The organism is Hungatella hominis (assembly GCF_014288005.1).
Taxonomy (GTDB): Bacteria; Bacillota; Clostridia; order Lachnospirales; family Lachnospiraceae; genus Hungatella; species Hungatella effluvii.
Genome location: NZ_JACOPB010000004.1, coordinates 57,672 through 288,357, shown reverse-complemented (window position 1 = coordinate 288,357; position 230,686 = coordinate 57,672). Strand labels below are relative to the sequence as shown.

Genomic DNA, 230,686 nt, shown 5'->3' with positions numbered 1-230,686 from the left:
GATGGGGATATCGTGGCCTCCGACCCATATAATGATAATGTAGAGAAGAACGGCCGGGTAAAAGCCGTCTTAAAAGAATAATCGGGAGCGCTCTTTACAACGGAGAGAAAACGTGATAAAACGTTGTAGAGAAGATGGAGGAATTAGCGATGTTAAAGTTAGGAAGAAATGACGCCTGCTGGTGCGGCAGCGGAAAGAAGTATAAGAACTGCCATCTGGCGTTCGACAGAAAAATTGAAAATTACGGTATCATGGGTGATCTGGTGCCGGAGCATTACATGATCAAGACCCCGGCGCAGATCGATGGAATCAGGAAGGCCGGCGAGGTGAATACGAAGATCCTCGATCTGGTGGATTCCTTCATACGTCCGGGCATCAGCACAGAGGATATCAATACCCTGGTCCATGAAAATACGATAAAGATGGGCGGCATCCCGGCTCCCCTTAATTTTGAAGGCTACCCGAAGAGCGTCTGCACTTCCGTCAATGAGGTGGTCTGCCACGGCATTCCCGATCCGAACCGGATCCTGAAGGAGGGCGACATCATCAATGTGGATGTGACGACGATCTTAGACGGTTATTACGGAGACGCCTCCAGAATGTACTGCATCGGAAACGTGTCGCCGGAGGCGGAGAAGCTGGTACGCGTGACGAAAGAGAGTGTGGACTTAGCGCTTAAGGAAGCCCGGGCCTGGGGCCACTTGGGCGACATAGGAGCTGCCATATCCGAGTACATTTATGCAAATGGTTTTACGGTAGTGCGTGAGATCGGCGGCCACGGCGTGGGGAATGATTTCCATGAGGAACCGTGGGTCAGCCATATCGGAGAGCGGGGAACTGATATGCTTCTGGTTCCCGGCATGATCTTTACCATAGAACCGATGGTAAATGCGGGACGGCCCGATGTGGTTCAGGATGAGGAAGACGGCTGGACCATCTATACGGAAGACGGAAGCCTGTCGGCACAGTGGGAGTACACGGTGCTGATCACGGAAGAGGGGCCGGAGGTGCTCACTTATTAGGAGTTTTTTTGAGCCGGCATATGCAGGGAGAAGCCCGGCGGGAAGCAGGGTGTGGAAGATGTAGTTCCACTCCGGTTTCCCGCCGGGCTTCTGTCCGTTAAGGTGTTGAAAAAATTCATGCATATTTGTTGAATCCGCCCATATAAAGAACTATAATGAAATTGGAACTAAACAATTTCAACAAATGGTTATTATAAGGAGGGGTACCATGAATGTTATGTATGTCGTAGCAATTGGTTCCATAGCCGCTCTGATTTATGTTGCCTGTATGTTTGTCCGAGTGAAGGGACAGCCGGAGGGCAGCGCTGGGATGATTAAAATCTCTACTGCGGTCAGGAAAGGTGCCGGCGCCTATTTAAGACGGCAGTATCTGGGCGTCGGCATTTTCTTTGCTGTCGTTTTCATCATATTGCTGTGTATGGCGTTTGGCGGTTTTTTGAGTTATTTTACACCGTTTGCATTTTTAACGGGCGGCTTTTTCTCCGGTTTGTCGGGGTTTATCGGAATGCGGACCGCGACGATGGCAAACTGCAGGACGGCGGAGGGGGCTTCCCGCAGCCTGAACAAGGGCCTCAAAGTGGCTTTCTCGGCAGGCTCTGTCATGGGCTTTACCGTGGTGGGGCTGGGACTTCTCGATCTGACGATCTGGTATTTTATCCTGAATACCGTGTTCCATTCGCTTCCGGAGACGGAACGGATCGCCCAGATTACGGCCAATATGCTGACCTTCGGCATGGGCGCCTCCAGTATGGCGCTGTTTGCCCGTGTGGGCGGCGGTATTTTTACGAAGGCGGCCGATGTGGGAGCCGATCTGGTTGGTAAGGTAGAGGCGGGGATTCCGGAGGATGATCCCCGTAATCCTGCTGTTATCGCGGATAACGTAGGCGACAACGTAGGTGATGTGGCCGGTATGGGCGCAGATTTGTATGAATCGTATGTAGGCTCGATCGTGTCTACCGCAGCGCTGGCGGTTGCAGCCGGCTTTGGAGTGAAGGGCGTGGCCGTTCCCATGATGCTGGCGGCATTCGGTGTCATCGCGTCGATTATCGGTACCTTCTTCGTAAAGACAAAGGAAGATGCCTCACAGAAAAACCTTTTAAAGGCGCTGCGGCTGGGAACGTATATCAGCGCTGTTCTGGTGGTGGCGGGGGCCTATGTGATTATCCGCCTCCTGCTTCCGGAACATATCGGGATCTATGCGGCGGTGCTGTCCGGTCTTGTCGCCGGTGTTCTGATCGGTGCAATCACGGAATATTTTACGTCGGATTCGTACCGGCCGACGAGGGATCTGGCCTCGTCCAGTGAGACGGGAGCGGCTACGGTGATTATCAGCGGACTGTCTCTCGGCATGCTTTCTACGGTAGCTCCTGTGATCATCGTCGGTGTGTCGGTGCTGATCAGCTATTACTGTTCGGGCGGAAACGCTGATTTTAACATGGGACTTTACGGTGTCGGAGTCTCTGCGGTCGGCATGCTATCGACGCTGGGAATCACGCTGGCAACCGACGCGTATGGACCAATCGCCGATAATGCGGGAGGAATCGCGGAGATGACCCATATGCCTCCTGAGGTCAGAAACCGGACGGATGCTCTGGATTCTCTGGGAAATACGACGGCGGCCACCGGAAAGGGATTTGCCATCGGCTCAGCCGCGCTGACGGCACTGGCGCTGATTGCATCTTATATTGACAAAGTCAAACAGCTGAATCCGGATATTGCGCTGAATCTGACCATCACAAATCCAACGGTCTTAATCGGCCTGTTCATCGGCGGCATGCTTCCATTTTTATTCGCGGCTCTGACCATGGATGCGGTGGGAAAGGCCGCTCAGTCTATCGTGGTCGAGGTGCGCCGTCAGTTTAAGGAGATCAAAGGGCTGATGGAGGGAAAGGCGGAACCGGATTACGCCGCCTGTGTGGATATGTGCACGAAATCGGCGCAGAAGCTGATGCTGGCGCCGGCTCTGATCGCAGTGATCATTCCCATCGTTGTCGGGCTTTTGCTGGGGGTGAATGGTGTCGCAGGCCTGCTGGCCGGCAATACCGTGACCGGCTTCGTCCTGGCGGTCATGATGGCCAACTCCGGCGGAGCATGGGATAATGCAAAGAAATATATCGAGAGCGGAGCCCACGGCGGAAAAGGAAGCGACCAGCATAAGGCCGCGGTCGTGGGAGATACGGTTGGCGACCCATTTAAGGATACGTCGGGGCCATCCATTAATATTCTGATTAAACTTACCTCCATGGTCTCCATTGTATTTGCAGGATTGATTGTGGCGGTGCATCTGCTTTAGCTTTTAGAAGGGCGGTGGAGGAATGGTTATGAAATAGAAGGAGAAGGCGTCTGCCTTCTCCTTTTGTCTGCCGGGTTACTCTTCTTCCTCTTCGGAGTCCGTGAACGCTCTTTTTTTCCCGATACGGAAGCAAAGAGAATCCACCATATACATAAGCCCAAACATGAAAAAGAACAATAGTAGGAAAGAGATGACTGCTGTCGTAAGGGAATAGCGGACGTAAAAGCTGTAGGCGATAATCAGTGACGCTGCCAGGGAGCTGATGGCGTAGAGCAGAAACAGCTTTTTGCGATTCGCAGTTTCCGCAGTATAAATGTTGCCGTCTCTGGCATCCAGAAATAAATTATAAACAGACGCGGCAAGGACGACGACAGCCTGCGGTATTATGTATTTCAGCTCCCATCGGAGTAAGTGAAGCTCCGTCAAAAGGCAGAAGCCGGTTGCAAGGAGAAGAAAATTCCAGCTCTTTCTGGCATTCCTAAGACTTTGAAGTTCCATTCGTTCATCTACGATTCGTTTCTTAAACAGTGATTTCATTCTGATACCTCCCAAAATAATTCGTCCAGTGTCCTGTTCAGTTCTTTACAGATTGCGATACAGAGATTCAGTGTCGGGTTATAGTTCCCGGATTCGATCATGCTGATGGTCTGCCGCGTGACGCCAACCCGTTCCCCTAACTGCTCCTGCGATAAATCGTGTTCCACACGGGCAATTTTCATCCGTTTGTTCTTCAATAAAAATCCACCTCCAGTTCCTGCGTTATACTCGTTTCATACCTACATAGTACACTAAAAAAGACTATATGTCAAATATAATTTACAAATTGAATGATTAAAGCGTCAAAACGAAAACACGTTTGTAAATTTTACAAAATGTGGTAAAATATTAAATAAATGTTACAGGAGAATACCATAAAACCATCAGGAAAGTGAACGGGAATAATATGAAAAAATGGCTTTTGGCAGTACTTGTCTGTACGCTGGCGGTGACGGGATGCAGCAAATATAAGCAGGTATCCGATTTGCCGGAAACGGATGAGACAACAGAAACAGAGAGTATGAGCGGAGAAACCACGGAGGAGACGCTGGAAGTCCAGCAGGAGACAGAGCCGGCAGAACCGCAGAAGGAACGGGTTCGTGTGAAGGGCGTCTACATTTCCGGATATATGGCTGGATCAGAAGGCTTTCAGGCGATTCTTGACAAGATCGACCAGACGGAGATTAACGCGGTGGTCATCGATGTGAAGAACGACGACGGAAGAATTACATTTTCCATGGATGATGCGCCTACTGTCAATGAGATCGGCGCTTCGGAGCGGTATATCCGGGATATCGGAGCGCTCATGGCGGATTTAAAAGCCCGGGGTATCTATACCATCGCCCGGGTCGTGGCTTTCCGCGATCCTTATCTGGCTGAGAAGAAGCCGGAGTGGAGTTTAAAGAACGCGGATGGCAGCCTTCACCGCGACAATAAGGGGCTGGCCTGGGTCAATCCCTACCGCCAGGAGGTCTGGGACTATCTGGTGGAAGTGGGCACACAGGCGGCGAAGGTCGGGTTTGACGAGATACAGTTTGATTATATCCGGTTTGCCACGGACAGCACCATGAAGCAGGTCGCATTTGACGAGGCGGATACGAAAGGACGCTCCAAGACGGACATCATCACGGAGTTTATTACGTATGCCTATGACAAGCTGTCGGCGGAGGGCATCTTCGTTTCGGCCGATGTTTTCGGCACCATTATAGGAAGTAAGATTGACGCGGATGCGGTGGGCCAGGTGTATAATGATATGGCCAGGCATTTAGACTATATCTGCCCGATGATTTATCCGTCCCATTACGGCGATGGTAATTTCGGAATCGAGCATCCGGATACCCAGCCCTACGATACGATCTATGCGGCATTGATGAAATCGAAGCAGGATCTGGCCATAGTGACGGCGGCAGGGGAGGGGCATGCCATCGTGCGCCCATGGCTTCAGGATTTCACCGCTTCCTATTTACAGCATTACATCAAATACGGCCCCGCCGAGGTGCGAGCCCAGATTCAGGCCGTCTATGACGCCGGATACGATGAATGGATCCTTTGGAGCGCATCCAACAAATATACGTGGGATGGCCTTCTTTCACCGGAAGAAGCCAGCCAGGAGGATCGGAAGATTGCCGAATCGAGAGCGGCTCTGCCTCCTGAAACGACGGCAGCGCCGCCGACAGAAGCAGCGAAGCCGGAAACTGCGCCGGCACCGGAGGAGACGCTTCCGCAGGAGGGACAGCCTTCTGAAGAAACCTCGATGGAGGAGACAGAGGCGCCGGTGGATGAAACATCCGCCAGCGAAGAACTGCAGACCAGCGAAGACCCGGAAACAGAGGCCACGGATCGGGCCGCTTCCGCTCAGCCGGAGACAACGGCGCAGGGAGAGAAGAGAAGCAAGCCCAATGTTGTGATCGTCACGACAGGCGGGGCAGGAGAATAGCGCGGTACTGCGCAGATATGACAGAAAATCAGGAAAGGAAACGCATATGGACAGAATACCAAAACCAGGAGAATGTTACAGGCATTTTAAGAATAAGCTGTATCAGATCATCACCGTAGCCAAACATTCCGAGACAGAAGAGAAGATGGTGGTTTACCAGGCGCTGTACGGCACATTTGGGACGTATGTGCGGCCGCTGTCCATGTTCATCAGCGAAGTGGACCATGAGAAATATCCGGAGGTGAAGCAGAAATACCGGTTTGAGCGGGTCGAACTTAAAGAAGAGGCGGCAGGAGAAACGAGCGTGGAAGATGCGGCATGGACGAAGACTGAGGAAGCCGAAGAAGAAACAACTGTTTCCAGTAAAATTCTTCTTGCTTTTTTAGACGCGGAGACGTATTATGAAAAGCTGGAAGTTTTAAAAGAACGCCGTGAGATATTTTCCGAGGAGGAGCTTGCGGCTGTCTGTGAATCTCTGGACATCGGAAGCGGAACGGGTACGCGGGAAGGCATGTACCGCGCCGCCGTCAATTATCTTGAGATGCAGACGAAATACGATGGAGCGAGACTGAGGTGACAAATACGTGGAGCAATCCGGATACAATGGATTTAATATAGAAGAAGAACTAAAGAAACTGCCCGCCCAGCCTGGGGTCTACATCATGCACGATAAAAGGGATGAGATCATCTATGTGGGAAAGGCCATCAGCTTAAAGAACAGGGTCCGGCAGTATTTCCAGAGCAGCAGGAATAAGACGTCAAAGATTGAGCAGATGGTTTCCCGGATCGCCAGGTTCGAGTATATCATAACGGATTCGGAGCTGGAAGCCCTGGTTCTGGAGTGCAACTTAATCAAGGAACATCGTCCCAGATACAACACGATGTTAAAGGACGATAAGACGTATCCATATATCAAGGTGACGGTCTACGAGGATTTCCCCCGGGTATTATTTTCCAGGGACATGAAAAAGGACAAAAGTAAGTATTTTGGGCCATACACCAGCGCAGGAGCGGTTAAGGATACGATTGATCTGATCCATAAGCTGTACAAGATCCGTACCTGCAACCGCAATCTGCCGAAGGATATCGGCAAGGACCGCCCCTGCTTAAATTACCACATTAAGCAGTGCTCGGCGCCCTGCCAGGGATACATTAATAAAGAAGAGTACGGAAGGGCCATCAGTCAGGCCCTTGATTTTCTGGGCGGCAAATACGATCCGGTCATCTCCATGCTGGAGGAAAAGATGCAGACGGCGTCGGACGAGATGGATTTCGAAAAAGCCATCGAATACCGGGATTTGCTGACCAGCGTCAGGGCGGTGGCCCAGAAACAGAAGATTACCAGCAGCAGTATGGAGGACCGCGATATCATCGCTATGGCGAAGGATGAAAAGGACGCGGTTGTCCAGGTCTTCTTCGTAAGGGAAGGCCGTCTGATCGGCCGGGAGCATTACCACGTTACCATTGCCACGGCAGAGGATGACAGGCAGATCCTGACCAGCTTCGTCAAGCAGTTTTATGCCGGCACGCCGTTCGTCCCAAGGGAGCTCTGGGTTCAGACAGAGCTTGAGGACAGCGAGATCATCAGAGAGTGGCTCAGCGCCAAACGCGGCCAGAAGGTGAAGCTTGTCGTCCCTCAGAAGGGGGAGAAGGAGCGCCTGGTAGAGCTTGCGGAACGCAACGCGGCCCTGGTCCTTTCCCAGGACAAAGAGAAGATCAAACGCGAGGAGCTGCGGACCATCGGCGCCATGAATGAGGTCTGCGGCTGGCTCGGCATAACCGGAGTCCACAGGATCGAGGCCTTCGATATCTCTAATATCAGCGGTTTCGAATCGGTAGGCTCCATGATTGTTTATGAGGATGGCAAGCCCAAGCGGAACGATTACCGCAAATTCAAGATCAAATGGGTCAAAGGCGCCAACGACTACGCCTCCATGCGTGAGGTCCTGACGCGCCGCTTTTCCCACGGTCTTGATGAAGCCGCTTCTTTAAAGGAAAAGGGCGTGGACGAGGAGTTCGGCAGCTTCACAAAATTCCCGGACTTACTCATGATGGACGGCGGCCGCGGCCAGGTCAATATCGCCCTGGAGGTACTGGGTGAGCTGAAGCTTTCCATTCCTGTCTGCGGTATGGTAAAGGACGACAACCACAGAACGCGCGGTTTATACTACAACAATGTGGAGATTCCCATCGACAAGCGTTCCGAAGGCTTCAAGCTGATCACCCGTGTTCAGGATGAGGCCCACCGCTTTGCCATCGAATACCACCGCAGCCTCCGCAGCAAAGGCCAGGTCCATTCCATCCTGGACGATATCCCCGACATTGGCCCCACCCGCCGCAAGGCGCTGATGCGTCATTTCAAGGATATCGAAGCCATAAAAGAAGCGTCCATAGAGTCCCTGACGGCCACACCGGGCATGAATGGTAAATCGGCGAAGAGCGTCTATGACTTCTTTCATTAGATGAGGATTGAGGAATTTCCTCCCCTTATCTCTTTTCAAAACACAAAATCTGTGTTAGTATGAGAAAAACAGATGGAAAAGGAGCATGAGACCATGCATGGAGTTGCGATTACAGAGTTAATTGAAAAAATGAACTTCCGGAACATGACACCGGAGATCGATGCGGAGAAAATCGTGCTGAGCCATCCGGATGTCAATCGTCCGGCGCTGCAGCTGGCAGGTTTTTTTGACCATTTCGACAATGAGAGGGTCCAGATTATCGGCTATGTGGAGCAGGAGTACATCCGACAGATGGAACATGACCGCAAGGTGGAGATGTATGACAAGCTTCTGTCCAGTCAGATTCCGTGTCTGGTTTATTCGAGAAACCAGGATCCTGATGAGGATATGATCGCACTGTGCGACCATTACGGCGTGCCCTGCCTTGTTTCGGAGCAGACGACCTCCGATCTGATGGCGGAGATCATCCGGTGGCTGAAGGTAAAACTGGCTCCATGCATCAGTATCCATGGCGTTTTAGTGGACGTATTCGGCGAAGGCGTCCTGATTATGGGCGAGAGCGGAATCGGTAAGAGTGAGGCGGCTCTGGAGCTCATAAAGAGAGGCCATCGTCTCGTAACGGATGACGTGGTGGAGATCAGAAAGGTCAGCGATGAGACTCTGATCGGAAGCGCTCCGGAAATTACAAGACATTTTATCGAGCTGAGAGGTATCGGTATTATCGATGTGAAGACGCTGTTCGGTGTGGAGAGCGTAAAGGACACCCAGGCCATCGACATGGTGATCAAGCTGGAGGACTGGGATAAGGATAAAGAGTACGACAGACTGGGACTGGAAGACCAGTATACGGAGTTCCTGGGAAACCGTGTGGTCTGTCATTCCATCCCTGTCCGTCCGGGACGGAATCTCGCCATCATCGTGGAGTCGGCGGCTGTCAACTACAGACAGAAGAAGATGGGGTACAACGCGGCACAGGAATTATACAACCGCGTCCAGGCAAACCTGTCAAGAAAACAGGATGATTGAGGTGTTTCATGACGATGTTTTATGAGAAACTGCTGGAAGTGTCAGATAGCAGCCATGTGAAGACGGAAGAGAAAATGAGCAGACACACGACCTTTCGCGCCGGCGGTCCCGCGGCCTACTATGTAAGTCCGGCGGACGCGCGCGAACTGGGAGAAGTGATCCGGCTGTGCCGGAGAGAAGAGGTACCGTACTGCATTCTCGGAAATGGAAGCAATCTGCTTGTGGGAGACGGCGGTTTCGATGGTGTGGTCATATCCATGACAGCCGGATTTTCCGGATGCCGTGTGGACAGTGACCGGTGTGAGATCGCGGCTGGTGCGGGAGCATCCCTTTCCCGAGTGGGGAAGGCAGCATTGGAGGCCGGGCTCACAGGCTTTGAATTTGCAGCCGGAATCCCTGGTACGGTGGGCGGAGCCGTCGTGATGAATGCGGGCGCCTACGGTTCCGAGACGAAGGATATCTTAGAATCAGTCCGGGTTATGACCATGGAAGGCGAGGAAAAGGTACTCTCCCTGCCGGAGTTGGAGCTGGGCTATCGGACCAGCTGCATTCCTGCAAACCATTATATTGTGCTGGAAGCGCGGTATCGCTTAAAGCCAGGCGACAGGGATGAGATCAAGGCGTATATGGATGATCTGGCGGGCAGGCGAAAGAGCAGGCAGCCCTTGGAATTTCCCAGTGCCGGGAGCACATTTAAGCGGCCAGCCGGCAATTTTGCCGGGAAACTGATCGAAGAGGCGGGCCTTGCAGGATACCGTGTGGGCGGCGCGGAGGTTTCCGGGAAACACTGTGGTTTTGTGATTAACAGAGACCATGCCACGGCTTCGGATATTATGACGCTCTGTCAGGATGTGAAGAGAAGAGTAAAAGAACATTCCGGAGTGGAACTGGAGATGGAAGTAAAGACGCTGGGACGATTTTAAAATGGCGTAGAGGAGACTTTTTGTGAGACTGGTAATTGTGACAGGCATGTCAGGCGCCGGTAAGACAAGTGCGCTGAAGATGCTGGAGGACATGGGGTTCTACTGTGTAGATAACCTTCCTATTCCTCTGGTGGAAAAATTTGCCGAGTTGACCTTGAGCAATCAGGGCGGTATTAAGGATGCCGCGCTGGGGATTGATATCCGCAGCGGGGATGAACTGTCTGCACTTAACCGGATCTTTGATGAATGGTCCAGGAGCAGGGTCCCGTATGAGATCCTGTTCCTGGATGCAGGCAGTGAGACACTGATTAAGCGGTATAAGGAGTCGAGACGGATCCATCCCCTTGCGGGAGAGGGCCGGATTGACAGCGGTATCGAGAAGGAACGCCTCAAACTGGCATTTTTAAAGGAAGAGGCGGATTATATCATAGATACCAGCAAGCTGCTGACAAAGGAACTGAAGGCAGAGCTGGAAAAGATCTTTATGGCAAATGAGAGCTATAAGAATCTGTACATCACAATTCTGTCCTTTGGCTTCAAATACGGAATTCCTTCTGATGCAGATCTCGTCTTTGACGTCAGATTCCTTCCGAATCCGTATTATGTGGACGAACTGCGTCCGAAGACGGGCGAGGACAGGGAAGTGCGGGACTACGTGATGCAGAACGGGACAGCGGCTATTTTCCTGGATAAACTTTACGATATGCTGGAATTTCTGATTCCGGGCTACGTATTGGAGGGAAAGAACCAGCGGGTCATTGCGATTGGCTGTACCGGAGGGAAGCACCGCTCGGTGACCATCGCGAAGGCGGTCTACGGGAAGCTGAAAGCCCACGGCGAATTTGGCTTAAAGATCGAGCACCGTGACATTGATAAGGATAATAAAAGAAAAAAGGAATGAGCTGCCATGTCATTTTCCTCCAAAGTAAAAGACGAACTTTCCAGGCAGTTAAGCCCGGCGAGGCACTGCCAGATTGCCGAAATTGCAGCGATCATCAGCCTTTGTGGAAAGATCATAATCTCGGAAGAGGACCATTATGCCATTAAAATCCACACGGAAAATGTGGCAGTTGCAAGAAAGTACTTTACATTATTGAAAAAAACATTTAATATAGTTACTGATGTCTCTATTAGAAGGAACGCCTATTTAAATAAAAACCGTACATACACGGTGACAATCCGGGAGCATGAGGATGCCCTCCGGGTGCTTCATGCCGCAAAGCTCCTTGACGAGCATGGAGAGGTGGGGGAAAATTTAAATGTGGTTCAGAATGTGGTGATCCAGCAGTCATGCTGCAGGCGCGCATTTATCCGCGGGGCGTTTCTGGCATCGGGGTCCTTAAGTGATCCCGAGAAATTCTATCATTTTGAGATCGTATGTGCAACAGAGGAGAAGGCGAAGCAGCTTCAGGGAATCATTGCCACCTTTGACTTAGAGGCGAAGATTGTTAAGAGAAAACGTTACTATATCGTATACATCAAGGAAGGCAGTCAGATCGTCGATATTTTAAACGTGATGGAGGCGCCGGTAGCACTGATGGAGCTGGAGAATATCAGAATTCTGAAGGACATGCGCAACAGCGTAAACCGTCAGGTAAACTGTGAAACCGCCAACATCAACAAAACGGTATCAGCTGCTGTGAAGCAGATAGAGGATATAGAATATATCAGAGATACAATAGGCCTGGAAAATCTGCCGGAGAATTTGGAAGAAATTGCTCGCGAGCGGGTAGAAAGACCGGAAGCAACATTAAAAGAGCTTGGGGAAGCTCTGGACCCTCCTGTTGGAAAATCAGGAGTAAACCACCGACTTAGGAAACTCTGCGATATAGCAGAGCAACTGCGGGACAGGAGCGAACGCAGCAGAATGGAATAGGGTCCGTTCACAGGAATGAGGAGGATAATTATGGTAAAAAAAACAGTCACCGTCGAACTTGCATCAGGATTAGAGGCCAGGCCGGTAGCCATGCTTGTACAGGTAGCCAGCCAGTATGAAAGCAGTATTTACGTGGAGATCGAGTCCAAGAAAGTAAATGCAAAGAGCATTATGGGTATGATGACCCTGGGTCTTGCAGCCGGAGAGCAGGTTACAATTTCTGCTGATGGTGCAGATGAAAACCAGGCCGTTACCGATATTGAAAAATATTTGAGCAACAACTAGAGAGTGTTTATACACTCCAAATTGGAAAAGGGAAACAGGCATGAATGATTCCGCGAAGGCCGCGGAGATTCATGTCTGTTTTTGGTTATATATCCCCTGAACGAAAAATCCCGCGCGTAAATAAAAAATATGCTATAATAAACGAATAGGATATGTTAAAATAATTTTGACGAGATATAAGAGATAAAACAAAGGAGACTAGAAACGTGGCATTTACACATTTACACGTCCATACGGAATACAGCCTTTTAGACGGCTCCTGTAAGATTAAGGAGCTGACGGCGAGGGCAAAAGAGCTGGGCATGGACAGCATGGCTATCACGGACCATGGCGTCATGTACGGCGTGATCGATTTCTACCGGGCGGCCAGAGAGGTGGGAATCAAACCCATCATCGGATGCGAGGTATATGTGACGGCCGGTTCCAGATTTGACAGAGAAACCACGAACGGGGAGGACCGCTACTATCATCTGGTGCTGTTGGCCGAGAACAACCAGGGTTATCAGAACCTGATGAAGATCGTGTCCAAGGGCTTCGTCGATGGATTTTATTATAAACCCCGTGTTGATTATGAAGTGCTGGAGACGTACCATGAGGGTATCATCGCTCTCAGCGCCTGTCTGGCCGGCGAGGTACAGCGCTATATCGAGCGCGGTATGTACGAGCAGGGAAAGAATGCGGCGCTCCGCTACCAGCAGATTTTCGGGGAAGGGAATTTCTTCCTGGAACTGCAGGATCATGGAATTCCGGCGCAGCACACGGTGAACCAGGGATTGCTGCGCATGAGCAGGGAGACCGGCATCAAGCTGGTTGCGACCAATGATATTCATTATACATTTGCGGAGGATGCCACACCGCACGATATCCTTCTGTGTATTCAGACCGGTAAGAAGGTAACCGATGAAAACCGCATGAGGTATGAGGGCGGCCAGTACTACTGCAAGACCGAGGAGGAGATGAGAAAACTCTTCTCCTATGCTGCCGAAGCGATCGACAACACACACGATATCGCCGAGCGCTGCAACGTGGAGATCGAGTTCGGCGTGACGAAGCTGCCCCGGTACGATGTGCCGGAGGGCTACGACTCCTGGGGATATTTAAACAAGCTCTGTTTCGAAGGATTTACGAAGCATTACCCTGACGACGACGGTACGCTGAAGGCCAGACTGGAGTATGAGCTGGACGTAATCCATACCATGGGATACGTGGATTACTTCCTGATCGTATGGGATTTCATCCATTATGCCAGATCCCAGGACATCATCGTGGGTCCGGGGCGTGGTTCTGCGGCTGGCAGCATCGTATCATACTGTCTGGGGATCACCAATATCGATCCCATCCGGTATAACCTGCTGTTCGAGCGGTTCTTAAATCCTGAGCGAGTATCCATGCCCGATATTGATATTGACTTCTGCTTCGAACGGCGACAGGAAGTTATCGATTATGTGGTGAGAAAGTACGGCAAGGAACAGGTTGTACAGATCGTCACCTTCGGTACGCTGGCGGCAAAGGGCGTGGTGCGCGATGTCGGACGTGTTCTGGACATGCCTTATGCCAGATGCGACGCTATTGCGAAGATGATACCGGGTGATCTGGGTATGACTCTGGAGAAGGCGTTAAAACAGAGCCCGGATTTAAGAAGTGCCTATAATGAGGACCCGGAGGTCAAATATTTAATCGACATGTCCATGCGTCTTGAAGGCCTGCCAAGGCATACCTCCATGCATGCGGCAGGAGTCGTTATCAGCCGTACCTCGGTAGACGAGTATGTGCCGCTTTCAAAGGCGGCTGACGGTACGATCACGACACAGTTCACCATGACCACGCTGGAGGAACTGGGGCTTTTAAAGATGGATTTCCTGGGACTCCGGACGCTGACCGTTATTCAGAATGCGGTGAAGGCTGTGGAGAAGAACCGCGGCGTGGCGCTCGATATGGATTATATCGATTACGACGACAAGGCGGTGCTGGAATCCATCGGAACAGGAAAGGATGACGGCGTGTTCCAGCTGGAGAGTTCGGGGATGAAGAGCTTCATGAAGGAGTTAAAGCCTCAGAGCCTTGAGGACATCATTGCCGGTATTTCCCTCTATCGCCCGGGCCCTATGGATTTCATTCCCAAATATTTAAAAGGAAAGAATGATCCCTCGTCCGCGACGTATGACTGCCCTCAGATGGAACCGATCTTAAGCCCGACCTATGGCTGTATCGTCTACCAGGAACAGGTTATGCAGATCGTGCGGGATCTGGCCGGATATACCATGGGCCGGAGTGACCTGGTTCGAAGAGCCATGTCGAAAAAGAAGACGTCGGTCATGGAAAAGGAACGCCAGAATTTCGTTTACGGAAATCCGGAAGAGGGTGTTATGGGCTGTATAGCCAACGGGATCGATGAGAAGACTGCCAATCATATCTACGATGAGATGATTGATTTTGCAAAGTACGCATTTAATAAGTCCCACGCGGCGGCTTATGCCGTGGTTTCTTATCAGACCGCTTTCTTAAAATACTACTATCCGCAGGAATATATGGCGGCCCTGCTGACCTCGGTCATGGATAATGTGACCAAGGTATCGGAATACATTTTAAGCTGCCGGCAGATGGGGATCTCCATCCTTCCGCCGGATATTAATGAAGGGGAGAGCGGCTTCTCGGTTTCCGGAGGCGCGATCCGCTACGGACTCTCGGCGATCAAAAGCGTCGGCAAATCCGTCGTGGAGCTGATCGTCTCAGAGCGGGAGAGCAACGGGCTTTTCACCTCCATCGAGGACTTTGTGGACCGCATGAGCAATAAGGAGGTCAACAAGAGGACGCTGGAGAACTTCATCAAGTCGGGGGCGCTGGATACCCTTCCCGGAACCAGGAAGCAGAAGGTCCTGGTGGCGCCGGAGCTTCTGGACCAGAGGAGCAAGGAGAAGAAGAACTCCATGGAGGGGCAGCTGACGCTGTTCGACATTGCCAGCGAGGAAGAGAAGACACGGTACCAGATTACCTTCCCCAATGTGGGAGAATTTCCGAAGGAGGAGCTTCTGGCCTTTGAGAAGGAGGCGCTGGGAATCTACGTAAGCGGCCACCCGCTGGAGGCCTATGAGGCCACCTGGAGGAATAATATCACCGCGGTTACCATAGATTTCATAGTGGATGAGGAGACGGAAGCGGCCCGCGTCCAGGATGGCACGTATGTGACCATCGGCGGCATGATCACAGGGAAGACGGTGAAGACGACAAGAAACAACAAGCTGATGGCGTTTCTCACGCTGGAGGATTTAGTCGGATCTGTGGAGGTAATCGTATTTCCAAAGGATTATGAGAGCAAAAGGGAGCTGTTTGTGGAGGACGCCAAGGTCTTTATCCAGGGCCGCGCTTCCATCGGTGACGATCCGGTGGGAAAGGTCATCTGTGAGCGCGTAATCCCCTTCCAGAGCCTTCCAAAGGAGCTGTGGCTGAAGTTCCCCGACAAAGACGTTTACATGGCCAGAGAGGCCGAAATCCTTTCAGAACTGAAAGAGTCGGAAGGAAATGACACCGTGATCATTTATCTGGAAAAGGAGCGGGCAAAAAAGGTTTTACCGGCCAATAGAAATGTAAGTGCTTCCAATGAACTTGTCTCTGTTTTGGCTGAAAAACTTGGTGAAAAAAATGTCAAGGTTGTAGAAAAAACAGTTGAAAAGATAAGGAAAATGAATTAGAATACAATTTGTATGATTTGGTAAGAACGAAGACAGTTTACAATAAAAGATGTTCAGAAACAGGAGGAAGTTACTATGGCAAGACAAGTAAAGACTATCGGCGTATTAACCAGCGGCGGTGACGCACCGGGTATGAATGCGGCAATCCGTGCGGTTGTCAGGACGGCTATCCATAAAGGATTAGAAGTAAAGGGCATCATGAGAGGATACGCGGGCCTTCTGCAGGAAGAAATTGTTGATATGACGAGTACCAGCGTGTCGGACATTATTCACCGCGGCGGTACGATTCTCTATACAGCCAGATGCCAGGAGTTCACAACGGCTGAGGGCCAGAAAAAGGGCGCCGATATCTGTAAGAAGCATGGGATTGACGGCCTGGTGGTAATCGGCGGTGACGGTTCCTTCCGCGGAGCGGGAAAGCTTTCCGCACTTGGAATTAATACCATAGGACTTCCGGGAACCATCGATCTGGATATCGCATGTACCGATTACACCATCGGTTTTGATACTGCTGTGAACACGGCGATGGAGGCCATCGACAAGGTGCGTGATACATCTACTTCCCATGAGCGCTGCAGTATCATTGAGGTTATGGGACGCAACGCCGGTTACATTGCCCTGTGGTGCGGCTTCGCCAACGGAGCGGAGGATATTCTTCTTCCGGAGCGTTACGACGGCGACGAGCAGGCGCTGATTAACCGCATTATTGAGAACAGAAAACGCGGCAAGAAGCATCATATCATCATCAACGCGGAGGGTATCGGCCATTCTTCTTCCATGGCGAAGAGAATCGAGGCGGCAACCGGCATTGAGACGAGAGCAACGATTCTGGGCCACATGCAGCGTGGCGGCGCGCCTACCTGCAAGGACAGAGTTTATGCTTCCATTATGGGTGCGAAGGCGGTTGAGCTTCTCTGCAAGGGCGAAAGCAACCGCATCGTGGCTTACAAGCACGGCGAATACGTAGATTTCGATATTCAGGAAGCACTGAATATGCACAAGGATATTCCGGAGGATCAGTATCAGATCAGCAGAATGCTGGTTCGGTAATCTGAGGAGTATCGGTTTGCCGGTCGGCGGACTGTAGGATTAGTAGAATCGGGTAAAAGGGTTTGGGAGAATTCCCGCAGACGATACACGGTGTTTGGTGTATGGAGGCGGGGATTCTCCTTTTTGATTGAAAATGGGCTTGCGGGATGATTGAATGCATGATATACTATAAATGCAAGTAAATAGTACTGCAAAAACAGATAACAGTCTTCCATAAGAAGCTATCACCATATCCAGAATTCTGTTCCGTATTCACGGGTCATAGTGCCGTCCGGCATCTGGTTTTCCTGCGTCGATTCTGACGATGTTTCCTGATTTGTTATAGAGTGTTATAGAGTTTCAATAGAAAATAATATGGAAAGCAGGGTTATTGTCTGTCGGTTTTAATGCTGTTATAATGGAGATAGGTTCTTATATAGCTTGGTTTGGAGGCTATATGCAAGAAAAGAGGAAGAATGATTCAATGGTTGGAGTATCTGGCGCTGGTGGTTCAATGGCTGGCGTATCAGGCGTTGGCAATGCACCTGTTCCGCCGGAAAATCTTCCGCTGGAGGACATGATTCTAAAGTCCGCTGTCACGTATTTTGGGGAGGTGCTGCTTCCATATCTTGGGATCGACTATGAGGTTAAGGGGATTGCGCCCACGGAACTGGTGTATCTGGAAGTTAAGGGAATGATCGAGGATTTTACCTATATTGTTTCCGACCGTTCCTGGATCCATCTGGAATTTGAAAGTGACAAGGTCACGGAAAAGGACCTGCGCCGCTTTCGGGCATATGAGGCGGTAACCGGCTATACATATCGGGTTGTTCCTGTGCGGTTAAAAGACTGGGACGCCGATCAGTTGTATGATCAGTTGAAGCATAAGCAGCAGGCGGGAGAGAGCATTGATCGGAAGGATGTGATTCCGGTACTGCTGGCGCCGCTGATGTCCGGGAATATGCCGGAAAGAGAGCGATTTATAGAAGGAAATCGTCTGCTTCAGACCTCCGCAGAAATTACGGCGGATGAAGGGGTGAAGATGCAGGCAGTTCTCTATGCACTGGCTGTGAAGTTTTTGGACTCGAAAGATTTAGAAGAAGTAAAGGAGGAATTTTCCATGACATTATTGGGGCAGATGCTTGTAAATGATGGAATCGAAAGAGGAATCGAAAGAGGAATTGAAAAAGGCAGAAGTGAAACGCTGAGAGAACTTGCTATTGAAATGCGGAAAAACGGAGAGCCATATGAAAAAGTTTCCCGGTATACAAGGACCGCTGTCGAGACGATCCGGCTATGGGAAAAGGAAAATGAATGTGACATTGTCAGGGAATCTTGATTCAATTTTCAAATCCGCAGTTTGAGGACCATATAGATCGTAAATATCAGGCGTGGAGCGATGGGGGACGACGCACTGTCTGTGGACTGCTTTTGAACATAGAAGAGACTGGCACGACAGTGGGTATCTTTGCAGCAAAAGGTATTTGTAATTTATTTTCGTGCGTAAGCCAGGATAAACTTGTAAACTTACAGAATTATTAAGAGGTGTGGTTCTTCATGAGGCTGAGAGAGATTTCGGGGTTTTCGTTCCGCCTGGGAGCCGGGGCCGGAGCACTTCCCCCGGTTTCAGCTCATGGTTTCGGCCGGGGCATCTCTAAGGCCGGAAGGATACAAAAACAAGGGTACCGATGACATTCATCGGGAACTCCTGAAGGACTTCCCGATTCAGGTCCTCTAAAAATCTGACTTTGAGGTCAGATTTTTCCCCTCGTTTTTGCACCCTTCCGGCCTAAGAGCTGCCGACGTCCTGCAAAAATCGCCGAAACCGGGGGAAGTGCTCCGGCCCCGACTCCCAGGCGGAACGAAAACCCCGAAATCCCAGCTTAAGTTAATGACGAAAGCAGCTTTTCATAATTCTGTAAGTTTACAAGTTCATCCTGTGAGTAAGCGCTTACACATTGACAGCATTTGGTAATAATGATAAACTAAAAATGTAGTTATTTTACTGATTTAAAATAAAGAAACAGAGATGTAAGCGATTACATAATTGGGCGTGGAATATGAGCTGAGCCCTGTTATGCACCGCGGGAATGAACGATGAGGAGATGTAAAATCATGGAAGATATCTATGAGTTGTCCGGTTTGATGCAGATGTACCAGGCAACGGGCGCAGCCGGATATGGGGATCGTGTTCTGGAACGAATCAACAGGACCGGTCTGTCGGCAGGCGTAAAACTTCTCTCCGGGAGGGAAGCCGGAGCATATCTGTTTGCTCTGAGGCAGACTGGGAAGCAGGAATACCGGAATGCGGCAGATCTTGTTTTTAACCGACTGGTGAGTGGGGAAGAAGTGATAAGTGAGACGGCCATGCCTTTTTATGCGGAGTATGATACTTTATTTAATAAAAAAGCCCACTATGGAGAGATCGCGGCGTATTTTGAGAGAAAAGAGGCGTGGTCAGGTCAGGAGGCTGCCGCACTGATTGATACAATTGATCGGATGTCGATGGAAATCTATGAATACTACAGGGCGTTGTGTGATTTGTTTAAGCAGGTAATCCGCCAGGGAATGTTGGCAGTAGTTCAAAACACGGAAGTACAAAACGTGGAAGTACAAAGCATGGAAGTACAAAGTGCGGAAGCGCATCTGAATAACGGAAGGGCCTGGGCTGGCTACGCAGTTTTAAAGGCGTGCAACATGGGGATATTTAACCGTGAAAAATATGGAGAGGCTGGACTCCGGATCTGGAGACGCTTCGAAGAGCAGCAGGAACAGGAAGATGGACTTGGGAATATGCTGAAGGCACAATACCTGGTCTTTGAAAAAGACAGGGAAAAATGGTCTGTTGATATGCGAGGATGAAGAAAATGGAGCTAAAGGTGATTTGTATGACCGCCCGGTCAGCGACATTGGAGACAGAGGCGGGCCGTATTTTTGAATTTGATACTGAGGGAGAGGTTTACATAAACGGGAGCCTTTATAAGAGGACAAACCGGGTGATTTTCAGTCTGTTTGGATTAAAGCCGGATACGGAGTATGAGGTATGCTTAAAGCGGGATGGGGAAGAGGCGAGAACCGTTTTTCGTACGGATTATGAATTCGTGACTCTCAATGTCAAAGAGGTCGGAGCAAAGGGAGACGGGATACAGGATGATACCGGATTTATACAGGCGGCGATTCTGGCATGTCCTAAGAATGGACGCGTGCTGATACCAAAGGGAGTATACCGGATTACCAGTCTGTTTTTAAAAAGTCATATCAGGCTGGAGCTGGCAGCCGGAGCTGTTTTGGCGGCGGATACCGACCGCTTCAGATATCCAAGATTTCCAGGTATGATTGAAAGCTACGATGAGACAGAGGATTATAACTTAGGGACGTGGGAGGGAAATCCTCTTCCCATGTTTGCTGGAATTATCAATGGAATTGAAGTGGAAGATGTGGTAATCTATGGAGAGGGACTGGTGGACGGCCAGGCTTCCTTTGAGAACTGGTGGAACGATGTGGGAACAATGCGGGGAGCTTTCCGGCCGCGTATGGTATTTCTGGAGAGGTGTAAGAGCATCACGCTTCAGGGATTTCATCTGAAGAACAGCCCCACCTGGGTACTTCATCCGTATTTCAGCCAGGGACTGCGTTTTTTGGATCTGGATATTAGGAATCCTGCGGACTCGCCCAATACAGACGGATTGGATCCGGAATCGTGCAGAGATGTGGAGATTGCGGGGCTGCATTTTTCCCTCGGTGATGACTGCATTGCCATAAAGTCAGGGAAAATTTATATGGGGCGCCGCTATAAGACTCCTTCGGAGAATATTGAGATTCGCCAGTGCCTGATGGAAAATGGCCATGGTGCGGTTACGGTGGGAAGCGAGGTCGGAGCCGGTGTAAAGGCGGTGCAGGTGAAGGACTGTCTGTTCCGGTGCACTGACAGAGGTCTCCGGGTGAAAACCAGGCGCGGAAGGGGAAGGGATTCGGTGCTGTCTGATATTTCCTTTCAACATATAATCATGGAGAATGTCATGACTCCATTTGTGGTCAACAGCTTCTATTTCTGTGATCCGGATGGAAAGACGGATTACGTGCAGTGCAGGGAAGCTTTGCCGGTAGACGAGCGGACACCGGAGATTAAAAACCTGTCCTTTAAAGATATTAAAGCATGGGACTGCCATGTGGCGGCTTCTTTCCTCTGCGGTCTGCCGGAGCAGAAGATCCGTAAGATTGAGCTGGAAAATGTGGAGATATCCTTTGCTGAACAGGCCAGGGAAGGCGTTCCAGCTATGATGGAAGGGGTGGAGGCCTGCTCCAGACAGGGATTTACCGTGATGAATGTGGATACGCTGATCTGTAAAAATGTAACCATTACCGGACAGAGGGGCGATGCGTTTATTATGAGCAATATTGATTATTTTGAAAATTTTGCCGGTGCATTCTCGTGATTTCAATCGTGAGTTAACCGGCAAGGTTTGCTTCGGATTCGCTTTTGCAACATGTAAATATATGTGTCTGCCGACACGGCTCTTAAAAAATCCATTGTCAGTTTCCTGACTGTAACATAGTAAATCATCTTAAATAGCCAGGCATATTTTCATGCAAAAACAGAACGCACATTCGAAAGCTCTGTTGCATAATTTACATACATATGGTATAATTGATTTATGGAAAAAACATATAAAATATCAGAGAAAACAAAATTAACATATGGTCGTGGATATGTATATTCTTTACAGTACCATCTTATCTGGTGTACCAAATATCGGAAGAAGGTATTAACAGATGGAATCGATATTCAATGTAAGGAGATGCTGACAGAACTGGCGGACCAGTATTCTTTTCAGATCCTGGCGATGGAGGTTATGTCGGATCACATTCATCTGCTCCTGGATTGCCGCCCGCAGTTCATGATATCAGACATGGTCAAAATCATGAAGGGAAATCTGGCCAGAAGGCTGTTATTAGACCATCCGGAATTAAAGAAACAGTTGTTGGGAGGCCATCTCTGGAATCCATCTTACTGCGCAGTGACGGTCAGTGACCGAAGCCATGAACAGGTAAAGCACTATATTGATTCCCAAAAAGAACGGTAACAGGAGAAACAGGATGAACAGGGCTTATAAGTATCGCGTCTATCCGACCGCGGAGCAGGAACAGCTTTTGAAGGATACGTTCGGAAGCTGTCGATTTGTTTATAATCATTATCTCGCCCAGCAGTCGGAAAACCGTCAGCAGGGTAAGGCTTATATGAATAAAATTGCCTGCAATAACGACTGCAACCGAATCCTCAAGCAGGAGCAGTCATGGCTTAAGCAAGTGGATAAATTTGCCCTGACCAATGCCATCTATGCGTTGGATGCTGCTTACCAGAGATTTTTCAGGAAACAGGGTGGCTATCCCAGATTCAAAAGCAGACATCACAGCCGTATGTCCTACACGACGAACTATACGAATGGAAATATTGCCATACTGGATGGAGCAGTCAGGCTGCCAAAGCTCGGGAAGGTCAAAGCAGTTGTCCACGGGAGGGCACCGGAAGACTGGCGTCTGAAACAGGCTACGGTATCAAGGGAAGGTGACGGCAGTTATTATGTGTCAGTCCTTTACGAGTATGAGGCCGTGATTATGCCGCAGGCAGTTAATCCGGAGCAGGTGATTGGGCTGGACTATAAATCGGACGGACTGTATATGGATTCAGAAGGCAGGTGCTGCGGCATGCCGCATTATTATAGAAAGAATCAGAAGAAGCTGACAAAGGTGCAGAGGAAGCTGAAAGCGAAGCAGCTGCAATCAGTAAATTACCGGAAACAGCAGAAGAAAATTGCCCGAGTCGCAAAAAAGGCAGCCAATCAGAGAAAGGATTATCTGCACAAAAAATCAACTGAGATAGCCAATCAGTACGATTTAGTGTGTGGAAGACTTAAGTTTGAGGGCGCTGGCAAATAGAGCATTCGGGAACGGAAAAGCGACACTGGATAATGGGTATGGATCATTTCTTACAATGCTTAAGTACAAACTGGAGGAGAGAGGGAAGAGCCTGATACGAATCGATAAGTGGTATGCGTCCTCCAAGATCTGTAGCCAGTGCGGTAAGGTCAAGGTGATGCCGTTATCGGAACGCCGCTATGAGTGCGGCTGCGGAATGAGCATGGACAGAGATTTAAATGCAGCAATCAACATCAGAAACAAAGGTTATGAGATATATCGAAAAGCAGCATAGAAGTAATCATAGACTGTAGGGCCGGGACGGTCCGAACAGAATAATCAACGCCTGTGGAGCTGGCATAAGACCTGTTAACAGAAGGGCAATCGGCACTGAAACAGGAAACTCGTGTATTTATACATGAGTAAGTTCACGAGGTATAGAGAGAACACGCAGTGTGTTCATTATAAGGAGGAAACGAAGTTGCAGATAGGAATTCGATTACACGATATTGAACCAGGAACACTGGAACAGAGAGTTATGAGAGCACATGAACAGGGATTTACCTGTGGCCATCTGGCGCTTGCAAAGACGGTGACGGAACATTCTGTTGCCAATTCAGCGCTGACACCCGGGTATGCTGCATATTTAAGAAAGATGTTTGCAAAGTACGATGTGGACATTGCAGTCCTGGGCTGCTATTTGAATCTCGCCCACCCGGATCCGGAAGAATTAAGGAAGATACAGGAACGGTACTTTGCACATATTCGGTTTGCTTCTATTTTAGGATGCAGTGTGGTGGGAACAGAGACGGGGGCTCCCAATGCGGATTACCATTTTGAACCGGCGTGCCATACGGAAGAGGCGCTTCAGACATTTATAACGAATGTGCGCCCGGTAGTGGCGTGTGCGGAAAAGTTTGGCGTTATTCTTGCTATCGAACCGGTTTGGAGTCACATTGTTTACGATTCGAAACAGGCACTTCGGGTTTTGAAGGAGATCAATTCTCCTAATCTCCAGATCATTCTGGATCCGGTCAATCTTCTTTCTGTGGAAAATAGCAGGGATTATGAGTCTGTCTTTACTCAGGCGATTCGGGATTTGGGAGAGTATACCGCGGTTCTGCACATGAAAGATTTCGTCGTGAAAGAGGATAGAATCGTTTCCGGTGCTCCGGGTACCGGAATCATGAAATACGATACGATCATGGATTTTGTGCGGAAGGAAAAACCGTATATTCAGATGACGATCGAGGACAGCACACCGGAAAATGCAGTGGAATCAAGGGAATTCTTAGAGAGCTTTGAGGGATGAAGGTCGCAGGAATAACGAGAATATTCTTATAGTTTACAAGAATGATGGGGACTGATATCAGCGGACTGAGTCGAATGGAACAGAGAAAGGGACGGACCTTAACAGGACCGTCCCTTTCTCTGCTGCACTTATTTACGTTTCACCGGAATCCAGATTTCACTTTCATAATCCAGCTGACTGCAGTCGCTCATGGAATACCATTCGATATTCATATTCATGGAAAACTCATAGTCCGGGTTGCCGGGAAGCCATTCCTTGAAAATCTTTGTGTTGACTGCCTGCAGGGAGCCGGGAAGCGGTCCGGTGCAGTGGAATTTTGCCCACTCCGCAGCGGGAATCTCGAATACCTTCATGCCCTCGGGAACAGGGCCTCCGTTGTAATGGCCGACAATCAGATAGTGAAAGGTGTCTCCGCCGGGATTATCGTCTATGCAGATACCGAATTCTCCGATTTTACAGATGTCAATTGCCTGCTGCACTTCGGGAGGATTATCTCCGCGGTCGAAGTGCTCACAGAACTGATTCCAAAGTTTCGGAATTGTCTGATAGGAATCGTCAAAACGAACCTCGTATTCATAGCCGATTACCGAAAATACATTCATCTTTTCTACTGCATAATCCATGTCATTTCCTCCTTGTACTGAAACGGTTATTTTTAAAGGCAAAAATGTGTGGATTTTATTGGAAGTTTTCTTCATCTGCGCTGGCGAAACTCCGTGAAAACGGCTGAATGCCTTTGTGAAGCTCTCAGGTGTGTCGTATCCGTACCGGTAAGCCAGGTCAATTACCTTAGTGCCTCCGGCAATGACATCCAGTGCGGCCAGATACAGCCTGCGGTATCGGATATATTCTCCGATGGAGTAACCGGTCATGATGCTGAAGCCTTTCTGGAGATAAAACGACGAGATATGTACCTCTGCGGCCACATCGTCGGGGCTGATATCCTCCAAAAGATGATTTTCCATAAAATTAATTGAACGTTTTAAACTTTCTGTCCATTCCATTGTTCCTGCCTCCTGGTTATGAGCACTTCACGTCTGTCTTTTGGACGCTTACGTGCAGTGACTATAATGATGGTAACGCATAAACGGAATAAAATCCTGTCATTCCGTGGCTTTATTTGTCCGGCTGACATGGAGCCGGAAAATCGCCGGTGCTCCTGTATGTTCCTGCGTGTGGATTGACTGATTCTGATTTTTTCAGTTCTGATAAAAGTATAATGATCTGTTCCGCGTTTTCTCTTGCCTGCTCCAGAGAAGTAAGAAGGTGGTCACAGGCAGTCAGAATGTCGTCATCCGGCCTCGGCGTATCGATGGCATCACGGATACTGGCCTCCGGATTGAGGGACAGCGCAGACAGCATCCGCAGGATGGCGGAAAGAGAGTAGTTGGCGCAGCGAAGGGATTTGATGATAATCAGCCGTTCCAGATCGCGGGAAGTGTAAACGCGGCGGCCATTCTGGGATTTCGCTTCCTCCAGCAGTCCGTTGCGCTCCCAGTTGCGCAGCGTGTCCACGGTGATGTGCAGGGAAAGGGCGGCCTGTGTTCTCGTGAGAAGCAGGTCGTCGGAAATACGCGTACGCCCGGAAAGGATTTGTCCGGCAATCTGTATGGCCGTCTCCCCATTCTGTTTTTCTTCGTTGATCTGGGTCAGATAGATATCAGTGAGGAGCAGCGCCTTATCAATGTCACCGGATGCACACGACTTTACGATTGCAGCAGCCTGTTTCCGCAGGCCGTTCTGAAGGACTTCAACCTGAAAGGCCAGACGCGCGATCCGAAACTGGATCAGGTGGTAATTCGTGAATACCCGGTAACCGTTGGTTTTTCGCTCCGGCCTCGTAATCAGCCCCAGGTCCTCGTAAAGCCGCACTGTGTTGGGATGGATTCCGATAAGCTTTGCCACATCGGAAGTTGAGTAAGTATTTATCATGTCAATTGCCTCCGGTTTAATATCATAATCATATCATAACCAAAAAGCCTGGTGTTATAGTGGAGGGTTTTCCTGCCTTCCTCCAGTTTACCACAGAAATGGTATTCAGTTAAGAAACTGATAAGAATTTGACAGCAGTTTTCTAAGGACTTTTTTTCATCGGCCATTTATAATGGTGGTATCGGAGGAAAGAGACCGGTTAAGAAGGGAGAAAGACGATGAAAGAAATCGTTATTCAGACAGATAAATTGTGTAAGAGCTTTTCCAGCGGCGGGAGGCAGCAGCATGTGCTTAAAAATCTGGATTTGAGTATCTATAAAGGAGACTTTACCGTGATTATGGGGGCTTCCGGCTCGGGTAAGTCCACATTGCTTTATGCGCTGTCGGGAATGGATAAGCCGACGCTGGGAGAGGTGATGTACGGAGATGTGAAGATTAACCATCTGGGAATCAGCGATATGGCTGTGTTCCGCAGGAAAAACTGCGGGTTTGTATTTCAGCAGATTCATCTTTTGGACAATATGAGCGTTTTGGACAATGTGCTGGCCTGCGGTCTTCTGGTGTCCAGGGATAAAAAGGCCGTTGCAGCCAGGGCAAAGGAGCTGCTGGGCGAAGTCGGAATTATGAAAGAGGACTGGGGAAAGTTTCCGTCCCAGCTTTCCGGCGGCGAGGCTCAGCGGGTAGGCATTGTGAGGGCACTGATCAATGAGCCGGCCGTGATATTTGCAGATGAACCCACAGGAGCCTTAAATTCGGCGTTTGGAGAGCAGGTGTTAAATACCCTGAGCGAGGTGAACAAGAAGGGCCAGAGCATTGTTGTCGTCACTCACGATGTGAAGACTGCGAGGCGGGCAGACCGGGTGGTCTATTTGAAGGACGGCATGATCTGCGGCGAGTGCCGGATGGGTACGTATACCAGCAATGATATGGCGCGTCATGAGAAGCTGAATGCGTTTTTGACGGAAATGGGGTGGTAAGATGCCGGTTTTTATGATTGCCATGGCAAATATCAGAAAGAAAAAGGGCGTGGCCGTTTCCATGGGTGTTCTCATACTGCTGTCAGTGGCTATTTTTAATGTGGGACTCACTTTGCTGGCGGGAATTAACCATTTTTACGACATGGAAAATGACAGGCTGGGCGGAGCGCATTACATGGTCCGGTTTACGGGAAATGAGTACCGCGAAGAGTATCTCGACTTCTTCTTGCAGGATCCGAGGGTGGAAACCGCAGAGACGGACGAATTTGTAATGATGGATATGGCCTCCTTCCCGGAAGGCGGCGTTATCTCCGCCAACTTCCTGAATATGGACCGCAGCAGGAAGATCGGCGGTTACTTCGTGGCGGAGCAGACTGAGGTGCCGGAGGATGAGGCGGTCTACATTCCGGTGTTTATGAAGGACATGGGATATGGACTGGGGGATGAGCTGATCCTGAATTATAATAAAAAAGATTACCATTTCCGCATAGCGGGCTTCACGCAGTCCACATGGCTTCACTCTTCGTCCAGCAGCATGGTGAATTTCTATATGCCGGAGAAGGCGTATGAAAAACTGTACGAACAGCAGGGCGGCGGATATATGCTCCTGGTGCGGGTGAAGGATCAGGCTGATTTAAAAGGATTAATCGCGGATTTTAAGAAAAATACGGATGTAAATATTGAAGCGATTTCCATGGATGCGAAGGCCATGGAATTAACCATTGACGACATGAGAAACGGAACCACCATGGTGGTTACCATTATTTCCGTGGTACTGTTTGTATTCTCGTTTTTGATGGTGATTGTCGCTGTGATAGTGATGAAATTCAGGATTTCCAATCATATTGATTCTCAGATGCGAGGTATTGGAGCGCTGGGAGCCGTGGGGTATACGGGAAGGCAGATCCGGTGGTCGGTGGTCCTGGAGTTTATCATCATCGGAATGATCGGAACAGTGTTGGGAATCGCCCTTTCCTATGGGATCATCGCGGCCCTGGGCGGGCTGATTACAAGCTCGGTGGGCGTTACCTGGAGGAGCGGGGGGCATATCGGCTTCGATATCCTGAGCGCGGCCTTTATCATGGCTGTAGTGGTGTTGGTCGCATGGCGTTCCGCCGCGGCAGCAGCCAGAATTCTTCCGGTGGAGGCGCTGCGGGGCGGCATCAAATCCCACAGCTTCAAGAAGGAGCATTTCCCGCTGGAACGGACGCGGGGCTCTCTCTCCATGGCGCTGGGATTAAAGAGCATGGCTTATAACCGGAAAATGTATTTTATGGTCGGCATCATTTTCGCCGGCATTGCATTTGCCAGCGCGTTTTCCATTATCACCTGGTGGAATATGGGGATCAACGACGATCTGGTGCTTAAGATGACAGGATATGAGATCAGCGATATCATGGTCTATAAGGCCCCTCACGAAAATTACGAGGAACTGACGGAAAAGATCGGCGCCATGGAGGGCGTCAGAAAAGTGAGCCTCTATGAGATGGAGTCCCTGAGCGTGGAGGGCGAGCTGTTAAGCTGCTACGTGTCGGACGACTTTGGTAAACTGGAAATGGTGGAGGTCTATGAAGGGAATTTCCCGGAATACGATAATGAGATCGTGGTAACGGGACTTCTCGCCAGGAGCTGGGGAAAGAAGATTGGGGATACCATCACGGTATCTTCAAACGGAGCTTCCGCTGAATATGTGATCTGCGGGCTGACACAGGCCATGAATAACTTCGGCCGCATCTGCTTTGTGCATGAGACAGGACTTTTAAGAGTGGAGCCGTACTACGAAAAGAATTCCATTCAGGTGTACTTAGAGCCGGGTCTGGATATCGATACGTTTATCGGGGCCATGGAGCAGAGGTTCCGAGTGCTTTCCCCATCTGTGTCACCTGGTAATACGGGAGCGGATATGAACAGTAATACAGATAACAGCACAGATGCCGGTACAAATGCCGGTACGGACAGCGGCGCAAGTATGGATACCGGCACGAAAAAACAGGAAGCGCTGGCTGCGGCGAAGAGAAAGGCGGAAGAGAAGCTCGCCGCCCTGATTTCCATGTACGGCGTGGACAGCGCCCAGTATGCCCTGATGGTAGACGGCGAAGTCGTCTTAAGCGGTGATACGAACGATTATGAGATAGACAGGATTGAAAACAACAGACGGCTCTTTGTGTCCAATGTGAACAGCATTGCCGATTCTACACGCATGATGGCAGCCCTCATCATCACGGGAACCGTGCTTCTGGTGGTGCTGGTGCTTTATATGGTGATCAAGTCAATGCTCACAAGGCGGAGAGGAGAATTCGGCATCTACAAGGCTCTGGGCTATACGGACAGACAGCTGATGGAACAGATCGCCATAAGTTTTCTGCCTGCATCGGTGTGCGGAACGCTTGCCGGTTCCCTTGCGGCCTGCCTGTCGGTGAACCGCATGGCCAGTTTCTTATTTGAACGGATGGGAATTTCGGAGATGAATTTTGTAGTGGAGCCGTGGCTGATTCTTCTTATGGCTTTCGCTCTGGTGGTATTTGCATTTGCGGTTTCTATGGTGCTGGCGGGAAAAATCAGGGGCATCACGGTATATGGATTGTTGACGGAGGAATGATGAGGATGAAGAAAAGATGGTACCATGTAACCGCAGTTCTGGCGGCTGCGGCAATATTTTCCGGAATGAACGGTTTCGGCCGGGAGGCCTGCCTGGCGAAAGAGACGGTACCGGCGGGGACGGAGGGCGTGGGAGTCCAGGCTGCGGCTGAGCCCCTCATGTACGGGATTGGCTCCACCAGCAAAGTGGTGACCGCGGCTGCGGTCATGAGGCTGGCCGATGAGGGGAAGCTTGATCTCAAGAAACCGCTCATCACATACATTCCGGAGTTTGAGATGGCGGATGAGCGGTATCGCAGGATAACGCCGGAAATGCTCCTGGATCACAGTTCCGGGCTTCCTGGCAGCACGTTAAATAATGCCATGCTGTTGGGAGACAACGATACGGAAAATCATGATATGCTGCTGGCGCGGCTTAAGAAACAGCGCCTGAAATCCGATCCGGGAGATATCCAGGTGTACTGCAACGATGGCTTTACACTGGCGGAAATATTGGTGGAGCGGGTGACCGGACTTAGCTTTACGGAGTACATCGACCGGGAATTTTCGGAAAATCTTGGCCTGACACAGTTTAAGACGCCTCAGAGCGGCAATCTGTCGGGCCGCCTGGCGAAGATATACGATGAGGGCACCGGGGAGGAACTTCCTCCGGAACATGCCAACGTGATCGGAAGCGGCGGTATTTACGCGACAGCCATGGACGTATGCCGCTTCTCGGAAATATTTATGAAAAACAGAGCAGGTAATGCCGGACTGCTGTCCGACGGAGCGCTGCTTGCCATGGAAACCAGCCGTTACAACGAGGAGATCAACCCGAACGGCTATGATACGACCTTATCCTATGGGCTTGGATGGGACAGCGTGGAAACGTATCCATTCAGCCGCTATGGGATAAAAGCCCTCGTTAAGGGCGGCGATACGAACTTCTATCACGGCAGCTTAACGGTGCTTCCGGAAGAGAATATTTCCTGTGCCGTGCTTACCAGCGGCGGTTCCAGCACGCTGAACCAGCTGGCTGTTCAGGAGATTGTGATGACGTATCTGGACGAGGTCAAAAGAATTGAGCGGGGAGATGAAGAGAGTGTAAGCCGTGGAGAGAAGGCGGACGCCATGCTGCCTGTGGAAATGGCAGAGCGCTCCGGCTGGTACGCCGGCAGCGATCTGTTAAAGCTCTCTGTCTCCGGCGAAGGGGAGATGACAGTTGCCTCCGAAGGAAGCGGAAGGCGGAGAGAGCAGGTCTATCGACTTGGAGAAGACGGTGGATTCTACTCTATGGACGGCAGCTATATCAGTGCCTCGGGAGAGCTGTCGAAGGGAAGCGGCGGACGGATCGGGCGAACCAGACTGAGTTTCCAGGAAGGAAAAAAGGGAAGAGAGTATTTGATGGCGGAAAGCATGGAGGTCTACCCTGGCCTTGGCCGTGTGGCCACGTATCTTCCTGTCGGCACTCGGTATACCGGCAATGCGCCGGCGGAGACTGCGGTATCAGCCTGGAAGGCGCTGGATGGCCAGGAGTATTATCTCTTAAGCGAAAAGTATACTTCCAGTGCGTGGCTGAAACGGTTCATGGTGAAGCCTCTGCTGCTTGACGAACCGAGGGGAATTCTTTCCTTTGAGAATCTGGAGCTGCGTATGGCAGAGGTCACGGATGAGGCGCATGCGAGATTTTTTACAGAGGTTCCGGGGCAGGCGGGCCGCGATTTAAATGATTATACGCGGACGGAGGAGAATGGAAAACAGTATCTGGAATCGGGAAGCTACCGCTATATTGCAGCAGCGGACGCAGAAGCGTTTCCTGACGCAGACAGTGAGCGGACCATCGGAGCAGACGGGGAGGCGGTCTGGTTCATTACCGGAGACAGGAATCAGAAACGTCCGGTTATCATCGAAAAACCGGAGAACGGCGCATGGTACGTGTATGACCATACCGGCCGCGACATGAAATGTGTATCGAGTTCGTGGACATTGAGTGAGGACCGTCCGTTCTATCTCCCGGAGGACGGCCGAGTGGTACTGGTGGGCGAAGCGGGAGCCGCGTTTACGATCCGTTATGCGGATTAGAGCGTGTCTCAAAGTTCCCTGCACAGCGTTCCCGGAACACGGAGGCCGGCCCGGTCCTGACGCACTGTCAGGTACCGGGATGGCGAAGCGGAAGATAGAGAATGACTGAAAAACCGTCACTGCGGTTCCTGCATTCGATGATGCCGCCCATACGCTCCATCAGATTTTTGGAGATATAGAGTCCGAGTCCGGAGCCATCGGCCTTTTTGTCCGAGTTGGAGCCGCGGAAGAATTTGGTAAAGAGGCTGGGGAGTTCCTCATCGGGGACTCCCTTTCCGTAATCCATAAACTCGACGCGCAGGCCGTCTTCTGTTAAGTCAGACACCACGTTTATATCGCTTCCCGCGTATTTGTAGGCGTTATTTAAAATGTTGCCGATGACCTGTTCCAAGCGGAACGGATCGATGAGGAGAATGCAGCCGGGAAGCGTAAATGGCGATATTCTGCCGCAGTAATCGGCATCCCGGATCATGGTTTCGACTAAACGGCTGCTCGCCTCCGACAGGTTTACGGTCAGTTCCCCCAGCTCGTCTAAAGAGGCCTGAAGCATGTTGGTGATCAGATGGTCGATCTGGTCGGATTTCTGGTAAATGGTCTGAAGGCGTTCCCTGACCGGCGCCTCTTTTTCCGTGACCAGCAGAAGCTCGCTGGTCAGCTTGATGGACGCGACCGGAGTCTTGATATCGTGGCTCAGCGAAGCAACCAGCTCTTTCTTGCTCCGGTTTGCCTCCGCTTCCTTAAATCTTGCCTCCCTTAACTGATCCCGCATGATGTCAAAGCTTTCGGTAAATGCGCCGAACACGTGCTTTCTGTCCATGGGAAGGGGGAAATCCAGATCGCCCATGGCGATGTGTCGGGTGAAATCTTTCATACGCCGAAACGGCTTTAAAACGGCATGATTCAAATAAGCGGTACAGATCAAAATAGGAATCAGCGGCAGCAGCAGAAGAAGAACGGCGAAAAAGGCCAGTTCTTTTTTTGTTTTCAGAAGAGCAGCATCGTATCCGGTGGCAATGAACACATGGCCCTTCACGGCCTGGCCGATGGTGAGATCCAGCACGGTATCGTGTCTGCGGATCGCCTCGGTCATGGTTTCAGGGGCGGCGGCAGAGGTCTTTAGCAGAATGTCTCCCGAGAGGTCTGCGACCGTGTAATCGTAGGGAAAGGAATCCGGTTTAAAAAAGGTTCCCTGTTCCCACTGGGCGGCCGTCTCTTTTTCGATGCGGTTGATGGAAACCATATCGATTGCCGGCATCTCCAGAGAGGAAAAAAGCCGGAACAGAAAGACGGCGCCCAAAAGGAGCCAGGAAACCAGAAACAGTAATGTCCATTTTTTCTTAATCATCGCATTCTCCATTCTCCATTCTCCATGCGGTATCCCGTACCCCATACCGTTAAGATGAGCAGCGGGTGATTGGGGTCTTTCTCAATCTTCTCCCGCAGATGGCGGATGTGGACCGATAAGGTGCCCTCGCCCACATAGGGGTCCGGCCAGACGTTCTCCAGAAGCTCTTCCTTCGTGACGACGCGTCCAAGATTCTGCGCCAGATAAACAAGCAGCCGGAATTCCATTTCTTTCAGTTTGACCGGTTTTCCGCCTACGGTTACCTTGTGGGCGGAGAGGTCGATCTCGACATCGGCGATCCGCAGGGGACCGGTTTCCACGGTCCGTGCACACCGTTTTAAGACGGCCTTTACCTTGGCCAGCAGAACGCTTAAGGTGTATGGCTTGGTGATGTAATCATCACCGCCGATGTTTAACGCAGTCAGAATATCGTCGTCGCTGGTGCGGGCGCTGATAAACAGAATCGGAACATCCGTCTGTTCCCGCAGCTTCTTGCAGAGTCCGAAGCCGGACCGGTCTCCCAGATTGATATCCAGCAGAAGAAGGGAGACCGTATTCTCTTTTAAAAAGTCAATGCACTGTTCGTAGCTGGTTACATAGGCTGATGACAGCTCAAATAAGTTAAAGTATTCCGAGGTAGAACTGGCGATTGCTGTCTCGTCGTCTACAATCAGGCAGTCGTAATGCATGGCAGTCTCCTGTTCTTGTCACGATGACCCGTGCGCAGCGCGTACGAGTCATCATTGGTTTGTTATTATTCTTCTGGATTCGTATAGTTCCACGGTTCATCCGGCGCAGTCTGGAAATCTTCCGCAGGACGGTTATAACGCAGGTTCAAGAAGCCCTGGAAATCCTTCTGGAATGTCTTTTCAAGTTCTTTTTTGTAGCCGAGAATCATGTGAGGCTGCTGCTGTTCATAAACATTTAATGCGGCCATGGCCTCTTTTTCCGACGCAGCCAGGGTATGTAAGCGTCTGTTGATATCGTACAGGCGCAGGGAGCTTTCGGAGTTGCGTCCCGTGCGGTGGTAGTAATAGCCCCAGACCAGATCCTTGTTCTCCAGAAGCTGGGAGGAGATGCCGGAAACGTGGTAGGTCCAGCGCCTGCCGACCCAAATGCTGCTGGAGATGGCGGAGGCTGATGCGAAATCTGCTTCTATGTGCTCCATAGATACGGATGGATTGGCCTCGATATACTTCTTAATATTTTTCTGAGTGCTGCCGGTAAAATACCGGATAAGCGTGTAGATGAGGCAAAGGATCGTTACAGCCAGGATTGCGAGGCAGATATAGATGGAGACAAAGGAGCGGTCTCCGACCTTATTTGTGTCGATATAATAGGGAAGCGCTATTTCAAGGAATTCCTCGCCCAGATCATCGGTAATCTGTTCCTGATAATACTGGAGACGCTTGCCGGTGAGCTCTGTCCAGGTTCCTTTGACGGATTTGGTATTGGTGAGCTCATCGACCTCGCCGTTCAGCCAGCTGATCGTGTCATCGATATACTGGTTCATCTCGTCCTCTTTGGAAGAAGGAAGCTCAATTCCGAAAAAGTATCCATCCTCCTCAAAATAAACGAAGTAGCTGATATTTTTCAGGGTTTCTTTCTTGGTGTCTGTGTTGCGTTCGGTCTGACGTACATATTCGTCAACAATATACTGCGCATCGAAGCTCACATAGGTGCCCTCGGCGGCGTCATAGTCCATGCCTGCCGTAATCGGCTCCGGCCCTTTGACAAACATCAAAATCGATTTGCCGCTGTAAAAGAAGACGGCACCGACAATGATGACTGAGATGACGATACGCCACATCAGATTTTTTGTTACACGCTTTTTCAATGTCTCTAACATAGTAGTTCCCCCTTATCTTTGGAAATGCTCATTATCCTGTTATCATACAGGAAATTGTGTGATATTACAATGCAATTATACTTTTTTCCTTATTATTTTTCGTCTCTTCTGTCACGGTACACAGCCTACGCCGGCCCCTGTGTACCGTAACTTCTTCTTGCCCCGGGGAACAGAATATGGTTAAATAGTATTATACACAGGAGGATAAGAAAATGAGATATCACCATATTGTATTCGACGTCGACGGTACGCTTCTGGATACGGAGAAAGCAATCCTCCAGTCATTTCAGAAGACACTGAGAGAATATGCAGGGATTGAAAAAGAGCTTTCGGAACTCTCATTCTGTCTTGGAATCACGGGTACCGCGGCTCTCAAACGGCTGGAAACCGGTCATGAGGAGGAGATACTCCTTCAATGGAAGGAAAATCTGGCGGCTCTGAGAGATTTCGTCCGTGTGTTTGATGGAATCGAACTGCTTTTAAAACGGCTGCGGGCAGAGGGGGTTCAACTGGGCGTTGTGACCAGCAGATGCAGGGCGGAGTATGAACGGGATTTTATGCGCCTGGGGCTCGACGGATACTTTGATACGGTCGTCTGCGAGGAGGACACGGTGTGCCACAAACCGGAGGCGGAGCCCCTGGAGTGTTATATGAGAAAGGCCGGAGCGAGACCGGAGGAGGTGCTTTACATTGGGGACAGCATCTACGACATGGAATGCGCCAGGGCGGCGAAGACCGCCTGTGGTCTGGCTCTGTGGGGAGCCGTCAGCGTGAGGCATATCCACGCGGATTATTATTTCCCTGATCCGGCCTCCGTGCAGTCGGTTCTGGAGCGGCTGGACGCAGAGGTTGAAGGGAGAAAATGGATTTCCTGGGCCATGGAGCTTCAGTTTATCGCTCAGGCGGGCGTCACTTATTCAAAGGACCGGTTTGACTTGGAGCGGTTTGAGCGGATCCGGGAGCTGTCGGGAGAGATTATGAGCGCCTACACCGGCCTGTCGAAGGAGCGGGTGACGGATTTATTCTGCAATGAGACGGGATTTCAGACTCCGAAGCTGGATACGAGAGCCGCCATCATCGAGGATGGGAAGATCCTTCTGGTGAAGGAGATGGACGGACGCTATTCCATGCCGGGAGGCTGGGTGGATGTGAATAAGACGGTGGGAGAGAACGCCGTCAAGGAAACGCTGGAGGAGGCCGGACTCACGGTAGTTCCGGTGCGCGTGGTGGCGCTTCACGATAAGGGACTCCACAACCCGCCGGCATATCCGTACGGTATCTGCAAGGTGTTCTTCTTATGCGAGATCGTGGATGGTGAGTTTTCGGAAAACATCGAGACGGTAGGGAGCGGATGGTTTTCCCCGGATGAGCTACCGGTGCTGGCCGAGGATAAGAATACGAAGGAGCAGATTGAGATGTGCTTTGACGCGTATGCGGATAAGAATTGGAAGACGGTGTTTGATTGACCGACGGACTCTGAACGGACGATTAAAAGAAAAGCCCGGTATGAATGAACTCAGTGATGGTTCATTCATACCGGGCCTGGTACTGCATTCACTGTTTCACAGCTCCGGTTCCGGGGCCAGCGTCTTTTCCTGAAGAAATTCCCGTGGAGACACGCCTTCTACCTTTTTAAAGACCTTGCTGAAGTAGCAGGAGCTCTCAAAGCCAAGACGGTCGGCCACCTCATAGATCTTTAAATTCTCTTCCAGAAGCATGGCTTTGCTTCTGGTCACCTTCATCTGAGTGATGTATTCAGAAAAACCAATGCCGCAGTTTTTCTTGAACAGAACGCTTAAGTAATTGTGGCTGATTCCGAACACGTCAGATACCTCATTCAGGGTCAGGCGCTCCTCGATGTGGTCGTTGATGTAGTGCTTGACATTGGTGACAATATGATCTTTATACGTCTTCTTGCGCGTTTTCAATATTTCACAGAGCCCATCCCGCAGAGTCTCCATCCATACCGTGATCTGTTCTACGCTGCTGCAGCGGTAGATGGAACGGTAGGAGCCGTTCCAGCCTTCAAAGATCTCTGAGAGATTCACCTCGCCCTCCGGCAGGAGAGACATGGCCAGGTACATAATGTTGCAGGCGCCGTCAATGGCCTGCAGATAGCGGTTGGGATGGGAGGCAAACAGTTCGATGATGGAACTTAGCGTCCTGGAGAGAACATCAGTGTCAAATTCTTCAAAGGAACGGATCATATCACGTTTAAAGATGGACAGATTAAAGGAACTCTGGAGCGAATTGGCGGAAGAGGACGAGAAGCTGATGACCGGTTGGTTGTCGGAAGCTTTTCGAGCGGCTTCGCGCGCTTCCTGATATGACTCACTGACGGCAAAGGGAGTGTTCACGGCGGTCCCCGCTCCGATTCTTAAGTTCGCGTTAAAATAAGTATGGACGATGGAACTGGCATCTCCTAAAGCTCTGGCCGTCAGATCGCCCGACTCTTTACCCGAAAGCAGGCAGAAGATGACTGCAAAATGCTTCTGATCCAGAGATACGAGATGGCATCTGGAGTATCGGGTCAGGACGTCACGGATCATCTGGAGACAGCCGGAATAGAGCTGGGCCAGCTGTTCACGGGTCAATGGGAAGCGGTCAGACTCACAGATTTCACAGCAGGCGGCCTGGTAGGAAAAATCCTGAAATGGAAATTTCAAATCCCGTGCCTGGAGTTCGAACTGTTCCCGGCTGTCAAATAAATTGTATAAAAGCCGCATGAAAAATTTTTCCGACATACTCTGGTTTAAGAGTACTGCCTGCGGGTCTTCCGCTTTGCGGATATCCTCCAGGCGCTTGACGGCCTTGTCCACGGCGGCTTTCAGGCTGTCTGCACTTAATTCCAGCTTTACCAGGTATTCAATCACTTCATAATGAATCGCTTCCTTTACGAGACCGAATTCCTCATAGCTGGTCAGAACAATAAAAAGTGGGAGTCGGCCATATTTTTCTGAACACAACTTGATGAGCTCCAGCCCGTTCATGACCGGCATCCGGATATCTGTGATGACAACCTGGGGGGAAGTCTCCTCGATCTGCTCCAGGGCATGTTCCCCGTTTGCCGCGATGCCGCAGATCTCGATGCCAAGTCGTTCCCAGTCAAGCATGGATTTGATACCGATCTGAACGAGCGGCTCATCATCTGCAATTAATAGTTTTATCATGCCTGTTTTTCCACTCCTTCCTTCTTATGGATATAGGGTATCCGAATCGTCATGGTGGTATAGACGCCGGGCTCGCTGGTGATTGTGATTCCGTAGCTGGCGCCGAAGTCATATTTGATCCGATTATTTACATTGCTGATTCCGATGTGCTTAAAGAAATCTGAGCCTTCCAGAGACTCACCGGACATTACTTTTTCAATTGTCTCCTGTGACATTCCGATGCCGTCATCAGTGACGGATAAAACGAGAACTTTCGTTTCACCGGAGCCCTCGGAGGATGCGAATACCGTAATAGTGCCGGGAGCCCGTTTGGGCTCAAGACCGTGGAAGAGGGCGTTCTCGATGAGTGGCTGAAGAGAAAAACGGTGTACCATGCAGCCGAATAAATCTTCAGAAGCGATCTCGTACCGGATAGAGATGCTGCTGCCGTACCGGTACTGCTGAATCTGAAAGTAATCGCCTGCCAGCTCCAGTTCTTCCTTAAGCGTAATCATGGATTCGCTTCGTTTGGACACATTCTTCAGCAGTCTGGCCAGTACGGTCATCATGTCTGCAATTCCCGTGGCTCCCTGAATGGTTGCCATCCATTTGACGGAGTTTAAGGTGTTATAGAGAAAATGCGGATTGATCTGGCTCTGCAGAATCTGATATTCCAGATCCTTTTTCTGCCGCTCCTGCTCGATCCTGGTGTTCATTAAGTTCACTACATTCTCTGACAAGTCGTTGATCCCTTTCCCGATTTCTCCCAGCTCGTTTTCCCATTCTATATCGGGATTTTTATCAAAAATTCCGCGGGAGATGGAATCCATGTTCTGGCGGAGCTGGTGAACCGGCTTTACGATGGTCCGGTTTAAAAAGTACATGAGAACGACACCGAAGGAAAGCGCGGCAAACAGAATTCCAGCGATTATACAGGTATAGAGCGTCTGCTGGGCCCGGTCCCGCCTGACAGACAGGACTTCTGTAAGCTGAAAGTCGGGAATTCCCAGAGAACAGGTGAGAATCGTGCGTTTTCCGAGCCCGGGCAGTATGGCTTCCATGGCTTTGGAACTGGTGCTTATGGTACTGCCCTTTAAATCGGACACCTGCTGATATTCAAAGGGAGATTCCGTCAGTGTACCTTTATCACAGAGGTAATTCTTCTCGCCGATGGTAAGGTAGAGAAGGCTGTCCGATTCCAGCGGATAGGCTTTTAGACGGCTTGTGATCAGCTCTGGAGAGATCTCTACGTAGAGCCAGCCGGTAGTCTGGCTGCTTTCGCCGCTGTAAATGGGGCGAACCACTGGTATGATGAATTCGTCACTGATCCTGTTGAAGGGGTTCTGTACCATTCCGTCCCATTGAAATGACGATGCTTCGTAAAGCGGAATGAAGAAGTCCTGAGAGGCAATCAGGGAAGCGGCATCTGCACGGTCGGGAACAGAAGAGTAGAACATCTGCATATAGGCCAGAGGATTATCCGAGGACAGGATAAGTCTTCGGATGTAGTTGGATTGATTATGCAGGGTATATTCTTCCCAGATCCGGTCATACGTATCAAATGCCATCTGCGCCACCCGGGGATTTTTTGATGATATCTGACCCAGTGTTCCCTGGCCGTGGATGGTATCCATGTATTCGACGACATCGCTGCTGGAGCAGCACCATTTTACGAATGACAGGATGTTGTTTAAGTCCGCCGAGGTGTTGTCTGCAATGGATTGAAGATTGAATTCCGAGGAACGGATCATCATCTTTTTCTGATAGGAATGAAACGCATAAAAGCAGATGGTGACGGCCAGTACGGTCAGCGTGATGGTGAGAGCTGCCGTGAAGAATGTGATTTTGCCGCGGATAGATTTCAGCAGGCTGTTTTTTCGCATGGTTCCTTCCTCCTATTATAATAAGTTGATTCTACATCATTTTGAGGCTGATTTGAATACAATCCAAAAAAATTACTTTATTTGAGAAAAAAGTATATCTTTTCCGGATTGAAAGTACAAGAAAGTAAAAAAGTGAAACATTTTGAATGTTTTTCCATTCAAACAGGAGGGGGCAAGGCTATATAATACAGGTACAGCGAATGGCTGGTATGAAAAAAAGATACGGAGGGGAAGAGATCATGTATAAGAAAAGAGTATTGAGTCTGGTATTGGCCGGAATTCTCGCGGCATCGGCACTTGGAGGCTGTGGTAAAAGCGATCAGGGAGGATCCTTAAAACAGGCGGAGGATACAGCTGCTGATACATCCGGTCAGGCAGAGGGAGAAGGGAAAACGGTTCTAAAATGGGCCTTATGGGATTTAAACTCCGTCTTCTATTATAAGACGATGGCAGAGGCATATGAGGCCGCCCATCCGGACATAGAAATTGAACTGGTAGATCTGGGAAGCGCAGGCGGAACGGATTACATGACCAGCTTAAGCATTGAACTGACCGGAAAAGACACGGAATTCGATATGGTGTGTATCCAGGATGTTCCGGGCTATTCCACACTGGTGAAAAAAGGCGTGCTGGAGCCCCTTACCGGATATATTGAGCGGGATGGCTTTGATTTATCCGGATATGGCGGACTGACCGATCAGGTGACACTCGATGGAAAGTTGTATGAACTGCCGTTTCGAAGTGATTTCTGGGTGCTTTACTATAATCCGGACCTGTTTGAGAAAGCCGGAGCGGAGTGTCCGTCCAACGATATGACCTGGGCGGAATATGATGCTCTTGCCAGAAAAGTGACGGATACCACGCCAGGAAAAGAGGTTTACGGCACTCATTACCATACATGGAGATCCTGTGTGGAATGCCTTGGACTGACGGACGGAAAACAGACAATGGTGGATGGAACGTACGATTTCCTGAAACCGTATTATGAGATGGTGTTAAAACAGCAGGAGGATGGAGTATGCCATAACTATGCGGAACTCAAGACGACGGGACTTCATCATTCGTCTGCATTTGCCCAGGGCAATGTGGCTATGTATATCATGGGAACGTGGCAGATTTCCGGATTTATCAATAAAATCAAAAGCGGGGAGTTTACGGAGATCCCAAACTGGAGAATCGCGAAAATGCCTCATTCCGAGGGTGTGGAAGCGGGATCTACTATTGCAACGATCACAGGAATAGCGGTTCCGGCCATGTCCGATCATAAGGAAGAGGCATGGGAATTCATCAAATTTATGGCGGGACCGGAAGGCGCGGAGATTGTGGCGGACAGCGGTTCTATCCCGGCCGTTAAAACCGAAGCGGTCATTGATAAACTTGCGGCGATGGATGGCTTTCCGCAGGATGAGCAGAGCCGGGAAGCGCTTCATACGGTAAACACTTACTTAGAGATGCCAGTACATGAAAAGACCGTTCAGATTGATACTGCTTTAAATGAGGTACATGACGGTATCATGACAGGGGCAGTGTCTGTCAACGACGGAATTGCCCAGCTGAATGAGGAAATACCAAAGATACTTGCAGAGTAAAGCCATACAGGAAGGCAGGGAAGCTTCATGAATCAACGTCTGATTGAAACCGCATCCTTTATTAATCGACACATTCCTGATTTGAAAAATAATATAATTCGTGAAGCTGATTTGGCGCTGGAGGGGATGCTGATTCTTCCAGGAAGCGGCGGAAGTCCCGTGTTTGTCGGGAATCCACCGATGTGGAAGGAGAATCCGACGCCGCAGAAAGACAGGGAGGCTGTCTTTGTCCTAAACCGGATGGGACACTGGAAGACACTTATCGAGGCATTTATGCTGACGGGAGATGGAAGGTATGCCAGTAAGGTGACGACAGAGTTTAAAAACTGGGTGCAGGTCTGCCAAAGGCCTGCTATACCGGTAAGAGGTGCGGGGGGATATTCCTCAGTATCGCGGACAGCCGATTTGATTGATAAATTTGACGCGGGGGAGCCGAAGTATGCTCCCTGGCGAAGTCTGGAAGCGGGCTTTCGCATGTTCCTGTCCTGGTATCTGATCGGGGACTGTCTGGAAGATACTCCTTATGTGACGGAAGAGATCAGAAAAGGACTGCGGCAGTCCGTAACGGAACATGCAGAAGTGTTGGAGTTTGTAAGCCCGCGTCTCTATCCGGGAGCGGACCATAATCACTATCTGATGGAGATGTGCGGATTGTTATTTGCATCCTGTAAATTTCCGGAACTGCCGGGGGCGGGAGAATGGCGTGCTTTGGCCGCGGCAGAGCTGGAACGCTGTCTGGCGAAGCAGTATACAGAGGGCGGGGGGCAGCTGGAAGGCTGCCCTCACTATCATAATGAGTGTCTTGTGCTGCTGCTGCGTTCCCTTCTGGCGGTTAAAGAAAAGAATGGAAACGCCTGCTTTACCAGAGCATTTGAGGAAGGGCTTCGCCAGGCACTTATCTATTCGCTTCATACGTGCAGACCTACAGGCGTAGGAGTGCCGTGGGGAGATTCGGATGCGACAGCTGCTCCGATAAAGAGTGTGCTGTACGGGTGGTTCGTATTTGGCGATACAGAGCTTGTAGAGATGGCTGTGCGCCTTGCAGGCCTGGATACCGTGCGCGGGGTATTTTTATCTTCCATATGGGATTGTCCGGCTCCAGAACGGTTTGAAGAGCTGATGAGGCAGTTTGAAAACAGAATGAGAAAGGGGAAAAAGGAGAGCTGGGAGGCAGGACTTCCATTGACGGCATGGTTTAAGCCTCTGTCACAGGTGTGCATTCGTACTGCCTGGAACAGGGAGGCTGTCAGCCTGTTTTTTGCCTGCCGCCTTCCGGTGCAGAACTCTCACTCGCATATGGATCCGGGTGGATTCGACTTTACGGCGTATGGCAGAAATATGATCGCGGATCCGGGGCGTTTTACTTATAATGAAATCCCGGAGAGAGCACTGTTTAAGTCGGCATTTTCCCATACCACATTGACTGTCAATGGAAAAGAGCCGTTTGAATATCGATCTTCGTGGAGCTACGGGGAACAGGGGAGAGGAAAGATTACAGGACTTTTACTGGAAAACAGGCGGAATCCCGGGCTGTACCGGATTGCGGCAGAACACGTTTTTGAAGGATACCGTCACCAAAGAGTTCTGATTACCGGCTTTTCAGAGGAGCAGCCGTTCCTTGCTGTGATTGACCGGGTAGATGGGCTCGGGAGAGAGGACCGGGTGGAGCTTCATTTTCAGGTTAATTATACCAGAGCGTGTCTGAAAATTCATTCCTGCCATCTGCACGCCCCATTTCGCGGGAGGTTTACCCCGAATTCACTTAACGCAGCCCGCTGCACCGCACTCATTCGGGGCAAATCTCCCACAAAATGTGCCGCACATCTGACAGAAAGCAATTTTCAGACACGCTCCAGGGGAAGATCGGCCGGTCAAACAACTATCTTCTGGGAGCCAGGAGCCCCTTCATTAATCATTGCAGGAGACGGCAGAATGAAACCATCTTTACGCAATGGGTGGATTTCAGAAGCGATGGATCAGAAACGCCCCTCACTTATTCTGGATTTCCAGGAGGAGAAATGCGGGGAGGAAGAGGACGGTTTGAAGGGCGGAGGGGGAAACAGCGATGAAGAGACACGGTACTTTGCCACGGTTTTATTGCCGGTGAGGGCGGAAGGCGACGTGGACGTCCGCGGCCTGTACGCGGATAAGTCCGGTTTTCATATGGAGCTTGATGGGATGACATATCACATAGATTTAAGAGAGAGAACAGAGTCATGAATGTAGAAAATGAGTACATGGAATTGTTAAAAAGCTGGTGTGACGGGCTGATCGGACTTCAGTTTAAAGAGGAGAATAATCCACGTCTTGATGGCGGCATTTTCTGCCCATCCTGTATGATGATCCATGGGCGATGCCACGACGCGATCTATCCGATGATGGTTCTGGCAGACCGATTAAACGAGGAGAAATATTTAACCGCTGCTAAACGTCTGTTTCAGTGGAGTGAGAATCTGCTCTGTGATGACGGAAGTTACTATAATGACGCTCAGAATGACTGGGCGGGAATCACCGTTTTTTCTGTGATTGCTTTGACCCATGCATTGGAGTTTCATGCCTCCCTGCTTTCTGAACAGGAGAAAGAACTGTGGGAAGCGCGGCTATATACGACGGCGGAATGGGTCTTTCAGACGATCACGCCGCAGTTTGATGTCAATATCAATTACCATGCCGCCTGCGCGGAGGCGATGGCGCTTACCGGGACGTATTTTCAGCGGGAAAAATATCTGAGGCGTTCGGATGAGATGGCAGATTTTTGTATGCGGTATATTGCGGAAGAAGGTCTGTTTTTTGGAGAGGGGAAACCGAGGGACGCTGTGTCGCCGAAAGGCTGCAGGCCCGTGGACATCGGCTACAATGTGGAAGAGAGTCTGGCTTCTCTTCTGGCCTATGGAGCAATCAGGAAAAATGAGCTGGTACGTGCTGAGGTAAAGCGCATGCTATGGGCGCATCTGGAATTTATGAACCCGGATGGAGGCTGGGATAATACGGTAGGGACAAGAAACTACAAATGGAGCTATTGGGGCAGCAGGACTTCCGATGGCTGTCAGCTGGCATATGGACTTCTGGGAGATGAGGAACCGGTATTTTCGGAGGCTTCATACCGGAATATTCAATTATATAAACAGTGTACCCATGACGGCATGCTCTATGGAGGCACCGATTATTATGCACACGGGGAACTGCCCTGTGTACACCATACATTCTGCAAGGCAAAGGCCTTGGCGCTGCTCCTGGATTCCGGAGCCGTGAATGTAACTCCGTCGGAGCTTCCGTCGGAGCATCTGGTTCCAATAAAATATTGGCCGGTAATTGACACATACCGGATGGCATGGGGCGGTTTTATAGCAACGGTGACGGCATACGATATTGAATATAAGCCGGGCGGCCATGCTTCGGGAGGAACGATGACCATGCTGTGGCACAGAAATGTGGGAATGATTATGGCTTCATCTACCGTCGAGTACGCTCTGATCGAGCCCACCAATGGTCAGCTTTCCTTAAAAAAGAGCGGTCACAGACCTATGACGATGAGGCTGGAGACTTGCGGGGGACCATATTTATCGAGTGCATATGATTACCGAGCCGTCTTTAAACATGATGCTGCCATGAGCGGAATGGCAGTCTGTCTTGAGGCCTCGGGACATCTGACAGACCGGTCGCATAAGGTAGTATCTTCCGAATGGGACGGAGCATACAGATTTTGTTATCGCATGGAGGAGTACGGGGTTATGATCCGCGCAGTCGTGGAAGAATGTGCGGAAAAGGTACGCTGGGTGATCCCTCTGGTTGGAAAGCATGAGGGCGGACTGGAATGTCTGAATGGAAAAAATAGATTCCGGATCTGCGGAGAATGCGGACACGTAGTTCTGGAGCTGGACAGGGAACCGGAAGAAGTAAATCCAATTTTCTTCCTGAACGGTGGTTTCGAGGGCTGGGAAGTGGTTCTCTGTATGGAGAAGGGAGAAGCCGGGAGGTGTTGGATCCGTGTGGAGACGTGAGCGGAATAAGGAGAATAGAAGCCAGGGAGCGGAATAATAAAGCAGGGCAGATGCATCGCGTGGGGATTCGTGCATTTGCCCTGTTTCTTTTTCGTTATAATACTATTTACCCAGACAACCCTTCATCACTTCATAAGCACCCTTTTCCCAGATATCTGCCACATAACCGGCGACGGCGTCCTCGAATCCGGCGATGGCGGTTAAGTCCTCACCCCAGAACTCTTCGTTGGAGCAGACTGCGTAAACCAGAGTCTTTGCATCGTCCTCCCTGTGATCGTAGAAAAACTTAAGGATCGGGCGGTCATCTTTTACCGTATATTCATTACCGGCCGGTCTCGCTGCAATCAGTCCGTCTTCGGTAAGCTGCTTTCCGTGGTAGAACGCGATATAGAATGCAAAGGAAGCGGTGATACATTCCGGAAGCTTGCCGGTGTTTGCAATATAGCCCTTTAAGGAAGGCATAACGCGTGCTTTCCACTTGGAGGTGGAGTTTAAGGAGATGGAGAGCAGCGCGTGATCGATAAATGGATTCTTAAAACGCTCCGTAACAGAAGCGGCGAAGCTCTTAAGCTCTTCCTTTGGAAGCGTCAGAGTCGGGATGATCTCATCGTAAATGGTCTTGTTCATAAAGCCGCAGATCACTTCGTCTTCCATACAGTCACGGACAATATCCTGGCCGGCTAAGTATGCGCCTAAGACGAAGGAGGTGTGAGCACCGTTTAAGATACGGACCTTTCTCTGCTTGTATGGCTTGTGATCGTCGGTGATGAGGACCGGAAGACCGGCCTTCTCAAATGGAAGCTCTTCTTTTAAACTCTCAGGTCCTTCAATGACCCAGAATCCGAAGACTTCTCCGGTGTCGATAATGTTGTCCTGGTAGCCCAGCTCTTCACAGATGAAAGCGGCTTCATTTCTCGGATATCCGGTTACGATCCGGTCTACCAAAGTGGAGCAGAATATATTCTCCTGTTTGATCCAGGTGACGAATTCTTCTCCTAATTTCCACTGATCTGCATACTGCAGGACGCATTTCTCCAATTCTTTTCCGTTGTTGTCGATCAGCTCGCAGGAGAGGATGACAAAGCCCTTTCCGGCTTCTTTTCCAAACGTTTCGAATCTCTTATATAAGAACTGAGTCAGCTTTCCCGGATAGCTGTCCGCCGGCACATCGGTAAAGCTGCAGGCCGGATCGTAGGTGATGCCGGCTTCCGTTGTGTTGCAGGCGATGAAACGTAAATCCGGATTCTCTGCACAGGCGAGAACGGCGTCGTAATCCTGATAGGGATTTAAACATCTGCTGACACAGGAGATCACACGCTTGTCATTGACCTTCTTTCCATTTTCAAAACCGCGTAAAAACAGAGTATATAAGCCTTCCTGCTCATTGATCATATCAGCGAGTCCGGGAGCGATGGGCTGGCATAAAACGACTTTGGAATGAAATCCTGCCTTTTCGTTCATCATATCAATAAAATAGTCCACGAAAGCGCGCAGGAAATTACCTTCGCCGAACTGCAGCACACGTTCCGGTGCGTCCTTTAACAAATATCCGTCGTAGCCCTGTTTCTCCAGTGTCTCATAACATAACTTTTCCATTTGAAATACTCTCCTTTATATGATTTCTATAGTGTAACTCCCTGCTTAAAGATGGCCATATCATGGAAGCCTGCTTCTTCTGACTTAACTTTCTTTCCGGAAGCAACCTCCAGGACAAAATCGAAGAAGTCATTCTTTAATGTGTCCATATCCGTGTCTTCTACCAGTCTGCCGCAGTTAAAATCGATCCAGTTGCTCTTCTTTGTGCTGAGCGCAGTGTTGGTCGATATCTTCATGGTCGGAACCGGACAGGCAAACGGTGTACCGCGTCCTGTGGTGAAGAGTACGATGTGGGCGCCGGAGGCAGCCAGCGCGGTGGAGGCGACCAGGTCATTACCAGGGGCGCTTAACAGGTTTAAGCCTTTTGTGTGAACGGGTTCTCCATACATTAAGACGTCCATGACCGGAGCGCTGCCGGATTTCTGAACGCATCCCAGCGACTTGTCCTCCAGGGTAGAGATACCCCCCTTTTTGTTGCCGGGAGACGGGTTCTCGTAGATGGTCTGATTGTGGCTGGTAAAATAGTTTTTGAAGTCATTGATCAGATGAACGGTTTTTTCAAAGGTCTCTTCATTGATACAGCGGTTCATGAGCAGTGTCTCCGCCCCGAACATCTCGGGAACCTCGGTCAGTATTGTGGTTCCGCCCGCGCCCACCAGCATGTCTGAGAATGCACCGACTGTGGGGTTGGCTGTGATGCCGGAGAGTCCGTCGGATCCGCCGCATTTCATGCCAATGATGAGTTCGCTGCAGCTGACCGGTTCACGCTCGAAGCTGCCGGCATAAGCGGCCAGTTCGCGGATCAGTTCCAGAGAGTCGGCGATCTCATCGTCAGATTCCTGTGCTGCCAGGAACTTGATACGGCGTTCATCATATTCTCCGATATAGCGTTTTAATTCCGTGATGTTGCTGTTTTCGCATCCAAGGCCGAGAACGAGGACACCGCCGGCGTTGGGATGATTGATTAAATCGGCCAGAATGGTTCTGGTATGCTCCTGGTCGTCACCCATCTGGGAACAGCCATAGGGGTGTGGGAAAGCCGCCACATCTTCTACGGTTCCGCTTATGAGGCTCTTAGCCTGACGCTCAATGGCCTGGGCAACGTTATTGACACAGCCTACAGTGGGGATGATCCAGATCTCGTTGCGGACGCCGACTTTTCCGTCCGGCCGGCGGTAACCGTGAAAGAAGCGTTCTTCCGCTGGCGTGGGAGCAGTTTCCTGTTTGTCGTAGGAGTAGGTGAGCAGATCGCCCAGCCCGGTCTTTAAATTGTGCGTGTGGATCCAGCTTCCTTTTAAAATCGGTTCCTTTGCGATTCCGATGGCACAGCCGTATTTCATGACGGAAGCGCCCTCTGCGATGTCGGTTAAAGCGAACTTGTGTCCCTGAGGGATATCGGAGACGAGCGTGACCGTCTGATCATTCACAGTTACGGTGGTGCCGGAGGCCAGCGGCTTTAAGGCTACAGCTACATTATCCCCGGAGTGAATTTTAATAAAGTCCTGCATAATCGTTCTTTCCTTTCTGCAATTCCATGTAACGATTCAGCTGTACAAACTGATATAGGGCGGAACGCCCGAGCTTCTTACTTTCGTGCTTTACGAAAATAAGAAGATGCACGGCTTCAGGGTTACAATTTAAATATTCCAGTTGATATAGAATGTAAGTACTTACATAAACCATACACCATTTTTGTCACTTCGTCAATAGGGAAAATAAAAAGAATACGGTTGCTTTTCATGAATGGATCAGATATAATGTAAGAAAAAGTGTAAGCGCTTTCGCACTGTGTTCCAGAGCGTCGGTGCGTCAGGATAAAGAGGGTTCAAAATGAATATTTACGATATAGCAGAGCTTGCAGGGGTGTCCATCGCCACCGTATCGCGTGTGGTGAACGACAGCCCGCGTGTCAGCGAGAAGACAAAACAGAGGGTCCGCGCCATCATGGAGGAGAACGGTTATACGCCAAACGTGTTTGCGCGGGGCCTGGGACTGGACTCTATGAAGACCATCGGGATTATCTGCCCGGATGTATCGGATTCCTATATGGCATCGGCGGCATTTCACCTGGAAGGCCGTCTGCACGAGTACGGGTATGACTGTATTCTCTGCTGCAGCGGATCCCGGCAGGAGAATAAGGAAAAGTATGTGAGTCTTCTGTTAAATAAGCGGATCGACGCGCTGATTCTGGTGGGATCGACGTATGCCGGCGAGGGCGGAGACGACCGGAAGGCGGATTACGTAAGGAATGCGGCGAAGACGGTTCCTGTATTTATGATTAACGGTTACATTAAGGGCGATCATGTGTATTGTGCTTTCAGCGACGATTACGGCGCTACCTATGACGTGGCTTCGCAGATGATTGAGGCGGGAAGAAGACGGATTCTGTTTCTGTGTGATTCCCATTCTTACAGTGCGAATCAGAAGCTGGCGGGATATGAGGCGGCCTTAAAGGACCATGGACTGCCTGTGCTGGGGGACTTAAAGCTGTATGTAAAGAACCGGATCCATTCGGTGAGAGACATTCTTTTAGAGCGGCGGGATTTGAAGTTTGACAGCGTGCTGGCTACGGACGACGGCCTGGCCGTGGGTGCGATCAAATACGCCAACGCCAAGCTTTTAAAGATTCCGGAGGAACTCTGCATCACCGGATTTAATAATTCTGCGCTTTCCATCTGCTGTGATCCCGAGCTTTCTTCCATTGACAACAAGGTAGAAGAGCTCTGCGCCATCACCACGGATCAGATGATGGCGGTTCTGCGGGGCGAGGAGAAATCTGTGGAGCAGAAGAGCCAGGTCCCCTGCAGACTGGTGAAGCGGTGTACTACGGATTTTTAGGGGCTATTGTCATTCGTTCTGTCTTGTGATATACTACGTTCGGATGAAATAACCATAGAAGGAACGGTGTTTTTATGATAGAGGAGAAACAGGATCGTATTGTATTATGCGGAGCCAATTCCTATGAGCAGAAGTACTATTTTAATGAACAGTTTTCCAACCTTCCTGAGAACATACGGCAGGAGCTTCAGATTATGTGTGTGCTGTATACAGAGGATGTGGGCGGAATTCTGACGCTGGAATTTGAAGAGGATGGTACGCTGGAGTTTTTAGTGACGGCTGAGGAGACAGATTATTTATTTGACGAAATAGGAAGTGTGCTGAAGATCAAACAGTACCAGACGGAAAAGAGAGATCTTTTGGAGGCCCTGGAGATGTATTACCGGGTTTTTTATCTGGGAGAAGAGATTGATGAGGAAGAGGAATCGTGAAGCTTAAGATTGGTAATGTAACACTTGAGAATAATCTGATTCTGGCGCCGATGGCAGGGGTAACCGACCTGCCATTTCGCATTCTGTGCAAGGAGCAGGGCTGCGGCATGGTGGTGACAGAGATGGTGAGCGCGAAGGCGATTCTTTATAAGAACAGGAATACGAAGGCGCTCCTGGAGGTAGAAGAGAGAGAACGTCCGGTTTCGGTTCAGCTGTTTGGTTCCGATCCGGAAATTATGGCGGATATTGCGAAGCTCATCGAGCCGGGGCCTTTTGATATCATCGATGTCAACATGGGATGCCCCGTGCCGAAGATCGTTAATAACGGCGAAGGCTCAGCGATGATGAAGAATCCCAAGCTGGCGGAGGCGGTTCTTGGCGCCATGGTGAAGGCTGTAAAAAAGCCTGTGACAGTGAAGTTCCGCAAGGGTTTTACGGACAGCGATGTGAACGCGGTGGAATTTGCCAGGATGGCCGAGAGCTGCGGCGTGGCTGCGGTTGCGGTTCACGGCAGGACGAGGGAACAGTATTATTCCGGGACCGCAGACTGGGATATTATTCGCAGGGTAAAAGAGGCCGTGAAGATACCGGTCATCGGAAATGGAGACGTCTTTGCCCCCGAGGATGCAAAGGCGCTGCTGGACGAGACGGGCTGCGATGGAATTATGATTGCGAGAGGGGCAAAGGGCAACCCGTGGATATTCTCGAGAACGCTCCATTACCTGGAGACGGGGGAACTTCTTCCGTCCCCAACCATGGAGGAACTGCAGAACATGGTTCTGCGCCATGCGAAGATGTTGGTGGAATACAAAGGAGAGTATCTGGGAATCCGGGAGATGCGCAAGCACATGGCCTGGTATACGGCCGGACTGCCTCATTCGGCAAAACTGCGGAATGATATCAACGCGGTGGAAACATTAGCGGATTTGGAAACACTCGTGATGGAACGGTTTGCAGGACATTTCAGATGATGAAATGTCCTGTTTTACTTTCCGGAAAAATGTTCCGTTAAAGGAAAAAATTTTACAGACATATCCGCGCACTCTAAAATGTGATAGAATAAGTAAAATAATGAAAATTTGAGGGAGGCGCGTCATGACCGATGTCTATGAAAATTGCCCTGTATTTGAGAATGACAGTTATATTTTGAGAATGACCAGTCAGCAGGATAAATCCGATTTGTTAAAGGTTTATTCTGACAAAGCTGCCGTATCATTTTTTAACAGTGATAATTGCGGCAGTGACGACTTTTATTATACACGCTACGGACTGTTTTACGGACAATGGACTGCTCAGATTGGATATCCGGAGCGATTACGAAAGAGCAGGCGAAATTACAAAAATATTGAAAATGATCATAGAACCCGCGTAAACACTCTTTCATTGCGATAAAATTGCTGCAAAAGCCATAGCCGCAGCAGCAGAGCGAATACGCGCGTTAGAGCAGTTGGGTTTTAAGTATACAGACGAAAAGTTATTCGGACATGATGGAACGAAATATGATTCATAAAATGCACATGGAGACTCGTGTCTTTAGGCATGAGAGGAATTGTGCCCCTCCTGACTCTTTCGCGAGCTCCTTCTCCTTTTTGCTTTTTTGTTTTTCAAACATTTGTTTACTTTTTACTTCTTATTATGGTAAAATATACTTAGTCCATAAATCTATTATGAGGTATAAAATCTATGAAATCTATTACCATTACTGCTAAAGTCAAACCACCTTCGGCGTCTGTCACACCTCCGATGATGCCTGATCCGCCTCTTCCAACGCTTTCAACAGCGCAGCAGTTGATTTTTCCATCGCATCAAACTGTTCCTTCTGTTCCGTACCGCCGGCACGGTTGTTCTGGCTGTCCAGCAGATCCCAGAGATTTTCCGGTGGCGTGAAGTCGGAGGGACCGGCGGTTACATGAAATACTTCGGGAAATATCCGGCCGAGTCCGGCTGCAATGCAGGAAGCAAACAGGCACGCCCCGTACTCATTGGTGTGTGTGTAGTCACCCGGATGGAAGTACCCGCAGGAGCGTTCCATGCTGGTCTTTTCATAGAAGCGTACCGAGAACTCATGCAGGTCGATGACCGGGGTATTCGTGGAAACGGCCACATCTTTTACCGCCTGCACGTGTTCCGCCAGCAGCTCATGGTAGGTGCCGTCCTCTTTCCAGATGTTGCGTCCGGGAGAGGTCACCAGCACGGGAATTCCGCCCAGGTCCCGGACTTCTTCGATGTATCTTCGCAGATTGACAGGATACTCCCTGTCGGCCCGCAGATGGGGAAGCTTCTGGTCGTTATGGCCGAACTGGATCAGGCAGAAGTCACCCGGACGGAGAAAATGCTTCACGATGTCCATGTGGCCTTCCTGACGGAAGGTTTCCGTCGTCAGCCCACAGTGCGCCTGGTTTTCTACGGCTATTCTGCCGTCTAAGAACGCCGGAAGTGCCTGGCCCCAGGAGGCGTAGCAGGCACCCGGAAGATAGGGGATTTCCGCGGACTGGTCTGTGACGGTGGAATCCCCGCAGAGATAGACTGTCGTTACGCCGTCGGAGACATTAGCTGCACCGGCTGCCTCAACCGCATCGGCTGCTTCGGCATAACAGGCCTCAATCCGGACAGCGCCGGGCTCCGGGGTACAGAACGTAACAAAGAGGTTTTCAACCGGATAGTACGCTTCGTGGTAGCGTGGAATGATGCCGGCTATGGACTGGTAAAAGGTGCGTTCGTACCGGTCCCCCTTCTTCAGGGTGATGATATCACGCAGAAGTTTCCTTCCGGTGAAGAGAAAGAGCTGTTCCACATCCTGAACGGCGGTCAGTGCGATATGAACCGCGTAGAGCCCGCAGGGGACCCGTTCTGTGATATAGCTGTGGGGAATCATACTCCCTGCAATGCCGTTGGCTAAAGAAAGAAGTGATGGGTCAAAGCCGTCTGACAGCTCCGGTATGTCAAGCCGGTCGGAATCAGCCGTGAGATGGTCTGCGGCTGTATTGTGAAAAAATGGCTGAAAATGATACTGCATCTTAAAGTTCCTCCTGAAATGAATTTTCAAATACGCTAGTGGGATGCACTGGGTTCCGCTGGGCCGGCCGGTCCGCGTAAGCCGGTGATGTAGGCGCTGGGGGCCATGCCGGTTTTCTTCTTGAAGAGCTGGGAAAAATACTGTGGATTGTTGCCGAAGCCGACCCGCTCGGCAATATCCGAGATCCGGTCCATCTCCTCGTTTTCGATGTATTCCTTTGCCTTTTGAATCCGCTCATTGGTCAGGTAATCGGAAAAGCGTATGCCGGTCTCCTTCTGAAATTTTCTGGATACATAGTCTACATTCATATATAAATGCTGCTCAGCAATGTATTTCAGCGTCAGGTTGGGATTCTCCAGATTTTCCCTGATATATGTAAAGATCTGCCTGGTCATGCTGCTGACGGTTTCCGTTCTGGAGCATCCCTCCATAAGATCTGTAAGCTTTTGAAAGACGGATTCCTTCAGCGCGTCAAGATCACTCTCCCCCTCGGCCTGCATCAGCCACTCCGTGAGGCCGGAGCCGGAGATATTCGGGTTGCCGAGCGTGATTTTCAGGAACATACTGCCGGACAGCTGTTTGAGGAAACGGATGTCCATGATATCGGAGATCAGTTCCATGAGGCTTTCCATGGCGGAGGCGCTGCCCTCGGCAATGGCGCGGCAGTAATTTTCAGTCTCCTGGGTGATTGCGGTATAATTGCAGGTGCATAAGGCATGGTAATTGTTTACGTAGTAAAAGGTGCTGAATCTGCGGATCTTTTCGAGGACGACGCCGAACAGGCCTTTTAAGTCGGTATACGTCTCCATTTGAAGCTCCAGGCTGGTGTGCTGGCCCTCTAAGCTGACGCGGTCCAGCTTCGCCTTCAGCTGGCCGAAGTCAAAGGAGATGTCCTGACAGAAGATCAAGAAGGTATTTCGCACATAGATTCCGTAGATGCTGACCTGCGGCAGACAGTTCTGGGCAAAATCGTTTAGAAGGCCCAGAAATTCCTCCAGATTCTCCTGTTCCAGATAGTAAATGTAGAACAGACGGTAGGGCGTAAAGTAAAAATCCATGTAGGGCTCATAGGTGGGAATAATCTCATCCAGCGATTTCTCCAGATAGAGGGCGTCGTTGATGATACTGGAGACGACATTGTGGCGGATGCTGTCCGCCTGGCTGAACTGGGAGTCCAATATCCGGCGCGTCTGGCGCCTGGCGTAGCAGTCACTGACACTTTCCTTTACGGCGTCAATGATCTGCTGCTCATTACAGGGCTTTAAAAGATAGTGGCGGACCCCATATTTCATGGCCTGTTTGGCGTATTCAAATTCCCCGTAGCCGGAGAGAAGGATGAACTGGGTGTCCAGATCCGTCTCGGATATCCGGCCGATCAGCTCCAGCCCGTTCATGCCCGGCATGCGGATATCCGTGATAACCAGGTCCGGAGATTCATCTAAAATCATGTTGTAGGCCTCGATTCCGTTGGAACAGAGACCGGCCAGTTCAATCCCATACTGGCTCCAGTCAATAATTGTGGAGATGGTCTCCCGGATGATGCGTTCATCGTCTGCAATGATCAGTTTCAGCATATGATTGGTTCTCCTTGACTTGAAATGGTATATGGATATCGGCGGTTGCGCAGTCGTCCTCATTTTTTAACTCCAGACCGTACGCGTCGCCAAACAGCAGGCGGATGCGCTGGTCAATGTTCATGAGACCGATGCCGAAGCCGTTCGGCTGCTTTTCCCGGCTTCTTAATTTTTCGAGAAGGTCTTCTTCAAAAACAGAACCGTTGTTTTTTACCCGTATCAGGACCTTATCATCCTCGTGGCGCACCAGGAGCTCCACGTGACAGGTCTCCGTCATCTCTTCCATGCCGTAGCGGATGGCATTTTCTATGAGCGGCTGTATGGTCAGCGGCGGCATCAGGATATGATGCAGATCGTCGGCCACCAGGGAGACGAAGTCCAGACGGTCCTCGAACCGTATTTTCTGTATCGTGATGTAGGCGCGGACCAGCTCCAGCTCGTAGTCCAGTTCCACCAGGGACTCGTGATTGCTGAGGGTGGAGCGGAGCAGCGTTCCGAGAGACTCCGCCATCATGGATATTTCCGCGTTTTTGGATGCCTTTGCCCTCCAGTTGATGGATTCCAGCGTATTATAGAGGAAATGCGGGTTGATCTGGGATTCCAGCGCCTTGATCTGGGCTTCCTTGCGCAGCAGTTCATTTTTATAATTCGTGTCCACCAGGGTCCGGATTCGGGTGGCCATCCGGTCGAAACGCTGGTGAAGCCGCCCGATCTCATCGTTTCGGACGCTGTAATCATAGGCGGACTGCTCCAGGGTGAGCTCATTTTTACTGAATCCATCCATCTTAACGATCAGCGCGTTGAAATGGCGAAGAATGGAGTAAATCAGCCACTGCGTTAAGGCGAGGGCGATCAGAATGCCGAGCACCATGATGCCCAGAATGATTTTCGCGGAGCGTCCGATGGAGTGAATGATGGAGTCAAACGGGATCAGGCTGATGTAGCGCCAGTCGTAATACGGAATATTGCTGCTTACTGCGAAATAGGTGTGGTTGTCCACCCGAAGGGTCTGGTACGTGTCGTCCTCCAGTTGGAGCGTCTGGGTTACCAGGTCTTTGGAGAGGCCGGCCGAGGAGTAGATGGTGTCCGGTCCGTCTGCCAGAATGTAGTAGCCGGTATCGAAGGTCTGGAAGGAACGGTTGATCGTATTGATCAGCCTGTCGGTATCCACGTAGATCAGCAGCCTTCCAATGGTGGAGAAATCCAGCGCCTCGATTTTCCTGATATTTCTTCCGAGAAAGAGGCCGGAGGTACTGCCGCCTCCGGTAGTCCAGCTGACCGCACCGTCGCCGGCCTCCGCGTTTTGCAGGGCTTTTTCAATAAAGCCGGGATCTGTCTTATTGTAAGCCGCCCAGTTGGTAGTGTTGGAAAATGAGTCATTGTACAGGACTATGTAAGAGACGCCATTCTGCCGGAAGGTCTCATAATAAGAAGACAGGGCTGTGTTGATGTTCCGGTTGGCATTGGAACGGACCACGGCATCCTCTGACTCATGGATTGCAGACAGGGAAGTCTGAATGGATGACGTCGATAAAATAATGGAGGACAGGCGTTCCACATCTTTTAGATTAGTCGATATGGTATTTGCCGAAAAACTCAAATTTCCCGCGATGGAACGGTAGAGCAGTTCGTTATAGGTCTTCGAAAGTATGTTGAAGCCAATGAAGGAAAACAGCAGGAGAGAGACTACATTTAACAGCACGATAAAGAAAATCTTCCATTTCAATGACAGATTTTTAAACAAGGTCAGGAGCCTGATTTTAATTGTTTCTGTTCTTTTTTTCATGAAAATTATCCTGCTTCTTTCTATATGAGATATTTATGGTTCAAGTGGAAAAACATGGCTATAAAGGTACATGGACAGTATATAATAACTGCATTGCAAACTCAAGATTTCGGAAAGGAAAGTCGGTTTTTTCTAAAAGGAAGTCGGTTTTATTTATACCGGTATCAGAGGAAACCAGTTTATAATAAACTTACAAACGAAACGGAAGAGCAGCACCGTTTTCAGAAAAAGATGGAGGATATGAAAATGAAGAAGAAATTGGCAGTAGTCCTGGCCGCTTCCATGGCGGCGGTATCTCTGGCGGCATGCGGCGGCACGGCGGAAAGCGGAAGCACGACGGGAGCGGATTCCCAGACAACCGCAGGTGCGGCGGCTGAAAATACGACAGCAGCAGCTTCCGGCGACGCGTCCCTGACGGTGGCCTGGTGGGGCAACCAGACGAGAAACGAGAGGACTCAGGCGGCGCTCGATAAGTATTCGGAGCTGAACCCTGGCGTGACATTCGACGGACAGTTCTCCGAGTGGTCTGATTACTGGAACAAGCTGGCGACCGCGGCAGCAGGCCATTCGCTTCCCGATGTAATCCAGATGGATTACGCTTACCTGGATCAGTATGTTTCCAACAATCTTCTGGTGGATTTGACGCCTTATATCGAGGATGGCACCCTGAATGTGGACAATTGCAGCCAGGACATCATTAATTCCGGATCGGTTGACGGAAAGGTGTATTCCATCGCAATCGGCATCAACGCGCCGGCCATGGTCTACAACAAGACCATCACCGACCAGGCGGGAGTGGAAATCAAAGACAACATGACGCTGGACGAGTTCGTAGCAGTCAGCAAGGAAATCTACGCAAAGACCGGATGCAAGACCAACATGGCATACGGCGTCTCCCAGGAAATCTTACAGGCTATGATCCGCGGCTACGACGGCCACGTGCTCTTTGACGAAGGGAAGCTGGGCGTGGACAGCGCAGACGAATTCGTACCATTTTACAAAGTATATGAGGAGGGCGTGAAGGAAGGCTGGTACATTGAACCGAGCGTATTTGCAGAGCTGACCCCGGGGTCCATCGAGCAGGATCCTCTGATCTACGGTTCCAGCCCGGAAACCATGTCTTGGGTAGCGTTCTGCTGGTCAAACCAGTATGCGGCGTTTACCAACGCAGCTCCGGAGGACATAAATTTAGACTTGACCACATGGCCGTCGAAAGACCCGAAAAAGTCCAACTTCTTAAAACCGTCCCAGCTCTTCTCCGTATCGGTGGATTCCAAGGATCCGGTTACCGGTGCTAAGATTATCGATTACTGGACCAATTCCATGGACTGCAACGAGATTCTTCTGGCCGAGAGAGGCGTGCCGATCTCTTCCAAGGTTGCCGAGGAACTGGCTCCGTCTCTGACAGAGAGCGATCAGAAGGTAATCAGCTTCATCAATGATGTGGTGACACCGAATTCTTCTCAGATCAACCCTCCGTATCCGAACGGAAGCGCAGAGGTATCCGACTTAATCAACAAGCTGGGTGAAAAGGTATGCTACGGCGAACTGACTGCGGAGGAAGCGGCAGAACAGCTTTATACCGAGGGAAATAAGATCATGGCAGAAAAGGCCAAATAACAGGCTGTAAACTGAAAACATATTGAGGGTGTCCCTATTTCGGCATAATCTGACTTACGGGGCGCCCTTTTTTCGAGAATGGGAAATAATCGAGATTGAGAAATAATCAAGATTGGGAAATAATCAAGATTGGGAAAAGGAGCAGATCTATGAATATGCTGAAAAAAGCAATGAATAATGAGCGCACGGCGGGAATTATCTTTACCATGCCGTTTACCATCGGGTTCCTGCTGTTTATGATAGTGCCGATGGGAATTTCACTGTACTATTCCTTCTGCAGCTATGATATTTTGTCTCCGCCTGTCTTCACGGGCCTGCAGAATTTCAAAACCATGTTTGCAGATGAAACGTTCTATAAATCCATTAAGGTTACCTTCTTCTTTGCATTTGTGTCCGTGCCGCTGCGTCTTTTATTTGCGTTGATCGTGGCGATGCTGCTGCTCAAGAGCACGAAGATGACCGGATTCTACCGCGCGGCTTACTACCTGCCATCCATCATCGGCGGCTCCGTTGCGGTCGCTATCTTGTGGAAGCGTATGTTTGCCACGGACGGCGTGATCAACAAGCTGCTTCAGGCAGTCGGCATCAACTGTACCATGTCCTGGCTGGGCAACACGAATACGGCGATCTGGGTGCTGATTATCCTGGCGGTGTGGCAGTTTGGTTCTTCCATGCTGATCTTTTTGTCCTCGTTAAAGCAGATTCCACAGTCGTTATACGAGGCGGCCAATGTGGATGGCGCGAACGGCATCTCCAAATTCTTCCGGATTACACTGCCGCTTCTGACACCGACGATCTTCTTTAACCTGGTTATGCAGATGATTAATGGTTTCCTGGCTTTTACGCAGAGCTACATCATTACCCAGGGAAAACCGATGAATTCCACACTGTTTTACACGGTGTATATGTACCAGCAGTCCTTCGAGTTCTATAACACCGGATACGGCGCGGCTCTGGCCTGGGTTATGCTGGCTATGATCGGAATGATCACGCTGTTCCTGTTTGCAACGAAGAAATTCTGGGTATACGAAGGAGGACTTTAATTATGAAGGCAAAGAAAAGAATTCGCGATGTCGTATACCATGTCATCGTTTTCGGTATTGGCATTCTCATGATCTATCCGCTGATCTGGATGTTCATGAGTTCCTTTAAGGAGACCAAAACCATTTTCCAGACGGCCGGAAGCCTGATTCCCAATCCGTTTACACTGGATAATTACATAAATGGATTAAAAGGATTTGCAAAGGTTCCATTTCTGGTATTCTTCAAAAATTCACTGTTTATCTCCGTAGTCGCCACGATAGGAACCGTGATTTCATCCGCGGTGGTGGCGTACGGGTTCGCACGTTTTGATTTCAAGGGAAAGAAAATACTGTTTGCGGCAATGCTTCTCTCCATGATGCTTCCGGCGCAGGTTTTAATGATCCCGCAGTACCTCTGGTATCAGAAGCTGGGCTGGGTGGGAAGCTATTTACCGCTGATTGTGCCGTATTTTTTTGCGATTCAGGGATTTTTTGTTTACCTGATGACGAACTTCATCGAGGGGATTCCGAAGGAACTGGACGAGGCGGCCAAGATAGACGGCTGCTCCTACCCGCAGATATTCGGAAGAGTCATTTTGCCGCTCATCACACCGGCCATCGTTACAGGAGGTATCTTCTCCTTTATGTGGAGATGGGATGACTTCCTCTCCGCGCTGCTTTACGTCAATAAGTCCATTAAGTATCCGGTCAGCCTTGCGTTAAAGCTGTTCTGCGATCCGGGCTCTTCCTCGGATTACGGCGCGATGTTTGCCATGGCTTCCTTATCCATTCTTCCGTCAGTGATTATCTTTATTTTCTTCCAGAAATATCTGGTGGAGGGAATAAGTACCAGCGGGCTGAAGGGATAAAGAAGAAAGAAGAAGGCACAAACGACGGTTGAAGATGGAGGAACGGGCAGATGGGAAAACTGGAATTTGACAGAAATTGTATGGAGCAGACTATGGACCGGATCGTGGAACGGACGATGCGGATGGATATGACCTGGGACTGGCCCTGCGGCGTCGCGTATTACGGAATCGCGGAGGCGTATGAGGCAACAGGAAAACAGGAGTATCTGGATCTTATGAAGGAGCGGGTGGATGAACTGATCAGTCTGGGGCTTCCCGATTTTACTGTTAACACCTGCGCCATGGGGCACGTGCTGCTCACCCTGTATCAGCACACCGGTCAGGAGGTCTATAAGGATATCATAGAGGCCAAACTGAATTATTTGGAACATGAGGCGCTCCGGTTCGGAGACCATGTCCTTCAGCACACGGTGTCGGCTGACAATGATTTTCCGGAACAGTGCTGGGCGGATACGCTTTTCATGGCCGCGCTTTTTCTGCTGCGGGCCGGAGTAATGCTTGAGAGGCCGGAGCTGACAGCGGATGCGCTGAAACAGTGGTACTGGCACATCCAGTATTTACAGGATGAGAAGAATGGTCTTTGGTACCATGGCTATAATCATATCACAAAGGACCATATGAGCGGGTTCTACTGGGGAAGGGCCAATTGCTGGGCAGCGTATACCATGTCCCAGGTGGCACACATTCTCCCGGAGTGTTATTTATATCCGGAGTATTTAGAGATCGCGGGAAGCTTAAACGAGCAGCTATCGGCTCTGAAGCTGTACCAGACGGACTCCGGTTTATGGCGCACGCTGCTGGATGATAACGAGTCCTACGAGGAAGTGTCGGCCTCCGCCGGGATTGCCGCGGCGATGCTGGCGAAAAAGAATCCTCTCTATCTAAAATATGTCAACAAAACGGTGCAGGGCCTTCTGGCCAACGTGACAGAGGATGGCCGCGTGATGAATGTCTCCGGAGGCACCGCTGTCATGAAGGACAGGGAAGGCTACCGCAATATCTCCCGTAAATGGATTCAGGGCTGGGGACAGGGCATGGCGCTCACATTTTTTGCCGGCCTTTTGCAGTATGATGCCATGAAAGGGGACGGAGCGCTTTAAGTTACAATTCACGGCCCGCGGTGGGGCCGTGAATTGTAACCGCTTTAATTGTGTGGCTGAGAGCAAAAAAAGACAATATTGTCATTATTTCCGTTATGTGGTATACTACCAACTGATATTATATGGCTTTAGCGGAGGCAGATGCTTCCGACAACGATGGCAGGGATAAAACCTGCCATTTCGTATTCTCTGTGCAGCGGTTTGCGGGGCGGTTTCGCTGTGGAGAGAGGCAGCAGGAGAGAAAAAACGGAAGTCGCCGGCTGGACATACTCGCATGGCCGCCGGCTCATTGTCCGCGGAATTAGACGGGAGGAGGAGTGTTCCGAATGGGAGAGCGGATTATTGAAACATGGATCCAGGCCAAGCATCCGAACCAGGAACTGTGCGAGGATGGCCTGTATACAGGCAGTAACTATTATGCGGTCATCGATGGGGTGACCAGCAAAGGAAGCCTCGTCTGGCCAGGGGAAAAGACGGGGGGCCGATTCGCCAAAGATGTACTTCTGGAGGCGTTGGAAACGCTTCCTGCGGATATGAATGCAAAAGGCGCTGTTTCCTATTTAAATGACGCGCTGCGGGAAGCCTCATTTCAGGCGGCGGAAAACCCGGAGGTACTGGAACGGGTGAGGGAGGAGCGGCCTCAGGCTGTTCTCATTGTATACAGCCGTATGCGCCGGGAGGTCTGGTGCTTTGGGGATTGCCAGTGTATGATCGGCGGCAGGCTTTACAGGAAGACGACGGTGATGGATGAGCTGACCGCGGGTGCCAGATCGGCTTACAACCAGCTGGAGCTGGCAGCCGGAAAGACGCTTGAGGAGCTGGCGGAGCATGACATGGGGCGCGAGTACATCATGCCGCTTCTGGTGGGCGAGTGCCAGTTTGCCAATGGTGACGGGGAGTATTCCTACGACGTGCTGGATGGTTTTCCCATCCATGAAGAACACACCCAGGTGTATCCGGTCCGGCCAGGAGAAGAAGTGGTGCTGGCGAGCGACGGATACCCGGAGCTTTTCGGAAATCTTGCGGAGAGCGAATCCGTCATCCGGGAGGTGAAGGAGACAGATCCCATGTGCATGTACCGTTTTAAGGGACCGAAAGGGATTGCCCCGGGTTTTCACAGCTTTGATGACAGGACGTATCTGCGGTTTATCCTGGAAGAGAATTGAAAATAAAGTGTGAGTTTGTAAAAAAGCAGAATAAAATACACCGGAAATGGATAAGAATAGAAAACACATTTTTTATGTCCCGGATCGGGAAGGGAAGGACCATTTTACGGCCGGTCAGGATTCCAAAACCGGAACTTGCATTTGCGAGGGAAAATAGGCGGAATTCTTGACAATCCGGGACGTTTAAGATATAATACTTTGAATGCGAAAGAGCGAGAATTAAACCAGGAGGAAGTAAAACCATGGCAGATAAGAAAAATATTTTAACATATGAAGGTCTTAAGAGATATGAGGATGAGCTTCAGAACTTAAAAGTAGTGAAACGAAAAGAAGTTGCCCAGAAGATTAAGGAAGCCAGGGAGCAGGGTGACTTATCAGAGAACGCGGAGTATGATGCTGCGAAAGACGAGCAGAGAGATATCGAGCTTCGTATCGAGGAGCTTGAGAAGCTGCTTAAGAACGCAGAAGTCGTTGTAGAAGACGAGATTGATTTAGATAAGATTAACATTGGCTGTAAGGTAAAGGTTTACGACGTGGATGAGGACGAGGAGATGGAGTTCAAGATTGTGGGTTCCACAGAGGCGAACAGCCTTCAGAACAAGATTTCCAATGAGTCACCGGTAGGCCAGGCATTGATGGGCAAAAAAGCCGGCGATGTCGTAGATGTGGAAACCCAGGCCGGTGTGATCCAGTACAAGGTGCTGGAAATTCAGAGAGTGTCATAAGTCCAAAAGTCAAGTTCACAAAGGAGTGTATATAAGTGGCAGAACAGCAGAACCAGAACCAGGTTAAGGAAGAGGATTTAAACCAGTTACTGAAGGTGCGCCGCGATAAGCTGGCGGAGCTGCAGGAAGCGGGAAAGGATCCGTTTAAGATTACAAAGTATGATGTAACTGTACACAGCAGTGATATTAAGGAAAATTATGAGGAATGGGAAGGAAAGGAAGTTTCCGTAGCAGGACGTATGATGTCCAAGCGTGTGATGGGAAAGGCTTCCTTCTGTAACGTTCAGGATTTAAAGGGAAATATCCAGACTTACGTAGCCAGAGACAGCATCGGCGAGGAGTCCTATAAGGATTTCAAGAAGATGGATATCGGCGATATTGTCGGCATTAAGGGAACCGCATTTACCACGAAGACCGGTGAGATTTCCATCCATGCCACCAGCGTCGTTCTGCTGACCAAGAGCCTTCAGATTCTTCCTGAGAAGTTCCATGGCCTGACCAATACAGACCTTCGCTACAGACAGCGTTACGTGGATTTAGTCATGAATCCGGAGGTGCGTGATACCTTTGTGAAGCGCTCCCAGATTATCAAAGCAATCCGGGATCATTTAGATGAGCAGGGCTTCATGGAAGTGGAGACTCCGATGCTGGTTCCCAACGCAGGAGGTGCTGCTGCGAGACCGTTCGAGACCCATTACAACGCGCTGGACGAGGATGTAAAGCTTAGAATTTCTCTGGAGCTGTATCTGAAGAGACTGATCGTAGGCGGTCTGGAGAGAGTTTATGAGATTGGCCGCGTATTCCGCAACGAGGGCGTGGATACCCGCCACAATCCGGAATTTACCTTAATGGAGCTGTATCAGGCATATACGGATTACCACGGTATGATGGACCTGGTGGAGAACCTGTTCCGTTCCGTAGCCTTAAAGGTTCTGGGAACCGCAGTCGTGTCGTACGACGGCGTGGAAATCGATTTATCGAAGCCATTTGAGCGCATTACCATGGTAGACGCGCTGAAGAAATATAAGGGAATTGACTTTACGGAGATTCATACAGATGAAGAAGCAAAGGCGCTGGCAGACCAGTACCATATCCAGTATGAGGCGCGCCACAAGAAGGGCGACATCTTAAGCATGCTGTTTGAAGAGTTTGTGGAAGAGAATCTGGTACAGCCGACCTTTATTATGGACCACCCGGTGGAGATTTCTCCTCTGACCAAGAGAAAACCGGATGATCCTGACTATACGGAGCGTTTTGAACTGTTTATTACAAAGCGTGAGATGGCTAACGCTTACTCTGAGTTAAACGATCCGATTGACCAGAGAGTCCGTTTTGAGGCGCAGGAAGTGTTGAAGGCCGCAGGCGATGAGGAAGCTAACTCCATGGATGAGGACTTCTTAAATGCGCTGATGATCGGTATGCCTCCTACAGGCGGCATCGGTATCGGCATCGACCGTTTTGTTATGCTGCTGACTGATTCCTATGCAATTCGTGACGTTCTGCTGTTCCCGACGATGAAGACGCTGGGCGGTTCTGATAATAGCAGGAAGGCAGAGAAGGCCGCTCCGGCCGCTGCTTCTGCTCCGGCTGCTGAGAACGTGAAATCCGCGGTAGAGATTGATTTTTCCAATGTGAAGATTGAGCCGCTGTTTGAAGAGATGGTGGATTTTGAGACTTTCTCAAAGTCTGATTACCGTGCAGTGAAGATCAAAGACTGCGTGGCAGTGCCGAAGAGCAAGAAGCTTCTCCAGTTTACTCTGAACGATGGAAGCGGCACAGACCGCACGATTTTAAGCGGAATTCATGAGTACTACGAGCCGGAGGATCTGATTGGTAAGACAGCCATCGCCATCGTGAATCTGCCGCCAAGAAAGATGATGGGAATTGACTCCTGCGGTATGCTGATTTCAGCCGTGCATGAGGAAGACGGACATGAGGGGCTGAATCTGCTGATGGTGGATGATAGGATTCCGGCGGGGGCGAAGTTGTATTAAAATACAACAAAAGAACCGCTTTTCAGGATAGTACGAATTCAATAACAAAAGTTGTTACACCCAATTTTGTTAACATTGAAAAATGTAGATGTGTGTGAACAGAAGTGGCGCTTACTGATGTAATGATAAGAAAAAAGGACTCTATGACATTAGTCATAGAGTCCTTTTTTCTGTTTTGAAATCAAATTGTTTAGAATATGCCTGAAAGTAAACGAAATTAAACAAGAAATAGATAAATAGTAAACAAAACGTTGACCATAAAGCTTTTTAATGATATAATAACTATCGAAGTAAAGGAGGATAAGACCATGTACGCAATGGATTTCGCTCTGGTAGGAGCTAACATACAAAATAAATTAGTTGAAAAGGAAATGACACAACAGAGTTTGGCGGATGCTCTTGGTATATCAAAGCAGGTTATGAACAAAATCATTAAAGGAAGCAAGGCGATCAATGTGAATGAGCTTGCAAGAATTGCGGATATCCTGAACACATCTGCAGATGAATTACTTACAGTTGGGACTGAACCAGCTACTGTTGACAGCCTGAGCTTTATGGGAGATGTTTACGATGAGGTTACACGGGAACGTATTAACTTCATCAGATCTGCAATTGATGAGATTCATATGCTGGAGGATTTACTGGATGACTAATGACTTAAATGAATTAGAAGTAAATGAAATAAAGAATCATGCAAAAGAAAAGTTAGGACTGTGCAGAAAAGGAAATGATATTATAGGGACACAGATTTTTTCAATCCTTGGTTTGTATGCCAGAGTAATTTACTATCCTCTGGGAAAAAATGCACCTTGGGGATTTACCAGAATCAGCGGTTCTAGAAATGATGCCTCATTGGAGAAGCCATTTGTTGCCCTTAATTCTTCTATTCCGGTGGACTGCCAGGTGTTTGCAGCGGCACACGAATTATACCATATTTGGTATGAACAAAATCCGGATATGCTTCCTTCTGATTTGTTGAATGAACACGATAAAAAGACAAGTGAGAAAAAAGCAAATAGATTTGCAGCAGAATTTCTTGTGGATGAATTATTGCTGAAACAGGAAATCGAGTTATATAAAATTAAGAAGCTTACAATAAAAAGCATATTACAATTAGCAGAACTGTTTACGGTTCCATACAGGACAATGGTTAAGCGGCTGGGAGAAATTGGAGTAATTGAGGATGCGGATCTAAATAGATTTCTCGCAGAGTCAGAGGATTCTGTTGAAAAATATAAGAAGAGATATTCCATACCATCTCAGAAATCTGATGGTCGGATTATCATGGATAACCTGGTTGAGTTAGCCGTCGCCGCTTATGAAGCCGGGTACATTACATATGAGAAACTGGAATATTTGCTGAGAATCAGTACCTTAAAGCCAGAGGATTTAGGCATTGAAAAGAAAACTGCCTGCGAATTCCCTTCTGATGATGAATTAGATCGTATTATGGAGGAATGAGTATGGTAGAAAAAATAATTATTGATGCAGATTTATGTATCAAGTTGGGAGGAAGTAATAAGTATAGATATTTGCATGATGTGCTTCCTTTGATTGCAAAAGAGATTTATATGCATACACACGCCTTTGGTGAGGTGTTGATGCCTGCCAGTGCAGTCAGCCAGTTAAAGGATTTGATTACGGAAAATAAAGTGGTTCTTGTTAACGAAAGTGGTTTGGACAGCAAGGTACGAGCAATCTATGATGCAGCTTATCGTAATCTTGAGAGAGTTATGATTGATGCAACGAGACCAAACAAGAATAAAGGGGAGATGTGTTCGCTCGCATATGCAAAAGCAGCGAGCATACCTATCTTTGCAACAGATGAAAAAGACCTACAGCCTATCATTGATAAGCAATTGAATACGGGAATGGATGATATAACCTGCATAAGAATTACAGATATTATTACGAAGGCTAAGGAGGGGGAAATAGCGGTACCGAGAAAGATTGCAAAGGCACTTTGGATCGTGGCCGGAAAGAGAAAAGAAGTATTTGATAATGAGATATGGCCGGTAACGGCTGAATGATACATATGAAAGGAGTCTGTTTGGGACAAAGGAATACCGCCTTGTCCCAAACAGGCTACAGAGGCTTCGTGGACTGCCTGGAAACGGTGATGAAGATTCATTACACCAGCATTTCAACAAACTCAACCGGATACATAGTCCGTTTGGACACTTCCTCAACCGCTAATCCCTGGCTGAGAAAACGCCTGATGACGCACTCCATGCTTTCTGCTGCCTCAATTATATATTTATCAAAATCATAAAACCGCATACTCCGCTGGCCCCAGGGATATTCCGTCGGGTGATGGATAAATTCCACTCCTTCGATGGCCTCCAGCTTTCTCTCCCAGTCGTCGATCCGGTCTGTTTCAAAATAGAGCTGAAAGTTATTTGCTGCTGTCTTTCTGTTCAGTGATTTACCGATCATTGCTTCGTAGTTTGTTTGCAGGCTGAGGCCATTTTCCAATGAGACGTGTTCTCCTAAATCCATGAGGATTTTTTGCTCCAGGATTGTTTCGTAAAAATATTTTGATTTTTCCATATCATCAACTATAAGCAATGTGCCTCCGTATTTCATATGGATACCTCCTCTTTTTTCTCAATTATAGCCTAAAACTTTGCGATCGCACTGTAAAAATCAGACAAGTTGCTTCGGTATTCCTGAGGCGTAACGCCGCATACGGCCCTAAAATCCCTGATAAAGTGAGAAATATCATAAAAACCGGATTCGGCAGATATATAATTGAGGCTGTGGCTCGTATGGTGCAGCAGATAAATGGCTTTGTTAATACGCACGATTCGGGAAAAATGTTTCAGGTTAAATCCTAAATAGTGATTGGAAAGCCTGTTTAAATGACGTTCACTGTAAAATGTTTTTTCTGTTATTTCTTTGAGACTTATGTTACCGTTGCTCTGAATGATCAGCTGCACGGCCAGACGGAATTCAGCCGGGTACTGGCTGCATTGGCTGCAAAGCAGCAGACTCTCGATTCTGGTCAGCAGTTCTTCCGCGGTTCCCGCGTTACAGAAGATTTCTTTTATGGAAGAATCCAGTAGGGGCGCGATCTGTTCAAAGGAAATGATCGTATCCATCAGCTGATTCTGCTTTGTTCCGGTGAATACAAACAGCCCTGCCGGCTGAAATTCGATAATGAATATCACGCTGCATGCATTCGCATTTTTTCCAACAAAATATGGTTTGGAGGACGGTCCGAAAATCAGGATGCGCAGATCAGCCCCGTCATATGTAATGACAAGAGTTGCACTTCCATGCGGCACGATAGTATAGTCATCGGAAATGACACCTTTGATTGGAAAGGTTATGGTATAGTTAGAGATCAGTGTTTTCAACTGCTCGCTGGGCGAAAAATAAGCAAAATTCTCATCACCCATTAATCGCGTATTGGTTTTCACGGCTGAAAAATCTGCGCTGTCCTTTTTTATCATATATTTTTATTTTCACTTTCTGAGAGTGGATCTGCTAAATGAAAAAAATGCAGATAATTCTATCTGCACTTCCTGATGCAGTCTACTACATTTCAAATAAAAAGTCTATAGTTTATTTTTGATTATCTGGAACAGGAAGGGGCAAAGACTCTGTACCTCTTCACGGATTCCAGCTGTACTTAACAGTTTTACGAGAAGCGGGGAATGCAGCGGCTGGGAGAGAAGACGGTGGAATTCAGCCCTCATACAGACTACCGCCTGAATATGTTTATCTATGGCCTGGAATTGCAGGCGGCCAGTTAAGGCCGCACTGCAATTCAGACCGCACTGCTTCGCTGCCCGCAGGCCGGCGCATCGATGACCCGGTCATACCGGTAGGCCGAGAAGATAAATCCCAGCAGCATATTTACGAGGATGCTGATACTGCCCTCCGAAACCATGGGAAGATTAGTAAAGCTGCCATACTGGAAACCGAAGTTCCCAAGTATATAGAGCACGCTCTGAAACAGCAGGCACAGGCCGCAGTGAAAGGATACCGCTCCCGCGAGCGCTCCGTGTATCCTTCGGATGCAGGAGAAGAGGACCGCGTAAAAGGCGGACATAACTGCAAGAAACAGAAATCCGGCCAGCCAGCCGAACTGTAGTATGAATACGGCCAGAAGATAGTTGTTCGCGTAATGCTGGGGCAGAATGTTCCATAAAGTGACATCTGACGGATCGGAGCGGAAGATGGAGCGGTGATGTTCAGAAAACGGCTTTTTCCCTTCCGCGGCAGCCTCTCTGGCATCTCCGCAGCTGAAATACCATTCGCCGGTTCCATACTCCATCAGCTCCTCCGGCGTAAGCGAAATCTGGCCGGCCAGCGGTGATTTGGAGAGCAGCTCCTGAATCAGAACCCCGTTATAGGAGTCGCTTAAGGTGTCGTATGCGCTCGCCTCCGGATTTACAAATGCCTGAAAATACCGGGACTGGCCGGGAAGCATACCATAAACAAGAAGGAGTACCACGCCCCCGGCGGCTGCCTGGATCAGGAGCCTTCTTTTATTTCCGGTGAATATCTCCCGGCAGATCATATACAACACGGTTCCGATCATGGAGAAGAGGAAAGTCACGGTCTCGGCCAGCGTAAAGCTTTTGTATGTAAAGTAATGGATAAGGACTGCCCCGGCAGTGAGAAGAAAAGCGGCTGCCATGGCTTTCGGTGTCTGCTTCCGCATACGGTAGAGAAGGATGACAACAATCGGTCCGGTCAGCAGAAGCGCATAGTAATCAATCATATGCCATGGAATAATGTATGCCGTGTCCCAGATTACATCCGCTATCCAATCGAATTCGATCATGGAAAGGAATATGGCTTCCGCGGCAAATATGGCTGCCGCCAGAATGAGAAGCCGTTTCTGGTACCGGATCAGCAGAGGGTATCCTTTCAGCGCCATGACCACCAGAAGGACAGCGCCAGTCAGATAGATATGAAGCCCGCGGAACGTCAGTTCCGGAATCACGGCCGTACAGGTTTCCGCAGCGAGACCGATGAGAAGGAGAATCACGGTCAGAACCATCAGAAGGCGTCTGGACTGGACGTGACGGACCGCGTTGATCCCGGTGCCGATCGCAACACCGTCCCCCATGGCATCCACCGCTTTCTTAACCGCATCTTCGGGACTTATCCCTTCTGAGAGATATTCTTCCGTCCTGTCATCGATATGGTCCTTTAATTCTCTTACCACTGCCGGACGCAGAGGTTTATAGGCGATCTGATCCGCCACATCCTCTAAAAATGCTTCTTCATAATCCGTATGCTGATTGTGATTCTTCTGGAATGGTTTATCCAAACAAAACACCCCCGATCACTTGATTCACCGCCGTTTGAAACGAATCCCATTCCTTCAGCTTATCATGTAAAAGCTTCCGGCCGCTTTCGGTTATGATGTAATACTTACGCTCACGGCCATTTTCCGCGGTTCTCTGTTCGCAAATCACCGCCCCATCCTGTTCGAGCGCGTGCAGCAGGGGATAAAGCGTCCCCTCCTTCAGCGTGAAAACGCGTTCACTTCTTATTTCCAGCTCTTTGATGATCTGATAGCCGTACATGTCCTGCTGTTCCAATAGCTTCAGGATCAGCATGGAAGAGCCTACGGCCATATATTTTTTGTCCATATTTGCCTCCATCCCGGAAATATTTCCCTAAAATAATACCTCGAGTTTCTATGTATCGTAATCCTATCATACATAGAAACTCGAGGTATGTCAAGAAGCAAATAAAAATTCTTATAATTCGCGGATTACTTTTTTCCTTCCCCGTCAAAGTATTCTTTGACCAGCCTGACTACAGTGCCGGACAGCAGGAACACCGCGATCAGGTTGGGAATTGCCATCAGGCCGTTAAAGGTTTCGGCGATACTCCAGAGCATCCCTAAATCCATGGTGGCGCCCAGGATTGCGACCAGAGAGTAGACGATCATGAACGCTTTGATGATGCGCGAGGAGAATAGGAACTCGATACATCTCGCGCCGTATAATCCCCAGCCGATGATGGTGGAAAATGCGAAACAGCACATGGCAACAGCTGTAAAAATGGATACCCAGCTGCCATAGGTGGAAGTAAACCCGAGAATGGTTAATTCCGCGCCGGCCGCTTCCCCGTAAGGAACCGGAACACCGCTGCAGAGGATGACAAATGCGGTCAGAGTACAGATGACAATGGTGTCGGCAAACACTTCAAAAATCCCGAAAAAGCCCTGTTTTACCGGTTTTTTCGTGTCGGCGCAGGCGTGGGCGATGGATCCCGTTCCAAGGCCCGCTTCATTGGAGAAGATGCCGCGGGAGACACCTTTCTTCATGCTCATAAAGAAGGTTCCGACCACGCCGCCTGTGACGGCCGCCGGGTTAAATGCCCCGTAAACAATCGACGAAAATACGGCGGGAACCCGGTTAATATTAAGAAGAATCACGCCGAAGGCGAGCACGATATAGAACAGCGCCATAAAGGGAACCAGTTTCTCCGTCACGCTTCCGATTCTTTTGATTCCGCCGAGAAGGACCAGGGCCACCAGAGCCGCCAGAATGATTCCGATGATAAGACTGGTGGTGTGCGCAGCGCCCTCATCGATCAAATGGTAGTTGAGCAGCGCAGAGTTGATTGCTGTTGTGATGGTGTTTACCTGAGTGGCATTGCCTGTTCCGAACACGGTGAGGACGCCGAAGGCCGAAAACAGAGTGGCCAGCCAGCACCAGTTTTTTCCGAGACCGTTCTTTATGTAGTACATGGGGCCGCCTACTAAGTCGCCCTTCTCATTCACTTCACGGAAATGCACGGCCAGAGTTACCTCGGAAAATTTTGTACACATACCCAGAATCGCAGAAACCCACATCCAGAATACGGAGCCAGGGCCACCGATGGCGATGGCTCCGGCTACTCCGGCGATATTGCCGGTGCCGACCGTAGCAGCCAGAGCGGTGCAGACCGCCTGAAACGGCGTCATGGTACCGTCGGACGCGTCGCGCTTGCGGAACATCCGGCCCAGGGTAACCCGGATCGAATAGGAGAACTTGCGGATCTGCAGAAAATTGGTGCGGATACTCAGATAGAGGCCCACGCCGATGATGCAGACCATGGCTGGGACGCCCCAGATAAAATTGTTCACGGCATTGTTGATGGATTCGATAGTGTTTAACATATGATGGAACCTTCCTGATTGTATTTTTGCTTTTTATTACCGTGTTTTGGTAAGGGAAAAAACAGTGAAAATATATAAAATAATACCATAATATTACAGAAAAGTACATGGCAATCGAGATTCTTAAGCCTGACGGCCGCCGCAGAGGCCCTCTGTCGGACCCTGCCTCCCGTTCTCTTCCTTCAGATAGTGAGAAACATTGTTAAATAGCGGTACTTGTATTTACGGAATCCCAATGCTATACTATTTTGAGTTAGTTGAAGATAACCTAAAAAATCCATGCTAGATAAAGGCATTTCTGTCCTTGTGCCGGTGTTCGGTCCGGCCCTGGAGCAGAAATACTGTGGTTGGTAAAAAAAGAAAGAGAGGATTAAGACATGAGTAAAACAGCAGTAGTGTATTGGAGCGGAACTGGCAATACGGAGGCTATGGCGGCAAAAGTGGTGGAAGGCGCGCAGGCGGCAGGAGCGGAGGTCTCGCTGTTTACGGCTGCGGAATTCGGGGCGGACAAAATGGATGAATTTGATTCAGTTGCATTCGGCTGCCCGTCCATGGGAAGTGAGCAGCTGGAGGAGGACGAATTTGAGCCGATGTTCCTGAGCTGCGAGGCGAAGCTGAGAGGGAAGAAGATTGCGCTCTTCGGCTCCTACGGATGGGGAGACGGCGAGTGGATGAGAACCTGGGAGAAGACCTGCCGGGAGGATGGCGCTGTACTGGCCTGCGACTGCGTGATCTGCAATGACGCTCCGGACGCGGAGGCGGAAAGTGCCTGCGAGGAACTGGGCAAGGCGCTGGCTTAGGAGAGAAGAAATATAAAAAAGATTAAAAGTGCCTAACCCGCATTGCCATTGACTAACCGACGCCAAAATGGTTACACTAGGAGTAAGAAGAGGCGGATAGTTTCAAAGCGCATAGAACGAAAGCACGCAGCGCATGATGTGGAAATGGGGGTGCAGCTATGCAGTCACTGGCACAGGCAAAGGCGGGAGACGACTATACGATCAAATGGATGTTCGGTGCTCCCCAGATTCTGGAATTTCTAAACGGATACGGGATCAGAGAGGGAAGCGATATCCGTGTTTTCCAGCAGGGAAAAGACGGAATCATCATCGGACGGGATAACGTGCGCCTTGCGATCGGTGAAGATGTGGCGAGACGAATTCAGGTATGAGCCGGCTTTAGCAGGAAACGGAACGAAATACAAATTATATAAAAAGTAAAAGTAAAACAAAGCAAAACAAAAACAGAAAAACAGGCGGTCTGCAGAGAAAAGGTTTCTCCCCGGACCGCCTGTTTTCCTATTTTTCCAACAATTCATTTCCTTTTGTCACGTGATCCTTGATAGCCTGAAAGCTTTTTGCGCTCACCACATGCTCGATCCGGCAGGCGTCTTCCGCTGCGGTTTTCTCATCGACTCCCAGATACATCAGCCAGTTGGAAAGCATCGTATGGCGCTCATACATGGTCTCAGCAACCTGTTTCCCGGAATCTGTCAGGGTGATATAGCCATCCTGATCCACCAGAATATAACCATTTTCGCGGAGGTTGCGCATGGCGACGCTGACACTCGGCTTGGAGAAATCCAGTTCATTGGCGATATCGATGGAACGGACGTGCGGCTTTCTATTGCTAAGAATCAGTATGGTTTCAAGATAGTTTTCGGATGATTCGTTCATCTTCAATGTTCGTTTACCTCCCTGCGGTTAAAGTATCAGAATGCGTGATACAAATAGTTTATCATAGCCGGGGAAAAAGGTCAAAATAAGAATATGAAAAAAATTATTGACAATTCAGTTAGCAGGTACTAATCTATAGTTAGTCATAACTAATAGAAGAAATTGGAAGAAAGGAAGGAGCACATATGGCGACAGCGATTATATGCCTGGCCCTTATCATGGCAGGGGTTCTGGCGATAAGAAGCTACAGAAAGAAGCTGACCACCGGCTGCTGCGGAGGTTTGGGCGAGGCTGCGGTGAAGAAAATAAAGGTAAGTGATAAGGATCTCACCCACTATCCGCACCGCCGGGTTTTGAAGGTGGACGGGATGTCCTGCGGCAACTGCGCGATCCGGGTGGAGAATGCATTAAATTCCCTGGAGGGCGTCTATGCCCGCGTGAGTTTAATGGAGGCGGAGGCAGATGTCCGCATGAAACAGGAGCTTAGCGACACCGTGTTGAAGGAGACTGTCAAGGACGCGGGATACACTGTTTACCGGATCACACCGGTAAATGACTCAATTTCTCAATAAAGTCTGTTGGCGTTGACTAACCGGATAAATTTCTAGTAAAACGTTTATATAAGGAGTGACTGAAGATGAAAAAACACAGGTTTTGGGCCTGGGCAATGCTGTTCTGCCTGGCGATGGTTTTTTATACGGGTTACAAGCATAAATAAGAAAAACAGGAGGATAAAGAAATGTTGGACTGCTTCAAAATGAATAAAATCGGAATCTTTGCAGGAGGTGTTTTATTCGGTACAGCAGGCGTTAAAATTCTGGCGAGTAAAGATGCGAAGAAGTTTTACGTCAACTGTCTGGCCGCCGGACTGCGCGCGAAGGACTGCGTGATGGTAACTGCCACTTCGATCCAGGAGAACGCAGACGATATTCTGGCTGAGGCGAAGGAGATCAACCGTCAGAGAGCGGATGAAGCCTTTGAAGACGAGAGCGAAGAGATGGTTTCTGAGACCGCGGAAGAGACAGCAGCAGAATAAAAGAAGACACCGCCTGATGGAATGTTCCTCAGGCGTTCCTTTTTGAAGAGCTGTAGAGACACAGGACAGGAGACAAAGACATGAGATTTATAGTGAAACACGAGATAAAGGGTCGGCTTCGGATCCATCTCGACCGGCGTCAGCTGACTCTGAGAGAGGCGGATCTGTTCTGCTGTGCCCTGAGCCTCATTCCGGGTGTGAAGGAGGTGAAGGTCTATGAGAGGACCGCGGATGCGGCGATTCTCTATGAGGACGGCCTGCGGTCGGTCATCATCGGGGAGATCAGGCGTTTTTCCTTTCAGGACGAGTCACTCTGTGAGCTGGTTCCGAAGGACAGCGGCCGGGCGCTGAACCGGGAATACAAGGAAAAACTGATCCAGCGGGTCGTTGTGAGGGCGTTTACAAAGGTATTTCTGCCTGTGCCGTTTCGGGCTGTGTATACGGCGGTGAAGTCCGTTTGCTATATCGTAAAGGGCCTTCGCTGTCTCCTGAAGGGAAAGCTGACGGTTGAGTTTCTGGATGCCGCCGCCATCACGGTGTCGATCGCAAGACTGGATTTCAATACGGCCGGTTCCGTGATGTTTCTGCTGGGGATCGGGGAGCTTTTGGAGGAATGGACCCACAAGAAATCGGTGGGAGATCTGGCGAGAAGCATGTCCCTGAACATCGAGAAGGTATGGCAGAAGGTGGACGGTACGGAGGTTCTGGTTCCGGTCTCCCGAATCCGCGAGGGAGACCTCGTGACAGTACATGTGGGCAGCGTGATTCCGCTGGACGGAATTGTCGTGACCGGCGAAGCCATGGTAAATCAGGCCTCCATGACAGGCGAATCCATACCGGTGAAGAAGGAACCGGATACATACGTATACGCGGGAACCGCAGTGGAGGAAGGGAGCATCACCATCTGTGTGAAGAAGGCGGCCGGATCCACCAGATTCGAGCGGATTGTCAAAATGATTGAGGACTCCGAGAAGCTGAAATCCAATGTGGAAGGAAAGGCGGCCGCCATGGCCGATGCGCTGGTTCCCTGGAGTCTGGGCGGCACGGTGCTCACCTGGCTGCTCACACGGAATGTGACGAAGGCGATCTCGATCCTGATGGTAGACTTCTCCTGTGCGCTGAAGCTGGCCATGCCGCTGTCCGTGCTTTCCGCCATGCGGGAGGCGGGAAGCTACCGGGTTACAGTCAAAGGCGGTGTCTATCTGGAGTCCGTGGCGGAGGCAGATACCATCGTATTTGATAAGACCGGTACTCTCACGAAGGCCAGGCCGGTGGTGGCCGGCGTCGTGACCTTCGAGGGGCGGGACGAGGATGAGATGCTCCGGATTGCAGCCTGCCTGGAGGAACATTTCCCCCATTCCATGGCGAACGCGGTCATTCAGGAGTCCGTCCGGAGAGGTTTGATCCACGAGGAAATGCACTCGAAGGTGGACTATATTGTAGCCCATGGAATCGCCTCCTATATCGGAGGGGAACGGGTGATTATCGGCAGTCACCACTTTGTCTTCGAGGATGAGGGAAGCGTGATTCCGGAAGACGGAAGAGAACAGTACGAGAGCCTTCCGCCGGAGTATTCCCATCTCTACATGGCGGTTGGAGGGCGCCTCGCCGCGGTGATCTGCATTATCGATCCCCTGCGGGAGGAGGCCGCCTCAGTGGTCAGTCAGCTGAGAGCGCTGGGACTTTCCAAGATCGTTATGATGACGGGAGACAGTGAACGGACTGCAAAGTCCATCGCGCAGAAGGTGGGCGTGGACGAGTATTATTCCGAAGTACTTCCGGAGGACAAGGCCGGTTTCGTGGAGGCAGAGAGAGCCGCAGGGAGGAAAGTCATCATGGTCGGTGACGGTATCAACGATTCCCCCGCCTTATCAGCCGCCGATGTGGGAATCGCCATCAGCGAGGGGGCGGAGATCGCCAGGGAAATCGCGGATATCACCATATCGGAGGACGCACTGGATCAGCTGGTGACACTGAAACGAATCAGCAACGCGCTGATGGTCCGTGTAAACAGAAATTACCGGTTTGTGATCGGATTTAATTTGGGCCTGATCCTGCTGGGCGTCAACGGAATCCTGGCGCCGGCTACTTCCGCGCTGCTTCATAATACATCGACGCTCATGGTCAGTCTGAAAAGCATGACCAATTTACTGGAACAGAAACAATAGAAAACGGTTTAAAAGAGTCATACCACGAAAAGCGGTGTGACTCTTTTTTTTCCATTTCCCATCTATTAAGAAATGTTCTCAAGAACGGCTATGGACAAATGTTGTAATAGCTGGTAAAATGTAGTTAGTCATAACTAACCAAATAAACTGAAGAGCCGGAGGAAACAGTAATGGTGTAAAATCCGGCAGGCTGTGAATTACAGACAGCACGATAGAGAACTGGAGGTATTATAAATGAGCGTAGTGATTATCGGCGGCCACGACCGTATGGTGAGCCAGTACAAGAAGATATGCAAGGAATTCAAATGCAAGGCAAAGGTCTTTACCCAGATGAGCACCAACATGGATAAGAAGATCGGATGTCCGGACCTGCTGGTCCTGTTTACCAACACGGTTTCCCACAAGATGGTAAAATGTGCCCTGGACGGCATCGATGACGGTGCCACCCGCGTGGTACGCTGCCATACCAGCAGCGGAACGGCGCTTTCTAAGATTCTGGAGGATGAGACTCCGCAGGCTGTGTAAGAAGCTGCGGCTGCGGCCAGGCAATTGAGTGAGAACGCCATATATTTTTACGGTTGCTATGGCATGTTCTGTAAAAGGATGGTATGATGGGGCAGGAGCGTAGTTTTTGGCGGTGCAGGCATGAAAAACCAGCCGCGAAACGCGCAAACTGAGGAGAAAGGACCCCTTCATAAAATGATAAGAGATTACTTTAAGAAACTGGACCGCAGGCGGGCCGTCATCATGATCATCGGTAATATTTTTACGGGAATGGGAATCAGCATTTTTAAACTTTCAGGACTGGGCAACGACCCCTTCAGCGGCATGGTAATGGCCCTGTCGGACTGCACCGGCATTCAGTATGCGTTTTTCCTTATCCTGGTGAATCTTGTGATTTTCATTGCTGAGATTACCATGGGCCGGCAGCTGATCGGCCTGGGCACGGCTGTGAACGCGCTGCTTCTGGGATACATCGTTACCTTCTTTTTCGGAATATGGGAGGTGACCCTTGGAATGCCTTCCATGCTGTGGCAGAAGCTATTGACCGTATTAATCGGAGTGGTGGTCTGCAGCTTCGGGCTCTCTTTATACCAGACCTCCGATGTAGGCGTGGCGCCGTATGACAGCCTTGCGCTGATCATGTGCAGAAAGCAGAAAAAGATCTCCTACTTCTGGTGCCGTATGGCCTGTGACGTGTTCTGTGCGGTGGTGTGCTTCGCGGCAGGCGGAATTGTCGGCCTGGGAACGCTGGTATCCGCTTTGGGACTGGGGCCTTTTGTGCAGTTCTTTAACAAAACAAGCAAGAATTACCTCACCTCTACAGGTGGAGGGATGAAACGCCAAAAACAAGCTTAACGTCAGTGGTGGGCGGAGAGAAATCGGTATCCCCCACTGACATGAAGTCAGGTCGTGCATCTACAAGATGTAGTCGCACTCTGTGAAATTATCGAGCGTGGATTGAAACATTTTACGGACAGGCTGTTGAAAAAGGACGGAGTATCGAATCCTGTATAAGTGAAAATCAAATCCCCTGTGACTTTACTAAATGGTAATGGCACAGGGGATTTATGTGTCTGTAAGTAATCGTTTAGACTATGAATATCCGTATCCCCGCAAAAGAAGAAGTAAGTCTGGACTGCTTTCTGTCCGGTGAGCCGGATTATGTTTATAAACAAATAGCAGATTTAAGGTGACATACAGGATTGACATTTTCCCTGGTTTGTGCAATAATATAAATACTTTGATAAAAAGATATATAAAAGTATTTATATTATTGCACAAACCAAAATGTAGAAAGAGGGTACATGTATGATGCTGCAGCAGGTAATGACTGCTCCGGGGGAAATTGAGTTTCGGGAGGTGCCGGTTCCGGAGCCGGAAGAGAATCAGGTACTGGTTAAGATCAGAAAGATCGGCGTGTGCGGATCGGACATCCATGTCTACCATGGCGAGCATCCGTTTACCAGCTATCCGGTCACCCAGGGACACGAAGTATCGGGGGAGATCGAGAAGCTCGGAAGCGGTGTAAAAGGATGGAAGGCGGGGCAGAAGGTGACGATCCAGCCGCAGGTGGTCTGCGGAAAATGTTATCCGTGCCGTCATGGCAAATACAATCTCTGCGAAGAACTGAAGGTAATGGGATTTCAGACGACCGGTGTGGCATCCGATTACTTCGCTGTCGACGCGGCCAAGGTGACGCCGCTTCCGGAGGAGATGAGCTTTGACGAGGGCGCCATGATTGAACCATTGGCGGTGGCGGTTCACGCGGTGAAGCGTGCCGGAAATGTGGAAGGCGCTAAGATCGCAGTCCTGGGAGCGGGACCGATCGGAATTCTGGTGGCCCAGACGGCGAAGGGGCTGGGGGCGGAGAGCGTCATGATTACGGATGTCAGCGATTTGAGGCTGGAAAAGGCGAAGGAATGCGGCGCGGATTACTGCATCAATACGAAGACGAAGAATTTCGGCGAGGCCATGGTGGAGAATTTCGGGCCGGATAAGGCTGACGTCATCTACGACTGCGCGGGCAATAATATTACGATGGGACAGGCCATTCAATATGCGCGCAAGGGAAGCACCATCATCCTGGTGGCGGTATTTGCGGGAACCGCCCAGATTGATCTGGCTGTCTTAAATGACCATGAGCTGGACTTGAATACCAGTATGATGTACCGAAATGAGGACTATCTCGATGCGATCCGTCTGGTAAAGGAAAAAAAGGTGGTGCTGGCGCCGCTGATCTCCAAACATTTCGCATTCAGGGACTATCTGGAGGCATACCGGTATATCGATGAGAACCGGGAGAGCACCATGAAGGTGATTATCAATGTGGCAGAATCGTAACGCAGAAGAATAGACGGAGCTGTGGATCATGATACAGGGGAGAGGAAGATAAAATGGCAGCACAGTACATAACGGGACTCCAGCATATTGGCATCCCGACGAATGATATAGAGAAGACGGTGGCATTTTACCATGAACTGGGGTTTGAGACGGCATTTGAAACGGTAAATGAAGCGGCTGGGGAGAGAGTTGCTTTTTTGAAATGCGGCAGTCTTGTGATCGAGACGTATGAGAACCATCAGGCGGCGGAGAGGAACGGTGCGGTGGATCACGTGGCTCTCGATGTGACGGATATTGAAGCAGTATTTGCAGAGATCAAAGAAGCGGGATACCCCATGCTTGACGAGGAGATCCAGTTTCTGCCCTTCTGGGCAAATGGTGTCCGCTTTTTCACCATTCTGGGACCGAACCGGGAAAAGGTTGAGTTCAGCCAGATGCTGTAAACGATGCACTGCCACTTGCCGTCTTCCCCAATCAATGATAATATGATTACAGGATTGGAGGAGACGGCTATGACAAAAGAAAAGCTTGCGCTTGAAATCATCAGGCGCCTAAAAGAAGAATACCCTGACGTTGGTTGTACACTGGATTACGATGAGGCCTGGAAGCTCCTTGTGAGCGTGCGCCTGGCGGCCCAGTGTACCGATGCCAGGGTAAATGTGGTTGTACAGGATTTATATGCAGAGTATCCGGACGTGGAGGCGCTGGCAGGGGCCGAAGTGGAAGACATCGAAAAGATCGTGAAGCCCTGCGGCCTGGGGCACAGCAAAGCAAAGGATATCAGCGCGTGCATGAAGATCCTGAAGGAACAGTATGACGGCAGAGTTCCCGACGATTTCGATGCACTCTTAAAGCTTCCCGGAGTGGGGAGAAAGAGCGCGAACCTGATTATGGGCGATGTGTTCGGCAAACCGGCCATCGTCACTGATACCCACTGTATCCGTCTGGTGAACCGTATGGGACTGGTGGAGGATTTAAAGGACCCGAAAAAGGTGGAGATGGCTTTGTGGAAGCTGATTCCGCCGGAGGAGGGCAGTGATTTCTGTCACCGCCTCGTATTCCATGGCAGAGATGTCTGTACAGCCAGGACGAAGCCATTCTGTGAAAAATGCTGCCTGAAGGATATCTGCGCCCGAAACGGGGGATAGGGAAGACAGCTCCCGGGAGAATGGTATGAATGTCAAGGATTTAAAAAGCTTTGAGGCGGTCTATGAGGAACGCGGCATCAACCAGGCGGCACAGAAGCTGTTTATCACGCCTCAGGGCCTGAGCCGCAATATTAAGATGCTGGAGAGCGAGCTGGATACGGTGCTCTTTGAACGGACGAAACAGGGTGTGAGGCCGACGGAGAGCGCAGAACTGCTTCATGAGAGGGCAGGTATCCTGATTCGGGAGTTCGAGGAAATCCGCAACGGTATCCAGCAGCTGAAAAATGAAAAACGACTGCTCCGCATTGGCTGTGCCTGCGGAGTATTTAACGTACTTTCTTTTCCGGTGATTCAGAAATTTATCGATGAGAATCCTGAGATTTCCGTGGAATGGTGTGAGTACTCGAACCAGGAGGTGAAGGAGCGGCTGAAGGATTCCACCATCGAATACGGTTTCGTCGTTGGAGCGTGGAAGGAAGACGGCGTAAAAAACAGGCGTCTGGCCGGATGCAGAGTCTGTCTTCTGGTTTACGAGGGCCACCCCTTCTATGATCTGGAAGAGGTCACCATTGATATGGTCCGTGGTGAAAAGCTGATCCTGATGAACGAGTACTTTCATATGTACCACGATTTTCTGGAGGCCTGCGAGGTCAGGGGATTTAAGCCGCATATTGCTGCCAAAACCGCAGATGCAAACTTTCAGTACCAGCTGTGCAGGCAGAAGACGGGGCTTGCGGTGGTGCCTGATTTTGCCGCGGAGCATTTCCGCATGGACCATATGAGGGCCATTCCCTTCCGGGAGAGGCTGAGATGGGAAGTGTACGGCGTTTATAAGGAGAATAACGGCTGGTATTCGGTGATCCGGGCGCTGGAGGATTTTCTGCAGAACTAGAGCGTGTGCAGAATTCACCGAAACTTACGCAATGCTGTACTGGAGCGTGTCTGCGGATTTCCCGGAGGAATAAAAAAAGTATTGACAGCCATCAAGCAATTGTTGATAGCGCCTGCCCTGTATGGAACGGTATAATATCGTTATAAAAATAACAGGAGGGTGCCATGAAGTACAAGAATCTGTTTACACCGGTCAAAATAGGATCGGTCACATTGAAAAACCGTTTTGCCCTGGCCCCCATGGGTCCGCTGGGACTGGCTGACGCCGAGGGCGGTTTTAATCAGAGGGGAATCGACTATTACACGGAACGCGCCAAGGGCGGCACAGGTCTGATCATCACGGGTGTAACCTTTTCGGACTGTGAGGTTGAGACCCAGAGTATGCCAAACTGCCCCAATTCCACGTACAATCCGGTTCATTTTATTCGGACATCGAAGGAGATGACGGAGCGGGTTCATGCCTACGGAAGCAAGATATTTCTCATGATGTCGGCTGGCTTCGGAAGGGTGACAATACCGACGAATCTCGGAGAGTTTCCGCCGGTCGCTCCGTCCGCGATTCCGCACCGGTGGCTGGATAAAATCTGCAGGCCGCTTACGAGGGAGGAGATCCACAGCATTGTAAAGTCATTCGGAGACGGGGCGTATCATGCGAAAAGGGGCGGTTTTGACGGCGTGGAGATTCATGCGGTTCACGAGGGCTATCTGCTGGACCAGTTTGCCATTTCCATGTTCAACCAGAGGACGGACGAGTATGGGGGACCACTGGAAAACAGGCTGCGGTTCGCCCGGGAAGTGGTGGAAGAGATCAAGTCCCGGTGCGGACAGGATTTTCCCGTGGTGCTGCGTTTCAGCTTAAAGAGTATGATTAAGGACTGGCGGGAAGGCGCTCTGCCGGGAGAAATATTTGAGGAGAAGGGCCGCGATATCGAGGAGGGCCTGGAGACTGCGAAGCTGTTGGTGCAGTACGGCTATGATGCACTGGACACCGATGTGGGAACGTATGACGCATGGTGGTGGAACCATCCGCCGATGTATCAGAAAAAGGGGCTTTTCCGTCCGTACTGCAAGATGGTGAAAGAGGCTGTGGATGTCCCGGTGCTGTGCGCAGGCCGTATGGACAATCCGGAGATGGCCTCCGAGGCTGTGGAGGCCGGAGAGTGCGACATCGTCAGCCTTGGCCGCCCGCTTCTGGCCGATCCCGACTATGTGAATAAGCTAAGAGCCGGAAAATGGGAACAGATCCGCCCGTGTATCTCCTGTCAGGAAGGCTGTATGGGCCGTGTTCAGGAATTTTCCATGATTAACTGCGCGGTGAACCCGCAGGCTGCCAGGGAGCGGGTGACCGCCTATGAACCCATCCTAAAGAGCAGACGGGTGATGGTCGTGGGCGGCGGCGCGGCAGGCTGTGAGGCCGCCAGAGTGCTGGCGGTGAGAGGCCATAAGCCGGAGCTGTTCGAAAAGGGCGACAGGCTGGGCGGCAACCTGATTCCAGGAGGAGCTCCTGACTTTAAGGAGGACGATCTCGCACTGGCGCACTGGTATGAGGTTCAGCTTCAGAACCTCAATGTTCCGGTACATTTCCATACCTGTGTGGACCGGGACATGGTTATGGCGGGAAATTATGATGCGGTTATCATTGCTACCGGCTCCAGGCCTAAGGTATTTTCCCTGGATGATGACGAGCGGGTATATCCTGCGGCTCAGGTCCTGACCGGGGAAAAGGACTGCGGAGATACCACCGTGGTCGTAGGCGGCGGTCTGGTCGGCTGTGAAACTGCGCTCTGGCTGGCAGAACAGGGGAAAAACGTGACGATCGTGGAAGCTCTCGACCGGCTGATGGCGGTCAACGGCCCCTTGTGCCATGCCAACAAGGACATGCTGGAACGCCTGCTTCCCTATCACGGGGTGAAGGCCATAACCTCCGCCAGAGTGACTGGGTATCGGGGCGGAATTCTGCATGCTTCCTGCGGCGGAGAAGAACGGGAAATCGCCTGTGACAGTGTAATTCTTGCAGTGGGGTATCAGGAGGAGGACTCTCTGTACCGCCAGCTGGAATTTGACGTACCGGAGCTGTATCTGCTGGGAGACGCAAGGAAGGTATCCAATATTATGTATGCGATATGGGATGCGTTTGAGGTGGCAAACCATATTGGCTGAGGAGTGGATGAACAGCGACCGTTTATTCCCGCGAGCAACGAGCCGGACGGACATGCTGGCATGTCCATCCGGCGACTGCCGCGAGGGTCAAATACCCCGCAGCTTGCTGCGGGGTATTTGACTCCAGAGAGCGGTGAGGCAGGTACTGTACCCGATCAAGCGGGGCAGGCTCTGCCTGCGGGGCCTTTAACCATCACGGCATCGGAGCAGGACACACAGCAGAGAGATATAATATCCTCTGCTGCTTCCTGCTTCGATGCCGTTTTTGTATAAAAATAATTGCCGGCGGACAGCGGAGAAATGAATAAACATGACATACAGATGACGTGATTAGTGTGGTATTGTAGTTACAGTTCGATTATATTCGATTTTGAAATGGAAATGGAAATGGAAATTAGGAGGAACCTGTATGCATGAAAAACAGGTAAAGTCGATTCTGTCTGCACGGAACGGCATGAATCTTTACAGAGGCTGCACGCACGGATGCATTTACTGCGACGCCAGAAGCACCTGTTATCAGATGGATCATGCGTTTGAAGATATTGAAGTAAAGTCCAACGCTGCAGAACTGTTGGAGAAGGCGCTTAAGAGCAAACGAAAGAAATGTATGATCGGAACAGGCGCTATGAGCGACCCCTATTTACATCTGGAAAAGCGGCTCTGTCTTACCCGGCGGAGTCTGGAACTGATCGATTACTATGGATTTGGTCTGTCCATCCAGACGAAATCGGATTTAATCCTGCGCGACCTGGATTTATTAAAAAGCATCAACCGGAAGACGAAGTGTGTGGTTTCCATGACGCTTACGACGTATGATGAGGCACTTTGCCGGATCATCGAGCCGAATGTCTGCACAACCGGACGCAGAGCGGAGGTGCTGCGGATTCTTAAGGAGGAGGGGATTCCAACCATCGTCTGGCTGTCTCCGATTCTTCCATTTATAAACGATACAGAGGAGAACATACGCGGCATTCTGTCATACTGCCGTGACGCGTCGGTATACGGGCTGATGCTCTTTGGCATCGGCGTGACGCTGCGGGATGGGGACAGGCAGTATTTCTATGCGCAGCTGGATCAGCATTTTCCGGGGATGAAGGAGCGCTATATTCGTACCTATGGAAATAGCTACGAGATCCCGTCGCCGGATACCAGGCGTCTGCTCGCTTTGGTAAAAGAAGAATGCCGTAATACGGGAATGGTCTGCAGCAGCAATCGGCTGTTTGAGTATATGCATACCTTTGAGGATAAACAGGCGGGGGTTCAGATGTCATTGTTTGAGTGAGAGTAGAGGGTAAGGGCATGGGGCTTTATCGGGGTGTTTGTTAATAAGGATAAGGAGGTTCGATTTCATAGTGTACATCAAAAGCAGATAATTTCTCCAGCACTCCCTGTATCATACCGGCTTCCCCGCTTGTCAGCAAACACCGTTTGTGATTCAATTTTTCTCTTGCCTTAAGATAGTTAATATTCAGGACTTTGGCGCAGGCTTTTATCTCCTTGCGATTATTGCTATCTTCGTCCAAAATCAGATATATATGGTATATTGTTTTGTCAAAAGACATTGGGCAGAAAGAAGTAGTCACTTCCGTAATATCTTCAAAACAAGAATCGAATGCTTGATCGCACAGAGTAACCCATTCCTCCTCCTCATCCATGACTTGCTGTGCATCAATGATATATTTGAATGCATAAATCTTTCCAACTGTAAAATGTCCGCTGGAAGGGAGCTGGCAGCAGGTACAGATCTGACTGCATGCTCTCTGAAATTGGGAGACTTGCTCTGTTCTGCCTTTTTGTCCATGCAGACCCTCTGTTTCATGCTTCATCGTATACCTCCATGAATAATGATCCATTTATTAGCCGCTGCTTTTTCCGGTTCTTCCATAAGTATTCAATAATACTTATGGTATTAAAGTTATCTCATAAGGATTGTTGGATATAATTCCATAAATGACACAAAGCAGAGTAAAGCAAACCGACATTACAAGTATTATTCTTTTTCTTTGACTTTCTTAATGACAGTTCCTATTATCACTCCAATAATCATTCCAAATAATAAGCCATAACACATTGTTATGCCTGCTCTTCCCTGTGCCAGGCCAACCGCACCACCGATGGCAAGCCCGATTGTCATACCGGAACACATACACGTAATAACCGGAATATTGTTTTTGTCCATTGTCCTTCCCTTCTGAATCCGTTCTGCTAAGACTTTATTTGTCTGATAAGAAAGCATGATGTTATGGACAGTGTATAATATTACACGAAGCTTGTCAATCTGGAGCGGCCTTGATGCAGCACGCATTTCAGCTTTGGCGGACATGCATGCCGGAACAGATACAGATTGAAACCTTTCATGAGGACTTTCGCGAATTTCGTGTTTATGATAGAATATAAAAATACATAGAAATCAAATAGATAAAAAAAATACAAGACAGCCAATCAGAAAAGGAGGTGAGGCAGATGAACGTAGCTTACAGCGAAGCCTATCTTCACTATCGGGAATCTTTCTCTTCCATATTCAATGAGGAACACAGAGAAGAGCAGAAGGGGATACCGGAAACAGCGGTTTTAGACGATAGTTTGTCTTTGTGCTCCCGCTATTATACAGGAACGTTAAAGGGGAATATCCATGCGGTGATCCATGATCTTGTGGGAGAGGACGGAACCGTTCTGCTAAGCTGGAGGAACCTGGATGATGACGGGGATTTCTGCCGGCTGATTCACCACCGGAATGGGAAGCGGTATCTGGTATTTCGGGAGGATTTATATGGATACAGTATTTTCTGTGTGGAGACGGGCGAGGTGTTCCGTTATATACCGGCATGTGTCTATCCGGATAAACAGGAAGATTTTCAGGAGAGTTTTATCTGGACAGATGCAGTATATGACAGTAAATCCGGCCTTCTGGCAGTGACAGGCTGTTTCTGGGCCTGCCCATTTGATGTCATGATTCTCGACTTTGAGAATCCTTTTACAGAGCCGGAGGGAATAAATGGTCACGAACTAATGGATCGGGAGTATGATATTTACGACGATATCGAGTTTTCTGATTTTCAGAATGGGAACATAATTTTGAAAGCATATAACACCAGAGATGAGAAACAGGAGATTTTGACTTATGATACCGAATATATAAAGGGACTGCTGAAGGAACGGTTTAAGGCCGTCAGAATGGAGGACACGCGATGATTGAACTGCCGGAGGCCATAAACCTGGCAAAACAGATGAGAGAGACAGTGAGAGGAAAGACGGTATCCGCGGTATATCCCCCTTCCTCACCCCACAAATTCTGCTGGTTTAACCATGAGCCGGAGGAGTATCAGGCATTTCTGGCCGGTCATACGGTGACTGACGCGGCTGGTTTTGGTATCTTTTCGGAACTGGAATTCGACAGCGGCGTCAGGCTGTGTTTCAATGACGGAGTAAATCCCCGTTTTATTCGGAAGGAAGAGGTTCGTCCGAAGAAATACCAGCTTCTCCTGGAATTTACGGATGGGTCTGCGATTGCATTTACAGTAGCCATGTATGGCAGTATTTCGTGCCATTCGGGAGATTATGACAATGAGTACTACAGAAAGAGTATCGAGAGCATTTCGCCGCTGATGGAGGAATTTGTTGAAGGGTACTTTAACGAACTGCTGGCTTCTGTGAAACCGGCCATGAGCGTCAAGGCGTTTCTGGCTACGGAGCAGCGGATGCCGGGGCTTGGCAACGGCTGCCTCCAGGATATCCTGTTTCAGGCGGGAATTCATCCGAAACGCAAGGTTTCCAGCCTTTCAGACTGTGAAAAGAACGTTCTGTGGAAACAGGTAAAGACGGTGCTTCAAACCATGACGGAACAGGGCGGGCGCGACACCGAAAAAGATTTCTTTGGAAATCCAGGGGGCTATCAGACATTGATGTCAAAGAATACATTGGCTTCTGGCTGTACCGCATGCGGCGGAGAGATTGTAAAGGAAACTTATCTGGGCGGGGCGGTCTATTACTGTCCGTCGTGCCAGAAAATGGAGGAAGAGAAGAGATGAAGACAATCGGCCTGATCGGCGGAATGAGTTGGGAAAGCACGGTTACTTATTATCAGGTTATCAATGAGGCGGTGAAAGAGAGGCTGGGAGGTCTCCACTCCGCCAGATGCATTCTCTACAGCGTGGATTTTCAGGAGATCGAAGAGTGCCAGGCCGCGGGAGAGTGGGAGAGAAGCGGAGAAATACTGGGAGAGGCGGCCAAAAGCCTGCAGAAGGCGGGGGCTGATTTTATCGTAATCTGCACGAATACCATGCACAAGGTAGCGCCTCAGATTCAGAGTAAGATCGAGATTCCCGTCCTGCATATTGCGGAGGCGGCCGCTCTGAGGCTGAAGGCAGAGAACATGGAGCGTGTGGGACTGTTGGGAACGAAATATACCATGACTCAGGATTTCTATAAGGGAAAACTGGCAGAGTACGGCGTGGAGGTGCTCATTCCGGAGGCGGCAGAGATCGAAACCGTGAACCGGGTGATCTACGAGGAGCTGTGCCGGGGTATCCTGTCTGAGACATCAAAAGAGGCATATTTAACGATCATCGCCCATTTAAAAGAGAGGGGCGCCCAGGGAGTGATCCTTGGCTGTACAGAGATTGGCCTTCTGGTAAAGGACGGGGACACGGAGGTGCCGCTGTTTGATACGGCCCTGATTCATGCGGAGAAGGCGGCGGAGCTCTCGGTTGTGGGTAATGCAGACGAAAGATGAAAAGGAGGTGTTCCGAGTGGCTGTCAGAACATTTGGCTGGGTACAGGAGGCCTATAAGCTGGAGAATTTAAAAAATGTGGTATCGGTCTTTGTGCCGGGGTCTCCCGTCAACAGACGGTTAATAGAGGACAAACTGGTCCGGCTCATTTCAGATGAAGATGGCAAAGCGGAATTTATAGAGGAGCTGGAGGCTGATCCGGTCATCGTGCCGTACGCCCATCTGAAAGGGAAAGGGACACCGAAGGGATATACGAGAAGTAATGCTCCGTGTTCTGGCATCATACAGGCGGTGCTGCCCGGGCAGAGAAAAGAGTATCAGAGTGACTGGCCGGCAGATTCATTTCTGCGCTGGGCGGTCAGCATCGGTTTTTTGAATTATGACAGAAATGGCGATACCTGTTCATTGTCCGATCTGGGACGTTCCTATGCGGAGGCGGAAGCAGGGAGCAAAGAAGAGGAGGAGGCGCTTACAACGGCATTTCTTTCCTATCCTCCTGTCTGCCGGGTGCTTTCGCTGCTGGCAGCGGGCGACCATCTGACAAAGTTTGAAATAGGAGCCAAACTGGGCTTTATCGGTGAGGCCGGTTTTACCTCGATTCCGCAGCATATGATCCTGCAGGGACTCTCCGAAACGGCGGAGGAGGACAGGGCAAAGCTTCTTCAGGATACAGAGGGAACCAGTGATAAATACGTCCGAACCATCTGCAGCTGGCTGAAACAGATGGGCTGGGTGGAACAGGCGGCGAAGACGGCGGCAGAGGATGCCGGAACCAGGCGGTATGAGGGAACCATACCCCAGTCCTACCGGCTTACGTTAAAGGGGAGAACCGTGTTTAAGCATACAACAGGTGTCTCGAAGTTTGCCCGGATACCGAAGCGGGTGATGTGGGATATGCTGGCAACGAAGGCGGCAGACCGGGATTACTTAAGGAACCGGAGGACCCGTATTATCCAGTACCTTCTGAAGGATTATCGTTCGCCGGAGCAGGTGAAGGCCTATCTGGAGACGATGGGACTGGAAGAGACGGTGGAGACCATTAAGGATGATATCCGTGGTTTTGAGAACATCGGCTTAAATGTGAAGCGTACCGGAAAGACGTATAAGATCATGGACGATATCGCAGGCCTGGAGATTCCGGCGGACGATGCGGGCCGGATTTCTGTAAAATCCGATATGGCTGTCGTAAAGGACAGCGTCAGAGAGCGGCTGGCCCATGTAAGCCACGAGTATCTGCTTTTAATCGATCTGGGCTTCGATGGCACATCAGACCGCGACTATGAGATTCAGACGGCGGAGCTTCTCACCAGGGAACTGGATTTCCTGGGAGGAAGACTGGGAGATACCAGGAAGCCGGATGTCTGCATTTACTATGGAAAAGACGGCATGATTATCGACAATAAGGCGTATGGAAAAGGATACTCCCTTCCGATCAAGCAGGCGGACGAGATGTACCGCTATTTGGAGGAAAATAAGGAGCGGAACGAGAAGATCAATCCGAACCGCTGGTGGAAAGTATTTGATGAAGGCGTGACTGATTACCGGTTTGCTTTTGTGTCGGGATCCTTTACCGGAGGCTTTAAAGATCGTCTGGAAAATATCCACATGCGCTCCGGACTCTGCGGCGGCGCGATAGATTCCGTGACACTTCTTCTTCTGGCAGAAGAATTAAAGGCGGGCCGTATGGAGTATTCCGAATTTTTCCGCCTGTTCGACTGCAACGACGAGGTCATTTTTCGGTAAAAGGTAATATAATGGATAGTGGAAGCAGAAAGAGGGAATGTTCATGGAGTTGGGAGAATACCTTCCATTTTGGAAAAAATTGACGGAAGCAGAGCAGAGGACACTGGCTGGAAGCGTGCAGAGACGCCGGTTTGAAAAAGGGCAGGTGCTTCACCACGGATCTGATGAGTGCACCGGGCTGATTCTGACGCTGGACGGACAGCTGCGGGTCTATACCATATCGGATGAGGGCAGGGAACTGACACTGTACCGGCTGCTGGAACGGGATTTATGTATATTTTCAGCGCCCTGTATGGTGAAGAGTATCCTGTTCGATGTAATCGTGGAAGCAGAGCAGGTCACGGAGATTCTTCATATCCCAGTCGATGTCTACAGAGATCTGATGGACAAAAGCGCGGCGGTTGCCAATTTTACCAATGAGCTGATGGCGGCGCGTTTTTCCGATGTGATGTGGCTGATGGACCAGGTGCTGAACAAGAAGATCGACAGCCGTCTTGCGGCATTTTTGCTGGAGGAGAGCGGGCTTGATGAGAGCCGGAAGCTTTCTATCACCCACGACCAGATCGCCCGCCACATGGGGACGGCCAGGGAGGTTATCACCCGGATGCTGAGGGCATTTCAGGCGGATGGCCTGGTTAAGCTGACCCGCGGAGGAATCGAGCTTCTGAATGAGAAGAGGCTCACGGAGTTGGCGGCGGATAGTCTGCGGTAGCTGGCCGGAAATGTATCGGTATGCACCCGGAACAAATAACGTGTGTAACAAAGTCACTGTAAAGCAGTTCGTTTTCGTGTATTCTTATATCATCAATCAATGAATAAAAGGAGTACAAATAAAATGTCTGTATTTTCAATCACAAATAATAATTATCATGAGGAAGTCGTTACTTCAGGAAAGCCGGTGCTTCTCGATTTCTGGGCGCCATGGTGCGGGCCGTGTAAAAAGCTTTCCCCTGTTGTAGATAAAATTGCCGAGGAAAATCCCCATATCAAGGTGGGAAAGGTCAATGTGGAAGAGCAGAGGGAGCTGGCTGAGAAGTTTCATATTATGAGCATTCCGGCGCTGATTCTGATGAAGGAAGGAAAGGCGGTTGCCACCTCCGTGGGCGTGAAGCCCCAGGCCGCAATCGAGCAGATGATTGGCTTATGATGGAAGAGGTACTATGGATTTTTATGAGCGTGTCAGATTCGTCATGAATCATATTCCATATGGAAAAGCGGCCACCTATGGCCAGATCGCCCTGTTATGCGGGAAACCCAGGAATTCGAGGCAGGTGGGGTATGCACTGAACCGCCGCCTGGGGGGAAAGGATCTGCCTGCACATCGCGTGGTGAATGCCTCCGGATATCTAAGCGGGGCGGCTTCCTTTCGAACTCCGGATACGCAGAAGAAGCTTCTGGAAGCGGAGGGCGTAATCGTTGACGACGAGAACCGGGTGGATTTGAAGCGGTTTGGGTGGCATCATGCGCTAGAGGACGCACTGGAATTCCGTGAATGGTTTGAGCAGAACGGAATATGACGGTGCGAGCGGGGAGAGTTTATTTATACATGTTTGTCAGTGAAATACTTAAAGGGGACCCGCAGAGAGGCTTTTGCCTCTGTGGGTCCTCTTTTCTGGAACAACCAATGGACTATTTAAATCGAGTCTTTCATTAAATCCATATGTACTTTGACGACTACTTTGCGGTATGTAATGGGTTTCCCTTCATAAGCCACACTGGGGCGGTGAACATCCCATGGGAAATAGACGGCAATGCAGCCAGGGAGACAGTGGATAAAGCTTTCGTTCTGAATATCCTCCAGGAAATAGAGGTCGTCGCTCTCGTGAGCCTCCGCTACCGCATAAGTACCCGGATTCGGGGTGATGCCTGCAAGATCTTCACCCTCCGGCCAGTACTGTACATCTGCATAGTGGTGATGTATTTCAGGGCGGGTATCTTCAAACGGAATGGAGGTCTGATCAAATACTTTGACATACATGAGATTTCCCTCAAGCGGGTAGTCTCCCGGTTCCATATGGAAAAAGTCGGTTGTTTTTAAATATTCAACAGCGCGTCTGATCGCTGATGGACAGAGAGAAAAATCATTTGTGGAATTTAAACTCGAAAAAATCATTGTGAATACCTTCTTTCAGAAAACAAGTCTTCGGGTTACACAGTGAAATCGATTGCAATCACACTATATCAGATTTTTTCAAGAAAGGCAATCCCTAAAATTAATTTTCTGAAACGCAGAATCAGGGAGTCGATTCCCTGACAACGATGGCGGAGGGAAGAATCATCTGTCGTGTCGTAGTACGGTTTTCCAGGCAGTCGATCAAGATCCGGCAGGCGGCAATGCTGGAGTCAAAGGTTTTGTTATCCAGTGACGTAAGCGTGGGAATGCAGATTTCACCATAGATGGAGTTATCGACACCAATGACGGATACCTGATCCGGGATAGCAATACCCAGGTCATACAGCGCCCGTATGCCTCCGGTAGCGATTAAATCGACAGAATAAATGATTCCATCCACATCCGGGTGATCCTTTAAAACTTCCAGAGTGGCTCTCTTTCCGTCCGCTGCCGTGGTGCCGTGGGAATCGTAAATCCAGGGCTCTGTCTGGTCGAGAAGACGTATGCCTCTGCGAAATCCTTCCACCTTTAATTCGCAGCTTGGCGTATGGCAGTCGCGGACAAATGCCAGGCGTTTTCGCCCTTTTTCCGCCAGAAGGTTTACACAGGCTTCCACTCCATGCAATTCATCGGACAGAACTCCGTAAATATTCGGCGCATCTAAGAAGGCATTGATCATGACGATCGGCACCTTGCTCAGATGGCGCTTGATGGCTTGTGCAACGGATTCTGTCTGAAAGGAGGAGCCGATCAGCACTGCTCCCTCCACACGGCGCTGCTCCAGAATAGAGATTGCCTGGGCGCGCGATTCATCATCGTCACCGGTATTTAAGATAACGCAGCAGTAGTTAAGGGCGGCCAGCTTGCGCTCAATATAGTAAGCCCCATCAGTATGATGGATGTTACGGATATCCGCGATCAGAATTCCGATAATGCGGGAAGACTGGCTGACCAGGCCTCGGGCTGCGGCGTCGGGGGTATAGTGGTACTTCTTTAAAAGCTTCTGCACTTTTTTTCTTACTTCCGGATTAACCCCTGTTTTGTTATTGATAACACGGGACACACTGCTGGCGGAAACGCCGGCTTCTTTTGCAATATCATAGATTGTCATAGGCGATGCACTCTCTCTTTTTATAGTTATCGTATCTCATTGGAAATTCCAATCCCTTCTCCGTCAGTTTACAGAACTCCCCCGCTATTGTAGATTATATCCAAAATAAGGAAAAAATGTAAAGGCATTATATAAATTTTTTTTAATACTTGACAAAGTAGGATTGCTACGACTATAATCATAGCATAAACTGAAATCGATTGCAAACTATAAATTCGTTTAATTCACTATAATTTTGACGGAATATATATCGAATATAAGGATATCGATTGCATATTCTCTGTGAAATAGACGGGAAAGTACGAGGTAAGGGGCTATGAAAGCATTTACACATGCAAGAGTAATTGACGGCAGGGGCGGTTATATTCCGGATGGTACAGTTGTGGTGGACGGCAGTACCATTGTGAATGTGGGGGCTGCGTCCGGGGTGGAGATTTTGGAGGGCACAGAGATTGTTGACTGCGGCGGACGTACGCTGATGCCGGGACTGATGGATGCGCATACACATCTGGAGACAACCGCCTCCAACAATGTTATTAACGAAGTTGCTCAGTATAATCTTCCAACCCGCACGATGCGTTCTTACTGGAATGCGCTGGAGACGATCCGTGCCGGTATCACAACCGTGCGCGATGTGGCGGACATTGGTGACTGCGTGATTGCGGTCAGGAATGTAATCAATCAGAAACTGCTTCCCGGACCCAGGATCATCGCTTCAGGAAAGGCGATTAATCAGACGGGCGGCCATGCTTCCATGTCTACAGAGTATCAGTGGTCCAGACCGGATGCAGGCGGTTCCGGACACTGTGTAGATGGAGAAGCCGAATGCAGGAGAGCGATCCGCACGGAAGTAGCGGCAGGCGCGGACCTAATTAAGATTTATGTTACCTCCGGTTTGTATGATCCTTTCCTTGGTAAGCCCAGAGACGAGTTTTCCCAAAAGGAGATTGAGGCTCTGTGTGAGGAAGCCGCAAATTCAGGTAAAAAGGTAGCGGCTCACTGCCATACCGCGAAGTCAGCCAAATACTGTATCGAGAACGGCGTGGCTTCCATCGAACATGGAATGATGATTAATGAAGAGACTCTGGAGTTGATGAAAGCTCATGGAACATTCTGGGTACCTACCACAATCGTTTACCAGCTGATGGCAGATGGCGCAAAGTACGGTCTTGGCAGCTCCACAATTGAGAATTCAAGAAAGGCTCTGGTAAACCAGGAAAAGATGTTCCGCAAGGCTCTGGAGATGGGAATTAAGATTGGCATCGGAACTGACTGCGGAGGTGTGCTGATTAATCACGGGGAGACGGCGAGAGAACTGGAGTGCTTAAACCGCTGGGGAATGACCGCGATGGACTGTATCCGGGCGGCAACCAGTGCGAATGCAGAACTGCTGGGTATTGATTCTATAACCGGTTCTGTAGAAACGGGGAAGGAAGCAGATATTCTTATTGTAGACGGAGATCCTCTGGAGGACATCAGAATTTTACAGAACCAGGAAAAGATTCTCGTCGTTATGAGGGGCGGGGAATATTACAAGGATACGTTTAGCGGTCTGCGATGATAATCAGGAGAGAATGGGGGTGACGAGGCAGTGGGATATGAGTACCTTCTGGAAATGAATCACATAGGAAAGGAATATTACGGAGTTCGGGTACTTAAGGATGTCAGTATCCGTCTGAAAAAAGGGCAGATATTAGCACTGCTCGGTGAAAACGGGGCAGGCAAATCGACACTTATGAATATACTTTTCGGAATGGACGTGATCCACTCTACCGGCGGTTTTTCAGGAGATGTCCTCTTCGAAGGGAAGCCGGTGAAGATCATGAAACCCTCGGATGCTTCTGAACTGGGAATTGGAATGGTTCATCAGGAATTTATGCTGATCGATGGGTATGAGATAGCGGAGAATATTCGCTTGAATCGGGAGATTACGAAGGGTAATCTGTTCAGTCGCATTATAAGCAGAAAGCTGGAGACGGTCGATAAGGTCTCAATGAGAGCGGATGCAAGGAAGACGCTTAACTCTCTCGGACTCGAGGGGCTGAGTGAAACAGTAGCGGTAGAGGATGTGTCCGTCGGTTACAAGCAGTTTGTGGAGATCGCAAGAGAACTGAATAAAAAAAATATAAAGCTGGTCGTTCTGGATGAGCCGACAGCGGTGCTGACGGAAGGGGAGGCTAAACAGTTTCTGGACTGTGTGCGCGCAGTCGCGGATCAGGGAATCTCTTTTATCTTTATCAGTCACCGTCTGGATGAGGCTATACAATATGCGGACACCGCGGTCGTACTGCGCAACGGAGAGCTCGTCAGTCAGTGCGATATGGAGGGCGTGACGGCGATTCAGCTGTCAGAGATGATGATTGGACGAAAGGTGGAGTTGGTGACGAAGGAGCCAAAAACGGAGTCCGAGTTATATAGCCCGGTTATTCTGTCCATGAAAAACTTTCATGTGGAGATGCCGGGAGAGCTGGTAAAAGGAATCGACCTGGAGGTGAGAGAAGGGGAAATCTTGGGAATCGGCGGTCTGGCCGGCCATGGGAAGGTGGGGATCGCCAATGGTATCATGGGACTGTATCCTGCGTCGGGCGAGGTCCTGTACCGTGGAGAGACTCTTTCTGTAGCGGATACGTTGTCAACCCTTAAGAAAAAGATTATGTTTGTGTCGGAGGACCGGAGAGGCGTTGGTTTGAATCTGGACGCCTCCATAGAGATGAATACAGTAATCGCTGCCCTTCGGGTGAATCAGGAGTATTTGAAACACATTGGTTTTATGCGCTTTTATAACAAGAAGGCGGCGGCCGAATATGCAAAAAAGATGATCGAAGAGATCGATATCCGGTGTACCAGCAGCAGTCAGCCCTGCAAGCGGCTGAGCGGAGGAAACCAGCAGAAGGTATCGATTGCCAAGGCGCTGGCTATGAATCCGGAGGTGCTCTTTATCTCAGAGCCGACGAGAGGAATCGATATCGGGGCGAAGAAGCTGATTCTTAATTATCTGGTGCAGTTAAACCGGGAACGCCATATGACAATCATTATGACTTCCTCGGAACTGGCCGAACTGCGATCCGTCTGCGACCGCATTGCGATTGTCACCGAGGGAAAACTGGCCGGTATCTTAAAGCCCAACGATGAAGAATACAAATTTGGCCTGCTTATGAGCAGTTCCGCCGAAGCAATGGAGGAACAGGGCAGAGCCAAAAAGGAAGAAAACGGATTCAGAAAGGAACAGAAGGAGGTGGGGAGTCATGCAGCAGATTAAGCGTCTGTATCAGGCAATCGGCTTTTCCAGATTTATTATCATGGTATTTCTGGCCGTCCTCGTTCTGCTTACATTTACACTGCATCTGGACAGTGGAACCATTGTTTCAGATGTGTTGGTCCGTATCGGACTTAACAGCTTCTTTGTTTTAGCCATGCTTCCTATGGTAGAGTGTGGTGTCGGCTTGAATTTTGCACTTCCGCTTGGAATTCTCTGCGGCCAGCTGGCCGGCGTACTTTCTGTAGAATGGGGAATTCAGGGGATGAAGGGAATTCTCGCGGCATGTGTACTGGGGTCTGTATTTGCAACGGTTGTGGGGTTCTTATATGGTCTGCTCTTAAACCGGCTGCGTGGTTCTGAGATGATGGTGGGAACGTATATCAATTTTTCCATTGTCTCACTGATGTGTATGGGATGGATGCTGTTTCCGTTTTTTACAGATCCGAGAATTAAATGGGCCATGGGAAATGGAGTGCGCAGCACGATTACCCTGGATGGGTTTTACGATAAAGTATTAAACAATCTGCTGGCGTTTAAGATCGGAAATGTCACGATTCCTACGGGATTATTCCTTGTATTTGGACTGGGGTGTTTGGCATTCTGGGCATTTCAGAAGAGCAAAACCGGAGTTATGATGAAAGTCAGCGGTATGAATCCTATGTTCGGAAAGTCAATCGGAATCGATAATGACAGGATGCGGGTAATGGGTACTGTATTATCCACAATCTGCGGCGCCATAGGAATTGTGATCTACGCACAGGGAATCGGTATGTATCAGCTGTATACTGCACCTCGTAACATGGCATTTCCGGCTATTGCGGCGATCCTGGTCGGAGGTGCGACCCTGAAGAAGGCCAATATCTGGCATGTAATCATTGGTGTTGTACTTTATCAGGCGATTCTGACGATAGCACCGGTTGTCTCGGCGCAGCTCATCGACGATGGAAGCAGCCTGTCTGAAATTGCGAGGGTCATTATCTGTAACGGAGTTATCCTTTACGCATTGACAAAGATCGATGGGAGGAAAATCTGATGAAAGCAAGAGTACGAAATGTATTGAGCAGGAATGCCGTGACGCTGCTATTCGTCATTTTATGTATTGGAAGCATTCTTTGCTCCGGCCAGCCTCTCGGCTATATTGTGAAAGAGACAGTGGCCCGTATTTCGAGGAATGCGGTTTTAATTTTATCACTGATTTTACCTGTCCTTTGTGGAATGGGACTGAACTTCAGTATTGTAGTGGGAGCGATGGCGGGGGAGATCGCTCTGGTGATGATCACCCACTGGAATATCGGCGGTGCGCCGGGTATGCTCCTCGCAGCGGTGATTGCCAGCATTCTGGGCGGTCTGTTTGGATTGGCAGTCGGAAAACTGATGAACCGGGCTGTTGGCCAGGAGATGATTACGGGGATTATCCTGGGCTATTTTTCAATTGGTTTGTTTGATCTGACTTTTTTGATCCTGCTGGGCCGTGTGATCCCGTTTCAGGATGCGGAACTGATGCTGTCCAACGGAGTGGGCCTTAAAAATACCATTGCATTTCATGATGATGTTAAGAATTATTTGGATCACATCTGGCGCATAACGCTGGATTGGTCTCTGATATACGCAGCGCTTACGGCAGTGGCAGTGCTTGCAGTCTTGGTACTGCGAAAGAAAAAGAGATGCGGGGGGACTCTTTTGGAAGCTGTAAAAGGCAGCCGTAAGTCTGCGGCAGCTGCGGTGGTGCTTACGATATCTGCCGCGCTGGTTTGGCTGGTTCCGCCTCTCCAATCGGCGTGTGCAGCAACACAGATTCCCATGGTTGTTGGGATGATCATTGCTCTGCTCTGTCTTCTAACCGCATTTATATCCAGGACAAAGATCGGACAGGATATCCGGACGACGGGGCAGAACATGGATGTTGCCATTGTCTCCGGAATCAATGTAGGACGCTGCCGTCTGTTCTCTATTACATTTTCTACGATTATAGCAGCCCTCGGTCAGGTGATTTATTTACAGAATATGGGCAACATGAATACATTCAGCAGCCATGAGCAGGTTGGGCAGTATGCGATTGCCGCTCTTTTGGTAGGTGGTGCATCCATTAAAAAGGCCAGCATTGGCCATGTGTTTCTGGGAGCAGCTTTGTTTCATATCCTGTTCTTTACCTCGCCGCTCGCGGGGAATCAGCTGTTTGGCGACGCACAGATCGGAGAGTATTTCCGAGTGTTTGTAGGTTATGCGGTTATCACGATCTCTTTGGTGCTGTATGGTTTGAAACAGGCTGCAGATAAACATTCTAAAGAAGAAAATAAATAAAAAACAAAAATAAAAAAGGAATCAACATTAAGGAGGAAGATTATGTTTAAAAAAGTGATTTCAACTGCACTGGCACTTACAATGATCCTGGGTCTGACTGCATGCGGAAGTACAGTAGGCAGCGGAACACCGGAGACGACAACTACGGCAGAGGCCGCGAAGGCGGCAACGGATGAAACTCTGGAAAAGACGGTGGAGGCGGCAGAAAACGCCGGTTATAAGATCGGAATTATGACTACCACCGTATCCCAGGCGGAAGAGGAGTACCGGGTTGCAGAGGACCTGGTTGCAGAATATCCGGACACGGTTGTCCATGTGACGTTCCCGGATAACTTTGCAACAGAGATGGAGACAACCATTTCCACCGCATTATCCCTGGCATCTGATCCGGATATGAAGGCGATTATCTTTACCCAGTCTGTAAGCGGAACAGCGGCAGCGATTGAGAAGATCCGTGAAGTCCGCGATGATATATTTATCTGGGCTGGACTTCCGATGGACGATAATGACGTGATTGCACAGGCGGCAGACGTTGTATTTAACACAGACTTTTCGACTGCTGGTGTTCAGGACGCGGAAATTCTTAACGAACTCGGCGTGAAAACCGTTCTGCACTATTCCTTCCCACGCCATCTGGCGATTGCGACGAAACTGGCGTATCATGACAATTTAAAGGCGAAATGCGAAGAACTGGGAATTGCCTTCGTGGACGTAACGACACCGGATCCGACATCGGATGCAGGTACAACAGGAACACAGCAGTTTGTTCTGGAGGACGTGCCGAAAAAGCTGGATGAGTACGGTGAGATGACTGCATTCTATGGAACGAACCTCTCTCAGACAGAGCCAATTATCAAGACACTGGCAGACCGCCAGGAAGGATATTATCTGATTATAAAGGATCCATCCCCTACATTCTATGCCAATCCTCTGGGAATCGAGATCCCGGAAGAGTACGCGGGTGATTACGATTATCTGAACAAGCAGATCGTGGAAAAAGCGGCGGAGAAGAACATGACAGGTCACTTTACCGGCTGGCCGCTGTCTGTTACGAATATGTCCTTAAGAGGCGGTGTTCAGTACTGCATGGAATACCTGGACGGAAAGACCAATGGAAAAGTCGATATCGATGCCCTACAGACTATTTTGACCGATCTTGCGGGCGAGGGAGCGAGCGTTACCCTGTATGAAAACTATGAAAATTATTTTGCAGTAACGGCACCGAACATGACCTATTAAGTAAATTACATAGGAAAGGGAGTTGGGATCTAATGGAACGGAAATTTGGATTCATTGGCGGCGGCAATATGTGCAGGGCGATCATCGGAGGAATGCTGAAAGCGGGAATTGCAGAGCCAGGAGATATCCTGGTTTCGGATAAAAACCATAGGGGGCTGGAAGCTTTGAAGGCGGAATATGGGATTGGAATAACCGATGAGAACTGTAAAACAGCAGCCTTCGCAGACATTCTGATTCTGGCAGTAAAGCCGAATGTCTGCCCAGCGGTAATTGCAGAGATCAGGGAAACGGTCCGCCGTGAAAGTGTGGTCGTATCTATTGCAGCCGGTTTATCGCTCTCTGTCCTGATGAAGTGCTTAAATTGTGACATTCCAGTTATTCGTGTTATGCCAAATACACCGGCCATGGTGGGAGAGGGTATGGCGGCTGTCTGTTCTAATAATCTGGTGTCCCAGGCCCAGAGGGAAGATGTGCTGGCGGTGTTCCGAAGCTTTGGCCGTGCGGAGGAGGTGGCGGAGAGCCTGTTTGATGTTGTCACAGCGATTTCAGGCTCATCACCCGCCTATGTCTATCTTTTTATTGAGGCGATGGCGGATGCCGCGGTTGCAGGGGGTATGCCGCGAGGGCTGGCTTATACCTTCTGTGCCCAGGCTGTGGCGGGCAGCGCCAGGATGGTTCTGGAGACGGGAAAACATCCGGGAGAGCTGAAGGATATGGTATGCAGTCCGGGAGGAACGACGGTTGACGCGGTTATGGAACTGGAAGAGCGGGGGATGCGCAGCGCGGTGCAGAATGCAGTAACGGTCTGTATGAGCAAATCAAAGTCTATGGGAAAGCAGCAGGAAGATGCCGTATGAAAATAGCTGTGTTAGGAGCAGGCGCCATGGGGCTGTTGTTCGGCGGACTGCTCAGCAGGAGAAACGAAGTATGTATTTATGGACATCATGCGGAGAAAACGGATGATTTGAAGAAGAACGGAGTCCTGATTCGTGAAAAAGACGGGGTAGAAAATTATTTCTTTCCGCAGGCGGCTGTGTCGGGGGAAAACTTGGGGGAGACACCCGATGTGGTTATGCTTTTTACTAAATCACTGGTATCCAGAGAGGTTCTGGAGCAGAACCGTGGACTGTTCGGTCCGGATACACTTCTTCTTACACTTCAGAATGGATGTGGGCATGAGGAACTGCTGAAAGAATTTGTGGACGAATCTCATGTGGTCATCGGAACGACACGCCATAACAGCGTTTTAACAGGAAATACTTCGGTTCTCCACGGAGGCGGAGGAGCTACCTGTATTGGCTTTGTACATGGCAGAAATACTTCGATATATGCACTGGGGGAAGAGATGTCAGCGTGCGGTATAGAGACCAGTGTATCTGAAGATATCCGACGCTTGATCTGGGACAAGCTGTTTGTGAACACTTCTGTAAGTGTCGTATCCGGAATTTTACAGGTGTCCCAGGGCTATTTATTGGACAATGCCCATGCATGGAGCCTGGTAGAACGGCTGGTAAGAGAGGCGATAGAAACAGCACGGGCAGAGGGCATTGTTTTCGAACCGGAGAAGGTGCTGGAAGGTCTCCGCAGTCTGTTGGAAGGAGCCAGGCAGGGATATCCCTCCATATACGCTGATCTTCGTGATGGAAGAAAGACGGAGGTAGATGCCATCAGCGGTTCGGTAGTACGCTCCGGTCACAAAAACGGAGTCCCTGTTCCTTCTCATGAAATGGTCGTGGAGCTGGTTCATGCGATGGAGGGGAAATCGAATCAGACTGTTTAAGAAATAAGAAAGAGGAGTGCTGCAGAACAGATCATTGCGGATCGGTCCTGCAGCATTTTTGGTTTATGGTAATAAACGGATTATATGACTAACAAACCATTCATATATTGCTGATGTATGCATGCCGCTAATTAGATAAATATAAACAAAAACAAAAATAATCACGGATTAGTTCCACGATTGTTTTACAAAATGGGTAAAAATACATAAAAAAAATAATAGAATGAATAAATATTTATCACAACACACAAAGATACATCGCAATTTGTGTTGCGTAAAAAGCAACATATGTAGAGAAAATCCCCTTTTACATATGGTAAAATGAATCCATCAAAAACGTTGCAGGCTTAGAACGAATGAGCTTGCGAACCATGATCAAAGGAGGATTTACAATGAAAAAAATGATCGCTGGGTTATTGTGTGGCTGTATGATCGCGGCTTCTTTAACGGGCTGTGGAAAAGCGCCTGCTTCCGATGGCGGTGCGACAGAAAAGGCTGCCGGTGCGGAGGCAGAAAAAGCAGCGGATAAAACCGAAGCTTCTTCCGATTCCGGTTCCAAAGTAATTAATGTCTGGTCGTTTACCGACGAAGTGCCAAAGATGATTGAAAAGTACAAAGAAATGCATCCGGATTTTGATTATGAGATTAAAACAACAATTATTGCGACTACTGATGGCGCGTACCAGCCGGCGCTGGATCAGGCACTGGCATCCGGCGGCAGTGACGCGCCGGATATCTACTGTGCGGAAGCCGCATTTGTCCTGAAATATACGCAGGGTGACGCCAGCCGTTATGCCGCGCCATACGAAGATCTGGGAATTGACGCGGATGGTAAGATTAAATCCTCTGAGATCGCACAGTATGCGGTCGATATCGGAACGAATCCTGACGGTAAAGTGGTGGCGCTGGGCTACCAGGCAACCGGCGGAGCGTTTATCTATCGCCGTTCCATCGCCAAGGACACCTGGGGAACCGATGATCCGAAGGAAATTGGTGCAAAGCTTGGCGCAGGCACCAATGACTGGACACAATTCTTTAACGCGGCAGAAGAGCTGAAGGGCAAGGGCTACGGCATTGTATCCGGCGACGGAGATATCTGGCACGCAGTGGAAAACAGCTCGGACAAAGGCTGGATTGTGGACGGAAAATTAAACATCGATCCAAAGAGAGAGGCATTTCTGGATTTATCCAAGAAGTTAAAGGACAACGGCTATCACAATGACACACAGGACTGGCAGGATGCGTGGTTTGCCGATATGAAGGGAGAAGGCGCAAAACCGATTCTCGGCTTCTTCGGACCGGCGTGGCTGATTAACTATACCATGGCGCCAAACTGCGGCGGAACTGCTGTTGGTGAAGGAACATTTGGCGACTGGGCTGTCTGTGATTCACCCATCGGCTTCTTCTGGGGCGGCACCTGGGTACTGGCTAATAAGGACACCAAAGTGAAAGACGCGGTTGCGGATATCATTGACTGGATCACTCTGGACGACGCAGAAGACAGTCTGCAGTATATGTGGGCAAATGGAACCATGAATGACGCAGGTACAAAGGATGCGGTTGCATCCGGTGCGGTTATGAGCAAATCGGACGGCTCCGTCGATTTCTTAGGCGGTCAGAATATGTTTGATGTCTTCGTTCCGGCCAACAAGTACGCCAATGGTACAAACTTAACCCAGTACGATGAGACCATCAACAACTACTGGCGTGGTCAGGTGCGTGAATACACTGCCGGTAATAAGAGCAGAGAACAGGCGATCACGGACTTTAAACAGCAGGTAGCCGATAATCTGGATATCATTGTGGAGTAAGTACCAGAGACAGAACATCAGCAAGGGGAGGACGGCAGTTTCTGTCCTCCCCCATTTTACCGGGAGGTTATAACTATGAAACGCAAACGATTGAGATATGCGAAATGGGGTTACATATTCTGTGCTCCGTTTGTACTTGGATTTCTGATCTTTTCCCTGTATCCCATTATCTTTACCGGGGTGATCGGGTTTACGGATTTTAAGGGAATGGGCGCCGTGGATTTTAATTTCCTGGAGGACCCGTTTCAGAACTTTAAAACAGTGCTTTCCAATCCGTCATTTAAGAAGGCGTTCGGCAACACCATCCATATATGGCTGTTCAACTTCGTTCCCCAGATTGGTCTGGCGCTCCTGCTGACTGCGTGGTTTACCGACAAGCGGTATCACATTAAGGGGGAAGGGCTGTTTAAGGTGCTGTTCTACATGCCGAATATCATCACGGCTGCGACTATCGCTATCCTGTTTAACGCCCTGCTGGGATATCCGATGGGACCGGTCAACGATATCTTTATGCGCCTGGGAATTTCAAAGGATCCCATCAACTTTCTGGTTGACAAGTCGGTGGCCCGCGGAACGGTGGAATTTATCCAGTTCTGGATGTGGTATGGCTATACGATGATTATTCTGATTTCCGGCGTTATGGGAATCAATCCGGAGCTTTTTGAATCCGCAGAGGTGGATGGAGCAAACCGGATTCAGACATTTTTCTATATTACCATTCCAAATTTGAAGACCATTCTGCTGTTCACGCTGGTTACCAGCTTAATTGGCGGTCTGCAGATGTTCGATATTCCTAAGCTGTTTTTAATGGGCGGGCCGGACAATGCCACGCTTACCACCAGTGTCTTCATCTATAATCAGGCGTTCAGCGGCAGTTACATGTACAACCGCGCCGCCGCGGCAAGCATGATTATGTTTGTAATCATCTGCGCAGCTTCTGCTGTCCTGTTTTTCCTGATGCGGGATAAGGACGAGGTGCTTCTGAATAAACAGATGCGCAGACAGGAGCGGGAATACAGAAAAGCGTTAAAAGAAGGGAGGAAAAGCTGATGAAATATAAGAAGCGTACTTCGACCGCGTTAAAAATCGTTATTTACGTTGTCTGCATCTGCCTTGCCATACTGAGCATCCTTCCTTTCTGGATCATGATCGTCAACGCCACGCGTTCTACGACACAGATCCAGCAGCATGCCATCTCGATGATCCCCTCCGGCTATATGATGCGCAACCTGTCCATACTGCTGGGCAAGAGCTTCAACCCGATGGTGGGATTTATGAACTCGCTGATCATCTCGGCATTTTCCACAGGCTGCGCGGTGTATTTTTCCACCATGACTGCCTACGGGCTGGTGGTGTATGACTGGCGGCTGCGCAGACCATTTTTCAGCTTTATCATGGCGGTTATGATGATTCCGGCCCAGGTGACGATGATCGGTTTTTACCAGATGGTATACCGGATCCACATGACAAATCAGCTGTCGATGCTGATTCTGCCCGCGATCGCTTCCCCGGCCATGGTGTTCTTTATGAGGCAGTATATGCTGCCGTCGCTGTCTCTGGAAATCGTGCAGGCGGCCCGGATCGACGGGGCGGGAGAGTTCTATATCTTTAATAAGATCGCCATGCCGATCATGAAACCGGCGATTGCCACACAGGCCATATTCAGCTTTGTATCCAGCTGGAACAACTTGTTCACACCGCTGGTGCTCCTCACGAACAAAGACAAATACACAATGCCGATTATGGTAAGCCTTCTCCGTGGCGATATCTACAAGACGGAATACGGTTCCGTCTATCTGGGGCTGGCCCTGACGGTGCTTCCGCTGATCATTGTGTATTTACTGCTGTCAAAATACATCATTGCCGGCGTCGCCCTGGGCGGCGTGAAGGGATAAGGCAGTGATTAGTACGGCGTTGCATGAGTTCCGGTGAATTCTGCACTCGCTATTCACGCCAGGACCACGCCCACGAAGCTAGACGTAGGGTCCGCTACGCGTCGCTTCGCGGACGCGCCCCTGACGCAAATATCAAGCACAGAATTCACTGAAACTTACGCAGCGCTGTACTAGATGGCCGATAAAAGCGCGGTCTAGAAGACCGGAATATTCTCCGGCACGTCCTCGATGAATTTCGTGCGGTATTCACTGGGGCTGTAATTCGTATACTTTTTAAAGCATCGTGTAAATGATGTCGAGTTGTTAAATCCCGTCTGAAATGCGATGGATGTGATCGAGGCGCCGGTCGTCAGAAGCGTCTGGGCCGCCTGGATCCGTTTGCGGCTTAAATAATCGTAAAAGGTTGAGTTCGTGTGCTGTTTGAACAGCCTGGTGAAGTGATATTTGGAAAATCCCGTGTAATCGGCCATCTTTTCCAGCGTCAGCTGTTCAGCATAGTGATCGTTGATATAGGCCAGCAGGCTGTTGAATTTCTGGTAATAATCGTAACTCTTCTCGGCGGTATTATCTGTGCCGGCGAAAAGGGTGTCGTAATGTTCCCGGCCGATCGTGGTCAGAATATCGATTAAATTAGCATAAATCGAGTATTCCCGAAAGGTGACGCCGGGAGAAAAATAGAGATTGCTGATCTCCATAAGCCTGGAATAGATATGTTCGTAGATTCCTGTGTTCGTCCGTTTCGTCAGAAGGCAGGGGTCCAGCAGCACCGGCTCCAGGGCGCTGTAATCGTGGAAGCTGGTTAAAGGGTCCATGTTGAACATAAAAAAGAAGCGCTCGCCCCAGTCCGGCTTTATAATCTCATGAAGTGTGAGTCCGGGGATAAAAAGAATGTCGCCCGGCTCCAAATAGTATGTGACGTCCTTGACGATAATGGTGTTTCCATTTTCGATCGGAACAAGAATCTCGATGGCACTGTGCTGGTGCAGGGCATACCCCTCATTCTGGACATTGTGCCAGATGCGGATATTGGAATTTAAGTAGTAATCTACTTTTTCCACGTATCCTTCCAACTCCCTGCCGTGGTATTCATCCGGCAGTGTATAGTTTAAACGGCTCATACTGCGTCCTCCTTTCACTGGAAACGGTGAAATCATGATGCAATTATACCGCAGCCATGCAGGCTTGAAAAGAAAAATATGGTATAGCTTTACCAGGATAAGAATTTTGAATAAAGATAATTTGGAGGAACCTATGGACAGACAGAAAGCAAGGCAGAAAGCAGTGGAACTGGTGGAACAGATGACGGTGGAGGAGATGGCCTCCCAGATGCGCTACGACGCGCCCGCGATACCGAGGCTGCAGATATCGGCCTACAACTGGTGGAACGAGGGACTGCACGGCGTGGCCAGAGGCGGTACTGCTACCGTGTTTCCGCAGGCCATCGGGCTGGCGGCCATGTTTGACGAGGAGACGATGCGCAGTGTGGCGGAGGTCGTATCGACAGAAGGCAGGGCAAAATACAATGAATTTCAGAAGGAAGGCGACACGGACATCTATAAGGGACTGACCTACTGGACTCCGAATGTGAATATCTTTCGGGATCCCAGATGGGGCAGAGGCCATGAGACCTACGGAGAGGACCCGTATCTGACTTCCCGCCTTGGCGTTGCTTTCGTAAAGGGCCTTCAGGGAGAGGGCGAACACTTAAAGACAGCCGCCTGTGCAAAGCATTTTGCCGTGCATTCCGGGCCGGAGGCGGTTCGCCATGAATTTAACGCCACCACAACGAAACGGGATTTATGGGAGACGTATCTGCCTGCATTTGAGGCCTGTGTGCAGGAAGGCGGCGTGGAATCCGTCATGGGAGCATACAACTGCTATGAGGGAGAGCCGTGCTGTGCCAGCACACTGCTGATTGAGGAGATTCTTCGTGGAAAATGGGGATTTGAGGGCCATTTCGTATCGGACTGCTGGGCCATCCGTGACTTCCACCAGAGCCACATGGTGACGGACAATGCAGAGGAATCAGCTGCTCTGGCCGTCTCAAAGGGCTGTGATTTAAACTGTGGAAATACGTATCTATACGTACTAAAAGCGTATGAGAAAGGGATGATTACGGAGGCGGAGATTAAACAGGCCGTTGTGAGGCTGTTTACGACCCGGTACCTGCTGGGCATGGGCGAGACGACAGAGTACGATGCAATTCCGTACGAGACGGTGGAATGTGAAGAGCACCGCAGACTGGCTGTGGAAGCGGCTGAAAAGAGCATGGTCTTACTGAAAAACAACGGAATACTGCCTTTGAATCCGGATACTGTAAAAAAGATCGCGGTGATCGGTCCCAATGCGGACAGCCGGATCGCGCTGATCGGAAATTACCACGGAACCTCGTCCCACTACACGACGATCCTGGAAGGGATTCAGAATGAAGCGGCGGAGGGAACCACAGTGCTGTACGCTCAGGGCTGCCATCTCTTTGAGGACCGGGTGGAACATTTAGGACTTCCGGGAGACCGGCTGTCAGAGGCGAGAATCGCTGCGAGGCACAGCGATGTGGTGATTCTCTGCGTCGGGCTGGACGAAACGCTGGAGGGCGAGGAGGGTGATACCGGCAACAGCTATTCCTCCGGGGACAAAGAGGGACTGGAGCTTCCGGCCTCTCAGCGCAGGTTGATGGAAGAACTTCTGGCCCAGGACAAACCAGTGATCGTCTGCAATATGACGGGAAGCGCCATCGACTTATCGCTGGCCCAGGAAAAGGCCAAAGCGGTGATTCAGGCCTGGTATCCGGGAGCGGAAGGCGGCACGGCGTTTGCACGGCTGATCTTCGGCAAGAGCGCTCCGGGGGGAAAACTTCCTGTGACTTTTTATAAAGATTTATCCGCGCTGCCGGCGTTTGAGGATTATTCCATGGAGGGCAGAACGTACCGTTATATCCGGGAAGAGCCGCTGTATCCGTTTGGTTTTGGATTAACCTATGGGAAGACGGAGCTGTCTGACGGAGCAGTAGACGGAAAGAAAGCGTATGTCACAGCGCGGAACACCGGAGACCGGCGTGCGCGTGAGGTGATCGAAGTCTATGTCAATCCCGTAGATTCGCCGGACCGGGCAGAGCACTGGAGTCTGTGCGGCTTTAGGCGGATAGATCTGGAACCGGGAGAAGAAAAGCGGGTGCAACTGGATCTGGGAGCCCATACGTATGAGTGCGTAAACGCCGAAGGCGAATATGTGGAAAATGCGTCAGTTTATGAATTCAGTATAGGAACGAGCCAGCCGGATGCCAGGAGCAGACAGTTAGGAGCGGCGGAGCCGGTTACTGTGATTTGCCGGAGAAGGAAGTGAGCAGGGGGATTTGTGGGTAAAGATACGCGGACTTTATGCGTGGAGGATTGAGGAAAAGGGAGAGCGGGTGGCAGGGAGGGAAATGTTTCGCTGTGTACTGGAGCCACGCTTCCGTTTCCTCGATACCCCGCGCAAAAGTCCGCGTATCCCCATCCACTAAGCCTGTGTGATTTCTGCCTCTTATTCTGTCACAAGCTGATCCAGTGATTTAAATGTATATCCCATCTCTTCCCATTTTGTCAGTAGTTCATCAAGAATCTGGGCGTTGGTGCTGGAGGTGCTGTGAAGGAGGACGACGGCACCGGGGTGGATGCGTCCCAGAAGTTTTTTGAAGGCTTCCTCTTTGGACGGCTGTTTATCCTGGTACCAGTCTACATAGGCGAGGCTCCAGAAAAATGTGCTGTATCCCATGTCTTTTGCCATCTGCAAATTGGTTTCGCTATACTTTCCCTGGGGCGGACGATAGTATTTTTTCATGGTCTGTCCGGTGGTCTCAGTAAACAGCTTCTCTAAATCTCCCAGCTCTTTCTCAAACGCTTCCTTAGATGATATTTTTGACATATCGGGGTGGTGGTATGTGTGATTGCCTACGATATGGCCTTCCGCCACCATTCGCTTTACGAGATCCGGTGCGGTCTCTATGTAGTTTCCAACCACAAAAAAGGTGGCCGGTGCATTGTGCTTCTTTAACGCGTCCAGAATCGCAGGGGTGTTGCCGTTCTCGTAGCCTGCATCAAACGTTAAATAGAGCACTTTTTCTGGTGTGTTTTCTGCATAGTATGCGTTGAATTTCTTTAGGTAATCGGCGGTAGCATTGGCTACTGGGGGCTGACCCTCCTGCTGGAAGCTTAAGCCCCAGTTCCCGTCAGCCGCCGTTTCTACCGCCTGTTTTCCATCCGTCATCATGGCGCCGAATCGGCCGGCCATAAAGGCCAGGGCAAATAAAAGCAGCACCTTTACCAGACGGAAGAGTTGTTTTTTCTTATCCATAGCATCACCTGAGTCCGTTTGGTTTAATATATTGGGGAATGGTCTGTCTCTATTCGCATTTTTAGGTTTTATTTCTGCGGCGGGAAATGGCTGTTGACAGATGTGTGATGGGATGATATAGTGTATATATAAACTATATACAATGATTACAATGAATGCGGGATAGGGATAACAGATTTGGAGGCGGTGCAGTGAATATCATCATCAGCAATTCCAGCGGTAAACCAATATATGAGCAGATCACATCTCAGATAAAGAATCTGATTATCAGCGGCCATCTGAAGGCGGGGGACGCCCTGCCCAGTATGAGAACTCTGGCTAAGGATCTGCGGATCAGCGTTATTACGACGAAGCGGGCGTATAACGATCTGGAGCAGGAAGGGTTTATAGAGACGATAACCGGAAAAGGCAGCTTCGTGGCGGCAAGAAACACGGAGGTGATACGGGAAGGAAACTTAAGGATCGCGGAAGAGTATTTGACGAAGGCCGTGGACATTGCCAGGAGAAGCGGCATTACCTGTGAAGAACTGTGCGATGTATTAAAGATGCTCTATGACGGAGAGTGAGGGAATAATTATGGAATATGCAGTCAGAATACAAAATTTAAGCAAGCAGTATCCGGATTTTTCATTAAATAACATCAGCCTCAATATTCCCAAGGGAAGTATAATGGGGCTGATTGGGGAAAATGGATCCGGAAAATCCACGACAATCAAGGCCATGCTGGATATTGTGAAGCGTGACGCAGGTGAAGTCGAGATTCTGGGCATGGATATCAGGGAGCGGGAGCAGGACATTAAAGAGGAGATCGGCGCGGTCTTCAGTGAAAGCCAGTTCCATGATTTTCTCAACGCCGTTCAGATATCGGGAATTATGAAAAGAATCTATAAAAATTGGGATGAGGAGCTGTTTTCCTCCTATCTTTCCAGGTTCGCTCTTCCGGAGAAGAAAAAGGTTAAGGAATATTCAAGAGGAATGACCATGAAGCTGGCGATCGCGGCCGCACTGAGCCATCATCCGAAACTTTTGATTCTGGATGAGGCGACCAGCGGGTTAGACCCGGTGGCGCGGGATGAGATTCTCGATCTCTTCTTTGAGTTTATTGAGGATGGAGAACACTCTGTACTGATTGCCTCCCACATAACGAGTGACCTCGACAAGGTAGCGGATTATATTACAATGATCCACAATGGAAGTATCCTGTTCTCTGAGGAGAAAGATCAGCTTCTGGAGGATATGGGAATTCTGCGATGCGGGGAAGAAGCGTTCGCCGGGCTGTCCGGTGTCCGTATCGTGGGAGTCAGGCGGAATCCTTATGGAGTGGAAGCACTGATTCATGGGAGAGATATTGTGAAAAGAAGATATCCGGAGCTTGTGGTGGACCGGACGAACATCGAGGAAATCATGCTGTATTCCGTTAGGAGGGATCGAAAATGACAGGATTACTAATCAAAGATATGTATATCATGCGCCAGAGTATAAAGTCAATGCTGTTTATCCTTGTGGTGTGGTCAGTTGTTTTTCTTGGAGGTAAAAAGACGGGAATGTTCCTGATTCCCATGTTTATCATGATAGCTGGAATGAATGTACTGAATCTGTTTTCCTACGACAGGCAGACAAAGTGGGAGACGTATGCTCTGACTATGCCGATCCCCCGCTGGAAGATGGTACTGGAGAAGTATCTGTACTCGGTCTGCATTGCTGCTTTCTTTGGGATTATAGCAGTGGCGGCTGTGGCCGCCGCGACAGCCATAAAAGGCATGAGAATGGGACCGGAATTTCTGTTTGAGCTGCTGATTAACTGGCTGACCGGCGTTGCCCTGGCATTCTTTTATAATTCGATCTCCATCCCGCTTACGTACTGGCTGGGTGTGGAGAAGGCCAGAATGATTCCCAGCGTTTTAATTGGAGTGGCAGTCTTTTTAATCGTAGCGCTTGCGTCTGCGTATGGGGATGATATTGCTGTAAGTGACAGCACAGTGACTGCCGTCATCATCGCGGGAGCTCTGGGAACTGTTGTGATGATGGTGCTCTCGTACTTCATCAGCGTGTCGGTCTATAATAAAAAGGAGTTTTGATCTGTCTCCATCCCCATATGGTTCCTGTTTTCGGAACCATGAAAATCACTGCCGGCAGTCGTAAACAGTCCATATTCAGCGGCGAGTCCGTTTAAAAAGCTTTTTTCAGAGTCGGAAAATGCGGGATATTCGGTTTCTATGCCATCGATTCCCAGGAGCGCCAGCTCCTTCAGCATGATGGACACCTCCTGTGCATGGAGGGACTGTTTCTGAAAATGGCGGTAGCAGTTATAAGGATGGGCCCAGACGGCTTTTCCTCCCGCATGGTGGATGGCCGCGATGCCGTCTTCCACGGTGATATTGGCTTCTGTCAGGGCTTTCGCATAGGAATCGACCAGTTCCGCGGCCTCCTCGCTGACCGCAGGGTAAGCTGCCCTGACGTGCGCCATGACATCTCGAAGCTGAAGGACATTTCCGCAGCTCATGGGGACAGCCGGGATACGAATCGGATATCCTGACGCGGTTACAGCCTCTGCCAGTTCCTGGTAGACGGCTTCCGTCCGCTCTTTCCGGGCGGAGAGCAGCGAGCACAGCACCGGATCGGTCTCATCGAACCCGTAACCAAGCAGGTGGATGGACTGGGAAGTGGGGAGACTTCCCCAGAGCTGTTCCGCACACGTAATTTCCGTGCCGGTAACGTAGCGGATACGGCCCAGGCAGCGCTGTCTGGCCCTGCCGATGCCCGACAGCGTGTCATGATCCGTGACCGCCATGGCGAGAATTCCGCAGTTTACCGCCATGTCAACGACAGTTTCCACTTCGCAGATTCCGTCTGAACACAGCGTATGCATATGATAATCAACTTTCATAAAGCCTCCTGAAATAAAACGATTGTTTCCATTCTCTGGTCTATGACGATGAATCCCTCCACCTGTAAAGATGGAGGGATTTCTTCATAAATGTAACGGGTTTTCTTTTACTCGATTGTCGTACCGGCCTTGCCTGCCAGACTCGCCTTCGCCTTGGAAAGAGAGGTGATGATGGCGCTGCGGCCCTTGCCGTGTGTGACGAAGTCCACGGACGCTTCAATCTTCGGCAGCATGGAGGCAAATTCAAACTGCCCTTCATTGATATAGCTCTCAGCCTCTTCGATGCTCATGTGTGAGATCGGACGCTCATCCGGCGTGCCGTAATTAATGGTGACGTTGTCGACACTGGTCAAGATCATAAGGACATCGGCGTCGATCTCCTTGGCTAAAAGTCCCGCCGCCCTGTCTTTTTCAATGACCGCGCTGGCGCCCTTTAAGTTATAGCCCTGTTCCATAACCGGAATTCCGCCGCCGCCGCAGGCGATGACGATCTGATCCGCATCCATGACAGCCTTGATCACGTCGATCTCCACGATAGAAACCGGCTTTGGTGACGCGATCACTCTGCGGAATCCCTTTCCGGGAATCTCTTCCACGTAATTTCCCTTTTCTTCCTCTTCCTTTGCCTCCCCGGCCGTCATGAAGCGGCCGACCGGCTTCATGGGTGTGTAGAAGGAGTCGTCGTATGGATCTACCATCATCTGGGTGAGGATGGTGGCTACTGGTTTATAGATACCGCGTTTTACCAGTTCTGCGCGGATTCCATTCTGTAAATCATATCCGATATATCCCTGGCTCATGGCTGAGCAGACGGACATGGGAGCAGAGGTATAACCGTCATGCTGTTTTCCGAATTCATTCATAGCCGTGTGAATCATTCCGACCTGCGGAGCGTTGCTGTGCGTTAAAGCAACCTGCCATCCGGCCTGGATAAAATCCGCGATTACTTTCGCCGTTTCAGTCACCGCTTCTTTCTGTTCCGGAAGATTTGTTCCCAGGGCATTGTGACCCAATGCCATAACAATACGTTTCTTTGCCATATCAGTTACCTCTCAGTTCGATGTAATTTAATCAAAAAAGTATAAGGATATTATATTATCTGGACAAAGAAAAAGCAACCAGTTCTTATTTTCACAGGATTGTGTGCCGGGCTGCCGTCACTGTTTACAGCGCCCGCCGGCCCTTGTCATACCGGCGCTGCGGTGGGAACCGGACATAAAAATCAGGAAATGATAAGGAATAATTTAGAAAATTGGGGCTGGATATATTGCTAAGAAATGATATAATGTTCATATTAATATAGGTAAAGAGAGGTTAGAGATTGATGGTGGTTCTGTACCTGATACTTCCGCTTGTGTTTTATAGTCTGGTGACGGGTGTCATCGCGCTGACTCTGCCGTTACAGGCTCTGATGTGCACTCTGCTGGGTGCCGCGGTTACGTTTCCGGTACTCTATTACTGGCCTTACCAGTTCGATCAGGCCAGACGGGGCGTGATGCCGCCCATACCATTTCGGTTTCGGAGCTGCCTTCCCATCCTTATCCTTTTGGGAATTGGAATATGTTTATCTGTCAATAATATGATTAGTTTAACACCGCTGCCGGAGTGGTCTCCCGGTTTCAAAGAGGTCGGGGAAGCACTTTACTCCCCTCCGTTTCTGATTCAGATACTCGGGCCAGGGCTGGTGATACCTGCGGCAGAGGAGATGATATTCCGGGGGCTGATGTTCGCTCCGTTAAGAGACCGGATGGCGTTCTGTCCGGCCGCCCTGATATCGGCCGTACTGTTTGGGCTTTACCATGGCAATCTGCTTCAGGGAGTCTATGCATTTCTTCTGGGGCTGGTCATGGCATGGCTTTATGAGCGTTTTCAGACGCTGGCCGCTCCCTGGGTATTTCATGCTGCAGCAAATGTTACATCGATTGTTATTGTGAATACAGGACTTGGGATTCTGGCGGAGAAAAGGTCAGTGTATGCGTTTTATACCGCTCTTGCGCTGGCAGTTGTTCTCTCGGTTTTTTGTTTGATCAGAATAGAACGTAAGACGAATATAAAGGAGGAAGAAGTGTGAAGTTATTATCCATTGCAATTCCATGCTATAATTCAGAGGCCTATATGAGGCACTGCATCGAATCGCTTCTGCCGGGAGGCGACGAGGTGGAGATTCTGATTGTCGACGACGGCTCCACGAAGGACCGTACGGCGGAGATAGCAGATGAATACGAAAGAAAGTATCCGGGTATCTGCCGGGCCATCCATCAGGAAAATGGCGGACACGGTGAGGCAGTTAATACAGGGCTTCGCAATGCCGAGGGCATTTATTATAAAGTTGTGGACAGTGATGACTGGGTGGATGAGGCGGCCTATCAGGAGATACTCTCGACCCTTCGCCGGTTTGTATGCGGCGAGGAGACTCTGGACATGTTGATCAGCAACTTTGTCTATGAGAAACAGGGCGCAAAGCGAAAAAAGGTTATGAACTACCGGACGGCGCTTCCGCAGAACGAGTTATTTACCTGGGATGATGTGAAGGTCTTCATGCTGGGCCAGTATATTCTGATGCATTCCGTCATTTACCGCACGGAACTTCTGCGTGAATGCGGATTAGAGCTTCCAAAACATACATTCTATGTGGATAATATTTTCGTATACCAGCCTCTTCCTCATGTAAAGACCATGTACTACTTAAATGTGAATTTTTACCGGTATTTTATCGGAAGAGAAGACCAGTCGGTGAACGAGGAGGTCATGATCGGCCGAATCGACCAGCAGATCCGCGTGACGAAGCTGATGCTTGGCTACTGCGACGTGACGAAGCTGAAGAAACGCAAGCTCCGCCGCTACATGGTGCGCTATCTCGAGATTATGATGACGGTTTCTTCCATACTGGCGATCAAGTCCGGGACAGAGGAGAACATGGCGAAGAAGAAGGAGCTGTGGCAGTATCTGCGCAAGCTGAATCTCACGCTGTATCTCCGGCTGAGATGGGGATTCCTGGGACAGGGAACGAACCTTCCGGGCAAGAGCGGCCGTAAGTTTTCCATTGCAGGATACAAGATTACACAGAAATTCTTCGGTTTCAACTGATTTGCAGAAATATAAAGTGAAAAAGAGCCTCCAGCCGATCGGATCGACGGGAGGCTCTTGATTGTTATGGCGGCCCGAACGGCTGGCGCCGGGTGACCGTTTCGTATTAACTGATAGCTTTCTGCGTGACTTTCTTTCTGCTGGTGACGTAACCGTCCGTGTAGATAAACTGGAACATGACGTATGCCATCATGACCGCTCCCAGTCCGTCGAACGCGGAGTGCTGTTTTAAGAAAACCGTAGCCAGACAGATGGAAACCATTAAGACAAAGGAACCAATCTGTACGGACCGATACTTCTTAAGCCGTTCACTGTGGCTGACTGCGATATGGACGCAGACGGAATTATATACGTGAATGCTTGGAAATACATTGGTGCACGTGTCAGTGGAATAGAGCCACGCTACGATGGCGGAGCAGATATTCTTATCCGGGTTAATGACCGGCCGGAAGTCCGTACCGTTCGGAAATATGGTGCATACCAGAAGGCTGATGGTCATTCCGGTGAACAGCATGGTACAAAGCTTGTAATAATCTTTAACATTTGTAAAGAACAGATAAAGGACTGCGCCCGCCACATAGGCGAACCAGAGCATGTAAGGAATTATGAAGTATTCGTTGAACGGAATATAATCATCGAGCCCGACGTGCATGATGTGATAATTGCTCGTCACCGTCTTCTCTAAATAAACGAACCAGGGAATGTAGATGAAAGCGTAGCATAAAACCCATGCGTGCCTGTACTTGTGAAGCAGATTTTTCATATAAGATCAACCCCTTCTGTTGTTAGGTGTGAGTTGTCAGATTCTGATACTATTGATATATATTACCAACTTCCGTGGATTATATCACACCAGTTTGGAGAGTACAAGGGGGTTAACGAAATGTTAAGATTTTTATTACGAAAGTTTAAGCTCCCATTTCTGCGGTCATGAGTACAATGCTCCTGTCCGGCTCATACTATCCGTGAGGTGATAAAAATGGACAAGGACCAGCAGGAAAAACTGGCGCAGAAGAAATCGAACGAGACCTTCAACAGCATTACCGAGAAGGTAAAGACGGAAAACCAGAATCAGACCCATAATTCACGCCGGGAAGGTATGGGACCGAATACGAAGAGAAAACCGATGTAAGAGGTCAAATGTGCCGATGCAAAATGCCGATTTCCAAGGATAAGATCAAATTAGTCCATGGAATCGGCATTTTGCATTTTCAGGGATCGAATACACTGTGCAATTGTATAGAAAACAGGAATTTGCCGCACGAATAAAGCGTGAGAAGAAAAAAGAGAAAATAAATAGAATATAACATGGAAAATACTGTTATTTCATAGTATAATATTATCATAAAACAGAGCAGTACAAGAAGCTTTGAAGGGAGGGTTTTATTATGGAAGGTAAGATTACAAAACTGAGGGAAATTCTTGATGAGAGCAGGTACACGGTGGCCATCTGCGGCTCCGGCATGATGGAGGAGGGCGGCTTTAAAGGGGTAAAGAATCCCGATAAAGCATATGATATCGAGACGAAGTACGGATATTCTGCGGAAGAGATCTTTTCCAGCGCCTTCTATAATACACGGCCCGAGTTTTTCTTTGAATTTTATAAGAAAGAGATGCTGGAGAATCCGCCGGAGGACACGGATTCCGGTCCGTCACTGGCAGCGATGGAACGGGCCGGGAAGCTGCAGTGTCTTATTACCAGCAACATTTATGCAAAGGCTCAGAGGGCCGGCTGTAAAAACGTGGTGAATCTTCACGGGACGATCTATGAGAATAAATGCCCGCACTGCGGCAGGGAATACACCATGGAGCAGGTACGGGATGCGAAAAAGATACTTCTCTGCGACAAGTGCGATATCCCGATCCGCCCGCAGGTATCGCTGTTCGGTGAGATGGTGGACAGCCGCCTGATGACGAAGACCTCCAATGAGATATCGAAGGCAGAGGTCCTTCTACTTCTCGGAACGACGCTGGATTCCGAGGTATTCGGAAACTATGTGAAATATTTTACCGGGCGGTGGCTGGTGATTATCCATCCGAACCGCCACTATTTGGACGACAAGGCGGATATGCTGTTCTTGGATTATCCGAAAAATATCCTGCCGGGACTGGGGTACAAATAAGCGGTAAATCTGAAATACGTCTCTACGGGGAACTGCTGAATCAGCGGTTTCCCGTATTAATTTTCCGCATAAATTTATTATCTTTTTCTAAAAAGGTTGTAAGGATCCCGATCTTTGTGTATAGTATAATGGCAGACTTTTTATAGGAAAGGAATATCAGGATGTTACAAAGTTATATAATGGTTTTTTTTATTTCCATGGTACCGCTCATTGAGCTTCGCGGCGCCATTCCTTATTCCCAGGTGATGGGCCTGCCTCTTTTAGAGTCGTATATCATCGCCATTATCGGAAACATGCTCCCGGTTCCGATCATCTATTTATTTGCCAGAAAGGTTTTAGAATGGGGAGCGGACAAGCCCGTGATCGGCGGATTTTTCACATGGTGTCTGGAAAAAGGAAAGCACGGCGGCGAGAAGCTGCAGGCGAAGGCAGGCAAAGGGCTGTTTGTCGCTCTGCTGCTGTTCGTAGGAATTCCGCTTCCAGGTACGGGCGCGTGGACCGGTACGCTGGCAGCCAGCCTTCTCGACATCGACTTCAAATCCAGTATCCTCGCAGTTATGGGAGGCGTACTTCTTGCCGGAGTCATTATGGGACTGGCCAGTGTGGGCGTTTTGGGAGCGCTTAATTCTGTTATTTTTTAAAGCCGGGCCGCTGGGACCGGGGAGGAGGAATTCCTATGGAACTGAAGAATGAAGATGGGCTGACCGAGAAAGAGTTCTTAGCACAGTACAGGCCCGGAAATTATGAGCGGCCGTCGGTGACTGTGGATATGCTGATTTTTGCAGTCGATCCGGAGGCAGAGGATGAGGACCCGGAGCTTCTGCTGATCCGCAGACGGAACCATCCGTGTATCGGCCAGTGGGCTATGCCGGGCGGATTCGTGAATATGGACGAATCGCTGGAGGAAGCCGCGGCCAGAGAACTGGAGGAGGAGACCGGGATTACCGGTGTCTGCATGGAACAGCTCTATACATGGGGCAGTGTAAAACGTGACCCGCGGACGCGGATTATCTCTGTATCGTATATGGCGGTTGTGCCGAAGGACGAACTGAATCCGGTCGCAGGAGACGATGCGAAGGAAGCCGTGTGGTTTCAGGTTAAGAAAAAGAAGTTGTCGGATCTGGCAGATGGTGCGACATACGCCCTGACTGTGGAGAACGAGGAACGCCATATTTTCATCGGATACCGGATTACGGAAGGATATACCCACATGGGACTCATGTGGAAGAAGGATACACATGCGGAACTGCTGCCTGCGATTGATGTGAATGACACGGAAGCGCTGGCTTTCGACCACGCCTATATTTTAAATACGGCGCTGGACCGTCTGGAAGAGATGCAGAAGGAGTACCGCGAACAGCTGGAATGACGAGGCAAAAGACCGCTGCCGGGGGGCAGAGAGAGGGCCGGGAAACCAAAGAAGCATACTTTGGTTTCCCGGCCTTTTGTATGAAAGGCGTTATCAGGCACTGCGTGATTCATGCAGTACGTTCCGGGGATGGGGAGGTTAGACGCAGCCCTCTTCACAGGTGAGCAGAAAGCTGGCTTCCCCGTGATCTTTTTTATCTACGTATAAATAGTATTCTCTTATGGGCTTTGTCTGTATCATGGGGGCGGATGTGGAAATGAATCCCGGTCTGATCGGATTCAAATCGCATTCCTTTATGATATAAGGAATCTTATTCTTTTTCAGAATCCGTCCGATACGGGAGCATTCCATCATGGAAAAACCGGAGTACAGCTCTTTGCGGTTAAATATGGTAATCATGGTCAAAACCCCCTTTCTTCTTAGTTTCAGTATACCACTTCCGGTTCCGGACTTCTTTACATTTTCATTAAAAATCCATACGGTTTTAAAACAGAACAGTTCCTTAGCAAAGCTTCTGAAATATTTAAAGAAAAAATTAAGATTTGGCTGGTAGAATAGGGAACGAAAGTAAATGAGGAGGCGGCCAATGTATAAGATACTGATTGTCGAGGATGATGAGGTAATCGGCAGAACCGTGCAGAATCACCTGCGGGAGTGGGGCTATGAGGCGGCCTGTGTGAAGGATTTGAAGCATGTGCTGGCCGAATTTGCGGCCTTCGAACCGCATCTCGTCCTGATGGACATCCTGCTGCCATACTTTAATGGCTGTTACTGGTGCGGAGAGATTCGAAAGCTTTCCAATGTGCCCGTGATCTTTCTGTCCTCGGCGTCCGACAACATGAATATTATTATGGCGGTTTCCATGGGAGGCGATGATTTTATAGCAAAGCCCTTCGATCTGAATGTGATGACGGCCAAGGTCCAGGCTATGCTCAGGCGGACGTATGATTTTGCAGGGGATCACCACCTGATCGAACACGGCGGAGCAGTCTTAAACATCAATGACGCCACTCTGACTCATCAGGAGACGAAAGTGGAACTGACCAAGAATGAATTCCGGATTCTAAAGCTTCTCATGGAACAGGCGGGGCGTACCGTCTCCAGGGAAGAGGTGATGACGAGGCTGTGGGAGACGGACAGCTATGTGGACGACAATACGCTGACCGTCAATGTGAACCGGCTCCGGAAGAAACTGGACGGCGTTGGCCTTGAGGATTTCATTGTCACGAAGAAAGGCATGGGGTACATGGTAAAATGAAGGGAAGGAAGCTGCTGTCTCTGACAGGCCTCTATTTAAAAAGAAACCGTACGGTAATTACGGCGGGCGTCTGCGGTGGAATCCTGTGTGCGGCCGTATTCTGGCTGTACCGCCTTCCCGTGGAGGCTGTACTCTACGCCTGGATTCTGGGAGCGGTGCCGGGGCTCCTTCTGTCCGTCCGAAGCTTTTCCCGTTACTGCAAAAAATGCGGGGACTTAGAGCGAATGGCGGCCCAGAAGACGGGCTATGCGGAACCCTTTGAGGAGACCTCCGATCAGCTGGAGCTTCTGTACCGGAGGCTTCTCGCCTCTTCCTATGAGGAGAGGGACCGGCTGCTTCGGGAGGAAGAGGAGAAGCGGACGGAGATGAAGGACTATTATACCATGTGGGTTCACCAGGTAAAGACCCCCATCGCGGCCATGAACCTGATTCTTCAAACACACCCTGGCGGAGAAACGGACCACAGCCAGCTGTCCAATGAGCTTTTTAAGATCGAACAGTATGTGGAAATGGTGCTTCAGTACCTGCGGGCGGACAGCCCTTCCGCCGATCTGGTCATCCGGGAATGCTCGCTGGACACTATCGTCAAAAAAGCCATTCACAAGTATGCTCCGGTATTTATCCGGAAAAAGATCGCACTCGATTACAGACCCGCAGCCTGTCTGGTGCGGACCGATGAAAAATGGCTTCTGTTCGTCATAGAACAGCTTCTGTCCAATGCGTTAAAGTACACGGAGAGCGGCAGAATCTCGGTCTATCAGGAGACGGAAAGTCCCTCCGAACGGAGCTCGGCAAGACGTAAGGCGGGGGAAGTCATACGGACGCTGGTGATTGAAGACACGGGAAGAGGAATCACCCCGGAGGACATCCCCAGGGTGTTCGAGAACGGGTATACGGGCTGTAACGGCCGAGCGGGTCAGGGATCGACGGGAATCGGCCTCTATCTGTGCAAAAAGGTCATGACCCGTCTGGCGCACGAGATGGTGATCGAATCGGAACCAGGAGTGGGGACGAAAGTGAAGCTGCTCCTGGATATGACGAAATTTATACCGGAATAGAGAGGCTTCTGAAACTGGCCTATGAAATAAATAGCCCCTTAATCCTTTGAAACAGGGATTTCTTATAGATTCCCATGGATTCCAAATACGCTTTTTCCGCCTGTTTCATGGCTTTTTTGGGGTTATATCCGGATATGGGCGTGCGGGATTTGCCAGGGCGTCCATGGGTGTTTTCAAATTCCTGAATGGTGTAGACGCCCCTCTGGCGTGCGCGCTGTTCAAAACTGCTGTACATGGAAATACCTCCTTCTGCTGCATGGATAACGATCTGTTTGTGATTTCAGTATACCACCGGAATGCGGTCCCAGTCTTTAAGCTTCCCTTACATTTTTGTAAGGATACGCAGAAAAATGTAAGCCTCATCGATGGCGGCCGCTCTTTCCCGTCTGATATACTGCTGTCATAGGAAAGGAGGCAGCATTATGCCATTGCTTGAAGTGAATCAATTAAAAAAGGTCTATACCACCCGTTTCGGAGGAAATCAGATAAATGCACTGAACGGAGTCAGTTTTACGGTGGAAAAGGAAGAATACGTCGCGATCATGGGAGAGTCAGGATCGGGGAAAACCACACTATTAAACATTTTAGCCGCTCTTGACAAACCTACCGGAGGCGCCGTCCTCTTAAACGGAAGAGATATGAAAACGATTCCGGAGGGAGAGCTGGCCGCGTTCCGCAGAGACCACTTAGGCTTCGTGTTTCAGGATTTTAATCTGCTGGATACGTTTTCTCTGGAGGACAATATCTATCTGCCCATGGTTCTGGCAAAGAAGAACTACGGGGAAATGAAACAGAAGGCAGACCCCATCGTGGGAAAACTGGGTATTAAGGAGCTTATGAAGAAATTTCCGTATGAGGTCTCGGGCGGCCAGAAGCAGAGGGCGGCGGTTGCCAGGGCCCTGGTGATGGACCCGGCGATCATTCTGGCGGATGAGCCTACGGGCGCGCTGGATTCCCGGGCTTCCGACCAGCTTCTCGATCTGTTCGGAGGAATCAACCGGGAGGGGCAGACAATCCTGATGGTAACCCACAGCGTCAAGGCGGCCAGCCATGCAAAACGGGTGCTGTTTATCAAGGATGGGGAGGTGTTCCATCAGCTCTACCGCGGCGAAATGACGGAGGAGAAGATGTATCAGCGGATTTCCGATACTCTGGCCGTCTTAGAGGCGGGAGGTGGCCGCGATGAATAACCTGTTTTACACAAGGCTGGCCATTCAGAATTTAAAGAAAAATTCAGCCGTCACGGTTCCGTATCTTCTGACCTGCATCGGCTCCGTGATGATGTATTATATTATCTCTTCCCTGACGGGAAATCCGGGCTTTGCCCGTATGCGGGGAGGCGGCTCCATGGCATTTATTCTGATGCTTGGCTGCGTGGTCATGGCCGTGTTCTCCGTAATGTTTCTCATTTACACCAACAGCTTTCTGGTGAAACGGAGAAAGCAGGAATTCGGGTTGTTTCAGGTCCTGGGCATGGGGAAAAAGCATCTGGCCCGGATCATGGCGATCGAGACGCTGCTTACGGCGGCGGTGAGCCTGGTGTCCGGGATTCTGCTCGGTTTTCTGCTGTACCGGGTCTTTGCGCTGCTGCTGTACCGCCTGATGAAACTGGATATTTCCTGGGATTTCAGTTTTGTCCCGGAGGCGGCTTTTGCGTGTGTGAAGCTCTTTGGCGTCATATTTCTGGTGATTCTCTTCTATAATATATGGCAGGTCGTAAAGGCGAGGCCGGTGGAAATGCTGGCGGGAAAGCAGGCGGGGGAGCGGGAGCCGAAGGCGCCGTGGCTTCTGGCTGTGTTGGGTGTCATTTCTCTGGCAGCGGGGTACTGGATTGCTGTCTCGACGGAGCGGACAGCGATGATCATTTTTGCCTTCTTCATCGCGGTACTGTTCGTGATTGCCGGTACCGGCCTCTTGTTTACCGCGGGAAGTGTTACGCTGCTGAAGCTGCTGAAGAAGAATAAAGGCTATTATTATCAGACGCGCCACTTCATCTCCGTCTCAGGTATGATATACCGGATGAAACAGAATGCGGCCGGTCTGTCTGTGATCTGCCTTCTGTCCACAGCGGTTTTAGTTATGCTTTCTTCCACGGTTTCCCTCTATGTGGGACTGGACGATGTGATGAGAAACCGTTTTAAACGGGATTATGTGGTGACGGTGTACGATTATTCCGACGACACGGCCGCGAAGACCGACGGGATTGTGGAGAGTGCCTTAAAGGATGCGGGGGAGACCGCAAAAGGGCTTGTCAGCTACCGCTATGTCAGCTTTGCCGCGGTGGATACGGGAGACGGCTACGAGGTAAGGGAGGAGAATCTGGCGGACTACAACAGCCTGGACTATCTCTTCTTCATGACTCTGGAGGATTATAACCGGATTTCAGGGCAAAAAGTCAGCCTGCGTGATGACCAGGTGATGGTGCTTGCGGATGGGATGCGTTACGACCGGGATACATTTTCCATCTTCGGAAGACGGTACGATGTCGCCGGCTTAAAAGGCCAGACTGTAGAGGACGGTATGGACGCCATGGGGTCCGTGGGAAGCCTTCATATCGTCCTGCCGAATTTTTCCCAGCTGGAGGAGATGGAGAAAAAGCAGGCCGAGGCCTATGGGGAGGCGAAATCCAGACCCATTTACTATGTGGCCTTCGACGCCGGAGACGGTAAAGAGGGTTCTGCCAGACTGTACAAAGATCTGGAGGAACGGTTAAATGGTCTGGGCTTGACCTGCCGCCTCGAATCCGCAGCCATGGAGCGGGGGTCCTTTTTCTCCCTGTACGGAGGGCTGTTCTTCGTGGGACTGTTTCTGGGAACGCTGTTCGTGATGGCGACGGTGCTGATTATCTATTACAAGCAGATTTCCGAGGGCTACGAGGATAAGAAGCGGTTTGAAATCATGCAGAATGTGGGGCTGTCGGCCCGCGAGATCAAGAGCGCCATCCGTTCCCAGGTGCTCACCATGTTCTTTCTGCCTCTGGTTACGGCCGCTGTCCATATCTGTTTCGCATTTCCGATGATCGCAAGGCTGCTGGCACTGATGAATCTGCGGAATGTCGGGCTGTTTGCCGTGTCCACGGCCGGGGCGGTACTGCTGTTTGCTGTCTTTTACGGGGTGATCTATGGGGTTACTTCTAAAAAATATTATGAAATTGTAAAGAGGTGATGTGTCAGTGAAGATTCTGATGGGGATCATGGGGTCCATATCCATCGTTGTGCTGCTTTTATTCATACAGGAGATCCGGAAGGAACTGGAAGAAGAGCGCTGGTGGAGGGACCGGGGAAAATCTTAATGGTTTCTTAGCACCATTTTCTCTCATAACAGTCTATAATGAATGTCGATAAGAAGACTACGATGAGACGAAAAGGAGAGCACTATGAAACCAGGAAAGAAAACACTTGGAATCCTGACGGTAATCGTCATCCTTGCGGTTTATACCGCATGCTTCGGCCTTGGAAAAGACATTAAGGGCGCGGGGGACATGAGATTTGGAATCGATATCCGGGGCGGCGTTGAGGCCGTATTCGAGCCAGTGGGCTTAGACCGGAATCCCGCGCCGAATGAGATCGAAGCGGCCAGGAATATAATCGAGACGAGACTGGATGATAAGAATATCACGGACCGCGAGGTGACAACGGATAATGAAAAGGGTTATGTAATCGTCCGTTTTCCGTGGAAATCCGACGAAAAGGATTTTAAGCCGGAGGCTGCCATCGCGGAACTGGGCGACATGGCCAATTTGACCTTCCGGGATGAGAGCGGCACTGTAATGCTGGAGGGAAGGGACATCTCCACCAGCCGGCCCGTAGAGTATTCGGACCAGACCGGAATTAAAAAATATGAGGTGGAGCTGCAGTTTACAAAGGACGGCGCGGACAAATTTGCCGATGCCACCGGTAAACTGGTAGGCCAACCCATGGGAATCTACATGGATGAGGAGCTGATCTCCAATCCGGTGGTTCAGGACAAGATTACGGGCGGCAACGCCGTGATCAACGGCATGGAGTCGTATGCGTCCGCAAAGAGCTTATCGGACAAGATCAATGCGGGTGCCCTGCCGTACGCCATGGAGACGAAGAACTTCAGCACCATCAGCCCGAGCCTGGGCTCTAATGCCTTGAATATCATGGTATTTTCAGGTGTGGTAGCGTTCTTCTGTATCTGTATTTTCATGATCGCCATGTACCGCCTGCCGGGAATGGTGGCATGCTTTGGCCTGATTCTTCAGACCTCCATACAGCTGCTGGCGATCTCGATCCCGCAGTATACGCTGACACTGCCCGGTATCGCCGGTATCATACTGACCATAGGTATGGCGGTGGATGCCAACATTATCATCAGCGAGCGTATCGGTGAGGAGCTTGGAAACGGCGTTTCGCTGACCGAGGCGGTCAAACGAGGATACAAGAGGGCATTCTCTTCCGTGCTGGATGGAAACTTGACGAGCGCTATCGTGGCGATAATCCTGATGTTCTTCGGTTCAGGCACCATGCTGAGCTTCGGCTATACGCTGCTCGTGGGCCTGATCATCAACCTGGTGGTGGGCGTTTGGTTCTCCAGGACTGTGCTTCTTTCCATCATACGGGAAGGCAGATTCCACGATTTGAAGTGGTATAAGGTGAAGAAGAACCAGAAGATTTATCCGATCATGAAACGGAAATACATATGGTTTGCCATCTCCATCTGTATGCTCCTGGCCGGCGTGCTGGGATTTATGAAGAACGGAGTGAGCCTGGACACCCAGTTTACGGGCGGAACGACGTTAAAGTATGAGATAGAGGGTGCGGCCGATGTGAATTCCGACGCCGTTGCTGCCAAGGTATCCGGCGAGACCGGAAGAAATGTAAATGTCCGCCTGACAAAAGAGGATGGCCTTGGAAAACAGTTTATGGTTTTGACCTTTGCAGGGCAGGAAGGCATCAGCCCGGAGAGCCAGGAATACGTGACGCAGATCTTAAACGGCTATCAGGATGGCTTTACGGCGACCCTGTCGGAGACGTATGCGGTTCAGCCGTATATGGGGCAGAAGACGCTCCACAACGCCGTGATCGCCATGGTTCTGGCCGCGGTGCTGATAACGGTGTATGTTTGGATCCGGTTTTCCATCCTTTCGGGCCTTTCTGCGGGAGTATCTGCGGTGATCGCGCTGATCCACGATGTGCTGATCGTGCTGTGCGCGTTCCTGATCTTTGCGATTCCGCTGAATGACGCGTTTGTGGCAGTGGTGCTGACCATCATCGGTTACTCCATCAACGATACGATCGTCATCTATGACCGGATCAGAGAGAACATGAATCTTCATAAGTGTAAAAATATCGACGAGCTGGTGGATACCAGCGTATCACAGAGTCTTGGACGGTCGCTGCACACCTCGCTGACGACGTGTATCAGCGTACTGATCCTGGTGATTGCATCGTGGCATTTTGGGATCCAGTCCATTTTTGAATTCTCCCTGCCTCTGTTATTCGGACTTGTGAGCGGCTGCTTTTCTTCCATTTGTGTGGCCAGCGTGATTTGGGCCATGTGGAAGAATGCCCATAAGGCAGAAAGTAAAAAAAGATAAGGCATTAAATGAGCACGCCTGGCGCAGACAGGGACCGGATTATCCGGTTCCGGCCTCCGCCGGGCGTGCGCTCTTATTGTAAGAAAATTTTAATCCGTATCCGTGCAATTTTGTGCTATACTGTTTAAGGAAACAAGCGAGAATTCCCCCACCTCTACAGGTGGAGGGATGAAACGCCAAAAACAAGCTTAACGGCAGTGGCGGGCAGAGAAAAATCGGTATCCCTCGCTGACATGAAGTCAAGCCGCGCATCTATAAGATGTAGTCGCACTCTGTGAAATTATCGAGCGTGGATTGAAACAAGGAAATACTACAGATAAAAATCGGCATATAAGATTTTACCTGGCAGTTGTCCGGTCTAAGGCGGGACAGCGGACCGTGCTGTGTGCCGATACAGGATAAAGGTTATTGTACATAATACAGAATACAGGATGACACGGGGAGAAACAGACATGGTAAAACGCTTTAACAGAATATGGAGCATTGCAATCAGCTTAAGCCTTCTGGCTTCCGTACCGGCCTTCGGTGATATTCCGATCGTCCCGCCCATAAGCGGCGGATCGGATAACGGAATTTCAGGGCCGGAGACAGCAGGACCGGGCGGGGATAATACCCAGAGCGGCCCGGGAGCTTCGACGGGAACAGGGAATTCGACGGGAACAGGGAATTCGACGGGAACAGGAACCTCGACAGGAACGGGAACTTCCACTGGATCGGGAACCTCGACAGGGCCGGGTACTTCCGCAGGCCCAGGGGCCACCCAGGGAAGCGGGACCGGCGGCAGTGTGGTGAACACATTAAAACAGCCGGAGATCCAGGCTCAGGGCGCGGTGCTCATGGATGCGGCCACGGGAAACCTGCTTTATTCGAAGGAGGCAGAGACGAAGTTTTACCCGGCCAGCATCACGAAGCTGATGACAGCTCTTCTGGTAGCGGAAAAGTGCAGTCTCGACGATACGGTTACATTTTCCAAGACGGCGGTTACGAATCTGGAGTCCGGCGCCGTTACACTGGGACTGGTGGAAGGGGACAAGCTGACGGTGCGTCAGAGTCTCTACGGTCTCCTTTTAAAATCTGCCAACGAGGTGGCCAACGGTCTGGCCGAGCATACGGCGGGGAGTATCAGCAAGTTTGCGGACATGATGAATGCCAGGGCGAAGGAGCTGGGCTGTACGAACACGAATTTTGTCAATCCGAACGGCCTCAACAATTCCAACCACTATACGACGCCTCATGATATGGCGCTGATCGCACGGGCGGCATTTCAGAATGGTACGGTAAGCAAGATCGCATCGACCTTAAGCTACCAGATTCCGGCGACGCAGAAGGCGGCGGCCCGCACGATATCCCTGGGCCACAAGATGCTGTATCCCAATGACGCCAGATACTACCAGGGCGTTATCGGAGGAAAGACCGGATATACTTCACTGGCGGGCAACACGCTGGTGACATGTGCGGAGCGGGACGGTGTGCGTCTGATCGCGGTTATCATGAAGAGCAAGTCTACACAGTATACGGATACCTCGGCTCTGCTGGACTACGGTTTTGCGCTGAAGAGCGGAGGCTCCCAGACTGCAAAGTGGCAGCAGGAGGGGGCAAAGTGGTACTTTGTAAAGAACGACGGAAACCGCGCCGCCAATGAGTGGATGACGATAAACGGTGCTGATTACTGGTTCGATTCCGACGGGACCATGGCTACGGGCTGGCGCCATTATTCTAACGACGCGTGGTATTACTTCAAGTCCGGCGGCGCTATGGCTTCCAGTACCTGGGTGGAGTCCGACGGCCAATGGTTTTACCTGGGCGCCGATGGGGCGATGATGAAGAATACGGTGACTCCGGATGGATATACGCTGGACGCGGCCGGCGTATGGGTGAAGTAGAAGACAATCCGCCATACAGGACGATCCGGACAGAGGTGATAATTTGAACGAATTTGTCATGGAACAGCTTATCTATGTGCTGAGGCTGGTGTCCGCCGCGTTATGCGGCGGACTAATTGGTTATGAAAGACAGAGCAGGAAGAAGACGGCGGGAACGAGAACCCATGTGATTATCGCGGTCGCTGCGGCCGCGATGATGATCATCTCCAAGTACGGTTTTAACGACGTGCTGGGAGACTATGTTAAGCTCGACCCATCCCGTGTGGCCGCGGGTATTGTGACGGCGGTGGGCTTCATCGGTTCGGGAATCATCATTTTTAGAAATAATAATGTAAACGGCATCACAACATCAGCCGGAATCTGGGCGACGGTGGGCGTCGGTATGGCCATGGGCGCAGGAATGTATGTGCTGGGAGCCGTCTCGACGATGATCGTGATGATTGTGGAGCTGTTTCTCGGAAGAAAAGGGTATTTCACAGGAAGATACGAGGAAGACAAAGAGCTGGAGATCGAATTTCGTGAGAATCCGGGAGAGGACATCCTGCGGTTCATCGAACAGACGCTGCGGAACGAGTCGTGCAAATCTGACAATATACAGCTGGCAGAAGAGGCGTCCTCCTGCGTGATGACCATGCAGCTGAAGCTTCCGGTGAATTACGATGTGATACGGCTGGCAGGGCTTTTTAAGTCCAGGAGTGAGATTAAACGGGTGTCCATTCAGTAGCAGGCGGATGGAGGCCGGATAAGAGGTTCAGGAATAGAGGAGAAGGCATGTGTGGGTAACCGCGGCATGCCTTCTTCTTTTATGTTTCGTCAGGTACCGGTATGGAAAACCAGATTACGGTAAACTTTCCACAGCGGCTGTTCATATGCAGAACGGAGCCTTCACCGTAGGATAAGACCAGACGGGAATTGGTGTTCGCCAGTCCGATATGCTGATTGGAGTTTCGGCTGGTCTCTTTTAGGCCTGCTCTGATCGAAGCCAGCTGATCGGCCGGAATGCCCCTTCCTGTGTCATAAATGGTGAAGTAGATACGGTCCTTTTTTCTGTGAATGGAGATGGAGATCAGACCCTTTTCCTTCTTTTCTTTAATTCCATGGTAGATCGCGTTCTCGACGAGGGGCTGCAGAATCATTTTTTTGACCGGGTAGATAGAGCAGTCCGGCGCGAGGGAAAACTTGACATCGAAGCGGTCGGTGTAGCGGAGCTTCATAATTTCAAGGTATTTCTTTAAATAGTTGATCTCCTCCTGGATCTTTACGTTATCCTGGGGATCACTGAGCGAGTAGCGCATGATCGCGGAAAGATACGATATCATCTGGCTGCACCGGTTCTCCGAGCCGGTCAGTTTGACGGATTCCCAGTAAATATTGTTTAACGTATTATGCAGGAAGTGGGGATTGATCTGGTGCTGAAGCGCCTGCATTTTGGAGAGCTGGAGCTTGGCTGCTTTTTCGGAATCCTGCATTTTTAAGTAGTCCTGCTCGATGAAGAGGCGGATTACGTTGAACAAGATGTATTCAAATGGGCTGGAGCTGCCTTTCTTTGGCTGACGGATCTGATTGACTGCGGTATCCGGTGTGCTGAATACGCTGATAATCTTATCGAGGTATTTGTAATCGTGCCGTGTCTTGAAAAATGCGATCATGCAGGCTACCGCGATCGCCGCCAGCGTGATGATGATGTACATGCTGGTCAGACTGATGGTCGTCCGGTAGATTTCATTCCTGGGGGTCAGCAGAAGATACGAAAATCCGTAGGATCTCGGTGACGGCAGGTACGTAGCAGTATACGATTTATAGTCCAGGTTGACGGCGTCCGCAGGGGAGGTGGCCGGAAGGGAGGCCATCTGCGCCGCAAGATCCAGAAGGTCGTCTTCCGGAAATTCCTCTGTTGAAGGCCAGACCAGGCGGCTGGAGGCATCCATCAGAAAGAGCTTCTGATCCGGAAATTCCAGCAGGCCGGACAGCTCACTCTTCAGCTTGTCCGCGCTGAAGCTGAAGATGACCAGTCCGTTCTGGATATCGGTGGTTCGGCGGTACAGTTTCCGGTAGACCAACAGGCTGGGAGTCCGGTATTCTGTATACAGCAGCGGATCATCGGAAAACTCCATCCAGACGTCCTCTTCGCCTGCGTGACCGTAGGAGTTTAAGACGTCCTTTTCCTTGTCAGGAGGAAAGGAGATGAGCTTTGAACTTAAGGGCACGAAGATCCGGCTGTAGTCATTTTTATAATAGACATAGATATTCCTCAAATAGCCGTCGGTGTAAATCAGGTTCTGAAAGTTCAGCGAAATGTTCTCGACGGACTTGATGGAATCCAGCGTCAGCGATTTCTCATCAAACGCGTTCTTTAACTGCAGCGTCACCCTGGGATTGGACGCGAAGAACAGGTATGCGTTGTCCACGTGGGTATAAAAGGTCTCCAGAATGTCATCGGCCTGGTTTAAGATTACCGAGGCCTTCTTTTCGGCCTCACTGGTACTCTCATTCGTTGTCCGGAATATGCTGTACAGGCCGATGAGCAGAAGAGGGATCAGCATCAGAAGACTGTTGACCAGCAGGCTTCTGATGAAAAAACGGATTGTGGTGGAATGGTATTTCCGTTCCAGACCTTCAAGGATTGATTTATTTTTCATGGCTTCTGTACTCGGTCGGGGTGACGCCCCAGTAGGCCTTGAAGGCCCGTGCGAAGTTGTTGGGATTCACATAGCCGATCATGTTGCTGATGTTGTAGATCTTGGTGTCAGGATCCTTGAGGAACAAAGCGGCCTGCTTCATCCGCGCCTCGCCCAGCAGATCGGAAAAGGTTTTGGAGGTCTTCTGTTTGATCAGCTGGCTTAAATAAGAGGGGTTTAAATACAGGGATTCGGCCAGTGAGGACAGGGAGCCCTCCCTGTAATTCTGACTTAAGTAGCTTAAGACCTTCTGGATGATTTCATCGGTGGAGTAGTCCTGGGTATCGTCAGAGCTTACATTATATTTGGCATCCAGCTCATGTCGGATGGTTCCGAAGATCTCCTTCAGCTCTGAAAAATTAGTCGGTTTTAAAACGTAATACCGGACGCCGTACCGGATCGCGTTCTGTGCGTATTTAAAGTTATCGTAGGCGCTTAAAAAGACGACCATAGGCCGGGCACCTTCCAGCTCCGAAACACTCTTTGCCAGCTCGATCCCGTCCATGCCGGGCATGCTGATGTCGGTCAGGATTACGTGGACGGAATGATCCTTTAGATAGTCCAGCGCTTCCTGGCCGCTGTCTTTCTGCCCGCATACGTGAAAGCCCTGCTCGTCCCACGGAAAACAGGACGCGAGGATATCGCGGGAACTGGCCTCGTCATCTACGATCAGTAGTTCATACATGGTATTTCCTCCCCCAGAATTAAGTGATTCCAGTATATCATGGGAAAGTTGCCACAGTCAAAGGTATAACCATGAAATCAATTTTCCCTAAAATAGAGATAGGCGGATAAAATAATGATAGATTGAAATGATAGGCGTTCACAATCGGCACAGGGGCACAAAAATAAGCGGGCATGATAGAATACAGTCCATGAGTTATGTTCCGAAGGGAATGGAAACTGTTGCCATTCGCAGCCTGCCGCAAGCCTTCGCTGCCGGGTCTGGCTCCTCCGGTTTACGCTCCGGTTCCAGTTCCGGTTTCGGGCATAAGCAGTTCTAAACGTGCAGTATTTTTCTAAAAACCAGGGAAAATGCCCAAACTCGCTTCGCTCAGACAAGTGGTCATTTCCCCTGAACGAAAAATTCTGCGCGTTAAGAACTGCTAATGCCCTGCAAAGTCACAGGAACCGGAGCGTAAACCGATGGAGCCAGACCCGGCAGCAAAGGCTTGCGGCAGGCTGCGAATGACAACCGGAAATCAGCAAAGGAGGAAAGTATCATGTCGTCACTGAAACCAAAAACCGCAGGGGGCACTGCCGTGAGAAAGTATCCGAAGAACTGGAGATGGGGGCTGCTCTTCATTCTGCCATGGCTTCTGGGATTCCTTATTTTACAGGCTTACCCGTTAATCATGTCACTGTATTACTCGTTTACGAATTTCTCCATATTATCGGAAGGAAAATGGGTCGGATTTGACAATTACATCAGGCTGTTTACGAAAGATAAGTACTTCCTGAAGTCGTTCTTTCTGACCTTTAAGTACGCACTGATGTCGGTGCCGATGAAACTCGTCATGGCGCTCATCGTAGCGATGATCTTAAATATGCGCCTGAAGGGGATCAACCTGTTCCGGACGGTTTACTATCTGCCGTCAATCATGGGGGGAAGCGTGGCCATCTCCATACTCTGGAGATTCATGTTTATGAAGGAAGGCATGTTAAACAAGATGCTGGGCGCCGTACATATTCCGGCTGTCGACTGGCTGGGAGATCCGGACATCGCGCTCGTAACCATCAGCCTTCTGGTGATCTGGCAGTTCGGCTCATCCATGGTGCTGTTTCTCGCAGGGCTTAAGAACGTTCCGACAGAGCTTTATGAGGCGGCTTCGGTGGACGGGGCGAACAAATGGGTCCAGTTCTGGAATATTACATTTCCGATGCTGACACCCGTCGTGTTCTTTAACCTGATCATGCAGATCATACATGCGCTGCAGGAATTCACCTCCGCCTTCATTATCACCAACGGCGGACCGAACCACGGAACGTACCTGATGGGAGTCAAGATATACGAGGACGCCTTCCAGAATTTGAAAATGGGATATGCTTCCGCATCCTCCTGGGTGATGTTTGTGGCAATCCTTTTGATTACGCTCCTGGTATTCCGCTCGTCAAGCGCGTGGGTATTCTATAACGATGGAGGAATGGACTGATGAGAAGTAAAAAGAATAATCTGATCGCCTACGTGATCCTGATTGTCGTGGGCGCAGCTATGATTTATCCGCTGTTCTGGCTGTTTTTCGCCACATTTAAGGACAATAAGGAGCTGTTTGGAAAGATGACCCTGCTTCCGGAGCACTTCTCTTTTTCGGCATACAGAGAAGGCTGGAAGGGAAGCGGACAATTTTCCTATTTGACATTCTATTTAAATACATTTAAGCTTGTTATTCCGACGGTTGCACTGACCGCCATTTCTACCGGAATTGTTGCATACGGCTTTGCGCGATTTAAGTTTCCGATGAAGAAGCTGCTGTTCATGCTGATGATCTCCACACTGATGCTGCCGGACGCGGTTATCATGATCCCGCGGTACGTGGTGTTCAATAAGTTTGGCTGGGTTGACACCTACCTGCCGTTCTGGGTTCCGGCGGTCCTGGCATGCTATCCGTTCCTGATTTTTATGCAGATACAGTTTTTGAGGGGAATCCCGAGAGAGCTGGACGAATCGGCCTATATGGACGGCTGCAATCCGCTGATGGTATATGTGAGAATTCTGGCGCCGCTGATGAAGCCCTCCATTTTCTCCGTTATTATTTTTCAGACGCTCTGGAGATGGAACGACTACTTCAACAATCTGGTGTATATCAGCAGCGTGAAGAACTATACGCTGTCGCTGGCCTTAAAGATGTCGATCGACAGCCAGGGCGCATCTACACCGTGGAACCAGATACTGGCCATGTCTTTTCTGTCGCTGATTCCGCCGGTGCTGCTGTATTTCTTCGCACAGAAATACTTTGTGGAAGGAATCACAGCCGGAGGCATCAAGGGATAAGCACGTTATTATTTCACAGGACGAGTTTTCCTGTGAAGTAATAAAATGATAGGCTTATAATATGAAGATAGAATCTTATGATAGGCACCTGCAATCTGAGAAGGGGCTTGGAAAAATGGATTTGTGATAGAATACAGGTAAAGGGAAAACGATGAAGGAGGAAATATTATTATGAAGAAACAGTTAATGAAACGCGCTGCACTGGTGATGGCCGCTTCCATGGCGGCGGTGTCCTTGATGGGATGCGGATCGGGAGCAGGAGATAAGAAGACAGACACGACGGCGGCGGAAAGCAGTACCGCGGCAGCAGGCGCCAATGACAGTACGGCAGCTGGAACCACAGAAGCCAGCAAAGAACCCGTGACACTTCGCTTTTCCTGGTGGGGGAGTGACAGCAGGCATCAGGCGCTCCTGGCGGTGATCGAGGCCTATGAAAAAAAGAATCCCAATGTGAGCGTGGAGGCGGAATATCAGGGATACGACGGGTACTATGAAAAAATCATGACGACACTCTCCAGCAATACAGCGCCGGATATCATACAGCTTAGTAAGGAATGGCTGCCGGATATTCAGGGGGCGAAACACTATCTGGCGGATTTATCGACGCTGCCTGTGGATTTGAGTACGCTGAAGGACCGCCTTCTGGAGATTGCGGGTACTTACAACGGAGAGCCTAACATGTTCCCCTGTACGGTAGGAGGCTCCGTTACCTATGTAAATACAGATTTTTCTAAGACCTATGGAATCGATTTAAGCAAGAACTACACATGGGATGAAATAAAGGAATTAGGGAAATCGGTTCATGAGCGGGATGAGGATGCCTATCTGATGACCGCAGATGCTGACATGCTGAACCGGTTGTTTGTACAGCCTTATCTGGCACAGAAAACAGGGAAACCGCTGATCGACGAAGCAACTTATACCATGAATTTTACGGAAGCGGAAGCTGCGGAAGCGTTTCAAAATGTAGTGGAATTATATGAGACCAATACGCTGGAACCGTTTGGGGAAGCGGCAACCTTTGCGGGACAGGCCGACCAGAACAACAAATGGATTAACGGGAAGATCGGAATGATCGTTGACTATACCGGAAGCGCGCCTAAGTATATTGCTTCCATCGAGAGTCCTCTGGATGTAATTTCAATGCCTGTTACCAGTGATGCAAAATGCAGCGGCGTCGCCTACAGCGGAGACAGAGGCTTTGCAATCAACGATAACTCGTCAAACAAAGAAGAGGCGGCTAAATTCCTGGATTTCCTGATGAATGATCCGGAATCGATTGCTCTCTGTAAGACCGATGTCGGTTACTGCCCAACCAGGCAGTCTGATGATATTTTGATTGCCGCGGGCGTAGTGAGTGAAATTCAGAAGAAAGGCGTCGAGATATCAGAGCCGGATTCCTATACCAATAATATGATCAGCGGTAATACAGAGCTGGAAGTGATCCGAAAAGATCTGATTCAGGAGGTCGTCTACAAGGACATTACGCCAGAAGAGGCGGCAAAGGAACTGGTGGAGCAGTATCAGGAAATCTTGGAAGAACTGAAAGCAAAATAGACCAGGAGAGACAGAACAGATACGTCTGTTAAAGAGATCGTGTAACGGTACTATAGGAGGATGTTGTAAAACTGCATGTAATCGATACTGGAGGCAGAAACAGAAATTTCTGCAGCTGGTACGGATGGCGGCGTTTTGCAGCAGCCTCCATTTTTATAGAGTGAAGGAGGAGAAAGAAAATGAGAGACAAGGCGTATTATCAGGGACTGCTGTTAAATATGGCAGAACCGCTCAAACCACACTACAGCAAAGACTGCGCCCATCTGGAGCTGGGGGCGGCCGCGGCTGGATACGGCAGCCAGATCACCGGCATGGAGGGATTTTCAAGGGTTTTGTGGGGGCTGGTTTCGTACTGGGCCGGCGGAGGCACGGATGAAAGTCTTCTGCCGGTTTACCGGAAAGGCCTCTCTGCGGGCACGGACCCGGAGTCGGAGGCATACTGGGGGGATTTACACGACAAGGATCAGCGGATGGTCGAAATGGCTGCGATCAGCTACGGGATCCTGATGGTACCGGAAAAATTGTGGGATCCGCTGGAAGAGAAGGAAAAGAACCGTCTGGCGGACTGGCTGTATCAGATCAACCGGTACTCCCAGGCAGACAACAACTGGCAGTACTTTAAGGTGATCACCAACCTGGCGCTGCGCAGCGTGGGGAGGAAGTGGAGTGAGGAACAGGTAAAGGATGCCATGGACCGGTACGAATCCTTTTATATTGGAAATGGCTGGTATTCCGATGGAAAACGGCCGCAAAAGGATTACTACACATCCTTTGGAATTCATTTTTACTGCCTTCTCTATGCGGCTTTCATGGGACAGGACGATCCGGGCACTGCAGAACGGTTCAAGTGCCGGGCGGCGAAATTTGCAGAGACCTTTCTCTATTGGTTTGATGATGAGGGGAAGGCGCTTCCCTTTGGCCGTTCCTTAACCTACCGCTTCGCGCAGGCAGCGTTCTTCAGCGCCTGCGCCCTGGCCGGTGTGGAGTGCATTTCATGGGGGGTGATGAAGGGGATTCTGGAACGCCACATGGAATACTGGATGGCGCAGCCGGTCTTTGACAATGGAGGTGTCCTCACCGTCGGTTATACGTATCCGAATCTGCTGATGTCGGAGAGCTACAATGCCCCTGGCTCGCCCTACTGGTCGTTTAAGACCTTCGTATGCCTGGCCCTGCCTGACAGCCATCCGTTCTGGAAGGCAGAAAGCGAGCCGCTTCCGAAGCTTTCGGAGGTTCTTGCGGTGAAGGAATGCGACATGGTGCTGTGTCACCGGAAACACGAGGTTGTGGCCCTGACCGCAGGCCAGTATCCGGTGATGGAGCATCCGTTTGCGGCGGAAAAATACGCCAAGTTTGCCTATTCGTCCGTATTTGGATTCTGCGTATCCCGCTCCTTTCATCAGCTGGAGCAGGCGGGAACCGACAGCATGCTGGCTTTTTACGCGCATGGTATGTACTACGTCCGGAGGGCGTGTCTGGAATACCGTGTTTCGGAGAACGGTGTTTATTCCAGATGGAGCCCGGTGGAGGGCATCGAAGTGGAGACGTGGCTTCTGCCAGTGAAAGGCGGTCATAAGCGCAGACATAAGATAACCAGCACCATATCCTGCGTGGCCTATGACTGCGGTTTTTCCTATCCCAACTGTATGGAAGAGACGAAAAAGACGGAGGGAAGAGGAGCTGCGGAGGTATCCGATGATCATGGCAAAAGCCGGATCGAAGCCGAACATGGAGACGGAGACGGCGTTGTCATTACGGCTCTGCCCAATATGAATCTCATTTTCCCCAATGTCTGTATACCGGCAGTCCGTTTCGCGGTTACGGCAGGAAAAATGGAGATCGGGACACTGGTGGAAACAGAATTTACGGATCGGAAGATTGTGATCGGAGGAGGAAACTGTTATGCTCTGGGAGATTGATGGTGAGACCCATATCTGGGCGGAGGAAATCTGGTGGAAATTAGAACGGAAGCTGGAGGCCCAGTGTCTCCGTCTCGGCTCCATGATGCCCTATGTTCCTGTAAACGGCGTCTACGAAGATATGGGAAAGAAGGAGCTTGCGGCCTGGACAAATGGGTTCTACAGCGGAATTCTGTGGCAGATGTATCATGCGGCAGGAAAGGAATGTTACAGAAAGGCCGCGGAGGGAATCGAGGTGCGGCTGGATGAGGCTCTCGCTTCCTATATAAAACTGGATCACGATGTGGGCTTCCTCTGGCTGCATACCGCTGTGGCCGACTACCGGCTGACCGGCAGCGAGGCTTCCAGAACGAGAGGCCTTCACGCGGCGGGAATTCTGGCAGGCCGCTACAATCCAAAGGCCGGATACTTAAGGGCGTGGAACGGGGAGCGGTCCGGAATCGCAATTGTGGACTGCCTCATGAATCTGCCGCTTCTCTATTGGGCAGCGGGAGAGCTTCATGACAGCGCACTCCGTCAGATCGCAGTGAACCATACCGACATGGCGCTGAAATACATCATCCGGCCGGATGGCTCCTGCAACCATCTGGTGGAATTTGACCCGGAGACCGGAGAATATCTGGGAAATCCGGGCGGTCAGGGCTATGAGAGCGGTTCCTCCTGGAGCCGGGGGCAGGCATGGGCCGTCTATGGCATGGCGTTGGCCTACCGATATACCGGAAATACAGCGTATTTGGACGCATCGAAGCGGGTGGCTCACTATTTCTGCGCCAACGCGGCGATAAACGGATATGTGCCGCTGATCGATTTCCGGGCGCCGGAGGAGCCGTGCTACCTGGATACGACGGCGGGAGTCTGCGCCGCGTGCGGACTTTTGGAACTGGCCGGACACGTAAAGCCGCTGGAAAAAAATCTGTACGTGAAGTCGGCTATCCGCTGCTTAAAGGCGGTTACAGATGAGTACTGTGAGTGGGACCCCAAAAAGGATTCGATTGTCTCCCATGGCTCCGCCAGATACGACCGGGCCGCCGACCGGGAGGTGCCTGTTATCTATGGAGATTACTTTTTGGTGGAAGGAATTCTCCGCCTTTTGAATAAAGACTTTTTGATCTGGTAACGATGCGGGGGCTATCGGCCCCTGTACTGCTTCGGGCTCATACCATACATTTCTTTGAATTTCCGATAAAAGAAGTTCATATTCGTATACCCGCAGAGCTCTGCGATCATCGGAGCATTCTGCAATACCCTGGGCTTTTTCCTGATTGGGATTGGAGGAAACGTGCTGCCGGTTATCAGTGCCGGATTTATCATCAAGGGCCTGACCAGCGGCGGGCGGTTACGACGGTCTGGCCGCGGTCCAGACAGAGACTGCGAAGCATGCAATTGTCTTTGCATTCGGCTACTGAAGCATCATCTGGCATAATCCGGTTCCCAATAGGCTGCTGTACCACAAAACGGTACAGCGGCTTTTTTCGTTTCACGGAAAGCCCATTCAGGAAAGCCCATTCAGGAAAGCCTGTTCGGATAAACGCGAAAGCTTAAGTATGCTTTGCCTTGACGCGGCATACTTTTTCAGTGTATGATGATACAAAATCAAAAGCTGTCAAAAGAAATAAAATGAAATAATATTAAATAAAATGAAGTGGAAGACTGGTGAAAGATGAGGAAGAATGATATGTGGCTTGCCGCCGGTGTGCTGTCCGCCGCTGCAGGAGCGGGACTTTTGCTTCGCTCGCAGTATGAGAGGGAGCAGCTTTCCGTAGAGAGGACGGAGATTCTGACTGAAAAGATTACGAGAGACTGCCGGATGGTGTTTCTCTCTGATTTACATGATCATGAGTTTGGAGATCATAATAAACGCCTGCTCCATGCGGTCGATGAGGTAAAACCCGACGTGATCCTGATCGGGGGCGACATGATGGTCAGCAGGGAAAGCGCGGATCTGCGGGTATCCCTGGAACTGATTGGGGAACTGACGAAACGCTGCCCCGTCTATTACGGCAATGGAAACCATGAGACAAGGATGAACCGGGAACGGAAGAATTTCGGGATGCAGTATGACATCTATGTGAGGGAGATAAAGAAAATGGGAGTCCGTTACCTTTCCAACAGGACTATGGAGTTCCGGGATGATATCGCCGTCACCGGAATCGATCTGGCGGAACGGTATTATAAGAAGTTCCATCCCGACCATCTGCGGCCGGAGGAGATTGGACGGCTGGCGGGACCGGCTGAACAGGAGCGGTTTTTAATCCTACTCTGCCATTCGCCCCTCTTTTTCGATTCCTGCCGGAAATGGGGCGCCGATTTGACTCTGGCCGGCCATTTTCATGGGGGAACCATACGCCTTCCGTATCTGGGCGGGGTCATGACCCCTCAGTTTCAGTTCTTTCTGCCGTGGTGCGCCGGAACATTTGAGGAGAGCGGGAAGTACATGATCGTGAGCCGCGGCCTGGGAACGCATTCCATCAATATCAGGCTGAACAACAAACCGCAGCTTGTGGTGGTGGATTTAAAGAGAAAAACAGGTTAAATATTTACAGAAGCCGATGGATTTGATATACTAATCGGTAGCGCTTACTTTCTGATGCCGGGAGGAAACTATGGGAATATCCTATAAGCTGGAGAATTTTGAGGGTCCTCTGGACTTGCTGCTCCATCTGATTGAAAAGAATAAATTGAATATTTATGACATTCCTATTGTGACGATTACGGAGCAGTATCTCGATTACGTGAGCCACATGGAGACCGAGGATTTAAACATTGTCAGTGAATTCCTGGTGATGGCGGCGACGCTCATCGACATCAAATCCCGCATGCTCCTGCCGAGAGAAGTGAATGAGGACGGCGAGGAGGAAGATCCGAGGGCTGAACTGGTGGCGCGTCTTCTGGAATATAAGTATTACAAATACATGGCGTTTGAACTGAAGGAGAAAGAGGTCGGCGCGGATCGCCTGCTTTTTAAGGGGCCTACGGTGCCTCCGGAGGTGGCAAAGTATGAGCCGCCGGTGGACTTGGATGGCCTGTTGGACGGCCTGACGCTGGCAAAGCTTCAGGAGATTTTCAAGTCTGTGATGAAAAGGACAGAGGACAGGATCGACCCTGTGAGGAGCCGGTTCGGTAATATTACGAGAGAACCGGTGAGTCTGGAGGACAAGATCGCCTCGGTTCTGGGTTATGCCAGGCTGCACCGCAAATTCTCTTTCCGGGGAATGCTCGAAAGGCAGGCGGACAAGACGGAGGTCGTGGTGACGTTTCTTGCGCTTCTGGAGCTGATGAAGATCGGTAAGATTCATCTGACCCAGGAGCATTTATTCGACGATATGTTTATTGAGACGCTGGAGCCGGAAGGCGAGGAAGAGGATCTGGACTTATCGGAGTTAGAGGAAGATATCGAAGGGTATAAAAAAGATGAAGAAGAAGTGGGAAGCGCAGGAGTCGCTGCCGATTGAGGAACTGAGAGAGATTACGAATGAAGAGCGGGAGTATGAGGCCGTGATCGAAGCGGTCTTATTTACCATGGGTAATTCCGTCGAGGTGAGACAGCTGGCAGCCGCGATCGGACAGGACGAGGAGACGGCAAGATCCGTCGTAAAACGGCTCATGAAGCAGTATGAAGCCGGACGGAAGGGGATGCAGATTATCGAACTGGAGAGCAGCTACCAGATGTGCACCAGGCCGGAGTATTATGAGAATCTCATCCGTGTGGCTGCCACCCCGAAAAAACAGGTGCTGACGGATGTGGTGCTGGAGACGCTGTCGATCATCGCCTATAAGCAGCCGGTCACGAAGATGGAGATCGAGAAGATCCGCGGCGTCAAGTCCGATCACGCGGTGAACAGGCTGGTGGAATACAACCTGGTATACGAGGTGGGCCGCCTCGACGCTCCGGGCCGCCCAGCACTGTTTGCCACGACGGAAGAGTTCCTTCGCAGGTTCGGAATTGGCTCGACTCAGAACCTCCCCACTCCGGACCCCGAAACCGCTGCCGAGATCCGCATGGAGGTGGAGGAGGAATTAAAGGGAAGCGGAGAGCTGCTCCCCGAAGATGAGGCGCTTCTGGAGGAAATCCCGCTCACCGAGTTGGGAGATGGGATCGCGGAAGCGGCTGTAACCCGTGAGGACGGTGGAAACACAGAATAATTACCGCACGCAGGCGGCTGAGAGACAGCCGTTCCGTGCTCACAATCAGGAGGACATACAGTGACAGAGAAGATCAGAATAAAATATTTTACAGATAAAATCGAGCGTTTATGCTACATTGGAGGCAAATCCGACTGGATCGATTTACGCGCGGCGGAAGAGATTGAACTGAAGGCGGGAGAGTTTCAGTTGATTCCGCTTGGAATCGCCATGGAGCTGCCGGCCGGCTATGAGGCCCATGTGGTGCCGAGAAGCAGCACGTTTAAGAATTACGGTGTGATCCAGACGAACAGCATGGGAGTCATCGATGAGACGTACTGCGGGGACAATGACCAGTGGTTTTTCCCAGCTTATGCCCTTCGTGACACGGTGATTCACGTCAATGACAGAATCTGCCAGTTCCGCATCATGAAGCACCAGCCGGAGCTGTCATTTGAGGAAACGGACAGGCTTGACCATGAGGACCGCGGAGGCCACGGAAGTACCGGAAAGCAGTAACCTCCCCGGATGGAGAATTTAAAATGAAAACATGTTCCAGAGTAAAAATGGGCTCCAGATTAAAGCTTCTCCTCCTGACGGCAGGCGTATGCATGAGCTTAACCGTAGGATGCGGAAAGAGTGAAAATAAATATACGTACCGCGATGCGGGAATAGAAGCGCTGAATGCTGGGGATTATGAGAGTGCGATCGCTTCTTTCGACGAGGCGATTAATGCCTCCAACGCGCTGGTGGGCGCATTCGATATCGACGTACTGAAGTACCGTGCGGAGGCGGAATACCGCGCCGCAGATTACCAGGCTGCCTCGGATACCTACGGTATCCTGATCCAGGTGGATAAGGAGCGGCCGGAATATTTGAACATGCGCTGCGTCTCCAAAGCGCAGACAGGAGACTTAAGCGGGGCGCTGGACGATTATAAGCGTGCGGCCGAACTGGATACAGAGAAGAATGCTCCGGGCAGGGCGGAGGCGATTCTCGCGGCCGGAGCAGCGCTTGAGAACCAGGGAGCCTCTGCCGAGGCCATGACGCTCTATGAGAGCGCCCAGGCGGAAGGAATCGAAAATGCCGAGCTGTACAACCGGATGGGTCTCTGCAAATTCGGGGAAAAGGATTATGAGACGGCTATTACCTATTTCGCCCAGGGATTATTAAAGCCGGACGCCGCCTCGGTGCCGGACCTGATCTACAATCAGGCGGTTGCATACGAGTACAAGGGAGACTTTGACAAGGCGCGGGAGCTGATGGAGCAGTATGTGGCAGGAAACAGCTCGGACGAAGAAGCCGCGCGGGAACTGGAGTTTTTAAAGACAAGGTAATGGATTAGGAGATCAATGGCTGATTTAGTGGAGTTAAAGGAAATCGAAGAGCGGGTCATTCTCGTGGCCGTGAGCACGGAAGAGGAAAGCCTGGCAGCAGCCTCCTTAGAGGAGCTGGAGGAGCTTGTGGAGACGGCGGGAGCCGTCACGGTGGACAAGATCATCCAGAACCGGGAACGGATTCATCCGGGGACGTATCTGGGCAAGGGAAAGATCGAAGAGGTGAAGGAGCGCGTCTGGGAGCTGAATGCCACTGGCATTGTCTGCGACGACGAGCTGTCGCCCGCACAGCTTCGGAATCTGGAGGATGCACTGGATACGAAGGTGATGGACCGTACCATGGTAATTCTCGACATTTTCGCTTCCAGGGCGACGACCAGGGAAGGTAAGATCCAGGTGGAGCTGGCCCAGCTGAAGTACCGGGCGGCCAGACTGGTGGGACTGAGAAATTCGCTCTCCCGTCTGGGCGGCGGAATTGGAACGAGAGGTCCCGGCGAGAAGAAGCTGGAGGTGGACCGTCGCCTGATTCACGACCGGATCGGCCAGCTGAAAGCGGAACTGGAGGATGTGAAGCGCCACAGGGACGTGGCCAGGCAGCAGCGGACAAGGAACCATACTCCGGTGGCAGCCATTGTGGGTTACACCAACGCGGGAAAGTCCACGCTGCTCAACACGCTTACGGACGCCGGAATTCTGGCGGAGGACAAACTCTTTGCCACGCTGGATCCGACGACGAGAAACTTAGAGCTTCCCGGCGGGGAGCAGATTCTTCTGACTGACACGGTCGGATTTATACGGAAGCTGCCCCATAATCTGATCGAGGCGTTTAAGAGCACACTGGAGGAGGCAAAGTACTCGGACATCATTCTTCATGTGGTGGACTGTTCCAATCCCCAGATGGATATGCAGATGTATGTGGTCTATGAGACGCTGAAGGATTTGGGCGTTCACGACAAGGAAGTGATCACAGTCTTTAATAAGATAGACGCGGCAGGTGAGATGAGGATCCCCCGCGACTTATCTTCCGATTACCAGGTGAAGATTTCGGCAAAGACCGGGGAGGGACTGGACGAGCTCCTGAATCTGCTGGAGAGTATTTTGAGGAGCCGGAAAGTATTCCTGGAGCGGATATACCCCTATCAGGATGCCGGAAAGATACAGCTGATCCGGAAATACGGCCAGCTTCTGAAGGAAGAGTACCGGGACGACGGTATTTTTGTCAGCGCCTATGTGCCTGCAGAGATGTATGCAAACCTGATATAAAATGGTAAAAAGCATAAATGTACGGCTGCGGAGCACACCGGTCGAATTGGTGGTTGAGAAACTGTGTAAGGTGTGCTATACTGACAGACAGTTCGCAGTTTTGCAATAAGTGACTCGAAGCTTATAAGAAAACATAATAAGACACAATATATGGTTTTAATGTTTTTTGCGAAACCAGATATTGTGTTTTTGTTTCTCTTCTGCTATAATAAACAATGCACCGGTTAAGGCGGTGTCAGGGTTGTAAAAGGAAAGGAGTCAGGTATAAATGATATCAGTATTGAAAAGAGATGGGGAGGTCGCTGAATTCAGTCTGAATAAGATAACGGAAGCGATAAAGAAGGCATTTAAGGCTACAAAGAAGGATTTTAACAATGAGATTCTGGAGCTGTTGTCCCTCCGTGTTACGGCGGACTTTCAGGAAAAGATGAGAGACGGCCAGGTAACGGTTGAGCAGATTCAGGACAGCGTTGAGCACGTCCTGGAGCAGACCGGTTACACGGATGTGGCAAAGGCCTATATTTTATACAGAAAACAAAGAGAAAAAATCCGTAACATGAAGAATACCATTCTGGATTATAAGGATGTGGTGAACAGCTATGTGAAGGTGGAGGACTGGCGTGTCAAGGAAAACTCGACCGTTACCTATTCCGTAGGCGGCCTGATCTTAAGCAATTCCGGCGCGGTTACGGCAAACTACTGGCTGTCCGAGATATACGATCAGGAGATCGCGGATGCCCACAGGAATGCGGATATCCATATCCACGATTTGTCCATGCTGACAGGCTACTGCGCGGGCTGGTCCTTAAAGCAGCTTCTCATGGAAGGTCTGGGCGGCATTCCGGGCAAGATCACATCCTCCCCTGCAAAGCATTTATCCGTGCTCTGCAACCAGATGGTTAACTTTTTAGGCATAATGCAGAATGAATGGGCAGGCGCTCAGGCATTTTCCTCTTTCGATACCTACCTTGCTCCTTTTGTAAAGATAGATAACTTAACCTACCCGGAGGTGAAGAAGTGCATCGAGTCCTTCATCTACGGCGTTAATACGCCAAGCCGCTGGGGTACTCAGGCGCCGTTCTCCAACATCACGCTGGACTGGACCGTGCCGGGCGATATGGCAGAGCTTCCGGCTATTGTAGGCGGTAAGGAAGCGGACTTCAAGTACAAAGACTGTAAGACAGAGATGGACATGATTAACAAGGCCTTCATTGAGACGATGATCGAGGGAGACGCCAACGGACGCGGATTCCAGTATCCGATTCCGACCTATTCCATCACCAAGGACTTTGACTGGTCTGATACTGAGAACAACAGACTGCTGTTTGAGATGACCTCCAAGTACGGTACGCCTTACTTCTCCAATTACATAAACAGCGATATGGAACCCAGCGATGTCAGAAGTATGTGCTGCCGTCTGCGCCTCGATCTCCGGGAGCTGCGCAGGAAGACGGGCGGGTTCTTCGGATCAGGCGAGAGTACCGGATCGGTGGGCGTCGTAACCATCAATATGCCGAGAATCGCTTACCTGGCAAAGGACGAGGCCGATTTCTACAGCCGTTTGGACCATATGATGGACGTTTCCGCAAGGTCCTTAAAGACGAAGCGGGAAGTGATCACCAAGCTGCTGAACCAGGGACTGTACCCTTATACCAGGAGATATCTGGGAACCTTTGAAAACCATTTCTCCACCATCGGCTTAATCGGCATGAACGAGGTTGGCCTCAATGCCAGATGGCTGGGCGAAGACATGACAAGTATACAGACACAGGAATTTACAAAGAACGTATTAAACCATATGAGAGAGCGCCTTTCTGATTATCAGGAGAAATATGGCGACTTATACAATCTGGAGGCCACACCGGCGGAGTCCACGACCTACCGTCTGGCCAAGCATGACAGGAAGAGATATCCGGATATTAAGACGGCCGGAGCCGAAGGGGATACGCCTTACTATACCAACAGCTCTCATCTGCCTGTCGATTATACGGCAGATATATTCGATGCTCTGGATATTCAGGATGAGCTGCAGACCTTATACACCTCGGGAACCGTATTCCATGCCTTCCTGGGTGAGAAGCTTCCTGACTGGGCGGCCGCGGCGAGACTGGTGCGCACCATTGCGGAGAACTACAAGCTTCCGTATTACACGCTGTCACCGACGTATTCCATCTGTGCAGAGCATGGCTATCTCATCGGCGAACACAGCGTCTGCCCGATCTGCGGAAAGCGCGCTGAGATCTACAGCCGTATCACCGGCTACTACAGACCGGTACAGAACTGGAACGAGGGCAAGACTCAAGAATACAAGAACCGTACCACCTACGACATCACCGGATCAGTACTGAAGAAGGGAAACAAGAGTACGGAGACGGTGAAGGAAGCCGTTCACAACGCAGAGATTCCGGCTGGTTCCTACCTCTTCACGACCAAGACGTGTCCAAACTGCAAGATGGCAAAGCAGTTCTTAAAGGATGTGGATTATGAGGTGGTGGATGCAGAGGAGAACGCAGAGCTGGCGGAGCAGCTTGGCATCATGCAGGCGCCTACCCTGGTAGTCGTGAGCGATGGCCAGGTAAAGAAGATCGCCAATGCCTCCAACATCAGGAAGTATGCGGAGACCATCGCATAATACATCATAAATCAGTAAATATAAAATGCCGCAAATCACGGAGTAAAAAGTGATTCTGCGGCATTTTTTGCTGCGGATTTTGCTGCAGATTTCCGTATCTTCTGCGGAGTTGTCCCATACATTTCCTTAAAAACCCGCATGAAGACCTTGTAATTCGTAAGGCCGTTCTGTACCATCAGCTGCGTAATGCTTTCATCTGATTTCAGGAGCTCTTCGTAAAAATTCATGGTGCGCACAGAATTTACGTATGCCAGAAATGTCTGGCCCGTATATTTCTTAAACAGGCGGCAGAAATACTCCCGGCTTAGGCCCTGGGAAGCGGCGGCATCGTTAAGCGTCAGCGGCCTGCGGAAATTCCGGCGGACATAGTCCATAATTCCGGCAATCCGCTTCATATCCCGGCTGGAATCGTCATCGCTTCCGGACTCGTTCCAATGGGAACAGCAGCGGTAGAGATAATAGAGAAACTCATAGAGATGTGCGGTTACCAGAAGCTGATAGCCGTCCGTCTGTCTTTCGTATTCGCTCACCATGGCGTTCAAATGGATGAACATCTCCTTTTGATCCGGGCTTTGGATCACTTTCGTGATCAGTGTCTGGAAATGGAGCGCCTCAAAATTGGGGAAAAAGCGCCTCATCTGCTCCGCCGAAATCTGAAGCAGCACATAGGTGGTAAGGCCTGCTGTCTGTGTCATATGAAGTTCGTTGGAATTGATGACCAGCAGGCTTCCCGGCTCCGGCTGATACGTTTCGGCCTGAATGACTGCCGTCAGCCGCCCATCGATCAGGCACAGGATCTCTAAGTATTCGTGCCAGTGAGCCGGTATGGTCATGGGCATACAATGGACGAGTTCCAGTTTCGCCGGCAGATTGATGTTCTCGGAAACTTCTTCGTGAATGATGTGGTCCATCCTGCGTTCCTTTCTCTGCTGTATATCAATAGTGACAGGAATATCTGTTTTTATTCTACTAAAAGTTTGCAATTATATCAATATCAACCTATAAAAGGTTAAAAAAGTATCTAGCGGCCGTTGAGGCAATCGTGCATAATAGAGAAAAACAGACAGATATCATTTGGAGGTCAGATATGAAGTTAAAAAACAGGACATTTACCGGTTCCACATCAGACGCAGTAACGAAAAGAGAGCAGGAAAACAGGGAGATCGCCCGCAGAGCGGCTTCCGAAGGATTTGTACTTTTAAAAAATGACGGCCATCTGCTGCCGCTCGCTGCAAAGGGGAAAATCGGGCTTTACGGAGCAGGGGCAGTTAAGACCATAAAAGGGGGCACCGGCTCCGGCGATGTCAATGAGCGGGACTGTGTTTCCATTTATCAGGGGTTAAAGGCCGCAGGCTATGAAGTGACAAGCGATGCATGGCTCTCCTCTTATGAGACCATTTACGCGGATGCAAGACAGGCCTGGAAAGAGGCGGTCCTGGATAAACTGAAACAGTATAACGGCAACTTTTTCCAGGCGTACTCCACCACACCGTTTGTCGTTCCATGCGGCAATACGATCGACGAGGAGGCTGCAAAGGCCGATGGAGCCGATACCGCGGTATTTGTGCTCAGCCGTATTGCGGGGGAAAATGCGGATCGTCACGATACGGAAGGGGATTACTTCATCACAGAAGAAGAAAAAGCGCTTCTGGCACAGGTTTCTGCTTCCTATGACAACGTAGTTCTCGTTATCAATACGGGAGGTCTGATTGACCTGGCCTTTACTGAGGAGTTTGTAAATATAAAATCCATCGTGCAGTTCATGCAGGCCGGTCAGGAAGGCGGTTCGGCGTTTGCAGATATTATTTCCGGCACCGTAAATCCAAGCGGAAAAATGACGGATTCCTGGGCTTATACCTACGCAGATTACCCCAATGCCCAGACCTTCAGCCATAAGAACGGCAACATAGAGACGGAGAAGTACGAAGAGGGAATTTTCGTCGGATACCGTTATTTCGATACCTTCGATGTGCCGGTTCGCTACGGTTTCGGCTTCGGATTGTCCTATACGGAATTTTCCGTTGTGGGAACCGGAATCAGCGCTTCCGGTCTGGATACAGACCAGCCGAAAATCTCGGTTACGGCTTCCGTGAAGAATATCGGACATACGTATGTCGGAAAGGAAGTTGTGGAAGTCTACGTATCCTGTCCGCAGAATGATATGCCAAAAGAGTTCCGCCGTCTGGCCGGATTCGGAAAGACCGCGCTTTTATCTCCTGACGAGACCCAGGATTTAACGATTACCTTCCCGCTGTATCAGCTGGCCTCCTATCATGAAGATAAGGCGGCATGGATCCTGGAGGCGGGTACATATGGCGTCTGGGTGGGGAGTTCCCTGGAAGCCTCCAGCTTATCCGCTACGATCTGTCTCGACGCGGACGCCGTGATGGTGCAGTGCGAAACGATCTGTGAGAGAAAAGAAGACTTAACGGAACTGGTGCCGGATGCCGGCAAGATGAAGGCAAAAGAGGAAGCGTGGAAGAGTCTGGCGGAATCCTTAAAGCTTCCTGGCATATCGGTCTGTGCGGACCAGATCGTGACAGAAACGGCCGTGTATCCGGAACACTTAGGCGTGACGGAAGGAAAAGCCGGAGAGATCGTGAGCACCTTATCCGAGGAACAGCTGATTGCACTTGCCACAGGCGATCCTGGAAAAGGCCAGGAAAGCGCCCTTGGCTCCGCAGGACTTACGGTGCCGGGAGCTGCGGCTGAGACATCCTCCGCTGCAATAGATTCCCCATGGAACGTGGCCAGCATGGTACTGGCAGACGGACCTGCCGGTTTAAGGCTCCATAAGACGTATCAGGTAGTGGACGGTATGATCAAAAAAGGCGGGTTCCTCCAGGCCTTTGAGGGCGGCTTCTTTGCCGATCCGGAAGAGGCGGAAGGCACAACCTACTATCAGTACTGTACCGCAATCCCGGTCGGTACGCTTCTGGCACAGACATGGGATGTCAGTCTTCTGAAGGAAGTTGGGGAGATGATCGGCCGTGAGATGGAACTGTTTAACGTGACGCTGTGGCTGGCGCCTGGCATGAATATTCACCGGAATCCGCTCTGCGGCCGGAACTTCGAATACTATTCTGAGGATCCGCTTCTGTCCGGTATGATGGCGTCCGCAATCACTCTCGGCGTTCAGAAAATTCCGGGATGCGGAACTACGATCAAGCATTTTGCCTGCAACAATCAGGAGGATAACCGTATGGGGTCTGATTCTGTCCTTTCAGAGAGAGCGATGCGCGAGATTTATTTAAAGGGATTTGAAATTGCAGTGAAGAATTCACAGCCCATGTCGATTATGACGTCCTACAACCAGATCAACGGTGTCCATGCAGCAAATTCCTACGATATCTGCACAAAGGCCGCCAGAGACGAGTGGGGCTTTGCAGGCGCAATCATGACAGACTGGACCACCACCACAGCATCCACCGCAGGCGTATGCACGGCTGCGGGCTGTATGCGGGCAGGCAATGATATGGTAATGCCGGGCGTGAAAGCAGACCATGACAATATCCGTCAGGAGCTGAAGGAGGGAACTCTGGAGCCTGGAGCATTGCAGAGATGCATCTGCAATACCGTGAATCTGGCGCTGCAGTCTAACCAGTATGAGGAGGCAGTCAACTATGGCAGCCAGTTTGATGGGCTGGGGACATATATGACGGTGGAATAATATAATAGGAGTACGATACAAGAACATAATACAGGAACATGATATGATAGAGCCCCGGACCGAAAAAGGTTTCGGGGCTTTTGCGCGGCGTCGGGTGAAGTACGGCGGGAGCAGCCTATTTATTTTCTGCAAATTGTGACGGCGTAGAGCCTGTATATTTTTTAAATACCTGGCTGAAATACTGTGGATTGCTGCCGAATCCCACAGCTTCCGCGATGACGTGAATGTGATCAGCGCCGCTCTGGCGCAGAAGTCTCTGGGCTTTCTCGATGCGGCTTCGGTTTATGTAATTGGAAAATTTCTCACCGGACTGCTTCGTAAAGGTTCGGCTCAGATAGCTGACATTGATGTACAGCAGATTTTCAGCAATGTATTTTAATGAAAGATTTTCATCGTCTAAGTGAGCGGACACATAAGCCTTCACTGTATCGGCAAGAGACGTTTTCGCAAAAGCTGATTTCTGTTTGTTGTCGGTAAACAGAAGGCTTATAATCTGTCTGCTGATAATGTCTCTCAAATTCATCACATTCTGTTCGCTCAGTATCTGTTCCGTAAAATGAGACAGGTCTTCGGCGGAAGGCGGCAGGAATTGGGTATGAAGCTCCATTAGCAGATTGAGGCCGACAGGGCGCAGCTCTGCCGGTGTGGCAAAATGAGTAAAAAAGTGGTCTAACAGCAGCCGGGCCTGTTCTGTATTCCCTTCCTGGCGGCAGACTAAAAGACGGGATACAAGATCGGCAATACCGGGGTTACTGTAGACCGGGAGAGACTTTTTTACGTGGTTTACAGCCTCTATGATCGCCTCCTCACTGATGGGCTTTAATAAGTATTCACGAACACCGTATTTTATTGCGCGGCGTGCGTAGTCGAATTCCGGGTATCCGGTGAGAATAATGAATTGAATATGAGAATCCAGGCTTTGGAGCTTCTCGATTAAGTCCAGTCCGTCCAAGCCGGGCATGCGGATGTCGGTCATTACAATGTCCGGCGCCGTATCCATGATTGCATCCAGGGTTTCCATGCCATTTTTACAGCTTGCGGTAATCTGGATATCCAGGGCCTCCCAGTCGATTAATTCCACAATGGCTTCACGGATAAGTTTTTCGTCGTCTGCAATTAGTAATTTATGCATAGTAATACTCCTTTCATGATAGGTCAGAAGAGGAGGCTTCTGCCTTCCTGGGAATTGAAAATGACACAATGGCCATATTATTTCTGTTATCAAAATTTAAGTGGCAATCGTCTCCGAACAGGATGCGGAGGCGGGAATCGATATTCAGGAGGCCGATTCCATTTCCTTTCGGTTTCACCGTCTGATCCTTTAGATGCTCCAGAATCCGGTTATCGATGAAGGAACCGCTGTTTTCCACCTGCACCTTTATGAACGTGTTGTTTTCCTCCGTAACGGAAAGACGGATCACGTATTCATCCTGCGGTTCCTCCTGAGAATGGAGAATGGCATTCTCCACCAAAGGCTGGATGGTCATCTTTGGAAGCTCTGATTCCAGTGCGGACGGATCGATGTTCATTTCTACTACCAGGTCGTCAAACCGGATCTGCTGGATCTTGACGTAGCAGGATACGATTTCCAGCTCTTTTTCAATGGAAATCATATTTTCCTGGTTATTCAATGTGCTCTGAAGCATGCTTCCCAGGGACTGGGCAATGGTGGATATATCTTTTGACCCCGCTCTCTTAGCCAGCCAGTTAATACTGTTTAAGGTATTGTAGAGAAAATGGGGATTTACCTGCTGCTCCAGTGCCTTAAGCTTTGCCTGGGTGATGAGAAGTTCGTTTACATAGCTGTCCTCAATCAGCTTTTTTAACTCTACAACCATCTGATCAAAGGATGCGTTTAAAATGGTCATCTCGTCCTGACTGTTGGTGGATGGCGTCAGTGCAGTCTGTGGTTTCATAATTCCCTCTTTTTTAATCCGCTCCATTTTTTCCACCAGCATGTTGAACTGATAGGAAATATTTTTTACAATGCGTCCGGCCAGAAATGTAGCAATAGAAATCGACAGAATCAGAGAAAACACGAACACAGGAATCAACCGGTTAATAGAATGAAAAATATTATCATAGGGAACAGCCAGGGAGATTCGCCACGTTCCGTTTTCAACCGGCAGTTTTGCAAAGGTTATAAACATGCGCCTGCCGTTAATATTTTTAATGGCGTAGGGCTGGGTATCCGAGAAAAGCTTCTGGTAATGACGGAGATAGCTTTCATTGTCGGCCGGATAGATCAGCTGTTCACCGCTGCTGATGAATAAATCAAAATGCTGACCGTTGGAATAGCGGGACTTTAAGATGTCCTGTACCGTATCCTGTAAGTCAATTTCAATAATTAAGTATCCCATGGGTTTTAAACTTAAATTTTTTACCTTTAGTATTTTGCGGGCGCAGAGAAGGCGGGCACCTTTTTCGGAAGGACGCCAGACCAGGCGCCCGTTGGCATTATCACATGCCTCCATCAGACGCCCAGTGGCTTCCTCCGATTCAGAATAGCTTGTTTTCCCCCACCAGATATTCTTTCCATTAGGTGTAAAGGTAGTTAGATGAACCATGTCAGACGTATAATACTGGTTAAAGATAGCGATAATTTCATTTTTTGCCTTTTGCGCAGGAAGCGGCGACGATTTGGAGGTGCTGCAGACATCCAGGTTTTCCTGAAAGGCGGAACCGTAAGCGATATAGGAGGAGACTGTTTCAATACTTTCCAGCTGATACATGAATTCGTCAGAGACGAAGGAAAGCGAGTTGGCGGTCTGGCCATACAGAAGTTTGTTATACTGGTTGATGACATAACTGAACCCAAATAAAGTAAAACCGGTAATGGTAGCGGCCACAACGATAATAATAAGTATCAGTCTGTGTTTTAGTTTTAGATCGTTAAACGAATATGTAAAATGTTGAAGCTTCATAAGCAGTATCCCCTGTATAAAATGCCGGATTATATCCTGTGTTAGGTTTGTAATATAGCATGATTTCGGCTGAAAGTACAGGCTGTTTGTGTAAAAGGTAATGAAATTGAACAAAACTGGTAAAGAAAATTGATTAAAATGTATGAAAAAGCGTGATATGATTTTACCAGCAATGAAAATCAAAATCATGAAGGAGAGAGGTTGACAATTATGAAAGTTTGGAAGCGTGTAGCAGCACTTGCTATGATGAGTGTCCTTGCAGCGGGCATGTTGGCAGGGTGTGGTTCTAAGGATTCAGAAAAAGCGGCAGAAGGATCCGCAAAAGGGACGACAGCAGGAAATGCTGAAACAACGAAAGGGGCAGCAGCGGAGGGACAGACCGTAATCCGTGTATGCTGGTGGGGAAATCAGACCAGAAATGACGGAACCGTTAAGGCTCTTGAGATGTATGAAGCAGAGCATCCGGAAGTAAAATTTGAAGTGGAGTTCTCTGACTGGAATGGTTACTGGGATAAACTGGCCACACAGGCGGCAGGAGGAAATCTTCCGGATATTATTCAAATGGATTATGCATTCTTAAGCCAGTATCAGGAAAAAGGGCAGTTAGTAGACTTGAATCAATATATTGAAAGCGGTGTGATTGATACCACTAACGTACCAGACAGTATTATGAAGAGTGGTGAGATCGATGGAGGTACCTACGCCATTGTAGCAGGAACCAATGCAAAAGCGCTGTTAGTTAATACCGCAGTAATGGAAGAAGCTGGTGTAACACTTCCCAAACAGCCAACCTATGAAGAGTTCTTTGCAGCTGCAAAAACGATTTATGAAATAACCGGCCAGCAGATCGCGATTCCAAGCAACGATGAACAGTCCATGCTGTTTATGGCAAGAGCCCTTGGACAGACTATGTTTACGAAAGACGGAACAGCACTCGGAATGCCGGATGATACGGTAGCCCTTCGTTATTACACCAGACTGAAGGAGACGCTTGATGAGGGCTTCCATGTTTCCCCGGAGGTCATGGCAGAATCATCTACCAATCAGTTAAGCAACTTTGCAGCAGGAAAAGAGTGGTGCCAGCTGACTAACTCCAACATGATTGTCAATACCATTGCCCAGTGCGAAGATGATGTACAGTACGATATTTATATGTACCCGACAGAAGCAGATGCAGTTTCACAGCCGATCTTCGTTAAGCCGTCTCAGTTTTATAGTGTGACGAAAGACTCTGAGAATCCGGAAATTGCGGCAGATGTCATCAACTTCCTGACAAACTCTGTAGAGGCTAACACAGAAGCATTAAAGGGAGAGAGAGGCGTGCCGATCTCCAGTGTTGTGACAGAAGCTGTTAATGGAGTAGTAGATGAGTGCACTGGAAGAATCAATGCTTATGTGGCAGAGGTTGCAAAAGTAGCTACGGAAATCGATCCTCCGTTCCCTCCTGCATCGGCGGAAATTGGCAAAATGATCAGCGATCTGGCAGATGCAGTGCGTTACCAGGAGATTACTCCGGAAGAAGCGGCTCATAGCTTCTATGAGCAGGCGACTGAACTGCTTCAAAAGGGTGCGGCAGAATAATTCGGACTCATGCAAAGGTGATGGCGGCCAGGAGGTGGCGCAGTGATGAAAAATAAAAAGCGGATGAACTCCGCAGTGAGAAGGGAAGCAGTAGCGGGATATCTGTTTATTATGCCATTTATTATCGGTTTTTTGGCATTCTCCGCGGTTCCCATTCTGATTTCTTTATATCTTTCTTTTACAGAATACGATGTTTTGGGAAGTCCGAAATTTATTGGACTCCAAAATTACATAAGAATGTTTACGGCTGACCCGAAGGTTTGGAAAACCTTCGGAGTCACATTCTTCTACGCAGCAGTATCGGTTCCTCTAAAGCTTATTATGGCACTGGCCGTTGCCATGCTGTTCTTAAAAAATACTCGTTTTACAGGCTTTATGAGAGGGGTCTACTACCTGCCTTCCATCATGGGCGGAAGTATCGCCGTAGCCGTTTTATGGAGAAGACTGTTTGCCAGCGACGGTGTCATAAATGCTCTTATGGCTCTGGTGGGGCTGCCGGGCGACACCTCGTGGCTGGGAAGAAAGGATACAGCCATCTGGACCCTGATTATCCTCGCCGTATGGCAGTTCGGTTCTTCCATGCTGATCTTTCTTGCGGGCTTAAAGCAGATTCCGGCCAGTCTTTATGAGGCGGCTACCGTAGACGGCGGCTCCAGGTTCAGACAATTTATAAGCATTACGCTTCCCATGCTGACGCCGGTTCTCTTCTTTAATCTGGTGCAGCAGACGATTAATGCGTTTATGGCCTTTACACAGAGCTTCGTGATTACTGGCGGCGGCCCCAGGGATTCAACCCGTTTCTACTGTGTTTACCAGTATCAGAGGGCCTTCGAGTTTCATGAGATGGGATACGCCAGCGCCATGGCCTGGTTTATGCTCGTGGTAATTGGTATTCTGACGGCTCTGATCTTTCAGTCGTCAACCAGGTGGGTTTATAATGAATCGAAGGAAGGGTGATGCGCATGAAACATAACAGTTCCGTAAGGACACAGGAAAAAGTCAGCGCCGGACAGGTGATAACCACAATTCTGGTTATTTTAGGCGGACTTACGATGATTTATCCGCTGCTGTGGATGGTTATGAGCTCCTTGAAAGAAAACAATGAGATATTCAGCAGTGCAAGCAGCCTGATTCCAAAGGAATTCCATTTTGAAAATTATGCAAACGGCTGGCGCGGATTTGCGAAGATCAGCTTTGCCACATTCTTTAAAAATTCCTTCTTTATCGCTGCCGTGGGAACCATCGGCGCTGTCTTTTCCTCGGCATTTATTGCATTTGGATTTGCAAGACTGAAGTTTAAGGGACGTAATTTCTGGTTTATCTGCATGCTAGTTACCATGATGCTTCCATTCCAGGTTATTATGATTCCGCAGTATATTATTTTCAACAAATTGGGCTGGGTAGGCACATTCCTGCCCCTGATCGTACCCAGCTTTTTTGGCGGATCTTTCTTTATATTTCTGATTATTCAGTTTATATATGGAATTCCAAAGGATCTCGATGAGGCTGCTAAAATTGACGGATGCGGCTACCTGGATATTTTTATCCGCATTATCATACCGCTAATCGTACCGGCTCTTGTGACCTGCGCTATCTTCTCCTTCATGTGGAAATGGGATGATTTCATGGGGTCACTTCTGTATTTAAACAAGCCGAGCATGTATCCGGTAACGATGGCTCTTAAAATGTTTGCAGACCCGACCTCAATTACTGACTGGGGCGCCATGTTCGCCATGGCTACGCTGTCTATTATCCCGATTTTCCTTATATTTGTATTCTTTCAGAAATATCTGGTAAATGGTATCAGCACGGAGGGATTAAAGGGATAGCGCGTATGCTCTGCGGAGTGAAAAGCAGCAAAAATTATGTATGCAAAGAGGAGATAAAAACGTGGGTACAGAGATGAATGCAGTTTTGCGCCCGGAATTTCCGCGTCCGGATTTTGTGAGAAATGAGTGGAGTCCTTTAAACGGGACCTGGCAGTTTTCCTTTGATCAGCCGGTGTTCGACCGGAGTATTACAGTTCCATTCTGCTATCAGTCCACCATGAGCACCATTGGAGAGACGGAGGACCATGATGTGGTATGGTACCGCCGTGAATTCCTTGTGGAAGCTGAAAGGCTTACAGGAAAACGTCTTCTGCTGAAATTTGGCGCAGTGGATTCCGAGGCCTCCGTATGGATTAACGGTGTCTATGCAGGCGGCCATGCAGGCGGTTATACTTCTTTTGAACTTGACATTACAGAACTTGTAAAAGAAGGAATCAATGAAGTAACGGTAAAGGCCGTGGACGATACAAACAGTGACAAACCGAGAGGAAAACAGACATGGACCGGCGAGAAATTCGGCTGCTGGTATACCCCTGTTACCGGTATCTGGCAGAGTGTCTGGCTGGAGTACGCAGGAGCATGCTATTTAAAAAGAGTGAAGGCAACACCGCAGTTAAGCGATTTGACGGCTCTCTGTGAAGTGTTTGTCTCCTGTGATGAAGAGGTGGAAGCAGAGGTTACGGCTTATCTGGAGAATGGCAACGTATTTCTATGCAGGCAGACGATTCCCTGCCGTCATGGCTACGGCAAGTTAAGCCTGGCATTCCCGGACTATGATATAAGGCGGGGAGAGCTGCTCTGGACTCCGGAAGAGCCGAATCTGATTACCTTAATTGTGAAAATAACCGGTAAAGACGGGTGTGCCGACGAGGTGGCGGCGTACTTCGGAATGAGAAGTATTGAATGGGAAAATGGAATCATCAGCTTAAACGGCAGCCCTTATTACCAGCGTCTGGTACTGGACCAGGGCTACTGGCCGGAATCCATACTGACGCCGCCAAGTGACGAGGCCATCCAGGAGGATATCCGTCTGACAAAGGCGATGGGCTTTAACGGCGCCAGAAAACATCAGAAGATCGAAGATCCGAGATACTATTACTGGGCGGATAAGATGGGGCTTCTGGTATGGGGCGAGCTGCCGAGCGCCTACGAATTCAATGACAATGCGATGGAAGCCTCTTCCAGGGAATTGATGGAATTTGTTAAACGTGACTATAACCATCCCTGTATCGTGACCTGGGTCCCGGTCAATGAGAGCTGGGGAGTCCGATCCATAAGAGGGAATTTACAGCAGCAGAATTACTGCCGTATGCTGACGTACCTGTTAAAAGCCATGGACCCGGTCCGCCTCGTAAGCGCCAATGATGGCTGGGAGCAGGTAAGTGACACGGATATCTGTGCCCTTCACGATTACGCTCTTTTCCCGCAAACGGAGAAAAAGTATGATGATATGGAGAACGTATTAAAGACGTATTGCGAGTCCCGCCGCTTGTTTGCAGAAGGAAACAGCTATCAGGGACAGCCGGTTATCTTAACCGAGTACGGAGGCATTGCCTTTGAAGGAGACGGAGCGGAAGGCTCCTGGGGATATTACGGAAGAGTAAAGGATGAGGAACAGTTTCTTGGAATCCTGGAGCCGATTACGGAATTCTTAATCCGCAGCGGCCATTTCAACGGCTTCTGCTATACCCAGCTGACGGATGTCATGCAGGAGGTAAACGGGCTTTTAACGGAGGACAGAAAACCGAAGGTATCCATAGAGCGTCTTCACGATGTTTTTGCAAAGAGAATTTATTAGTATTCGGAGAGAGGGAAAGCGATGGAGACATTTAATACGTATTTTGACAGCAATATCAGTATGAAATCTGGCAATGCGCCGCTTCATGATATTTTGAGTACCGTTGCGGGGAGGTACATAGGACAGAACCCGGCCGGCTCTTTCCGATTCCGGGCATTTCGTGATGATTCCTTTCTTCCTGATGCAGACGGAAGCTATAATCTGGATTTGAATGCTAAGCTGCCGGAGGCTTTGATGGGTCAGTATGCATTAATTGCCGCTAAGTTTTACTGCAGCGGTTCCGAAAACAGAACACTCCTGATACGGTGTTACAGTCAGGCAGAGGTGTATTTTAATGGCAGCCTGCTGTGGGAATCCACTCCTTATGAAGAAAATAATGAGCAGAAGGTGACCTCCGTTGTATTGCCCTGCGGAGCTGGCTGGAATTCGCTGATGCTTCGCTGCTGTAAGCGAACCTCCGGTTTCGGCTGCCATTTAGAACCGGAGCTGTCCGTCTGGAGCTGGATTCCGTTTCTGACGCCTTTTGCAGAAAGAGAAGGACAGGGCGGATTGGTATACAGCCAGCCGTTTGACGGCCCAAAAGTCAATGTCTCGGACATTGATCTAAATGGAAACGAGGCGGATACAGGGCTTTGCTGGTATCCTGCTCAGACGCATGAGACAATGGAATCTCCCGGTGATCTGGAGGCTGTCTTTGGCCGCCGGCCAGGAAGGTGGGCCTGTATATGGAGTAAAATCCGACAGAATCTGCCGGGAAAACAGAAGGTTGTCTTTAACTGTTCCGGCGCAGAATTTTATTTGGATGGAAGAAGGATCGAGTCCGGTGGCATTACAGTAACTGCTGGAAACCACGATCTGCTGGCCTGTTCTCGCTGTCCGGAGGAGAGCAGCTGGACTGTCAGGTTTTCAGCAGAGTATGAAGATCGTACAAAGCTGAAGATCATGAATCCTGGGGCAGATGGCGTGAAGGGGCCCTGCCTTTACCTGGGACTGTTTGATGCAAAGCCTGACTGGAAGCTTCCGGGCTTTTACGGCTTGTTCGGCGATTCTGAGAAATGCTACTGGAAAGCAGCTGAACATACGGTGGTTCGCCCCTATCTCGAGAATCCCTGTTTTGGCCGCTGGAATTATCCTTTAGGTGTAACGCTCTACGGCCTGACCCAGGCCGCCCGGGTTTTAGACAGGCCGGACATTACGGAATATGTAAGAAAACATATCCATGAGTGTGCTGCCATGCATGAATACAGTCTGTGGGATGCAAAGACGTATGGTTACCCGGAGATCAATAACCAGCTTGTGGTTCTGGACTCGCTGGATACCTGTGGTTCCTTCGGCTCTGCCATGCTGGAATTTTACAAAGACAAAATGGACAGGAATGTCAAAATGACGGCCGACCGGATCGGCAGCTATATCCATAGCGGACAGTCCCGCAGGGAAGATGGGGCCTTCTGCCGCCTGGGAGAGGGCCATACGACCATGTGGGTCGATGATCTCTATATGAGTATTCCGTTTTTATGCCGGTACGCAAAAATGACCGGAGACGCAAAGTACCTGGATGACGCGGCGAATCAGGTGCTGATGTTTAAGAAATATCTGTATATGCCGGAGTATAAGATCATGAGCCATGTATACGATTTTCATGTGGAAGCGGCCACACAGGTACCGTGGGGAAGAGGCAATGGATGGGCGCTGTTTTCCATATCAGAGTTGTTGGAATATCTGCCTCAGGACCATAAAGACAGAGGCAGTATCCTGGAATTCTTTACAAGCCTTTGCGAGGGATACGTGGCCTTGCAGGGAAGCAGAGGATTGTGGCATCAGGTGCTGACGCTCCCGGAATCTTATGAGGAGGCTTCCTGTACCGCCATGTTTATATACGGCTTCAGCCGGGCGGTCAGATTTGGCTGGGTAAAAGACGCTTTAGGCAAAAAACTCCTGGCATCGGCCATGAAGGCGTGGGAAGGCTTAAAACAGACAGCGCTAGACCGTTTTGGCAATGTATATGGAATCTGCCGCGGCTCCTTCTACTCCTTCTCCGGCGATTACTACCGGGATACGCTTGGATGGACACTGAATGATACCCATGGTATTGGGATTGTATTATTGGCGGGAATTGAGCTGGACCAAGCAGTTCGTATGGAATAAAGTGCATGAATGAAGTATGACTGCTGAAGCGGCCGCGCTCCGGCGCGAGAGTCCGGCTTGCCGGACTCTTTTTCGTTTTAGGAATAGTTGCTGGCTGTTGCAGTATATGAAACAGGCTATGCAAAATAATTGTATTATGGGGATTCTTCCTTTATAATAGTATCAAGTGTTAAATATAAAGGGGGCGCTGTTTCTCGTGGACGCTGCCGCCTGTCTGGCACTGGGGGCGCTTCAACTGGAGATGAGATATCAGATGGTCTGCCTCGGTATCGTGTTTGTTGCGCTTCTGTTTCACGGAAGGAATTTCAGCAGCGGGAAATATACGGTGAAACACGGGAACCAATCATTTCCAACGGGAAAGGAGAAAAAGCAGTGAAACGTTTTTTAAATTGCAATGCATCGGATTTTGAGAAAATGAACGGAAAAGAACTGGTGGAATCCATTGCCTCCAGCGAGGGCCGTGTTCTGGTCTGTGAGACCATCGGAAGTTTGCAGCCTATGCTGGGAGATGTGAGCAATGCGGAGCTGGCCGCGGCCATGGGCGCCGATGTGATTCTGTTAAATATCTTTGATGTGGATGACCCAGTAATCAACGGTCTTCCGCCTGTTGACAAAGGGAATCTGATCCGGAAGGTGAAGGAGCTGACCGGGCGCCCTGTGGGTATCAACCTGGAGCCAAAGGAACAGGGCGTGGAAAGCTCGGTGGAGGCGGACTCCATGTGGGGAATCACGGGTGGCCGTCTGGGAACGCTGGAAAATGCGAGGAAGGCGGTCGATATGGGGGTCGATTTCATCGTCCTGACAGGGAATCCGGGTGTCGGTGTCACCAACCGGGCCATCGAGGAGACGCTGGCGGTTTACCGGAAGGAATTCGGTGACAGCATTGTCCTGGTGGCCGGAAAGATGCACGCGGCGGGAATTCTCTCTGAGGCGGGAGAGAAGATCATCACGCGGGAGGATGTGAAGCTGTTTCGCGAAGCGGGAGCTGATGTAATTCTTATGCCGGCTCCGGGGACGGTCCCGGGAATTACCATGGAGTATATCCGGGGGCTGGTCTCCTGTGCTCATGAGCTGGGGGCTCTGACGCTGACGGCGATAGGAACCTCCCAGGAGGGCTCAGATCCGGCTACCATCCGGGAGATTGCGCTGATGTGCAAGATGACGGGAACGGATATGCATCACCTGGGAGACGCCGGATACGGCGGCATGGCACTGCCTGAAAATATCCTGGAATATGGAAAGGTGATCCGCGGAGTGCGCCATACGTACCACCGGATGGCGGCTTCCATCAGGCGTTAGAAACGGTATCGTATACAGTATAATATGAAGTAGCCACAACAGAGATTCTGTGCTATAATGGTACAGAATCTTTGCCGTTTTGGTCAGAAGGAAGCTTATTTTGGCTGATCCGGCGGATCGAATTTAAACAACCAGGAGAGAAAGAGTATGGGGAGAGAAAAATTTTCATCCCGGCTGGGCTTTATTCTTATTTCAGCGGGATGCGCAATCGGACTCGGCAATGTATGGCGTTTTCCATACATCGTAGGCCAGTACGGCGGCGCGGCATTCGTATTAATTTACGCGGTATTCTTAGTGATACTGGGTCTTCCGATCGTAGTCATGGAATTTGCAGTGGGACGGGCAAGCCAGAGAAGTGTGGCGCTGTCCTATGATGTGCTGGAGCCAAAAGGAACGAAGTGGCATTACGCCAAATATCTGGGCATGGCAGGAAATTACATCCTGATGATGTTTTACACCACGGTCGCCGGTTGGATGATCTTATATTTCTTCAAGATGGCAAAAGGTGATTTTACGGGTCTGGATGCTGCCGGTGTCGGCGCGCAATTCGAGGGAATGCTGGCAAATCCGGTTCTGATGGCTGTATTTATGATACTTGTGGTAATCGGATGCTTCGCGGTCTGCGCGAAGGGGCTGCAGGGCGGTGTGGAAAAGATCACCAAGGTGATGATGGTCTGCCTGCTGGTTCTGATGGTGATTCTGGCGGTACACTCGGTCATGATGGACAACAGCGGACCGGGACTGGAATTCTATTTAAAGCCTGACTTCGGAAAGATTCAGGAAGCCGGACTGGGAGAAGTAATCTTCGCAGCCATGGGACAGGCGTTCTTTACGCTGAGTCTGGGAATCGGCGCCCTGGCGATTTTCGGAAGCTATATCGGCAAGGAGCGCAGCCTGATGGGCGAGGCGATTTCCGTTACGATTCTCGATACCTTCGTAGCCTTTATGGCCGGACTGATCATTTTCCCTGCATGCTTTGCGTTCAGTATTGAACCGGGCCAGGGACCGAAGCTGATCTTTGTGACACTGCCGAATGTATTTAATAATATGGCGGGCGGAAGACTGGTGGGATCGCTGTTCTTCCTGTTTATGTCATTTGCGGCTGTATCCACGGTTATCGCCGTGTTCCAGAATATCGTGTCATTTGCCACGGATTTGACGGGCTGCACCATCAAAAAGGCCGTACTGTGCAACGCGGCTGCAGTGATTTTGCTTTCCCTGCCGTGTGTGCTGGGATTCAATCTGTGGAGCGGCTTCATGCCATTCGGCGAAGGCAGCAATGTCCTGGATTTAGAGGACTTTATTATCAGCAACAACCTGCTTCCGCTGGGAAGTCTCATCTATCTGGCCTTCTGTACCACAAGATACGGCTGGGGATTTGAGAATTTTATGAAGGAAGCCAACGAAGGAAAGGGAATTAAGTTCCCGAGATGGGTGAGAGGATATGTGACATTTGTCCTGCCTCTGATCGTGCTGGTAATCTTTATTCAGGGGTATATTGCAAAGTTTTAGAGAGGCGATATGGCGCTGAGCAGAGGCTTCACGGGTAGATAAAGTAGATAAAAGATGTATAAGAAATGGAAGCGTTTGAGAGGCCGGGATATAATGAGCGGCCCTTAAATGCTTCCGTTTTTGGGTTTTGCATATTTGTTTGCAGCAGAATTTACTGTCCTGCATCTAATTCTTCCCTGTCAGCCCGCGTATCACTTCCCCTGCGATGAGGAGACCTGCGACTGGGGGAACGAAAGAGACGCTGCCTGGCACGGCGCGCTTCGAGGTGACTTCTGTGCTGGTTTCCAGCGGCTTCAGCGGTTCTTCCCTGGAGTACAGGACTTTCAGAGAAGTGATGCCCCGTTTTTTCAGTTCCCGGCGCATGACTTTGCAGAGCGGACAGACCGAGGTTTTCGATAAATCCGTGATTTCAAACAGTTCCGGGTGAAGCTTGTTGCCGGTTCCCATAGAGGCAATGAAAGGGATTTCGTGGTCAATGGCGTATTGGGCCAGGGCCAGCTTGGCTGTGACGGTGTCGATGGCATCGATAATGTAGTTGACTTTACAGGGAATCTGTTCAAACAGATTTTCTATGTTATCGGGCAGGACAAAGGTCTCAAATGCAAAGACTTCCGCCTGTGGATTCATGTCCAGAATCCGCGTCTTCATGACCTGAGTCTTGTACATGCCGACGGTGCTGTGATAAGCGATGCTCTGCCGGTTAATGTTGGTGATCGAGACGGTGTCGTTGTCGATCAGGACGAGACGGCCGACGCCTCCTCTGGCCAGGGCCTCGATGCAGTGGGATCCCACTCCGCCGACGCCGAAGACGGCGACACAGGAGCCTGCCAGCTTTTCCATGGAGTCCTTTCCCAGAAGGAGTTCACTCCGTGAGAATTCATGAATCATGACTGTCACCATCCAGTTTCTTCTGTTCTTCCACCAGATCGGCGAGCGTAATGCTGTCCACAACCCCGTTAATCGCCTGATCCAGCTGTTTCCACACGGTTAGGGTAGCGCAGTGGCCGGAACGCACACACTGGTTTAATTCGTCCTCCATACACGCTACAGGGGCAAGGCTGCCCTCGGTGAGACGCAGGATCATGCCAACCGTATAATCGGCAGGCTCCTTCGTCAGATAATAGCCGCCCTGGGCGCCTCTCATGCTCTTGACATAGCCTGCGCGGCTTAAAATCGTCACAATCTGTTCCAAGTATTTGTCTGATATCTGCTGGCGTTCGGCCACCTGGTTGATTTTCGTACATTCACCCGGATGCAGAGCGAATTCCAGCATCATACGAAGGGCATACCGTCCCTTTGTAGAGATTTTCATGGTGTCGTTCTCCTTCCTATCATTCTTATCTGTTTAGTAGGATATAAAGTATTTTACACGATGCGGAGACAAATGTAAACAGTTTTTACACACAGGGATTTTATGGTATAATGGATGAAAAGAATGGCCGCCTGTATGCCGAAAGTGGCCCGGAAAGGGAGGTATGTGCTATGACGATGAAGTGTCCCAATTGCGGCGCGGAGTTTTTCGATGGAAGAGAGGTATGCACGGACTGCCAGACCCCGCTCGTCAAAAAAGAGGAGGGGAAAAAAGGTAATGTGGAATTTGCGTCTGAGGGTGTCGATGTGGAGCTGCTGACGACGGTCAGCGATCACATAGAAGCGAAGCTTCTGCAGGGAATATTGGAGAATCATGGAATTCCATCGTACTCCATGGATGAGGAAAGCGGCGAATATATGAGGGTCTACATGGGCTACTCGATTTTCGGGGAAAAGATCTATGTGCGCGCCTCCGATCTTTTGGCTGCCCAGGGATATCTGAAGGAGTGGGAGAGCATGAAGGAGGACGCGGAGGTCGATGAGGATTATGTGGCTGCTGAGGATTCGGAAGCGGAGGGGGATTTGGACGATGACGGAGACTCGGAAGATGAGGAGGGTGAAAACGGCTGGAGGAATCCTCTGATTTTAAAGGACAGGCGTCTGGCGGCGATTATTATTATCGCAGCGGTTATTCTGGGGATTATCTCTGTGTTCCCGCCGATTCCGTAAGGGAAGAAAAAGTTGGGGACGGCTTACCAGGAGCTGTGTACAACTGCGATCCTTTTATTCACAGCCATAATTATTCTTAGGATTATTACGGATTCCCGCCGGTTCCATATACGGCGGAGGAACCGGTGATTTCCTGCCAAATTTCGATGAAATGATTGTTTTTTCCAGTACTTCGTTATATAATAGGGTACGCGTAAAATAATAATTTAGGAGTGTGCCAAAATGAGCAAAGTAAGAACGAGATACGCACCGAGCCCTACGGGACGCATGCATGTCGGCAATTTAAGGACCGCGTTGTACGCATTTTTAATTGCAAAGCATGAAGACGGAGAGTTTCTTCTCCGTATCGAAGATACGGACCAGGAACGGTATGTGGAAGGTGCTGTCGAGATTATCTATAGAACGCTTGAGGAGACCGGACTGGTTCATGATGAAGGCCCGGACAAGGATGGCGGCGTGGGTCCTTACGTTCAGAGCGAGCGTCAGGCTTCCGGTATTTACCTGGAGTATGCGAAGCTGCTGGTGGAAAAGGGCGAGGCGTATTACTGCTTCTGTACGCAGGAGCGTCTGGATTCTTTAAAGCAGACGGTGGAAGGCCAGGAGATTATGACCTACGACAAGCATTGCCTCTCCTTATCCAGGGAAGAAGTGGAGGCCAATCTGGCAGCCGGCATGCCTTACGTCATCCGCCAGAACAATCCAACCGAGGGAACTACCACGTTCCACGATGAGATTTACGGTGACATCACCGTGGACAACTCAGAGCTGGACGATATGGTACTGATTAAGTCGGATGGATACCCAACGTATAATTTTGCCAATGTAGTCGATGACCATTTGATGGGAATCACCCATGTGGTCCGCGGCAATGAATACCTTTCCTCCTCACCGAAGTACAACCGTCTCTACGCCGCTTTCGGCTGGGACGTTCCGGTATACGTGCACTGCCCGCTGATTACGAACGAAGAGCATAAGAAGCTGAGCAAGAGGAGCGGACATGCGTCCTACGAGGATCTGATCGAGCAGGGTTTCATCTCCGAGGCTGTAGTGAACTACGTGGCACTGCTGGGATGGTCTCCGGTGGACAACCGTGAGATTTTCTCTCTGGCAGAGTTAATAAAGGAATTCGATTACCATAATATCAGCAAGTCTCCGGCCGTATTCGATATGACGAAGTTAAAATGGATGAACGGCGAATATATGAAGGCCATGGAGTTTGACCGGTTCTTTGAGATGGCGGAGCCTCATATCAGGAAGGTCATCACGAAGGATCTCGATTTAGAGAAGATCGCCGCCATGGTGAAGACGAGAATCGAGATTTTCCCGGATATTGCAGACCATATCGACTTCTTTGAGGCGCTTCCTGAGTACGATCCGGAGATGTACGTTCATAAGAAGATGAAGACGAATAAGGAGACCGCATTGACGGTTCTCACAGAAGTTCTGCCGATCCTGGAAGCACAGGAGGACTTCAGCAACGACGCCTTATATGCGGCGCTGTCAGCGTATGTGGCGGAAAAGGGCTATAAGACCGGCTTTGTTATGTGGCCGATCCGTACGGCGGTTTCCGGCAGGCAGATGACACCGGCAGGCGCTACGGAGATTATGGAAGTGCTTGGCAGGGAAGAATCCATTGCTAGGATTCAGACGGGAATCGAGCTGTTGAGCCGTCAGTAAAGAGAAGATATAAGGGTTTTGAGCGTGTCTGATCAGACGTTTCAGACGCGCTCTAATTCCCTCTGAGAGAAGGGAAAACCGATGAGTTCAGAAGTAATATTTGAAGGTGCACAGAAGGCGGCGGTGACTCACGATAAGGGTCCCATGCTGGTGCTGGCCGGTCCGGGTTCGGGAAAGACATTTACCATAACCCACCGGATTAAGTATTTGACGGAGGAATGCAGAGTAAATCCGTCCAGTATCCTGGTCATCACCTTTACGAAGGCGGCGGCCACGGAGATGAAAGAGCGATATGAGAGTCTGTGCGGCGGGGGACCGTCATCTGTCAGTTTCGGCACATTTCATGCCATATTTTTCCGAATCTTAAAATTTGCATACAGATATGACGCGCGCAACATTGTGCGTGATGAACAGCGGATGCAGTACATCAGGGAACTGATCGAGACAAACCATGTTGAGGTGGAGGACGAAGCGGAGTTTGTGAGCTCCATTTTGTCAGAGATCAGCTCCGTAAAAGGGGAAATGATCCACTTGAACCACTACTATGCGAAGAACTGTTCGGAAGAGATATTCAAGAAGCTGTATTCGGGCTACGAGGAGCGGCTGAGGAGAGCGAATTTAATCGATTTTGATGATATGCTGGTCATGTGCTACGATCTGTTTAAGGAGAGGAAGGACATCCTTGGCGCATGGCAGAGGAAGTATCAGTACATACTGGTAGATGAGTTTCAGGACATCAACCGGGTTCAGTATGAGATCGTGCGGATGCTGGCGGCTCCTGAGAACAACCTGTTTATTGTGGGAGACGACGATCAGTCCATCTACCGGTTCCGCGGCGCGAAGCCGGAGATTATGCTGGGCTTTGAGAAGGACTATCCCGATGCCGAGCGGGTCCTCTTAAATATCAATTTCCGCAGTACGAAGGACATCGTGGACACGGCGGGTAAGCTGATTGCCCATAATAAAACGCGTTTTCCGAAGGAGATCGTCACGAAGCAGGGCAGGGGAAAACCTGTGGTTACGAGAGTCTGGAAGGATCCGCAGGAGGAGACGCTGGAGATCGTCCACGAGATCACGGATTACACCGGAGCCGGATATGCCTGGTCCGATATCGCAGTTCTGTACCGGACGAATCTGGGGCCGCGTCTGCTGATCGAGAAGCTGATGGAATACAATATCCCCTTCTGCATGAAGGACGCCGTGCCGAATCTATACGACCACTGGATTGCGAAAAATATCATCGCCTATTTAAATGCTGCTGCCGGTGATTTAAGCCGCTCCTGCATTCTCTCGGTGATCAACCGCCCGAACCGGTACATCAGCCGGGACGCACTGGAACTGCCGGTGGTGAGCTGGGAGGCGGTCAAGTCCTTTTATCAGGACAAGGACTGGATGGTGGAGCGGATCGAACAGCTGGAATACGATCTGAAATTCCTGAGGCAGCTGGCGCCTGCCGCCGCGGTGAATTATATACGCAAAGCGGTAGGGTATGACGATTACATCAGAGAGTACGCCGAGTACCGCCGTATGAAGCCGGAGGAGCTGTTCGAGGTTCTGGACCAGCTGGCGGAGAGCGCCGCGGGATTTCAGACGGTGGAGGCGTGGTTCGCCCATATGGAGGAGTATGCCAGAGAACTGAAGCTTCAGGCCCGATCCAGGGAGAAGCGGACGGAGGGCGTTTCCCTCATGACGATGCACAGCTCCAAGGGGCTGGAGTACCGGATCGTTTACATTCTCGATGCCAACGAAGGCGTTACACCGCACCACAAGGCGGTTCTGGACGCGGATATGGAAGAGGAACGCCGCATGTTCTACGTCGCCATGACAAGGGCGAAGGAGCGGCTCCACGTCAATTACGTGAGCGAGCGGTACAGTAAGAAACAGGAGGTGTCCCGGTTTGTCAAGGAGTATCTGGGACGGGAGTAGAAAGGAGCATAACATGGATTCGTGTGTACACATCTATTGCGGCGAGGGAAAGGGAAAGACGACGGCCGCCGTCGGACTGGCCGTCCGCGCGGCCGGATGCGGCAGAAAGGTACTGCTTACCCGGTTTTTAAAGACCGACCATTCCGGTGAGGTGGCGGCGCTGGGGCTGATACCTGGAATCTCGGTCACACCGTGTGAGAAGAGCTTCGGATTTTTCTTCCGTATGACAGACGAACAGAAGAAGGAGGCGGCGGTGTATTACACGGAGCTGCTGGATATGACGCTTAGGAAAGCGGTGGATGGCGCCTTCGATCTGCTGGTTCTCGACGAGATCATGGCAGTCATGAATTATGGTCTGGTGCGGGAAGAGACGGTGAGAGATTTTATAACCGGACGTCCCTCCGGCCTGGAGGTCGTGATGACCGGGCGCGGGCCGTCGGAGGAACTGATTTCCCTGGCGGATTACGTGTCAGAGATCCAAAAGATTAAGCATCCTTACGACCAGGGGATCCAGGCGCGAGAGGGAATTGAATATTAATTATGTAGAAATCCCTTGATTTTTATACCATAGTCTGATAGAGTGGAAAGAGACGAAATAGTCGTCAAAAGAATAGAAAAGAACATTACAAAAAGAGAGGTATCGACATGGCACAGGATCCGAATTTAGACCAGGAGAACATGGAAGAGCAGGAGGAAATGACCGTCACACTGACTCTGGACGATGGTACAGAAATCGAGTGTGTGGTTCTCACCATTTTTACGGCCGGCGAACGCGATTACATTGCTCTGCTTCCGATGGAAGGTGCTGAGGCGGAAGAGGGAGAGGTTTACTTATACCGTTATTCCGAGTCAGAGGATGGACAGCCGAATCTGGAGAATATCGAAGATGATGATGAATATGAGATCGTAGCCGATGCATTTGACGAATTGCTGGATGACGCGGAGTACGATGAATTGGTAGGCGAAGACGAGACAGAAGAAAACGAATAAAGAGGCTGGGCTATTGTCTTCGGATAATAGCTCTTCTTTTTTTCGGCGTTATATGTGGCATTTTTAACGGAATTAATGTAAAGCTGTATTAGTGCCGCCCGGAAGGAGATAAGATGAAGAAAATAGTTGATGCAAAGGGACTTCCCTGCCCCCAGCCTGTGATTAAGGCAAAAGAGGTGCTGAAAGAGATGACGGAGGGAACCGTCGAAGTTTTGGTGGACAATGAGATCGCCGTACAGAATTTAATGAAGCTGGGCGGCTATTTTGGACTGAAGCCAGTATCGGAAAAGCTCTCAGAGGAAGAATTCCGGGTGAGCTACGATGTTACGGAACGGAAAGCGGCAGTTCCTCAGAAGGAGGGAAATACCGCTAATGGGGACGCAGAAGCAGACACGAAGGCGGAAGCCTGTAGTCCGGATGCCAGGAGGAAGGGCCAGGTCGTGGTGATTTCCTCCGACTGTATGGGAAGCGGGGATGATGAGCTGGGAAGGCAGCTGATGAAGGGCTTTCTCTATGCACAGACCCAGCTGGACGTGCTGCCCGATACGGTCCTGCTCTATAACGGTGGTGCAAAGCTGTCGGCGGAGGGATCGCAGTCTGTAGAAGATTTAAGGAGTCTGGAGGCGCAGGGAGTCGAGATCCTTACCTGCGGCACATGCCTGAACTTTTACGGCCTTTCCGAGAAGCTGGCGGTTGGAAATGTCACCAATATGTACGATATCGCCGAGAAGCTGTCCGGGGCCAGCTCCGTGATCCGTCCATGATGCAGAAGAAAAACAGAGAGGAGACAGTCGTTCATACCTTTCAGCCGGTATACGACGAAAACTCCAGAGTTCTCATGCTGGGCACCATGCCGTCTCCGAAATCCAGGGAGCAGGGCTTCTACTACGGTCATCCGCGCAATCGTTTCTGGCCGGTCCTGGCGGATATTTTAGGGGAGCCGGCGCCTGGGACGATTGAGGAGAAGAAGAGCCTGGCGCTGCGCCGCCGGATCGCCGTGTGGGACGTCCTTGCAGGATGCGATATCTGCGGAGCGGACGACAGCTCCATTAAAAATCCGGTACCCAATGACATGAACGTGATCCTTTCCCGGGCAGACATAAGGGCCGTGTTTACGACAGGGACAAAAGCGGACGAATTGTATGAAAGATACTGCTTTTCCCAGACGGAGATTGCCTCCATCCGGCTTCCGTCGACCAGCCCAGCCAACTGCCGGACCAGTTACGAAGAACTGAGGGCAGCCTATTCACAGATTTTAAAATACCTGTAAAATGCAAAATTTATGTAATTTTCCTCTAAAATCCTGCATAAATAAGTAAAAAAGCAGGGTTAATGCGAGTCATTTTGTTGACAAAACGGTATTTTCGTTTTATAATTCACTCAGCTAAAATATAAACATCAGAAGGCAGGCTGAACTTATACACGTCAACAGTAGAAACAGATGAATCTGTTTGAGGAGGAGAATTATGATGAATACTAAGAGTGAAACTAAGGCAGCAACGAAGACGGCAGAGACGAAAGCTGTAGAGACAACAGCAGAAGTCAAGACGGCAGAAAAGAAGCCGGCGAAAGCAACTCCGTCCGAGGCTAAGAAGGCACCGGCAGCAAAACCGGCGGCTGAGAAGAAAGCGGCTGCACCAAAGAAGGCTGCTCCGGCTAAGAAGGAAGCTGCGCCTGAGAAAAAGGAAGCTGCGCCAAAGAAAGCTGTTGCTAAGAAGCCTGCAGCCGGGAAGGAAGTAAAGTCTTCCGTAGTCATCGAGTTTGCTGGAAAGCAGATCGCTGCAAAAGATGTTCTGGAAGCGGCAAAGAAGGCTTATGAGTCCATGAACAAGGGCGTTGTCATCGAGACAATCGAGATTTATGTGAAACCGGAAGAGCATGCTGCTTACTACGTTGTAAACGGCGAAGGTTCTGACCAGTATAAGGTTATGTTATAATTGAATACATAGAACACGATACGGTGCTGTAAAAGGAATGGACGCGTTTTTTGCGGATAATGTTCTTTTTACAGCACTATTTTTCTGCCGGCAGCGAGTCAAATGGCGTACCTGCGGGCGGTCTGCGGCGTTTTTAGACTTTGTGCTTCAGACTGTAGTAACCGTCCCTGGATGATGTAACACGACGGTACAGTCTGATGAGCATCAGAGTACAGGATACGGTAAAGAATATTTCCAGCGCGCTGCTGACGATTCCGGCCAGACACAAGAGCATGGCCGACAGCACAGTGATGATGTTCAGACAGATGAAGTAGGGACGGTATACTTCCCGGTTCATGCAGTAGAGCTTCCACACGATCAGGTAGAGACAGGCCAGCAGCAGCACGGAGGCGCTGAAGGCGAAGATCACGTGGAGAAATGCCCGAAAGGGCCTGTTTTCGGGAAGATAGGGCGTGGTGACCGCGAAGGCCAGCAGGATCAGAGCGCTGACGCTCGTAACCGTCTCCTTCCGGTTGCGTGGGAGGTGATGAATAATTTTTCTCAGCACATAGTAAAAATAGATGCCCACGATGATTCCCCATAGGAGAAAGGCATTCTTGCGGTTGGCCAGACTGCCCAGTACGGAGAAGTTCAGCCTGAATAAATCGGTTCCCCAGGCAAAAAGAAACGTGTAAACGGGAATAATAAAGTAAGCGGTGATGTTTAATATCATGTCGTACCTCGCAGGTTCATTAGTTGAAGAATCGTTTTAACGTCTCCTATATATTTTTATCATATAGTTCGAAAGTATTTATAAACAAAGTGTGTAATTTGTCGAAAAAATTGGAAAAATAAAGGAAAATTATTCCGGAACATTGACGGAAAAGGCCGAATCTGATAATCTGGTGGAAAGAATTCTTGAGAAAAATGAGGAGTTGTGATGATAGAGCTGCCGGAGGCATTTAAAAAAAAGATGATGGGCCTTCTTGAAACGGAATATGAGGCGTTTCTGGAAAGCTACGAAAAGGAGCGGGTGCAGGGACTGCGGCTGAATCCCGGAAAGGCGGAGGCGAAGGAGTTTTTAGCGAAGGCCCCGTTTCACCTGACAAAGATTCCGTGGGCGAGGGAAGGCTATTACTACGATTCGCATGACCGGCCCGGAAAGCATCCGTACCATGAAGCGGGGCTGTATTACATTCAGGAGCCCAGCGCTATGGCAGTGGTGGAACTTTTGGAGCCGAAGCCGGGAGACTGTGTGCTGGACCTCTGCGCGGCACCGGGCGGCAAGACGACTCAGATCGCCGGATACCTGCTGGGAGAAGGCTTTTTGCTGAGCAATGAGATCCATCCTGCCAGGGCGAAGATCCTCTCGCAGAACGTGGAACGCATGGGAATCCGGAACGCGGTGGTGGCCAATGAGACGCCGGAACGGCTGGCAGAGCGCTTCCCTCAGTTTTTCGATAAAATCGTGGTGGACGCTCCATGCTCAGGCGAAGGCATGTTCCGTAAGGACGAGGAAGCCCGCAGCCAGTGGAGTCCGGATCACGTGGTTATGTGCGCGGCGAGGCAGCGCCAGATTCTGGATCATGCAGCGCAGATGCTGAAGGCCGGGGGACGCATGGTCTATTCCACCTGTACCTTTTCCCCGGAGGAGGACGAGCAGACCATCGAGACGTTTCTTTCGGATCATCCGGAATTTGAGATCGAGGATATGGGAACCCGGGAAGGCCTTTCACCGGGGAGGCCGGAATGGGGAACCCTGTCCATGGAAACACTCAGGAAAACCTACCGGATATGGCCCCATTTATCGGAGGGGGAAGGCCACTATCTGGCCGTGCTTCGCAAGACGGGGGAGGACGACGGGACGTGGAAACGAAAGGGGCCGAAGTATTTGAAAGACAAGGCCGTGTGGAAGGAGTATGAAGGCTTCTGCAGGGAGCTGTTTACGGAACCGGAGCGATACCTGGACAGGGAAGAGTATATCCTGTTCGGCGACCAGCTGTATCTGCTTCCGCCTCAGATGATCGATCTGGCCGGCCTAAAGGTGGTGCGTCCCGGCCTTCATATGGGAACGATGAAGAAGAACCGCTTTGAGCCATCCCACGCCCTGGCGCTCTCCATGAAGGAAGAGGAGGCGGTGCGCCGTTTCTCCATGAAGGCGGATGGGATGGAGGCTGTCCGTTATCTGAAGGGGGAAACGCTGAGGATCGAGGAAGCAAAAAACTGTGATCTAAACGGACAGAAGGGCTGGGTCCTGATGACCGTGGACGGCTGGTCCCTGGGATTTTCCAAACTGGCAGGTGGAATCTTAAAAAATCATTATCCGAAGGGACTGCGCTGGATGGGAGGGACGGTATTCGTCTCCTGACCCAAGAGCCGGCGCATATCCTCTGGAAGAGGGGCCTCGAAATGAAGGGGCTCCTTTTTGATGGGATGAATAAAATCCAGCTGCCACGAATGGAGGGCCTGCCTGCCGATCAGGCGGTAGTCGGGATTGTAGAGAAAATCGCCGGGCAGCGGATGGCCGATATGCTTCATATGAACCCGGATCTGATGGGTTCGTCCCGTCTCCAGGCGCAGCACTACTAAGGAACAGTCGGTGTCACGATTGTAATACAGCGTGCGGTAATGGGTTCTGGCAGAATCTCCGCGTTCAAAGTCCACACAGCGCTCGATGGTGGAATCGCCGGCCCTGGCGATGGGGGCGTCGATCACGCCTTCCGGGGGAACCAGACCGGAGGCCGCAGCCAGATAACATCTGCGTATGGCATGGGTACGGACCATCTCGGACAGCATGCAGGCGCTGAGTGCGTGCCTCGCCAGTATCAGCAGGCCGGTGGTATCTCGGTCCAGGCGGTTAATGGCCCGGTAGGTAGCGGCCTCTCCCTTCTCCCCCAGATACCAGGCGATTCCGTTAGCCAGTGTATTATCGTGATTTCCCTGGGACGGATGAATGGGGACACCGGCGGCCTTATTGACGACGAGAAGGTCACGGTCCTCGTACCGGATGTCCAGGTCCATGGGAACGGGAACAATATTTTCTGAACCGTGTTCTTCGGGCAGTGTGACGGTGAGGGAGTCGCCCTCGTCCAGTCGGTACGTCGTATAGACAGGGATTCCATTCTTTAAAATGGATTGCTCCGTGTGGCGCAGCCGGCGGATCAGAGCTGCGGAATAGCCGTTTGACAGCAGAAACTGTTCTACGGTCTTTTGTATGTCCTGTTGTTGAATGAGGTATGTCATAGTCGTTTTCATGGCATAAATTTTATCATGGCTGGGTGAGATTGACAAGAAATTTTAAAAATGTATAATTGTCTTATGGAAAAGAAGAAAGGACATACGATTATGATGAACGAAGAGCTTTATGAGGCACTGGAACAGGAATTAGAGAAGAATCATGTAGAGGAAGATGTGGAGGATGTGCTCCTCGATCTGGCGGAAAATATAGCAGAACGCGGAATTATGGATAAAGAAGTCATCTTTAAGCAATCCTATGGAAGGACGGAGGTTCACGGCTGCGGAGTCTGCGCGGAGGAAGACGGAGAGACCAGCGTGCTGATCAAATGGATCCGTGTAGGGAAAAAGGAGTTTGAGATCGACGATTATTTCCTCTAGAGACAGGCCGTATCAGCTGCACGGAGATGAAATGGAGGAAAGAATCAAATGACTGGAATCAGACAGCAGTATACAGTAAAAGACCTGGGAATCGACCTGCTCTGCGATATCGCGGGCGCGTTCCTTTTCAATATCGGGATCTATAATTTCGCGGTGAACGCGGAGTTCGCACCTGTCGGCGTCTCCGGTATCGCCCTTATTTTGCGCTACTTATTCGGACTTCCCATGGGTATCGTGAGCATCCTTCTCAACATACCGATCCTGCTTGTCAGCTATAAGCTGCTGGGAAGACGGTTCCTGCTCCGCTCCATGAAGAGTATGGTGATATTCGCGTTTGTGCTGGACTATGTAATGCCCATCATTCCTGTCTATGACGGAAACCCGTTCTATGCATCGATCTGTACCGGTATCTTTTCGGGACTGGGACTTACGATTGTTTACCTGCGGGGCGGTTCCACAGGCGGCACGGACTTCCTGGTCATGGCTATCAGGAAGCTGTTTCCCCACCTGACGATCGGCCAGATCTCTCTGGTGGTGGATGCCGTAGTCATCATGGCCGGCGGCTTCGTGTTCCGCAATCTGGATGCGGTGATCCTGGGTATGATCTCCTCCATCGTGACCACCATGGTCATCGACAAGATCATGTACGGTCTCGGCGCCGGAAAGCTGATGCTTATCGTTACGTCGTGCGAGGCAGCGGTGGCAGCCGCCATTGAGGAGGCCACAGGGCGGGGCTGTACGTTTCTGGAAGGACAGGGATCCTACTCCCTGGATGAGAAGAAGGTCGTCATGTGTGCATGTAATAACAGCCAGGTAATCCCCATCAGACGCGAGGTCCATGAGATCGATAAGGGTGCGTTTATCATTATTACAGATTCGAATGAAGTGTTTGGAGAGGGCTTTAAGCCAATCGAGATGATATGACAGTAAGAGCGGGAAGTATTTGTATTCCCGCTCAAATCTTTGTACCCTTATTGTCTTCCTTTAAGGCGGAATGGGAGAGATGCTTTTGCTTGCTGGCAGCGTGATCGACGATGGAGTCCTTCTTTAAGAAGCTGGCCCGTTTGATGATGTCAGTGCCGAATTTGCTGCGGATCTGGTCAACCGCCTTTTCCATCTCCTTCATCTTCTTGGACTGCTCCGATTCAAACAGGCTGATCTGGCTGAACTCGTCGTCAGATATCTTCGTTGCGCGCACTCCGATCAAGCGGAGCGGCGTGCGGTCCCAGAACTCCTTCAGCAGACGGCAGGCGTTCTCGTAAAGCACCGTGGTGGAATCCGTGGGGCTGTTAAGCGTCGTCTGATGGGATTGGACGTGAAAGTCCCAGTCCTTGATTTCCACACAGACACAGTCACAGATCACGTGATCTGCGCGGAGCCGCGCTCCTACAGTCTCACAGAGGGACAGGAGCACGGTGAACGCCGTATCGAGATCATCCACATCGCGGGACAGCGTGGTGCTGTTGCCGTAGCCTTTGTTGATGGGCTCGCGTTCCGCCACGGGAGAAGGATCGATGCCGCAGGCATAGTCGTGAATCTGTATGGCATACTTTTCACCCAGAATGGGTTTCAGCAGCTCCACATTGCAGGCGGCCAGCTGGCCGATGGTGCGGATTCCTATTCCCTCCAGCTTATTCTGGGCGGAGCGGCCCACGAAAAACAGCTCCCGGATGGGAAGCGGCCACATCTTCTCCGGGATCTCATCGAGAAAGAGGGTGTGGCACATGTCGGGCTTCCTGAAATCGGAGGCCATCTTGGCCAGAAGCTTGTTGGGGGCAATCCCGATATTCACAGTAAAACCCAGCTCCCGGGAGATGCGTTCACGGATCTGATTGGCCGTAGTCCACGGATCCCCGAAGAGATGTATGGTGGAGCTCATGTCTAAAAAAGCCTCGTCGATGCTGAATTTTTCAATATCAGGAGTGTAGTCGGATAAGAGGTTCATCAGGAGAGTGGAGTAATGAATGTAGACATCGAACCGCGAGGGGACGACACACAGTCCCGGACACTTTCGCAGAGCCTGAACCAGCGGCTCCCCAGTAGTGACGCCATATTTTTTCGCCGGTGTGGACTTGGCCAGCACAATGCCGTGACGGGAAGCGGCATCCCCGCCTACCACGGAGGGAATCGTGCGGAGATCCAGCGCCTCCGGATCCTCCGTCAGCCGGCAGACAGACTCCCAGCTTAAAAATGCGGAATTAACATCAATATGAAAGACAAGCGGACTCTGTGCCATAAGATTCCCTCCCTGTGTAAATGAAGAAATGATCTGCTTCTATTATATCGAATATATGTTCGTAAGTAAAGAGGAAACTTAAAGGACAGACCTCTTAACCGGAATAAATGAAAAATAGAAGGAATAGGATAAAATAAAATCATACAGGGTGGTATGAGGATGAAGCAGGTCATACTATTTATTCTGTGCCTTGTGCTGTGCACGGGAATATGCGGGAGGGTTACGGCACAGGCGGAGACGGACGGGCAGGAACAACAAAATCAGAAGGATGAACTGGGGCTGTATGCGCAGTCGGCTGTTCTGATGGATGCGAAAACAGGCAGAATCCTGTATGGGAAAAATGAGAGGGTGGCCCGTCCCATGGCGAGTACGACGAAGATCATGACCTGCATCATAGCTCTGGAGTATGGAAATCTCTCCGACACTGTGACGGCGTCCCAAAATGCAGCGGCCCAGCCGAAGGTTCATTTGGGCGTGTATAAGGGGCAGACCTTCCGGCTGGAGGATTTACTCTACAGCCTGATGCTGGAATCCCATAACGACGCGGCCGTGATGATCGCAGAGCATGTGGGCGGAAGTGTGGAGGGGTTTGCGGCTCTTATGAATCAGAAGGCCAGGGATTTAGGATGCGGCGACACGTATTTTATCACACCCAACGGGCTGGACGCAAGCAAGGAGGAGAACGGCCAGATGAAGGAGCACTCCACGACTGCTGCGGATTTGGCCCGCATCATGAATTACTGCATCGGCACGTCACCGAAGAAGGATGAATTTCTGAAGATTACGGGGACACAGAGCTATTATTTCACGGATCAGGAGGGGAAACGGTCCTACAGCTGCCAGAACCACAATGCACTGCTGACCATGATGAGCGGCGTATTCTCCGGCAAGACCGGATTTACGGGCGGAGCGGGTTACTCCTATGTGGGGGCATTAGAGGACGGAGAGCGGGAGTTTACCATCGCGCTCCTGGGCTGTGGATGGCCGCCTCACAAGACGTATAAATGGTCGGATGCCAGGAAGCTGTTCGGGTATGGAAAGGAACACTATCAGTACCGGGAGGTCTACCAGGAAAAGACATTACCTGAAATTCCGGTGGAAAACGGAGTCCCCCTTTCCGGAAACCTGGGCGATCCGGTGGTGGTTCATGCCGATTTAAATCTGAAGGATGAGGAGAAGAGCTTAAAGCTTCTCATGGCAGAGGACGAGGAAGTGACCGTATCCGAGGAGCTTCCGGACCGCTTAAAGGCGCCGCTTAGGAAGGGGCAGACCGTGGGAACGGTGACGTACCGCCTGCAGGGAGAGACCGTAAAGACATTTCCTGTCTATCTCACCGAGGATGTGGAGAAAATCACCTTCCGGTGGTGCATCGACCGTGTGATCCAGCTCTTCCGGTCACCATTTTCATTTGTAAATGACATTGCGGAGTGAACAGTTACAAATAAACTGCTGTAGGCCTGGTGACTCAAGCTGGGGGCTTTTAGGAATGGGGCGATTGTGATATACTATGAGCATTGAGAAAGAATGAACGAAAGAAAGAGGCGTACAGAATGGAAGAGAATTTAAACGGAACGGCAAAACATTACACAGGCAGAATCCCTCTGGAGGGGCTGCCAAATACGAGAGATCTTGGCGGCATCCGGACCATGGATGGAAAGCAGATTGTACCGGCACGGCTGATTCGGAGCGGAGCGCTCTATGAGGCTACGCCGGCGGACATAGCGCGTCTGGCAGGGGAGTGCCGTCTGGGGACGGTGGTGGATTTCAGAACCTCCGTGGAGAGAAGCCAGAAGCCGGACCCGGAGATAGACGGCGTCATTAACATATTCAATCCGATTCTGAATGAGGAGACGGTGGGGATCACCTTTGAGGACGAGGAGGAAGGAAAGCCGAAGCAGGATGCTTTAATCGGAATGCTGGAACACGCCTCTTCCCTGGGCGGGAATCCGGAGCTCTATGTGGATAAGCTGTATGAGAATCTCGTCATGGATGAACATGCGGCGGCGTATTACAGCCGCTTTTTCGATATCCTTCTGGAGGCAGACGACCGCGCGGTGCTCTGGCACTGTACCGCCGGAAAGGACCGGGTGGGTGTGGGAACAGCCCTTCTGCTGTCCGCCCTTTCCGTAGACCGGGATACGATTATCCGGGATTTTATCCGGACGAATGATTACGTGATGGAAAATGCGGTGAAGACCGCGGATATGGTGCGGGAAAAGACGAAGGACGTGAGGCTTGCAGAGTGCGTGAAGGTGCTTTTGACGGTATCGGAGGATTATATCCGCCATGCGTTTTCCGCCATGGAGACCGCCTGCGGTTCCGTGGAAGCCTATCTGAATGAACGGATCGGCATAAATGATCGGAAGCAGGCGGAACTGAAACGAAAGTTTCTTATTTCATAAGAAAGCGTATTTTATAAGAAAACGGAAGCCGCCGCCGTGTGCGTTACCGGCTGCGCATTCAGAATCAGGACATCTCCGTCGCGGACATGGGTCTGTCCCGTCGGAACGAGGGAGCGGCCGGCCCTGCGTATGAGAAAGATCAGGGTGTCTGCGGGAAGCGTAAGCTCAGACAGTGGTTTGTTCACCCATGGATGGTACCGGCCGATCCGGACTTCGCGGAGCTTCATGCCGCTTTTGTCCGCATAGGCCGGACTGTTCAGGATGATGGTGTCATCCGCCGTGATGAGCGTGCTTCCGTTGGGAATCAGCGTCTTCCCATCCCGCAGCACCATGACGGCCAGCATATCCTCCGGGATGGAGATATCCTGGAAGGTATGGCCGATCCAGGGATGTCCCTCGGGGAGACGGACCTCGGTCAGATGGATGGACTGGTCTTCCTGATAATCGTTAAAGGTCTTGAAGATATCGTCGGTGGAACCGATTACTTCCAGCTTCTTCGCCATCCATGGAAGCAGAGAGCCCTGAATGGCGACAGACAGGAGGCAGACGCAGAACACGATATGAAAAATGTCATATTCCATGGCGGCCGGACTCAGGACCGTGGTGATGGCAAAGACGATGGAGGCGGCTCCCCGCAGGCCGGCCCAGGAGATCAGCAGCAGCTGGCGGAAGGGAACTTTAAAGGGCCGCAGTATGATATAGACAGCAGCAGGCCGCGCGATCAGAAGCATGAAGGCCATAATGCAGACGGAAGGGATCAGTACGGGAATAATCCTGGAAGGAAAACACAGGAGCCCCAGCAGGAAAAACAGAATAATCTGCATCATTCCGGTGATGCCGTCAAAAAAGTGGACGAGTTCCACTTTTTCTTTTATCTGGCTGTTGCCCAGGATAATGCCGGCGATATAGACGCTTAAGAAGCCATTGCCGGAGACTGAGGCCGAGAGACCATAGGTTAAGACTGCAAGGGCCATGGTGAGAATCGGAAGCATTTCCCCGGAAAAAAACTGTTCGGAGTTTAAAAGCTTCGATCCGGCCAGGCCGGCCGCCACACCGAACAGGATACCGTACAGTACCTGCGCCGAGAAGACGAGGGCGACGGAGCCGGCGGAAGAGTGGCCCGCCATCATGCCCAGTACGATTGTAGTCAACATATAAGCGACGGGATCGTTGCTTCCGCTCTCCACCTCGAGGATGGACGCCATGCCGTCTACAAGGTTAAGCTTTTTCATGCGGAGAATGGAAAATACGCTGGCGGCATCCGTGGATCCGAGTACGGAGCCGATTAAAAGTCCTTCCAGCAGGGAAGTCTTCAGAATAAAATGGCAGAAAAGACCGGTTAAGAGTGCGGTAAGTATGACGCCGGCGCTGGAAAGCAGCACGGCTTTTTTTGCCACAGGCCTGGCGGCCTCCCAGTTGGTGCAGAATCCTCCATAAAACATGATGAAAATCAGGGCTACGGAACAGATGCTCTCCGCGAGCCCATAGTTGGAAAAGGGAATCCGCAAGATTCCGTCTGTCCCGAACATCATGCCCAGAATGATGAAGAGGAGAAGGGAGGGGACGCCGATGCGGGTTGACAGGCTCCCTGCAAAGATGCACAGGATGCAGATAAATGCAGCCATAATTAAATATAACTCCATGTGTTCGCTCCTTTCTGAGTATAAATTTTCATCATAAAGTATAACAGGAGGACGGCGGAAAAAGTAAAACGGAGAGGAATTGAAACGAAATCTTAACGGCGGGGGTTTCAAGAAACCGGGGATTATGCTATACTGTGAGGCGGTGTTATTTACCGATGAAAGGAAGACAGATCTGTATGAATATGAAAAAAATAATAACCGTGCTGGCGGGAAATACGCTCTACGCCCTGGCCGTGTCCCTCTTTATCCTTCCAAACGGCCTCATCACCGGCGGGACGACGGGGCTTGCATTGGTGGCCCAGTATAAGTTCGGGATTCCCATCGCGGCGTTCGTCGGCGTTTTTAATGTGGTGATGTTTGTGGCGGGTGCGGCGGTTCTTGGCAAAGCATTTGCATTTACGACAATTATCAGTACCTTTTACTATCCGTTCATACTCGGTGTTTTTGAAGGACTGTTTGGTTCCTCTCCCATCACCGGGGATACGATGCTGGCGACCGTCTTTGCCGGGCTCTTGATTGGCGCGGGAATCGGCATGGTGATCCGTGCGGGGGCATCGACCGGAGGCATGGATATACCGCCGCTGATTCTCAATAAGAAATTCCGCCTTCCGGTCTCCATGACGATGTCGGTGTTCGACTGCCTGATCCTGCTGACCCAGATGGTGTTTGCAGGCAAGGAGAAGATCCTGTACGGAATTCTGCTGGTTCTTCTCTACACCATGGTGCTGGATAAGGTGCTGATGATCGGACAGAACCAGATGCAGGTCAAGATCATCAGCGAGCAGTGCGAGATCATCAGCGAGGCGATCCAGAACCGGATGGACCGGGGAACGACGCTGCTCCTGATCGAGGGAGGCCATTTGAGAAAGGCATCCTATGCGGTGCTCACGGTCGTATCGGGCCGGGAACTGTCGAAGCTGAACGAACTCGTCATGGGGCTGGACTCCAATGCATTTATGATTATCAACCAGGTCAGCGAGGTGCGCGGCCGTGGATTTACCCTTCACAAGGAGTATAAATAAGGGAAGAATCTTACAGAAAACTGACTAACATTTACAGTTTTGGAAACTCTATTGACTTCCGCTTCTGCGTAGTATATACTTTGCCCGAAGCGCAGAAAGGAAGTGTGCACTTATGGTGAGAAGAGGAAAGATTCTGGCTGTTCTGCTGGCTGTCATCACAGTGCTGGCGGCTGGCGGCTGTTCAGGGAAAAGCACGTCTCAGGCTGCGGGAACCGCAGAGACGACAGCGGCGAAAGCCACAGAGACAACAGCGGCGATAGCCACAGAGGCTGCGAAGGATGAGGCTGCGCCGTTTCGCGCAGAGATAGAAAAAGAGGAAGAGACGACTCCGGAAGATATGGAGAAAGAGGTCCGGGCAGCAGCTGGTCCGGGAGCAGAGGCCGGCGGCGCGGCAGAATCGGAGGCAGGAGATAAGGATATCGAGGCATTTGCGGAGCTGGTCCAGGAAGCGGTAGCTGACAGGGACATGGAAGCTCTGGCGGATCTGGCCGCGTTCCCCTTAAATCTGGAGACTGCTGATGGAGAGAAGATGACTTTTGCAGACAGAAACGAGTTCTTAAAACAGAATCCGGATCTGATTTTCGGGGACGATTTGATGGTGGCGATCGCAGGAGTTGACACGGCGACACTGGAAGCGAACGCGGATGGCGTGACCATGGGAGAGGAAAATCCCCATATCCGCTATAAAAAGACAGAGGATGGTACATTTCGCATAATGGATATCCGGGAATGACGTGTGCAATAGTTACAAATTAGACAATGAAAACTTGTGTATTTCGCTGGAAGTTAAGAAAGATTGTGAAAAAATGCTTACAAGTTATTAGGACTGCATGACGTGGATTATGAAAAATCCATAGAATGCAGTTCTTTTTTTTCCAAAAAAACCTTGAAATTTGTCATAATTAATTATACAATTATAATCGGCAGAAATTGGTGTTATTCTACGGATCTTTGTTAATTACTTAACAGAGCCCGTACAAATATTACAAAATGGAGGATTGCAAAATGAGTAATTCAGCACAGACATCAGCAAGCAACAGAATCAATGCTTTGCTTGATGAGAACAGTTTTGTTGAAGTCGGCGCCTATATCACGGCCAGAAACACAGACTTCAACATGACATCAAGGGAAACCCCTGCTGACGGTGTTGTTACCGGTTACGGTACCATCGAAGGATGCCTTGTGTATGTGTACAGCCAGGACGCATCCGTATTGGGTGGTTCCATCGGCGAAATGCATGCAAAAAAAATCGTTAATCTTTATGCGGCGGCCATGAAGACGGGCGCTCCGGTCATTGGCCTGATCGACTGCGCAGGCTTAAGACTTCAGGAAGCTACCGACGCCCTGGACGGATTTGGCCAGCTTTATTTAAGCCAGACCATGGCTTCCGGTGTGATTCCGCAGATCAGCGCAGTGTTTGGAACCTGCGGCGGCGGTATGGCGGTTTCCACAGCTATGGCTGATTTCACATTTGTGGAGAGCAAGAACGGTAAATTATTTGTGAATTCCCCGAACGCACTGGCTGGCAACTATGCCGGCAAATGCGACACGGCATCCGCTGATTTCCAGAGTAAGGAAACCGGACTGGCAGATTTTACAGGCGATGAGGCGGAGATTTTAAGCGGTATCAGAACCCTGGTTACCATCCTCCCGGCCAATAACGAAGATGACATGTCCTACGACGAGTGTAACGACGATTTAAACCGTGTGTGCTCCGACCTTGCAAACTATGTAGGAGACACGGCTATCGCGCTGACACAGATTTCTGATGATAATTTCTTCATGGAAGTGAAGAAGGATTACGCTCCTTCCATGGTAACCGGATTCATCCGTATGAACGGAACGACGGTGGGCGCTGTTGCCAACCGCACAGAATCCTATGATGAGAGCGGCTTAAAGACTGCTGAGTACGATGCGGTTTTAACCTCTCAGGGCTGCACCAAGGCTGCGGAATTCGTGGAGTTCTGCGATGCATTTAATATCCCGGTGCTTACGCTTGTCAATGTAAAGGGCTATAAGGCCAGCAAATGCACAGAGAGAAAGATCGCCAAAGCGGCGGCTAAGCTGACGTATGCATTTGCCAATGCAACAGTTCCGAAGGTAACGGTTGTCATCGGACAGGCGTTCGGAACCGCTTATTTAACGATGAACAGCAAGTCAATCGGCGCCGATATGGTTTACGCATGGCCGGACGCTTCCATCGGTATGATGGATGCGAAGGAAGCAGCGAAGATCATGTATGCGGATGAGATCGGCAAGGCGGACGACAGCGTGTCCTTAATCAATGAGAAGGCGGAAGGCTATCAGACTTTACAGTCCAGTGCACTGGCCGCTGCAAAGAGAGGCTATGTTGATGATATCATCGATGCAAGCGAGACAAGAGCCCGCGTGATTGCTGCATTTGAGATGTTATTCACGAAGAGAGAGGATCGTCCGGATAAAAAACATGGCACGGTCTAGAATGAGGTGACAGGTATATGAAACTGAATATGAAACGAGTAGCATTAGGACTTTGCATGGCAGCCTGTCTCTTTTCATTATCTGCCTGCAGTAAGGCTGACACCGCTTCCTCAGAGATCGATGTCAACATTCAGGCTCAGTTAAGCCAGATGGCTTCCGGATATTTAAGCTCTTACGTGAACATTCCGGATGATCAGCTGGATGAGGTGAGAAGCCAGACTGCAAAACAGAGCGAAGCTCTTGCCGAGGGTGTGGACTCCTGGAAGAACGTCAAGCATGACCTTGGCGCCATGATTTCCGTAGAGGACACGGCTGAGGTAGAAGAGATTGACAGCGGCTACAGCGCAACGGTTCATGCGGTTTTTGAGAAGAGAGAGATGGACTTCGGTATTACGACCGACAGGGAAGGTGCGATTACCAGCGTTTCCTTTGTTCCGGAGTATACGTTAGGCGAAAACATGGAACAGGCCGCCATGAATATGGTTATGGGTATGGGAACCGTATTTATTGTCCTGATCTTCATCAGCTTCCTCATCGGCTGCTTCAAATATATTAACCGTTTTGAAGAGAAGATGAAGAACAAGGGAAAGAAAGAAGATCCGGAACCATTAGCGGCAGCAGAACCGGCACCGGCAGCAGTTTACCAGGCAGCGGAAGAGAACCTGGCCGATGATCTGGAACTGGTAGCAGTTATTACAGCTGCGATTGCAGCATCCACAGGAACGAGCCCAAGCGGTCTTGTCGTACGCTCCATCAGACGTGCACCGGCAGGGAAATGGAAAAAAGCATAATAATCAGGAGGATTATCATCATGAAGAATTATACAATTACAGTTAATGGTAATGTTTATGACGTAACCGTAGAAGAAGGAACCGGAAGCGCAGCACCAGCAGCGGCTCCAAAGGCAGCGCCGGCGGCAGCACCGAAGGCAGCTCCTGCAGCACCGAAGGCAGCAGCACCGGCCGGAGCAGCAGGATCCGTAACGGTAGCGGCTCCAATGCCAGGCAAGATTTTAGGCGTGAAGGCAAATCCTGGACAGGCGGTAAAGAAGGGCGACGTAATCGTTATTCTCGAAGCCATGAAGATGGAAAATGAAATCGTAGCTCCTCAGGATGGAACAATTGCAAGCATTAATGTAGCAACCGGCGATCCCGTAGAAGCAGGCCAGGCACTGGCTACATTAAACTAAGGCAGAGCTTCCGCCAGATAGAGGCGGATTCCATATGGAGGGATTAACATGGATATATTTAGCACATTGAACAATCTTCTTCATCAAACAGCATTCTTTAATCTGACAGGCGGCAATCTGCTCATGATTCTGGTCGCGTTCGTATTCTTATATCTTGCGATCAGACATGGATTTGAACCGTTACTGTTGATTCCTATTTCATTCGGTATGCTGCTTGTTAATATCTATCCGGATATTATGAAGGAAATTGGTGCAGATGGTTCCGGCGGCGGACTTCTGCAGTACTTCTTTAAACTGGACGAATGGAGCATCCTGCCTCCGCTTATCTTTATGGGCGTCGGCGCGATGACGGATTTCGCTCCGTTAATTGCCAATCCGAAGAGCTTCTTACTCGGTGCGGCTGCACAGTTTGGTATCTACAGCGCCTATTTCCTGGCGATCCTCTTAGGATTCAACGGAAAAGCGGCAGCTGCTATCTCCATTATTGGTGGTGCTGACGGCCCTACTTCCATCTTCCTTGCGAGCAAGCTGGGACAGACGGCTTTAATGGGACCGATCGCCGTGGCGGCTTACTCCTACATGGCCCTCGTTCCGATCATCCAGCCACCGGTTATGAAACTGCTTACTACCGAGAAGGAACGTAAGATCAAGATGGAGCAGTTACGTCCTGTATCCAAGCTTGAGAGAATCTTATTCCCGATCATCGTAACCGTTGTCGTTTGTATGATCCTCCCGACCACAGCGCCACTCGTTGGTATGCTGATGTTAGGTAACTTATTCAGAGAGAGCGGCGTTGTGAAGCAGCTGGCAGAGACAGCAAGCAACGCGTTGATGTACATCGTAGTTATCCTGCTGGGAACTTCCGTAGGCGCAACCACGAGTGCAGAAGCATTCTTGAACTGGAACACATTAAAGATCGTATTCCTTGGTCTGGCAGCATTTATCGTTGGTACGGCAGCCGGAGTGCTGTTCGGAAAGCTGATGTGCGCGCTGACTCACGGAAAAGTAAATCCGCTGATCGGTTCTGCCGGTGTATCCGCAGTTCCAATGGCGGCACGTGTATCCCAGAAGGTCGGTGCTGAGGCAGATCCTACCAACTTCCTGCTGATGCATGCGATGGGCCCGAACGTGGCAGGCGTTATCGGTACAGCAGTTGCGGCCGGTACCTTCATGGCTATCTTCGGAGTGAAATAATAAAGATTATTAGGAGGTAAAATAATGGCAGAAATAGAGAAAAAGCCGGTTAAGATTGTAGAGACTGTCCTTCGTGACGCTCATCAGTCTTTGCTTGCTACGAGAATGACAACCGAGCAGATGCTTCCGATTGTCGATAAGATGGACCAGGTCGGCTATTACGCTGTGGAGTGCTGGGGCGGCGCCACATTTGACTCATGCCTTCGTTTCTTAAAGGAAGATCCGTGGATCAGACTTCGCAAGCTGAGAGACGGCTTCAAGAACACGAAGCTGCAGATGCTGTTCCGTGGACAGAACATTTTAGGCTACAATCATTACGCTGACGACGTGGTAGAGTACTTCGTTCAGAAGTCTTTATCAAACGGTATTGATATTATCCGTATTTTCGACTGTCTGAATGATATCCGTAACTTACAGACAGCTGTAAAAGCCTGCAACAAAGAAAAGGGTCACGCACAGGTTGCACTTTGCTACACTCTGGGCGATGCTTATACGCTGGATTACTGGAAAGATATTGCCAAGAGAATCGAGGACATGGGCGCCGATTCCATCTGTATCAAGGATATGGCAGGCCTTCTGACACCTTATAAGGCAGACGAGCTGGTACGCGCGTTAAAGGAATCCACCGCGCTTCCGATCGATCTTCATACCCACTACACCTCAGGTGTTGCTTCCATGACCTACTTAAAGGCAGTAGAAGCAGGCTGCGATATCATCGATACCGCGATGTCACCTCTGGCACTGGGAACCAGCCAGCCGGCTACCGAGGTTATGGTTGAGACCTTCCGCGGAACACCGTATGACACAGGCTTTGATCAGAACCTGCTGGCTGAAATCGCTGACCACTTCCAGCCGATCCGTGAGGAGGCTCTTAAGAGCGGCCGCTTAAATCCGAAGGTTCTTGGTGTCAATATCAAGACCTTACAGTACCAGGTACCTGGCGGTATGCTTTCCAATCTGGTAAGCCAGCTGAAGGAAGCAGGCCAGGAGGACAAGTACAGACAGGTTCTGGAAGAAGTTCCGAGAGTAAGAAAAGACTTCGGCGAGCCGCCGTTAGTTACCCCGTCTTCTCAGATCGTGGGTACGCAGGCCGTATTAAACGTGATCAGCGGCGAGCGTTACAAGATGGTAACAAAAGAGTCCAAGAAGATCCTTATGGGCGAGTTCGGACAGACGGTAAAACCGTTCAATGCGGAAGTTCAGAAGAAGATCATCGGCGACGAGACACCGATCACCTGCCGTCCGGCAGACTTGATCGCTCCGCAGCTTCCTCAGTTCGAGAAAGAGTGTGCGCAGTGGAAGCAGCAGGATGAAGATGTACTGTCCTATGCGCTGTTCCCGGCTGTAGCGAAGGAATTCTTCGAGTACAGAGCGGCTCAGCAGACCGGTGTGGATTCTGCTGTGGCGGATAAGGGGAGCAAGGCTTATCCGGTATAAAGTAAAATAGAAAAGGATTGTGTTTTTAATCGTTCTGATTAAGAACACAATCCTTTTAAACATTCCCGGTTCAAAAACCGGACAGAACAACTGACAGGAAACGATCACCGTATGCTTTGTGTACGAGTTACCGTAACAATCAGAAGGCGGGCGCGTAGACCCGCCTTTTCTATAATATGGAGAAGGAATGAAACATGTACAGACTGATTATTGTAGACGATGAATGGGAGGCCCTTAAGGGGATGAGGGATACTCTTCCATGGGAACAATGGGGATTTGAAGTGGCAGGCGCGGCATCCAGCGGAGAAGAGGCCTGGTCACTCGTTGAAACAATCATCCCGGATGTGCTGCTGACGGATATCCGGATGGACGAGATGAGTGGGATTCAGCTGATTGATCGTGTTCATCAGAAATATCCGGAGATACGGTCCGTGATTATAAGTGGATACAGCGATATTGAATATTACCGAAAGGCATTGGAGTACAAAGTCTTTGATTACATATTGAAACCGTCACGAGAGGAAGACTTTTCGAAGATTTTTGGTAATCTTCGGACGATTCTGGATCAGGAACGGAGCAAGGAAGAGCGATACCATTATTTTAAGGAACATTGGAACAAGAGCAGGGAGGCCCTGCTGGAAAGTTTTTTCTGTGATCTGTCAGAGGGAATTTACCGGGAGATCGGAGAAATTAGCGAGAAGGCGTCGGAATTCGGTATCTTACTGCCGCTCAAAGGTTATGTGGTGGAAATTGGCTGGCGCGTAGAAGACGGAGAAGAGGACGATGCGGGCAGAACAGAGATAAGAAGATGTGTGCAGAAGTATTTCCGGGGAAATGACGGCTTTGTATTTGTGAATAAAAAACAGTTGGTGACAGTGATTTCTCCGGAGGTTGTGAGCGAGGCACAGCTGGAGAGAAAGATTCGGGAAATGCTGAGGGAAGCGTGGGCTGAATGGGGAATCGGGCTCTGTTTTGGAATCAGTTCCTTAGTCGGTATGAAAGAGATGGCGGAAGGACTGAAAGAGGCGGATATTGCACTCCATCAGATGATATTTATGGAAACGGAACAGATATTCAGCTATCAGGATCTGATTTTCGACGAAGACTGTGTAGTGGTTCAGTTACCGGTGGAGCCGGTTGTTAACGGTGTTTTTTTAAATGGTGAGGCCGACTGGGAGCGGGAGCTGGAACGCTTTTTCAGCCATTTTAAAGGGAAATACATCTACGACTACAACCATTTGGATTTCTTGTGTATACAGATGTATCTGGAACTTCTCCGTTATGCAGATAAGCGGGAAATTGTTGTATTGGAGACGTGTTCCAGAGCAGAATTCGCAGAAGAACTGGCAAACATTTATTCTCTGAGCGGGAAACAGGCGCTCTTGACTGCAAAAATAAGTCAGATGGCCCATTCTGCTATGGGAACTGAGGTGAAATCAAGGCTGGTACGGGATATTGAACATATTATCAAAGAGGATTATTCCAGTGCCAATATGTCTTTAAACTATATTGCAGATAAGACTGGGCGGACGGTGAATTATCTTTCTGCCGTTTATAAAAATGAAACCGGTAAAAACATTAATGATGAGATTGTGCGGTGCCGTATGGAAAAGGCAAAACGCCTGGTGGGAGATGGACAGATGAAAATGTACCGGATCGCAGAATCCATAGGCTATACGGATAGTTCCTATTTTGCAAAGCTATTTAAACGCTATACAGGACTCAGTCCGGCAAGCTATCGGGAGACCGTTGCCAGACAGAAAGAGGAGAAACTCTATGATTAGGAAATGGACCCTGAAGCGCAATCTTGTAGTGGTGAATGTTATTCTGCTGACTGCCGCTCTGCTGTACAGTTCGATCATGCTGATTCGTTACAGCGGAGAGGTATCCTTGAAGAATCTGATTAACAGTTCGTATGATATGCTGACCTATGTATGCAGAAGTGTGGACGATTTTATCACGACTGAGGTAAAGATCAGCACGGAGGTCATGCAGAGTGATTCGGATCTAAAAGAGCACCTGGAACGAAGACCAGAGGATTATGAGAACCCGCATGATAAACTGGTTGATATTTATCTCATGAACCGCTATCTGACCCGCAGAAATTCGTATTCCAGAGTGAGTGGAGCTCTGGCGGGAATTATCAATAAGAATGGAGTTGTTTATAATCTCCAGTATCCTATGGATATGGGGGATGAGGCAGAAGCATTTGCAGAGACGCTGATGAATAAAAAAAAGCGCCTGGAATACGGTTATGACTGGTATCCGCTTCAGATAAACTGCTTCGCTCCTGAAACAGGAAATATCCGTTATGACAGAATGATTCCTGTGTTTAAGAATCTTTTGCTGGATGGCGGCGGTTATCAGGGAACACTGATTTACAGCCTCAGCGAGGAACAGATATATGAACAATACAAGAAGTCAAAGCTTTTGGAAGAAGGTTATCTGTATATTATCAATGGGAATGGCAAATTAATTTCTCACAGTAATGAGGCAATGCTTCTTTGTCCAGAGGAAGTGGAGAACCAGATATATACGCGGCGGGTGATGGAAGGGACCGGAAACTATTTTATTGAAAACCGGGAAGTCGTGATGTCACAGCGTCTTAATGATGGTAATTGGATCGCAGTGGCAGTAATTCCTTTGGACAATATGATTGGTGAGGTTGTGGGAATCTATAAACGGTTTATCTTCGTAATTGCAGTGATTCTGATTATATCTGTATCCGTATCTGTCCTGCTGTCAAGAGAGGCCATAAAGCCTTTGGAAACCATGATTGCCTCTATGGAAAGAGTGGAAAACGGCGACTTTTCTGTTCGGGTGGATGAAAAGGGGCCTTCTGATATTGCACGGTTAATTCATCATTACAACAATATGCTGGAAAATACGGAACGTTATATCAGAGAAGAGTATCAGATAAAACGGATGAAAAAAGCAGCTGAACTGGATGCCCTTGTGGCGCAGATTAATCCGCATTTTCTCTATAATACACTGGAATCCATTGTGTGGCAGGCAAGAGCGGCTGGCGCATATAAGATCAGCGACATGGCTTATTCTCTGGGAAAAATGTTTAATATTATGGTAAATAAGGGACATAGTATGCTGACTGTGGAAAAAGAACTGGAGCATGTAAAGCTCTATGTGCACCTGCAGAATAACCGTTACAATGACAGGTTTGATCTAAGGATTGACTTAGATGATGAGGAACTGTTACAGTATCGTACCTTGAAGCTGATTCTTCAGCCGATCGTTGAGAATATTATCCTCCATGGTTTTACAAAAGAGCAGGAGGACTGTACGATTCATATCGGAGTCTATTTAAACCGTGGTATGCTGGTCTACGATGTGGAGGACAATGGAATCGGTATTCCAAAGGCTGAACTGGAAAGCATCAGGGCGGGATTGAAGGAACAGAATGTGATGGAATATGATGAACAGAATGCAAAACTCAGAAGGAACAGCGGAAGGGGAATCGGACTGCAAAACGTCCATCAGAGAATTGGCCTCTATTATGGAAATCAGTATGGCCTGGAGATATACAGCGAGGAAGGTGAAGGGACGGAAGTGATTATCCGGATACCGACAGACGAATCGTAAAAATGTACCGGAAATCGTAGTTCTTTTTTATGGCTGCGGTACGGACCCAATGCTATACTTGAGCCATAAAGAAAGAGAGGGGTAACTACCATGAAGAAAAAATTGAGTTTTGTATTGGCGCTTGTTATGGCTGCTTCTGTGATGGGCGGCTGCAAGGGGGCAGATACGGCGCAGAGTGCATCGGATCCGTCATTAGCAGCAAAGGAAGAGGGAAAGGAATCCTCTGAAAACGGGGAGTCAAAAAATGAACAGCCAGCGAGTGAGCAGTCGGGGGAAAAGGTTCACTTAAAATGGGCGGTGAAGGCCAGTGAGGCCGGACGGGCAGAATTTGAAGAGATGGCGGCTATGGCGGAAGAAGCCTGCAATGTAGATATAGAGATAATTGCACTCCCTGATCCGGGAGCGGGAGAGGCCAATAAGCTTTTGATCAGTCTGATGGCTGGAGATGAGTTTGATATTGTAGAGGATGCCTATTCCAATATGAAGCAATTTTATGAAGCCGGGGTGATCGAGGACCTGGAACCATTGGCGGAAGCAGCAGGTTACGATATCGAAAAGATCTTTGGTGATTATCCGGCGTCTTTTGACGGAAAAGTCTATGGCCTTCCTGCCTATGTAGATAAGGCGATCACGATCTATAATAAGGAGGTGTTTGACCAGGCTGGTGTCTCTTATCCGGAGGCAAAGGACTGGACATGGGAGAAGTTTATCGAGATTGGAAAGAAGCTGACAGATGAAAAGGCAGGTATCTATGGTGCGTACAATCCGGACTGGGTTCATTACAATTATATGTATGCCATGCAGAAGGGATTCAGCCACTATAAAGAGGATGGTACCTCCAATTATGACGATCCGCTGTTTAAGGAGAGTGTGAAATGGTATTACGATCTGGGAAATACTGAGAAGATTCAGCCTTCCTATCTGGTACAGAAGAGTAAACAGATGCCGGTGGATTACTTTACCACTGGTAAGGTAGGAATGAGTGTCTGCGGCGGATGGACAACAAACTGGATTATTGATCATGATAAGTATCCAAGAGACTGGAAGGCGGGAGTACTGCCCATGCCGCATCCGGAGGGAGAAGATCCGTCTGTCAGCGTTGTAGTCAGTAACGTATGGGTTCCAACAACTTCGAAAAATAAAGAAAGAGCATTTGAAGTAGTGAAGCTGTTTGCGGAAAAACAGTATACTTTGGGATATGGACGTATTCCGGCAAGAATTGATTTGACTGACGCTGAAATCCAGGATTACATCAGAGATCAGATACTGCCGGCATTAGAACCGGACGGAATTACGGTAGAAGATATCCAGGCAATGTGGTTTGATCCGGATGTAAATATATTCGATGAGAAACCGGTTGGAACAGCGAGCACAGAGATTAAAAATATTATTGTCGATGAATGCGGTCTTTATGGAATCGGTGAACAGTCACTCGATGATACAGTGGCGCATATCAAGACAAAGGCGGACGCGGCTATTGAAACTGCTGAGAAATAACAGAATAGAGTGGAAAGGGATGATAATACGTGACTTCTTCTTTGCGTAAAAAAGAGGCACTCACCGCATGGCTGTTTATCACGCCATACTTGATTGGATTTACACTGTTTCATTTTCTGCCTGTTCTGCTGTCCGCAGTACTCAGCCTTACTGATATGAGATATATCAGCATGATTGATAAGACTCATTTAATTGGACTGGGGAACTATATTGAGATGAGCCGCGATCCGGAATTCTGGAATGCATTTCGCAACAGCATCGTTTATTCCGTATGCTTTGTACCATTTGTCATGGCTGCCGGCCTTTTGCTGGCAGTCCTGGTAAATCAGAAGATTCATTTTCGCAATGGGATACGGGCGATGATTTTTATGCCTTACGTCTCCAATATGGTAGCAATTGCCATTGTATGGTCTATTCTTTTAGATCCGGTAGATGGAATTGTGAATCAGACATTGCGCGCATTGGGGTTCACCAATGCGCCAATGTGGCTTATGGGATCGAAGACGGCTCTTTATTCGGTGGTAATGATCGCTGTCTGGAGAGAGGTGGGGCTGCAGTTCGTTACGTATCTGGCGGCACTGCAGGAAGTTCCGACGGAGCTGAAGGAGGCAGCCCAGATTGATGGAGCTGGCCGATTCCAGCAGTTCATCTATGTAACATTGCCGCTCATAAGAAATACCACATTTTTGCTGACGATTACTTCTATTATTACTTCACTGAAGAATTTTACGATCATTCAGGTGCTCACAGCCGGGGGACCGGGAAATTCTACTACGGTGCTGCCTCTCAACATTGTTGATACGGCTTTTGCGTCCGCGCGGATGGGATATGCCAGTGCCCAGGCCATGGTCATGTTTATTCTGGTTATGGGAGTTACTATTGTTCAGTGGGTTGGCAAAAACCGCAGCGAAATCTATTAGGAGAGGGCATCGGTATGAAACAAAATAAGAAAAAGGTTGGAAAGAATGTGATGACAGCAGTGCTTCTGATTTTGGGAGCAGCAAATATTTTTCCATTTATCTTTATGCTGTCCGCTTCTTTCAAACCATTGAACGAAATATTTGTCTATCCGGTGAAACTGATACCGGAACATTTTATCACCAGCAATTATAAAGAAGTTTTTTCCGCGCAGTACAGTTTTGTACGATGGTATTTTAATACGTTCGTTATGGTGGGAACGATACTTGTGCTGAAGGTTGGGATTGTGACTCTGACAGCATATGCGTTTGCCAGACTGCGTTTTAAGGGAAGGGATATACTTTTTGTCGTATTGCTGTCCTCCATGATGATCCCGCCGGATGCGGTTATTATACCGAAATACGTGATTTTTAAAGCATTTGGGATCACAGACTCCATGTGGAGTATCGTTCTTCCATCAATTTTTGATGTATTCTTTGTTTTTATGGTGCGCCAGTTCTTCCTGGGAATACCGGAGACGCTGAGTGAGGCAGCTATTATCGACGGCTGCGGTCACTTTAAGATTTACTCTCAGATTGTTCTCCCTCTGGCTAAGCCGGCAGTCATTACCATGATCCTGTTTACTTTTATCTGGGCATGGAACGATTATATGGGACCCTATATATTTATTACTACGCCAGCCAAACAGATGCTGTCTGTCGGAATTAAGATGTTCCAGGTGAATAATTCTGTGGACTATGGGCTTCAGATGGCTGCGGCTACGATGGTTCTGATTCCGATTATTGTGATGTTTCTGTTCTCTCAGAGATACTTTATTGAAGGAATCGCGACCAGTGGAATGAAAAATTAGCAGGAGGCCTGAAATGAACTATATATTGCGCGCAGTGATTCATGAGGATCAGTGGGAGCGGCAGCTGGATGATATCGTCTGGGTGTGTCATGAAGCAGGGATTGAAGAGGTTTATTTAAAGGAACAGTGTCATCAGATACTAATGTCCCCATTTCCTATGGAAAAGCACCGCAGGATGGCAGAGATATATGGGAAAATGGCGGAGCGGCTAAGAGAAGAGAGAATTACATACAGTATTAATCTTGCTACCAGCGTAGGACATGTGGACTGCAGGCTAAAGGATAAAGATCTCCTCCCATATGGAAAGTTTACAGGGGAGAGTTTACAGCCGGCAGATTCTGTATACTGTATTCTGGATGAGGGATGGCAGAATTACATTGCAAGTGTATGTGCTGTCTATGCATCTACTCACCCCGCTGTTCTGATGGTGGACGATGACTTTCGAAGCCTGAATCATTCGGCTGCATTTGGCTGCTTCTGTCCGATCCATGCGAAGGCTGTGTCTGAAAAACTGGGGAGAGAATTGGATAGCGGCCAACTTCTGGCTGCGGTTACACGCAATTCGGAAGAAGGGAGATCGGTGAGAAGAGCGTGGCTGGAAGTCAATTTTGAGGGTCAGAAGAAGGCGGCAGCAGGAATAGAACAGGCGGTGCACCGCATCGATCCTGCTATAAGAATTGGATTGATGAACAGCGGGGAGGCGGCTCATGCACTGCAGGGGAGGGACATGGAAACGCTCCTGCGTACGTTTGCAGGAGCGAACAGGCCCCTGTCAAGGCCTCTTGGAGGAGCGTACTCCGACTGTCTTCATCAGGATCTGGTCGCGGTCCATCAGGGAATGGCACTTAGTATGGCCCAGCTTTCTCCGGAAGTGGAAATTATCAGTGAAGTAGAAAACTGGCCTCATACGAGATTTACGAAGAGCCTGAACATGACAGGACTGCAGATGGAGCTGCATACGCTGGCGGGGGCGGATAAGATTTCTCTGAATGTTTTTGATTTTATGGCAACACCTTATATACAGGAAAAACCCATGGTTGAATTGATCAGGGACAGGAAACCGGAACTTGATAAGGCGGCAGAGCTTCGCAGGGGAAAAGCGCAGGATGGGCTGGGGCTCTTATGGTATCCGGGGCAGGAAAATCTGCTGGAGACACCAGGAGGAAGGCTGGAAGAGCTGATTATAAAGAGGGAGTTCGATACACTCTTTCCGCTGATTGGTATTCCTGTATGTTTCCAGGAGCGGGAGGTGAACCTGCTGTCTGGAGTCAATGCGCTCTGCTGCAGCCGTGAGGAACTCATAAGGCTGCTGAAAAAAGGTTTGATTCTGGATGGGGACGCGGCCAGATATGTATGCAGGCGTGGGATGGGAAGTTATATCGGCTGTGATGATATGGGGGACGAGTTAAATTTGCCATCGGCAGAGCTTTTATGTGGGGAAGAATTCCATGGAACATTTGCCGGGAATCTGCTTCCGACTGACTGGCTGCGGCTGGAATACAAAAAAATCAGAATTCCTCTGCTTCAATATGATTCGGCCTGCAGAGTTCTGACTAAATTTGTTGACAAAGACAAGAATGTATTGGGAAATGGAATTACATTGTACGAAAACAGACTGGGGGGAAGAGTCTGCGTGATTCCCGGATATATAGGAACATGGCAGTTTGCTTATCGCAGCAGGAGCTGGCAGATGATGCGTATTGTGGATTGGCTGTCAAAGGGGGAGTTTCCTGTTCTTGTGGAAGACAGTCCCAATATTGCGCCGCTTTATTATCTGGACAGAAAGACAGGAGAAGGTCTTTTGGCCCTTGTAAACACGGGACTGGATAAACAGAGGGTCTGCCTTCGCTGCGGTCCAAAGCTGTGTATAGGTGAAGACGATATGGAGGACGTATACAGACTGGAGCCATTGGAACTGCGCATGCTCAGAACGTGCATAAAATAAATGAAAGGGAGAGTGAATCATGAAAAAGCCTAATCTGCTTGTCGTGTTTGCAGATCAATGGAGTAATACAGCAAGAGGTCTCCACAATCCTCAGATTGCAACACCTAATATGGACCGGTTTGCGGAGGAGGCGTTTAGCACCGATCAGGCAGTGAGTGGCTGTCCGTTATGTTCACCCTATCGAAGTGAACTGCTTACTGGACGCCGTGCCGTTCATACAGGAGTCATCGGAAACTGCATGACAGGATATGATATGTGCCTTTCTCCGGATGAATTATGCATCAGCCAGGTGCTTAAGGAGTCTGGATATCGGACCGGCTATATAGGAAAGTGGCACTTGGACAGTCCTGAGCTAAACTCAGGCAGTCAGCCATTATCAGGAGCGGAGGGCTGGGATGCTTATACGCCTCCGGGAAAAAAACGGCATGCTTTTGAGTACTGGCATGCGTATAATGCATGGAACGATCACCTGCATATGCATTATTGGGAAGAGAGCTGCGAAAAAATCTTCACGGATCTCTGGTCGCCGGTTCATGAGACGGATAAAGCACTGGAGTTCATGGAGAGCAGGAAGAAGGAGCCTTTTGCACTGTTCCTCTCCTGGAATCCGCCCCATCCTCCTTTTGAAAAGATACCGGAAAAGTATTATGACCTTTACCGTGATTTAGAACCGGATTATTCGCCTAATGTCGAAGGGGACTGTTTTGACAATCAGACGGGAGAACCAGGGTTCAAGAGCCGCGAAGAACTGGACGAGGCGATCCGTTGCTACTATGCGGCGGTTACGGGACTGGATGAACAATTTGGCCGAATTATTACCTGGCTGAAGGAGAAGAAGCTTTACGACCAGACTATCGTTTTATTAACTGCTGACCATGGCGAACATTTGGGGGCTCATGGTTATGTGGGAAAACACACCTGGTATGAGGAATCCATCAATGTTCCCTTTCTGCTGAGATACCCGGAAAAAATACCGGTAGGCCGCAATGATATCTCGATAGAGACCGTGGATATATTTCCTACGCTGTTAGGGCTTATGGATATTGCAATACCTCCTTCTGTGGAGGGGCGCTGTCTGGCTGACTGGCTTATATGTGGTAAAAGACCGGAGAATGAAGCTGTATATTCCTCCGCCTATATCAGCCGTGACATTTTTTTAGAAGCTTACAGGGAGAAAGGGCTGGATCCGAAAAGAAGCGGTTGGCGCTGTATCAGAACACCAGAATACAAATATGTGATTGAGAAAGGGTATTTGCCGGAGTATATACCAAGATATTTATTGTTTAACAGAAAGGCAGATCCATATGAAATAAATCCATTGATATCTCATTCTCCCTGGGAGCACACTTTGATGGCACAGATGCACAGACGGCTGATCAAGCATCTGGAGGAGACGGGAGATTTTATTAAATTAGAGTAAAAAGGGGCTGCCGCACGAAAACGTGCGGCGGCCCCTTTTTCTGCTGCAGATAACTGTGTAAACAGAATCGGATCAATGGCGTCGGATATCGTTAATAATTTGCTGGATATGTGCAATTTGTTCCACGGTCAAGCCTGAGACTTCCAGATAGAAGCGGTTATCCAGCTCCAGAAGATAGTCGGTGCTGACGGAAAAATAATGGGAGATCTTTACCAGCATATCAATAGAGGGAAGTATATTATTATTTTCCCAGTTCGATATCGTTTGTTTTGTCACATTCAGTTGAGCAGCCAGTTGTACCTGATTCAAATTTCTTGATTTTCTCATCATTTTAAGCATTTCACCAAACATATGATTCTCCTTCCCCATAAGTTTATCCTGAAAAAAGAATGTTTACAAAATACTAAAGTATTGATATAATGGACTTTGTAACGGAAGAAAAATGCACATAAAAGTCGATATATAGACCATGTATTAGTTGTTTACAAATCGTGGAAAAGATATTCTTGTATAAATTAAAAAATACTTATATAAAAGTAAAATATACTTTTGTAAAAAAAAGCGCATTTCCGTAAAAAGAAATAGGCGGTCAGGAGTACAAGAGGAAGTCAGGTGATGGTATGGAAATCAGCTATGACGGTATGATACCCGGAGGAGTGATCATCAGCGTGGATCACTATGAAAATGATGAGATGAGCGGAAGGCTGTATCATCTTTATGCAGATGAGTGTGAGAAATTTCACAGTGTATTGGATATGGTGAAGACTCTGGAACGGTTATTTGACAGGATACAATCTCCAAAACGTGCAATGGAAGAGAGATATTTCCATTCGGAGACAGAACCTCAGAGGGTAAATGAGGAAAGACCGGCTGTTCCGGTTATGAAGCGTCCCATTGTGCGAAAAGGCATGAAAGCGACTTTTGCGGTCTATGTATGCTATCGCCGGAATGCCAGCTGGCAGGGACAGGTGATGTGGGAAGAGGAAAAAAAGAAAGTGAATTTCCGAAGCGTGCTGGAACTGCTGAAGCTGATGGACAACGCGATGGGAGATTAACAGAGGGAACAGAGATGGAGAACAGAATGTTTGGAACGATGGAGATTCGGATGCTGGGGGGATTTACCATATCTTACGATGGGCAGGAGATAGCCCTGGGACGCAGCAGCACAGCCAAATTTATTCAGCTTCTTCAGATCGTATGGCTCCATGGGGAAAAGGGCATTTCGAAGGAACAGGTGATGAACAGCCTTTATGACAGGGAACAGGTTTCCAATATTAATAACAGTTTGAATAATCTGATTTACCGTATGCGCAGACAGATGGTGCAGGCCGGATTGCCGGAAGCCATGTATATCTGCAATCAGGACGGGCTCTGCGTAATCGATGAGTCGATTCCGGTAAATGTGGATGCAGCTGAATTTAAAAGATTGATGGAAAAAGGAAATCTTTCAGTTGGAGAGAGTGAAAAAGCTTCTTATTACGTGAAGGCGGCAAAGCTTTATCAGGGAGAGTTTCTGCCGGCGCTGTCCACGGAAACCTGGGTTATGATGGAAAGCCTTCAGTTAAAACGTGTGTTTGAAACGTGTGTCAGGTGGCTGGGAGACTATTTAAAGAAGCAGAAGGATTATGAAGCGGCATACCGGCTCTATACGAGAGCGGCGAAGATCTATCCCTTTGACGACTGGCAGGTTCACCAGATTGACAGCCTGATCTGCCGGGGGGAATATAAGGAAGCGTACCGTCTTTATGATAAGACTGTGAAACTGTATTCCGATGAACTTGGAATCCCGCCGTCGGGTCCCATGCTGAAATGTTATCAGAGGATGAGCGGGAAATTAACCTGCTGTCCCAATGAGCTGCAGGTGATCAAGTCGGAACTGGAAGAATTTGAGGAGGAGGGAGGCCAGTATGGAGAGGGCGCATACTGCTGCTCTTATCCCAGCTTTCTGGATGCGTACCGTTTGATGAGCCGTATTATGGAGAGAAGCGGCCAGTCCGTTTTTTTGATGCTCTGTACACTGGTTGACTATGAAGGGAAAATGATTCAAAACCAGGAAAAACTAAAAAAACGCTCGGATCTCCTGAAGAATGCAATACAGCAGTCTTTGCGCCGCGGAGACGCTTATACAAAATACAGCAATTCTCAGTATCTCGTACTGCTGGTGGGAACGAAGCAGGAGGACTGCTCGGTGGTATACCGCAGAATTAACCGTAAATTAAAGGAACTGGCGGGGCCGAGAGCAGAACTGAGTTTTAACGTCACATCACTTTCCAACCTGCACAGGGCCCTGGATTAGAGTAAAAGTATCCGCATATCAGAGGATACTTTTATTGCGTTCAGAGTAAAAAATACAAAATTTTCCATTTGCGTGATGGGTTTGATGATATGTGAATTGATAAAGTAGATACATAAGGTGATCAGTATGGAAAATATTAAGAGAATGATTTCAGCACCAAACCTGCTGAATATTTGTATAGACAGCAGTAAAAACGGAGAGTGCGGCGGACGAATCTGGTACTTGTATAAGAACTGGCCCGTCCCATTTTCAAATACCGTAGATTTAATAAAGAAGATGGATGGTTTTTTCGATAAGTTGAATTACCCGGAGGCATCAACGGTAAGCCGGACATTTTATATGGAAGAGAAAAGCCGGAAACCGGAGGAGAAAAAGGAGGCAGTGGCGCAGATGGCTGTTCAGGAATTGTTGGAGAAAAAGGGCGATGAGGCTACATTTATTATTTACGTAAAATATAGACAGAACGCAACCTGGCAGGGTGAAGTCATCTGGGCGGATAAAAAGAAAAAGAAGTGCTTCCGCAGCGCACTGGAACTGCTGAAAATGATAGACAGCGCGTTGGATCATGGAAAGATTGATACAGAAGGCTGAACGAAAGGGTCTGAGAAAGGCAGGAGTTATGATGAGTTTTGTGAATAGACAATTTTATGAAAAACATAAAAAACGCCGGCTGGAGAAGCTGTGGCGGCGCAGCCTGGCCTGGCTTCTGGCCGTTTGCATCTGTCTGGGAAATGTGAACATTGCTGCTTTTGCTACGGAATCCGTGGAAACAGGAGGAACTGGAGCGACTCCCAGCAATGCAAAGAAAGAGAATTCTGCAACACCGAGCAACGCAGACCGTTCTGCATCGGAAATATGGCTTCCTGATGGAATGATGAAGGGAGCAGAGCTGTTAGAAGAAGCGGAACGGGCGGTTACAAATGATTACCGGTTCGATTTTAACAATTTAATGAAAATGATCGATGCAGGGAATCCGGACGAAGCGGAAGATGAATCGGATACCGGCAGCGCTGAGCGGTATAAGAAGTTATTTAAGGGATATGACAGTTTTACTCTGTTTTACGATAATGGAAAGTTTGGCCGCCTGGGCGGCGACAGCGAGGAGGCGTATGCATATATCCTGGTGCGTGTTCCAAAAGAAACCTATCATGCTTATCTTACCGGAGAAGATTCCGTCAGGACCGCAACTGCTTCGGAGGCTGATGCGGCAGAAGGCGGCTACAAGTTAAAGGGGGATGAGGATATCATCTTCCTCTATGTAAATGCCGGTGAGCAGGATGTGTCCTTTTACTTGAATCTGGAGGATGTCGAAGCTGGTGAGGTGACAGTTCCGAACGCGGATGCGATTTGGGAAGAACCGGATAAGCCTGATAAACCGGAAGTGAGTCTGCCGGCTGAGGGCGGTGTAAATGGAACGCCGGCGGAAAGCGCGGATCCGGATACAGCGGCTGATCCCGGCAAAAATAAAGATGAGGCAAATCCGGAGAACCCCGCACCTGACCGGAATGAAGAAATTGGTGAAAATGAGGAGAGCGGGGGAGCGAAGGAAACCGGAGGGACGCAGGAGAACGGCGGAAAAGCGGAGGCCGGAGTGACGCAGGAAAGTGGCGGAAAGGTGGAAGCCGGAGTGACGCAGGAAAGTGGCGGAAAGGTGGAAGCTGGAGGAATGCAGGAGAGTGGCGGAAAAGCGGAAGCCGGAGGAACGCAGGAGACCGGAGGAAAGCAGGAAGCCGGAGGAAAGCAGGAGAATGGCGGAAAAGCGGAAGCCGAAGTAAAGCAGGAGACCGGAGGAAAGCAGGAAGCCGGGGGAATGCAGGAGAATGGCGGAAAGTCGGAAGCCGGAGGAACACAAGAGGGTGGAGGAAAGCAGGAGAATAACGAAAAACCAGAAACTGGAGGATCGCAGAAAACCATCAATACTGCCGGAAATAAAGCTACATTTATAAACGCGGATACAAGCAATAGGAAAGAAAACTCTGAAGCCTCAGAAACGGAGAAATCGGCAGGAAATGATACTCAGAATCCTGAAGCGAAATCGAATGCCGCTGCTAAAACAGAGTTAAAGATTTCCAGTTCCAGACATAACGTGTTTACTTTAATGGAACCGTTGGCCGATGAGGAAGAACTGAATGAGTCTGAGGATGAGATGACCTTTGAAGAGTGGCAGGCGATGATAGGGGATGATCAGGACGAGGATGAGTATGATGACAGCGATAATGCGGTTTATGATGAGGAAGAGGGAATTATCCATTTAAGTCTGAATGTTCTTCCGGCAGCCGTGGCGGAAGTAAAGAAAGAACAGCCAAAAAGAAATTTCTTCAGCAGAGCGCTATTTAAGGCACAGGATACTACAGAACGAGCGGTGCTGCAGGCGGGTGTTACCAGTGTAAGCAATTTAGTGCCGAAGGTTTCAGGGGCGCATAAGCAGATTGAATATCTGGGCGGAGATGATTACAGGCTGCATCTGGATATTGCGGGAGGCGGAACTCCGCTGGATATTTTACTGGTGATTGATACTTCAGGGAGTATGGCGTGGAATCTGACAAACAACAGTGAGGCCTCTAAAGGAAATTCAAGACTGGATAAGATAAAAAAGCTGCTTGGCTATAAAAGTGGGAGAACAGAGGTGGATGGATTTATTGACAGTATTCTGGAGAAAAATTCAGAGAGCCGATTTGGAATTGTTTCCTTTGATAAAGCGGCGAATGCGGAATTGTTGTGGTCGAATAATTTAAGTAAGATAAAGGAAGCGGTGGGCAGCTTAACTGCTCAAAATGGAACCAACTGTGAGGACGGATTATGGGAAGCGTCTGAGATGTTAAAAAATGTTGAATCAGGCCATATTCCCTATATGATTTTTCTCAGTGATGGTCAGCCTACTTTTTACATGTCACAAGGCAAGTACGGAGGAGCAGATACATTTGAGGGTATTGGTTCAAATGGTACAAGACGCGGCTCCGGTTATACAAATGAAGATTATACAAGTCAGACTATTTCAGCAGTTACCTGTAAAAATGGATTCAGAGAGTTAAACAGAGGATTGATTTCTTATGCTGTCAATATAGGCGGCGGTGCCAGCAATAAGTTACTAAATGCCATTGCAGAAGATCCGGGAAGAGTTATTACCGCAGCGAATGATACAGCACTGACATCAGCATTTACAGTAATCTTAGAGTCTATGGAATTAAAGAATGTAAAGATAACAGATACTCTTAGCCAGTGGGTTGAGCTGAAAGATCAGTCTCTGTCAGATGCGGTAGTTAAGGTGACGACAAACGGCGGTGAAAAATTGCTCGATCGCGGTAAATACCGTTTGAGTTACAATAACCAGACGAGAACCGTAACGCTGGATTTAGCAAAAGCTACTTCTAATGGTATTTTAAACAGAGATGCAGCTTACAGTGTCTCTTTTGAAATAAAGGTCAGCGACCGTGCAAAAGACTATTATCATGAGACAGGTCAGTATCCCGATACTGGCGAAGAGGAAACGGACTACGGGGGGAATACTACAAGCAGCGGCCAGGCGGGATTTTTCTCAAATGACAGTGCCAAAGCGACCTGGAGCGGCAATACAGAAGGTTTTACATATCCCAGGCCGGTTGTGCAGGCCCCCTATGAACCGGATTATAAAAAATACATTAAGGATAACGGCAATGGAACGTATGATCTGACTCTGAATGTAAGATCAACTGTAGAGTCTTCAAACAGCACAACGACAGAAAAGATCCCTGTTGATATTGTGTTTGTACTTGATGAATCAGAAAGTATGAAATATTCAATGTCGGGTAATAAAAATCCCGCAGAGGGTAAATCCAGAAAAGATATTGTCAATGCAGCAATTGAAAAAATGATTCATAATTTAGGCCTGAAAGGCTGCGATGCAAGATATGCAGGAGTACATTTTTATGGAACATCAACTGGTTTGGGAAATAAAATTAAATATTTCGGAGAAGTAGCTCAAGTACTTCCTGCTGTTACGGATAAAGATTGGCCAAGTGTAACGGGTAATTATCGAACGGAATTAAACATTGAGAATCCTGTATTGGGAACTTATCCGTATCTGGGTCTGGAGAAAGCGATTGAATTACTGGGTACAGGATCAACGGCACACCAGGGTGCAGAAAACCTGAAACGATACATTGTGTTTTTGACGGATGGAGAGCCTTCAGAGGATGATGAAAAGGAAGAAGCGACAAAATCCAAAGTTCAGCTTGAGAAGCTAAATAAGCTGGGCGATGTTACCTTTTTTGCAATTGGGTATTCTCAAGATGCGCTGAGTGAAGATGGTTATTTATATATAATTGAGAACTATATGAAGACTTCAACACCAAATATCAAGACAAATTTCCTGCCAGCGGCTGGAGAAGGAGATACGGATCCCGTATTCAATGCCATTGAGAACGAAATTCTGAATACACTTCAGAAAAATACATATGGTGTGACCGGTGTAACAATTACAGATGAGTTAAGCGATTACGCCGATTTTGTTACGACGGATCCGTCAAAAGTAACGATAGCCATCAACGGTAAGGCAATGACTGCTGAAGAGTATGGGAAAGCAGTTTCAAGCATAGCGATTTCTGAAAGAACCGGAGAGGCGCCGGCGAAAATTGTCGTAACATTTAAGGCGGACTATGAATTGAAAAAGGATGCTGTATACAGTGTAACATTTGGTGTGAAACTGACGGACAGAGCATATCAGGACTACGCAGCCAATACAGCCGTGAATCCTGACGATCCCTATGGTGGAATCACGGGTGACAGGGGTACCGATGCTCCTGGCAATGATACCAGTTCCGGCAAACCCGGATTTCATACAAATGCGGAGGCGACTCTTCAGTATTCTGTAGGCACCTCCCATGGGACTCTGGAATACGATCATCCGGTACTTCAGGTAAGTGTCGGGAAGGTAAGACTTACAAAGATTGTCGATGGAGCCGCAGGAGATCCGGAGGATCAATTTCTCATCCATATGTACCAGGGGGATTCCAGTTATACGTCGGCTGCCTTGAAAAACGGAGAGATAAGTCCATATATCCCTGTTACGAAAAGCGGGGTATTCCGGATTGATGAATCGGTTCCCATGGAATATCGGAAGGCCGGGACATTCCTTGTGGTAAAGGATGCAAAAAGTGGTAATGTGGCAGACGGACGGCTGAACGGAACGGAAGTTACGGTGAATCCGGGTGATGATTTATTGATTGAGGTTCATAACGAATTCGGGCACAAACCGTATTTTCACGCGGCAGCAGCAGTAACGAATTATACCAATGGAAGCGCGGAGGTCCCTTTTAATCAGGAAGGACCGGTAAATACCTCACTTCCGGAATCACCGGTAGCAGCTGCCGTAGATCCGGGGGAACGGCGTGTGGCAATCAAAATATTAGAGGAGGATGAGAGGCTTGCCTGAGAAAAAACGAAATATTGTAAAAATAATGAGTCTCGTCTTTCTTGTGATTGCGGCTGTTGGAATCGGAGTTACGGGAGCAAGTATCAGCCACAGAATGGAGCTGACGAACCAGATTCGAACACCGACTGTGAGTGTGGAGGTTCGTGAAGAGGTTGGATCGGTAGAGGATGGACTGAAGACAAAAAAAGTAAAGTTTGAAAATACAGGTAATGCAGATGTATTCCTCCGCGTCTCATACGGTGAGACATGGACTTATCAGGAAGGGGAGCAACGTATGATTCTTCCCAATGAGCCGGAGGGAAAAGAAGCTGCCGTAAAAAATTGGAATACAGACGGAAGCTGGCAGGAGGGCGGAGATGGCTGGTTCTACTATACAAGGGTTTTAAAACCGAAGGAAAGTACGCCGTATATACTGACGGCCGTAGATTTTAGAAGAACTGCGGAACTGTCTGACCAGCGTTACCGCACAGCCGGGTACGAACTGTATTTCCGAACAGAGACGGTGCAGGCCAGCGACCAGCTGGAGGCAGCGTTGGACGCGGTGGGAGCCGTATTCGAAACCAGCTTTCAGGTGAAAGATCAGAGGCTGACAACAGAGCTCTGGAAGAGCAGCAAAGATTCGTTATTACTTGACTGGAGAGGAGGAAACTGATTTTGAAAAGGAAACCCATAAAATTAGCTGTTATCCTCGCAGCCTTTGTCCTTTTAACAGGGATAGGAGGAAGCTGGGCCAGCTATAGTAATACGGTACAGATCAGAAATCCCCTTGCAACAGAAAAGAGTGGTGTGGAACTGGTAGAAAATTTTAATCCCAACAGCACATTCCTTCCGGGAGAAACCGTTGAGAAGAAGCCCTTTTTCCGGAACACAGGCGAGTTGGATTTGATTCTTCGGGTTAAGGTTTTAGAAAGCTGGAAGGACAGACAGGGGAATCCCGTGACGACAAATCCGCCGGATACCGAAAAAGTGAGCAAAAACTGGACAGATTCGTGGAAAACAGACTGGTTTCTAGTCGGTGATTATTACTACTATAAACATGTTTTGAAGAAATCCGGATCAGAAGGAAGTGTGACGGAAGATATCTTAAAGAGTCTGACACTCAGCCCGGAGGTGAGCAATGATCATCATGACTATGATTACAGCGGCCTCGTCTATGAACTGAAGTTTACGTCAGATGCAGTACCTGCGGACAGTCTTTCTCTGGAAAGCTGGAGCGGACAGATTAACGGGGAAAATACGAAGGGGATTGCCTTTGACTGGAAGGGACTTCTCGCACCGTAAGAATGAAATGTTTGTTATCAAAGGCGGTTTTATCCGTCTGCAAGATAAAAAGGAAAAATCAGGAGGAAAATCATAATGAAAAAGAAAAACGTATTAGCTTTGGCAGGGGTACTGGCCGTTTGTGCAGTTGGAGGAACCATGGCGTATTTTAATCAGACCATGGAGGCAGAGAACGTATTTGATACAGGAAAATATGGCAGCACCATGGTGGAGGATTTTAAACCGTCAGAGGGCCAGAATTGGGAGCCGGGTGCAACCGTAAATAAGGTGGTTAAAGTAGTCAATACCGGAAATTTACCGGTCGTAGTACGTGTAAAGATGGATGAAAAATGGATCAATAAGGATGACGATACGTTAATCAAGGAAGCCAGCACGGCAAAAGCGGCATCTGATGCTGCGAAGGCAGCTGGCGTGGCTGGAGCGAACCAGTTGGTAACGGTTTATCAGGGAGATCCGGAGGATGGACAGTGGGCAGTCGATGATTCCGTAGTAAAGAAAGCATTGAACGAATCCGGGAAATGGATCTACCGTGAAGAAGATGGCTATTACTACTATGCCGATGAATTAGGAGCGGGTGATCCGACCGATGCGTTCCTGGAGTCAGTAACACTGATTGAGAATGCGGATATGGGACAGTATGCCAAAAAGAAATACTATACGTTTGATGCAGACGAAGCAACGGAAAACTGGGTGGAGTTTCCGACCGACAGTAAGGGTGAATACGTATCGGAAAAAGATTTGAAAGCAGAAATAGGAGAAGAGAATTATGCCAAAATCCAGCATTTCAAATCGGATATTATACCTGGAGCAAATCCTGGATACAGCAATGCCGACTATACGCTGACCATTACAAGCCAGACCGTACAGGCGACAAAGCAGGCAGTAAATGCAGTTTTCGGAAATAACAGTGAATTTACACTTACAGGAACAAGCTGGTCATTGAGAGATGAGACGGTCGGCAATCAGTAATTATTGAAAACAGGAACAGGAGGAATTACATATGAAATTAAATAAGAAAATATTTGCAGTAAGTGGTCTTGCGGCACTGGCAGTGGTTGGCGCTACATGGGCTTACTTCAATCAGTCAACATCCATTACGAACCCGTTGAGCACAGGAACTTATGCAACCTCCATGGTTGAGCGGTTCACCCCTAAGACAGATTGGCAGCCGGGCGTAACCGTTGACAAGTGGGTCGCAGCAGAGAATACCGGCGATTACGATGTGCTGGTACGTGTAAAAATGGATGAGTCATGGACGAGAAAGAGCGAGAGTAAGCCGTTCGCTACGATTAAGAGTATTAACGGAGTACCTTTTACAGACGTGGATGCGGAAAGCCTTCTGGCTATGCAGTATGATGGAAAGGCCTTCTCGGAGGACGGAGCCAGAGACGGCCTGGTGCCGGCCTATGAAGCTGTCTCGGATGATGCCGCTTTTGATGCACAGGATCACACGGTTGTGTATAAGAATCTGGATACAGCAAACTGGGAATATCATACCGATGGTTACTGGTATTATAGGAAGGTATTGCCGGCGGCCACTAAAGATGCCGATGGTAAAGCAGTTGCATCCACAACAGAGACTCCGCTTATGACTGCGATTACGCTCGCTAAGAACGTAGATACCGGTAAGTATACAGACGGAACACTTCTGGATTATGCAGTAACAGACGAAGACGATAAGAGTAAGATTGCAGATGATGTCTGGAAATCAAGCGGACTCTCTTCCTTAACGGATATCTATGATAAGAAATTAAGTAAGGAGGAGAAAGCGGAGATTGATGCAGGGACTAAGTATCTCTGGAGCCGTTCCACATCGAAGACAGAGGATGGTCTGGAGGGCTATTCTGATGCCAACTATGCATTAAATATTACGACAGAATTTATTCAGGCGACGAAAGACGCGGTAGAGAGCGAATGGGGAACAAATTTACCGGTTTCAGGATTGTTACAATAATAAACCCAGCAGGGAGATACCATGAAAATAGTAAAAGGATTGGTCGGCATAGCATCCGGGATCGTTTACGCCTGTATTCTCTGCTATCTGCTGATCGCCTCACCAATGATCGCCGGATACAAACCGGTTGTAGTACTCAGCGGCAGTATGGAGCCAACGTACCATGTAGGAAGTGTAATTTACTATAAACACACCGCTTTCGCCAATATCCAGGTAGGTGACGCCATCACATTCCGCGCAGGAACGGATGGTATGGTAACCCACAGGGTGACATCGAAGAGTGAACTGTCAGGAACCTTTACGACAAAGGGAGATGCAAATCCAAGCGAGGACCCCTCTCCTGTGGAATACTCGAATGTAATTGGTAAAGTTCTGAAATTCAGCGTTCCATATGCGGGATACTTCGTAGCATACAGCAAGAATTTTACAGTAATCGGTATGATGGCTGGTATTATCATACTGAATATAATTTTAGACAGCCTTTTCCCCAAAAAGAAGAAGGAGGAAGAAAGGACAGAGAATAAAAATGAGGAGAAACTATCGTAAGGCAAGACAAATAGTTTCCCTGGGAGCACTGGCCGTTGTTCTGATTATTGGCGGTACTCTGGCCTATTTTAATCAGGATTTGTCAGCCTCCAATGTATTTCTGACCGGCAAATATGATACAGACCTCCATGAGGAATTTAAGCCTCCGGGAGACTGGCAGCCGGGGGTGGAAATTCCAAAGAAGGTCGACATAAAAAATAAAGGAAATGTAGATGTTGTGGCAGTAGCCAGGATGACAGAGAACTGTGTGCGAAAAGAGGATGTCTTCATAACGACCTATGAAACGGTGGATGGCCGGAAGACAGAACGCCAGGAAAAGATAGCATCGAAAGGTGATGTGCTTCCTTTGCAGTTTGAAGATTCAGATGGGACGCAGCAGGAATTTGCTCTGAAGAATTTTGGCAGTGATGTCGTGCCGTATGCAGAAGCGAAATCGCCCGAAGAGTATCGCAACAAATGGGTTTACACCTACGATGAGAACAGTAAGGCGTATTACTTTATCTATATGGGGCTGATTGAAGGCGGAAATACTTCGCCCGGTCTTCTTGAGAGTGTTACCATGAATCCCAGGGCACAGGCAACCGTAACACATACGAAGCTGGTATCGGATTACGATAAGGAGAATAAAAAAGACCGATATACATTCTCTTATGATACGAATTCGTTTGGTTACGACAGTGCGGAGTATCGGCTGAATATTACGGCAAAGACCGTCCAGGCCACAAAGGACGCGGTTGACGAAGTGCTTACAGGGAACCGGGAAATGGTTCCGGAAAACTTTGATAAACTGGCTGCTTCTTTAAAAGAGATGTGCCGGTGAGAACAAGATGAAAAAGAAAGAGGATAAAAAAGATGAGAAAAAATAAAAAAGCATTCATGGGCCTCGCCGCCCTTGCAGCAGTAGCCGTAATCGGAGGAACCTGGGCATACTGGAACCAGGATTTAAGCGCGGTCAATGAGTTTGAAACAGGCAAATACGATACGGACATCACCGAGACCTTTACCCCTCCGGCTCCTGGCGAATGGGTTCCTGGCGTAGAGGTGGAGAAAAAGGTAACCGTTACCAATAAGGGAGACGTAAAACTGGCGGCTCTCGCAACCGTTAATCAGGTATGGGTCAGAACCGAGGACGTAATCGATACGGATGACGAGAACGAAGGCCAGCCAATTCCTCCAAAGGCAGGAGAATATTTTGACCTGATGTTCCAGAACGGTGATGCGATGGAATACGCTTCGATTGTAAGCTGGGGCAGCGAAGTGGTGGCGCTTGAATCCGTAAAGGATGCGGCAGCAGGTATGGGCATTACAGCTACGGTAAGCGGTCTTGACGATACAGCAGCAGCTGGAAAATGGGTGATGGTAAACGCAGTGAATACGAAGGATACAGACGGAAAAGAAACAAACTCCGACGGAAAAGGCTTTTCTGACGTACAGTTTATCTACAACGGAATTGTTGAAGCAGAGGGAACCGACGGCAAAGATGCAACCCCATTGCTTTTAGAGGGCGCTACTTTGAATAAGGCCATCAATACGACCATCACCGCGAAAAAGACAACCACCTCTGTCGATGAAAACGGAAATACGGTAACCAGGACAGAGACTACAAAGAATGCAGCCTTTGGTTATGACAGTGCGAAGTATACCATGACAATCAATGCCACCACCGTTCAGGCGACAAAGAGTGCGATTGAAGAGATTTTCGGCGCAAAAAATATAAACAAGGATCAGATTGATGAATTCCTTGCTGTAAATGGAAATCATCTGATGGCGGAAGAACTGCCGGCAGAGACGAATGAAACCGTACAGCCATAATCCGGTGAGCGGTGGAGGCCCCCGTTATAAGGCCCCTGATTTTAAAGCAGCAGACAGGAGATAGAGAGATATGAGGAAAGGCGGACACAAATTATTAGGGCTGGCGGCGCTGGCATCACTGATGCTGATCGGTGGGACGTGGGCGGCATGGACTCAGGAGATAACGGCAGGCAATGAGTTCATGCCTGGAACCTATGAGACCTCTCTTGACGAAAAGTTCACTCCTCCAACGGACTGGTCCCCGGGTACGGAACAGGAAAAACGGGTCCGGATCAGCAATAAGGGGACCGTTCCGGTGATGGCTAAGGCTGTTATTACGCAGAGCTGGATTCGCAGGGAGGATGTCTATGCCACACGGTTAAACGCTTCCGGTGATGTTGTGCAGGAGCCGGTGGCACCTTTCAAAGGCGAAGCGTTTCCTCTGACCTTTCAGACGGATGAAGGTGAGGAGTATGCCTCTATCCCTAATTTCAATAAGAATGCGGTGGTACTCCTGGACTCCGGAAAGACGGCGGACAGCTCGCTCAGCCTGGGGCTTTCGGCAGTCAGTACCGTGGACGCGGCCAGAGGGAAATGGCTTCTGTTGAATGAAGTGCCGGACGCAAAGGGCCAGTACACACTTTATTACATGGGAATCATCGAACCAGGCAGTTCTACGCCGGAATTTCTGGAAAGCGTGACGCTGAACCGGAAACTGGGAAGGACGATTACCGGAAAGGAAACCCGTTTTATCAAAATGGAGGACGGTTCCACAAAGAAGGTTACCATAGACAGCGTCAACGCCGAGTTTGGATATGACTCTGCCAAATACACCATGGACATCAAGGGCTCCACCGTGCAGGCGACGAAGGCGGCTGTGGAGGAGATCTTCGGAACGGGAGATGAGACGCTTGCCTATCTGGCCGGCCAGGTGGCGGAAAGCGGGATATTTGAATCCGCCGAGGTGAAGACCCTGAAATTTGAGGAGTTAAACGGCAGGATGGTATACATTCCATACAGAAATGAGGAAGGAGCCGAGACGGGCAACTGGTTCATGAGCTTTACCGACATGGTTCCGGGCGGAATCTATAAGGATAAGCTGTCCATAGAAAATGCCTCGAAAAAGAAATACAGACTCTATGCACAGGTGGTCCCGAGAGAACAGGATACAGTCAAAGCCCAGCTTCTGGACTTAATTACCATGAAAGTATACTATCAGGGGACACTGATTTACGATGGAAAGGCCACGGGAGCGTCTCTCATTACGGAGGAAGGACTGAACCGGGCGGTTCCGCTTGGAACCTATGCCTCCGGGGATAAAGGAGTCATCGAGGTTGAGTTATCGCTAGATCCGACGCTTAAGCTGGGAGACGGAAGAAGTGAGAAGTATGCAGGAGTTCTGACGAAGGTTGACTGGAAATTCATGGTGACCGAGGTGAAAGCTCCTGATGGAGGCGGCTCAGACAATCCGGGTAAGCCTGATCATAATACAGTCGTTACCATTCCCGACAGCCCGGTTCCGGCAGGCGACTTAACGGTAATTGAAGACAGTCCGGTGCCCCTTGCCCTGATTCCAAAGACCGGAGATACCACACCATTAATCCCAATGATTGCGACAGTCATCGGAAGCGGTATCGCCTTACTGTACCTGGCCGAAAGGCTTCGAAGGAAAAAAGAAGATTAAACCGATATGAAAAGAAGAGTATATCAGATTTTATTTCCAGTGATATTGGCCGTGTTCCTGATTTCGTCCGGATTCCTTGTGAAAACACTGTATGAATACCGGAAAGCAGAAGAGGAATACGCAAAAATAGCCGGGCAGACGGTAAAAGTGCTGCCCGGCACTTCTTATAATAAGAGTGCGGATAATAAAAGTACAAATAGTACACATACAGAATCCGTGGATTTGGAGCGGATTCTGGTGATTGATTTTGACAGCCTGCGGCAGACAAATCCTGATATAACCGGATGGCTTGATATTCCAGGGACATCGATCAGTTATCCGGTGGTCCAGGCGCAGGACAATGCCTTTTATCTGAGCCACGGAGTCGGCAGGCAGAAAAGCGGATCGGGCGCTGTGTTTATGGATTACAGAAATGAGGCCGGGCTTTCGGACGATAATACGATTCTCTATGGCCATAACATGCGCAGCGGCTCGATGTTTGGCGGTCTGAGAAAATACAGGGATTCCGAGTACCGGGAAAGCCGGCCGTTCGTTGATTACTACGTGCCAGGCCTGCGGATCCGTTATGCCGTCTATGCCTGCTATGAAGAGGAGGCCGAAGCGGAAAAGTATTCCGTGAAATTCGGCGGTGAAAGCGAAAAAGAGGCATTTATCTCCGATGCAGTCGAAAAATCGCTCTATGCTACAGGAATTGTTCCCGATCCGGCCAGCCATACGATGATGCTCTCCACGTGCATGGGAAACGGATATACCAGGAGATGGGTTGTACAGGCGGTCGAGCAGGAGCGCCTGCCGCTGGAATAAGACGGAATAGCGTCTCCCCAAGAGTTTGAAGATTTTCTTACAAATACTGCCAATTGTGTGAACTTTTCGTGTTGAGGTTGACACATGGCAGTATTTGTCATTATAATAAATTGAATGCTAAATTTACATAAATTAGTATAATTGGAAAAATACTGAGGACATGTTGGGAGAGACAGATGAGGAGATATAAAAAAGCTCGTAAGATGGCGGCTTTACTGGCCAGTGTCCTGGTGATTGATTCCCTTGTGGGATACGTTTCACCGCACATAGAGAGTATGGCATACATGGAGAGGTCGGCGACGGTTAACGCTTCTTCGCTGAATGTGAGGAGCGGTCCTGGTACGACCTATTCTATCGTTACGAAGCTGACCAGCGGGGCGGCAGTAACGGTTATAGATGAGAAGACGGCCTCAGACGGCGCGTTATGGTATCAGATCCGGGTTAAGGGCTCAGGAGGAACTGAGACGACCGGATACGTTTCAAAGAGTTATTTAAAATTCCCGGTTTCCTACACAAGTGACGCCGATTTTGAGGCGTATTTAAACTCGGAGAGATTCCCGGAGAGCTATAAGGTGAGGCTGCGTGAGCTTCATGCACAGTACCCGAAGTGGGTATTCCGGGCTCAGCATACGAACCTGGACTGGAACACGGCTGTTAAAGAGGAGAGTCAGGTGGGACGCAACCTGGTTCACACAAACAGCATGTCTTCCTGGAAATCCATCGCGGATGGCGCATTTAACTGGGACAGCAGTACATGGCCAGGCTTCGACGGAAGCTCCTGGGTGGCGGCATCCGAGGATATTGTAAAGTATTACATGGATCCGAGAAATTTTCTGGATGAGACGAATGTTTTTCAGTTCCTTACCCATACATACGACAGCAACAGCCACACGGTGGAAGGACTTCAGACCATGGTAAAGGGATCCTTTCTGGCCGGTACCGCGGCAGGCGGCGGGAGCTCGTCTCCGGGAGGCAGCAGCAGTCCGGGCGGCAGCGGCAGTTCGGGCGGCAGCGGCAGTTCGGGCGGCGGTGATTCTTCCTCGTATGGTCCCGGTGTTTCCGGCGGAGGGCCGGGGGTTAATCTTCCAAGTACCGGAGGGTCTTCTTCTGGTTCAGGAGGATCTTCATCTGGTTCCAGCGGTTCAGGTACAGTCGAGAGCGCCGCTCCCAGCAAGGGCAGTACGCCGGGAGTCAGCCAGGAATCGCCTCACGCTTCCATCACACCGAACACGCCGCGCGTGCTCATGGAATACGGTCCGGGCGTCAGTCTGACCGGTCCTTCGGCAGATAACAGCAGCAGCGGGGCTGTGACACCGAGCGGCAGCACCAACTATGTGGATATTATTATGAACGCCGGAACCCAGTCGGGAGTCAATCCCTACGTTTTGGCAGCTATGATTATCCAGGAACAGAGTTCAAGCGGAACCGGCGGCAGCATTACCGGAACAGAAGCAGGCTATGAAGGCTATTATAATTTCTTTAATATAGAGGCATATCAGTCAGGCAGTATGTCTGCCGTACAGAGAGGGCTCTGGTGGGCGTCTCAGTCAGGCAGCTATGAGAGACCATGGAATTCCCCTGAAAAATCAATTTTGGGCGGAGCTCTTTATTATGGTAATAATTACGTAAAAGTTGGACAGGATACATTTTATCTGAAGAAATTCAACGTACAGGGGAATAATCTCTATAAGCACCAGTATATGACGAATATACAGGGCGCGGCTTCGGAGGGGGCGGTCTATGCGAAGGCATATAACGACGAGATGAAGCAGACTGCGCTGGAGTTTAAGATACCGGTCTATAACAACATGCCGGATAACGCGTGCAGCCAGCCGACTACAGACGGCAATCCGAATAACAAGCTGTCGAATTTAAGCGTGGATGGATTTGTTATGACGCCAACCTACAACAGAGATACTCTGGAGTACAACTTAATTGTCGATCCTTCCGTTTCCAGTATTACTGTCAATGCCAGTGCCATCGATGGAAAGGCAACCGTGAATGGTTCCGGAACAATCCAGCTGCAGAGCGGCGCCAATGATGTGCGGATCGCCGTAACGGCCCAGAACGGCAGTGTCAGAGAGTACGTGGTTCATGTGGTTCGTCAGGATAACGGACCGACGTATTCCTCCTCTGTCGGAGGAAGCACCGGCGGAAGCAGCGGTTCATCGGCAGGCCCGGGCGGCGGAGAAGTAGGCCCTGGCGTAAGCAGCGGACCGGGCGTATCGGATCCGTCTTCCGGCGGCAGTGCGGGAACACCAGGCGGAAGCAATATCTCAATCGCTCCGGATGGTTCTAACTAAACGTAAGTAAGGAGATTTCTATGAAAATAAAACTGAAACGACTGATGGCCGGCCTTATGCTGGTCTGCATGCTGGCAGTTATGGGACCATTCGGACAGATGGTCTCCTGGGCTGCCAATACAAGAATTGCATTTTCCGACCCATCGGTCATGGTGGGCAACGAAGTGACGGTAACGATGAAGATTACCAGCGATTCCGCGTTGGGCAAGGCGGATGTCATGCTGGCCTACGATTCGGCCGCACTGGAATTTATAAGCGGCAACGGCGCGAACGGGGGAGCCGGAGCGTTGAAGCTTCAGGACACCACGGACGCTGCCGATCAGAAATCCTTTAGCTTTACTTTGAAGTTTAAGGCTCTGAAGGCGGGAAACACACAGATTTCCGTGACGTCCCAGGAGATTTACGATGCGGATTCCCAGATCGTAACGGTGGATAAGCAGGGCGGTTCCACTGTCAAGGTGACTTCCCCGGCCTCCTCCTCCAAGGATGCCGCGCTCAAGTCTCTGAAGATATCACCAGGCGAGCTGACTCCGGAATTTTCACCGGAGGTGGATAGCTACACGGCTTCCGTGGATGGCAGCACCGCAGATTTAGTCGTGAACGCAGTGGCGGCTAATGCAGGCGCCAGTGTGAAGCTTCAGGGTGACAAGGGCTTAAAGGCCGGAGAGAATCAGGTCGTGGTCAACGTTACGGCAGAGGATGGCCAGACCGTTAAGAACTACACAATCGTAGTGACGAAGGCGGAAGGCGGTGAGACGACACCGGGCGGAAGCAACGGAGCGGACGTATCCGCAGAATTTGGTGATGCCGCTGTGACGGTGAACGGTACGGAATATAAGGTGGCGGCCTCCTTCGACGAGTCAGCACTGCCGGAAGGCTTTGAAGCGAGCACCTATGATTATAAGGGAACGGAAGTTATGGCCGGAAAGGGTCTTGAAAAAGATCTGACTCTCCTGTATCTCCAGGATGCGGGCGGAAATGGCGGCTTCTACATCTATAACGCAGAAGCAGATTCCTGGTCACAGTTCGTCTCTGTGGAGACAAGCTCCAAGGCGATTGTTATCGTGCCGCTTGATGCGGGTATAACGGTTCCGGAAGGCTTCGAGGAACGACAGATCGATATCGACGGAATCCGTGTAACCGGCTGGGTACCGAAGTCTGAAGGCGATCCGCAGTACTGTCTGTTCTATGCGATGAACTGGAACGGAGAGAAGAACTTCTATCGGTATGATTTAACGGAAAAGACGATCCAGCGGTATTACGCTTCCGGCGTTTCCATGGATTCCTATAGCAAGATGAAAGAGGATTACAACAGCCTCGTTCGCGATTATAACCTGCAGCGGTATATCTTAATTGGTGTGGGTGTGCTGGCATTTATCCTTCTGATCGTGATTATCGTCCTTTTAAAACGGGGCGGCAATGGTTCTGACGGAGGTTTCCGGGAAGCCCGGCGCGGCAGAGATGAGGAGCCGGAAGGCTTCTTCACAGAAACGGAGAGCCAGGCAGGCCGTGTGCGCCGCTACAGCCGTGATGAGTTTGAAGGGGACGGGGAAGTGCCTCTGAAGGCACAGGAAGAACCGGAAGATGATGATTTCGAGATGGAAGACAGCCTCGATGATATGGAGAAAAAGCTGTCGGCCCATCTGGCGGAAGAAATAGAGCGGGACACAGCCGGACCGCAGAGAATCGCAAGAGAACAGACACCGGGCCGGCCACAGGCGAATGCAGCACCGCGTGTGCCGCAGGAACCAGGACAGGCTGTTAGACCACAGCAGGAGAGTCATGCTGGCAGACCGCAGGCAAACGCTGCACAGGCGGGAAGAGCGGCGAATGCGGGGCAGGCAGGAAGGCCGCAGGCGAATGTAGGACAGACAGGCAGACCGCAGGCGAATGCAGGGCAGGCAGACAGACCGCAGGCAAACGCTGCACAGGCAGGAAGAGCGCCGCAGGCGAATGCGGGGCAGGCAGGAAGGCCGCAGCAGAATGCAGGAGAGGAAGGCAGACCGCAGACAAATGTATCTCAGCCGGGAAGACCACAGCCAGCGGCAAGACAGGCGGTCAGACCACTATCAAACGCAGCATCACAGCCGAAAGTCAATCAGCCAGACAGGCCACAGCAGTCCAGGCCGGATCCGGCAGTGCGGTATCCTGAGATAGAAGACGAAGATGATTTTGAATTTATGGATCTTGATGACTAATGGACAGGCAATGTTTTTATGAAATTTGGGTAAAGATAATTTTAGTATAGATTAGTGAAGGAGCTTTAAATCTGTTATATGACAGATTTAAAGCTCCTTCACTATTTTAAAGAAATATATCACTTGGGGGCAATGACAGCATAGAGAAATAATTATGCGCATTGAGACAGTTGACTGTATTTCTCATAAGAATTATTTATAAGATTTAGTCAATTACTTTTAAAGTAAAGCGGACACTGGTTTTCACATCGCACCAAGTTCCAACTTGTATTTTTTCAAAAGGATTAAGAATCTTTAAAGCAATTACTTCATATAAGCCGACTTCATCAGGTGCAATTAATTGTATATCACCATAAGCGGTTTTGTTTTTATCAAATGTAAATAATTTGTATTCAACACCATCGACAGGAGTCTGCTGAAAACCTATAGTTACTAGAAATAACACTTTTTCCGAGTTATCAGTTGATAGTCTATAAGTCAGATGAAATGGTTTGCCTTTTTTTACTTCGATCATTTTTGGTAATGAATTGATATTAATGTTTATAATATCGGCGCCGGCATCAGGTACCAAAAGCATGTTAAAGGTTCTGTCATCAATATGAGAAGGCTTATTATAGACAATCTTTTTATTTGAGAAATCAGCCTCTCCATCAAATGAAATATCATATACACTACCCATACCGTACCAGTCTGAAAGCTCTTCTAAATCTGCTGCATGAATGTTATGGCCAATTGAAAAGGATATAAGTAATTTGTGAGAGCCTGTTCTGTCAATTTCTTTAGGTAGAAAGAGTGGGAGTTCTATTTCATAGGAGTCATCTAAAGCAAAGGTATAAATATTATCGTAAATCCCATCAGCGGTAATTTTAAAAGGTATTTGTACATAATCATAAAATATAGTTAATACAAAATCTCTTTCCTTTCCATTATTATTAAATTTTATAGTAATTGGTTCATCCAGGTCAGTAATATATAATAACGAATTAGCTTTATTTAACTTATCATTTATTTTTTTATAACTATTGGAATTATACGCATCAATCCCCACACTGGTTTCCCAATCAGAATATCGACGATTATCCCATTTATGAATATAAACATTATTATTTTCATTATTTCGCTCACAGCTTACTAATAAAGGAAGAAAAAACGCTAAAACAATAACAATAAGACATTTTGAATCTTTAAAGTTCATTTTTATAATATACTCCTTTATACGAGCATGAGAGTTAACGCTGATTATCCTCGCTAACTCTCATGTCTAAATTTATGGATATTTAATAATATTATATATTAATAACTTTTTTTGACCGTTGTTGACTGTGAACCAGAAGTTTCTGTATCATGAATTATTCCAAGACCTTCCCATCTAATTCCTTCTTTTGGATTAGGATTATAGAGAGTGCCGGAATTGACACTTTCAGCATTAAAAGCATCATCATTTACAGCTTCTCCTGTATCGGGGATCTTTGTCTGAGCAGCAAGAAAATATGCAGTACCAGAATAGGTTGACACTTTTGTTGATGCTTTCTTCTTTGAACTGGTCATGGTTACTTTTCCCCAGGATGCTTTTGTTTTTCCATCAGAAGTGGTACTGACTGTTATGTCCATTCCATTTTCCATCATAGATGGATTTGCAGTGGTTCCTATATTTGCATAAGTCATAACAGGTGTTGCACTCATAGTCATTAATACGGCAAGCGATACTGATAATAATTTTTGTAATCTCATTTTTTCTCCTTTTCTTTTGCTTTAAAGTTTTTAGTGAATAACAATGAAGTTTAGTTTATCCTCCTTTCTTCGGGTTGCAGTATTCGATATAATTATAACCGCTTGCAACCTCACTATAATTTTAATAAATGCAGTTTGATGAATATTATAGAATGATAATAATATCAATCTATAGTTTTAATAGTACCCTCTACAAAGTAATGTAGAGGGTACTACATTTAAACAGGCATCCACTCTGTCTTCCAATAGCCATATGTAATTGACCATAATCTTTTTTCTTTCACACCATCAATATTTCTATAATACCATTTTGTAACTTCTGCTTTTGTTACATCTTTTTGCAACGCCACCTCTGGTTGCTTTAAAACGTTAGACGTTGATGCCCAACTGGGGAAAATGAGTAGCATACATATTACAGCGCTTAACATGGTTACTTTTACTTTTTTCATAATTACTCCTCCTTAATAATTTCCAATTCAGAATATGGTAATGTGTCTAATTCAGAAGCAGATAAATATCCATAGGGTTCATTGTTAATATATAACAGATAATCATTATTCGATAGTAAAATAAATGAATTTATTGTATTAATCTCAAGAATATGATCTGCCTCGTTCCTTTCTGGATAATAAGCTGGCTGAACTATAATAAAAAAGGAAGCTATGAATAAAACAAATACAAGACTATTGATAACTATACACTTTTCTGATCTCCAATAATTTTTTCTTCGCATAATAACCTGAAATCGTTGTTTTGTAATATCTTCGGTCTTATAATTAATAAAATTCATTACGCTTCGGGTCAAATAATTATCCGTATAACTTTTTGATTGCTTAATTACATGTAAAATTGTGCTTAAATAAGTGGCCTTCTCCTTTTGGTCCATATTCTCAGTGATATTATGATCACATCTAAGTTCGAGAAGATTGTCCACTTCATGTTGATATATATACATGAATGGATTCCACCAAAATATGTCTGTTAATATAGAAAAAAGAATTTTAATTGCTATGTCTCCGCCACGTATATGACATATTTCGTGTTTTATTATTAGGCGCATTTCATCGTCTGACACATGAAGCGGCGGAAGATAGATATATGGTTTTAAGATACCAGTAGCTTTTGGCACAGAAATATTCGGAGTTACAAATATTTCAACATTTTTAAAATAAATCTCTTTAGATATCCTATCTACTTGCTCATCATGAACCAATAAAATTTTTTTTATGTATCGAAACTCATTAAAATACAGGTAACAGTCCTTTAATATCATAAAGATAATTCCTGTTATCCAAATGATTAGAAGTATATATCCTAAACTATATTGATTGTTTAGTAACGGTATATGTAACATTTTTAATATACCTGGATATATTTTATTTGAATGAATGACAATTGCATTTACTGAGTCAAGCGGCAACAATATCCTGATTACTGAAAATATAAATAGTAATAGTAAACACCATTCACCATATTTCACCAGAAAGAAAAGACTATGTCTTAAAATTAAAATTAGAATCAGGCCAATATTAAAAAAAATTATAGCACTAACTATAGAATAATAACTGATACTAATTTTATCCATGTACTATTTAACCTCTCCTTTATATTTTTTTAATAACTCTTCTAATTCGAAAATATTTTCTTCCGACATTTTTGAATTATCAAAAAGAGCGGCGAATAGTTTTTTTAAACTGGTTCTCTTTATAATTGAGGCTAAATATTCTACGTAATATTCTTCACATCGATCGGTAGCTGTGAAGGTACGACCGTAGCCTTTTCCGGTTTTTACAAACCCCGATTCTTTAATAGCATTTTTTTTCAATAGGCTATTGATTAGAATGTGAATAGAACTGTCTTTCCAAGATTTATCTTTTGGAGATAGCTGCACTATTTCTGTTCCGGTTAATGGACGTTTTGCATTCCATAATACCTCAATTATTTCCAGTTCGCTTTTTGTTAAATCCATTGTATCACCTCCACTATATAGAATTATATCAACATTAATGTATAATGTCAATGTGTTTCAATACGCATTCTGTTTATCACTTTTAAAAAATATAGTATTATTTGGCGATAGACTAAAATAGTAGAGCTTTCATTGGTTCTTTTTAAGGAATGTCCGATGTAAATATATTACATATTGAAAAAACAATTCTTGTGTGCTATTATGTGTATAACAGATATAACGAAAGATGGTGAGTATATGATATTGCAAATCGATTTTAACAGTGATGAGGCAATTTATATCCAGCTTCGGAATCAGATCATTATTGGAATTGCCACGGAAACGATAAAGGAAGGGGATCCCCTGCCCTCCGTGCGCCAGATGGCTGACAATATAGGAATTAATATGCACACGGTGAATAAGGCGTACTCTGTCTTAAAGCAGGAGGGCTTTGTTAAGCTGGACCGCCGCAAGGGGGCGGTCGTGGCCCTGGACGTGGATAAGATGCGTGTCCTCGATGAGATGAGGAGAGATTTAAGCGTCGTGTTGGCCCGCGGGATATGCAAGAATGTTACCTGTGACGAGGTGCACCAGCTTGTGGATGAGATTTTCATGCTGTTTTCCAGAGGTCAGAAGGAGGAATAGCTGCTGCTGTCTGCTCCCTGCCTGGGGCTGCCGCCGTCTGGTCCGGCTCTGCCGGTTCCCTCCCGGCTCCCAGCTCCGGTTTCGGGCATAAGCAGTTCTAAACGTGCAGGATTTTTCTAAAAACCAGTGAAAATTCCCAAACTCGCTGCGCTCAGACAGGTGGGCATTTCCCCTGAACGAAAAATTCTGCGCGTTAAGAACTGCTAATACCCTGCAAAGTCACAGGGAGCCGGGAGGGAACCGGCAGAGCCGGACCAGACGGCGGCAGCCCCAGGCAGGGAGCAGACAGCAAGGAATAGCCGGAAGAATGGAGGTTACTTATGTTATGTGAGAGATGCGGAATTCGCGAAGCGAATATCCAGTATACAGAGGTAATAAATGGCGTGAAAAAGGAACACCATTTCTGTGCCCAATGTGCAAAAGAAATGGATTTTGGACCGTATTCCGCTATTTTTGACGGAGAATTTCCGCTGGGCAAGCTGCTGTCGGGACTCCTGGGAATCGAGGATACCAGCCGGGTGCCGGATAAGCTGCACCAGGTGGTCTGTCCGACCTGCAAGACCAGCTACGATGAATTTATCAAGAACAGCCAGTTCGGATGTGCCGACTGCTACAGTGTGTTCGGACCCCTGATGGAAGAGAGCTTAAAGCAGCTGCAGGGGAGCACCGCACATACGGGGAAGCGGCCGAAATATCAGAAGATTTCCTATAAAACGCCGGATTTAAAGGGCAGCGGGGATGAGACGGCGGGAGATGCCGTTTATGAACATGAAGAGGAGATTATGGAGCTGGATGCGAAGTTAAAAGAAGCGCTGCAGTTTGAAGACTATGAGACCGCGGCGGTATGCCGTGACAAGATCAGGGAATTAAAGAAAGGACATGAGACGAATGCTTAGATGGTTTGAAAAGACGGACGAAAAACGGCCGGGTGTCATCAGCAGCCGCATTCGTCTGGTGCGAAACTGGGAAGAGTATAAGTTCCCTGCCATGCTGGGGACACAGGAGAGCGAGGAGATGGTCCGCAGGCTGGAATTCGGGCTGAAGGATCTCTCGGAGGTGGAAGGCAGGAAATACGAATACGCCATGCTGGAGGAGCTGGAGGAACTGGACCGGGCGGCGCTGCGGGAGCGGAGAATCATAAACCGTGCCGCGGTGGAGAAGAAAGCCCCGGCGGGTATCATACTGTCTGAGGACGAGGATACCAGCATCCTGCTAAACGGCGACGATCACATCCGGCTTCAGCTTCTCTCTTCCGGGCTTCATCTGGAGGAATTATGGGAGCGGGCCGATGCCCTGGATGATTACATCAACGAACGGTTTCCTTATGCGTTTGACGACCGGTACGGCTACCTGACTTCTTTTCCGACGAATGTGGGAACCGGGATGAGGGCCTCGGTGGTGGTGCATCTGCCAATGCTGTCCTCGGGGCGGAAGTTTCCGGCTTTGATAGCCGACATGAGCCGGTTTGGGACGGCAGTCCGCGGCGTGTACGGCGAAGGGGAGGAGAATTTTGGCTCCCTCTATGAGATATCGAACCAGAAGACGCTGGGACAGAGTGAAAAGGAGATCGCCGATGTGGTGACGAAGGCGGCCATCCAGCTGACCAACCAGGAGATGACCGTCAGGAAGATGTCCCTCCAGCGGCGGCGCCTGGAACGGGAGGACGAGGTATATAAATCTTACGGTGTGTTAAAATATGCCAGGAGGCTTACGGCCAGAGACGGTATGATATTTTTGTCTCAGGTCATGGCCGGAGCGGCGGACGGGCTGCTTGTGATGAAGGAGCCGTGCTCCATCTACCGCCTCATGCTCGGCCTGCAGCCGGCGAATTTACAGAAGATATCCGACAGGCCGTTAAGCAAGGAAGAACTGGATATTGCGAGGGCGGAATTTATCCGTGGAGAATTGCCTGATTTAGAGTAAAGACGGTTTATTCCGTGAAACAACAAAGCATACGAGCTGAACGGAGTGCTCATAACAAGGAGGACAGACTGACATGATAGACAGATTTACAGCAAAGGCCAGAGAGTCAATTAATCTGGCCGTCCAGGCGGCGGAGGAGCTGGGCCACAGCTACGTGGGAACCGAGCATCTGCTGATTGGACTATTGGAGGAAGGCGGCGGTGTGGCCGCCAGGGTGCTTTCCGAGAACGGTGTTAAGAAAGAGAAGGTGATCAGCCTTGTGAGCCAGCTCATCTCTCCGGACCAGACGGTCCGTATGGAGGAGAGCGGTTATACACCCAGCGCCAGAAGAGTGCTGGAGAACAGCTACAAAGAGGCGGTGCGTTTTAAGGCCAGACTGATCGGTACCGAGCATCTGCTGATTTCCATTATCCGGGACAACGACTGCGTGGCTTCCAGGCTGCTCAATACCATCGGCATCAGCATCCAGAAGCTCTATATTGACGTTCTGGCGGCCATGGGAGAGGACGCTCCGGCCAACAAGGAGGAGCTGTTAAAGGGAGCCAAGACAAAGGGCAGTACGCCCACACTGGACAGCTACAGCCGTGATCTGACGGAGCTTGCCAGGGCGGGAAAGCTGGATCCGGTGATCGGACGCGAGACGGAGATCAAGCGTCTGATTCAGATCTTAAGCCGTAGGACGAAGAACAACCCGTGTCTGATCGGTGAGCCGGGAGTCGGTAAGACGGCGGTGGTGGAAGGCCTCGCCCAGATGATTATCGAGGGAAATGTGCCGGAAACCATTGCGGAGAAACGCGTTCTGACGCTGGACTTATCCGGTATGGTGGCCGGATCCAAATACCGCGGTGAGTTCGAGGAGCGAATCAAGAAGGTGATAGCGGAGGTGATGGAGGACGGAGAAGTCCTTCTGTTCATCGATGAGATCCACACGATCATCGGCGCGGGAGGCGCGGAGGGCGCCATTGACGCCTCCAATATCTTAAAACCATCCCTGGCCAGAGGCGAGCTTCAGCTTATAGGCGCCACCACTATCGAGGAGTACCGCAAGTATATTGAAAAGGACTCCGCCCTGGAACGCCGTTTCCAGCCGGTTACCGTGGAGGAGCCGTCGGAGGAGGAGGCCATAGCCATCTTAAAGGGCTTAAGAGGCCGCTATGAGGCGCACCACCATGTGACGATCACCGATGCGGCGCTTACGGCCGCAGTGAAGCTTTCCGCCAGGTATATCAACGACCGGTTCATGCCGGATAAGGCCATCGACGTAATCGATGAGGCAGCTTCCAAGGTACGCCTGACCGCGTTTGTGGAGCCGCCCGAGATCAAGGAGCTGGAGAAAGAGATCGAGAAGCTGGAGGATCAGAAGGAAGCCGCAATCCGGGACGAAGCGTATGAGAAGGCGGGCACCATCAAGAAGAAACAGGAAAAGAAGAAAGAGAAGATCGATAAAATTCGTGAGAAATGGCAGAAGGATAAAGACACCAAGAAGCAGGTGGTCGACGAGGAAGAGATCGCCGATGTCGTCTCCAGCTGGACCAAGATTCCCGTAAGAAAGCTGGAGGAAGGGGAGAGCCAGAGACTGAAAAACCTGGAATCCATTCTCCACGAGCGTGTGATCGGCCAGGAGGAGGCGGTTACAGCCGTTGCAAAGGCGATCCGCCGCGGCAGGGTAGGGCTGAAGGATCCGAAGCGTCCCATCGGCTCATTCCTGTTCTTAGGGCCTACCGGTGTCGGAAAGACAGAGCTGTCCAAGGCACTGGCGGAGGCCATGTTCGGCACCGAGAACGCGCTGATCCGCGTCGATATGTCGGAGTACATGGAGAAGCACAGCGTCTCCAAGATGATCGGTTCCCCGCCAGGCTATGTGGGCTACGACGAGGGCGGCCAGCTCAGCGAAAAGGTGCGGAGAAATCCGTATTCCGTCATTCTTTTCGATGAGATTGAGAAGGCGCATCCGGATGTATTCAACATCCTCCTGCAGGTTCTCGACGACGGGCATATCACGGACGCGCAGGGACGTAAGATCGATTTTAAGAACACGGTTATTATCATGACGTCGAATGCGGGCGCGGAGAGCATCATTTCCCCGAAACGTCTGGGCTTCGGAGCGGTCGCCGATGAGAAGGCGGACTACAAGGTGATGAAGGACCGTGTGATGGAGGAAGTAAAGCATTTATTCAAGCCGGAGTTTATCAACCGTATCGATGAGATCATTGTCTTCCATCCGCTTAACAAGGGCCATATGAAGGACATTGTCACCATTATGCTGAAGGAAATCATGAAGCGGACGAAGGAACAGATGAACATCACACTCTCCGTGGATGAAGCTGCAAAAGAGTTCCTGATTAACAAGGGATATGATGAAAAATACGGTGCAAGGCCGTTAAGACGTACCATTCAGAGCAGTCTTGAGGATAGGCTGGCAGAGGAAATTCTGGATGGAGCGGTGAAAGAAGGGGATGAAGTTCTGGTGAGCCAGGGAGAATCGGAGTTAAAATTTTCTGTTCCCGAGCTCATAAAGAACTAGCCATTTGATTTGATTTCGTGTATAATGATGACAAGCGAAATCATTAAAGAGCGCTTCGCAAAAAGGATAAGTAAACAAGAATACTAGGAGGGCGTACAGATGCCGGTAATTGAAGAATTAATCCGCACAGAGCAGGATGGAACAATCAGTTTTGGTAATTACAAGTTAAGCACAAAGTCAAAATTACAGGATTTTGAGCACGATGGTGATTTATATAAAGTAAAGACGTTTTATGAGATTACGAAACTGGAGCGCAACGGCATGTTTGTCTATGAGTCCGTGCCGGGAACCGCTGTGGAACATTTTACCGTTTCGAACAACGGCGTGGAGTTTTCCGTCGAAGGAGACAAGGACGCGCAGCTGACCATTCAGCTGGAGGATGATACCGAATA

General features: G+C 49.5%; 206 protein-coding genes and 1 pseudogene (2 of these 207 only partly in view). 157 read left to right on the top strand and 50 right to left on the bottom strand.

Features of this window, described 5'->3' with window-relative positions; all coding sequences use genetic code 11:
• From H8S75_RS11825 to H8S75_RS11815, 3 genes are all read left to right on the top strand, one after another.
• On the top strand, positions 1–81 hold the final stretch of the coding sequence (locus tag H8S75_RS11825; RefSeq protein ID WP_187021760.1) for an efflux RND transporter periplasmic adaptor subunit. The gene continues 1,134 nt to the left of window position 1, outside the view; 81 of the gene's 1,215 nt are visible here — the last part of the coding sequence; its start codon lies off the left edge, out of view; the stop codon is at positions 79–81.
• A gap of 68 nt (positions 82–149) precedes the next feature.
• Complete coding sequence (map, locus tag H8S75_RS11820; RefSeq protein WP_187021758.1) at positions 150–1,022, top strand: type I methionyl aminopeptidase; 873 nt, start codon at positions 150–152, stop codon at positions 1,020–1,022.
• Between the two features lie 208 nt (positions 1,023–1,230).
• Positions 1,231–3,315, top strand: a complete 2,085-nt coding sequence (locus H8S75_RS11815) for a sodium-translocating pyrophosphatase (protein WP_187021757.1) — start codon at positions 1,231–1,233, stop codon at positions 3,313–3,315.
• Between the two features lie 75 nt (positions 3,316–3,390).
• Here H8S75_RS11815 and H8S75_RS11810 read toward each other — a convergent pair whose 3' ends face one another.
• Together H8S75_RS11810 and H8S75_RS11805 are read right to left on the bottom strand one after the other, a co-directional pair.
• Positions 3,391–3,852 carry a DUF6773 family protein gene (locus H8S75_RS11810; protein ID WP_187021755.1) on the bottom strand — a complete coding sequence of 154 codons (462 nt, stop codon included), beginning with the start codon at positions 3,850–3,852 and terminating at the stop codon, positions 3,391–3,393.
• Positions 3,849–4,049 (bottom strand): helix-turn-helix transcriptional regulator, encoded by a 201-nt coding sequence (locus H8S75_RS11805; protein WP_025529691.1) that lies wholly within the window; start codon positions 4,047–4,049, stop codon positions 3,849–3,851. The genes H8S75_RS11810 and H8S75_RS11805 overlap by 4 nt, the downstream gene beginning before the upstream one ends.
• 209 nt (positions 4,050–4,258) lie before the next feature.
• Between H8S75_RS11805 and H8S75_RS11800 the strand changes: the two genes are divergently transcribed.
• From H8S75_RS11800 to H8S75_RS11725, 17 genes are all read left to right on the top strand, one after another.
• Complete coding sequence (locus H8S75_RS11800) at positions 4,259–5,788, top strand: putative glycoside hydrolase (RefSeq protein ID WP_187021753.1); 1,530 nt, start codon at positions 4,259–4,261, stop codon at positions 5,786–5,788.
• Positions 5,789–5,834: 46 nt separating this feature from the next.
• Positions 5,835–6,365: a DUF1653 domain-containing protein gene (locus H8S75_RS11795; RefSeq protein WP_187021752.1), complete on the top strand. Its 531-nt coding sequence runs from the start codon at positions 5,835–5,837 to the stop codon at positions 6,363–6,365.
• A gap of 7 nt (positions 6,366–6,372) precedes the next feature.
• Entirely contained in the window at positions 6,373–8,250 is a 1,878-nt protein-coding gene (gene uvrC, locus H8S75_RS11790; RefSeq protein ID WP_187021750.1) for an excinuclease ABC subunit UvrC, read from the top strand.
• A gap of 93 nt (positions 8,251–8,343) precedes the next feature.
• Entirely contained in the window at positions 8,344–9,276 is a 933-nt protein-coding gene (gene hprK / locus H8S75_RS11785) for an HPr(Ser) kinase/phosphatase (RefSeq protein WP_187021921.1), read from the top strand.
• Positions 9,277–9,284: 8 nt separating this feature from the next.
• Complete coding sequence (gene murB / locus H8S75_RS11780; RefSeq protein ID WP_055657473.1) at positions 9,285–10,199, top strand: UDP-N-acetylmuramate dehydrogenase; 915 nt, start codon at positions 9,285–9,287, stop codon at positions 10,197–10,199.
• Positions 10,200–10,221: 22 nt separating this feature from the next.
• Positions 10,222–11,100, top strand: a complete 879-nt coding sequence (gene rapZ, locus H8S75_RS11775) for an RNase adapter RapZ (protein WP_187021749.1) — start codon at positions 10,222–10,224, stop codon at positions 11,098–11,100.
• Positions 11,101–11,106: 6 nt separating this feature from the next.
• Positions 11,107–12,075 (top strand): DNA-binding protein WhiA, encoded by a 969-nt coding sequence (whiA, locus tag H8S75_RS11770; RefSeq protein WP_025529696.1) that lies wholly within the window; start codon positions 11,107–11,109, stop codon positions 12,073–12,075.
• Between the two features lie 30 nt (positions 12,076–12,105).
• Positions 12,106–12,360 carry an HPr family phosphocarrier protein gene (locus tag H8S75_RS11765; RefSeq protein WP_002600621.1) on the top strand — a complete coding sequence of 85 codons (255 nt, stop codon included), beginning with the start codon at positions 12,106–12,108 and terminating at the stop codon, positions 12,358–12,360.
• A gap of 206 nt (positions 12,361–12,566) precedes the next feature.
• Positions 12,567–16,049 (top strand): DNA polymerase III subunit alpha, encoded by a 3,483-nt coding sequence (locus H8S75_RS11760; RefSeq protein ID WP_187021747.1) that lies wholly within the window; start codon positions 12,567–12,569, stop codon positions 16,047–16,049.
• A gap of 75 nt (positions 16,050–16,124) precedes the next feature.
• Positions 16,125–17,099 (top strand): 6-phosphofructokinase, encoded by a 975-nt coding sequence (pfkA, locus tag H8S75_RS11755; RefSeq protein WP_187021745.1) that lies wholly within the window; start codon positions 16,125–16,127, stop codon positions 17,097–17,099.
• A gap of 463 nt (positions 17,100–17,562) precedes the next feature.
• Entirely contained in the window at positions 17,563–18,417 is an 855-nt protein-coding gene (locus H8S75_RS11750; RefSeq protein ID WP_243270245.1) for a hypothetical protein, read from the top strand.
• 776 nt (positions 18,418–19,193) lie between these two features.
• Positions 19,194–19,940, top strand: coding sequence for a transcriptional regulator (locus H8S75_RS11745; RefSeq protein WP_187021742.1), 747 nt, complete (start codon positions 19,194–19,196; stop codon positions 19,938–19,940).
• A gap of 5 nt (positions 19,941–19,945) precedes the next feature.
• A complete protein-coding gene (locus H8S75_RS11740; protein WP_187021741.1) occupies positions 19,946–21,514 on the top strand; it encodes a glycoside hydrolase family 28 protein in 1,569 nt (522 codons plus the stop codon).
• Positions 21,515–21,733: 219 nt separating this feature from the next.
• Positions 21,734–22,162 carry an IS200/IS605 family transposase gene (tnpA, locus tag H8S75_RS11735; RefSeq protein ID WP_187021739.1) on the top strand — a complete coding sequence of 143 codons (429 nt, stop codon included), beginning with the start codon at positions 21,734–21,736 and terminating at the stop codon, positions 22,160–22,162.
• 13 nt (positions 22,163–22,175) lie between these two features.
• Positions 22,176–23,015, top strand: coding sequence for a transposase (locus H8S75_RS11730; RefSeq protein ID WP_243270244.1), 840 nt, complete (start codon positions 22,176–22,178; stop codon positions 23,013–23,015).
• 55 nt (positions 23,016–23,070) lie between these two features.
• A complete protein-coding gene (locus H8S75_RS32680; RefSeq protein ID WP_243270243.1) occupies positions 23,071–23,289 on the top strand; it encodes a transposase in 219 nt (72 codons plus the stop codon).
• Between the two features lie 186 nt (positions 23,290–23,475).
• Positions 23,476–24,306 carry a sugar phosphate isomerase/epimerase family protein gene (locus H8S75_RS11725; RefSeq protein ID WP_187021738.1) on the top strand — a complete coding sequence of 277 codons (831 nt, stop codon included), beginning with the start codon at positions 23,476–23,478 and terminating at the stop codon, positions 24,304–24,306.
• Between the two features lie 128 nt (positions 24,307–24,434).
• Here the strand turns inward: H8S75_RS11725 and H8S75_RS11720 are convergent, their stop codons facing one another.
• Both H8S75_RS11720 and H8S75_RS11715 read right to left on the bottom strand, forming a co-directional pair.
• A complete protein-coding gene (locus tag H8S75_RS11720) occupies positions 24,435–25,310 on the bottom strand; it encodes an AraC family transcriptional regulator (protein ID WP_187021736.1) in 876 nt (291 codons plus the stop codon).
• A gap of 112 nt (positions 25,311–25,422) precedes the next feature.
• Positions 25,423–26,238, bottom strand: coding sequence for a MerR family transcriptional regulator (locus H8S75_RS11715; RefSeq protein WP_187021734.1), 816 nt, complete (start codon positions 26,236–26,238; stop codon positions 25,423–25,425).
• A 218-nt stretch (positions 26,239–26,456) separates the two neighbouring features.
• Between H8S75_RS11715 and H8S75_RS11710 the strand changes: the two genes are divergently transcribed.
• From H8S75_RS11710 to H8S75_RS11700, 3 genes are read left to right on the top strand one after another with little or no spacing between them, the layout of a single operon-like run.
• Positions 26,457–27,215 (top strand): ABC transporter ATP-binding protein, encoded by a 759-nt coding sequence (locus tag H8S75_RS11710; RefSeq protein WP_187021733.1) that lies wholly within the window; start codon positions 26,457–26,459, stop codon positions 27,213–27,215.
• A gap of 1 nt (position 27,216) precedes the next feature.
• Positions 27,217–29,814 (top strand): ABC transporter permease, encoded by a 2,598-nt coding sequence (locus H8S75_RS11705; RefSeq protein ID WP_187021731.1) that lies wholly within the window; start codon positions 27,217–27,219, stop codon positions 29,812–29,814.
• A gap of 5 nt (positions 29,815–29,819) precedes the next feature.
• On the top strand, positions 29,820–31,874 hold the full coding sequence (locus H8S75_RS11700) for a serine hydrolase domain-containing protein (RefSeq protein ID WP_187021729.1): 2,055 nt from the start codon (positions 29,820–29,822) through the stop codon (positions 31,872–31,874).
• Between the two features lie 67 nt (positions 31,875–31,941).
• On the opposite strand, the gene H8S75_RS11695 is transcribed toward H8S75_RS11700, so the two are convergent.
• The 3 genes from H8S75_RS11695 to H8S75_RS11685 form a co-directional block, all read right to left on the bottom strand.
• Positions 31,942–33,231, bottom strand: coding sequence for a HAMP domain-containing sensor histidine kinase (locus tag H8S75_RS11695; RefSeq protein ID WP_243270242.1), 1,290 nt, complete (start codon positions 33,229–33,231; stop codon positions 31,942–31,944).
• A complete protein-coding gene (locus H8S75_RS11690; RefSeq protein ID WP_187021728.1) occupies positions 33,216–33,908 on the bottom strand; it encodes a response regulator transcription factor in 693 nt (230 codons plus the stop codon). The genes H8S75_RS11695 and H8S75_RS11690 overlap by 16 nt, the downstream gene beginning before the upstream one ends.
• A gap of 65 nt (positions 33,909–33,973) precedes the next feature.
• Positions 33,974–35,068 carry a DUF6709 family protein gene (locus tag H8S75_RS11685; protein ID WP_187021726.1) on the bottom strand — a complete coding sequence of 365 codons (1,095 nt, stop codon included), beginning with the start codon at positions 35,066–35,068 and terminating at the stop codon, positions 33,974–33,976.
• Between the two features lie 212 nt (positions 35,069–35,280).
• Here H8S75_RS11685 and H8S75_RS11680 point away from each other — a divergent pair, with 212 nt between their 5' ends.
• Positions 35,281–36,534 carry an NUDIX hydrolase gene (locus H8S75_RS11680; RefSeq protein WP_187021725.1) on the top strand — a complete coding sequence of 418 codons (1,254 nt, stop codon included), beginning with the start codon at positions 35,281–35,283 and terminating at the stop codon, positions 36,532–36,534.
• 96 nt (positions 36,535–36,630) lie between these two features.
• Here the strand turns inward: H8S75_RS11680 and H8S75_RS11675 are convergent, their stop codons facing one another.
• Positions 36,631–38,238, bottom strand: a complete 1,608-nt coding sequence (locus tag H8S75_RS11675) for a helix-turn-helix domain-containing protein (protein WP_187021723.1) — start codon at positions 38,236–38,238, stop codon at positions 36,631–36,633.
• Entirely contained in the window at positions 38,235–40,100 is a 1,866-nt protein-coding gene (locus H8S75_RS11670; RefSeq protein ID WP_187021721.1) for a sensor histidine kinase, read from the bottom strand. The genes H8S75_RS11675 and H8S75_RS11670 overlap by 4 nt, the downstream gene beginning before the upstream one ends.
• Positions 40,101–40,339: 239 nt before the next feature.
• On the opposite strand from H8S75_RS11670, the gene H8S75_RS11665 reads away from it, so the two are divergent.
• The 3 genes from H8S75_RS11665 to H8S75_RS11655 are packed head-to-tail and all read left to right on the top strand — an operon-like array spanning position 40,340 to position 45,690.
• Positions 40,340–41,689 carry an ABC transporter substrate-binding protein gene (locus tag H8S75_RS11665; protein ID WP_187021720.1) on the top strand — a complete coding sequence of 450 codons (1,350 nt, stop codon included), beginning with the start codon at positions 40,340–40,342 and terminating at the stop codon, positions 41,687–41,689.
• A gap of 27 nt (positions 41,690–41,716) precedes the next feature.
• Positions 41,717–43,909, top strand: a complete 2,193-nt coding sequence (locus H8S75_RS11660; RefSeq protein ID WP_187021718.1) for a heparinase II/III family protein — start codon at positions 41,717–41,719, stop codon at positions 43,907–43,909.
• The gene (locus H8S75_RS11655) at positions 43,906–45,690 is read left to right on the top strand and encodes an ulvan lysase-like protein (protein WP_187021717.1); all 1,785 of its coding nucleotides are present in this window, start codon (positions 43,906–43,908) and stop codon (positions 45,688–45,690) included. Before H8S75_RS11660 ends, H8S75_RS11655 begins: the two co-directional genes overlap by 4 nt.
• 102 nt (positions 45,691–45,792) lie before the next feature.
• On the opposite strand, the gene H8S75_RS11650 is transcribed toward H8S75_RS11655, so the two are convergent.
• Complete coding sequence (locus tag H8S75_RS11650) at positions 45,793–47,286, bottom strand: tagaturonate reductase (protein WP_187021715.1); 1,494 nt, start codon at positions 47,284–47,286, stop codon at positions 45,793–45,795.
• A 26-nt stretch (positions 47,287–47,312) separates the two neighbouring features.
• The gene (locus H8S75_RS11645) at positions 47,313–48,794 is read right to left on the bottom strand and encodes a UxaA family hydrolase (protein WP_187021713.1); all 1,482 of its coding nucleotides are present in this window, start codon (positions 48,792–48,794) and stop codon (positions 47,313–47,315) included.
• 322 nt (positions 48,795–49,116) lie between these two features.
• Between H8S75_RS11645 and H8S75_RS11640 the strand changes: the two genes are divergently transcribed.
• From H8S75_RS11640 to H8S75_RS11625, 4 genes are all read left to right on the top strand, one after another.
• Positions 49,117–50,124 carry a LacI family DNA-binding transcriptional regulator gene (locus H8S75_RS11640; protein WP_187021712.1) on the top strand — a complete coding sequence of 336 codons (1,008 nt, stop codon included), beginning with the start codon at positions 49,117–49,119 and terminating at the stop codon, positions 50,122–50,124.
• 74 nt (positions 50,125–50,198) lie between these two features.
• Complete coding sequence (locus H8S75_RS11635; protein WP_187021710.1) at positions 50,199–50,555, top strand: DUF6145 family protein; 357 nt, start codon at positions 50,199–50,201, stop codon at positions 50,553–50,555.
• The gene (gene dusB / locus H8S75_RS11630; protein ID WP_187021708.1) at positions 50,552–51,526 is read left to right on the top strand and encodes a tRNA dihydrouridine synthase DusB; all 975 of its coding nucleotides are present in this window, start codon (positions 50,552–50,554) and stop codon (positions 51,524–51,526) included. The genes H8S75_RS11635 and dusB overlap by 4 nt, the downstream gene beginning before the upstream one ends.
• A 124-nt stretch (positions 51,527–51,650) precedes the next feature.
• On the top strand, positions 51,651–51,947 hold the full coding sequence (locus tag H8S75_RS11625) for a hypothetical protein (protein WP_349768907.1): 297 nt from the start codon (positions 51,651–51,653) through the stop codon (positions 51,945–51,947).
• Positions 51,948–52,287: 340 nt separating this feature from the next.
• On the opposite strand, the gene H8S75_RS11620 is transcribed toward H8S75_RS11625, so the two are convergent.
• Genes H8S75_RS11620 through H8S75_RS11610 form a run of 3 tightly spaced genes read right to left on the bottom strand, consistent with a single transcriptional unit; the run spans position 52,288 to position 56,931 of the window.
• Positions 52,288–53,571: a rhamnogalacturonan acetylesterase gene (locus H8S75_RS11620; RefSeq protein ID WP_187021707.1), complete on the bottom strand. Its 1,284-nt coding sequence runs from the start codon at positions 53,569–53,571 to the stop codon at positions 52,288–52,290.
• Between the two features lie 35 nt (positions 53,572–53,606).
• Positions 53,607–55,145: a response regulator transcription factor gene (locus H8S75_RS11615; RefSeq protein ID WP_187021705.1), complete on the bottom strand. Its 1,539-nt coding sequence runs from the start codon at positions 55,143–55,145 to the stop codon at positions 53,607–53,609.
• Positions 55,117–56,931 carry a sensor histidine kinase gene (locus H8S75_RS11610; protein WP_187021703.1) on the bottom strand — a complete coding sequence of 605 codons (1,815 nt, stop codon included), beginning with the start codon at positions 56,929–56,931 and terminating at the stop codon, positions 55,117–55,119. The genes H8S75_RS11615 and H8S75_RS11610 overlap by 29 nt, the downstream gene beginning before the upstream one ends.
• Before the next feature lie 246 nt (positions 56,932–57,177).
• Here H8S75_RS11610 and H8S75_RS11605 point away from each other — a divergent pair, with 246 nt between their 5' ends.
• The 10 genes from H8S75_RS11605 to H8S75_RS11560 all read left to right on the top strand — a co-directional run bounded on the left by H8S75_RS11605 (position 57,178) and on the right by H8S75_RS11560 (position 67,457).
• Positions 57,178–58,551, top strand: coding sequence for an ABC transporter substrate-binding protein (locus H8S75_RS11605; RefSeq protein ID WP_187021701.1), 1,374 nt, complete (start codon positions 57,178–57,180; stop codon positions 58,549–58,551).
• Positions 58,552–58,700: 149 nt separating this feature from the next.
• Positions 58,701–59,594, top strand: coding sequence for a carbohydrate ABC transporter permease (locus tag H8S75_RS11600; RefSeq protein WP_187021700.1), 894 nt, complete (start codon positions 58,701–58,703; stop codon positions 59,592–59,594).
• A gap of 2 nt (positions 59,595–59,596) precedes the next feature.
• The gene (locus tag H8S75_RS11595) at positions 59,597–60,442 is read left to right on the top strand and encodes a carbohydrate ABC transporter permease (protein ID WP_187021698.1); all 846 of its coding nucleotides are present in this window, start codon (positions 59,597–59,599) and stop codon (positions 60,440–60,442) included.
• Positions 60,443–60,492: 50 nt separating this feature from the next.
• Complete coding sequence (locus H8S75_RS11590) at positions 60,493–61,542, top strand: glycoside hydrolase family 88/105 protein (protein WP_187021696.1); 1,050 nt, start codon at positions 60,493–60,495, stop codon at positions 61,540–61,542.
• 326 nt (positions 61,543–61,868) lie between these two features.
• The gene (locus H8S75_RS11585) at positions 61,869–62,708 is read left to right on the top strand and encodes a hypothetical protein (RefSeq protein ID WP_187021695.1); all 840 of its coding nucleotides are present in this window, start codon (positions 61,869–61,871) and stop codon (positions 62,706–62,708) included.
• A 242-nt stretch (positions 62,709–62,950) separates the two neighbouring features.
• Positions 62,951–63,433, top strand: coding sequence for a transcription elongation factor GreA (gene greA / locus H8S75_RS11580; RefSeq protein ID WP_002600589.1), 483 nt, complete (start codon positions 62,951–62,953; stop codon positions 63,431–63,433).
• 35 nt (positions 63,434–63,468) lie between these two features.
• On the top strand, positions 63,469–65,427 hold the full coding sequence (gene lysS / locus H8S75_RS11575; protein ID WP_187021693.1) for a lysine--tRNA ligase: 1,959 nt from the start codon (positions 63,469–63,471) through the stop codon (positions 65,425–65,427).
• Between the two features lie 308 nt (positions 65,428–65,735).
• Positions 65,736–66,080 (top strand): helix-turn-helix domain-containing protein, encoded by a 345-nt coding sequence (locus tag H8S75_RS11570; protein ID WP_025529821.1) that lies wholly within the window; start codon positions 65,736–65,738, stop codon positions 66,078–66,080.
• Entirely contained in the window at positions 66,073–66,888 is an 816-nt protein-coding gene (locus H8S75_RS11565; RefSeq protein WP_187021691.1) for an ImmA/IrrE family metallo-endopeptidase, read from the top strand. Before H8S75_RS11570 ends, H8S75_RS11565 begins: the two co-directional genes overlap by 8 nt.
• A gap of 2 nt (positions 66,889–66,890) precedes the next feature.
• Positions 66,891–67,457 (top strand): hypothetical protein, encoded by a 567-nt coding sequence (locus tag H8S75_RS11560; protein WP_187021690.1) that lies wholly within the window; start codon positions 66,891–66,893, stop codon positions 67,455–67,457.
• A gap of 100 nt (positions 67,458–67,557) precedes the next feature.
• Here H8S75_RS11560 and H8S75_RS11555 read toward each other — a convergent pair whose 3' ends face one another.
• The 5 genes from H8S75_RS11555 to H8S75_RS11535 all read right to left on the bottom strand — a co-directional run bounded on the left by H8S75_RS11555 (position 67,558) and on the right by H8S75_RS11535 (position 72,559).
• The gene (locus H8S75_RS11555; RefSeq protein ID WP_187021688.1) at positions 67,558–68,013 is read right to left on the bottom strand and encodes a VOC family protein; all 456 of its coding nucleotides are present in this window, start codon (positions 68,011–68,013) and stop codon (positions 67,558–67,560) included.
• Positions 68,014–68,045: 32 nt separating this feature from the next.
• The gene (locus H8S75_RS11550; protein WP_187021686.1) at positions 68,046–68,882 is read right to left on the bottom strand and encodes a helix-turn-helix domain-containing protein; all 837 of its coding nucleotides are present in this window, start codon (positions 68,880–68,882) and stop codon (positions 68,046–68,048) included.
• Positions 68,883–69,199: 317 nt separating this feature from the next.
• A complete protein-coding gene (locus tag H8S75_RS11545) occupies positions 69,200–70,723 on the bottom strand; it encodes a permease prefix domain 1-containing protein (protein ID WP_349768906.1) in 1,524 nt (507 codons plus the stop codon).
• Positions 70,707–71,039 (bottom strand): PadR family transcriptional regulator, encoded by a 333-nt coding sequence (locus H8S75_RS11540; protein ID WP_110326491.1) that lies wholly within the window; start codon positions 71,037–71,039, stop codon positions 70,707–70,709. Before H8S75_RS11540 ends, H8S75_RS11545 begins: the two co-directional genes overlap by 17 nt.
• Before the next feature lie 125 nt (positions 71,040–71,164).
• On the bottom strand, positions 71,165–72,559 hold the full coding sequence (locus tag H8S75_RS11535; protein WP_187021683.1) for an alanine/glycine:cation symporter family protein: 1,395 nt from the start codon (positions 72,557–72,559) through the stop codon (positions 71,165–71,167).
• A gap of 377 nt (positions 72,560–72,936) precedes the next feature.
• On the opposite strand from H8S75_RS11535, the gene H8S75_RS11530 reads away from it, so the two are divergent.
• Positions 72,937–73,359, top strand: coding sequence for a flavodoxin (locus H8S75_RS11530; RefSeq protein ID WP_187021681.1), 423 nt, complete (start codon positions 72,937–72,939; stop codon positions 73,357–73,359).
• Between the two features lie 158 nt (positions 73,360–73,517).
• Positions 73,518–73,730, top strand: coding sequence for a FeoA family protein (locus H8S75_RS11525; protein ID WP_025529832.1), 213 nt, complete (start codon positions 73,518–73,520; stop codon positions 73,728–73,730).
• Positions 73,731–73,857: 127 nt separating this feature from the next.
• On the opposite strand, the gene H8S75_RS11520 is transcribed toward H8S75_RS11525, so the two are convergent.
• Entirely contained in the window at positions 73,858–74,241 is a 384-nt protein-coding gene (locus H8S75_RS11520) for a metal-dependent transcriptional regulator (RefSeq protein ID WP_025529833.1), read from the bottom strand.
• A 179-nt stretch (positions 74,242–74,420) separates the two neighbouring features.
• Here H8S75_RS11520 and H8S75_RS11515 point away from each other — a divergent pair, with 179 nt between their 5' ends.
• The 11 genes from H8S75_RS11515 (at position 74,421) to H8S75_RS11460 (ending at position 85,764) form a co-directional block, all read left to right on the top strand.
• Entirely contained in the window at positions 74,421–74,807 is a 387-nt protein-coding gene (locus H8S75_RS11515; RefSeq protein WP_187021680.1) for a heavy-metal-associated domain-containing protein, read from the top strand.
• Positions 74,808–74,974: 167 nt separating this feature from the next.
• Entirely contained in the window at positions 74,975–75,271 is a 297-nt protein-coding gene (locus tag H8S75_RS11510; RefSeq protein WP_187021678.1) for a DUF6110 family protein, read from the top strand.
• An 80-nt stretch (positions 75,272–75,351) separates the two neighbouring features.
• A complete protein-coding gene (locus H8S75_RS11505; RefSeq protein ID WP_187021676.1) occupies positions 75,352–77,439 on the top strand; it encodes a heavy metal translocating P-type ATPase in 2,088 nt (695 codons plus the stop codon).
• Between the two features lie 234 nt (positions 77,440–77,673).
• Positions 77,674–77,964 carry a DUF2325 domain-containing protein gene (locus H8S75_RS11495; RefSeq protein WP_002600569.1) on the top strand — a complete coding sequence of 97 codons (291 nt, stop codon included), beginning with the start codon at positions 77,674–77,676 and terminating at the stop codon, positions 77,962–77,964.
• Between the two features lie 174 nt (positions 77,965–78,138).
• Entirely contained in the window at positions 78,139–78,798 is a 660-nt protein-coding gene (locus H8S75_RS11490; protein WP_187021675.1) for a YczE/YyaS/YitT family protein, read from the top strand.
• A gap of 456 nt (positions 78,799–79,254) precedes the next feature.
• Positions 79,255–80,283 carry a zinc-dependent alcohol dehydrogenase gene (locus H8S75_RS11485; protein WP_187021919.1) on the top strand — a complete coding sequence of 343 codons (1,029 nt, stop codon included), beginning with the start codon at positions 79,255–79,257 and terminating at the stop codon, positions 80,281–80,283.
• A gap of 53 nt (positions 80,284–80,336) precedes the next feature.
• Entirely contained in the window at positions 80,337–80,726 is a 390-nt protein-coding gene (locus H8S75_RS11480; RefSeq protein ID WP_187021673.1) for a VOC family protein, read from the top strand.
• A 69-nt stretch (positions 80,727–80,795) separates the two neighbouring features.
• Positions 80,796–81,431, top strand: a complete 636-nt coding sequence (locus H8S75_RS11475) for an endonuclease III domain-containing protein (protein ID WP_187021672.1) — start codon at positions 80,796–80,798, stop codon at positions 81,429–81,431.
• Positions 81,432–81,456: 25 nt separating this feature from the next.
• Positions 81,457–82,323 carry a LysR family transcriptional regulator gene (locus H8S75_RS11470; RefSeq protein WP_187021670.1) on the top strand — a complete coding sequence of 289 codons (867 nt, stop codon included), beginning with the start codon at positions 81,457–81,459 and terminating at the stop codon, positions 82,321–82,323.
• 164 nt (positions 82,324–82,487) lie between these two features.
• On the top strand, positions 82,488–84,482 hold the full coding sequence (locus H8S75_RS11465) for an oxidoreductase (RefSeq protein WP_187021669.1): 1,995 nt from the start codon (positions 82,488–82,490) through the stop codon (positions 84,480–84,482).
• 409 nt (positions 84,483–84,891) lie between these two features.
• Positions 84,892–85,764, top strand: a complete 873-nt coding sequence (locus H8S75_RS11460) for an SPL family radical SAM protein (protein ID WP_187021667.1) — start codon at positions 84,892–84,894, stop codon at positions 85,762–85,764.
• A gap of 40 nt (positions 85,765–85,804) precedes the next feature.
• On the opposite strand, the gene H8S75_RS11455 is transcribed toward H8S75_RS11460, so the two are convergent.
• A complete protein-coding gene (locus tag H8S75_RS11455) occupies positions 85,805–86,308 on the bottom strand; it encodes a hypothetical protein (protein WP_243270241.1) in 504 nt (167 codons plus the stop codon).
• Positions 86,309–86,472: 164 nt separating this feature from the next.
• The gene (locus H8S75_RS11450; protein ID WP_002600560.1) at positions 86,473–86,661 is read right to left on the bottom strand and encodes a hypothetical protein; all 189 of its coding nucleotides are present in this window, start codon (positions 86,659–86,661) and stop codon (positions 86,473–86,475) included.
• 284 nt (positions 86,662–86,945) lie between these two features.
• Here H8S75_RS11450 and H8S75_RS11445 point away from each other — a divergent pair, with 284 nt between their 5' ends.
• From H8S75_RS11445 to H8S75_RS11415, 7 genes and pseudogenes are all read left to right on the top strand, one after another.
• The gene (locus H8S75_RS11445) at positions 86,946–87,674 is read left to right on the top strand and encodes a hypothetical protein (protein WP_187021665.1); all 729 of its coding nucleotides are present in this window, start codon (positions 86,946–86,948) and stop codon (positions 87,672–87,674) included.
• Positions 87,671–88,510 (top strand): DNA-formamidopyrimidine glycosylase family protein, encoded by an 840-nt coding sequence (locus H8S75_RS11440; protein WP_187021664.1) that lies wholly within the window; start codon positions 87,671–87,673, stop codon positions 88,508–88,510. The genes H8S75_RS11445 and H8S75_RS11440 overlap by 4 nt, the downstream gene beginning before the upstream one ends.
• Positions 88,507–89,214, top strand: coding sequence for an aspartate/glutamate racemase family protein (locus tag H8S75_RS11435; RefSeq protein WP_187021662.1), 708 nt, complete (start codon positions 88,507–88,509; stop codon positions 89,212–89,214). The genes H8S75_RS11440 and H8S75_RS11435 overlap by 4 nt, the downstream gene beginning before the upstream one ends.
• 16 nt (positions 89,215–89,230) lie before the next feature.
• A complete protein-coding gene (locus H8S75_RS11430; protein ID WP_187021660.1) occupies positions 89,231–90,955 on the top strand; it encodes a restriction endonuclease FokI C-terminal domain-containing protein in 1,725 nt (574 codons plus the stop codon).
• 43 nt (positions 90,956–90,998) lie between these two features.
• Positions 90,999–91,667, top strand: a complete 669-nt coding sequence (locus tag H8S75_RS11425; protein WP_187021659.1) for a Crp/Fnr family transcriptional regulator — start codon at positions 90,999–91,001, stop codon at positions 91,665–91,667.
• Between the two features lie 93 nt (positions 91,668–91,760).
• A pseudogene (trxA, locus tag H8S75_RS11420) lies at positions 91,761–92,102 on the top strand (thioredoxin); the annotation flags it as partial.
• Positions 92,103–92,115: 13 nt separating this feature from the next.
• The gene (locus H8S75_RS11415) at positions 92,116–92,472 is read left to right on the top strand and encodes an MGMT family protein (RefSeq protein WP_187021657.1); all 357 of its coding nucleotides are present in this window, start codon (positions 92,116–92,118) and stop codon (positions 92,470–92,472) included.
• A gap of 116 nt (positions 92,473–92,588) precedes the next feature.
• Here the strand turns inward: H8S75_RS11415 and H8S75_RS11410 are convergent, their stop codons facing one another.
• Together H8S75_RS11410 and H8S75_RS11405 are read right to left on the bottom strand one after the other, a co-directional pair.
• On the bottom strand, positions 92,589–93,068 hold the full coding sequence (locus tag H8S75_RS11410; protein WP_187021655.1) for a NanQ anomerase/TabA/YiaL family protein: 480 nt from the start codon (positions 93,066–93,068) through the stop codon (positions 92,589–92,591).
• 121 nt (positions 93,069–93,189) lie between these two features.
• The gene (locus tag H8S75_RS11405) at positions 93,190–94,179 is read right to left on the bottom strand and encodes a LacI family DNA-binding transcriptional regulator (RefSeq protein ID WP_187021654.1); all 990 of its coding nucleotides are present in this window, start codon (positions 94,177–94,179) and stop codon (positions 93,190–93,192) included.
• Between the two features lie 316 nt (positions 94,180–94,495).
• Here H8S75_RS11405 and H8S75_RS11400 point away from each other — a divergent pair, with 316 nt between their 5' ends.
• From H8S75_RS11400 to H8S75_RS11355, 10 genes are all read left to right on the top strand, one after another.
• Positions 94,496–95,740, top strand: a complete 1,245-nt coding sequence (locus H8S75_RS11400) for a metal-dependent hydrolase family protein (protein WP_187021652.1) — start codon at positions 94,496–94,498, stop codon at positions 95,738–95,740.
• A gap of 30 nt (positions 95,741–95,770) precedes the next feature.
• Positions 95,771–97,438 (top strand): sugar ABC transporter ATP-binding protein, encoded by a 1,668-nt coding sequence (locus H8S75_RS11395; protein ID WP_349768905.1) that lies wholly within the window; start codon positions 95,771–95,773, stop codon positions 97,436–97,438.
• Positions 97,425–98,471 carry an ABC transporter permease subunit gene (locus tag H8S75_RS11390; RefSeq protein WP_110326445.1) on the top strand — a complete coding sequence of 349 codons (1,047 nt, stop codon included), beginning with the start codon at positions 97,425–97,427 and terminating at the stop codon, positions 98,469–98,471. The genes H8S75_RS11395 and H8S75_RS11390 overlap by 14 nt, the downstream gene beginning before the upstream one ends.
• Positions 98,471–99,739: an ABC transporter permease subunit gene (locus tag H8S75_RS11385; RefSeq protein ID WP_187021650.1), complete on the top strand. Its 1,269-nt coding sequence runs from the start codon at positions 98,471–98,473 to the stop codon at positions 99,737–99,739. The genes H8S75_RS11390 and H8S75_RS11385 overlap by 1 nt, the downstream gene beginning before the upstream one ends.
• Positions 99,740–99,781: 42 nt before the next feature.
• Positions 99,782–100,978, top strand: a complete 1,197-nt coding sequence (locus H8S75_RS11380; RefSeq protein WP_187021649.1) for a DUF3798 domain-containing protein — start codon at positions 99,782–99,784, stop codon at positions 100,976–100,978.
• 32 nt (positions 100,979–101,010) lie between these two features.
• Complete coding sequence (gene proC / locus H8S75_RS11375) at positions 101,011–101,835, top strand: pyrroline-5-carboxylate reductase (protein ID WP_187021647.1); 825 nt, start codon at positions 101,011–101,013, stop codon at positions 101,833–101,835.
• Positions 101,832–102,758: a ketopantoate reductase family protein gene (locus H8S75_RS11370; protein WP_187021646.1), complete on the top strand. Its 927-nt coding sequence runs from the start codon at positions 101,832–101,834 to the stop codon at positions 102,756–102,758. Before proC ends, H8S75_RS11370 begins: the two co-directional genes overlap by 4 nt.
• 392 nt (positions 102,759–103,150) lie before the next feature.
• Complete coding sequence (locus tag H8S75_RS11365; protein ID WP_187021644.1) at positions 103,151–104,569, top strand: ABC transporter substrate-binding protein; 1,419 nt, start codon at positions 103,151–103,153, stop codon at positions 104,567–104,569.
• 75 nt (positions 104,570–104,644) lie between these two features.
• Positions 104,645–105,619 carry a carbohydrate ABC transporter permease gene (locus H8S75_RS11360; protein WP_187021642.1) on the top strand — a complete coding sequence of 325 codons (975 nt, stop codon included), beginning with the start codon at positions 104,645–104,647 and terminating at the stop codon, positions 105,617–105,619.
• Positions 105,619–106,464, top strand: coding sequence for a carbohydrate ABC transporter permease (locus H8S75_RS11355; protein ID WP_002600550.1), 846 nt, complete (start codon positions 105,619–105,621; stop codon positions 106,462–106,464). The genes H8S75_RS11360 and H8S75_RS11355 overlap by 1 nt, the downstream gene beginning before the upstream one ends.
• A gap of 194 nt (positions 106,465–106,658) precedes the next feature.
• Here H8S75_RS11355 and H8S75_RS11350 read toward each other — a convergent pair whose 3' ends face one another.
• The gene (locus H8S75_RS11350) at positions 106,659–107,582 is read right to left on the bottom strand and encodes an AraC family transcriptional regulator (protein WP_187021641.1); all 924 of its coding nucleotides are present in this window, start codon (positions 107,580–107,582) and stop codon (positions 106,659–106,661) included.
• A 133-nt stretch (positions 107,583–107,715) separates the two neighbouring features.
• Between H8S75_RS11350 and H8S75_RS11345 the strand changes: the two genes are divergently transcribed.
• The gene (locus tag H8S75_RS11345) at positions 107,716–109,806 is read left to right on the top strand and encodes a glycoside hydrolase family 3 protein (RefSeq protein WP_187021639.1); all 2,091 of its coding nucleotides are present in this window, start codon (positions 107,716–107,718) and stop codon (positions 109,804–109,806) included.
• A gap of 180 nt (positions 109,807–109,986) precedes the next feature.
• On the opposite strand, the gene pdaA is transcribed toward H8S75_RS11345, so the two are convergent.
• The gene (gene pdaA, locus H8S75_RS11340) at positions 109,987–110,796 is read right to left on the bottom strand and encodes a delta-lactam-biosynthetic de-N-acetylase (protein ID WP_110326427.1); all 810 of its coding nucleotides are present in this window, start codon (positions 110,794–110,796) and stop codon (positions 109,987–109,989) included.
• Between the two features lie 191 nt (positions 110,797–110,987).
• Here pdaA and H8S75_RS11335 point away from each other — a divergent pair, with 191 nt between their 5' ends.
• The 3 genes from H8S75_RS11335 to H8S75_RS11325 are packed head-to-tail and all read left to right on the top strand — an operon-like array spanning position 110,988 to position 112,874.
• Positions 110,988–111,362 (top strand): GntR family transcriptional regulator, encoded by a 375-nt coding sequence (locus tag H8S75_RS11335; RefSeq protein WP_187021637.1) that lies wholly within the window; start codon positions 110,988–110,990, stop codon positions 111,360–111,362.
• Positions 111,363–111,372: 10 nt separating this feature from the next.
• Positions 111,373–112,233, top strand: coding sequence for an ABC transporter ATP-binding protein (locus H8S75_RS11330; RefSeq protein ID WP_187021636.1), 861 nt, complete (start codon positions 111,373–111,375; stop codon positions 112,231–112,233).
• Positions 112,230–112,874, top strand: a complete 645-nt coding sequence (locus tag H8S75_RS11325; protein ID WP_187021634.1) for an ABC-2 transporter permease — start codon at positions 112,230–112,232, stop codon at positions 112,872–112,874. The genes H8S75_RS11330 and H8S75_RS11325 overlap by 4 nt, the downstream gene beginning before the upstream one ends.
• On the opposite strand, the gene H8S75_RS11320 is transcribed toward H8S75_RS11325, so the two are convergent.
• Both H8S75_RS11320 and arcC read right to left on the bottom strand, forming a co-directional pair.
• Positions 112,853–113,683, bottom strand: a complete 831-nt coding sequence (locus H8S75_RS11320; RefSeq protein ID WP_187021633.1) for a PHP domain-containing protein — start codon at positions 113,681–113,683, stop codon at positions 112,853–112,855. The two genes, H8S75_RS11325 and H8S75_RS11320, sit on opposite strands and share 22 nt — an antisense overlap.
• Positions 113,684–113,790: 107 nt before the next feature.
• Positions 113,791–114,723 carry a carbamate kinase gene (gene arcC / locus H8S75_RS11315; RefSeq protein ID WP_002600542.1) on the bottom strand — a complete coding sequence of 311 codons (933 nt, stop codon included), beginning with the start codon at positions 114,721–114,723 and terminating at the stop codon, positions 113,791–113,793.
• 284 nt (positions 114,724–115,007) lie between these two features.
• Between arcC and H8S75_RS11310 the strand changes: the two genes are divergently transcribed.
• Together H8S75_RS11310 and H8S75_RS11305 are read left to right on the top strand one after the other, a co-directional pair.
• The gene (locus H8S75_RS11310; protein WP_187021918.1) at positions 115,008–115,754 is read left to right on the top strand and encodes a CPBP family intramembrane glutamic endopeptidase; all 747 of its coding nucleotides are present in this window, start codon (positions 115,008–115,010) and stop codon (positions 115,752–115,754) included.
• Complete coding sequence (locus tag H8S75_RS11305) at positions 115,751–116,770, top strand: glycosyltransferase family 2 protein (protein ID WP_002600540.1); 1,020 nt, start codon at positions 115,751–115,753, stop codon at positions 116,768–116,770. The genes H8S75_RS11310 and H8S75_RS11305 overlap by 4 nt, the downstream gene beginning before the upstream one ends.
• A 106-nt stretch (positions 116,771–116,876) precedes the next feature.
• Here H8S75_RS11305 and H8S75_RS11300 read toward each other — a convergent pair whose 3' ends face one another.
• Positions 116,877–117,533, bottom strand: coding sequence for a phosphatase PAP2 family protein (locus tag H8S75_RS11300; RefSeq protein WP_002600539.1), 657 nt, complete (start codon positions 117,531–117,533; stop codon positions 116,877–116,879).
• A gap of 216 nt (positions 117,534–117,749) precedes the next feature.
• On the opposite strand from H8S75_RS11300, the gene H8S75_RS11295 reads away from it, so the two are divergent.
• The 4 genes from H8S75_RS11295 (at position 117,750) to H8S75_RS11280 (ending at position 120,262) form a co-directional block, all read left to right on the top strand.
• The gene (locus tag H8S75_RS11295) at positions 117,750–117,902 is read left to right on the top strand and encodes a hypothetical protein (RefSeq protein ID WP_002600538.1); all 153 of its coding nucleotides are present in this window, start codon (positions 117,750–117,752) and stop codon (positions 117,900–117,902) included.
• Positions 117,903–118,158: 256 nt separating this feature from the next.
• Positions 118,159–118,893: an SIR2 family NAD-dependent protein deacylase gene (locus H8S75_RS11290; RefSeq protein ID WP_187021631.1), complete on the top strand. Its 735-nt coding sequence runs from the start codon at positions 118,159–118,161 to the stop codon at positions 118,891–118,893.
• Positions 118,894–119,054: 161 nt separating this feature from the next.
• Entirely contained in the window at positions 119,055–119,534 is a 480-nt protein-coding gene (locus H8S75_RS11285) for a COG2426 family protein (RefSeq protein ID WP_110326895.1), read from the top strand.
• Between the two features lie 35 nt (positions 119,535–119,569).
• Entirely contained in the window at positions 119,570–120,262 is a 693-nt protein-coding gene (locus H8S75_RS11280) for an NUDIX domain-containing protein (RefSeq protein WP_002600535.1), read from the top strand.
• Positions 120,263–120,400: 138 nt separating this feature from the next.
• Here H8S75_RS11280 and H8S75_RS11275 read toward each other — a convergent pair whose 3' ends face one another.
• Positions 120,401–120,661, bottom strand: coding sequence for a hypothetical protein (locus tag H8S75_RS11275; protein ID WP_187021629.1), 261 nt, complete (start codon positions 120,659–120,661; stop codon positions 120,401–120,403).
• A 187-nt stretch (positions 120,662–120,848) separates the two neighbouring features.
• Here H8S75_RS11275 and H8S75_RS11270 point away from each other — a divergent pair, with 187 nt between their 5' ends.
• Complete coding sequence (locus tag H8S75_RS11270; protein WP_117630108.1) at positions 120,849–121,520, top strand: response regulator transcription factor; 672 nt, start codon at positions 120,849–120,851, stop codon at positions 121,518–121,520.
• Positions 121,517–122,578 (top strand): sensor histidine kinase, encoded by a 1,062-nt coding sequence (locus H8S75_RS11265; RefSeq protein WP_187021628.1) that lies wholly within the window; start codon positions 121,517–121,519, stop codon positions 122,576–122,578. Before H8S75_RS11270 ends, H8S75_RS11265 begins: the two co-directional genes overlap by 4 nt.
• Positions 122,579–122,597: 19 nt before the next feature.
• Here the strand turns inward: H8S75_RS11265 and H8S75_RS11260 are convergent, their stop codons facing one another.
• A complete protein-coding gene (locus H8S75_RS11260) occupies positions 122,598–122,813 on the bottom strand; it encodes a hypothetical protein (RefSeq protein WP_187021626.1) in 216 nt (71 codons plus the stop codon).
• Positions 122,814–123,000: 187 nt separating this feature from the next.
• Between H8S75_RS11260 and H8S75_RS11255 the strand changes: the two genes are divergently transcribed.
• From H8S75_RS11255 to H8S75_RS11235, 6 genes are all read left to right on the top strand, one after another.
• Positions 123,001–123,768, top strand: coding sequence for an ABC transporter ATP-binding protein (locus H8S75_RS11255; protein WP_025530799.1), 768 nt, complete (start codon positions 123,001–123,003; stop codon positions 123,766–123,768).
• Positions 123,761–125,743, top strand: a complete 1,983-nt coding sequence (locus H8S75_RS11250) for an FtsX-like permease family protein (protein WP_187021624.1) — start codon at positions 123,761–123,763, stop codon at positions 125,741–125,743. The genes H8S75_RS11255 and H8S75_RS11250 overlap by 8 nt, the downstream gene beginning before the upstream one ends.
• Before the next feature lies 1 nt (position 125,744).
• Positions 125,745–125,870: a hypothetical protein gene (locus tag H8S75_RS33080; RefSeq protein ID WP_270467472.1), complete on the top strand. Its 126-nt coding sequence runs from the start codon at positions 125,745–125,747 to the stop codon at positions 125,868–125,870.
• Between the two features lie 84 nt (positions 125,871–125,954).
• Complete coding sequence (secF, locus tag H8S75_RS11245; RefSeq protein WP_187021623.1) at positions 125,955–128,141, top strand: protein translocase subunit SecF; 2,187 nt, start codon at positions 125,955–125,957, stop codon at positions 128,139–128,141.
• A gap of 452 nt (positions 128,142–128,593) precedes the next feature.
• A complete protein-coding gene (locus H8S75_RS11240) occupies positions 128,594–130,024 on the top strand; it encodes a serine hydrolase (protein ID WP_187021621.1) in 1,431 nt (476 codons plus the stop codon).
• A gap of 43 nt (positions 130,025–130,067) precedes the next feature.
• Entirely contained in the window at positions 130,068–130,748 is a 681-nt protein-coding gene (locus H8S75_RS11235) for an MgtC/SapB family protein (protein WP_187021619.1), read from the top strand.
• Between the two features lie 79 nt (positions 130,749–130,827).
• Here H8S75_RS11235 and H8S75_RS11230 read toward each other — a convergent pair whose 3' ends face one another.
• Entirely contained in the window at positions 130,828–132,663 is a 1,836-nt protein-coding gene (locus H8S75_RS11230; protein ID WP_187021617.1) for a sensor histidine kinase, read from the bottom strand.
• Positions 132,653–133,387: a response regulator transcription factor gene (locus H8S75_RS11225; RefSeq protein WP_002600524.1), complete on the bottom strand. Its 735-nt coding sequence runs from the start codon at positions 133,385–133,387 to the stop codon at positions 132,653–132,655. Before H8S75_RS11225 ends, H8S75_RS11230 begins: the two co-directional genes overlap by 11 nt.
• A 538-nt stretch (positions 133,388–133,925) precedes the next feature.
• Here H8S75_RS11225 and H8S75_RS11220 point away from each other — a divergent pair.
• The 5 genes from H8S75_RS11220 (at position 133,926) to H8S75_RS11200 (ending at position 140,287) form a co-directional block, all read left to right on the top strand.
• The gene (locus H8S75_RS11220) at positions 133,926–134,855 is read left to right on the top strand and encodes a carbohydrate ABC transporter permease (protein WP_002600523.1); all 930 of its coding nucleotides are present in this window, start codon (positions 133,926–133,928) and stop codon (positions 134,853–134,855) included.
• Positions 134,855–135,694, top strand: coding sequence for a carbohydrate ABC transporter permease (locus H8S75_RS11215; protein WP_002600522.1), 840 nt, complete (start codon positions 134,855–134,857; stop codon positions 135,692–135,694). The genes H8S75_RS11220 and H8S75_RS11215 overlap by 1 nt, the downstream gene beginning before the upstream one ends.
• Before the next feature lie 171 nt (positions 135,695–135,865).
• Positions 135,866–137,251, top strand: a complete 1,386-nt coding sequence (locus H8S75_RS11210; RefSeq protein WP_187021616.1) for an ABC transporter substrate-binding protein — start codon at positions 135,866–135,868, stop codon at positions 137,249–137,251.
• Positions 137,252–137,430: 179 nt separating this feature from the next.
• Positions 137,431–139,170, top strand: coding sequence for a DUF2264 domain-containing protein (locus tag H8S75_RS11205; RefSeq protein WP_187021614.1), 1,740 nt, complete (start codon positions 137,431–137,433; stop codon positions 139,168–139,170).
• Positions 139,154–140,287: a glycoside hydrolase family 88 protein gene (locus tag H8S75_RS11200; protein ID WP_187021612.1), complete on the top strand. Its 1,134-nt coding sequence runs from the start codon at positions 139,154–139,156 to the stop codon at positions 140,285–140,287. Before H8S75_RS11205 ends, H8S75_RS11200 begins: the two co-directional genes overlap by 17 nt.
• 11 nt (positions 140,288–140,298) lie before the next feature.
• On the opposite strand, the gene H8S75_RS32675 is transcribed toward H8S75_RS11200, so the two are convergent.
• The gene (locus H8S75_RS32675) at positions 140,299–140,397 is read right to left on the bottom strand and encodes a helix-turn-helix domain-containing protein (RefSeq protein WP_279288667.1); all 99 of its coding nucleotides are present in this window, start codon (positions 140,395–140,397) and stop codon (positions 140,299–140,301) included.
• Positions 140,398–140,480: 83 nt separating this feature from the next.
• A complete protein-coding gene (locus H8S75_RS11190; RefSeq protein WP_187021926.1) occupies positions 140,481–140,651 on the bottom strand; it encodes a hypothetical protein in 171 nt (56 codons plus the stop codon).
• Positions 140,652–140,845: 194 nt separating this feature from the next.
• On the opposite strand from H8S75_RS11190, the gene H8S75_RS11185 reads away from it, so the two are divergent.
• The 7 genes from H8S75_RS11185 to H8S75_RS11155 all read left to right on the top strand — a co-directional run bounded on the left by H8S75_RS11185 (position 140,846) and on the right by H8S75_RS11155 (position 148,524).
• On the top strand, positions 140,846–141,703 hold the full coding sequence (locus tag H8S75_RS11185) for a metallophosphoesterase (RefSeq protein WP_187021917.1): 858 nt from the start codon (positions 140,846–140,848) through the stop codon (positions 141,701–141,703).
• Positions 141,704–141,773: 70 nt separating this feature from the next.
• Positions 141,774–142,622: a segregation and condensation protein A gene (locus H8S75_RS11180; RefSeq protein WP_187021609.1), complete on the top strand. Its 849-nt coding sequence runs from the start codon at positions 141,774–141,776 to the stop codon at positions 142,620–142,622.
• Positions 142,582–143,313, top strand: coding sequence for an SMC-Scp complex subunit ScpB (scpB, locus tag H8S75_RS11175; RefSeq protein WP_187021607.1), 732 nt, complete (start codon positions 142,582–142,584; stop codon positions 143,311–143,313). The genes H8S75_RS11180 and scpB overlap by 41 nt, the downstream gene beginning before the upstream one ends.
• 60 nt (positions 143,314–143,373) lie before the next feature.
• Positions 143,374–143,811 (top strand): dUTP diphosphatase, encoded by a 438-nt coding sequence (locus tag H8S75_RS11170; RefSeq protein WP_187021606.1) that lies wholly within the window; start codon positions 143,374–143,376, stop codon positions 143,809–143,811.
• 23 nt (positions 143,812–143,834) lie between these two features.
• Positions 143,835–144,629: a tetratricopeptide repeat protein gene (locus tag H8S75_RS11165; protein ID WP_187021604.1), complete on the top strand. Its 795-nt coding sequence runs from the start codon at positions 143,835–143,837 to the stop codon at positions 144,627–144,629.
• A gap of 15 nt (positions 144,630–144,644) precedes the next feature.
• Positions 144,645–145,892 carry a GTPase HflX gene (hflX, locus tag H8S75_RS11160; RefSeq protein WP_117621779.1) on the top strand — a complete coding sequence of 416 codons (1,248 nt, stop codon included), beginning with the start codon at positions 144,645–144,647 and terminating at the stop codon, positions 145,890–145,892.
• A gap of 268 nt (positions 145,893–146,160) precedes the next feature.
• Complete coding sequence (locus H8S75_RS11155) at positions 146,161–148,524, top strand: ribonucleoside triphosphate reductase (RefSeq protein WP_187021602.1); 2,364 nt, start codon at positions 146,161–146,163, stop codon at positions 148,522–148,524.
• Positions 148,525–148,559: 35 nt separating this feature from the next.
• On the opposite strand, the gene H8S75_RS11150 is transcribed toward H8S75_RS11155, so the two are convergent.
• Complete coding sequence (locus H8S75_RS11150; protein WP_187021601.1) at positions 148,560–149,435, bottom strand: helix-turn-helix transcriptional regulator; 876 nt, start codon at positions 149,433–149,435, stop codon at positions 148,560–148,562.
• A gap of 176 nt (positions 149,436–149,611) precedes the next feature.
• Here H8S75_RS11150 and H8S75_RS11145 point away from each other — a divergent pair, with 176 nt between their 5' ends.
• Positions 149,612–152,194 (top strand): glycoside hydrolase family 3 protein, encoded by a 2,583-nt coding sequence (locus H8S75_RS11145; protein WP_187021599.1) that lies wholly within the window; start codon positions 149,612–149,614, stop codon positions 152,192–152,194.
• Positions 152,195–152,309: 115 nt separating this feature from the next.
• Here the strand turns inward: H8S75_RS11145 and H8S75_RS11140 are convergent, their stop codons facing one another.
• Both H8S75_RS11140 and H8S75_RS11135 read right to left on the bottom strand, forming a co-directional pair.
• Positions 152,310–153,326 carry a response regulator gene (locus H8S75_RS11140; protein WP_187021597.1) on the bottom strand — a complete coding sequence of 339 codons (1,017 nt, stop codon included), beginning with the start codon at positions 153,324–153,326 and terminating at the stop codon, positions 152,310–152,312.
• Positions 153,327–153,339: 13 nt separating this feature from the next.
• On the bottom strand, positions 153,340–155,118 hold the full coding sequence (locus H8S75_RS11135; protein ID WP_187021596.1) for a sensor histidine kinase: 1,779 nt from the start codon (positions 155,116–155,118) through the stop codon (positions 153,340–153,342).
• A 210-nt stretch (positions 155,119–155,328) separates the two neighbouring features.
• On the opposite strand from H8S75_RS11135, the gene H8S75_RS11130 reads away from it, so the two are divergent.
• The 8 genes from H8S75_RS11130 (at position 155,329) to H8S75_RS11095 (ending at position 165,282) form a co-directional block, all read left to right on the top strand.
• The gene (locus H8S75_RS11130) at positions 155,329–156,699 is read left to right on the top strand and encodes an ABC transporter substrate-binding protein (RefSeq protein ID WP_187021594.1); all 1,371 of its coding nucleotides are present in this window, start codon (positions 155,329–155,331) and stop codon (positions 156,697–156,699) included.
• A 45-nt stretch (positions 156,700–156,744) separates the two neighbouring features.
• Positions 156,745–157,656: a carbohydrate ABC transporter permease gene (locus H8S75_RS11125; protein WP_187021592.1), complete on the top strand. Its 912-nt coding sequence runs from the start codon at positions 156,745–156,747 to the stop codon at positions 157,654–157,656.
• Positions 157,656–158,528 carry a carbohydrate ABC transporter permease gene (locus H8S75_RS11120; RefSeq protein WP_002600504.1) on the top strand — a complete coding sequence of 291 codons (873 nt, stop codon included), beginning with the start codon at positions 157,656–157,658 and terminating at the stop codon, positions 158,526–158,528. The genes H8S75_RS11125 and H8S75_RS11120 overlap by 1 nt, the downstream gene beginning before the upstream one ends.
• Positions 158,529–158,589: 61 nt before the next feature.
• On the top strand, positions 158,590–160,326 hold the full coding sequence (locus tag H8S75_RS11115; RefSeq protein WP_187021590.1) for a glycoside hydrolase family 2 protein: 1,737 nt from the start codon (positions 158,590–158,592) through the stop codon (positions 160,324–160,326).
• Between the two features lie 21 nt (positions 160,327–160,347).
• Positions 160,348–162,471, top strand: coding sequence for a glycoside hydrolase family 88/105 protein (locus H8S75_RS11110; protein WP_187021589.1), 2,124 nt, complete (start codon positions 160,348–160,350; stop codon positions 162,469–162,471).
• 166 nt (positions 162,472–162,637) lie between these two features.
• Positions 162,638–162,847, top strand: coding sequence for a hypothetical protein (locus tag H8S75_RS11105; RefSeq protein WP_187021587.1), 210 nt, complete (start codon positions 162,638–162,640; stop codon positions 162,845–162,847).
• Complete coding sequence (locus H8S75_RS11100) at positions 162,844–163,770, top strand: DUF7916 family protein (protein ID WP_187021585.1); 927 nt, start codon at positions 162,844–162,846, stop codon at positions 163,768–163,770. Before H8S75_RS11105 ends, H8S75_RS11100 begins: the two co-directional genes overlap by 4 nt.
• Positions 163,771–163,917: 147 nt before the next feature.
• Positions 163,918–165,282 (top strand): sodium-dependent transporter, encoded by a 1,365-nt coding sequence (locus H8S75_RS11095; protein ID WP_117630132.1) that lies wholly within the window; start codon positions 163,918–163,920, stop codon positions 165,280–165,282.
• A 165-nt stretch (positions 165,283–165,447) separates the two neighbouring features.
• Here the strand turns inward: H8S75_RS11095 and H8S75_RS11090 are convergent, their stop codons facing one another.
• Both H8S75_RS11090 and H8S75_RS11085 read right to left on the bottom strand, forming a co-directional pair.
• Positions 165,448–166,170 carry a tRNA threonylcarbamoyladenosine dehydratase gene (locus tag H8S75_RS11090; protein ID WP_002600498.1) on the bottom strand — a complete coding sequence of 241 codons (723 nt, stop codon included), beginning with the start codon at positions 166,168–166,170 and terminating at the stop codon, positions 165,448–165,450.
• The gene (locus H8S75_RS11085) at positions 166,160–166,594 is read right to left on the bottom strand and encodes an RrF2 family transcriptional regulator (RefSeq protein WP_002600497.1); all 435 of its coding nucleotides are present in this window, start codon (positions 166,592–166,594) and stop codon (positions 166,160–166,162) included. Before H8S75_RS11085 ends, H8S75_RS11090 begins: the two co-directional genes overlap by 11 nt.
• Before the next feature lie 170 nt (positions 166,595–166,764).
• Between H8S75_RS11085 and H8S75_RS11080 the strand changes: the two genes are divergently transcribed.
• The 8 genes from H8S75_RS11080 to H8S75_RS11045 all read left to right on the top strand — a co-directional run bounded on the left by H8S75_RS11080 (position 166,765) and on the right by H8S75_RS11045 (position 173,852).
• Positions 166,765–167,322 (top strand): putative signal transducing protein, encoded by a 558-nt coding sequence (locus H8S75_RS11080; RefSeq protein WP_187021584.1) that lies wholly within the window; start codon positions 166,765–166,767, stop codon positions 167,320–167,322.
• A gap of 222 nt (positions 167,323–167,544) precedes the next feature.
• Complete coding sequence (gene gltX / locus H8S75_RS11075; RefSeq protein WP_187021582.1) at positions 167,545–168,999, top strand: glutamate--tRNA ligase; 1,455 nt, start codon at positions 167,545–167,547, stop codon at positions 168,997–168,999.
• Positions 169,000–169,080: 81 nt separating this feature from the next.
• On the top strand, positions 169,081–170,925 hold the full coding sequence (locus H8S75_RS11070) for an ATP-dependent helicase (protein ID WP_187021580.1): 1,845 nt from the start codon (positions 169,081–169,083) through the stop codon (positions 170,923–170,925).
• 13 nt (positions 170,926–170,938) lie between these two features.
• A complete protein-coding gene (locus H8S75_RS11065) occupies positions 170,939–171,463 on the top strand; it encodes a cob(I)yrinic acid a,c-diamide adenosyltransferase (RefSeq protein WP_002600493.1) in 525 nt (174 codons plus the stop codon).
• Positions 171,464–171,570: 107 nt separating this feature from the next.
• Complete coding sequence (locus tag H8S75_RS11060; RefSeq protein ID WP_002600492.1) at positions 171,571–171,915, top strand: DUF1292 domain-containing protein; 345 nt, start codon at positions 171,571–171,573, stop codon at positions 171,913–171,915.
• A gap of 113 nt (positions 171,916–172,028) precedes the next feature.
• Positions 172,029–172,679, top strand: coding sequence for a sulfurtransferase-like selenium metabolism protein YedF (gene yedF / locus H8S75_RS11055; protein WP_187021579.1), 651 nt, complete (start codon positions 172,029–172,031; stop codon positions 172,677–172,679).
• Positions 172,676–173,185 (top strand): DNA-deoxyinosine glycosylase, encoded by a 510-nt coding sequence (locus tag H8S75_RS11050; protein ID WP_117621784.1) that lies wholly within the window; start codon positions 172,676–172,678, stop codon positions 173,183–173,185. The genes yedF and H8S75_RS11050 overlap by 4 nt, the downstream gene beginning before the upstream one ends.
• 196 nt (positions 173,186–173,381) lie before the next feature.
• Positions 173,382–173,852: a DUF6465 family protein gene (locus tag H8S75_RS11045; RefSeq protein WP_187021577.1), complete on the top strand. Its 471-nt coding sequence runs from the start codon at positions 173,382–173,384 to the stop codon at positions 173,850–173,852.
• Between the two features lie 133 nt (positions 173,853–173,985).
• Here the strand turns inward: H8S75_RS11045 and H8S75_RS11040 are convergent, their stop codons facing one another.
• Positions 173,986–174,564: a hypothetical protein gene (locus tag H8S75_RS11040; protein ID WP_002600488.1), complete on the bottom strand. Its 579-nt coding sequence runs from the start codon at positions 174,562–174,564 to the stop codon at positions 173,986–173,988.
• 207 nt (positions 174,565–174,771) lie between these two features.
• Between H8S75_RS11040 and H8S75_RS11035 the strand changes: the two genes are divergently transcribed.
• Positions 174,772–176,199: an RsmF rRNA methyltransferase first C-terminal domain-containing protein gene (locus H8S75_RS11035; RefSeq protein WP_187021575.1), complete on the top strand. Its 1,428-nt coding sequence runs from the start codon at positions 174,772–174,774 to the stop codon at positions 176,197–176,199.
• Here H8S75_RS11035 and H8S75_RS11030 read toward each other — a convergent pair.
• Positions 176,151–177,086 (bottom strand): RluA family pseudouridine synthase, encoded by a 936-nt coding sequence (locus H8S75_RS11030; protein WP_187021573.1) that lies wholly within the window; start codon positions 177,084–177,086, stop codon positions 176,151–176,153. The genes H8S75_RS11035 and H8S75_RS11030 overlap by 49 nt on opposite strands.
• 90 nt (positions 177,087–177,176) lie before the next feature.
• Here H8S75_RS11030 and H8S75_RS11025 point away from each other — a divergent pair, with 90 nt between their 5' ends.
• Together H8S75_RS11025 and H8S75_RS11020 are read left to right on the top strand one after the other, a co-directional pair.
• Entirely contained in the window at positions 177,177–177,446 is a 270-nt protein-coding gene (locus tag H8S75_RS11025; protein WP_002600485.1) for a hypothetical protein, read from the top strand.
• Positions 177,447–177,494: 48 nt separating this feature from the next.
• Complete coding sequence (locus H8S75_RS11020; protein WP_187021571.1) at positions 177,495–178,370, top strand: YitT family protein; 876 nt, start codon at positions 177,495–177,497, stop codon at positions 178,368–178,370.
• Positions 178,371–178,401: 31 nt separating this feature from the next.
• Here the strand turns inward: H8S75_RS11020 and H8S75_RS11015 are convergent, their stop codons facing one another.
• Positions 178,402–179,682, bottom strand: a complete 1,281-nt coding sequence (locus H8S75_RS11015) for a DNA polymerase Y family protein (RefSeq protein WP_187021569.1) — start codon at positions 179,680–179,682, stop codon at positions 178,402–178,404.
• A 159-nt stretch (positions 179,683–179,841) separates the two neighbouring features.
• On the opposite strand from H8S75_RS11015, the gene H8S75_RS11010 reads away from it, so the two are divergent.
• Together H8S75_RS11010 and H8S75_RS11005 are read left to right on the top strand one after the other, a co-directional pair.
• Positions 179,842–181,113, top strand: coding sequence for a D-alanyl-D-alanine carboxypeptidase family protein (locus tag H8S75_RS11010; RefSeq protein ID WP_187021567.1), 1,272 nt, complete (start codon positions 179,842–179,844; stop codon positions 181,111–181,113).
• Between the two features lie 119 nt (positions 181,114–181,232).
• Positions 181,233–182,084, top strand: a complete 852-nt coding sequence (locus H8S75_RS11005) for a tyrosine-protein phosphatase (protein ID WP_187021565.1) — start codon at positions 181,233–181,235, stop codon at positions 182,082–182,084.
• A gap of 11 nt (positions 182,085–182,095) precedes the next feature.
• Here the strand turns inward: H8S75_RS11005 and H8S75_RS11000 are convergent, their stop codons facing one another.
• Complete coding sequence (locus H8S75_RS11000; protein WP_187021563.1) at positions 182,096–183,727, bottom strand: potassium/proton antiporter; 1,632 nt, start codon at positions 183,725–183,727, stop codon at positions 182,096–182,098.
• Between the two features lie 176 nt (positions 183,728–183,903).
• On the opposite strand from H8S75_RS11000, the gene H8S75_RS10995 reads away from it, so the two are divergent.
• The 14 genes from H8S75_RS10995 (at position 183,904) to H8S75_RS10930 (ending at position 201,256) form a co-directional block, all read left to right on the top strand.
• Positions 183,904–184,749 carry a YitT family protein gene (locus H8S75_RS10995; RefSeq protein WP_110325955.1) on the top strand — a complete coding sequence of 282 codons (846 nt, stop codon included), beginning with the start codon at positions 183,904–183,906 and terminating at the stop codon, positions 184,747–184,749.
• A 112-nt stretch (positions 184,750–184,861) separates the two neighbouring features.
• Positions 184,862–185,482 carry a hypothetical protein gene (locus H8S75_RS10990; protein WP_187021561.1) on the top strand — a complete coding sequence of 207 codons (621 nt, stop codon included), beginning with the start codon at positions 184,862–184,864 and terminating at the stop codon, positions 185,480–185,482.
• Positions 185,483–185,754: 272 nt separating this feature from the next.
• On the top strand, positions 185,755–187,209 hold the full coding sequence (locus H8S75_RS10985; RefSeq protein WP_187021559.1) for an acyl-CoA carboxylase subunit beta: 1,455 nt from the start codon (positions 185,755–185,757) through the stop codon (positions 187,207–187,209).
• A 17-nt stretch (positions 187,210–187,226) separates the two neighbouring features.
• On the top strand, positions 187,227–188,000 hold the full coding sequence (locus tag H8S75_RS10980; RefSeq protein WP_187021557.1) for an OadG family protein: 774 nt from the start codon (positions 187,227–187,229) through the stop codon (positions 187,998–188,000).
• A 20-nt stretch (positions 188,001–188,020) separates the two neighbouring features.
• The gene (locus H8S75_RS10975; RefSeq protein ID WP_187021555.1) at positions 188,021–188,398 is read left to right on the top strand and encodes a biotin/lipoyl-containing protein; all 378 of its coding nucleotides are present in this window, start codon (positions 188,021–188,023) and stop codon (positions 188,396–188,398) included.
• Between the two features lie 48 nt (positions 188,399–188,446).
• Positions 188,447–189,592: a sodium ion-translocating decarboxylase subunit beta gene (locus H8S75_RS10970; RefSeq protein ID WP_187021553.1), complete on the top strand. Its 1,146-nt coding sequence runs from the start codon at positions 188,447–188,449 to the stop codon at positions 189,590–189,592.
• 24 nt (positions 189,593–189,616) lie between these two features.
• Positions 189,617–191,029, top strand: coding sequence for an oxaloacetate decarboxylase subunit alpha (locus tag H8S75_RS10965; RefSeq protein WP_187021551.1), 1,413 nt, complete (start codon positions 189,617–189,619; stop codon positions 191,027–191,029).
• 194 nt (positions 191,030–191,223) lie between these two features.
• Positions 191,224–192,813: a response regulator transcription factor gene (locus H8S75_RS10960; protein WP_187021548.1), complete on the top strand. Its 1,590-nt coding sequence runs from the start codon at positions 191,224–191,226 to the stop codon at positions 192,811–192,813.
• Positions 192,806–194,626, top strand: a complete 1,821-nt coding sequence (locus tag H8S75_RS10955; protein ID WP_187021546.1) for a cache domain-containing sensor histidine kinase — start codon at positions 192,806–192,808, stop codon at positions 194,624–194,626. Before H8S75_RS10960 ends, H8S75_RS10955 begins: the two co-directional genes overlap by 8 nt.
• A gap of 90 nt (positions 194,627–194,716) precedes the next feature.
• On the top strand, positions 194,717–196,123 hold the full coding sequence (locus H8S75_RS10950; protein WP_187021544.1) for an extracellular solute-binding protein: 1,407 nt from the start codon (positions 194,717–194,719) through the stop codon (positions 196,121–196,123).
• 29 nt (positions 196,124–196,152) lie between these two features.
• On the top strand, positions 196,153–197,043 hold the full coding sequence (locus H8S75_RS10945; protein WP_187021535.1) for a carbohydrate ABC transporter permease: 891 nt from the start codon (positions 196,153–196,155) through the stop codon (positions 197,041–197,043).
• A 14-nt stretch (positions 197,044–197,057) separates the two neighbouring features.
• A complete protein-coding gene (locus H8S75_RS10940; RefSeq protein WP_117630146.1) occupies positions 197,058–197,891 on the top strand; it encodes a carbohydrate ABC transporter permease in 834 nt (277 codons plus the stop codon).
• A gap of 13 nt (positions 197,892–197,904) precedes the next feature.
• Complete coding sequence (locus H8S75_RS10935; RefSeq protein ID WP_187021533.1) at positions 197,905–199,836, top strand: hypothetical protein; 1,932 nt, start codon at positions 197,905–197,907, stop codon at positions 199,834–199,836.
• 19 nt (positions 199,837–199,855) lie between these two features.
• Complete coding sequence (locus tag H8S75_RS10930; protein WP_187021531.1) at positions 199,856–201,256, top strand: sulfatase family protein; 1,401 nt, start codon at positions 199,856–199,858, stop codon at positions 201,254–201,256.
• A 72-nt stretch (positions 201,257–201,328) separates the two neighbouring features.
• Here the strand turns inward: H8S75_RS10930 and H8S75_RS10925 are convergent, their stop codons facing one another.
• Positions 201,329–201,607 carry a helix-turn-helix domain-containing protein gene (locus H8S75_RS10925; RefSeq protein ID WP_055655634.1) on the bottom strand — a complete coding sequence of 93 codons (279 nt, stop codon included), beginning with the start codon at positions 201,605–201,607 and terminating at the stop codon, positions 201,329–201,331.
• Positions 201,608–201,876: 269 nt separating this feature from the next.
• On the opposite strand from H8S75_RS10925, the gene H8S75_RS10920 reads away from it, so the two are divergent.
• The 15 genes from H8S75_RS10920 to H8S75_RS10850 all read left to right on the top strand — a co-directional run bounded on the left by H8S75_RS10920 (position 201,877) and on the right by H8S75_RS10850 (position 221,523).
• The gene (locus H8S75_RS10920; protein ID WP_187021529.1) at positions 201,877–202,311 is read left to right on the top strand and encodes a hypothetical protein; all 435 of its coding nucleotides are present in this window, start codon (positions 201,877–201,879) and stop codon (positions 202,309–202,311) included.
• A 14-nt stretch (positions 202,312–202,325) separates the two neighbouring features.
• Positions 202,326–203,552 carry a bacterial transcriptional activator domain-containing protein gene (locus tag H8S75_RS10915; RefSeq protein ID WP_243007794.1) on the top strand — a complete coding sequence of 409 codons (1,227 nt, stop codon included), beginning with the start codon at positions 202,326–202,328 and terminating at the stop codon, positions 203,550–203,552.
• Positions 203,553–203,678: 126 nt separating this feature from the next.
• Positions 203,679–204,143 (top strand): hypothetical protein, encoded by a 465-nt coding sequence (locus tag H8S75_RS32670; RefSeq protein ID WP_242352737.1) that lies wholly within the window; start codon positions 203,679–203,681, stop codon positions 204,141–204,143.
• 40 nt (positions 204,144–204,183) lie between these two features.
• Entirely contained in the window at positions 204,184–208,962 is a 4,779-nt protein-coding gene (locus tag H8S75_RS32665) for a DUF7604 domain-containing protein (protein ID WP_187021526.1), read from the top strand.
• Positions 208,955–209,614 (top strand): hypothetical protein, encoded by a 660-nt coding sequence (locus H8S75_RS10900; RefSeq protein ID WP_187021524.1) that lies wholly within the window; start codon positions 208,955–208,957, stop codon positions 209,612–209,614. The genes H8S75_RS32665 and H8S75_RS10900 overlap by 8 nt, the downstream gene beginning before the upstream one ends.
• A 2-nt stretch (positions 209,615–209,616) precedes the next feature.
• Entirely contained in the window at positions 209,617–210,243 is a 627-nt protein-coding gene (locus H8S75_RS10895; protein WP_187021522.1) for a BsaA family SipW-dependent biofilm matrix protein, read from the top strand.
• A gap of 75 nt (positions 210,244–210,318) precedes the next feature.
• Positions 210,319–211,212, top strand: a complete 894-nt coding sequence (locus H8S75_RS10890) for a BsaA family SipW-dependent biofilm matrix protein (RefSeq protein ID WP_187021520.1) — start codon at positions 210,319–210,321, stop codon at positions 211,210–211,212.
• A 31-nt stretch (positions 211,213–211,243) separates the two neighbouring features.
• Entirely contained in the window at positions 211,244–212,197 is a 954-nt protein-coding gene (locus tag H8S75_RS10885) for a BsaA family SipW-dependent biofilm matrix protein (protein WP_187021518.1), read from the top strand.
• 21 nt (positions 212,198–212,218) lie between these two features.
• Positions 212,219–212,743 carry a signal peptidase I gene (locus tag H8S75_RS10880; protein ID WP_187021516.1) on the top strand — a complete coding sequence of 175 codons (525 nt, stop codon included), beginning with the start codon at positions 212,219–212,221 and terminating at the stop codon, positions 212,741–212,743.
• Positions 212,724–213,563, top strand: coding sequence for a BsaA family SipW-dependent biofilm matrix protein (locus tag H8S75_RS10875; protein WP_187021514.1), 840 nt, complete (start codon positions 212,724–212,726; stop codon positions 213,561–213,563). The genes H8S75_RS10880 and H8S75_RS10875 overlap by 20 nt, the downstream gene beginning before the upstream one ends.
• A gap of 32 nt (positions 213,564–213,595) precedes the next feature.
• Positions 213,596–214,555 carry a BsaA family SipW-dependent biofilm matrix protein gene (locus H8S75_RS10870; protein ID WP_187021512.1) on the top strand — a complete coding sequence of 320 codons (960 nt, stop codon included), beginning with the start codon at positions 213,596–213,598 and terminating at the stop codon, positions 214,553–214,555.
• Between the two features lie 70 nt (positions 214,556–214,625).
• Entirely contained in the window at positions 214,626–216,218 is a 1,593-nt protein-coding gene (locus tag H8S75_RS10865; RefSeq protein WP_187021510.1) for a BsaA family SipW-dependent biofilm matrix protein, read from the top strand.
• 6 nt (positions 216,219–216,224) lie between these two features.
• Positions 216,225–217,022, top strand: coding sequence for a class B sortase (gene srtB / locus H8S75_RS10860; RefSeq protein WP_187021508.1), 798 nt, complete (start codon positions 216,225–216,227; stop codon positions 217,020–217,022).
• A gap of 176 nt (positions 217,023–217,198) precedes the next feature.
• Positions 217,199–219,325, top strand: coding sequence for an SH3 domain-containing protein (locus H8S75_RS10855; RefSeq protein WP_187021506.1), 2,127 nt, complete (start codon positions 217,199–217,201; stop codon positions 219,323–219,325).
• Positions 219,326–219,345: 20 nt separating this feature from the next.
• Positions 219,346–221,523, top strand: a complete 2,178-nt coding sequence (locus H8S75_RS10850; RefSeq protein WP_187021504.1) for a cadherin-like beta sandwich domain-containing protein — start codon at positions 219,346–219,348, stop codon at positions 221,521–221,523.
• 205 nt (positions 221,524–221,728) lie between these two features.
• Here the strand turns inward: H8S75_RS10850 and H8S75_RS10845 are convergent, their stop codons facing one another.
• The 5 genes from H8S75_RS10845 to H8S75_RS10825 all read right to left on the bottom strand — a co-directional run bounded on the left by H8S75_RS10845 (position 221,729) and on the right by H8S75_RS10825 (position 225,223).
• Positions 221,729–222,718: a hypothetical protein gene (locus H8S75_RS10845; protein WP_187021502.1), complete on the bottom strand. Its 990-nt coding sequence runs from the start codon at positions 222,716–222,718 to the stop codon at positions 221,729–221,731.
• Positions 222,719–222,816: 98 nt separating this feature from the next.
• Positions 222,817–223,254: a hypothetical protein gene (locus H8S75_RS10840; RefSeq protein ID WP_187021500.1), complete on the bottom strand. Its 438-nt coding sequence runs from the start codon at positions 223,252–223,254 to the stop codon at positions 222,817–222,819.
• Positions 223,255–223,472: 218 nt separating this feature from the next.
• Positions 223,473–223,703 carry a hypothetical protein gene (locus tag H8S75_RS10835; protein WP_187021498.1) on the bottom strand — a complete coding sequence of 77 codons (231 nt, stop codon included), beginning with the start codon at positions 223,701–223,703 and terminating at the stop codon, positions 223,473–223,475.
• Between the two features lie 2 nt (positions 223,704–223,705).
• Positions 223,706–224,839 carry a M56 family metallopeptidase gene (locus H8S75_RS10830; protein WP_187021496.1) on the bottom strand — a complete coding sequence of 378 codons (1,134 nt, stop codon included), beginning with the start codon at positions 224,837–224,839 and terminating at the stop codon, positions 223,706–223,708.
• A gap of 3 nt (positions 224,840–224,842) precedes the next feature.
• Positions 224,843–225,223 carry a BlaI/MecI/CopY family transcriptional regulator gene (locus tag H8S75_RS10825; RefSeq protein ID WP_187021494.1) on the bottom strand — a complete coding sequence of 127 codons (381 nt, stop codon included), beginning with the start codon at positions 225,221–225,223 and terminating at the stop codon, positions 224,843–224,845.
• 237 nt (positions 225,224–225,460) lie between these two features.
• Here H8S75_RS10825 and H8S75_RS10820 point away from each other — a divergent pair, with 237 nt between their 5' ends.
• The 5 genes from H8S75_RS10820 to H8S75_RS10800 form a co-directional block, all read left to right on the top strand.
• Positions 225,461–225,847 carry a GntR family transcriptional regulator gene (locus H8S75_RS10820; RefSeq protein ID WP_038256689.1) on the top strand — a complete coding sequence of 129 codons (387 nt, stop codon included), beginning with the start codon at positions 225,461–225,463 and terminating at the stop codon, positions 225,845–225,847.
• Positions 225,848–226,167: 320 nt separating this feature from the next.
• Positions 226,168–226,743, top strand: a complete 576-nt coding sequence (locus H8S75_RS10815) for a UvrB/UvrC motif-containing protein (protein WP_002600466.1) — start codon at positions 226,168–226,170, stop codon at positions 226,741–226,743.
• Positions 226,736–227,770 (top strand): ATP--guanido phosphotransferase, encoded by a 1,035-nt coding sequence (locus tag H8S75_RS10810; RefSeq protein WP_110325831.1) that lies wholly within the window; start codon positions 226,736–226,738, stop codon positions 227,768–227,770. The genes H8S75_RS10815 and H8S75_RS10810 overlap by 8 nt, the downstream gene beginning before the upstream one ends.
• Positions 227,771–227,843: 73 nt before the next feature.
• Positions 227,844–230,294: an ATP-dependent Clp protease ATP-binding subunit gene (locus tag H8S75_RS10805; protein ID WP_002600464.1), complete on the top strand. Its 2,451-nt coding sequence runs from the start codon at positions 227,844–227,846 to the stop codon at positions 230,292–230,294.
• A gap of 99 nt (positions 230,295–230,393) precedes the next feature.
• On the top strand, positions 230,394–230,686 hold the 5' portion of the coding sequence (locus tag H8S75_RS10800) for a hypothetical protein (RefSeq protein WP_002600463.1). Its footprint extends 121 nt past the window's final position; the window shows 293 of its 414 coding nt (coding positions 1–293); it begins with the start codon at positions 230,394–230,396; the stop codon falls past the right edge of the window.

Coding starts and splice junctions, on each gene's coding strand:
- map (WP_187021758.1), top strand. CDS start 150: ATGTTAAAGTTAGGAAGAAATGACGCCTGCTGGTGCGGCAGCGGAAAG.
- H8S75_RS11815 (WP_187021757.1), top strand. CDS start 1,231: ATGAATGTTATGTATGTCGTAGCAATTGGTTCCATAGCCGCTCTGATT.
- H8S75_RS11810 (WP_187021755.1), bottom strand. CDS start 3,852: ATGAAATCACTGTTTAAGAAACGAATCGTAGATGAACGAATGGAACTT.
- H8S75_RS11800 (WP_187021753.1), top strand. CDS start 4,259: ATGAAAAAATGGCTTTTGGCAGTACTTGTCTGTACGCTGGCGGTGACG.
- H8S75_RS11795 (WP_187021752.1), top strand. CDS start 5,835: ATGGACAGAATACCAAAACCAGGAGAATGTTACAGGCATTTTAAGAAT.
- hprK (WP_187021921.1), top strand. CDS start 8,344: ATGCATGGAGTTGCGATTACAGAGTTAATTGAAAAAATGAACTTCCGG.
- murB (WP_055657473.1), top strand. CDS start 9,285: ATGACGATGTTTTATGAGAAACTGCTGGAAGTGTCAGATAGCAGCCAT.
- whiA (WP_025529696.1), top strand. CDS start 11,107: ATGTCATTTTCCTCCAAAGTAAAAGACGAACTTTCCAGGCAGTTAAGC.
- H8S75_RS11765 (WP_002600621.1), top strand. CDS start 12,106: ATGGTAAAAAAAACAGTCACCGTCGAACTTGCATCAGGATTAGAGGCC.
- pfkA (WP_187021745.1), top strand. CDS start 16,125: ATGGCAAGACAAGTAAAGACTATCGGCGTATTAACCAGCGGCGGTGAC.
- H8S75_RS11750 (WP_243270245.1), top strand. CDS start 17,563: ATGGTTGGAGTATCTGGCGCTGGTGGTTCAATGGCTGGCGTATCAGGC.
- H8S75_RS11745 (WP_187021742.1), top strand. CDS start 19,194: ATGGAAGATATCTATGAGTTGTCCGGTTTGATGCAGATGTACCAGGCA.
- H8S75_RS11740 (WP_187021741.1), top strand. CDS start 19,946: ATGGAGCTAAAGGTGATTTGTATGACCGCCCGGTCAGCGACATTGGAG.
- tnpA (WP_187021739.1), top strand. CDS start 21,734: ATGGAAAAAACATATAAAATATCAGAGAAAACAAAATTAACATATGGT.
- H8S75_RS11730 (WP_243270244.1), top strand. CDS start 22,176: ATGAACAGGGCTTATAAGTATCGCGTCTATCCGACCGCGGAGCAGGAA.
- H8S75_RS32680 (WP_243270243.1), top strand. CDS start 23,071: ATGCTTAAGTACAAACTGGAGGAGAGAGGGAAGAGCCTGATACGAATC.
- H8S75_RS11720 (WP_187021736.1), bottom strand. CDS start 25,310: ATGGAATGGACAGAAAGTTTAAAACGTTCAATTAATTTTATGGAAAAT.
- H8S75_RS11715 (WP_187021734.1), bottom strand. CDS start 26,238: ATGATAAATACTTACTCAACTTCCGATGTGGCAAAGCTTATCGGAATC.
- H8S75_RS11710 (WP_187021733.1), top strand. CDS start 26,457: ATGAAAGAAATCGTTATTCAGACAGATAAATTGTGTAAGAGCTTTTCC.
- H8S75_RS11705 (WP_187021731.1), top strand. CDS start 27,217: ATGCCGGTTTTTATGATTGCCATGGCAAATATCAGAAAGAAAAAGGGC.
- H8S75_RS11700 (WP_187021729.1), top strand. CDS start 29,820: ATGAAGAAAAGATGGTACCATGTAACCGCAGTTCTGGCGGCTGCGGCA.
- H8S75_RS11695 (WP_243270242.1), bottom strand. CDS start 33,231: ATGGAGAATGCGATGATTAAGAAAAAATGGACATTACTGTTTCTGGTT.
- H8S75_RS11690 (WP_187021728.1), bottom strand. CDS start 33,908: ATGCATTACGACTGCCTGATTGTAGACGACGAGACAGCAATCGCCAGT.
- H8S75_RS11685 (WP_187021726.1), bottom strand. CDS start 35,068: ATGTTAGAGACATTGAAAAAGCGTGTAACAAAAAATCTGATGTGGCGT.
- H8S75_RS11680 (WP_187021725.1), top strand. CDS start 35,281: ATGAGATATCACCATATTGTATTCGACGTCGACGGTACGCTTCTGGAT.
- H8S75_RS11675 (WP_187021723.1), bottom strand. CDS start 38,238: ATGATAAAACTATTAATTGCAGATGATGAGCCGCTCGTTCAGATCGGT.
- H8S75_RS11670 (WP_187021721.1), bottom strand. CDS start 40,100: ATGCGAAAAAACAGCCTGCTGAAATCTATCCGCGGCAAAATCACATTC.
- H8S75_RS11665 (WP_187021720.1), top strand. CDS start 40,340: ATGTATAAGAAAAGAGTATTGAGTCTGGTATTGGCCGGAATTCTCGCG.
- H8S75_RS11660 (WP_187021718.1), top strand. CDS start 41,717: ATGAATCAACGTCTGATTGAAACCGCATCCTTTATTAATCGACACATT.
- H8S75_RS11655 (WP_187021717.1), top strand. CDS start 43,906: ATGAATGTAGAAAATGAGTACATGGAATTGTTAAAAAGCTGGTGTGAC.
- H8S75_RS11650 (WP_187021715.1), bottom strand. CDS start 47,286: ATGGAAAAGTTATGTTATGAGACACTGGAGAAACAGGGCTACGACGGA.
- H8S75_RS11645 (WP_187021713.1), bottom strand. CDS start 48,794: ATGCAGGACTTTATTAAAATTCACTCCGGGGATAATGTAGCTGTAGCC.
- H8S75_RS11640 (WP_187021712.1), top strand. CDS start 49,117: ATGAATATTTACGATATAGCAGAGCTTGCAGGGGTGTCCATCGCCACC.
- H8S75_RS11635 (WP_187021710.1), top strand. CDS start 50,199: ATGATAGAGGAGAAACAGGATCGTATTGTATTATGCGGAGCCAATTCC.
- H8S75_RS11625 (WP_349768907.1), top strand. CDS start 51,651: ATGACCGATGTCTATGAAAATTGCCCTGTATTTGAGAATGACAGTTAT.
- H8S75_RS11620 (WP_187021707.1), bottom strand. CDS start 53,571: ATGCAGTATCATTTTCAGCCATTTTTTCACAATACAGCCGCAGACCAT.
- H8S75_RS11615 (WP_187021705.1), bottom strand. CDS start 55,145: ATGCTGAAACTGATCATTGCAGACGATGAACGCATCATCCGGGAGACC.
- H8S75_RS11610 (WP_187021703.1), bottom strand. CDS start 56,931: ATGAAAAAAAGAACAGAAACAATTAAAATCAGGCTCCTGACCTTGTTT.
- H8S75_RS11605 (WP_187021701.1), top strand. CDS start 57,178: ATGAAGAAGAAATTGGCAGTAGTCCTGGCCGCTTCCATGGCGGCGGTA.
- H8S75_RS11600 (WP_187021700.1), top strand. CDS start 58,701: ATGAATATGCTGAAAAAAGCAATGAATAATGAGCGCACGGCGGGAATT.
- H8S75_RS11595 (WP_187021698.1), top strand. CDS start 59,597: ATGAAGGCAAAGAAAAGAATTCGCGATGTCGTATACCATGTCATCGTT.
- H8S75_RS11590 (WP_187021696.1), top strand. CDS start 60,493: ATGGGAAAACTGGAATTTGACAGAAATTGTATGGAGCAGACTATGGAC.
- H8S75_RS11585 (WP_187021695.1), top strand. CDS start 61,869: ATGGGAGAGCGGATTATTGAAACATGGATCCAGGCCAAGCATCCGAAC.
- greA (WP_002600589.1), top strand. CDS start 62,951: ATGGCAGATAAGAAAAATATTTTAACATATGAAGGTCTTAAGAGATAT.
- H8S75_RS11570 (WP_025529821.1), top strand. CDS start 65,736: ATGTACGCAATGGATTTCGCTCTGGTAGGAGCTAACATACAAAATAAA.
- H8S75_RS11565 (WP_187021691.1), top strand. CDS start 66,073: ATGACTAATGACTTAAATGAATTAGAAGTAAATGAAATAAAGAATCAT.
- H8S75_RS11560 (WP_187021690.1), top strand. CDS start 66,891: ATGGTAGAAAAAATAATTATTGATGCAGATTTATGTATCAAGTTGGGA.
- H8S75_RS11555 (WP_187021688.1), bottom strand. CDS start 68,013: ATGAAATACGGAGGCACATTGCTTATAGTTGATGATATGGAAAAATCA.
- H8S75_RS11550 (WP_187021686.1), bottom strand. CDS start 68,882: ATGATAAAAAAGGACAGCGCAGATTTTTCAGCCGTGAAAACCAATACG.
- H8S75_RS11540 (WP_110326491.1), bottom strand. CDS start 71,039: ATGGACAAAAAATATATGGCCGTAGGCTCTTCCATGCTGATCCTGAAG.
- H8S75_RS11535 (WP_187021683.1), bottom strand. CDS start 72,559: ATGTTAAACACTATCGAATCCATCAACAATGCCGTGAACAATTTTATC.
- H8S75_RS11530 (WP_187021681.1), top strand. CDS start 72,937: ATGAGTAAAACAGCAGTAGTGTATTGGAGCGGAACTGGCAATACGGAG.
- H8S75_RS11525 (WP_025529832.1), top strand. CDS start 73,518: ATGCAGTCACTGGCACAGGCAAAGGCGGGAGACGACTATACGATCAAA.
- H8S75_RS11515 (WP_187021680.1), top strand. CDS start 74,421: ATGGCGACAGCGATTATATGCCTGGCCCTTATCATGGCAGGGGTTCTG.
- H8S75_RS11510 (WP_187021678.1), top strand. CDS start 74,975: ATGTTGGACTGCTTCAAAATGAATAAAATCGGAATCTTTGCAGGAGGT.
- H8S75_RS11505 (WP_187021676.1), top strand. CDS start 75,352: ATGAGATTTATAGTGAAACACGAGATAAAGGGTCGGCTTCGGATCCAT.
- H8S75_RS11495 (WP_002600569.1), top strand. CDS start 77,674: ATGAGCGTAGTGATTATCGGCGGCCACGACCGTATGGTGAGCCAGTAC.
- H8S75_RS11490 (WP_187021675.1), top strand. CDS start 78,139: ATGATAAGAGATTACTTTAAGAAACTGGACCGCAGGCGGGCCGTCATC.
- H8S75_RS11485 (WP_187021919.1), top strand. CDS start 79,255: ATGCTGCAGCAGGTAATGACTGCTCCGGGGGAAATTGAGTTTCGGGAG.
- H8S75_RS11480 (WP_187021673.1), top strand. CDS start 80,337: ATGGCAGCACAGTACATAACGGGACTCCAGCATATTGGCATCCCGACG.
- H8S75_RS11475 (WP_187021672.1), top strand. CDS start 80,796: ATGACAAAAGAAAAGCTTGCGCTTGAAATCATCAGGCGCCTAAAAGAA.
- H8S75_RS11470 (WP_187021670.1), top strand. CDS start 81,457: ATGAATGTCAAGGATTTAAAAAGCTTTGAGGCGGTCTATGAGGAACGC.
- H8S75_RS11465 (WP_187021669.1), top strand. CDS start 82,488: ATGAAGTACAAGAATCTGTTTACACCGGTCAAAATAGGATCGGTCACA.
- H8S75_RS11460 (WP_187021667.1), top strand. CDS start 84,892: ATGCATGAAAAACAGGTAAAGTCGATTCTGTCTGCACGGAACGGCATG.
- H8S75_RS11455 (WP_243270241.1), bottom strand. CDS start 86,308: ATGAAGCATGAAACAGAGGGTCTGCATGGACAAAAAGGCAGAACAGAG.
- H8S75_RS11450 (WP_002600560.1), bottom strand. CDS start 86,661: ATGGACAAAAACAATATTCCGGTTATTACGTGTATGTGTTCCGGTATG.
- H8S75_RS11445 (WP_187021665.1), top strand. CDS start 86,946: ATGAACGTAGCTTACAGCGAAGCCTATCTTCACTATCGGGAATCTTTC.
- H8S75_RS11440 (WP_187021664.1), top strand. CDS start 87,671: ATGATTGAACTGCCGGAGGCCATAAACCTGGCAAAACAGATGAGAGAG.
- H8S75_RS11435 (WP_187021662.1), top strand. CDS start 88,507: ATGAAGACAATCGGCCTGATCGGCGGAATGAGTTGGGAAAGCACGGTT.
- H8S75_RS11425 (WP_187021659.1), top strand. CDS start 90,999: ATGGAGTTGGGAGAATACCTTCCATTTTGGAAAAAATTGACGGAAGCA.
- H8S75_RS11415 (WP_187021657.1), top strand. CDS start 92,116: ATGGATTTTTATGAGCGTGTCAGATTCGTCATGAATCATATTCCATAT.
- H8S75_RS11410 (WP_187021655.1), bottom strand. CDS start 93,068: ATGATTTTTTCGAGTTTAAATTCCACAAATGATTTTTCTCTCTGTCCA.
- H8S75_RS11405 (WP_187021654.1), bottom strand. CDS start 94,179: ATGACAATCTATGATATTGCAAAAGAAGCCGGCGTTTCCGCCAGCAGT.
- H8S75_RS11400 (WP_187021652.1), top strand. CDS start 94,496: ATGAAAGCATTTACACATGCAAGAGTAATTGACGGCAGGGGCGGTTAT.
- H8S75_RS11390 (WP_110326445.1), top strand. CDS start 97,425: ATGCAGCAGATTAAGCGTCTGTATCAGGCAATCGGCTTTTCCAGATTT.
- H8S75_RS11385 (WP_187021650.1), top strand. CDS start 98,471: ATGAAAGCAAGAGTACGAAATGTATTGAGCAGGAATGCCGTGACGCTG.
- H8S75_RS11380 (WP_187021649.1), top strand. CDS start 99,782: ATGTTTAAAAAAGTGATTTCAACTGCACTGGCACTTACAATGATCCTG.
- proC (WP_187021647.1), top strand. CDS start 101,011: ATGGAACGGAAATTTGGATTCATTGGCGGCGGCAATATGTGCAGGGCG.
- H8S75_RS11370 (WP_187021646.1), top strand. CDS start 101,832: ATGAAAATAGCTGTGTTAGGAGCAGGCGCCATGGGGCTGTTGTTCGGC.
- H8S75_RS11365 (WP_187021644.1), top strand. CDS start 103,151: ATGAAAAAAATGATCGCTGGGTTATTGTGTGGCTGTATGATCGCGGCT.
- H8S75_RS11360 (WP_187021642.1), top strand. CDS start 104,645: ATGAAACGCAAACGATTGAGATATGCGAAATGGGGTTACATATTCTGT.
- H8S75_RS11355 (WP_002600550.1), top strand. CDS start 105,619: ATGAAATATAAGAAGCGTACTTCGACCGCGTTAAAAATCGTTATTTAC.
- H8S75_RS11350 (WP_187021641.1), bottom strand. CDS start 107,582: ATGAGCCGTTTAAACTATACACTGCCGGATGAATACCACGGCAGGGAG.
- H8S75_RS11345 (WP_187021639.1), top strand. CDS start 107,716: ATGGACAGACAGAAAGCAAGGCAGAAAGCAGTGGAACTGGTGGAACAG.
- pdaA (WP_110326427.1), bottom strand. CDS start 110,796: ATGGATAAGAAAAAACAACTCTTCCGTCTGGTAAAGGTGCTGCTTTTA.
- H8S75_RS11330 (WP_187021636.1), top strand. CDS start 111,373: ATGGAATATGCAGTCAGAATACAAAATTTAAGCAAGCAGTATCCGGAT.
- H8S75_RS11325 (WP_187021634.1), top strand. CDS start 112,230: ATGACAGGATTACTAATCAAAGATATGTATATCATGCGCCAGAGTATA.
- H8S75_RS11320 (WP_187021633.1), bottom strand. CDS start 113,683: ATGAAAGTTGATTATCATATGCATACGCTGTGTTCAGACGGAATCTGC.
- arcC (WP_002600542.1), bottom strand. CDS start 114,723: ATGGCAAAGAAACGTATTGTTATGGCATTGGGTCACAATGCCCTGGGA.
- H8S75_RS11310 (WP_187021918.1), top strand. CDS start 115,008: ATGGTGGTTCTGTACCTGATACTTCCGCTTGTGTTTTATAGTCTGGTG.
- H8S75_RS11300 (WP_002600539.1), bottom strand. CDS start 117,533: ATGAAAAATCTGCTTCACAAGTACAGGCACGCATGGGTTTTATGCTAC.
- H8S75_RS11295 (WP_002600538.1), top strand. CDS start 117,750: ATGGACAAGGACCAGCAGGAAAAACTGGCGCAGAAGAAATCGAACGAG.
- H8S75_RS11290 (WP_187021631.1), top strand. CDS start 118,159: ATGGAAGGTAAGATTACAAAACTGAGGGAAATTCTTGATGAGAGCAGG.
- H8S75_RS11285 (WP_110326895.1), top strand. CDS start 119,055: ATGTTACAAAGTTATATAATGGTTTTTTTTATTTCCATGGTACCGCTC.
- H8S75_RS11280 (WP_002600535.1), top strand. CDS start 119,570: ATGGAACTGAAGAATGAAGATGGGCTGACCGAGAAAGAGTTCTTAGCA.
- H8S75_RS11275 (WP_187021629.1), bottom strand. CDS start 120,661: ATGATTACCATATTTAACCGCAAAGAGCTGTACTCCGGTTTTTCCATG.
- H8S75_RS11270 (WP_117630108.1), top strand. CDS start 120,849: ATGTATAAGATACTGATTGTCGAGGATGATGAGGTAATCGGCAGAACC.
- H8S75_RS11265 (WP_187021628.1), top strand. CDS start 121,517: ATGAAGGGAAGGAAGCTGCTGTCTCTGACAGGCCTCTATTTAAAAAGA.
- H8S75_RS11260 (WP_187021626.1), bottom strand. CDS start 122,813: ATGTACAGCAGTTTTGAACAGCGCGCACGCCAGAGGGGCGTCTACACC.
- H8S75_RS11255 (WP_025530799.1), top strand. CDS start 123,001: ATGCCATTGCTTGAAGTGAATCAATTAAAAAAGGTCTATACCACCCGT.
- H8S75_RS11250 (WP_187021624.1), top strand. CDS start 123,761: ATGAATAACCTGTTTTACACAAGGCTGGCCATTCAGAATTTAAAGAAA.
- secF (WP_187021623.1), top strand. CDS start 125,955: ATGAAACCAGGAAAGAAAACACTTGGAATCCTGACGGTAATCGTCATC.
- H8S75_RS11240 (WP_187021621.1), top strand. CDS start 128,594: ATGGTAAAACGCTTTAACAGAATATGGAGCATTGCAATCAGCTTAAGC.
- H8S75_RS11230 (WP_187021617.1), bottom strand. CDS start 132,663: ATGAAAAATAAATCAATCCTTGAAGGTCTGGAACGGAAATACCATTCC.
- H8S75_RS11225 (WP_002600524.1), bottom strand. CDS start 133,387: ATGTATGAACTACTGATCGTAGATGACGAGGCCAGTTCCCGCGATATC.
- H8S75_RS11220 (WP_002600523.1), top strand. CDS start 133,926: ATGTCGTCACTGAAACCAAAAACCGCAGGGGGCACTGCCGTGAGAAAG.
- H8S75_RS11215 (WP_002600522.1), top strand. CDS start 134,855: ATGAGAAGTAAAAAGAATAATCTGATCGCCTACGTGATCCTGATTGTC.
- H8S75_RS11210 (WP_187021616.1), top strand. CDS start 135,866: ATGAAGAAACAGTTAATGAAACGCGCTGCACTGGTGATGGCCGCTTCC.
- H8S75_RS11205 (WP_187021614.1), top strand. CDS start 137,431: ATGAGAGACAAGGCGTATTATCAGGGACTGCTGTTAAATATGGCAGAA.
- H8S75_RS11200 (WP_187021612.1), top strand. CDS start 139,154: ATGCTCTGGGAGATTGATGGTGAGACCCATATCTGGGCGGAGGAAATC.
- H8S75_RS32675 (WP_279288667.1), bottom strand. CDS start 140,397: ATGATCGCAGAGCTCTGCGGGTATACGAATATGAACTTCTTTTATCGG.
- H8S75_RS11185 (WP_187021917.1), top strand. CDS start 140,846: ATGTGGCTTGCCGCCGGTGTGCTGTCCGCCGCTGCAGGAGCGGGACTT.
- H8S75_RS11180 (WP_187021609.1), top strand. CDS start 141,774: ATGGGAATATCCTATAAGCTGGAGAATTTTGAGGGTCCTCTGGACTTG.
- scpB (WP_187021607.1), top strand. CDS start 142,582: ATGAAGAAGAAGTGGGAAGCGCAGGAGTCGCTGCCGATTGAGGAACTG.
- H8S75_RS11165 (WP_187021604.1), top strand. CDS start 143,835: ATGAAAACATGTTCCAGAGTAAAAATGGGCTCCAGATTAAAGCTTCTC.
- hflX (WP_117621779.1), top strand. CDS start 144,645: ATGGCTGATTTAGTGGAGTTAAAGGAAATCGAAGAGCGGGTCATTCTC.
- H8S75_RS11155 (WP_187021602.1), top strand. CDS start 146,161: ATGATATCAGTATTGAAAAGAGATGGGGAGGTCGCTGAATTCAGTCTG.
- H8S75_RS11150 (WP_187021601.1), bottom strand. CDS start 149,435: ATGGACCACATCATTCACGAAGAAGTTTCCGAGAACATCAATCTGCCG.
- H8S75_RS11145 (WP_187021599.1), top strand. CDS start 149,612: ATGAAGTTAAAAAACAGGACATTTACCGGTTCCACATCAGACGCAGTA.
- H8S75_RS11140 (WP_187021597.1), bottom strand. CDS start 153,326: ATGCATAAATTACTAATTGCAGACGACGAAAAACTTATCCGTGAAGCC.
- H8S75_RS11135 (WP_187021596.1), bottom strand. CDS start 155,118: ATGAAGCTTCAACATTTTACATATTCGTTTAACGATCTAAAACTAAAA.
- H8S75_RS11130 (WP_187021594.1), top strand. CDS start 155,329: ATGAAAGTTTGGAAGCGTGTAGCAGCACTTGCTATGATGAGTGTCCTT.
- H8S75_RS11125 (WP_187021592.1), top strand. CDS start 156,745: ATGAAAAATAAAAAGCGGATGAACTCCGCAGTGAGAAGGGAAGCAGTA.
- H8S75_RS11120 (WP_002600504.1), top strand. CDS start 157,656: ATGCGCATGAAACATAACAGTTCCGTAAGGACACAGGAAAAAGTCAGC.
- H8S75_RS11110 (WP_187021589.1), top strand. CDS start 160,348: ATGGAGACATTTAATACGTATTTTGACAGCAATATCAGTATGAAATCT.
- H8S75_RS11095 (WP_117630132.1), top strand. CDS start 163,918: ATGGGGAGAGAAAAATTTTCATCCCGGCTGGGCTTTATTCTTATTTCA.
- H8S75_RS11090 (WP_002600498.1), bottom strand. CDS start 166,170: ATGATTCATGAATTCTCACGGAGTGAACTCCTTCTGGGAAAGGACTCC.
- H8S75_RS11085 (WP_002600497.1), bottom strand. CDS start 166,594: ATGAAAATCTCTACAAAGGGACGGTATGCCCTTCGTATGATGCTGGAA.
- H8S75_RS11080 (WP_187021584.1), top strand. CDS start 166,765: ATGACGATGAAGTGTCCCAATTGCGGCGCGGAGTTTTTCGATGGAAGA.
- gltX (WP_187021582.1), top strand. CDS start 167,545: ATGAGCAAAGTAAGAACGAGATACGCACCGAGCCCTACGGGACGCATG.
- H8S75_RS11070 (WP_187021580.1), top strand. CDS start 169,081: ATGAGTTCAGAAGTAATATTTGAAGGTGCACAGAAGGCGGCGGTGACT.
- H8S75_RS11065 (WP_002600493.1), top strand. CDS start 170,939: ATGGATTCGTGTGTACACATCTATTGCGGCGAGGGAAAGGGAAAGACG.
- H8S75_RS11060 (WP_002600492.1), top strand. CDS start 171,571: ATGGCACAGGATCCGAATTTAGACCAGGAGAACATGGAAGAGCAGGAG.
- yedF (WP_187021579.1), top strand. CDS start 172,029: ATGAAGAAAATAGTTGATGCAAAGGGACTTCCCTGCCCCCAGCCTGTG.
- H8S75_RS11050 (WP_117621784.1), top strand. CDS start 172,676: ATGATGCAGAAGAAAAACAGAGAGGAGACAGTCGTTCATACCTTTCAG.
- H8S75_RS11045 (WP_187021577.1), top strand. CDS start 173,382: ATGATGAATACTAAGAGTGAAACTAAGGCAGCAACGAAGACGGCAGAG.
- H8S75_RS11040 (WP_002600488.1), bottom strand. CDS start 174,564: ATGATATTAAACATCACCGCTTACTTTATTATTCCCGTTTACACGTTT.
- H8S75_RS11035 (WP_187021575.1), top strand. CDS start 174,772: ATGATAGAGCTGCCGGAGGCATTTAAAAAAAAGATGATGGGCCTTCTT.
- H8S75_RS11030 (WP_187021573.1), bottom strand. CDS start 177,086: ATGAAAACGACTATGACATACCTCATTCAACAACAGGACATACAAAAG.
- H8S75_RS11025 (WP_002600485.1), top strand. CDS start 177,177: ATGATGAACGAAGAGCTTTATGAGGCACTGGAACAGGAATTAGAGAAG.
- H8S75_RS11020 (WP_187021571.1), top strand. CDS start 177,495: ATGACTGGAATCAGACAGCAGTATACAGTAAAAGACCTGGGAATCGAC.
- H8S75_RS11015 (WP_187021569.1), bottom strand. CDS start 179,682: ATGGCACAGAGTCCGCTTGTCTTTCATATTGATGTTAATTCCGCATTT.
- H8S75_RS11010 (WP_187021567.1), top strand. CDS start 179,842: ATGAAGCAGGTCATACTATTTATTCTGTGCCTTGTGCTGTGCACGGGA.
- H8S75_RS11005 (WP_187021565.1), top strand. CDS start 181,233: ATGGAAGAGAATTTAAACGGAACGGCAAAACATTACACAGGCAGAATC.
- H8S75_RS11000 (WP_187021563.1), bottom strand. CDS start 183,727: ATGGAGTTATATTTAATTATGGCTGCATTTATCTGCATCCTGTGCATC.
- H8S75_RS10995 (WP_110325955.1), top strand. CDS start 183,904: ATGAATATGAAAAAAATAATAACCGTGCTGGCGGGAAATACGCTCTAC.
- H8S75_RS10990 (WP_187021561.1), top strand. CDS start 184,862: ATGGTGAGAAGAGGAAAGATTCTGGCTGTTCTGCTGGCTGTCATCACA.
- H8S75_RS10985 (WP_187021559.1), top strand. CDS start 185,755: ATGAGTAATTCAGCACAGACATCAGCAAGCAACAGAATCAATGCTTTG.
- H8S75_RS10980 (WP_187021557.1), top strand. CDS start 187,227: ATGAAACTGAATATGAAACGAGTAGCATTAGGACTTTGCATGGCAGCC.
- H8S75_RS10975 (WP_187021555.1), top strand. CDS start 188,021: ATGAAGAATTATACAATTACAGTTAATGGTAATGTTTATGACGTAACC.
- H8S75_RS10970 (WP_187021553.1), top strand. CDS start 188,447: ATGGATATATTTAGCACATTGAACAATCTTCTTCATCAAACAGCATTC.
- H8S75_RS10965 (WP_187021551.1), top strand. CDS start 189,617: ATGGCAGAAATAGAGAAAAAGCCGGTTAAGATTGTAGAGACTGTCCTT.
- H8S75_RS10960 (WP_187021548.1), top strand. CDS start 191,224: ATGTACAGACTGATTATTGTAGACGATGAATGGGAGGCCCTTAAGGGG.
- H8S75_RS10955 (WP_187021546.1), top strand. CDS start 192,806: ATGATTAGGAAATGGACCCTGAAGCGCAATCTTGTAGTGGTGAATGTT.
- H8S75_RS10950 (WP_187021544.1), top strand. CDS start 194,717: ATGAAGAAAAAATTGAGTTTTGTATTGGCGCTTGTTATGGCTGCTTCT.
- H8S75_RS10940 (WP_117630146.1), top strand. CDS start 197,058: ATGAAACAAAATAAGAAAAAGGTTGGAAAGAATGTGATGACAGCAGTG.
- H8S75_RS10935 (WP_187021533.1), top strand. CDS start 197,905: ATGAACTATATATTGCGCGCAGTGATTCATGAGGATCAGTGGGAGCGG.
- H8S75_RS10930 (WP_187021531.1), top strand. CDS start 199,856: ATGAAAAAGCCTAATCTGCTTGTCGTGTTTGCAGATCAATGGAGTAAT.
- H8S75_RS10925 (WP_055655634.1), bottom strand. CDS start 201,607: ATGTTTGGTGAAATGCTTAAAATGATGAGAAAATCAAGAAATTTGAAT.
- H8S75_RS10920 (WP_187021529.1), top strand. CDS start 201,877: ATGGAAATCAGCTATGACGGTATGATACCCGGAGGAGTGATCATCAGC.
- H8S75_RS10915 (WP_243007794.1), top strand. CDS start 202,326: ATGGAGAACAGAATGTTTGGAACGATGGAGATTCGGATGCTGGGGGGA.
- H8S75_RS32670 (WP_242352737.1), top strand. CDS start 203,679: ATGGAAAATATTAAGAGAATGATTTCAGCACCAAACCTGCTGAATATT.
- H8S75_RS10890 (WP_187021520.1), top strand. CDS start 210,319: ATGAAAAAGAAAAACGTATTAGCTTTGGCAGGGGTACTGGCCGTTTGT.
- H8S75_RS10885 (WP_187021518.1), top strand. CDS start 211,244: ATGAAATTAAATAAGAAAATATTTGCAGTAAGTGGTCTTGCGGCACTG.
- H8S75_RS10880 (WP_187021516.1), top strand. CDS start 212,219: ATGAAAATAGTAAAAGGATTGGTCGGCATAGCATCCGGGATCGTTTAC.
- H8S75_RS10875 (WP_187021514.1), top strand. CDS start 212,724: ATGAGGAGAAACTATCGTAAGGCAAGACAAATAGTTTCCCTGGGAGCA.
- H8S75_RS10870 (WP_187021512.1), top strand. CDS start 213,596: ATGAGAAAAAATAAAAAAGCATTCATGGGCCTCGCCGCCCTTGCAGCA.
- H8S75_RS10865 (WP_187021510.1), top strand. CDS start 214,626: ATGAGGAAAGGCGGACACAAATTATTAGGGCTGGCGGCGCTGGCATCA.
- srtB (WP_187021508.1), top strand. CDS start 216,225: ATGAAAAGAAGAGTATATCAGATTTTATTTCCAGTGATATTGGCCGTG.
- H8S75_RS10855 (WP_187021506.1), top strand. CDS start 217,199: ATGAGGAGATATAAAAAAGCTCGTAAGATGGCGGCTTTACTGGCCAGT.
- H8S75_RS10850 (WP_187021504.1), top strand. CDS start 219,346: ATGAAAATAAAACTGAAACGACTGATGGCCGGCCTTATGCTGGTCTGC.
- H8S75_RS10845 (WP_187021502.1), bottom strand. CDS start 222,718: ATGAACTTTAAAGATTCAAAATGTCTTATTGTTATTGTTTTAGCGTTT.
- H8S75_RS10840 (WP_187021500.1), bottom strand. CDS start 223,254: ATGAGATTACAAAAATTATTATCAGTATCGCTTGCCGTATTAATGACT.
- H8S75_RS10835 (WP_187021498.1), bottom strand. CDS start 223,703: ATGAAAAAAGTAAAAGTAACCATGTTAAGCGCTGTAATATGTATGCTA.
- H8S75_RS10830 (WP_187021496.1), bottom strand. CDS start 224,839: ATGGATAAAATTAGTATCAGTTATTATTCTATAGTTAGTGCTATAATT.
- H8S75_RS10825 (WP_187021494.1), bottom strand. CDS start 225,223: ATGGATTTAACAAAAAGCGAACTGGAAATAATTGAGGTATTATGGAAT.
- H8S75_RS10820 (WP_038256689.1), top strand. CDS start 225,461: ATGATATTGCAAATCGATTTTAACAGTGATGAGGCAATTTATATCCAG.
- H8S75_RS10815 (WP_002600466.1), top strand. CDS start 226,168: ATGTTATGTGAGAGATGCGGAATTCGCGAAGCGAATATCCAGTATACA.
- H8S75_RS10810 (WP_110325831.1), top strand. CDS start 226,736: ATGCTTAGATGGTTTGAAAAGACGGACGAAAAACGGCCGGGTGTCATC.
- H8S75_RS10805 (WP_002600464.1), top strand. CDS start 227,844: ATGATAGACAGATTTACAGCAAAGGCCAGAGAGTCAATTAATCTGGCC.